Source organism: Pantoea sp. PvP021, assembly GCF_054056055.1.
Window position 1 is genome coordinate 57,249 of the sequence record NZ_JBSRXX010000002.1, and the last position, 226,691, is coordinate 283,939.

Sequence of the window (226,691 nt, forward strand, 5' to 3'; positions counted from 1 at the left end):
AGAGCACTGTTGATTGCGTCACCGCTTTTGCTGAGACCGATTTCCGTGCTGACGTAGCGAAAGTGAATGTGCCGACGCTGGTGATTCATGGCAGCAACGACCAGATCGTTCCGTTTGAATCCACCGGCAAAGTGGCGGCGGAGATGATTGAGGGTGCTGAACTCAAGGTTTATGACAATGCGCCGCACGGTTTTGCGGTGACGCATCAGGATCAACTGAATCAGGATCTGCTGGCGTTTCTTAACGCACAGTGATGCAAAAAAAACTGCGCGGTGGAAGCCGCGCAGTTTTCGCCTTAACGGGTTGGATGATTCACTTCGTTGGGACGCAGATCGAATAACAACACCTCCGCGCCTTCACCGTGACTGAACGACAACGTTTTCTCATGGCGAACCCGCGCACCGTCACCGGCATTAAATTGCAGGCCATTTACCCTGACACTGCCGCGCGCCACATGAATATACGCATAGCGGTCGTCCGGCAGAGTGATTGTCTGCTGCTCATCCCCCTGGAACAGTCCCGCATAGATGCGAATATCCTGGCGCACCCGCAATGCCCCGTTTTCACCTTCCGGCGAAATAATCAGTCGCAGATTACCGCGTTTATCCGCTTCGCTAACGGAGACCTGCTGGTAGCCTGGCGGACTATTTTTCTCTGCCGGCACCACCCAGATTTGCAAAAAGTGAACACCCTCGGTACCCGAGTGGTTGAACTCACTGTGAGTCACACCGCTACCGGCACTCATCAGCTGCACATCCCCGGGAACAATCACAGAGCCGGTGCCCATAGAGTCTTTATGCTCCAGCGCGCCCTCCAGGACATAGGAGATAATCTCCATGTTGCTGTGAGGATGGGCGCCAAAACCGCGACCTTTGGCTACCCGATCATCGTTGATCACCAGCAGATCTGAGAAGCCCGCCTGCTTTGGATCCCAGTAGTTTGCAAAAGAGAAGGTGTGACGTGAATTCAGCCAGCCGTGATCGCCCACGCCGCGTTGCTCTGACAATCTTTGCTCAATCATATTCTGCCCCTTCGTTGATTCGGGAAGTGCGAATGCCCTTCGATGGAAACAGCATATAAGTAAACCAGGTAGTCACACAATGGCGTGAACTGGCAATGACTGTCGCGTTTTAGTAGACAATAAAGACGAGGTTATGGCGGGGCCAGGTTTTGCGGATTAATCCTTCAGCTACTGGCTCGCACCACCAGCTCTCCCTGCATGATCACACATTGTGGCGGAGAGTCTGGCCGGATGATTTTTTGCAGCACCAGCTCACAGGCACGACGGCCAATCTCCCTGGAGGGCTGAGCCAGAGTCGTCAGCGGCGGCGATACCATGTCGGCCAGTTCACTGCCGTCAAAACCCACCACGGCAATGTCCTGAGGTATCCGCAGCCCCGCCTGCTGTATCGCAGCCATGGCACCCGCTGCCAGCGTATCTGAAACCGCAAACACGGCGTCCGGTCGTGTCTCGCCCACCAGCAGCTGATTCATCGCGGCTTTTCCGGCGCTGAAGCTTAACTCACTGGCGTAAGCGATGGCCTGCCATGCGAGTTGTTGCTCTTTGAGTTGATATGCGTAGCCCTGCTGACGCAGGCGGGCATATCGGTAGCGGAGGTCGTGATTGATCAGCGCAATGCGCTGACGTCCCTGTCCGGCCAGATAGTGCACCACTGACTGCGCAGCGACGTCATCATCAATCCCGACGCAGGAGATCTGGCCATTATCATCATGTTCGGCGCACTGAACCCAGGGTGCCTTGCCTATCAGCTGGCTCAGCTCCGGCAGCTTGCTGAAAGCATCCATGGTGATAATGCCATCCACCATCTTGCCGGAGAGCAGTTGCAGGCTGGATCGCGAACGGGCAATATCCGCGCCCGAGTTACACAACAGGATGCGATAGCCATTTTTCTCCGCCTGCTCCTCAATGCCTTTGACCACCTCTGCGCAAAACGGGTTAGAGATATCGGAAACCAGTACCAGAATCATCGAGCTGCGCGCCGTACGCAGCTGGCGCGCCAGCAGGTTAGGCTGATAGTTGCTCTCTTCGATTGCCTCAAGGACTTTCTGCCGGTTAGCCGGTTTTACGCTGTCGCTGTTATTCAACACACGGGAAACGGTGGCGACCGACACACCCGCCATCCGGGCGATTTTCTGAATAGACATAGCGATCCCTCTGTTTTAAAACTCACCCACAGAAAACCTTTGAATCCATGCCGCCTCAGACGTCGCGATCCAGACCCAGCTGATGGCGCACCGAAGGGGCGTTCTCTGCTAAAGCAAAATCATCAAAAGCGCGGTCAGCCACCGGGATAATATGCCGGCGGATAAATTCCGCCCCTTCACGCGCCCCGGTCTCGCCATCCTTCAGACAGCACTCCCACTCCAGCACCGCCCAGCCGTCATAGTCGTACTGGGCCAGTTTGCTAAAAATGCGGCTGAAGTCGATCTGGCCATCGCCCGGCGAGCGAAAGCGTCCGGCGCGCGCCAGCCACGGTTGATAGCCGCCATACACTCCGCTGCGTCCATTTAACTGGTACTCCGCATCCTTAACGTGAAAAGCTTTAATACGCGGATGATAGAGGTCGATGAACTGCAGATAGTCGATGTGTTGCAGAAGAAGATGGCTGGGATCGAACAGGATATTGCAGCGCGGGTGGTGATTCACTTGCGTCAGAAATCGCTCAAACGTGACACCGTCATGCAGGTCTTCGCCGGGATGTATCTCATAACAGAGGTCCACACCGTGATGGTCAAAACTATCCAGCACCGGCAGCCAGCGGCGCGCCAGCTCAGCAAACGCCTCATCAAACAGGTCTTCGTGGTGTGGCGGCCAGGGATAGAACCAGGGCCAGGCGAGCGAGCCGGAAAAAGTGGCATGTGCGCGCAGGCCGAGTTTTTCAGAAGCAGCAGCCGCACGCTTTAGCGTAGCGATGGCCCAGTCGGTGCGCCGGGCGGGATCGCCTCGCAGCGCGGCAGGCGCAAAATTATCAAAAGCGAGATCGTATGCGGGGTTCACGGCAACCAGCTGCCCTTCCAGATGCGTTGAAAGCTCACTGATCTCCAGTCCGAAACCGGCCAGTGTTCCCCTCACCTCGTCGCAGTAAGTCTGGCTGACCGCTGCCTGCTTAAGGTCGAAAATAGCGGGCTGGTGGCAGGGGATCTGCAGTGCCCGGTATCCCAGCCCGGCGGCCCACTCCGCCAGCCCCGCCAGTGAATTAAAAGGCGGCTGGGTGGTGATGAACTGTGACAGGAAGATGCCGGGTCCCTTAACTGTTTTCATCTGTGACTCCTGATTTCAGTTACCGCTTAATCACGGTATTTGAATGAGAAGAAGAAAATAATCGCAATCACCGCAGCCGCCACGGCAGGGATCCACCAGAATATCGCCCAGCTCTCTGCGCTGGCGTTACCCGCCACCAGCTGATTGTAGAGCGCACCGGAGATTTGCGATCCCAGCAGCATGCCGATGCCGTAGGTGAACATCACCACCATGCTCTGCGCCTGCCCCTTGACCTTTTCACCGGCGATCCGATCGGTGTAGATGAATCCCACCACAAAGAAGAAGTCATAGCAGACGCCATGCAGCAGAATGCCAATGTAAATCAGCGTGCGCGTCTCATCACTCATGCCCAGCGCAAACAGTGCATAGCGGACAAACCACGCTGTCATGCCAATCAGCAGCATGACTTTCACGCCAAGACGGCGGAACAGCAGTGGAATGATCAGCATGAAAACAATTTCAGACATCTGACCCAGTGACATCAGGGTGCTCACTTCCCGGATACCGGCATCCGCCAGCCAGGAGGCGGTAAAAGCGTAGTAGGTGCCGAGCGGAATAGAGATCAGGGTGGCACACAGCGCAAAGACCAGGAAATGACGCAGTCGCAGCAGTGCGAAGGCATCGGCGCAGAAGAGATCGCGAACTTTTAACGGCAATCCTTTGGCCGGAGCCGGCGTATGTGGCAGCGTCAGGCTGTAGATCGCCAGCAATACAGAACAGAGCGCCGCCAGCTGGAACACTGCCACGCTGTCAGCAATGCCCGTTACGCCGATAAAGATCCCCGCCACGATCCAGCCGATGGTGCCGAAGACTCTGACGATAGGAAAGCTTTTCTCGCTGCTGGCGAGGCTGTGAAAGGCGATGTTATTTGAGAGCGCCAGGGTCGGCATAAAGCAGAGTGTATAGCCAAATAACAGTGCGATCAGCTGCGCCCCATTCTCCGCGATTAGCGCCTGGGGCACGAACCAGAGAATCGCTGCGCCCGCCAGGTTCATCACCGCCATCACTTTCTGCGAGGGAAAAAAGCGATCCACCAGCATACCGAGCACAAACGGCGAGAGAATTGAGGCGATAGGTCCGGCCGAAAACGCATCCCCAATCAGCAACGGCATGTTGTGACGGGTCATTACCAGCCCCAGCGTCACCGACCAGCTGCCCCAGATAAAGAACTGCATAAACATCATCAGAGAGAGGCGCGGCACCAGCAGCTTATGCTGCATCTGCTGGCCTGCTCTCTCCTGCACTGTTGCAATCATGGGAACCTCACGAATAAGTAATCGATTACATTCTGATTGCTCACAACGTAAACGAATGCAGCCGACTGTTCCTTCGCCGCGATCACAAATTATTAACTCTGCGTTATCACTCTGTAAATAACAAGGCGATGCCGGGCGGGCCGATCAGCGACTGGCATTAACTATCCGCGCTTTACGGAAGCGGTAACGCTCATACAGCACCGAGTAAAGGCCGCCTGCCACCACCAGAATCGCACCCATCACCGTAGTGGAGGTTGGCAGATTGCCGAGCAGCAGATAACCCACCGCCACTGACCAGATTAAGGTGGTGTAGTCGAACGGGGCCAGCAACGACGCTTCGGCATAGCGCAGGCTCAGAGTCATCAGAATCTGAGTAATACCGCCCAGCAGCCCACATCCCACCAGTAATGCCAGCTGATTGCCATGCGGCACTTTCCAGCCGCCTGGCAGCGTGACCAGCGATGTTAAGGCCGTGGTAATAGCGAACCAGAAAGCGATGGCGCCCGGCTTCTCTTTGCCGTTAAGAAAGCGGATCTGCACCAGCGCACAGGCGGTACAGAAGGCCGCCATCAACGCCAGCAGAATACCCGCCGATGCAGAAAGGGAAAATGTTGCCTGACGTGTCAGTGTGAGATGCCCGGAGAACATCACCAGAATGCCACTGAAACCGGTAAAGACCGCGACCCAGCGATGGTGACGCACTTTTTCGCGCAGAAATAGCGCCGCCAGCAGCACGGTAAACAGCGGCGCGGCATAGTTGATAGCCGTGGCGTCGGTCAGAGAAATGTAGAGCAGCGACAGATAACTGAAATAGAGTCCACCGGTTCCGGCCAGCCCGCGCACAAAATGCCCCCGGATATTGCGGGTGCGAATGCCGTCCAGCACGCTGCCCTGCAAGCGCAGCCAGATTAACAGCGGCACCAGTGCCAGCAGCGAGCGAAAAAATATGACTTCGCCGACCGGTATCGCCCCATCGAGTTCTTTTACACAGGCCAGCATCAGCGTGCTACTTAATGCAGCGGTGATCTTCATCGCTATGCCAGCGGAAGCGTTCATACGATTTTTGTTCTCTCAAAAGGGAAAATAAGCAGGGGAATCAGCACACTCCTTATCCATATTGTCATAATGTTGTTCTCCAATCTGCCGCGATTACTCTGCAGACGGCATTTTATCTTTTTTTGCCGCAGCATCACGGCATGAAGAGGCATGTAGTCCCGTTTCCCGGCTGATACACTCTGCCTTCTGCCCTGCTTTATGGGCCTCTTCTCTTAAGGAACGGGAGTGACCGATGTCCACGCTGCGTTTACTGTTATCTGAATCCAACGATCCCTGGTTTAACCTGGCGGTAGAAGAGTGCATTTTCCGCCAGATGCCGGCCACCCAGCGGGTGCTGTTTTTGTGGCGTAATGCGGAAACGGTGGTGATCGGGCGGGCACAGAATCCGTGGAAAGAGTGCAATACCCGACGCATGGCGGAAGATGGCATCCGGCTGGCACGTCGCAGCAGCGGCGGTGGCGCGGTGTTTCACGATCTCGGCAATTGCTGTTTTACCTTTATGGCCGGCAAGCCGGAGTATGATAAAAGCGTCTCGACTGAGATCATCCTGCGCGCACTGACTTCGCTTGGCGTACCCGCGGAGGCTTCTGGCCGTAATGACTTAGTGGTGAACACCGCTGACGGGCTGCGCAAAATATCCGGTTCAGCCTACCGTGAAACGCCGGATCGCGGTTTCCATCACGGCACTATTCTGATGGATGCCGACCTCTCTCGCCTGGCGGATTACCTTAATCCGGATGTGAAGAAATTGCAGGCGAAGGGGATTACCTCAGTGCGCGCCAGAGTGACCAATCTGGCGGAGTTAACGCCGGGTATCAGCTATCAGGCGATCTGCTCCGCGGTGACGGACGCATTTTTCAACTATTACGGTGAGCGCTGTGAGCCAGAGAGGATCTCTCCCGACGCCCTGCCCGATCTGCCGGGTTTCAGAGAGCAGTTCGCAAAGCAGAGTAGCTGGGAGTGGAATTTCGGTCAGGCACCCGATTTCTCGCATCTGCTGGACCAGCGTTTTGTCTGGGGTGGCGTGGAGATTCATTTCGATGTAGAACGCGGCGTGATCAGCCGCTGTCAGATTTTCAGCGACAGCCTCAACCCTGCGCCGCTGGAAGCGCTGGCGCAGCGGTTGCAGGGTGTGACCTATCGGCCCGATGCCCTTGAACCGGTGCTGAATCAGCTTATTGCGGATTTTCCGGAGCAACGCGCGGAGCTGACAGAATTGCAGCAGTGGCTGGTCGCCAGCGTGCGCTGAACATTTTTTTACTGGCCCGCGCGGATATCTGGCGCGGGCAAAAAACATCGCGTAAGCATCTGGCAAACCATAAACGCAAAAAACCCGCACAAGGCGGGTTTTAATTAATTATCAATATCAGGCTTATCTGCTCAGGCTATTGCCATCACGCGTTGATAAGCACCATTGATAATTAAGGCTTACATAGGGACAACGTTTGCCGCTGAAGGACCTTTAGCGCCGTTTTCAATAGTGAATTCGACCTGCTGACCTTCGTCCAGAGTTTTATAATCGTTGCTCTGAATTGCAGAGAAATGTACGAATACATCTTTGCTGCCATCCTGAGGAGAGATAAAACCGAAACCTTTACCAGCGTCAAACCATTTTACTAAACCAGTCATTTTATTAGACATCGATAATTCCTTAATTTATGAGCCACAAAGTGGCGAAGATGGCCTGTCTTTCAGAAGGTAACTTACCAGGCTTTTAGGAGGAGACTCATGAATAAGGGTATCTTGTGATATCGCTTGCACTGAGGACTGCTTTACTAAAACTGCTTTGATAAGGTCTGTGTTCCAAACCGATGACGCTATTAAGCCACGCCTCACCGACATTAGCAAACATTATTTTAATTTACTTTTAACATCCAGACGTCCGGAGCGCCCTTGTTGATTTCCCGAGCATTTTGAAACTTCAGGGCTGGCAGAATGATAATTTTCACTGAACGGTCAGAGAGTCAATAATAGTGCGGTTAATCATTGCTGAAAAATTATACGGCGGCCATGTAGCGATAAAGCGCAGCGATAAACAGTATCGCTGCGCCCTGCTTTATAGAACTCAGGCCAGTTGAGTCTGCTGACGGGCAGCATGTCGCGCCGTGAGCACAAAGACCATCAGACCGGCCACGCCCAGCGCAACACCCACCCACGCTGTTGAGATCCAGCCATAGCCCAGCGACACCGACAGGCCCCCAAGATACGCGCCCATCGCATTGGCAATGTTCAACGCCGAGTGATTCATCGCAGCCGCCAGGGTTTGCGACTCATTGGCGACATCCATCAGGCGAATCTGCAACGACGGCAGCAGCACTGAGCAGGTGCCGATCAGGAACGTGGCCAGCAGGCCGGTTGCCACATGCTGAACCAGCACCGGGAAGGCCAGCATCACCAGCACGTTCCATAACAGCGTCCAGCCAATAATATTCAGCACCGGGCCATCAGCCAGACGGCCACCCACCAGATTACCGATGATCATTCCCAGCCCAAACGCCACCATCGCCCAGGGGATCAGCGAGGGGGAGATGCCAGCAATGTTAATCAGCGTCGGCGCGATATAACTGAAGATGGCGAACATCCCGCCAAATCCTACCGCCCCCACCAGCAGGGTCAGCAGCACCTGTGCGTTTTTCAGCGCGCCCAGTTCCCGCAGCGGATGCGCATCCACATCGCCAGGCATGTAAGGAACATAGCGGCCAATCAGCAGGCAGGTCAGCAGACCAATTGCGCCCACAAAGGTGAACACCACGTGCCAGCTAAATAATTGACCTATCCAGGAGCCCAGCGGCACACCAATCAGGGTCGCTACCGTCAGTCCCAGCATTAGTGACGCCAGAGCGCGGCCACGACGTTCAATCGGCACCAGCGAAACGGCCACCAGCGACGCCACACCAAAGTAGGCGCCGTGAGGCAGCCCGGTCAGAAAACGCGCCACGAGCAGGCCGTGATAGCTGTCGGCCATCGCGCTGGCAACATTACCGATGCTGAACAGCGCCATCAGGATCAGCAGCAGCGATTTACGTGCCATTCGCGCCGCCAGCACCGCAATAAACGGCGCACCGACCACCACGCCCAGTGCGTAACTGGCGATGGCGTTGCCCGCCTGCGGCTCGGTAATTGCCAGGGAGCGTGAAACATCTGGCAGCAGGCCCATCATGATGAACTCACCGGTACCGATGCCAAAGCCGCCCAGCGCGAGGGCCAGTAATGCCCAGCGGACAAAACCGGCATCGTCGGTTTTATGATTTTTTCTTAACAAAATTGATTCCCAATGGCCAGAACTGAAAAAACTGAAGTGAGGCGGAGAGAGAAAGCAGAGCGTGTTCCCGTCCGGTTGAAGCGGGCAGACTATAAAAAGTCAGGCTGCGCTTAGCAACCCATTTATGTGATCTGGCGCACAGTGAAGGCTGCGGTAACATGGGTCTTTATCCGTGCCACTCTGGCGCATAGCGACCTGTTAAAGATCACAATCCGGAAAGCTACGCAGGCCTGAGTCGTGAATCTCTGTTTAACTGACCTCTCAGCGCTTCTTTTGCATAACAGGATCAGCAGATGACGACCAGAGTTATCCTTCTTACCGGTGCCAGCGGGCGCATCGGGCGCACTTTCTTTGCGGCCAGCCAGAGTAACTACCGTTTTATCCTGACCGATTTACGTGAGCCGGATTACACGATACCCGCACCCCATCGTTTTATTGTGGCGGATCTGTCACAACCTGGTGCGGCGGAGAAATTACTGGCTGAAGAGCCTGTCGATACCGTCATCCACCTCGCCGGTATCCCGGATGCGCAGGCCAGTTTCGACGATCTGCTGCCCGCCAATATTCTCTCTACGACCTGGATACTCAAGGCAGCAGCTGAGCACCGCTGTCGTCGTCTGGTCTTTGCCAGCAGTGCGCAGACCATTGAGGGCTACCCGGCGGATGTCCAGATACATCCCGGCATGGCCGTCTCTCCCGCGAATCTGTATGGCGTCACCAAATGTTATGGTGAAGCACTTTGCGCCTTCTATGCCAGCCAGCACGGCTTGAGCTGTGTGGCATTAAGAATCGGGGCGTTTGAACCTGCACTGGATAACAGCCTGCATAATGCACGGGATTACAGTGCCTGGCTGAGTCCGGAAGATGCCGTCAGATTGCTCAACGGCGCTGTCGAGGCAGAGAAGATCACCTTCTTTATTGGCTACGGCATTTCCGATAACCGTTTTAAGCGCTTTGATCTGACACAGACGCGAGAAGTGCTGGGCTATACGCCATCTGATAACGCATTCAGAGCATTTGCGCCAGGTGAGCTGGATTATTAGCCCCTCCCCTGAGCCGTGATCGCTTTCGGTCCCGAGTCGGCTCGTTATTCTTCACCTCCGTTGCCGCCGGTCCCTCCGGCGGCTGCTTGAGCCCTCAACTGAGACAACGCCCAAAAGAAGGCAGCGCATGAATCGGCCAAATCAGTGCGTGCCGGTATTTACCCGGCGACCTATGTCTTTCAACTGGGAATATTTTTCCAGCAGCTGTGGGCCATCATCCAGGCTCATGGCAAACATCCACATATAGGTCATCACCGAATAGATGTGACCCGCATTGGTCCCGCCACGGTTCGACATTACCGCAATGGTGACAGCAAATAGCAGTGCCGCCACGCTACCGATGGCCAGATAACCCCAGGCTTCCCGATCGGAGAGACGGATCCGCAGGCTGGCCAGCACGCCATAATGACGGTCCAGTGACGCAGCGTTAGCGTTGCTGACAAAGCTCACCTCTTTCTCCAGCCGGTTATTCAGACGACCAAACAGCACATCGTTTTTGCGGGTAAATCCCGGCAGGAAACAGGCGAAGAACAGCAGGATCGCCAGACAGCCCGCGCCGGTCCAGAACTCGATAGCCAGCAGCATCACCGCGGCGCCGGTCATAGAGGCCAGCGAGGTAATCAGCACCGGCAGATGTTTCTCAAAAAAGTCGACAAACTCGCGTGACAAGGCCACCCGCGCGGCAATGGTGGAAGCGCTCTGGTTTTCGCTACGCTGTGCCACAATCACCGGCACGGCCAGCCCGGCGTAAATACGGGCAAAGGTGCGGGTATCGACGCTGCGTCGTGCCGCTCCGATGGCCCACATGGTAAACACCATCACCGCATAGAGCACCGCATGCCAGGTCCTGCCGGAGAGAATCGCATTAATAGCGAAGCCCGCCAGCAGCGGATAGAGGAGATACATGACATTTTCCGCCACCACCAGCAGCAGCGTGAGGAACAGCTTGCGGCTATGGCGACGGCCGAGCATTTTTAATGTCAGAATAGCGCTGCGGGGTTTTGCTACCGGCAGGATCGTTTTTGAGGAATGCATAGTTTCTGTTTCTGATATCATGAGTCTTGAGCGGTTGCTCAAGAACGAAAAGCAGTTTATTTGAGCAGTTGCTCAAAGTCAACGTGACACTCATTGAGAGAGAGATGAAAGAGTCAGCTGAAGCACTGAGAACCAAAATCCTGGATACCGCGATAGTGTTATTTATCGAGAATGGGATCGAAAAAGTGACCACTCGGGAACTCACTGAGTCGGTGGGCATTTCACGCAGTCATATTTATCACTATTTCAGCAACTGGCAGACGCTCTGCCTGGCAGCGCTTGAACGCTTTATGCACGTGGATTTAGAAAATTTTGCTGACTCCCTGACTCTACTCACACCCCGCCAGAGGTTGCTGACGCTGTTCGAAAGTCATCTGCCGAGCGCACCGGATGCAACCTGGCAACTTTATGCTTCATTCTGGCAGATGGCTGCGCATCACGAAGCCTATGCCGCGCTGGCAGAACAAATGACGGCAGCGTGGCAGGCGCTGGTGGAGGAGATAATTCGTGACGGCGTCACAGATGGAACGCTGCGTTGTGCCGATATACCGCGCACCGCCCGGCAAATCAGTGCGATGCTTAACGGCTATGCCGATTTGCTGACCATCAATCCGTCGGAGAAAAAGGCAAGCGAAGGGATGGCTGACTTAACGCACTTTATTGATCATCTCCTGTCGTAACGTGGATCTGACGCGTTATAAAGGCTTTAACAACGCCAGATTTTAATTAAATGTTAATAAAAGGTTTATTATTTTAATTGGTCTGCGCTTTTAACCCGCTATAAATGCGGCTTCTTCAGTCAAACTGACTTATGCTTTTTCCATCTGAAAAGGCCCCTTTTTGATAGCGTTTTGCCCCGGAAACAGCTATTTACACAGATTATTATCATTGACTTAGCACGCCCCGCGCCGGGTAAGCTGGTGTTTTTACGCCACTTATTAACCACGGACTAGCGAAGCGGCAATAATGTATACGTTCACAAACTCACCAAATGATTGATTCCTATAGCAAAGAATCTGTTATCTGCCGATAAAATTAAACATTGAGTCGGACCTTAAAAACACCTATATTGGCCGCGCTTAAAACACATACCCCAATTTAAATACATTTATTCAACTGCGACGCTACGCCCGTCCCGGTTGTAGGAGAGATATGATGACGGATAAAGTCCGTATAGATAGTTTGAATGCACAGAACTTAAACGCAACCAATGAAACCTATTTAGCCCGTCAGGCTGAATTTGAATCAAACGTTCGAAGTTATCCTCGCAAATTGCCGTTCGCGATTGCGAAAGCACAGGGTGTCTGGATCACAGACGTCGAGAATAATCAGTATCTCGACTGTCTTGCAGGTGCCGGAACGCTGGCATTGGGTCATAACCATCCAGACGTTCTGCAGAGCATTCAAAATGTCATTACCAGCGGCTTGCCGTTACATACTCTTGATTTAACCACGCCGTTAAAAGATGCGTTCTCTGAGTATCTGCTCTCGTTATTACCGGGTCAGGGCAAAGAGTACTGCCTGCAGTTTACCGGCCCGTCGGGCGCGGATGCCGTTGAAGCGGCGCTGAAACTGGCGAAAAAACACACCGGTCGTTCCGGCATCATCAGCTTCTCTGGTGCGTATCACGGCATGACCCACGGCGCGCTGTCTGTTACCGGCAACCTGTCACCGAAAGAAGCGGTCGACGGCTTGATGCCGGAAGTGCAGTTCATGCCTTATCCGCACCTCTACCGCTGCCCGCTGGGCATTGGCGGTGAAGCGGGCGTGAAAGCGCTGACCTACTACTTCGAAAACCTGATCAACGACGTTGAGAGCGGCGTTCGCAAACCGGCAGCCGTCATTCTGGAAGCGGTTCAGGGCGAAGGCGGTGTTAACCCGGCTCCGGCTGAGTGGCTGCAGCGCATCCGTAAAGTGACCAAAGAGCATGGCATTCTGCTGATCATCGACGAAGTGCAGGCGGGCATTGCCCGTACCGGTAAATTCTTCGCCTTTGAGCACGCCGGTATTGAGCCGGACATCATCGTGATGTCAAAAGCGGTCGGCGGCGGTCTGCCACTGGCGGTACTGGGCATTAAGAAAGAGTTCGACGCCTGGTCTCCTGGCCACCACACCGGCACCTTCCGTGGCAACCAGCTCGCAATGGCGACCGGCCTGACTACGCTGAAACTGCTGAAAGATAACAACATCGCTGACAAAGTTGCTGCACAGGGCGAATGGCTGAAAGGCAAACTGGGCGAGCTGCAGCAGCGCTACCCGGTGATCGGCAACGTGCGTGGTCTGGGTCTGATGATCGGCATTGAGCTGGTGAAACCTGACGAAGCCGCTGATCACATGGGCAGCTTCCCTGCAGACGGCGAGCTCTCCGCGCTGGTACAGAAAAAATGTTTTGAGAACGGCCTGATTCTGGAGCGTGGCGGACGTCACGGCAGCGTATTACGTTTGCTGCCGTCCCTGCTGATCACAGATGCAGAACTGGACGTGTTTATGGATAAATTTGAAAACGCCCTGCTGTCAGCTGGCGTGAAACCAGTTTGAGTGGAGTGAATGCAATGTCCCGGTTAAACCCGATTCTGGCGGCCTCAGCACAGAGTACCGAGGCCTACCAGCAGGCGATTGCCCAGAGTAGCGCGGCCGTCGTGAAGTGGCTGGAACAACCTGAGATGTATCAGGGAAAAACTGTCGCAGAGCTGCGCGAGCGCATTAAGCTGGACTTCAATCCTCAGGGCCTGGGCAACCAGGCCGCGATTGAACGCGCCATTGAGTACTTCCTCAAAGACAGCCTGTCGGTTCATCACCCGCAGTGTGTGGCGCATCTGCACTGCCCGAGCCTGGTTATCAGCCAGGCGGCGGAAGTCCTGATTAATGCCACCAACCAGAGTATGGATTCGTGGGACCAGGCACCTTCAGCCACCCTGATTGAGATGAAGCTGATCGAGTGGCTGCGCATCCAGGTCGGTTATCAGTCCGGCGACGCGGGTGTCTTTACCAGCGGCGGCACCCAGAGCAACCTGATGGGTCTGATGCTGGCGCGTGACGCCTGGTTTGCCCGTCAGGGTCATTCTGTTCAGCAGGATGGTTTAACCGGCGATCTGAAGAAGATTAAAGTCTTCTGTTCAGAGAATGCGCACTTCTCGGTTCAGAAGAATATGGCGCTGCTGGGTCTGGGCTATCAATCCGTGACGCAGGTGAAATGCGATCGCTTTGCCCGCATGGATATGGATGACCTGCGCCACAAACTGGCAGCCTCCAAAGCCAACGGTGAAAACATTCTGGCGATTGTTGCCACGGCGGGTACTACCGATGCCGGTGCGATCGATCCCCTGCGTGAAATCGCGGCGCTGGCGGCCGAAGAGAACATCTGGGTGCACGTCGATGCGGCCTGGGGCGGCGCGCTGCTGCTCTCAGAAAAGTATCGTGATTATCTGGATGGCATTGAGCTGGTCGATTCCATTACCCTGGATTTCCATAAGCAGTTCTTCCAGACCATCAGCTGTGGTGCTTTCCTGCTGAAGGAAGCACGCCACTATGAGCTGATGCGCTACCAGGCGGCCTATCTGAACTCTGAGTTTGATGAAGCGCAGGGTGTGCCGAATCTGGTATCCAAATCGCTTCAGACCACCCGCCGTTTCGATGCACTGAAACTGTGGATGGGCCTGGAAGCGCTGGGTCAGAAACAGTATGCCGAAATCATCGATCACGGTGTGACACTGGCGCAGCAGGTTGCACAGTACGTTGATGAGCAGCCTGCGCTGGAGCTGGTGATGAAACCGCAACTGGCCAGCGTGCTGTTCCGCTATCGTCCGGCGCATCTGGCGCACTTCAGCAGTGCAGATATCGCGCTGCTGAATCAGCGTATCGGTGATGCCCTGCTGGAATCGGGCCGCGCCAACGTTGGCGTGACCGAGTTCGATGGCGTGACCTGCCTGAAGATGACCCTGCTGAATCCGACAGTGACGCTGGAAGATATCAAAGTGTTGCTGACATTGGTGGAAACCACGGCACAGCAGCTGGTGTAAATAGTGGCGTCAGGATCACTATCAGAGGCGCCTCCGGGCGCCTTTTCTTTTTATGTTTTTATCCCTTTCATTCATCGGTGAGGCCACAGCGCCTGTGCGCTGGTTTGCCGGACACCTCCGCCTCTGCCCCTTTTGTGTAGCCCCTAGCCGATCTTGTATTGACTTACCCATTCAGCACAAAAATCCAGATACGCGAGTGTGATGGCTGAAGGATGTTTGTGCCGGACATAGACCAGATGTAAGGGCATCGAGTGAGTCGGATAACTGGGCAGCAGCCGCACCAGCTTCCCGCTCTCCACATCAGGTTTAACTAAAAAATCAAACAACAGCGATACCCCGGCACCGCTCAGTGCATAGTGGCGCAGGCCCTGCGTGTTGTTAGAGGAAAAAAACGGCTCAAACTTTACCTTCTCGTCTCCGGATACCCACTCAAAGGAACCACTGTTAAGCCCTTCCCAGCTGGCTATCGGACACGTCGCCAGCGCCGCCAGCGTCTGCGGATGTCCAAAGCGTTCAGCCAGTTCAGGCGTGGCAACAAACCATGCCTCGACATTCATAACCGGTTTCGCAATTACATCCTCGGTATGCAACTCGCCCAGCCTGAGTGCCACGTCAATGCCATCTTCAAACAGATCCACCACTCTTTCCCCTGAGTGGCAAAACACTTTGATATCAGGATAGCGTTGCTGAAACGCATGCAGTAACTCCCACCAGATAGTGAAGTCAGGCGGCACCGATATTCGCAGTTTGCCCGCCAGTTTGTGCGCAGACCTGACCGTTTTGGTGGCCTCTTCCAGCAATTCCAGGCCAGGTCGCGATTGCTCAAAGAACTGTTGTCCTTTGTAGGTCGGCCTGACCCCTTTCTTTGATCGCTCCAGTAACTGCACACCCAGTGCCCGCTCCAGCTCGTTCACTTTCCGCACCAGCGTAGAGATGGGGATAGCCGTTCTCTCACTTGCCGCTGAAAAGCTGCCTGCCTGAACGACTGCAATAAAGAGTTTTGTCGCGTTGAGATCCATTATCTTTCCATATCTGGCAAACACGTACCCAATTCTGACCGTTTACTTCTTATTTTCAACTATTAAACTCCCTGTTTTGGCTAAGAGAATAAAAATAAAACGGCCCGTAAAAAACTCTTATTTCTAACGAATAAGTCTGGCTACACCGTATCCGGATAAGGAAAAACCATGAAAAACCGTGTGACAGAAATTCTGAATATTCGCTATCCCATTATTCAGGCACCCATGTACTTTCTGACCAATGCAACGTTTGTTGCCGCAGTATCCAACGCAGGCGGATTAGGCATAATTGGCCCCAACGCCGGGCAGGATACATTGCCGGACTCTCGTTTCATGGCGCTGGAGCGCATGCGTGAGCAAATCAGAAAAACCAAACAGCTGACGGATAAACCTTTTGGGGCAACCCTGATCAATGGGCCGGATATGAGTTTCTGGCGGCCAACAGCTGAAATGTTTGTTGAAGAGAAGGTAGAGGTCGTTTTAGTTAATGAAGTGCTTGATGCCGAAATATTCGAATTTCTGAAACAACATCGCATCAAAATCCTTTATCGCGCGCTGACGCCTGACGTTGCCAATTCACAACAGGCCGAAAAACTTGGCGCCGATATCATTGTCGCCACGGGATTTGATGAAGGCGGCACCGTGCCATCACGCATTATCGGAACGTTCAGCATCGTGCCTATGATCGCTGACAGTGTGAAAATTCCGGTGCTGGCGGCAGGCGGCATTGGGGATGTGCGGGGCGTGCGTGCAGCCATGGCGTTAGGTGCAGAAGGCGTCTGGATAGGCAGCCTGTTTTTAACCGCGCAGGAGAACCCGGCGGATGAGAAGGTCAAGCAGCTGATTGTTTCATCGAGCTCAGAAGATCTGCTACTTTTCCGCACCCTGCCCGCTTATTACCGGACATTGCCCACGCCGCTCAGCCCCAGGCTGGCAGAACTTGATGCGCAGGGCGCTGACCGTGAAACCCTGTTCACTGCAATGAATGGCTACCACTCTTTATGGCAGGCGATGCGACTGGGCAATTTTGACAAAGGTGTTGTTTCGACAGGCACCGGCATTTCGATGATCAAATCGGTGCGAACCGTTGCAGCCATCGTCGCCGACCTGGCACAGGATTTCATCACTCAGCCGGAGAAACAGAAATCTGACGACACCGTTCTCAGTCTGTGATCTGTTTAAAGTTAGTGATGTGACCGCCACCAGCGGGATCCGGTTGTCGGATGAGTCCCGACCGGGTCCAGCGTGCTGCCCGCAGCGTTCAGCTGTGGGCCGTTATTCAGCTTTTCCTCTTCGCAGCCTGAAGCCATATATGTTCAACCCTTTTCAGTCAAACAGACACAAGATAAATTAACAGCTTTTATTCCCTCATTTAGATTTCGTTTATTTCAGAATTTGCATGACGCCTTTATTTCAGCAGAGTCTGGAAAACCGCATCGCGATCAATAAATAAAGATCTTACTTCAGCCATAATTAATCAACACTCACGTTAAGTCACTGATAAAAGTGAATAACATATTACAGATAAGAATAGTTTAATTTCACAGGAATTAACGCTTATGCTCCTGCGTAAAATAGTTATCATTCTTCTCGGTATGATTATGGCTGCTGTCATCATTATTGCCGACAACCATGCTCATAAAGTTAATTGCCGGGATCAGGTTTTCAGTTTGCCATCATCGCAAAGTGAATGACCTTGTCTGAATTCTTCTCCCCAGCATCCGCTATGGTTTCAGACCTGTTGGCGGTGTTGATGACGCGAGAAGGTCAGAGACTTTGACCCGGCTGAATCGCTTACGGGATATAACCCCATTACATCGGCCTGAACAGAGCGGCACGTTACGCCGGTGATATTACAACTGCACTTCAGATAAGCAGGCTGGTTTGTTGCCCTTCCCGTCAGACCTGTCAAAAAAGGCTGCATGGCACTTCAGCAGCCTGAATTTCCCGCTCAGCTTACTTACCGACACTTAGCGCGACGGTGGCTCATCCAGCAGCCGCAGGTGGTCATCTTTGTTCAGGGTCATCAGCGCAACAATACTGACCAGCGCAGTCGCCATCACATACCAGGCGGGGATATCGGGATTACCGGTCTGTTTAATCAACCCGGTGATGATCAATCCGGCACAGCCAGAAAACACCGCGTTAGAAAGCGAATAGGCCAGACCCAGTCCGGTATAACGCACCCGCGTCGGGAACATCTCTGCCAGCATCGCAGGTCCCGGTCCGGCCAGCAGCCCAACCACTCCGCCCGCGATAAACACCACCAGCGCTTTCAGCAGCAGCCCGGTGCTCTCTGCCTGAAGTATGTTAAGCAGCGGCAGAGAGAGCACCAGCAGCAATACCGCCGCCGTCAACATCACCGCACGGCGACCGATCCTGTCACTCAGCATCCCGGCCGGAATGATGGTGGCAGCAAAGCCCAGGTTCGATATCACCGCAATCAGCAACGCCTGGTTAAAACCGGTGTGTAGCGATGCCTGCAGGTACGTCGGCATAATCACCAGCCAGGTGTAACCGGCCGCCGACCAGACCATCAGCCGGCAGATACCGAGCAGGATCGTTTTCAGTGTATCGCCAAGGCTGGCGTCAACTTTTGCAACGGGTTTTGCCTGCTGCTGAATAAACGCCGGGGTCTCCTCCATCTGAACCCGCAGCCAGAGCGCGATGACACCCAGCGGCAGAGCAATGAAGAACGGAATGCGCCAGCCCCAGCTCAGCATCTGCTCCGGCGACAGCAGCAATGAGAGCAGCGCCACGATGCCCGCACCAGCCAGTAATCCCAGCGCCACAGTAAAGGATTGCCACGATCCATAAAGGCCCCGCTTACCGCGCGGTGCAAACTCGGTCATCAGCGATACCGCCCCGCCATACTCACCCCCCGCAAACAGGCCCTGCAGAATACGCAGACCGGTCACGATCAGTGGCGCCAGGATGCCCAACCGGGCGTAGGTGGGCACCAGGCCGATAGCCGCCGTCGCCAGCGTCATCATGATCAACACAAAAATCAGCGTGGGTTTGCGCCCGATACGGTCACCCATCCGGCCGAAAATGATTGCTCCGAGTGGACGAAAGAAAAAGGCGATGGCGAATGACGCATAGGTCAGCAGAAGCCCGGTCAGCGCTGACTCCCCTTCCAGCAGGAAAAAGTTCTGCGCTATCACGGTGGCAAGAAAGCCATAGACCGCAAACTCATACCATTCAATGAAATTACCTACCGAACCGGCAATCAGAGCACGTTTACGGCTGGCGGAGCTGAGCAGATTATCGACGGGCACAGACATGGCAGGAGATCCTTTTTGAGCATCATCAGTCGCTTATGATTAGCACAATCGCCGCACGCCTGCGCACTCTTCTGCCTGTCACGTTAACTCAGACACATAAATCTGCGCTTAACGCGCCACGGCACGCCCTTTTTCACCTTCACGCCTTGCACAACGGCTTTACGATTGTCAGGATGTGCGGCATTGAATGAATCAGGCGGATAGATGATGAACGCACAAACCTCAAAAGATCCTCTGCATGGCGTAACGCTGGAGATGCAGATAAACAGTTTAGTCGCGCAGTATGGCTGGGCAGAGCTGGGAAAACGGATCAACATTAACTGCTTTAAAAGCGATCCGAGTGTTAAATCAAGCCTGAAATTTTTGCGGCGCACGCCCTGGGCGCGGGCTGAAGTCGAAGCGCTTTATCTCGCCTCGTTAAAAGAGCAACCGGCCTCCCGCGAAGCACCGTCTGAAGAGGCGGATCAAGCACCCGCAGAAGATCCCTGGGGCAACTGGCGCGGTAACCAGCCGGAGTAACGGGCAGAAAACGCAGCAATAAAAAAGCCCGCGCAGGATAACCTGTGCGGGCTTTTTTTACGTCAGGTCGCTCTTACAGCGCCATGTCGTGCTTCGCTGAAGGCGCTGCCTGCTCTGGCTGTGCTGCTGGCGCTTCGGCTGCTTTGCCATCCATGTTGATAACCGGCGGCGTGGTCAGTTGCAGAGTCGCAGCGGTGTCATTCCATACCTGCTGCAGCATCGGCACGTTGTCATTCAGTTTCTGACCGTAGCCTGGGATCATCTTGTGGATCTTAGCCTGCCATTCCGCTGACTTAAACTCTTCCGGGAACACTTTCTGCATCACGCTTAACGCGATAGGCGCAGCGGTCGATGCACCAGGAGAAGCACCCAGCAATGCCGCCACGGTTTTCTGCTGATCGGTCACAATTTCTGTACCCAGTTTCAGCACGCCACCTTTGTCAGCATCTTTCTTGATGATCTGTACGCGTTGACCAGCCTGAATCAGTTTCCAGTCCTCTTTCTTCGCGTCCGGGTAGTACTCTTTCAGCGCTTCGAAGCGATCTTCTTCTGTCAGCATCACCTGGCCAACCAGGTATTTCACCAGATCGAAGTTATCCATGCCCACGTCGGTCATTGGCACGATGTTATGGGTAGTGGTGGTGCTCAGCAGGTCAAACAGTGAACCATTTTTCAGGAACTTGGTTGAGAAGGTCGCAAACGGTCCAAACAGCACGACGCGTTTGCCATCCAGATAACGGGTATCCAGATGCGGAACGGACATCGGTGGTGCACCGGTAGACGCCTGACCGTAGACTTTCGCCAGGTGACGATCGGCAATCGCCTTGTTTTCGGTTACCAGGAATGAACCGCCGACCGGGAAGCCTGCATAGTTTTCCGCTTCCGGAATGCCGGTTTTCTGCAGTAATTTCAGCGCGCCGCCGCCAGCACCAATAAAGACATATTTCGCGTCAACTGCACGCTCGTTGCCGTTTTTGGCATCTTTAATGGTGACGTGCCATGAGTTATCACCGTTACGTTTGAAATCGGTGACTTCAGACGAGGTTTCCAGACGGAAGTTGTCATTCTTCTTCAGGCTGCCGATCAGCTGACGGGTAATTTCACCGTAGTTTACGTCGGTGCCAACTGGCGTCCAGGTTGCGGCCACTTTCTGCTGAGGATCACGACCTTCCATCACCAGCGGTGCCCACTGCTCGATCTGCTTGTGATCGGTAGAGAACTTCATGCCCTGGAACAGCGCGGTTTTCTGTAACGCCGCATAGCGTTTAGTCAGGAAGTCGACGTTGTCGCCCCAGACGAAGCTCATGTGTGGCGTTGAGTTGATGAAAGAGCGCGGATCGTGCATCACGCCCTCTTTGATCTGCGAACTCCAGAACTGGCGTGAAACCATGAAGGCTTCGTTGATTTCCAGCGCTTTCGTCACGTCGATAGAGCCGTCTTTACGCTCAGGCGTATAGTTCAGCTCCATATTGGCAGAGTGACCGGTACCGGCGTTGTTCCAGCCGTTAGAGGATTCCAGTGCCACACCATCCAGCTTCTCAACCATGATCTGTTTCCACCCAGGCTGCAGCTCTTCCAGCATGGTGCCCATTGAGGCGCTCATGATGCCACCACCAATTAACAGGACGTCGGTTTTTTCTGGTGAAGTTTCAGCATGCAGTGCTGAAGAAACTAACAAGGCCGCGAGGGAAAGAGTGGGGATAACTTTCTTTGAATTCATCATTTTAATCTACAGCTCAGACGGTACTGGTTAAAAAAAGTCCTTAAAGTTTAAAATAATGTTATTTGTGAGTTAATGTGAAAATAGTTATAAAATTAAAAATAGCAATTTAGCCTTAATTTAATTACAAAAGGCTTACCGAATTGCTCACATATTTTAACCACACATTAAGGGTGTCCTTTGAATTATACAATCCCCTAACACAAATATTGTTCTCCGGCGATTGCCCGCGCGCAGACCGCTAAAACTGTACTGATGCGGTCAGTTAGCGTATGTTTCCGGGCGATCTCCCACCCGTGCTGAACGCCAATGACAAGCCAACCACAGAACCGACATGCCGTGACTAAACGACCCATGAAACTCAGTACCCTGACCACCCTGATGATGACTGCGGTTATCGTCACCGTGCTGCTTGCTGTCCATCTGCTCTATTTTGTGCAGATCGATAACTTTGCTCAGTCGCATCTTAAAGATAAGGCGATGGCGGTGGCACGCACTCTGGCAGACAGCCCTGAAGTGCAGCGTGGGTTACTGTTACCGGACGGCAGCAGCCAGATTCAGCCACTGGCTGAAGCCGCGCGCAAACGCAACGGCCTGCTGTTTGTGGTGGTGACGGATATGCGTGGCATTCGCTTTTCACACCCGAACGCGGCGGTGATTGGCAAACATTTTGTCGGCAATGATATCTATCCGGCCCTCAGCGGGCGGGAAAATGTGGCGGTAAATCACGGCGTGCTGGTAGAGGCACTGCGGGTATTTACCCCGGTTTATAACGCAGAGCATCAGCAGATTGGTGTGGTGGCGATCGGCATCGCGCTGAATGATGTGGCGGCGCAGATTGCCAAAAGCCGCTGGAACATCGTCTGGACTGTCTTATTTGGCGGCCTGGTGGGTCTGCTGGGGATTCTTATTCTGGTCAGACGCCTGAAGAGCATATTGCTCGGGCTGGAGCCGCATGAAATCTCCAGCCTGTTCGAGCAGCGTCAGGCGATCCTCAATTCTATTAAGGAGGGTGTGATTGCGGTAGATGATGAGTCACGCGTCAGCCTGATTAACCACGCGGCACAGCAGCTACTGCATGAGACCACCCGCAAGATGCCATTAAGCGGCGATCTGATTGCTGAAGAGAGCGTAATGCACCGCCATCAGCAGGATGCGCTGCATGCGGGCAAAGCCTGGCACGATCAGGAGCTGACGCTGGGTAATCGCATCCTGATCAGCAATACCGTGCCGGTTCGCAGTCGTGACCGCATTATCGGCGCGGTGACCACCTTCAGGGACAAGACCGAAATCAGCCAGCTGATGCAGCGTCTGGACGGCATGGTAAACTATGTAGACGCGTTACGTGAACGTTCCCATGAGTTCATGAACAAGCTGCATGTCATTCTGGGCCTGCTGCATATGAAAAACTATGCGCAGATGGAAGAGTACATCCTGAAAACCGCCAACGCCTATCAGACGGAGATTGGTTCGCTGCTGCAAAAGATCAAATCGCCCATCATTGCGGGTTTCCTGCTCAGCAAAATCAACCGGGTGACCGATGAAGGCCATCAGCTGATTATCGATGAGGCGAGTTTTCTGCCCGACTGCGGCAGCGAGGAGCAGAGCGCGGTATTGATTACGGTGCTGGGCAATTTAATTGAAAATGCGCTTGAGGCGCTGGACCCGGAAACCGAAGGAGAGATCCACCTCATGCTGCATTATCAGAATGGCTGGTTAGCCTGTGAAGTGAGTGATGACGGACCCGGGATCGACGGTACGCAGCTCAGCGCCATTTTTGAGCGTGGCGTCTCGTCAAAAGGCGAAGATCGCGGTGTCGGATTGTTTCTGGTTAAGCAGCAGACCGAAAGCCTGGGCGGCAGTGTCAGTGTCGAGTCGGAACCGGGTGTATTCACCCAATTCTTAGTACAACTTCCGTGGGAGAGAGGAATGATTACCCAATGATCAATGTGTTAGTTGTCGATGATGACGCCATGGTAGCCGAGCTGAATCGCTGTTATATCGGGCAGATCCCAGGCTTTACCTGCTGCGGCACCGCCTCAACCTTACAGCAGGCCAAAGAGCGGCTGGCGCAGGCCGAACCTCAGGTTGATCTGATCCTGCTGGATATCTATATGCAGCAGGAGAACGGTCTCGACCTGTTGCCGGAACTGCGCAGCGCAGGACGTCCGGTTGACGTGATTATTATCTCGTCAGCAGCAGATGCCGCCACCATCAAAACCTCACTCAACTACGGTGTGGTGGATTATCTGATCAAGCCTTTCCAGTTTGCCCGCTTTGAAGAGGCGCTGACTGGCTGGCGACAGAAAAAATCGCTGATGGATAATCATCAGTTCTATCAGCAGTCGGACGTTGATCAGTTGTTGCATGGCAATCCGCCGGGGGCCAGCGAGCAGAAGCGACTGCCGAAAGGATTAACACCGCAGACGCTGCGCACGCTGTGTCTGTGGATCGACGCCCATCCGGGTACCGAGTTCTCCACCGACGAACTGGCAACCGAGGTGAATATCTCTCGCGTCTCCTGCCGCAAGTATCTGATCTGGCTGGCGCAGATTAATATTCTGTTCACCAGCATTCATTATGGGGTCACGGGCCGTCCGGTTTATCGCTATCGCCTGCAGCCGGAGTATCACACTTTACTCAAACAATATTGTCAGTGAACCAGCCGGTAATCGGTGTCCAGTAACTGAAAAGAAAAGTGACGTTGTGACGAGCAGATCACCTGCCTGTCACGGGTCACAAATATCGCTTCAATGCCCGGTTGCTCCGCCAGGCAGGCAATGCCCTGTTCAACGCCGAGGCCATAAAGCAGTGTGGTGTAGATGTCGCCATCCAGTGAACGGTCAGAGATCACGGTGATGCTCAGCAGGTCGTTATCCAGCGGATAACCGCTACGCGGGTCGAGGATGTGGTGATAACAGACGCCATCCAGCTCGAAATAACGCTCATAGATACCGGATGTCACCACCGAGCGATTATTCACCCCGATCACCCCGATCAGCTCATCGGCCTCACCAAATGGTTTTTTCAGGCCGATTGCCCAGCCCGCCTCTTCTGGCGGCGCACCCACTGTCTGCACATTTCCGCCCAGATTAATCAGCGCACTGCTGACCTGCTGCTGGCGCAAGAATGCCTGCACAACATCGGCGATATAGCCCTTGGCGATGGCGCCCAGATCAATCTCCATCCCCGGCCGGGCCAGCATGACACTGCGGCTTGCGTTATCAAGAATAACGTCATGCGGATTCGTCAGCGCCATGCGCGCCTGAAGTTCTGTCTCTGATGGAACACGGTGGCCCTGAAAGCCGATTTTCCAGCACTTCACCAGCGGGCCGATAGCCAGATTAAACAGGCTGTCGGGCAGCAGGCTCACCGCATGCGCGCAGGCGATCAGGTCAAACACCTGCTGACTCACGACCACCGGATGCTGCCCTGCCGCGTGATTAATCGCCATCACTTCCGACGCCCCGCGGTTAACCGTGAAGAGATTCTCCTGCTGTTTAATCAGGCGGAAGACCTGTCCGGCCAGGGTCTGATTATCGTCGAAGAGTTTGAGCAGGATGGGTGAACCCATTAAGACAGCGGAGTAAGCATAGACACGCGCATCAGTTAACATAGGCGACTCTGCTTGAAAAAGAAAAGAGCGGCATCCGCAGAGCGCGGATGCCGGAGACGACCCTTAACGTCGGGCGTAAGCGGCGGCGTTACCACCGGCCAGAATGCCGAAGATAATGATATCGGCGACTGCGTTACCGCCGATGCGGTTCGCGCCGTGGATGCCGCCAACCACCTCGCCACAGGCCCAGGCGCCGTTAATCACCTGTTTCTGGCTGTCCAGCACCGCAGTGGTGGTGTCGATGGTGACGCCGCCCATGGTGTGGTGTACGCCCGGTGCAACACGAATCGCGTAGAACGGCGCTTCACTCAGAGGATGACGCAGCGCGGTCTGACGACCGAAGTCTTCATCTTTCTGCATGATAACGAAGTTGTTGTAACGGGCCAGCGTGGCTTCCAGCGTATGATGCTCACTCATGTTGAGTTTCACCGCCAGTTCTGCCACGGTTGGCGCGCTGACCACAAAGCCTTTGGCGATATATTCGTCAGCCGCTTTGTTATTCATCCGCACCTGCTCGTCAAACACAATCCAGGCACTCTTCTCTGGCAAGGCGATAATCTGCGCCGAGACTTTATCGCGGGTTTCCATTTCGTTGTAGAAGCGCTCACCCGCCTGACTGACCAGGATAGCACCGCCGCCACGAATGGATTCAGAGACCAGATAAGAGGTGGTCTGTTCAACCGTTGGGTGAATCTGGATTTCGCCCATATCCACGGTACCGGCACCAATTTTTTCCAGCATGGCAATACCGCTGCCGGTGGCACCTTTGTGGTTGGTGGTGACAAAGCCATCGAGTTCAGGGCGATATTTCACTACCAGTTCACGGTTCGCACTGAATCCGCCGGTCGCCACAATCACGCTTTTCGCGTTCAGGATACGGCTGTCGTTGTACTCATCGACCACTCTCACACCCGCTACCGCGCCGTTCTCATAGAGGATTTCTGAGACTGAGGTTTCCAGCAGGACTTCGATGTTGCGGCTGTTGATGTTTTTAACCAGACCGCTGATCAGGAAGCCACCCACCGCTGAACGATCCGCCGGACGGTGGGTACGATCGATGCTCATCCCGCCGGTAATGGTGATGTCGTTAAGCTCAATGCCGTGATTCGCCAGCCACTCAATCGCCTCCGGAGCCAGCTCTACAAACTCACGCAGCAGCACCGGATTATTTTTAAACTGACCGCCTTTCAGCGTCTCCTCGTAGAACAGCTCTTTGCTGTCTTCGATGCCTTTGAGTTTCTGGAAACGGGTTTCCGCGGCGTTCATGCCCACTGAAGCTTTAATGGTGTTACCGCCGATGGTCGGCATCTTCTCGATGATGACCACGCGCGCACCTTCATCATGCGCCTGAATCGCCGCCGCAAGACCGGCGCCGCCGCTGCCCACAATCACCACATCGTAATTCTGCGGTGCGTTAGGGTTGCCGCCCTCTTCAATCACATGCTCTTTGCTGGAGGTGGTCAGCGCGCGTGAAACCGCTTTTTTCAGCGCCTCACTCTGGGTAGTCGCACCGGTAATCGCATCGACGTGCGGGCTGTTAGCCACCAGGATGCGGCTACGCAGGCTTTCAAAGGTGGTGGTGAAGTCCACATCCAGGGTGTCATCCGGCACCAGCGAGATGTCGGTGATACGGTCAGTATCCAGCGTGACGTTGATTTTCAGTTTCAGCGCTTCGGCTTCGACTTTTTCCTGATAGACGCCCGCTTTGTATTTACGGCCCGATTCACTCATGTCGCGGATCATCGCATCGACCAGGGAGAAGCGCCACAGCGGTTCCGGGATCTGCAGCTCTTCGCGTTTGTTGCTGTCGATGTAGAGATCGAGGTGTTCGTTATTGATGATGCGGTCAGCCCAGTTCGGGTAAGCGATGCAGGCTTTACCAATCGCCACCAGATCGTAGCCTTTCTCCAGCGCCAGTTCGGCATCGGCTTTATTGACGACGCCGCCAACACCAATCACCGGCACTTTTGCCAGCACAGGCGAACGCATCGCGACGAACTTCTCAATCAGCGGCGTCGGATCCTGGGTATCAACAATTGACGGACGCAGCAGCTGGCCTACCGAGAAATGGACGTAATCGAGTCCGCGCGCCGCCAGTTTTTCCAGCAGATAGAGCGTGTCGTCAAAGCGAATGCCGGGCACTTCGATCTCTTCCGGGGAGAAGCGATAGCCGATGATGAAAGAGTTATGGGCGAAGCGCTCAGCCATCTTGTGGGTGATTTCCAGCACTTCCAGCGGGAAGCGTGCGCGGTTATCGCGGCTGCCGCCCCACTTGTCATCGCGCTGGTTAGAGTTCGGCGAATAGAACTGCTGAATCAGGTAGGTGTTAGCACCATGAATTTCGACGCCATCGAAACCGGCCTTGATGGCGCGGTTCACCGCATCACCAAATTTGGTGATCATGGTTTCGACTTCTTCGGCGCTCAGCGCCAGGGGTTTGGTTGCCCCTTCACGCGGTGCCGCGATGGCGCTTGGCGCAACCGGCGTTTTGCCGCCAATCAGCTCCGGTTCGACCATACGGCCGCCGTGATAGATCTGCAAAATGGCCGTAGAGCCTTCAGATTTAATCGCGTCCGCGATGCGTTTCAGACCAGGAATTTTGTTGTCGCTGTCGATAGCAATGGCACCCGGAAATGCCGGGCCACGGTTGTCAATAAAGCAGCATTCAACGATTACGGTTCCGATGCTGCCTGCACGTGCGCGGTAGTACTCGACCAGCTCACTGGTGACCGTACCGTCATAAAAACCGGTACAGGTGGTCATCGGCGCCATTACCAGTCGGTTTTTCAACACAGCGCCGTTAGGCAGAGTCAATGGATTAAGGATGGGGGTGAGAGATTTCATTGCGATAAACTCCAAGATTTAAAAGTCTGGAAATTTTTTAGCGGACGCAAATTATCGCTTAATTAAGTGGTCCGATGTCATGAGACTAATATACCCTTTTCTTTGCTTTCATAAGCGATAAATTTACTTTTTTAACTTTTAAATGATTTAGAGTTTTTATTTGCCGAATGCATAAAGTGAAGTTATATTAATTGTTAACCATGGGTAACCAAAAATCAACCATTCGTTTACATAAAAAATAAATCGTTTATCATCAAGAAGTTAAATCAGGGCATTCAGTTTGCGTGAGCTGGTGATTTGTCGACCAACTTCACAGAACCGTCAAAATGTCGATGCCGTAAATATAAATAAAAAATAAATGTTAAAAATGGGGAATAATGAATTAATTTCTTTGATCTGGATCAAAATCTATATTTGCAAAAATCGCATCATATTTACATGGATTTAAAAATGCAGCTCAATAGCTAAGCAGTCTATTAAAAAATCAGTGCATCGCGGTTTATTCACACTATTAAGAATAAGAAAGAAAGTCATCAGTGAAGGTCCGGGGCGCAAATCGCATTCTTCTTAACTTGCAGATAAAATACTATGAAACCACTCTCAGCTGTAACTGAACCCCCAAAAGTCGCACCTGCGGCGCCGGGTAAAAAGAAAGCTATCATGCTTGCTCTGCCGGTGCTCGTTGCCGTGTTGCTGTTGCTGGTGCCCACACCAGCCGGACTCGAACCCTACGCCTGGCACTTCTTCGCCATCTTCGTCGGCGTGATTGTCGGATTGATCTTTGAACCCCTGCCAGGCGCGGTGATCGGCCTGACCGGCGTGGTAGTCATCGCGCTGTTCAGCCAGTTTCTGCTCTTCAGCCCGGCTGAACTGGCTAACCCGAAATTCAAAGTCGCCAGTGAGTCGTTCAAATGGGCGGTCAGTGGGTTCGGCAACTCCACGGTCTGGCTGATCTTCGGTGCCTTTATGTTCGCCGCGGGTTATGACAAAACGCAGTTTGGTCGCCGCCTGGCCCTGATTCTGGTGAAGTATCTGGGTCGCCGCAGTCTGACGCTGGGTTATGCTATTACCTTTGCTGATCTGCTTCTTGCGCCCTTCACGCCGTCAAACACCGCGCGCAGTGGCGGTACCATCTACCCGATTATCGCCAACCTGCCGCCGCTTTACGGCTCTAAACCTAACGACCCGAGCGCCCGAAAAATCGGTTCCTATCTGATGTGGGTAGCGATTACCGCGGCCTGTATTACCAGTTCCATGTTCCTCTCTGCGCTGGCACCTAACCTGCTGGCACTGGCACTGGTAAAAAGCATCGTCGGTTTTGATATCTCATGGGGCATGTGGTTCCTGGCCTTCCTGCCGCTGGGTGTGCTGCTGATTCTGACCATGCCGCTGCTGGCTTACTGGTTCTATCCACCTGAAGTTAAAATCAATGATGAAGTGCCGAAATGGGCCATCGCTGAACTGGAAAAACTGGGCAGACTGACCCGCAATGAAATCCTGCTGCTGGTGTTTGTGGTCTGCGCCCTGCTGATGTGGATTTTCGCCACCTCATGGATCGAACCTGCCATGGCTGCGCTGCTGGTGGTCGTTCTGATGTTGTGGACCGGCGTACTGACCTGGAACGACATCACCAGTAATAAACCGGCCTGGAACACCTTTGCCTGGTTCGCCACCCTGGTGGCACTGGCCGATGGTCTGGCCCGTGTCGGCTTTATTACCTGGTTAGGTAAAGAGGGTGGCATGCTGCTGCAGGGTTATGACCCACAGGTTTCGGCCGTGGTGCTGTTAATCGCCTTCTTCCTGCTGCACTACCTGTTTGCCAGTACCACCGCACACACCACCGCGCTGTTACCGGCCATGCTGACCATTGCAGCCTCCATTCCGGGTATCAATATGCCGGTCTTCTGCCTGATGTTGTGTACCTCTCTGGGTGTAATGGGCATCATCACGCCATACGGCACCGGCCCAAGCCCGATTTACTACGGCAGCGGTTATCTGCCTACCAAAGACTACTGGCGTCTGGGAACCATCTTCGGTGCCATCTTCTTAGGCTCCATGATGCTGATTGCCTATCCGTGGATGGTGTGGTTGTTCTGACGGATACAACATGCAGATCAACGCGTTATAAGATACCATTCCTGCACTTCCCCACCGCATCCGCGGTGGGGAAGCATAATAAACAATTAATTCGCCTATGATGTTGCGCCCCGCAGCCTGTCCGCGGAGGTTCAGCCGGTCATTAAGTGAGAAAAAATGTCGAACAAGCCTTTTGTCTATCAGAACCCTTTCCCGCTGTCCCACGAAGATACCGAATACTATCTGCTGAGTCGTGAGCATGTCTCCGTCTCCGAGTTTGAGGGTCAGGAGATCCTTAAAGTCGATCCTCAGGCGCTGACGTTACTGAGCCAGCAGGCGTTCCACGACGCCTCTTTTATGCTGCGTCCGGCCCACCAGCAGCAGGTCGCCTCCATCCTTGATGACCCGGAAGCCAGCGACAATGATAAATATGTCGCCCTGCAGTTTTTAAGGAACTCTGAAATTGCCGCCAAAGGCGTGCTGCCAACCTGTCAGGATACCGGCACCGCGATCATCATGGGCAAAAAGGGCCAGCGCGTCTGGACCGGCGGCGGTGATGAAGCTGCGCTGTCACAGGGTATCTACAACACCTATATCGAAGATAACCTGCGCTATTCGCAGAATGCCGCTCTGGATATGTATAAAGAGGTGAATACCGGCACTAACCTGCCAGCGCAGATCGACCTCTACAGCGTGGATGGCGATGAATATAAGTTCCTCTGTATCGCTAAAGGTGGTGGTTCCGCCAATAAAACCTATCTCTATCAGGAAACCAAAGCGCTGCTGAGCCCGGGCAAGCTGAAAAATTACCTGGTGGATAAGATGCGTACCCTCGGCACCGCAGCCTGTCCGCCCTACCATATTGCGTTTGTCATCGGCGGCACCTCGGCAGAAAGCACCCTGAAAACCGTGAAGCTCGCCTCAACTCACTATTATGACGGGCTGCCCACTGAAGGCAACGAACACGGTCAGGCGTTCCGCGACGTTCAGCTGGAGCAGGAACTGCTGGAAGCGGCGCAGCAGCTCGGTCTGGGTGCGCAGTTTGGCGGCAAATATTTTGCGCACGATATCCGCGTGGTGCGTCTGCCACGTCACGGCGCCTCCTGCCCGATCGGTATGGGCGTCTCCTGCTCGGCTGACCGTAACATCAAAGCGAAGATTAACCGTGAAGGAATCTGGATTGAGAAACTGGAAGCCAACCCAGGCCGCCTGATCCCGGAAGCACTGCGTCAGCAGGGCGAAGGTGAAGCGTTGCAGGTTGATCTCAACCGCCCAATGGAAGAGATTCTGGCGCAACTGTCTGCTTATCCGGTTTCAACCCGCCTGTCACTGACCGGCACTATTATCGTGGCGCGCGATATTGCACATGCAAAACTCAAAGAGCGCATCGATAACGGCGAAGGATTACCGCAGTACATCAAAGATCATCCGGTCTATTACGCTGGTCCGGCGAAAACGCCTGAAGGTTATGCTTCTGGTTCACTCGGCCCGACCACTGCCGGTCGTATGGATTCCTACGTGGATCTGCTGCAGGCGCACGGCGGAAGTAAGATCATGCTGGCCAAGGGCAATCGCAGCCAGCAGGTGACGGATGCCTGTCATAAACATGGCGGCTTCTATCTCGGCAGCATTGGTGGTCCGGCAGCGGTGCTGGCGCAGCAGAGCATCAAAAGTCTGGAATGCGTGGAGTATCCCGAGCTGGGAATGGAAGCGATCTGGAAAATCGAGGTGGAGAACTTCCCTGCCTTTATCCTGGTCGATGACAAAGGTAACGACTTCTTCCAGCACATTGAGCGCGCGCACTGCGCGAAATGCGTTAAGTAACGAAAAAGACCTTTAATCGAACTGCCTCCGAAAGGCAGGACGCAGGAGATTTTAAAAATCTCCCCGGCTAATCAGTTTAAGGTTGGCCGGGGAACTCAACATAAATTCGCAACTCTTTTATCTGACAACTTTTCCCGGGATGGCTAACCCCCCTTCAGAACTCACGGGAAAGTGTCAAATATCCGTTGAATCGGACAGAGCACTCATCGTTATTTAGTATGCTGGAGACAATATATACATTTTTTGCGCCTTTCAGGTTGGTATAGGTGTATTTAACCGTCAGGTTCATTGCGCCGTTATTGTGGTAAATATCGAAGTAATCTTTGAGCAAGAGACCTTTACCTGTTTTAGCGTCTTTCTGCGCAAACTGATGCGCTAACGCATCGGAAACGAGGGAAAGATTTAGCACTTCAACTATTGTTTTATCTCGCTCAATCCCCTTAACACCTTCTTTGGTTATAGCAGATAAGAGCATCTCCTCGGCATAATGACCCCGAGCGGCGCATTCACTGCCAGGTGTATCTGCTGTGTAACCAGCGAACGGTAACAGGGCCAGGGCCAGACTCAGCACATAATGATTAATCACCGCACCACCTCCAGAATTGCGCCGTAATCTTTACTAACCAGTAAGCGTGTTGATGGTCCCATAATTATGCAGCCAGCAGAGGCAAAACCTCTGATGCCGTGGCGTTTGTCTCCGTGCATCCTGAATGTACCCATATCACGATCATAAGCGTTGACGCTGAGCGGAACCAGGGTAATTGTGAGTGGGCCTTTGCTGGTTCCGGCACTGCCGATTCTCCAGGTTCCTCGCGGGATTGGACCCATACCACGAACCTGCTCGCGGTCAGGATTATTTTTGTTTGTAAGAATACCAGAGTAGCCTGTTTCAATTAACTTGCCATCGCGATATAACTCACCCGTACTTTGTTTATAAATCCATTTAGCCATTGTGATTTCCTTATGCTGTTTTCTGCTCTTCCAGGCTATCGGTGTGTTTAATATTGCCGTCTGTATAATGCCAGTCTATTTGTTCATAACGCAGCCCGACATGCTCTACGTGACCGTGCCTTTCAAAATCCGGGTCTTTGGTATCGAACATAACCGTCACGACGTGACAAACCTTCACATTCTCGAGTTTCGTTACGAAATACTCCTCTTCCTGACCGTTGTAATTGATGCGGTAGAAGCTGAACACCGCTTTTGCTAGCGTTTCCCCTGTTGTTAGCGCTTTATACAATTGCGGCGATGCGCTATCAATAGTTTTTTCAAAAGTATAAGCCTCATGTTGCCGCGTGCCTGTCACTGCACCTGTTGTGTCGTCCGTTGGAATAAATAAATTATGCTGCATCCCAGTTACCTCAATGCTTCCTTCGCGTTCAGTGACATCGACAGAGCCTTTTATTAACTTCCCTTCTTCATCGTAAAGCCACAGATATACTGGTATAGCCATTTAACACACTCCTTTGTCATATGAAGAGTGATAGTATCCTCCGCCTGCACTCCCATTATGAAATGCTGAATGATATTTAATTAATGGCAATCAATAAAAACGCATATATTTCTCCCTTTTCGCTCTGCTCACGCATCCTATCTTTGCCCTCAGGACACCCTCTTTTACTGTAATCTGAACTTAACCGGGCTGAAGCTATTGAGACGCAGGCTGATGCGTTCAGAGTTATAGTGGGGATCCCAGTGTCTATGACCTTTCTCTGCACAACTAATTCTATCTGACTCCTCCAGAATGAAGTCCTGGGATTGAAGCGTGACGAAAAATCTTTTAGCTATCGCGTTATTAAAGCAGTTTCACTTACCCTAAGGACTCTGCACCACATCTGCTGCCCGAAGCTTTTAATGATAATTTGTGATCTGGATCTGCAACCGCAGATTGATATGAAGCACGGGTGAATCAGCCGCTGATAGCCGCGTAAATGCCTTGACTGACATTTATTAACTCGCGCCGTGGCGGGATTTTCTGAACGACATTCGGACATGACTTCAGTACTGAAGGGGTAAATTATCGGAGAGAGTTAACGCTTTTCGCCGCAAACATAAAATACAGCTACCTCATTGCCCTCTTTTGATTAACGCTGCCACCGGTGCAGTCACGCTGTAAAATACTTACGACCGGCCATTTTCATGAGCGATATTTTCAGACGGGATAACTACATGGCGTATCATCGGCGTTCAGCCTTCAATTTGGTATTTGGCAGTTTTTCAGATAAATAATTGATGAGTAACGGCGTGGGTTTAACAGGCTAATTAATAATGAGCAGAGATTCGGCGACCAACAACCTTGCGCCAACGCCATAACGGGCAGCAGTTTTACGGTAGCCATCCCTCTTATTCCGGGTAATGTCTGACTACCGTAAACTGTAATACAGGAAAAGAGCCTGGACTCTTCCCTGAACTGCGTCTGATTAAGTTGAGTTTCCAACTTTTTGAGGCGGTTTTTTAGCCCCGCTGCAACCGCTGCAACGCCACATCAATCTGCACATCACCTTTGGTGAGTTCGATGATCTGATACTTAATTGCCGGATTTTCAATCAGGCCGACCAGTGTCGCCGCCACATCTTCGCGCGGGATCTCACCATACGGAATCGCCAGATCGGCATGAACCCGACCGGTACCGGCTTCATCGGTCAGCGTACCCGGTCGCAGGATTACCCACTCCAGCTTACTCGCTACCAGCTCCACATCTGCCAGACGCTTCACCCGCATGTAATTCTCAAATCCCTCTGAGGGAGTTTTACCGCGGCCCGCATCCGGGAAAGCGGAAACCAGCATAAAGCGTGATACCCCCGCCTGTTCTGCTGCGGCAACCGCCAGCTTCAGCCCTTCTCCGTCAATGGCATTGGTCAGCTCGATCCCGGCACCGCCCGCACCCGCCGTGAAGACAGCCACATCGTGACCGGTCATCAGATCTGCCAGTGCCGTCACGCTCAGCTGCTGAATATCGCCAGCCACCGGTTTAGCACCTGCGGACTGCAGCGTCTCTGCCTGCTCCGGTTTGCGGTGCAGCGCCGTCACTGTATGGCCTTTACTGCTCAGCTGACGAGTCAGCTTTTGGCCCACTTTGCCCGCTGCGCCGATAATGAAACATGTCGCCATAGGATCCAATCCTCCATTTACTGATTGAGTGCCAGAGTATAGTTATCAGTCAGAAACAAAACAGGCGCCTGATGCGGCGCCTGCTGGGTTATTGCGGGATCACTTTTTCTGCTTTCAGCTTATCAAACAGCTGAGTAAAGGAGTCGAGCGTGCTGCGATAGCCGGTGAAGCCCGCTTTACGGCTCTTACTCATATCGGTAAAGGCTTCCATCGGACGTCCCAGGTCGGCATCGGTATGCCACCAGGAAGCCAGTCTGTTGACATCCGATTCACGCAACTGATGCTGCTCTGCAATCGCCTGCCATGCACTGGCGGCTTCCTGCATGCGATCTTCCAGCGGCATCATCTGCGCCGGGTATTCCGCTGCTTCAATGCCGAAATAGTCAGCCAGTTTTGGCCACATCCAGTTCCAGCGGAACACATCGCCGTTTACCGCATTGAAATCCTGATTAGCGGCATTAGGTGAGGTCGCCGCCCAGTGCAGCTGCTCAGCCAGCAGGCCCGCATCGGTCATATCAACGACACCGTTCCACTGCTCAGGTGAGCCAGGGAAGATAAACGGCCAGCCTTTCTCTTTACACAGCGTTGCGTAGACCGCCAGTGTCTGACCCATATTCATCGCATTGCCCACGGCATAACCGATGATGGTGTGCGGGCGATGCACACTCCAGCGGTAGTCAAACTTCTCTGCACCAGCGAACACTTCATCTTCCTGCGCGTAGTAGAAGTTATCGACCGGCTGACGGCCCTGCTCTTCACGGAACGGCGTGACTGGCACAGCGCCTTTGCCGTAAGCTTCAAACGGACCCAGGTAGTGCTTCAGTCCGGTTACCAGCGCCACGTGCGAACCCTGTAAGCGGTCGCCGAGTGCTTCAATCACATTTCGCACCATGCCGCCGTTAACGCGGATATTCTCTTTTTCATTTTCCTGACGCGCCCAGACGCTAAAGAACAGCGCATCCGGTTTCACTGTTTTCAGCGCGTCCCGGACGGCATCCGCATCGGTCAGATCGGCCGTCAGGCTGGTGACACCTTCAGGTACCGCGCCACGTCCGCGTGACAGACCGCTGACCTGCCAGCCTTCTTTCTGTAATTTATCTGCCAGTCCGCGACCAATAACGCCACTGATGCCCACAATCAAAGCATGCTTTTTCATTTGATTTCTCCTCGTTTTGCGTAATGCTAAGCCTAATAGAGAATTCAGTTCTTATCTCTGGTATTTATTCACAGCATTCTCAACCTGAGTTCATTAATCGATGCACGATCATCGCCTCAAAGATATTCTGCCGTTTGTTGCCAGCGTAGAGTGTGGCAGTTTTACCGCCGCTGCGGAGCGTCTGCACGTAACCGGATCGGCGATCAGTAAAAGCGTCAGCCGCCTGGAGACACGATTAGGCTCGCGACTGCTGGAGCGCACCACACGGAGCCTGCACCTCACCGACGCGGGCAGCGCCTATTACCAGACCTGCCTGCGCATTCTGGAGGATCTGGCCGAAGCCGAAGCGGTGCTGGCGGCACAGCGAACGATTCCTTCCGGTCGCCTGCGCCTGGCAGTGCCCACCACCTATGGCCGCCTCAATGTGATGCCGCTGCTGATGCCCTTTTGTCAGCAACACCCGGAACTGGCTCTGAGCCTGAGTTTCTCTGACCGCTTTGTTGACCTGTTTGAAGAGGGCGTGGATGTGGCGGTACGGATCGGCGGCGCGCCCGACCTGCCTGCTTCGCTTGGCTGGCGTAATATGGGCCGCGAGCAGATGCAGTTCTGTGCCTCACCCGCTTATCTGGCACGTGAAGGACGACCTGAAGATGAGGCGGCGCTGCTGAACCACCGCGCCATCCTTTATGAGCGTGTAGATGGCAGCACCAAACCCTGGCTGTTCACCACCGAAGATGGTCAGCCGCACTGGCGCGAGGTGCCATACCGGCTGGCACTGGGCGACGTCGATGCCCAGCTGCAGGCTGTCATCGCCGGGCTGGGTGTGGCACAAATGCCCTCGTGGCTGATTCAGCATGCCGTGAAACGGGGCGACCTGGCGATAATTTTGCCGCAGTTGCAGCCCGAGGGGCTGACGCTGAGCGTGGTGTGGCCGCGCCGTAAACAGTTCCTGCCTAAGGTCGATGCGCTGTTATCGGCGCTCACCGCCCTGGAAATCCGCTAACCCGTTCTTCTATCTGTTTATCGCGGTTGGGATGTTTCATCCTGACCGCGATCATTTAATCTTTCTACACGCTGATTTCCCCCTGTTCTGCCCTGCCTGAACCGCCGGTAATTTATCAACCTTCCCTATAACCCGCTTAAATTTAATGTTTTTATTTTCGCCCTGATGGAATCCCATCAAAATAAAAATGGCGGAAGGGTTGAGCTCACATAATGAAAACTAAGTTTCAAATATAATTTAACCCGAAATAAAAATATCAGTAGGGTGATGTCTTCTTCATGTTCTGACGTTTTGTCTTTGCCGTTATTACCAGGAGTATTCATGGAAAAAGAACTTTATATCTCGTCGAACCCGGCATCCGGTCCAAATAGCACCACCCGCACCGAGCCTTTTGTGAAGATTATTGCGCTGGTCGCCACCCTGGGTGGATTGCTGTTTGGTTATGACACCGGAGTGGTCTCAGGCGCGTTGCTGTTTATGCGCGGCGATCTGCATCTCACCCCATTTACTACCGGGCTGGTCACCAGCTCCCTGCTGTTTGGTGCAGCCTTCGGCGCGCTGGCAGCCGGTCATCTGGCGGATGGCCTCGGCAGACGACGCATTATCATTGCGCTGGCGCTTATCTTCGCTTTTGGCGCTGTCGGCTCGGCGCTGGCGCCTGATGTCACCTGGATGATCGCTTCTCGCCTGTTCCTGGGCTTTGCCGTGGGGGGTGCTGCCGCGACCGTGCCGGTCTACATCGCAGAAATCGCCCCCGCCAATAAACGTGGCCAGCTGGTCACCCTGCAGGAGCTGATGATCGTCAGCGGTCAGCTGCTGGCGTACATCTCCAACGCCACCTTTAACGATATCTGGGGCGGCGAAAATACCTGGCGCTGGATGCTGGCGCTGTCGATTGTCCCCGCTGTTCTGCTCTGGATCGGCATGATTTTTATGCCTGAAACCCCGCGCTGGCACGTAATGAAAGGCCGCAGTCAGGCAGCGCGTGAGGTCCTGGAAAAAACCCGTGCCGCCGAAGATGTCGAGTGGGAACTGGAAGAGATTGAGGAAACCATCGAAGAGAACCGTCAGCGTGGCAAAGGCCGCCTGCGCGATCTCGCCACACCCTGGCTGATGAAAATCTTCCTGCTGGGCGTGGGTATTGCCGCCATCCAGCAGCTGACCGGGGTGAATACCATTATGTATTACGCCCCCACCATGCTGACCGCCGCCGGACTGAGCAACGATGCCGCGCTGTTCGCCACCATCGCCAATGGCGTGATCTCCGTGGTGATGACGCTGGCGGGTATCTGGCTAATCGGCAAAGTGGGACGCCGTCCGCTGGTGTTAATCGGACAGATGGGCTGCACCTGCTGCCTGTTCTTTATCGGGCTGGTCTGCTGGTTGATGCCGGAATACCTCAACGGCACGGTCAACCTGCTGCGGGCTTATCTGGTGCTGGCGGGGATGCTGATGTTTCTCTGCTTCCAGCAGGGCGCATTGTCACCCGTTACCTGGCTGCTGCTGTCGGAAATCTTCCCCGCCCGGATGCGTGGCATCTGTATGGGTGGCGCTGTCTTCTCACTGTGGATCGCCAACTTCGCCATCTCCATGGCCTTCCCGCTGTTATTAGCCGCATTTGGTCTGGCCGGAGCCTTCTTTATATTCGCGGCTATCGGCATCGGCGGTTCTGTTTTTGTTGTGAAGTTTATTCCCGAGACCCGGGGAAGAAGTCTTGAGCAGGTCGAGCACTATTTCTATGCGCTTTATAACGGCAACGGCAAAAAATAGTGCCTGAAACGTCCGTATTGAAAAACTCACGGCCCGCGTCATTACGCTGACTACCCGATTGCTATTAACACTGTACCCCTACATTCAAGGAAATTGTTATGAGCCTGAATATTCCCAACGCGCGCTTTTGCATCAACCGTAAAATTGCGCCCAGCCTCACCCTTCCGCAGTTTTTTAAACTGGTCAGCCAGCTCGGTATCCATAATGTCGAACTGCGTAATGATATGCCCAGTGGCCGCGTCACCGACGATCTCACCGGCGACAAGGTAAAAGCTCTGGCGCGTGAGTCAGGCATCCGGATTGTCACCATTAATGCGCTCTATCCCTTTAATCAGCTGAATGAAGAGGTGCTGCAACGCACCCGCCAGCTGTTAAGTGATGCGCAGGCGGTCGGCGCTGAATCGCTGGTGCTCTGCCCGCTTAATGACGGCACGCCGATCAGCGCTGCCGACACCGTAAGCGCGCTGAAAACCCTGGCCCCGCTGTTCGCTGAGGCAGGTATTCAGGGGCTGGTGGAACCGCTGGGCTTCCCGCAAAGCTCGCTGCGTTCAGCAACTCAGGCTCAGACGCTGATCCATGAAGCGGGTGTGCCATTCAGATTGCTGATCGATACCTTCCATCATCATCTGTTTGAAGATGCGGAACAGACTTTCGAACAGGAGATCGATATTCAGCAGATCGGTCTGGTTCACCTTTCCGGCGTCACCGACCCGCGCCCGGTTAATCAGCTAACCGACGAAGAACGCATCATGCTCAGCGCGGACGACCGCTTGCGCAGCAAGCAGCAGGTCGAGCGACTGGAGAAAATGGGTTACACCGGCCTTTACGCCTTTGAGCCGTTCTCCTCAGTGATGAACAGCTGGCAGGAAGCGGACATTGCCCGCGAAATTCGCGACAGCATCCAGCTGTTAAACCACTCAGCTTAAGGAATTATCATGACTATTAATATTGGCGTCATCGGCACCGGCGCAATCGGTCGCGAACACATCCGCCGTTGCAGCACCGTGTTACAGAATGCGCGCGTGGTGGCGCTTAACGATATCAACCGTGAAAACTGCCAGCAAATCGTCAATGAGCTGACGCCGGAAGCGCGTATTTATGACAATGCTATCGATCTGATTAACGATCCGCAGGTCAATGCGGTGCTGGTCACCTCCTGGGGCCCGACGCATGAAGCCTTTGTGCTGGCCTGCATTGAGGCGGGTAAAGCGGTGTTCTGCGAAAAACCGCTGGCGGTCACCGCGCAGGGCTGCATGAACATTGTGGAAGCAGAAATTAAGGCAGGACGTCAGCTGGTGCAGGTCGGGTTTATGCGCCCTTATGACAGCGGCTATCGTGCACTAAAAGCGGTGATCGACAGCGGCGAAATTGGCGAGCCTTTGATGCTGCACTGTGCGCACCGTAACCCGGAAGTGGGCGACAGCTACACCACCGACATGGCGATCACCGACACGCTGATCCACGAACTCGATGTGCTGCGCTGGCTGCTGGATGATGATTATGCCAGCGTGCAGGTAATCTTCCCGCGTAAAACCCGTAAGGCGTCGTCACATCTTCGCGATCCGCAAATCGTGCTGCTTGAGACGACCAAAGGGGCGCGCATTGATGTCGAAATCTTCGTGAACTGTGAATATGGTTACGATATTCAGTGTGAAGTGGTGGGTGAAAGCGGCATTGCTCGTCTGCCGGAGCCGGTCTCTGTGCAGCTACGCAGCGCGGCTAAGCTCTCCACCACCATTCTGACTGACTGGAAAAAGCGTTTTATCGATGCGTATGACGTGGAGTTGCAGGCATTTATCAACAACGTCATCAGCGGTGAGATGACCGGTCCCTCAGCATGGGATGGTTACGCCGCCGCGGTGGCCGCTGATGCCTGCGTCGCGGCCCAGACTTCCGGTGAGATTGTGCCGGTCACTATGCCAGCAAGACCGGCGTTTTATCGCTGATAGCAACGCTGCACGGCGGGTTCCGCCGTGCATTTTCCCCTCCGTTTCACCTTTTCCAGCGGCTCTTCACGCATCATCGGTAACCGAATAAAGCCGCCAGGCAGGACATTGAGTCATACCGGCCTGAGCGCGCAGCACTGCTCACTGTTAACTCATTATCACGGCGCAGTAATCACAATTGCCACACGCCGATTCTGCGCGCGTCCCTGCGCACTATTGTTACTGGTAACCGGTGCACTCATACCTAATCCACGTGTGATAATATTTTCACGCGGTATAGCAGCCCCTTCCGACCACTGTGCCGCGACTGCGTTAGCTCTTTTTAGCGACAGCTGTTGGTTATAATCTGGTTTGCCGTAATTATCGGTGTGCCCGTCAATTCGCACATGTTTAATACCGGTCGACGCCAGGTTTTTTGCCATCCCCTGAATGTTACTTTTGCTGGAGGGTGTAAGTTCTGATTCGTTTACACCAAACAGGATCTTATCTGATAAGCCTAATCCCCAGCCTTCCCTATTTTGAGTGAATCCCGCACGCTTCATCGCTGCGATCTGCGCCTCACTAAAACGTTCTTTAGACTGACAACCGACCAGCGCCAAAATAAGCAGCATCAGGGAAATATTTTTTTTCATCTTTAAGCCTTATTTGTTCGCTTATTTTTGTACATATTCATGTCAGCGCGTTCGAGAATAGACTCAACCGTATCGCCGTGTTGTGACCAGGCGTAGCCAATGGTAACCGAGGTATTTATCGGCGTACCTTCTGCAAGGATGATTTTTTCCATGATGAGGTCATGGATGTCCTGCATGAGTTGCTGTAATTGCTCCTCACTGACCTGACTGCTCACCAGCATGGCAAATTCATCCCCACCTAAACGGGCGACTAGATCCTGTTCAGATGCCAGTGATAGCAGGCGTGCTGCTATCGCTTTTAATACCTCATCCCCGGCGGCATGGCCCCAGTTATCATTGATACTTTTAAAGCGATCGCCATCAAGAAACAGTAAGGCAAAACGCTCCTCAGCATATTGCTGGTCGAGAAGCCGGGAAAGGTGAGCAGCAAACGCGCTGCGGTTTGCAAGACCGGTTAACGGGTCCTCCAGCGCTTTGGCTGCCAGCGAGCGATTATCTCGGATAAGCGAAGCCTTTAGCGATTGCATTTCCCTCAGCAACGAATTCAGATCATCTGAAAATAGCTGAAACTCACTCGTCGTGCTCTCCGGTATACGCAAGGAAAAATCACCGGAATGAATCACATAGTGAATCGAGCTGGTAATGTTGCGCAGTGTAGCGAGCATACCCCGATGCAGAAATTCACTCAGCAAAAGGGAGATAATCAGTACACATAGCATACCGCTGGTCAGAATCATGAAGGAGTATCGAATGAAACTCACCGCGCCGGTCACGGTGCCTTCCAGCGTTAATGTACCGACAGCAACGTCAGAGTGAATGATACTGACGTTAAGCGGTTTAAGATAAATCCACTCACGTAATAACCGCGAATACCAGCCCGTCTGCTCCTGCTGAGCATGCCAGTTGACCAGAACAATGTGATCTTTAGTGACCAGTTTCGCAGATGCGTACATCCCTTCATTGCCGAGCCGTGCAATTTTATTGTGCGCATCGTAACTGTCGGAAAAAACGGTCGCAGCGGTTAGCGTGGTGCTGAGGGTTGCGCCGATTAATTCAAGGTTTCGCTTCTCGTAATTTTTAATGAATAGCAGCGACGTCGAAGAGAGCAACAGCCAGCACAACAGTAATATCACCGCAGCGTTGATGGTGCTTATTTTTCGCAGTTTATTGCGTATCGATGATTTGTCATTTCTTAATTTATCGAATTTCATTTTATTCGCTTCTCTCGCGGGACAGCAAAAGCACGTCCGGACTCACCCTGACACCGCTTCTGGCAAGCGAATCAAGGTTAACGGAAAAAAGCGTGTGGCCCGGATGAAAAATCAGGCAAAACGCGGCGCCCCGCGTGCAATCCGCATTGTTCTCCGCGAGGGTAAGGACGGCTCTGCCCTTAAACTGCTGAATCAGGTCCACCTGCTGTTGTGACGTCTGATCGCCGAAATAGACGGCGTCGCATCTGTGCGACGGCAGGTCGCCTGCGCTGGCAAGATAAACAACGGTGAATGTGGCTGCCGCAGAGGAGGCATTGTCCGGCAAGGAGAGATGCCGGGCTGAAGAAAAAATACATAATTGAGGCGGTTGTTTTAAGCCCGTCCACTGGGTGAAGCTGATAATACCACTGACGATATCATTGGCTTTGCCATCTTTTATTTCGGCACTGGCAATATGAGGAATAAGCAGCAGCAAAATAAGTCCCGTATAAACGAGTTTGCAGATGTGGCGTATGAAAAGCAGCACATCGACGTCATGATGAATTTGATATTTATCGATCATACTGCGTTCCCAAAAATTCTACGCATGGCAGGACGCCTTAATAAGCGCGGAAATATTAGCATAGCGGTGATTAAATTTGTACTTCTGGTTTGGTTCGCCACATACCCTGTTGGTGTACTTTTATCTGGCGTAAGAATCACTGTGCTATCAGTCAAAATAAGGTTTTAAAATTTCTTCGGTCCAGTGCATAAAGGCTCTGACACGCCGCGACAGATTTCGTCGGTGCGCGACAACAAAAGAGGCACTGAGCGGCTCAGGACACAGATCGGTAAGGACTTCAACCAGCGCACCGCGCTCAATATAGGGCGCCAGCGTGGAGTAACCGCCCTGAATCAAGCCCAGCCCGGCCAGTCCCGCCTCATGATAGGCCGGTACGCTATTTACCCTTATGGCGCCGGGTAACATCAGCAATTGATAGCCGTCATCCGCCGGATACTCCCAGCCATCTGGCTTCGAACCAAAGCTCCGCTGGTAATGGACCATCTGGTGTCCCTGACTGAGAAGGTCATCAATCGTCTGCGGTATCCCAAAGCGCGCCAGATAGCCCGGACTGGCGGCATTAATCATGCGTAGTTTCCCCAGCGGGCGAGCAATAAGCGTGTCATCAACGATTGGCCCCAGACGGATGACACAATCAAACCCTTCATGAACTAAATCAACGCGCCGATCGGTACTTGAAAGCTCGATCTCCAGTTCAGGGTGTGCCTCCAGCAACTGAGGCAGCGCGGGGATCACCACGCATTGTGCCAGCACGGCAGGCATATCAACGCGTATTCTGCCCCGCAATGACATCCCCTCGTGAGAGAACATGGACTGTAATTCTTCGGCTTCCGATAACAGATCGCGGGCGCGTGAGTAAAAAGCCCGTCCATCTTCCGTTAACTGCACTGTTCGCGTGGTGCGATGCAGAAGCGTGGCGCCTGTCTCCCTTTCGAGTTCGCGCACCACTAATGAGGCGCGTCCTTTCTGAATACCCAGGCTTTCAGCTGCCTGAGTAAAACTCTTCATTTCCGCCACGCGTGCAAAAATAATCAGCGCCTCAAGGTTTTTCATTCATTGTTCCCCTTCAGAGTAACAGTGCGTTATTTCTTACGTTATTTATCACCATATTAATGGGTAATAGACTGCTTTCACACCGCGGATATTACAGAACGCGATCTGAACGTTATGAAGGTGAACCGTCTTTCTGAAAGGCTCAACGCCGTTGCGAACTGCCATGCAGGTTTGTGTACATAAGCACTGGTTCAGATCCCCGCATCATTCAGAGCACTGTTGGTTCGCGGCAAACATTGCTCAGGGTATCGGGAAGCACTCAGTGAAAAGGTTGTTACTCACCACTCAATCCGTTGACCCGAAGGAAGATTTGAAAACTTAGCCCCCATTCCGGATTTGGTTAACGCCAGTCGCGCTGCCTTACGCTGGATTTCACCCCCCTGTCAGGAAGGAAAAGAGAAATGAACAAAGGTTATTTAATCGCTCACGTGACCGTATCGGACCCTGTCGCATACGCTGACTATGCCAGAGCTGCAGGCGAAGCCATGCAGGCGTTTAATCCGAAGATCGTTGCCTGGTCAGGGCAGTATGAAAATCTGGAGGGAGAGGCGCATGAACGGCATGTGGTATTTGAGTTCGAATCTTTTGCCGAAGCCAAAGGTTTTTATGAAAGCCCTGCGTATCAGGCTGCCAGGCTGTTGCGTGCAGGGGCTGCGCACGGGACGTTTGTGCTGGTTGAAGGGGCCAGCCTTTAAACACTTCTCCGTCATGTGCCGCTGCAGACTCCAGCGAACCTGGGGCCCGCAGGATGTCACCAGTATGCTCAGTGGTGCCGGGATTTACCCGAGAAAGTGACAAGGGATATTCTGGTAATTGACGCTACCTGACCACCGTGCCGGTTAGGTAGCGTGTAACTGGCAAGGGGGTGGCTGTGTCTGACTTTATGACTTCCGCAGATCGCTTCCATCCCCTTCTGCTTTCATTAAAGCAGCACGGATGAGGTTTTTCTTACAGACGCTCACTTTCGGGGCAGGCGCAGGCCAAAGATAGTGTGCCCGTTCTCATGCCGGTAGTAAGCACTTCCGCCATGTAAAGCGGCGATTGCGCGCACCAGCGACAGTCCCAGCCCGCTTCCGGCCGTATGACGGACGTTATCGCCCCGCCAGAAGCGTTCAAATAATTTTTCAGGCTCCTCCAGCGCTTCGCCCGCGTTCGACACTTCAATCTCTACGTAGTCAGCGTGATGACAGGTACTGACCTGAATCGTCCCTTTTTCTGGCGAATAACGAATGGCGTTGATCAGCAGGTTACTAATCGCACGCTGGAACAGCATTTTATCTGCGGTGAGGCTGCCTGCGGCGCTCAGCTCAATGGCCTTCTCCTGCTCTTCCGCAACCGGTTCAAGAAAGTCGATCAGCGCTTCCAGCGCGTCCTGCAGCAGGAAGTCCTGTTTATTGAGTCTGATATTGTGGTGCGTGGCGCGAGCCAGGAAGAGAATGTTTTCAGTGAGACGTGACAGACTCTCCAGCTCTTCAATGTTGCCTTCGAGCAGCGTCTGATATTCAGCGGCTGAGCGTTCATGACCCAGCGCGACCTGATTCTGGCCCAGTAACACATTAATGGGCGTGCGGATTTCGTGGGCCAGATCGTCGGCAAATTGGGTCAGACGGATAAAGTCCGTGGATAAGCGCTGACGCATAGCGTTAAGCGCATTGCCAATCGGTAGCAGCTCCTGCGGGATAGCCTGAAGCGGCACGGGCTGATTTAACCGGTCACTGGCCGTTTCTGCCACGATCTTACTTAACCGGCCGATCGCCCTTAGCCCTCTGCGAATCAACAGCGGACTGACTGCGGCGCACAGCAATATGGCCGCCAGTGAAACCAGAATGCTTTGCTGGCGATAACGCTCCAGCATCAGTGCTCGCTCCCGCGCGACCCGGGCAAGCGTAATAGTTACCGGCCCGAGCGAGGAGTTTGCCTGCAGGCTTAGCGCCGACGCTTCCGTCTTATCCGCATTGATCCAGCGGTGCAGCTGTTTCTCACTGGGTGGCGTACTGACCGGCGTGGGCGAGATCGCGGGCAACGTTATCCCGGTATGATTAATACTGACGTTTTGCTCATGCTGCGAGCGGATGCTGAGAATGTCCTGATGGATATCGACCATCCGATTGAAGTAGAGCGGCAGCGAGCTGGGATGGGCACCATCTTCAAGCAGTTGTCTTAACTGCGCCGCCCGATTAATCAGCGTTTGATCGTCCCGCCAGATCAGTTCACTGCGTAACGCTTTATACAGAATCAGGCTGATGCCGCCACAGGCCATCGCCATGATCAGCGTAAAAATTGCCGTCAGCCGCAGCGTCAGAGAAGGGCTAGTCACCCTCGCCTCCTTTTTCTGACAGGCAATATCCCATGCCCCTTACCGTAGTGATGAGCTTTTTAGGAAAGGGGTCGTCGACTTTACGGCGCAGGCGGCGGATAGCAACATCGACGATATTGGTTTCACTGTCGAAATTAACGCCCCATATTTCGCTGGCCAGCAGCGTCCGCGGCAGAATCTCACCGTGACGGCTGGCGAGCAGCCATAACAGCATGAACTCTTTGCGCGTCAGTGCAAGAGTGACACCGTCACGCAGAACCTGAAAGCGCGCTGAGTCCAGCACCAGATCGCCCACCCGTAGTACGCTACTGTGCGGCTGCTGCTGCCGGAGCTGATTTCTTACCCGAGCCAGCAACTCCGCAAAAGAGAACGGCTTAACCAGGTAATCATTGGCCCCCAGTTCCAGCCCTTTCACCCGATCATCCACCGAGTCTCTGGCAGTCAGGCAAATTACCGGAATCTGACTGGCGGTACGCAGGGTTTTCAGCACCTGCCACCCATCCATCCCCGGCAGCATAATATCCAGTATCACCAGGCTGTAGGGATGTGACAGCCCCAGATGCAGGCCATCCCGGCCGTCTGCGGCGTAATCCACGATATAGCCCGCTTCTTCCAGCCCCTTACGCACCCAGGCGCTCGCCTTCTGGTTATCTTCAATCAGTAATAGTTTCATCGGCGCAGTTTGCCATGAAATTTATGACCGCCCCAGTGTTTCAGCGACAGATGACAATATGGTCATCTTTCTGACAGGCAGAACGAACAACCGTACAGGTATAACAGCGGGGTGATTAACACCGGAGTATTAAAAAATGAAAAAGAGTCTCACTGCCCTGGCCCTCACTACGCTGCTTGCCGTTCCCGCGGTCACCTTCGCGGCCAGTAAAAATCCGCTGAGCGTTCACGTGCTGAACCAGCAGACCGGGCTGCCGGCCTCAGAGGTTGAGGTAATGCTTGAGCAGAAACAGGGAGAAAGCTGGGAAGTACTGAATACCGCCAATACTAATCAGCAGGGTCGGATTGATGCCCTTTGGCCAGCAAAGCCCTTTGAGGCGGGAGACTATCGGGTGATTTTTAAAACCGGTCACTATTTTGCGGCACATCAACAGCAGAGTTTCTTCCCCGAAATCCCGGTGGAGTTCCATATCACCAATACCACGACCACCTATCACATTCCGTTGCTGCTGAGCCAGTACGGATATTCCACCTATCGCGGGAGCTGAAATAAATGAAACGTTTACTGCTGGCATTGATGCTGACAACCGGACCTGCCGTGGCGCTCGCTGCTGAGCCAGCCTCCGTCTATGACATGACGCAGGCGCTGAGTAATCAACTGGCGACGGAGGCTTTGTCCGCCTGCCATAACATGAATCGTCAGGGCGTAGTCGCCGTGGTGGATCGGGGTGGAAACCTGGTCACGCTAATGCGGGATGACAACGTGGGGCCGCACAACACCCAGGCGGCATGGCGTAAAGCGTTTACTGCGCTCTCCACCAAAACGCCGACCAGACAACTGACCATAAAGGCGCAATCCTCACCGGAAAGCGTCAACCTGAATACGGTTAATGAGCTATTGCTGCTTGGCGGCGGCGTGCCGGTGCAATATCGCGGCCAGTGGATCGGCGCTATCGGCATGGCGGGCACCGGCGGCGCGGAATCCGACGATCAATGTGGGACCGAAGCGATTAACAAAGTGCTGGGTAACAGCAAGCAACCGTAATCATGATGAACGCGCGGCGGGTATATTGCTGCCAGACACGGGGAATAAACTGTTCCCCGTGTTGTTTAAATAAGTCGCCGAAAGAACGGCTGCTTTGTGCCAGAAGCGGACGTTCAAGATATCATGACGCAGTTAACGTCGAAGATCCGGCCGACTTGTTTTCAAGTATGTTAATGATTAAGTCGCGTGGAAAAATTGTCTCATTGGTGTGTATGAGCTCTTCTATTGTCCACCAATGATGATCGCGAATGAGTTCCTTTTCATTGCTACTCCATCCTGAACGATCGAGATCTACTGTATTTGCATTAATCATAAAGAAACGCTCATCAGCAAGTACTGTCTCCCCACTTGGTAGCATCATTGTGAAGGTTCGGGACGCTACTGCTGGTCCTGTTAATGTTTCTTTCAATCCCGTTTCTTCAAATAATTCGCGTATAGCGGCCTGCTCGAAAGATTCATTTTTTTCAAGCCCTCCTCCCGGAGTTGCCCAGTATGTTTTTCCCCTTAGAGCATCATCTTTATGACAGAACCTAAAGAGCAGGACATGATTTTCAGGCGAAAGAATGATCAATCGAGATGATGGTCTAATGCGCATATATCCCCCTTAAAAAGCTTAAATACTGATTCTCAATATTTATATAAACATAAATTGCAGCCTGAATCGCCCTATAGGTCTGTAATTTCTTACAGCTTTAATCTCACTCAATATCCGCTCCTCGCTCTTAGCGGACATCTGACTGTTACCAGTCCCTTTTATGCCAGGAGCGGACGTTCATGATTTTAAGATAAGCATAAAAGTGCATACGATTTCAGAAAGCATTAACTGCCTGGTACAGATTACAGAGACAGGCCGGACTCACCAATAAAATCGACAAAGCAGCGTATTCTCGGTGAGAGATACCGGCTGGCTGGCCAGAGTGCCGAGAAAACCCCCTGCCTGGTACAGCTACCTGGCAATACCTCTTTCAGTTGCCCCGTGTCCAAAGATTCGCGAACGACAAAACCGGGCACATAGCAAATCCCCATACCTGACAGGCTCAGGCGAACAGAAGCCTCTATATTATTTACGGTCAGAACAGAGGCTGTCCTCAAATCAGCACCCGGGCACATACCGCGCAGTTCCCAGGGCTGGAGCAGCCCCGTTGAGGGAAAACGAAAAGAAATGCACCTGTGCATCGTTAAATCCGCTGGCGAGCCGGGTACGCCATATTCATTCAAATAGGAAGGGCTGGCGCAGAGCACAAAACGAAAATCACCAACCTTTTTAGATTTCAGTCGGGAGTCCGTCAGTTCACCGCTTCGTATGGCTACATCAAATCCTTCATCAATGATGTTTACCAGCCGGTCGCTGAAATCGAGATCGAGTTCTACATGAGGATAACGGCGGGAAAAGTCCGGCAGAAGAGGAAGGATCAACCTGTAGCCAATGACAGGCAGTGAAACCCTGAGCTTCCCGGCAGGCTGCGCTAAGCTGCTCGTCAGTTCTGACTCCGCCTCCTGTAATTGCTCAAGAATATGCTGGCAGCGGATTAATAAAGCAGCTCCCTCCGCTGTCAGACTCACGTTTCTTGTACTGCGGTTTAAGAGACGTACGCCCAGTTTATGCTCAAGTCTGGCGACATTCTTCCCGACCGCTGAGGCAGAAATCCCAAGCAGCCTTGCGGCCTGTACAAAACTCAGCGTCTCCGCTGTCCGGACAAACGAAGTAAGAGAGGTCAGACTGTCCATTGATTATAAACTTAATGTCCGTTAAGAAGAGATTTTCAGTGTATTTATTCACTCTGATGTCTGCAATAACATTGCTGAAGTTTGTTAACCCATCCGCTTTTCGGAAACATAAGGTCACCCAATGGCAACTTCAGCCAGAACACCCAGTCCATATGCCAGGAATATGGCAGCCTTTTCTGTCTATCTGGCGGCTATATTGCTGCCGTTAAGCTTTACCGGTGGTGTAATCTCCACGCCGGCAATACAACAGGCGCTTGGCGGCTCGCCTGCCGCGCTGTCATGGCTGACGAATGGATTTATGCTGACTTTCGGCAGTTTTTTGTTGTCAGCCGGTGTTGCTGCGGATGTTACTGGCAGAAAGCGCATTTTTACCGCAGGCTCAGCCCTGTTTTGCCTGAGCAGCGTTATGATCTGCCTGACACAGGATATCTTTATGGCTGGGTTGTTCAGGTCACTGCAGGGTCTTGCGGCGGCCTTGATATTGGCCAGCGGCAGCGCCGCACTGGCCCGTCTCTATGAAGGTCCGGACAGGACCCGGGCCTTCAGCGTACTTGGCACTATGTTTGGCGTGGGCCTGGCGTTCGGCCCTGTGTTGATGGGTTTCATTACGGATGCTTTGGGCTGGAGATGGTTGTATGCCATGTTAGCTCTGCTTTCAGGCATTGTAATTTTGACTGGTGCTGCGTTTCTGCCAGCATCAGAGGAGAGCGGACATCAGAAACCAGACGGCACAGGATTAATCATGTTTACTGCAGCCCTGATGTTATTTACATCAGCGGTGATGCTTATACCTGCCTTTGGGTTTTTATCGTTTCCCACATTCGCCCTTTTCATTTCCGCCATGCTGCTTTTCAGCGGGTTTGTAGTGCGTTGCCTGGGGGTTGAAAATCCTGTTCTGGATATCTCTCTGCTGCTGCGCCCGCGCTTTGCCGGCGTTCTGCTACTGCCGATAGCAACATGCTATTGCTATGTTGTGCTGCTGATTATTATTCCGCTGCATTTTATGGGCGGTGACGGGATGAGTGAGTCCCGGAGCGCTTTTTATCTTATGGCGCTGACGTCTCCAATGCTGGTTTTCCCGTCCATTGCCGCACTGCTGACAAGGTGGTTTTCAACAGGAACCGTTTCAGCTGCAGGACTTATTATTGCATCAGTCGGGCTGCTTTTCCTCGGATACGCACTACCGCGTAACAGCAGTAATTTTCTTGTGCTTTCACTGATTATGACGGGTACCGGCGCTGCGCTTCCATGGGGACTGATGGATGGTCTGGCACTTTCAGCTGTATCTGTGGAGAAAGCGGGCATGGCCGCAGGCCTCTTTAATACCGTTCGCGTTGCCGGAGAAGGGATCGCTCTGGCGATGGCGTCAGCATTTTTAACAGAAATGAATGATTTGAATCTGAAAAACACCGTTCACGGGTATGCGCCAGAGGTCATTCACCAGGCTGCCGCATGGCTGGGGGGCGGCAGTACTGAGCAGGCCGCTGCGATGTTACCCGGTATTTCACGATTATTGCTTCAGGACAGTTATGACACTGCGTATACGTTTCTTTTTAGAGTTCTGGCTGCTGTCACGCTGATTTGCGCGCTAATGGTCTGGATCACCCTGGGTCGGCAGAGGCAGGGCTGTGCTGCAGGCAATACGCTGGCCAGAGATGTGTGAAAAATCCTGATCGAATAAGGTCGTAAGCGTTCATTTCATCGCATCCGCTTTTCGCTCATAGCGCGCATTATCCGATGTCAGACTGCTCTATGCCAGGAGCGGCCCCTTACAAAGCTGATTCTTTTCACGGGACAAACTTAGTCAAAATCACCCATGAGGTAACGGTTAAACCCGTTGTGATTAAGAGGCCGTTCTTTGCTCAGCGGGTTATGGAGAATAATGCAGTGTGTCGTAAAAAATATTTCCTCAAATGTGTATTATGAGGCGCTGCACGGCGGGGTCTTTAAAAAAGATATTCTCTTTGGCTACTGGTAAGAACGCTTTATTAAATTATTTATTTTAAATTTTGAGACATATTGATGCCGGTAATATGAAAGCCATTCTTCTGATACAGTGCTTTGGCTGAGGCATTATTCGGAGCTACCCTAAGTCCGACTTCATCGATGTTCATTATTTTTAGCAATCTTTTCATTTCGCATAAGGCCAGACCACCGAATCCACGGCCGCGCCAGTCAGGATAAATGTAGAAATCACTTATCCAGGCTGATGACCCGGTGATCGACAGCCAGAGGATGCCAATAACGTCCTCTGGTTCATCAGGCTGTTGGATACACCACAGCTGATTAGCCGGGGTCACAACTCCCTTTGTTAACACTGTATCAATAGATTCTATGGCTTTGATTCGTGCTTTTTCGGAAAGATATCCGCGATTGTTTTGCAGATCCTGCGAATATTCATGGATGAAAAGAGAACGATAATTTACGAATTCTTCTTCATTCATATTCCTGAGAGTAATCACACTGTCTTCCTGATGAGGTAGTTATGTGTTGAAGATATCACCTGGAAACTGTTTTTCAAGCGTCTCTGTTAAGGAATGTTTTCTCTGCACGTTTGAATCACCACTGAGAATGGTGATATTTCAGAATAGCGAGTAAACGGCACTTACTGATTATTGCTAAGCTCCGCTCCTCGCTCAAAACGCATGTTAACCAGCTTCAGCAGTTAAACCGCCCCTTTGCCAACAGACTCAGCCAGCAGGCCCGGAACGCTGTGCGGTCCGGGGATGTTACGCTGTTCGATTGAGGTGTCCCAACATATTAAATGTCACTGAAATGGTCAGTTTTGCGTTCCTTCAGCTGATGACGAGACTCTGACCCGGAATGCAATAACCAGCGCGGCAGTAAGCATGATACAGGCTGCAGCAATGAATACCCCCGTCACCCCGTTGAGGCCATATATCAGGCCACCTATTGCTGCACCCGCGGCAATGGAGGATTGAACGGCGGCAACCACCATACCCCCTGCGCTCTCGGCCTCATCGGGGAGAGTCCGGGCGACCCAACCTGACCACGCCACCGGTATGCCACCAAATGCCAGCCCCCACAGCATGACCAGCGCCGTAAGCCCGGCGATTGATAACGGCAGAGTGATCATACCCAGTGCCGCTGCTCCCACCAGAGCAGGCATAATAATCAGCGTAAAACGCAGGCTGCGTTCCATCAGCCACCCTGCCGACAGTGTCCCGATAAAGTTAGCAACGCCAAACACCAGAAGTATTAATGCCAGCCCTTTTGCGTCTATGTGTGCGAGTCCTTCCAGCGCAGGCCGTATATAGGTAAACAGCGCATACTGGCCGGTGTGTGCAAGCACGCACCCCAGCATGCCCACGCTCACGCCCGGCCTCTGGAGCAGAGAAAATACGGATGCCGTCCTGGTCCTGACTACCGGCGGCATTCCGGGCAGCGTCAGCCACTGAAAAATAAAAGAGAGTGCGCCAACCGCAGCAGCGGCAATAAACGCGCTACGCCAGCCAGACATCTCGCCCAGATAACTTCCCAGCGGTACGGCAACAACAGTACCTACCGCGATTCCACTAAAAATGATCGACAGCGCCCGCGGTACCAGCCTCTCCGGCACTAGCCTCATCGCAACCGCCGCTGCCATACTCCAGAATCCACCCAACGCGATACCCAGCAGGATGCGCATTGCCAGCAGCATGACAATACCTGAAGAGAGCGCCACGAGCAGATTTGAGAAGATCATAAGGGCGGTAAAGCTCAACAACACGACGCGCCGGTCCAGCGCACGCGTTAATCGCGGTATCAGTAATCCGGCAAATAACGCAATCACCGCCGTCACTGTTACGGCCTGTCCTGCAAGAGACTCTGACACACCCAAATCCCGTGCAATAGGCGTTAATAAGCTGGCAGGCAGGTACTCTGCGGTGAGCAGGCCAAAAACACCCATGGTTAACGAAAAAACCGCAAGCCAGGCTGGCTGGATTTTCTCATCTCTTTGCACTCTTTCTTTGTGAACCCTGATAGAAGTTTCATCCGTCATTTCTAAGTCTCCTGGAAAGTCGTTTCAGGAGAAGAAGTCTATTCAGGCGCAGCTGGATGATCTATGCTCTAAAACCCTCACTTTTTTACCCAAAACCCGAAAAGGCATATGACTTCATCCTTCGCTCTGTCATCAGAACTCATCAGCGAGTTGCTTTCCAGCCTGCGGCTATACGGCGTGCGATATCAGCGTATACAGACGGGAGATACGTTTGGCCTGAACTTCGCAAGCAGGCCCGGTCATGCTTATCTGCACTACGTCGCTGTAGGTGAGATGGTGCTCCATAGTGCAAACGGCGAAGTTCTTACGCTTTCAGCCGGAGAGGCTGTATTTCTTCCTCACGGCGAACGGCATCAGCTTTTGTCGGCAACAGCTGCCGACGTGCTGGATATCGACAATATCGAAACGGCACCACTGGATGAAAAAGTGAGTGGGATTGATACCTGCCCGAGTACTCAGGAAACGCCAGGCGCTGTGCTGTTTTTTGGTTGCATGAAAATCGATCTGGGAAGCATGCAGCGGCTGGCGGATGTGCTGCCTGAAATTATGCATGCCGATGCAAAGGGGGTTCAATGGCCGGGACTCATGCATATCCTTGATGCGATGAAGCGTGAGATATGCTCCGGACGCGTGGGCTATGCAGGTATTCTCGCCAGGCTTGCCGATGTGGCTGGAGCGATGTTTATCAGAGGATGGGTGGAAGATGGTTGCGGCAATAGCCCTGGCCTGGCTGCAGCACTGCGCGATCCGCGTCTGGCTCAGGCCATCCTGGCGATTCATCGCGAACCGGGCCGGGACTGGAGCGTGGCAGAACTCGCCGCCGAATCGCATATATCCCGCTCCGCATTCGCCGAAAGGTTTCAGACCACCATCGGCGTCCCACCGCTACGGTATGTAACGGAAGTAAAGATGCATCTCGCTGTCCGCTGGCTGTCGTCAGAAAACATTACTGTCGACACCGCATCGCAACGGTTAGGATACTCCTCTCAGGCTGCTTTCAGCCGGGCTTTTAAGCGTGTAACGGGCAAGTCTCCAGGCGCGGTTCGTTTGCTTAGCTAATGGGTTTTATCCCTGGCGGGGCTAGCAGTAATCGCGACGTAGTTTGACTTCCTTTGTGCTCCAGCAAAGGCAGCATCAAATAAATAAATCACATTAAAAACAGTATCCGCTTTTGGCATATACCGGTCATCAGCCCGATGACAGTTTACTTTGTGACAGGAGCAGACGTCAGTTCCAATTAATATAGTCAGCGCAATGCCTTTGAGAAACAGATAGCTTCTGTCCTGCCTATATATGGGCCGTAATTCTCAATAGGGACATAACCATTTTTCATGTAGAAATTTACAGCACGATAGTTGATGTGGCGGGTTTCCAGCCTAACTTCGATATATCCCATCTCTTTTGCTGATTTTTCAAGGAAAGTGAGTAAAGCACCACCAATCCCTGACTCACTTCGGTCTGAAAACATTCTTTTAAGCTCGGCTATATTTTGGGTAAATGGCCGTATAGCACCGCATCCCACAGCTTTGCCTTGAGAATTCTTTGCTAATGCCCATAAAGCTTTGTCATCACCCATTGCTTGGGTGGTGAAATTGCTTTTGCCGTTATCACCAGTAATAGCGGCAAGTTCTGCTGATAGCATTTCGATTAAACGATGGGATTCTGAAGAGAATGGATCTGATTTTTGTACTTTTATCATGGTTATACCCTGCAGGATGAGTGTGACCAACATAAAGCATCCTGCTAAAAAAAGCATCAGCTCAAAACGGGTAAAGGGATATCACTTATTCAAACCATCCCTGAGGTCATGGCTGCTCCTCACTCATAGCGGACATAAATCTGAACCTAGTCTGGCCCGCCTCATTGCTGTTGCCAGAAATTAATACAAAGGTAATACAGCTTGAACGTTAAACTGGAAGGCATACGGACATGATAGCAGTTTAAATTGCTCATCGGCCGAATAGGTGACAGCAATTTGTCGAAGCATTTTAATCATAACATGGCTGCAAAGATATGAGGTTCACAATCAAGATAATATAGTAAACAGGGACTTTTAAAACACAATTAATTTAAAAGCCATCCTATACTAATACTTAAAGCATCAGCGGAAAAAATATTAGTTTTTTTTGCAGTTTCTCATTTTATAAAAGAAGCCGGAATGCGCATTTTCGATGATAAAACGATCATCGTAATTAGGACGTCTTACGAAGGTTATTCCGTTAACAGTAGCCTGCTGTTTAATACCACCCATGACACTTTCAAGCGCTGGGGATGCTACCTCATTACCCAGCATTTTCACTTTGTAGTTACTTCCATTGTCTTCAACGACAGCAGCTTTTGGCAAAAGCTGCGTCTCTGTATGAGAGCTGGTTATCCGGACATCACATAAATATGTCCCCAAGCCTAAATCTTCAGCTGCGGAACATAAACCGGAAAAAAACAAAGCAATCATACAATAAACAAATTTATTCATATCTGTCTTCCAGGACTTTGGATCGTTAAAAAATCGTTATCGGCAAAATATTTTGTGACTTGAGGAGTTGGTGATGTCATACGTGTATAGAGCTGATTTATGGATATTAATTTTTGTTGTGGGTAAGGTTGGATGAGCCGGGTGCTATGTTGGATGCAATGGTAACAGTCAGTCATTAAGAACGGAACGTCCGCTCCTTGCTCATAGCGGACACTCACCACATGTATCTTCTTTTTATGTTGCGATCCTTAATATCCTGGCCTGATAAGAACGGCTTTCAGCTCTAATGCAACATAACATCTGTGACCAGCATGCCGCGATTCAACCCGTTCCCCTGCAGAAGAGGCCGGGGTTATGTCACAGGAGTCGGCAGAGGCCGGGCGGGAAATGGATCGTTGGGTGGTGCCGGATAAACTGCCATCACTCAGGCTGACACTATGCGATGTCTTTTAAGGAAGATCGGGATTTACTGGTGCCGGTAAAAACGACTGATATGACTTCACCGGCTTTGCAGTTCAGGCCTGGCAACCCGGTGTCTCAGCATTGCCTTGCTGTCTGCTTAGTCTGTATGCATGAAGTCGCCGGGGTAATTAACCTCCGGCAGACCACGTTAACGGCATAGGGATAACTATTTAGCTCCACTCATCCCGGGAGAACCATCATGTCCTCCCTCATTCCCGCCACTGCCACCCTGCCCGCCGACGCCGCCAGGACCCGCATCGCCTCCGTTTCCGCCATTACCTGATCCGTCACCATTACCGCCGTTCCCTCCATTTCCTCCGTTTTCACCACCATTACCGCCGTCGCCGCCATTTCCGTTGCTGCCAGAACCAGCATTCCCTCCGTCTCCCCCGTTTCCGTCACCGCCACCGTCACCACCGTCGCCACCGTCGCCGTCTGCCCATGCCGCAGTGCTGAATATTCCGGCCGCCAGAGAAGAGGTTACCGTGAGTACGACCATGAAAGGTCTCAGTAATGCTGAGGTGAGAATAATGAGATATACAGCTTTCATGAGAAGGTTTTTCATATCATCCTCTGCGCTATGACTTATATGCCGCCGCCGCTATCACCGCTATCACCGTCATCACCACCATCACCACCATCACCACCATCACCACCATCACCACCGGATGAGTTGTTCCCGCTTCCTCCGTTGCCACCATCCCCTCCATCGGCTCCGTTAGTGCCGCCATTTCCGCCATCTCCGCCATTTGAGTTGGAGCCTGTACCAGCATTACCGCCGTTACCGCCATCCCCTCCGTTTTCGCCCGGACCACCGTCCCCGCCGTTTCCACCATCAGAAATCAGTGATAAGGAATCAGGAAAAGGAATCGGGGAGGCCGGAGAGGCATAACCGTAGTGTGTAAAAATCACCAGTATCAGAGTGGAGCACCTTAGTAGGGTACGGTATCGTTTACAGATGTTCTGACTGGTCATTGTTACCTCCATCACCGCCAGCACCTCCGGGCGCATTGTCAGTTGAACCACCATCACCCCCGTTGCCACCATTGGCGCTACCCTGTCCATTTTTATGATGTTTGTGGTGTTTATGGTAGGGTTCAGTCGCGGCGCCTGCCCCATTTCCCCCATTTCCGCCGTTACCACCTGTAGCAGAACCGTTACCGCCGTTACCTCCGTTCAGACAGCCTGTACCGGGCACGCCGTCTTTACCACTTTCTCCATCAGGCGAACTGCCGTTCCCATCTTGTCCGTTCAGGCTCTCACAGGCAGACAGCTGAATAGTGTCCTGCGGGAGTGTCTGACTGAATACCGGCAGGGAAAGGAGCAGCCCTGCAGATAGTGGAAAAAAAATCAGCGTGTTGTGTAGCTTTGACATAGAAGTTTCATCCTTTAATTAATGGCCGCCTTCATGAGGCGACCATTTTTAGTTAGATTCTGCAGCCTGATTACGCACCGCCGCCATCACCACCACCACCATCGCCATCGCCACCGCTATCACCACCATCACCGCCGCCGTCACCGTCTCCGGAACCATTACCGTTAGCGGAGCCGTTGCCAGTGCCGTTATCATTACCGCTGCCATTCCCGTTACCGCTGGCGCTGTTATTTCCTCCATCGCCGCCAGGGCCACCAGGAGAATTAGAACCAGAACCCCCGTTGCCGCCGTCACCTCCATTAGCATCGCCGACAAGTAAGAAGGTCTGTGGGGAGTGATTCGTAAACGGTTGGTTATGTAACGGTGCAGCGACTGCAAGTCGCGCCGCAGAGAGAACAAAAACAGCCAAAGCAAGCGTTAATTTTTTATGTCTCATAATCCATCCTTAAAGATAATAAATACATGAGATAATCGCTGGCCCACCCCATAGCTAATGAGCTATTTCATTAAAAGTAAATTATCTAAAAAATAAAAACTATGGAGTGTAATGAAACGTTTTTCGTTGTTTTAGAATGTTTTCGTTTAATTTTAAAAAAAATTTTCGGGGATGCTATTTTTTAACTAACTAGTTAATAGCTAATGACATTAAAGGCTAATAATCACCCTGCTAACAATTTACTCTTTTCATGAAATAATACATATTGCATTTTTATTAAGGCACTTTTTTCATAAGCAGGGAATGACAATCCTGAACTCAAAAAAAAGCAAAAGCATATATCATTTTCTATAATTCATCTGACTTTTAAGAGGTATGGTAAGGGGACACTGTTTAACCACTCAGAATTAATTTTCCTGAACCTCAGAAATCCGTAATTTTAGGAAGCACTACCCTAACTGCTGCAGGCGGGACCTCGCGGGCCTGAATAAAGGTGAAGCCCGTAACGCGCTGATGCATGCGATATTTATGCACCGGCTGGAAGAAATCAGGGCCCGAAATCCGGCAAATCAGAGCTGCATGTTGCGCAGTAAAGTAACTGCCCCGCTTCCCATTGATACAGACCGCCTGTTTCGACGGTGTGCTGATATGCGGCGGAGCGGGCTAAAGCCGCCCCTGAATACGCCTGTCGTCAGACATATCCCATCATTTTCAGCAGCGACTGCACCTGATTCATTGCTTCGCTGCGATGGGTGACGCCCAGCTTCTGATAGAGATTGCGGATATGGGTTTTGATGGTGGTGGAGGCCACCGCCAGCTCACCGGCGATTTGATCGTTGCTGTAGCCAGAATAGATTAATCCCAGCACCTGCCATTCACGCTGCGTCAGCGGACTGGTTCGGATCAGCTCCGGCACGTCAGGATGGTTAAGCAAACGGCTGACAAAGCCTTCATCGAAATGGGCGAATTTGTGACGGTGATATTTATTGATCTCCAGCAGGATACGCCGGGCGCGGTGGCTGTCCAGCTCATTCAGGGTATTCAGCTGAATCAATTGCCGCAGCTGCTGCGCCATCATCTCGCCTTCAATCACAAAATGGCTGATAAAACCGGTGCTGCGCGCCAGTTTCAGCGCCTCAATCAGGACACGCTGCGCCTCCGCTTTGCGGTCGGTCTGCCAGTAGATCTGATTCAGCAGCAACAGATTACGGTTTAAATCACTCATCAGGCGCAGGGCACGGGCATTCTCATTCAGCTCCTCCAGCACCACTTCCGCCTGGCTGACATCACCCAGCAGGATCTGCGCGCGGGCGATGTTCCGCCATTGTCCCTGCAGAAAATGGTTATTGGCGAAGGCAGGTTTAGGCGTCTGCCGCATCCAGTCGCGGGCGTTCTGGCTGTCGCCGGTCAACTGCCAGTAAATGACCCGGACTTTGTCGGCATTGGCTATCCAGTCGCTGTGCCAGTTGCCATTGTTCAGCAGGTTTTCCAGCCGGTTCAGGTAGCTGCGGGCGTTATCCAGATTGCCACGTGCCAGTGAGCACTGCACCAGCAAACCCAGACACTGAATCTGCTGCTGCGGCTGGAAACCGTTCAGTACTTTGATGCCTTCCCGGGCCGCCTGCTCCGCCTCTTCCAGCCGTCCCCAGGCCCACAGCAACTGAGCGCGGATGCGCAGCAGAAACTCATGCAGCGGGAACTGCGCCAGGTGCTGTTCGTCGACCAGCACAAAGGCGCGGCTCTGGATCTCATAGGCTGCCTGCAAAAAGCCCTGAGCAAACAAAATCTCGCTCTGCTGAATCAGGCTCCAGAGGGCGTAGTGCCACACTTCATCGCGCCGCGCCATCTGTTCGGTCTGCCGCATCAGTTTGAGTGAATCATCCAGCTCGCCTTTGCAGTGCATCACTTCACCATGCACTGAGGTTGCCACAATGCGGCTGTAGTGACGGCTCGCTGGCAGGGTGTCGAGCGCCACTTTCGCCAGCCGCTCCGCTTCATCGGTATTGCCATCGTTAATCGCCACCTGGGCGCGCAACGCATTAAATTCACCGCGCAGTGCTGCATCGATCTCGCAGCGGCTGGCCTGTTCAAAACGCGCCAGCAGACTGTCAACTTCGGAGAAGCGATGCTGACTCTGCATCAGCCACGCCTGCAGCAGCACCAGCATTGGATTTTCCAGCATCATCTCCCACGGCAGTGCTTTCAGGGAGTTCTCCAGCAGCGGCAACTCGCTCTGATTAAACAGCGTCCACGCGTGCTTCAGCAGCACGTCCCGCAGCATAGTGGCGTCGCCAGAGGCGAGTGCATGATGAATCGCCTCGCCGGGAAAACCCTGCGCCATCCAGCTCTCTGCCGCAGCCCGATGCAGTGCGGGCAGCTCAGCCGCCAGTTCCCACTGGCAGCGCTGACGCAGGAAGTTACCAAACAGCGGATGGTAGCTGAACCAGCAGCCGGAATCGTCCATGCGCTGCAGAAACAGACCCTGACGCTCAATCTCTTCCAGCCGCATCTGGCCGTTCTCTTCGCGGGTGACACAGGCGATCAGTTCATCGTTCATTGAACGCAGCAGCGCGGTTTTCAGTAAGAAATGACGGGTAGGCAGATCGACGTTATCCAGAACTTCCTCAACCAGATAATCGGAAAGGTGGCTGGCATTAATGCCAGAGAGACGCCGGGCGGAATGCTGAGCCGAACTGGCACCCTGTCGCGCCGACAGTACGATCAGTTGCAGCGCAGTGGCCCAGCCCGCTACATCATCACAGAGTCGGCTGCTCTCTTCGCTTTCCAGCGGGGCCGCCAGTCGGCAGTCAAAAAACTGTCGCGCCTCCTGGTGGGTAAAAGCCAGCTGCTGGCTGCCCAGCTCAATCAGTTGCTCACGCACCCGCAGGTTGGCGATACCGAGCTGCGGCAGATTACGTGACATCAGAATCAGCGTCAGATTTTCAGGCTGATGGCGCAGGAAAAAGCGCATCGCGTCGTGGATCACCGGATTGGTAATCAGATGGTAGTCATCAACGATCAGCCACAGCGGCTGCTGCCACTCCACCAGCTCGATAAAGAGCTGAGAAAACAGGGCGTTGAGATTCACATACTGCCGCTTCTGCGCCAGCAGTTCACTGCGCGGACAGCCACCGTGGGTGGCCTGTTGCAGTGCAGCGATCAGGTAATCGGCAAAGCGCTCCGGCTGATTATCGCCCTCATCTAAAGAAACCCACCCCAGATCGCTTTTCCCTGCCGCCCACTGCGACACCAGTGTGGTTTTACCGTAGCCCGCCGGACTGGTGACCAGCACCAGCCGATAGTTACCTGCAGCGGTGAGCTTTTGCAGCAATCTCTCCCGAATCACAGTGCCTTCAAGACGCACCGGGCGGCTGAGTTTAGCGGGTATTAACATGGGCGCGCGTTTCTCCATTTGTCGAGCGCATCATTATTTTACGCTTCGTAATTATTCCTTACACAGGTTCAGCATTTCGTCAGATGAATGCAAGCAAACCCATTAATTAAACTTTACAAAAGCGTGCGCTATCACACTCCTTCAACGATTTCGGATTAGCCTCATCCTCTCCACCCTCCCTATCCTCCTCCGCTAATTCTTTGCAGGAGGATGAGCCAGGGTTTCCGCGCGGGCAGACTGTCGCCACATTGATCCATTTTCCGTTTTTACAGGACATCAACCATGACACAGCCCGATTTCAACCCGATTCAGTTCAATGCTGCCCTGACCCGTCAGTGGCAGCGTTTTGGCCTGCGCGATGCGCAGGAGATGACCACGACACAGTGGTGGCAGGCACTCAGCGGTGCGCTGGCCGATATGCTGGCCGCGCAGCCTGCTCCCCCGGCCCCGACAGAACTGCGCCATGTTAACTATCTGTCGATGGAGTTTTTGATTGGTCGCCTGACCGGCAACAACCTGCTGAACCTGGGCTGGTATGACGCGGTCAATGAGGCCCTGGCCGCCTGGGATATCTCACTCACTGACGTGCTGGAAACCGAAACGGATCCGGCGCTGGGTAATGGCGGCCTGGGTCGTCTGGCAGCCTGTTTCCTGGATTCCATGGCGAATGTGGGTCAGCCCGCTACGGGCTACGGTCTGAACTATCAGTACGGTCTGTTCCGGCAGCGCTTCGAACAGGGCGCGCAGATTGAAAGCCCCGATGACTGGCAGCGCGACCGCTATCCGTGGTTTAACCACAACGCCGCGCTTAACGTGCGGGTCGGACTGGGCGGTAAAGTGGTGACGGTTGCGGGTCAGCCACAGTGGCAACCGGCGTTTGAACTGCTCGGCGAAGCCTGGGATCTGCCGGTGGTCGGTTATCAGAATGGTATCAGCCAGCCACTGCGTCTATGGCAGGCGAAACATGCCCAGCCGTTTAACCTGAGTCGCTTCAACGACGGCGACTTTCTGCGCGCGGAGCAACAGGGTATTGATGCTGAAAAACTGACCAAGGTGCTCTACCCCAATGACAATCATCAGAACGGTAAAAAACTGCGTCTGATGCAGCAATATTTTCAGTGCGCCTGCGCGCTGGCTGACATTCTGCGTCGCCATCATCGGGCCGGACGCAGCATCGAAACCCTGGCCGATCATGAAGTGATCCAGCTTAATGACACCCATCCGACGCTGGCCATCCCGGAGCTGATGCGTCTGCTGCTGGATGAGCATCAGCTGAGCTGGGATCGCGCCTGGCAGATCACACAGCACACTTTTGCCTACACCAATCACACCCTGATGCCGGAAGCGCTGGAGTGCTGGGATGTGCGTCTGGTGCGCAGTCTGCTGCCGCGCCATATGATGATCATCAATACCCTGAACGCGCAGCTAAAAACGGCTGTCACGGCGCGCTGGCCAGACGATGAAGCGAAGTGGGCCAGACTGGCGCTGGTGCATAATAACCAGCTGCGGATGGCGAACCTCTGCGTGACCAGCGGGTTCGCGGTCAACGGTGTGGCGGCGCTGCACTCGAAACTGGTGGTGCAGGATCTCTTCCCGGAATATCACCAGATGTGGCCGGAGAAATTCCACAACGTGACCAACGGCATTACGCCGCGCCGCTGGATCAATCAGTGCAACCCGGCACTGAGTGCCCTGATCACCCGAACATTGCAAAAACCCTGGCTGAACGATCTCGATGCCTTGCAGGGGCTGGAAGCCTTTGCGGATGACGCCGCCTTCTGCGCGGAATATCGCGCCATCAAGCAGCAGAACAAAGTCGCGCTGGCGCACTGGGTGAAACAGCGGACCGGCATTGAGATTGACCCCACCGCGCTGTTTGACGTACAGATCAAACGACTGCATGAGTACAAACGCCAGCATCTGAGCCTGCTGCACATCATTGCGCTGTGGCAGACGCTGGTCACCGATCCGCAGGCAAACCGGACGCCGCGCGTGGTGCTGTTTGGTGCCAAAGCCGCGCCCGGCTATGCACTGGCGAAAAACATCATCTATGCCATCAACAAAGTGGCCGAGGTGATCAATCAGGATCCCCGCATCGGTGACCGTCTGAAAGTCGTGTTTATTCCCGATTACAACGTCTCCGTCGCCGAGCGGCTGATTCCCGCCGCCGACCTTTCCGAACAGATCTCCACCGCCGGTAAAGAAGCGTCCGGCACCGGTAATATGAAGCTGGCGCTGAATGGCGCACTGACCATCGGCACACTGGATGGAGCGAACGTCGAGATCGCTGAGCAGGTTGGCAGCGAGAACATCTTTATCTTCGGGCATACCGTGGAACAGGTGGTGGCGTTAAAAGCAGACGGTTATGCCCCGGCGCAGTGGCGCAAGAAAGATCCGCAGCTCAATCAGGTCTTACTGGCGCTGGAAGATGGCACCTTCAGCCAGGGCGACTGCCACGCCTTTGATGCGATGTTGCAGAGTCTCGGCCCGGAAGGCGGTGATCCCTATCTGGTACTGGCTGACTTCCAGCCCTACCTTGACGCACAGGCGCAGGTAGAAGCGCTGTGGAGCGATCAGGAGGCCTGGACACGTGCCACCATCCTCAATACCGCACGCTGTGGCATGTTCAGCTCCGATCGCGCTATCCGCGATTACCAGCAGCGCATCTGGCAAGCGAAACGCTAAGGAACGCCATGAAAACAGATCCGGTTATGGACGATTTCTCCCGGGCGGGCATCGCCGCTGAGTATATCAATGCTCACGGCAAGCCACAGGCGATCCCGACCCTGACCCGCCAGCGTTTGCTGGCGGTGATGCAGCCTTCCCATCCGCTGAGCACGCCGCTGCCACCGGTGGTGATTTTTCGCAGCGGCGATCTTCTGAGCCTGTCGCCACAGCTCGCTGACGATGCCCACTGGCATCTCACCAGTGAAGCGGGTGAAATCAGCTCAGGTCGCTGCCAGCCCGCTCAGCCGCTGCATCTGCCGCCGCTGCCTGAAGGCTATCATGAGCTGACGCTGCAACAGGGTGCGCAGCAGTGGTCGTGCCGGATAATAATTGCCCCGGCCCGCTGTTATGAACCCCCGGCCCTGCTGGCAGGTGAGTCAATATGGGGCGCCTGCGTGCAGCTCTATACCCTGCGCTCGGCGGAGAACTGGGGAATCGGCGACTTTGGCGATCTGCGCCGGATGCTGCCGGAGGTAGCCGCACGCGGCGGCGCGTTTATCGGTCTTAACCCTATCCATGCGCTGTTTCCCTCCAGCCCGGAGAGTGCCAGCCCTTACAGCCCCTCGTCCCGGCGCTGGCTTAATGTGCTCTACATCGATGTGGGCGCAGTCGCTGACTTCCGGCAGAGCGCTGCCGCTCAGGCCTGGTGGCAACGTCCGGAAACAGAACAGGCGCTGGAACAGGCTCGCGCAGCAGATTGGGTGGATTATGCGGCGGTGACCCGGCTGAAAATTGCCGCGCTGAGACTGGCGTGGCCGCAGTTTACTCAGCGTGACGCCAGCGATCCCGAGGTGCAGGCGTTTAATAGATTTATACGTGAAGGAGGCGAGAGTCTTCAGCATCAGGCGCTGTTTGATGCGCTGCACGCCGATCAGATAGCACAGGATAGTGAGCGCTGGGGCTGGCCGGTGTGGCCGGAGGCGTTGCAGGATCCCGGCAGTCCGGCCGTGCAGGCCTTCCTGCAACAGCACGCCGATCAGGTGCGCTTCTGGCTCTGGCTGCAGTGGCTGGCCGCGAAGCAGTTTGCCGACTGCTGGGACATCTGCCAGCAGCAGCAGATGCCGATTGGACTTTACCGCGATCTGGCGGTGGGTGTTGCGCAGGGTGGCGCAGAGACCTGGAGCGAGCGCGATCTCTACTGCATGGAGGCCAGCATCGGTGCGCCGCCCGATATTCTCGGCCCGCGCGGCCAGGACTGGGGATTGCCGCCCATGGATCCGCAGGTGATGCGTCAGCGCGCCTGGGAGCCGTGGATCGCCCTGCTGCGTGCCAACATGCGCCACTGCGGCGCACTGCGCATTGACCATGTGATGGCGCTAATGCGGCTGTGGTGGATTCCGGCCGGTGATAGCGCGATGCACGGTGCCTATGTGCACTATCCCATCGACGATCTGCTGGCGATTCTGGCGCTGGAAAGTCAGCGTCATCGCTGCATGGTCATTGGCGAAGATCTCGGTACGGTGCCGGAAGCAATTGTCGATAAGCTGCGGGACGGCGGGGTCTACTCCTATAAGGTGCTCTATTTTGAGCAGGAGTCAGCCCACAGTTTTCGTCCGCCCGCCGAATGGCCACGGCAGGCAATGGCGGTCGCCACCACTCACGATCTTCCGACGCTGCGTGGCTGGTGGCAGAGCGATGATTTGACCACCGGCGCACAACTCGGCCTCTATCCCGACAAAGTGGTGCTGGCCGGGCTATATCAGGATCGGCTGCGAGCGAAGCAGGCGCTGCTGCAGAGTCTGCATCGCGTTGGTGCCCTGCCGAAACGTGCCGGACGCGATGCACCTCGCACCGGCATGAGCAAGGCATTAAACCGGGCGATGCAGCGCTATCTGGCTGACAGTCACAGCGCCCTGCTGGGACTGCAACCGGAGGACTGGCTGGATATGGCGGTGCCGGTCAATATTCCGGGCACCAGCGATGAATATCCGAACTGGCGACGCAAGCTCAGCGCCACGCTGGAAACGCTGTTCAGCGATCCTGCCACTGACACGCTGCTGCGTGATCTGACGGCACGCCGGAAGCGACTACTGCGCAATTGAAGGTTAACGCGCGACTCAGACTCGTGTCTGACGCAGCCTGTTTTACATCATTTTCAGTTATTACAGCGTGCGGGCCGGCAACGGCTCGCACTCTGCTACTGTAATCAGCGCCTCTCAACAGTGATAAGATCACCCTGAGCACGAGCGTCTGAAAAAAGCACACCGGATTCTGTTCAGGATTTAATGAACTTAAGAATTTATCTTCGCCCAATCCTGAGATTGCTTTAACAGCAATGCCCAGTCGTCAGATGGATAGCCGTTATGCAACATTCCTGAAAATACTTTATAGGCGTCACGCTTACTGCCATAAGCACATTTGATCTCAGCGTCATTCATCCATGCAAGGATGATGGTTTTATGTTGCTCGCTGAATCTAAAGAACAAACGATACTGCATCAAAAACTTTGCACGGAACCAATGCTTATTTTGTTCTCCCAGCGTATCGCCCTGGCGAAACTTTGCCTGATGTGGATCGGCGCAAATCTCACTATTGATAACTTTAAACACAGCGGCTAAAAGCTTCGTCGTCGCTTTTCGCTGGTAACTTTCAGGATATTTAGCCCTGAGTAACTCCACTTCATTGGTCAGCGCAATCAGTTGCGATTCAAAACAGGGATGAACATAAACGTGCCATCCATTTATAACCGTGCTGTCTTCCATACTTAATTACTCATCGTCCATGAGTGGAGCATCCAAATCAACGTCCATACCTTCGGTCAACGATGTAATGCGAGTTAATAATCCTCGATCCAGCATTTTAATATTTGCAGCCGTGTTGCGCCTGTCAGCAGGAAGAAAACTCAGAAAGCTCGCCTTCACTGGAGCATCATCAGCCACCGTTTCCTGACGGGTAATAAGGACTTTGCCGCCCTGCAGAACAGCGTATTCGATATTCTCACCAGGTTGCAGATTCATCGCATCACGAACTGCGGCAGGGATGGTGGTCTGTCCGCGGGCTGTCAGTTTTGATGAAGCACGCAGAGAGATGTTTGCCTGAGTCAGAGTTCCCATCGTGGATTCTCACTATTATTAACCAGGATAAGTCAGCAGTGATGCAGTAACATTGGTAATGCAAATGCATTGATCGCGATAAGAGCGAATGTTTTGTTACTAAGTCTTCATTAAAAGTTTCTGATTATGCTTTTCCGTATCGCCTGAAAAATTGGCGCCCTGTTTTATTTCCTGCCAGATATCAAACTCTTCGCGACTAATAAGCACAGCAGCAGAGCCGCCCCGGCGGGTGATAATCACAGGCTCACCCGCCATCACGATATCCATGATTTCAGCAAGATATTTTCGGGCCTGTGTTGTCGTGTAACTTCGCATATAGCCTCCAGAAAAGTCATCCCTGAAACAGCTTAGTTAGCCTATATTCATCAAACGCTATTGCCCACAGCATGACTTACGCAATGCGTAAAACCACGCAAAAAAATCATGCAATCAGGAGCTCTGTAACAAAAAAAGGTGCGCCGCAGCGCACCAGATGGAACAACATCAGTATTGTCGGGGCATCACCCCTTGCCTTTAACACTACTGATAAAGGTCTGCCGGGCAGAGGTGGAACCCAGCCGCTCGGCTTCATCCAGCAGTTTCAGCGCCTTATCGATATTACCGCTGTTCACTGCCTGTGTGATCTTCTGGTTAAAGTAACTCTCGGTATCGCTCATGATCGGTTCCGCACGGGCTTTTGGCGCGGGCGCTGCGGCGGGTGCAGGCGCCGGTGCTGCGCTGTACGCTGCCGCAGGTGCGGTATTGCCGACGGTCACCGCGCTCGGGTCGGATGAACCAAACAGCGGCCCGACCAGAATGGATGAACCGGAACTGGTCTGCATCTTCAGCTTGATTGTCCCTTCCCGGCTGTGGCGGGCGACGGGATCGGGGATATCCGGTACCGCATGACCGGTGCCCTGGGCGTAGGCCTTGGCCGGGTCAAGCAGCGTGGTGGTTTGTGTCAGATCGCTGTCGGTGGTAAACACCAGCAGGTAGATTTTTTGCTGACCCAGCGCCGGGGTTAATTTCATCACCCCTTCCAGTCGATCTGCCGCCATCACGCCCGGCTTCTGATAGGTAAAGTAGCGGCTGGGGAACCAGGCCGCGGGACGCAGGTTTTCATCCAGCACCAGCACGTTCGGTGCGAAAACCTGACCGTTCGCCACTTCACTGCTCAGCGTCAGCGTCAGTTCGCCGATATTGGCGGGCAGACTATAGGCCGCGACCGGACCGGCAATGTGTGGCGCATTCAGCGTCTGTCCGCTGTTAGCGAGTTTTGTGGTCTGTGTCTGAGAAGCAGCCAGCGGTTGCCAGCTCAGGCGTTGCAGCGTTTCGGGTGCCACGACCGGTGCGGACGAGAGATCCTGCGGCACCAGATTGACATCCGCCAGGGCGGGAAGCGCGTGTCCTGTCAGTAACGCCGCACTCAGGCAGAGTGCAGCCAGTTTTTTCATTTTCATTATGTCTACCTTATTGCAGGTCGCGGCGTGAACCAGGCAATGGCACACCGCGACCAAAGAGATCCATCAGGCGCAGGCGCGCCTGTCAGAAAAAGTGCTGGCTTACCACCAGATTTCCATCTGCGCGCCGAAGGTCACTTCATCGTCTTTACCACGGCTGTTAGTCAGGATGCCGTTACCGCTGGTGTCCGCAGAGGCGAAGGTGGTGAGATCGCCTGAGTTATCTTTGTTGTAGCCCCACTTTTCATCCCATTTAGCGTAGGTCGCGAACAGACGCAGAGCCGGACGTGACCAGATGCTGTCGCCCGCCTGCCACTGCTGCGCCAGCGTCACTTTGTACTGGCCGTTGCGTTCGTTAGCCTGCTGTGATTTGACGTTGTCGTAGCCCAGTTCCAGCAACGTGCTCATAATCGGCGTCCATTTGTACATCGGGCGCACACCCACGGTGTACCACTCGGTGCCGCGGTTGTTGTCCAGATCGATGTTCTGGTACATAGCGACGTACATCAGATCCCAGCGTTCCGCCAGCGAGATCGCACCGTGGTCGAGGATGCGATACATGTCACCATTGTTATTGAGGCTGGTGCCCTGCGGCACGCCTTTGCCCTGAGAGGTCAGCGCATCGGTGGCATACTGCAGTACGAATTTGTTATAGCCCTTCAGCATGCTCTGGGTATGTTCAGCAGTGAACATCCAGCCATCTTTAGAAGCCCCCTCTTCCAGACGGTAGTCGTCACGGGCGTTGGCACGACCGTAGTCGACACCCAGCTCCAGCACGCCGTTGGTGTTGGTTTCCAGACCGGCCAGACGCACATCAAACACGTCGTTGGCAGTGCTGGTGGCGAAGTCACGGATACGATCGCTGGAGAAGGTGTAAGAGCCGCCCGCTTCAGACGAACGGGTTGCGGCGAAAGAGAGTTTACCAAAGCCGAGATCGACATCTTCCAGACCGGCACCTGGGCCCGAGATATCCCAGTAGTAGAAGTCGATCATATGGACGTCATGACGCTGATAGAAACGCTTACCGGCCCAGATGGTAGAGCCAGGCAGCGCGTCGATCAGGTTTTTACCTTTTACGTTGGCTTCACGGAAGGCGGGCGATGTGGCTTCCCAGTCATTCTGCTGTGCCACGGAGTAAGCCACGTTGGTGTCGAAATAGAAGCTTTTGTCGCCCTCTTTCCACACTTCCTGGCCTAATTTCAGTTCGGCGTAAGTTTCACATTCGTTGCCCAGACGGTATTTACTTTGGGCGCCGGTGGCCTGGAAACATTGCTGTTCACCACCGCTGCCGGTCCAGCCAATGCCGGAACGGGCGTAACCGGTAAAATCAACCGCCATCGTCGGGGCGGAGAGGGTTCCCACCGCGACGGCAACGGCGATGGGAAGTTTGCGCAGAGTTAACATTTTCTATCTCCTGAGGTCATTGCTTTTATTGTTTTTGGCAGGGCTATACACCCGGCTCCTGATACAGCCTGCGGCACGCGCTCCCGTCCTCGCGGAACAGGTGACAACGCTCGGGCGGCAGGCCAATACCGAGGATGGCGCCCTCTTTTACCAGCACGACGTCCTCCTGGCGGTAGACCAGGTTCTGACGGATAGCGGGAATCTCGATGTGGATCTGTGTTTCATGCCCCAGCTGTTCCACCACCTGCACTTCCCCTTCCAGGGTGACGTCGGCGATATCGCTGGAGAGCAGATGTTCCGGGCGAATACCCAGTGACATGTTGCTGCCGACCTGCACACCGGCGCTGTCAACCGGCAGCCAGACCAGCTGCTGATTCGGCAGCCGCACCTGAACCTGATCGATGGCGGTGGCGGTCACTTTGACCGGCAGGAAATTCATTTTTGGTGAGCCGATAAATCCGGCGACAAAGCGGTTGGCGGGATAGTGGTACAGCTCAAGCGGCTTACCGACCTGCGCAATGCGTCCGGCATCCAGCACCACGATTTTGTCGGCCAGCGTCATCGCTTCGATCTGATCGTGGGTCACGTAAATCATGGTGCGCTTCAGGCGCTTATGCAGACGGGAGATCTCAATGCGCATCTGAACGCGCAGCGCGGCGTCAAGGTTCGACAGTGGTTCATCCAGCAGGAAGACGCGCGGTTCCGCCACCAGCGTGCGGCCAATCGCCACGCGCTGACGCTGCCCGCCAGAGAGGGCTTTAGGACGGCGATCGAGCAGATGCGCCAGTTGCAGAATCTCCGCCACCTGATTAACCCGCTGCTGGATCTCCGCTTTTTTCACCCCGGCCAGTTTGAGGCCAAAAGACATGTTCTCCGCCACCGACAGATGGGGATAGAGCGCATAGGACTGAAACACCATGCCGATGCCGCGTTCGGCGGGCGGCACTTCATTCATGCGCCGGTCGCCGATTAACAGCTCGCCGCTGGTGATGGTCTCCAGTCCGGCAATCATGCGCAGCAGCGTCGATTTGCCACAGCCTGATGGGCCGACGAAAACAACAAATTCCCCTTCACGAATAGTGAGATCGATATCTTTCGACACCACCGTATCGCCCCAGGCTTTCGTGACATTGCGTAACACAACGCTCGCCATGATCCCTTCCCTCTTAGCTGCATAGTCGTGTCTGCCCAGCGGCAGACGAGTTCCGGGGCTCACTATGCGAGAGGAAACTGGCGGTAACATCCTCCACCCCACTGCATTCCGCTGGGGGAGGAGGCGGGAGGAGGAGAAACGCGGGCTGACGCCGCGGCCCGCACGCTGCCGCGCTTTTTTGTGATCGCTAACGCAGACCCGCAGGAATTTTTGCCGCGTAAGCGCCCGCTTAAAGGGCTTTTTGCCAGCGCGATCACAGCGGCAGGTCGAGGGGCGTAGAGCAGAGGAGGATGAGAAGCCGTGGCGGATAAGCACAATGATGCCGGTAAAGCATTCACCACTTCCGCTAACAGGATGGATTTATGACGATGAAAACCGGAGCAAGAATTCTGGCCCTTTCTGCCCTCTCTGCCGTGCTCTTTTCGGCAAGCGCGATGGCAAAAATTGAGGAAGGTAAACTGGTCATCTGGATCAACGGTGACAAGGGCTACAACGGCCTTGCCGAAGTGGGTAAGAAATTTGAGCAGGAGACCGGCATCAAAGTCACGGTCGAACATCCTGACAAAATGGAAGAGAAGTATCCGCAGGTCGCGGCGACCGGCGATGGCCCGGATATTATCTTCTGGGCACATGACCGTTTCGGCGGCTACGCGCAGTCCGGCCTGCTGGCTGAGATCACGCCGGATGCCAGCTTCCGCGAGAAGCTTTTCCCGTTCACCTGGGACGCGGTGCGCTTCGACGGCAAGCTGATTGGCTATCCGATTTCCGTTGAGTCGCTGTCACTGATCTACAACAAAAAGCTGCTGCCGAACCCGCCAAAAACCTGGGAAGAGATTGCCGGTCTCGACAAGCAACTGCGCGCCAAAGGCAAAAGCGCCATCATGTTTAACCTGCAGGAGCCCTACTTCACCTGGCCGCTGCTGGCCGCAGGCGGTGCTTACGCCTTTAAGCTCACCGACGGACATTATGACGTGAAGGATGTCGGCGTCGATAACGCCGGTGCTAAAGCGGGCATGCAGTTCCTGGTCGATCAGGTTAAAGCCAAAACCCTGAACGCGGACACCGATTATTCGATTGCTGAGGCCGCCTTTAACAAAGGCGAAACCGCCATGACCATTAATGGTCCGTGGGCGTGGGGCAACCTCGACAAGAGCGGCATCGACTATGGCGTCACCGAATTGCCAACCCTGAACGGTAAACCGTCGAAAGCCTTTGTCGGCGTGCTGAGTGCCGGGATCAACGCCGCCAGTCCTAACAAAGAGCTGGCGAAAGAGTTCATGGAGAATTATCTGCTGACTGACACCGGTCTGGATGCGGTCAACAAAGATAAGCCGCTGGGTGCTGTGGCGCTGAAATCTTTCCAGCAGACGCTGGAAAAAGATTCGCGTATCGCCGCCACCATGAACAATGCCCGTCAGGGTGACATCATGCCGAATATCCCGCAGATGGCGGCATTCTGGTATGCGATGCGCACCGCTACCCTGAACGCGCTGGGCGGTCGTCAGAGCGTCGACGCCGCACTGAAAGATGCTCAGGCCCGTCTGAAGAAGTAATCTCCCCTTGCAGCCGGGGCAACCCGGCTTGAGTGACCGTTAAGGAAAACCGCATCATGTCAGGAAAACCGAAAACGCGCAGTGTGCTGTTGAAAAGCGTTCTCATCGGGATCTGCTGTCTGCTGGTCGGCTATCTGCTGGTGCTGATGTACGCGCAGGGCGAATATCTGTTTGCGCTGCTGACGCTGATCCTAAGTGCGACCGGACTGTGGATTTTTGCTAACCGTCGCGCCTATGCGTGGCGTTATGTCTATCCCGGCGTGGCGGGAATGGCGCTGTTTGTACTGTTTCCCCTTGCCTGCACGATTGCCATTGCCTTTACCAACTACAGCAGCAGCAACCAGCTCACCTTTGAACGGGCGCAGCAGGTTTTGCTGGGCCGCACCTTCCAGTCGGGTGAAGCAGTCAGTTTTTCTCTGTTCCCGGCCGGCGATCGCTGGCAGCTGGTGCTGAATGATGGCAAAGACTATGTTTCGCCGCCGTTTCAGTTTGGCGCTGAACAGACGCTGAAAATGGCCCCTGTCGCACCACCGTCAGGTGAACGGGCGAACTTCAGAGCGATCACGACCCATCGTCAGGCACTGAGCCAGATCCGGGCGGAAATGCCGGATGGTCGTCAGTTACGGATGAGTTCGCTGCGCCAGTTCTCCGGCACCCAGCCGCTCTATCGGGTGGGTGCGCAGGATGAGCTGATCAACCAGCAGAGTAACGCGCGCTATCGTGCTAATCCCCAGACTGGTTTCTACCAGGCGATTAACGCCGACGGCAGTTGGGCGAACGAAACCCTGAGTCCCGGCTTTACCGTGAATACCGGCTGGAAAAACTTCGTGCGGGTGTTTACTGACGAAGGGATTCAGAAGCCGTTCCTGGCGATATTTGGCTGGACGCTACTCTTCTCGCTGATCACCGTGGTGCTGACCGTCGCGGTGGGTATGGTGCTGGCGTGTCTGGTGCAGTGGGAGGCGTTGCGCGGCAAAGCGGTCTATCGGGTGATGCTGATTCTGCCCTATGCCGTGCCGGCGTTTATCTCGATCCTGATTTTCAAGGGGTTGTTCAACCAGAGCTTTGGTGAAATCAACGTGATGCTCAGCGCGCTGTTTGGCGTGAAGCCGGCCTGGTTCAGCGACCCGACGCTGGCGCGCGCCATGCTGATTATCGTCAATACCTGGCTCGGCTACCCCTACATGATGATCCTCTGCATGGGCCTGCTGAAGGCGATTCCGGACGATCTCTATGAAGCCTCGGCGATGGACGGTGCAGGACCGCTGCAGAACTTCTTCCTGATAACTCTGCCGCTGCTGCTGAAACCACTGATGCCGCTGATGATCGCCAGCTTTGCCTTTAACTTTAATAACTTTGTGCTGGTGCAGTTACTCACCAACGGCGGGCCGGATCGCCTCGGCACCACCACGCCAGCCGGTTACACCGATTTGCTGGTGAACTACACCTGGCGTATCGCCTTTGAAGGCGGCGGCGGGCAGGACTTTGGGCTGGCCGCCGCTATCGCCACGCTGATCTTCCTGCTGGTTGGTGCGCTGGCGGTGATTAACCTGAAAGCCTCGCGGATGAAATTCGACTAAGCGCCTGGCCCGACTGGCGTCATGGTTGCAGGCAGTCCGGACGCGAAGAGCGTGGAACAACCGGAACCTGGGAGGTGAGGATTGTGAGCACTGCCCGGGTTCAGACTGACAAATAAAATAGCCTGAGGGACCAGGCTCTGAGGAGTTGTTATGGCTATGGTACAACCGAAATCGCAACGGCTGCGTCTGTTCACCACGCATCTGCTGCTGCTGTTATTTATCGCGGCGATTCTCTTTCCCCTGCTGATGGTGATTGCGATTTCGCTGCGTGCCGGGAACTTCGCCACCGGCAGCCTGATCCCGGAGCAGATCTCGTGGGAGCACTGGCGTCTGGCGCTGGGTTTCAGCGTGGAACATGCGGATGGCCGGGTGACACCGCCGCCCTTCCCGGTGCTGCTCTGGTTATGGAACTCGATCAAGATTGCGGCAATCAGTGCGCTGGGCATCGTGGCGCTCTCTACCACCTGCGCCTATGCCTTTGCCCGTATGCGCTTTACCGGCCGTGCCAGCCTGCTAAAAGGAATGCTGATTTTCCAGATGTTCCCGGCGGTGCTGTCGCTGGTGGCGCTCTATGCCCTGTTTGATCGTCTCGGTCAGTATCTGCCTTTTATCGGGCTGAATACCCACGGTGGGGTGATCTTCGCCTATCTGGGCGGTATCGCGCTGCATGTCTGGACTATCAAAGGCTATTTCGAAACTATCGACGGGTCACTGGAAGAGGCCGCCGCGCTGGATGGCGCAACGCCGTGGCAGGCGTTCCGGCTGGTGCTGCTGCCGCTGTCGGTGCCGATTCTGGCGGTGGTGTTTATTCTGGCGTTTATCGCCGCGGTGACTGAAGTGCCGGTCGCCTCGCTGCTGCTGCGAGATGTAAACAGCTACACCCTGGCGGTCGGGATGCAGCAGTACCTCAATCCGCAGAACTATCTGTGGGGCGATTTCGCCGCTGCGGCGGTGCTCTCCGCGATTCCGATCACCCTGGTTTTCCTGCTGGCGCAGCGCTGGCTGGTGAGCGGTTTAACCGCGGGCGGGGTGAAAGGCTAAAACGATCATCATTGTACGTTGCCACTACTTACACAACGCCTGTTGTGGTTGAAGGATTCGGCGGCCTGCGGGCCGCCTTTTTTATGCTAATCCGATTCCGACGCACGGCTGCCTGCCACCAGCGCCACGACCATGGCAGTGATCGCCTGCTCTCCTTCCGGTTTGCTGACATCGCCGCGTGCCACCGCGCCTGCGATGGCATCCGCGCCCCCCAGCAAGCCCCACATGCCTGCTTCCGGAATGCCGCTGCTGCCAGCCAGAGGGGCAAACCAGCGCTGACAGCGGGCGATAAAGTCGAGCTGATAGTGGCGTTTGACGGCAGCCAGTTCCGGCGAGGTGCTGAGCGCTGACAGCAACTCCGGAATCTCACGCCCTTCCGTCATCACACAATCCACATAACAGGCCGCAAGCACTTCCGCTTTTTGTTGCATCACCATCGGTGCGGCATTCATCGCCGCTTCCATCTTTTCGGTCTGGCGACGATCAAAATCGTCATACAACGCCGCCAGCAATCCATGACGGGTGGTGAAGTGGTCATAAACCACCGGTTTACTGACCCCCGCCGCGTCGCCGACTCTGGCCAGCGTCAGTGCCTCGCTGCCTTCGGTTTGCATTATCTGCCACGCGACGTCTGACAACTGCCTGCGTCGTGCCTCGCGTGTCAGACGCTTACGGGGTGTTTTTTCAACGGTCATGTTTTTCCTGATGGGCGAACAGACGCTGGCCCAGTTGATGCGCCAGCTGATAGTGTGACTCAGGATAACCTTCATCGCCGCTAAGCAACAGTTCACTGGTCACCACCAGCGCACCGCAATAGTCAAAGATGCCGTGATCAATCTGATTCCGCATGCTGGCGAAATAGCCGCGCCGCAGAAAGGTTCGGGTATCAGCCGCGCCAATCGCAACCAGATGCACGGGAAGATGGCCGAGGCGTTTTACGATATGGCCATCCTGCTCATCAAAGGCCCAGCCCGCGATGAAAACGCGGTCTATCCAGCCTTTAAGCTGTGCCGGAAATGACCACCAGTAGACCGGATAGACCAGCACCAGCGCATCGGCACGATCCAGCCGCTGCTGTTCTGCCAGCACATCGGGCGGCGTCGGTGCCAGACCGTTGAAATGTCTGTGATCGCTGAGCGAAAAACCTGGATCAAACCCTTCTGCCGCCAGATCGGCCTTTTCAGCCGTATGATGGCCTGTCGCGATAATGCCCTGCGCCAGCTGGTCCGCCACGCGATGGGTGTGAGCGTCCTGATTGGGATGGGAAGTCACTATTAATGCATGCATCGTCGTCACCTTACCTGATTAGTCATTAAGCTACTAAAGGTAAGTTACTATTGGTAGGTTATCAAGCAACGACCACTGATCGATTCGCTGACCGCACTTACTGTTTAAACGCAGAAGTCGCCAGCAAGGCCTGCTCCAGCAGAGGGTGATCGAACGTAAAGGGAAGGTGCGCCAGGCTGGCGGAGGGGAAATGGATCTGCTGCGCAATCTCTCTTACCCTGTCCGCGTTAATCGCCGCAGGCAGCGTCAGGGGAGAGTGGAAACGGCGCAGCAGCGCCAGCAGTTCAGGCTCCACCTGCTTACCCTGCTGTTCAATCCAGGATTGTACCAGCAAGCTAAAGCCGACCTTTTCACCATGCAGCCAGTTATGCAGCTCTGGCTGGTGAGTCAGGCGATCGTGGATGATATGGGCAAAACCGGGGGTTGCCATCTCATCCTGAATACTGTTAGCCAGCCCCGCCAGCACAATGTTGGCTTCAATCACTTTCTCCAGCGCCGGGGTGACCTGCTGCCTGATGTTATCGGCCACTGCCGTGTCTCCCCAGCGTTTCAGCACCGTCACCGCCTGCCAGGCGGCTGCGACTTTAAGATCCAGCGCCAGCTGATGCGGCGTCTGTCGCTGATAAGGCTCAAATTCAAACCATTTGGCCAGCGCATCCACGATCCCGGCCCGCAGATAGCGTACCTCGCTGCGGGCGATAACCTCGCTGTCCACCAGAATCCGCTCCGGCATGGCATTCAGTGGCTGGCTGCGCAGATGGCCGCCGCGCTCATCATAGATAATCGCCAGCGGAGACCAGGCGGCACAGGTGGCGGCCAGCGTGGCGAAGTTAACCAGCCGGATATCCGGCAGCGCATCATTGACCGCTTTGGCGCAGTCCAGAACCCGCCCGCCGCCGACTGCCAGAATCAGGGTAGCGCCGTGCGTCTGCACCTGCTGTTGCAGGGCAGCAATCGCCGCGTCGGTACACTCACCGGTCAGGGTGTCGAGCTGCCAGCGGATCCCCGCCCGTTCCAGACTTATGCTCATGTCAGGATTCACCGCCTGCCAGGCCCGCGGCGAGGTGAGGATGTGAATATGCGAGGCAAGCGGCCGGATAATTTCTCCCACCCCGGCCCGCAGCCCTGGCCGTTGCAGATAGCCTTTCGGCGACATCACGCGAAACATCGTTCCCCCTTATCGACGATAAGCCAGCGAGCGTACCAGCCGGTCGCCGAGTTTCTGAATAAGCATCACCAGCGCCAGCAGCACTACAATGGTGGCCGACATGATTTGGTTATCGAAACGCTGATAACCGTAGCGAATCGCCAGATCGCCCAGCCCGCCACCGCCAACCACGCCCGCCATCGCCGAGAAGCCAATCAACATCACAATCGTCAGGGTAACGCCCGCCACCAGCGCGGGAAGCGCTTCCGGCAGCAGCACACGGCTGACGATATGCCACAGGGTACCGCCCATTGATACCACCGCTTCTATGCGGCCGCGGTCGACCTCATCCAGCGCGTTCTCCACGATGCGGGCGAAAAAGGGAAATGCCCCCAGCGTAATCGGCACAATAGCGGCAGTGCTGCCCAGCGTGGTGCCGACCAGCAGACGGGTAAAGGGGATCAGCGCAATCAGCAGCACCACAAACGGCAAGGCGCGTCCGGTATTTACCAGCGTATTCAGCAGCAGTGAAATCGCGCGATTGGGCAGAATGCCTTTTGGCCGGGTCAGAAACAGCAGCACGCCTACCGGCAGCCCTATCGCGACCGTGAACAGGGCCGCCAGCAACACCATATACAGTGTTTCGCCAGTGGCGTTCAGCAGCAGTTCCTGAAACCGCTCACTACTCATGCTACGCATCGGGTTAACGCCTCACGCTGATATTTTTCGATAAACGCCCGGTCTGCTTCGCCATCCTTCAGCAGCATTTTGCGCAGGCGTCCCTCTTCACGTCCCATGATCTGGCTCAGGCTGCCGCTCTCAACCAGCTGGCCATTCTCAAGCAGCGCCGCCCCGTCACAAATCCGCTTCACCACCGCCATTTCATGGGTGATCAATACAATGGTGATATTGAGCTGCTGCTGAATATCGGCCAGCAGATCGAGAATTGAGGTGGTGGTTTCGGGATCCAGCGCGCTGGTCGCCTCATCGCACAGCAGATAACGGGGTCGGGCGGCCAGCGCGCGGGCGATGCCGACGCGCTGTTTCTGTCCACCGGAGAGCTGCGACGGCCAGGCCGCCGCAAAGGAGGCCAGCCCCACCAGTTTCAGCAGCGATGCGACCCGCTCGCGGCGTTCAGCCGCAGGCACACCGGCAATCTCCAGCGCCAGATCGACGTTGTCCTGCACGTTGCGCGAATGCAGCAGATTGAAGTGCTGGAAGATCATCCCCATCTGCTGTCGCTGCTGACGCAGTTGCGCCAGGCTCATCGCAGCGAGATCCTGCCCGTCGATTTCAATCAGGCCGCTGGTGGGACTCTCCAGTCGATTGAGGCAGCGCAATAGTGTACTTTTGCCCGCTCCGCTCCGGCCAAGGATGCCAAAGATGGTCCCCTCTTCGATGGTGAGTGAGATGTCGTCTAACGCTGGCGCAGATGCGCCAGGATACTGTTTGCTGAGATGACTGAGTTTAATCATGCTGCTGGTCCGCAACCGGAATCACTGAGCCCTGATAATTTTTACGGATAAACTCCGCTACCTGCGGCGAGCGCAGATCTTTCGCCAGCTGTAACACGCGGGGATCCTTCGCCAGTTCTGGCGTCGTTACCAGCAGGTTGGCGTAGGGATTATGTGCTGCAGACTCCAGTCCCAGCGCATCTTTCGCCGGGGTCAGACCTGCTTCCAGCGCGTAGTTGCCGTTGATAATTGCGGCATCCACATCATCCAGCGAGCGTGGCAGCTGCGGCGACTCAATCTCAACGATCTTAATTTTCTTCGGGTTATCACTGATATCTTTTGGCGTCACCAGCGTCGAACCCGTTTCACCCTGCGCGTTGAGTTTGATCACCCCTTTGTCCTGCAGCAGCCAGAGTGCGCGGCTCAGGTTAGTGGTATTGTTAGGTACCGCAATGCTGGCCCCTTCAGGTAGCGCCGCTAAACTTTTCACTTTCCGCGAATAGATACCCAGCGGCTCGATGTGAACACTGGCGGCCACGGCAAAGGTTTTCCCCAGCGCCTTCTCCTGATCTTTCAGGTAAGGCAGATGCTGGAAGTAGTTGGCATCCACATCCCCGGCGGCCAGCAGCTCATTGGCATTCACGCCCCCGCTCAGCTCAACAATTTTGAGATCCAGTTTCGGATCCAGGGTTTTGACATACTCCAGGATTTCCGCATGGGGCAGCGGATCGGCCGCTACGCGCAGCGGCGCGGCCTGTAAACTCTGGGCAATCAGCAGTGAAAGACCGGCCAGGGCCAGAAAGCGCTTTTTAATCATCATCATTTATCTCTTATCGTTATCAGTGGGTGTTGTGTTCGGGGTAGAAACGCTGGGCAACTTCCGGATGCGAACGCAGCCGGCCTTTAAGGTAGTTCCAGCCCACTTCGCGCAGCAGCGGATTAAGCGGATCGCTGCTCGGTCCCTGTGCCAGTTCAGCCAGTTGAGGAGGCAGTTGATAGATCGGCACCACGGCGTCGAGTTGAGCGCCAAGGAAAAAGGCGATGGATAAGCGCTCGCTGCTCTGCGGTGGCGACACCACACGGTGCACCGTTGCGCGAAGATAACCGTTGGTTGCCAGCTCCAGCAGCTCGCCAATGTTCACCACAAACGCGCCCGGCAGTGGTGAGGCATCGATCCAGTTGTCCGGCGTCACTTCCACCTGTAAGCCCGGCTGATCGTCCTGCAGTAACATCGTCAGGAAGCCTGAATCTTTGTGCGCGCCAACACCCTGGCGTGATTCGCCCTCCGTGCGGCCCGGATAACGGATCAGTTTGATATGTTCGTTGGGATAGTCGCCATAGAGGTTATCGAAGGCGTTGCGCGGCAGATTCAGTGCCCCGGCAAAGGCGCGCAGCAGCTCCAGCGCCACCGCTGTCATCTGCTGCTGCCAGCGGGTGACCACCGTTTGCAGTTCAGGTAAAGCTTCAGGCCACTGATTCGGCCCCTGCATCCGTTGCCAGGTGGGTGAATCGGCGGTAACGGGCAGCGCTTCCCGTTCCGCACCAATATCAAACTGCTCGCGATAGTCAGGCTGGCTGCGGGTTATTTCAACCCCCGCCAGGTTATAGCCGCGAAAATGCGGCGAGTTCGCCATCGCCACTGCGGATTTATCCGCCTGTGACAGGGCAAAAAATTTCCGCGCGACGTGCTGAACCTCATCTAATAATTCACGGTCGATACCGTGATTAATTAAATAGAAGAAACCGACATCACGCGCGGCCTGGCTTAATTTTTCCAGGACCTGTTGCTGCTGCTGTTGATTACCTGACAATAATGCGAAATCAATTACCGGCAATTCTGCTGTGGTTAACGCGCTCATGATTGACACTCTGTTGGCATGGAATCGCTTTACACTGCCATTTCATTTATGCGTTAACTACCAACTAATCCTGCTATGTATATGCGACGGATGGGAATATCCCACCACGCCGCGGGCTTTAAACCCGCAGATTACTCTGCGCTCCACGCCACGAATGCCGGCGGTAACCATGCCGTAATCTCAGGCAAAGGCTGTTGATAAAGCGCAATCTCGACAAAACAGGTCTGCGCACTGCACCCCTGGCCGAGTCGTGAACTGCCGCTATCCTGGGTCAGCACATTGGGATTGCCATGTTTATCCAGCGGCTGGCCCTCCTGCTGATCGAGCGGGTCATACCAGGCGCCGGTCGACATCTGTACGACACCCGGCAGGATATCCTGCGTCAGATGCACACCCGCCAGCAGCGCGCCGCGTCCGTTAAAGACTTTTACGATGCTGTTCTCCTCAATGCCGCGCGCAGCAGCATCTTCAGGATGCATCCAGAGTGGCTCACGCCCGGCAATTTTGGTGGCCCGGCTGACCCGTCCATGATCGTACTGACTATGCAACCGGGTCCGTGGCTGGCTGGAGAGCAGATGCAACGGCCACTGCTGCTTTTCCTGCTGTTGCGCCTGGTATTCCGGCGCATACCAGCAGGCAAATCCGGGCGCTTCGTCATACCCGAAATCGGCCACCTGCTGAGAAAAAAGCTCGATTTTCCCCGACGGCGTGCTGAGCGGGGCTGACTCCGGGTTATCACGAAACGCTTTTAGCAGGATCTGCGGCGTCTCTGGCGCGGGATACTCCACCACGCCCTGTGACCAGAACGCCTCAAATGGCGGCAGTTCGATGCCCTGCGCTGCCGCGCGTGGCCGGGAATCTTCATAGAGTGACTGAAGCCACTGGCGCTCATCCCGTCCCTGCGTAAAGGCGTCAGCAAAACCGAGCCGCTGCGCCAGGGCGGCAAAAATTGCGTAATCCGATTTTGCCTCGCCAAACGGCGGCAGATGCTGCGGCATGGCGATGATAAAACCGTCGTTGCTGGCGCTGCCGATATCTTCACGCTCCAGCGACGTGGTCGCAGGCAGCACGATGTCGGCAAATTTTGCCTGTGCCGTCCAGAACTGCTCATGCACAATTACGGTGTCCGGCCGCTGCCAGGCGCGTATCAGCTTGTTGATATCCTGATGGTGATGAAAGACATTGCCGCCCGCCCAGTAGACCAGCCGGATGTCGGGATAGACCCGCTGTTGCCCATCAAACTCATAGTGCCCTCCGGGATTGAGCAACATGTCGGCGATGCGTGCCACCGGAATCGTCTGCTGCACCGGATTATGACCGGCGGGCAGACGAGGCCCGGAAAACTGTCGCCGGGCGGCACCGGCCAGATTGGTTGAGGCGTAACCAAAGCCCAGCCCGCCGCCGGGTGTGCCAATCTGACCCAGCAAAGCGGTGGTCGCAACGGTGGCCCAGAAAGCCTGCTCGCCCTGCCGCGCCCGCTGCACTGACCAGGCAATATTCACCATCGTTTTATGCGCCGCCATCTGCCGTGCCAACGCACGGATCTCCGCGGCCGCCAGCCCGGTCAGCGGAGCGGCCCATTCTGGCGTTTTAGCTATCCCGTCGCGTTCACCCAGCAGGTAGGCGGCATAGTGGTCAAAGCCCACCGTGTAACGTTTTGTGAATGACGCATCGTAAAGAGATTCAGTAATTAACACCTGCCCGATTGCCAGTAACAGCGCCGTATCGGAGCCGGGCTGTATCGCCAGCCACTCCGCATCCGCCACCCCAGCGAGATCGTTTCTGACCGGACTGATGTTGATAAACCGGGTGCCATTCTGCCGTAGCGTGGTTAACCAATGAGAAAGCGCATGGTCATTAGCCCCGCCGCCATTGACCTGCGCATTGCGCAGCGGCAAACCCCCGATAGCCACAAACAGTTCGCAATGCTCTGCCAGAACCGGCCAATGGGTATGGTGACGTTGTAACTCATCGAGGTTGCCGATGATGTGCGGCAGCGTGCGTTCACCGGCCGCAATGCTGTAGGTGTTGGTGCTGGCGATATAGCCGCCATAGTGGTTAAAGAAACGATGAAGCTGGCTCTGGGCATGATGGAAACGTCCGGCACTCGACCAGCCGTAAGAGCCGGCGTAGATCGCCTGATTGCCGTGCTCTGTTTTGACACGCCCCAGCTCCTCCGCCACCAGTTGCAACGCAACATCCCAACTCACTTCCACAAACGGCTCTTTGCCGCGCCCGTTGCGGGATGCGCTTCTGTTCTGGAGATAACCGAGCCTGACGGCCGGATTTTTGACCCGGGTTTCGCTTTGCACCGCGCCCGGTAACGACTGCCCGATCGCAGAGGGATTACGGTCCCACGCCACCGGCCTGACCGACGTCAGCGTGTCCCCTTCGGTGGTGACGTGATACGTGCCCCAGTGCATAACAGCTAAATCATTCTTTTTCATGGCTCACTCGCGTCGGATACGGCGCGAGAGACGCGTACCCAGGGTTTGCAGTAGCTGGACAATGACAATCAGCACCAGCGCAGTCGAAATCGTAGCAAAGGCATCAAAGCGCTGATAGCCGTAAGTAATGGCGAGGTCGCCAATACCGCCGCCGCCCACCGTGCCCGCCATTGCCGTCGCACCCAGCAGGCCGATAGTGGCGGTGGTCAGAGCTAACACCAGCGACGAGGCGGCTTCCGGTATCATGAAATGCCATATGGTCTGCAGCGTGGTGGCACCCATCGCATTGGCTGACTCCAGAATGCCCTCATCCACCTCCAGCAGCGCATTCTCCACCAGCCGTGAAATATAGGGCGCGATAAATATCACCAGCGGCACAATGGCCCCCGCCGTACCGATGGTGGTGTTCACCAGCAGGCGCGTCAGCGGCAGAATAGTGATCAGCAGAATAATAAACGGCAGTGAACGGATGATATTCACGATCGGGTTCAGCAACTGATGTACCAGTCGATTCGGCTGTATCCCACCCGGACGACAGATCACCAGCACAATGCCAAGCGGCAGGCCCAGCAGAGAACCAAAGCCCAGAGATAGCGCCACCATGATCAGCGTGTCCTGCATCGCCGTCAGGAACTGATCGCCGGTAACGGCGGTTTCAAAGAGTTCTGACATCACTGATTTTCACTCCGGTCGCGATGAGAAACTGGATGGCCGCCTCGCGTCTTGCGGGCTCGCCTTTGATCTGCACAATCATGAAACCCAGAATGGTACGCTGTACTTCCGTCATGCTGGCGAACAGGATATTCACTTCAACCTCATGTTCACGGATCAGGCGATTGATGATCGGCTGTTGTGCCGTGCTGCCGACAAACTCCAGCCGCAACACGTCGACAGCCGGATGCTGGCTTAACAGCGCAAGGGTCTGCTGTGGCAGGCGATCGTGGATAACGGACTGCACAAAGCTGGCGCTCACCGACTGTTGCGGTTCAGCAAACAGCGACAGGACATCGCCCTGTTCAACGATACGGCCCTGCTCCATCACCGCCATCCGGTTGCAGATCTTCTGGACCACCGACATCTCATGGGTGATCAGGACAATGGTGATGCCGTAACGCTGATTAATCTCCTGTAACAGCAGCAGAATCTGTACCGTGGTCTGGGGATCCAGCGCGGAGGTTGCCTCATCACACAACAGAATCGCGGGATTGGTTGCCAGCGCGCGGGCAATTCCGACGCGCTGTTTTTGTCCGCCGGAGAGTTCATCCGGGTAGCTGTGGGCTTTGTCGCTGAGGTTAACAAACGCCAGCAGCTCCGCTACACGGGTGGCGATAAAATCTTTATCCCGGCCCTGTAAAATCAGTGGGATGGCGACGTTGTGAAACACCGTTCTGGCATTGAGCAGATTGAAGTGCTGGAAGATCATGCCAATCTGCTTTTTGACCTGAATTAAGCGCTTTTTGCTGATCCCTTGTAACGCTTCACCCTGCACCTCAACCGAGCCGGTTGTGGGGGTCTCCAGGTGATTAATCAGGCGCAGCAGCGTACTTTTTCCGGCTCCACTGGTGCCGATGACGCCAAAGATGTCACCCTGGTTGATGCGCAGATTAATCTCCTTCAGCGCCTGCACTTCTGCACCGTTACGCGCAAATGTTTTGCTGACATGGCGAAACGCAATGGCTACCTGACTCATTTGAAATAATCTGGCAGCAGATAGCCCGCATACTGCGCATTACCGGTGATATAGCTTTTAAATTCTGCTGAGTGGTAGCCGGCAATAATGTCACGGGCAAACTGAGCCTGCTTATTTTTATCGGCTACCGTCACCACGTTAATAAACTGGCTGGTTGCCGCTTCCAGTTTCAGTGCCGAATTGAGTTTCATGCCACTGGATACCGCGAAGTTGCCCTGAATGACTCCATAGTCAACGTCGGGAAGTGCACGCACCTGCTGGGCGTTATCCATCTCTTTGAGCACGATTTTGTAGGGGTTTTCCGTGATATTTTTCTGCGAAAAAGTGGCAGCATCGCTATCGGGGCTGATTTTGAGCCAGCCGATGCTCTGGAGTAACAGCGCCGCCCGATACTCATTTGAGGGCTGGTTGGGCACAGAGACCGTGCTGCCTGGTGCGGGTTGAGTCAGCGTTTTCACGCGCCCAGAGTAGAGCCCCATTGGCGGGGTCGGCACCTGCACAATCCCAACGTTATCAATGCCAAGCCGCTCATTAACCGACTTAAGATAGACGGGATGCTGCATGATATTGGCGTCAATCGTCCCGCGATGAACAGCATCATTAACCTGAATTCCATCACTGAAATCTTTATACTCCAGAGTATACCCCTGCCTGATTAATAAGGGCGCGACGCCTTTTTCAAATTGCTCTTTATAAGGCCCTGGATTAAATCCAATCCGTATTTTCTTCTGGTCGGCTGCCTGAGCGGCAGAAATAAAAAGGCTGGCGGTGGTCAGTGCCAGAATAATTCCCCGGGATGTGATCTGCATTGTTTGCCCTGATTCATTATTGTGAGAGCGATCGATTTAATCACAGCCATCGCGGAGAGGAACAGGCAAAACCCAGCCCCGACTTTGGCTTATTTATGCTAACGATAGTCACACGCTGGATATTCGAATCCTTGCAAAGAACAGCGTTATTTCTGCTAAAGATTTTAATGTCAGCTGTGTCATTCTTCCCCGCTTAACACTGTTTATTGCGGGAGAGATATGGCGGAGTTTGCAGCTTCAGAGATGGTCGCAGGGCTGGAAGAGAACCTCTTCAGCATGCTGGAAAAGCAGGCAGCACAACTGGATGATGCGCTGTTACCGCTGATCGATCTCTCTTCCGGCAGTCCACGTCAGCCAACGCCGCCCGCGGTAATCGCTTCATTACAGGCTGCGGCAGCGAAACCGGAGAACCATGAGTATCCCTCGTTCTGGGGCAAACCCGCGCTGCGACGTGCTATCGCAGCCTTCTACCAGCGTCACTACGGCGTCACGCTCGATCCTGAAACTGAAGTGGCGCTGTTCCAGGGCGCGCACATTGGCGTCAACGGTTTTCCCCGCGCCCTGCTCAATCCGGGGCAGGTGTTGATCTCTACCGATCCCTGCTATCCGCTCTACCGCTCAGCGGCCCGTCAGGCAGGTGCCGATTTTTATGGCATTCCGCTGGAGGCGCGCAATGATTTCCTGCCCGATTTCACCCAGGTGCCGGACGATATCGCGGCGCGTGCCGGTCTGCTGCTGCTCAATTATCCCCATAATCCCACTGGCGCACTGGCGACACCCGCGCTGTTCGCCGACGCGCTGGCCTTCGCCCGCCAGCATCATGTTCCGCTGATTCATGACTTCGCCTATGCCACGCTGGGCAGTGAGTCGGGCGAACAGCCGCTGAGTCTGCTGGCACAGCCCGATGGCAAAGCCTGGGGCGTGGAAATCTACACGCTGTCAAAAAGCGCACTCATGGCAGGCTGGCGGGTGGGATTTGCGGTGGGAAACGCCTCGATGATTGCGGCATTTAAAAAACTTCATACTCATAGCTACAGCACGGTGTATGGCGCGGTGCAGGATGCCGCCATCACCGCGTTGTCGCTGCCCGCTGAACAACTCAGCTTGCTGGCAGAGCATTACCATCAGCGCCGCAGAGTGATTTTAGCCAGGCTGGCAGCAATGCACTGGCCGGTACGCGCCCGTCAGGGCACCTTTTTCCTCTGGCTGGCAGCGCCAGCTGGTTTCACCGGGGAGCAATTCGCCGCCCTGCTACTGGCCCAGTGTCATCTGCTGGTGGCACCGGGTAACGGGTTTGGCGCAGCGGGTCGTGATTATATTCGCATCAGCCTGACAACCGGGACGGAGCAATTACTGCAGGCGCTGGATCGCATCGACGAACTGAAACTGTTTAAGTAGCGCATCAGCACCGGGAAAACCAGTTCCAGATATAACCAGAGCACCAGCCGCAAGTTATTACCAAATGTTCAGACCCGTAAGCAGGCGTGAATAAGTTCACTATGCTGGGTTTGTCAGTAAATGCAGTTATTTCGGCTGAAAACTTGCAAAAACTTACAATCGTAGTCTAGAGTTTACCGGCTGCGGTTTCTGCCGCTTCACTTAAAAATTATTCGGCTTCTTATAGCTTTCATTTCCACGGTTTCTTCTGAACATTGTTTGCGGCTGCGAAAGCTATAAGACTCCTTCATTGATGCACCTGAGGAGAATATGGACACCAGAAACTCATCGTCTGAACACCCAAAGAAACATTTCTGGAACAGGAAGCCAAAAGAGCTGACTGTTGACGACATTACCGTAATCGACAACGACATGCTGAAGCGTGCAGTTGGCGCAGCTGCGTTAGGTAATGCGATGGAATGGTTCGACTTTGGCGTATACAGCTATCTCGCCGTGATCATCGGCAAAGTCTTCTTCCCGGATGCCAACAACGCGGTGCAGCTAATCGCCACCTTTGGTACGTTTGCCGCGGCCTTCCTGGTCCGTCCGATTGGCGGCCTGGTATTTGGCCCGCTGGGTGACCGCATCGGACGGCAGAAAGTGCTGGCGATGACGATGATCATGATGTCGATTGGTACGTTCTGTATCGGTCTGATCCCGGCTTACTCTTCAATAGGCATCATGGCACCGATTCTGCTGCTGGTGGCACGTCTGATCCAGGGCTTCTCAACCGGTGGTGAATATGGTGGCGCAGCGACCTTTATCGCGGAGTACTCTACCGATAAACGCCGGGGCTTTATGGGCAGCTTCCTGGAATTCGGCACCATCGGTGGTTACCTGCTGGGTGCCAGCCTGGTCACGGTGATGACCACCGTGATGTCGAATGAGGCGATGATGTCCTGGGGCTGGCGCGTGCCGTTCTTTATCGCCGCGCCGCTGGGCCTGTTTGGTCTCTATGTGCGACTGAAGCTGGAAGAGACTCCGGCTTTCCAGCAGCACATGGAAAAACAGGAAGCACTGGAGCAAAGCAAGCCGCGTCTGACGCTGATGCAGATGCTGAGCAAATACCGCGCACCGATGATGAAATGTATCGGTCTGGTACTGCTGTTTAACGTCTCTAACTACATGCTGACCTCGTACATGCCGAGCTATCTGACCGGCGTGCTGGGTCTGCCAGAGTTGAGTGGCCTGCTGCTGGTGATGGTGGCGATGTTCGTGATGATGCCGCTGACGCTGCTGTGGGGTCGCTGGACTGACCGCATCGGTCGTCGTCCGGTGATTGCCTTTGGTGCGGTGGGTCTGATCCTGCTCGCCATCCCGAGCTTTATGCTGATCGGGTCCGGTAATATGTGGGCGGTATTTGGCGGCCTGATGATTCTGGGTGTACTGCACACCTGCTTCAGCGGCACTATGCCTTCGACGCTGCCTGCGCTGTTTACTACCGATATCCGTTACAGTGCGCTGGCCATCGGCTTCAACCTGTCGGTATCGCTGTTTGGGGGTACGACACCGCTGATTACCGCGTGGCTGGTGGATACCACTAAAAACAATATGATGCCGGCTTACTACATGATGGGCGCGGGCGTGATTGGCCTGCTCACCATTCTGACGGTACGTGAAACAGCCCGTCAACCGCTGACCGGTTCATCCCCTGCGGTAGCGACCAAAGCGGAAGCGCATCGCCTGATCGACAAGCTGCGCAAGCGGCACAAGCCATCAGCGACCACCGCGAAATAACTGTTCTGACACCCTGCTCTGCAGGGTGTTTTTTTATCTGCCATCCGATCTGTTTACCCAGCTGATTTAACTGCCCTGAAACGCGCCACTTTCGCCCGATTGCCACACAGCGCCATGCTGCACCAGCGACGGCGATGCGCTTTGGTGCGATCGTAAAACCACAGTGTACAGGCGGGATGTTCACAGCCACGGACTCTGCTGAAGTCCTCCTGCGCCAGCAACATCGCGGTCTGTTCCGCAACCTGTCCCAGCCGCTGCATCACACTCTGGCCCGCATAGACCCGCCTGATTTTTAAGGCACCCGGCTCCCCGGTCATTTGCAGATGGCTGGTCGCTTCACCCAGCCAGGCGTTCAGCGCCTGAATATCAACGCCCTCTCCCGCTTTGTGCTGCTGCACGTTATCACGAATGATCTGACGTAAGTGACGCGCTGCTTCCAACAGTGCACCCGGTTCATGCTGCGGAGCCGGGGCATCTGGTGCCAGTCCGGCCTGGTGTAGCCAGGCTTCAACATCCTGATCGGTTTGCCAGAAGTCGTGCGGCTGGCCTTCCACGATGGCCAGGGTATTGATGAAATCCAGCGCCGGATGATCAGCCAGAAACCACGGTCCCTGGGCGGTGTGTGATTGCGTTTCCGCCATGATATTGCCTCCCTTGTTAACTTTGCTGATGCCACTGTAACCGACAGAAGACTATTTGAGTAGTTACACCGCACTTATTGTAACCGTTATAAATTGATTTGAAAGGTTACATTCTGGCTGCATAATGACTCTTAGTAACCCCATAAACATCATTTAACCAGTTACAGGAGTTCAGCATGCGTGATCAATCCATTTCGTATCGTTACCAGCAGGCCGATGGCGTCAATATTTTCTATCGCGAAGCGGGCGATCCTTCCCTGCCGGTACTGCTGCTGTTGCATGGCTTTCCCACCTCTTCACATCAGTTCCGCAATCTGATCCCGCTTCTGGCCGATAAATTTCATCTCATCGCACCCGATATGCCGGGCTTTGGCTTCACTGAAGTGCCTGCTGAGCGCAACTATTCCTGGACCTTCGACGCGCTTGGCCAGACGCTGACCGCCTTTGTCGATGCACTGGGGCTGGAACGTTATGCGATGTATGTTTTCGACTACGGCGCACCTGCCGGTCTGCGACTGGCGCTGGCTTACCCCGATCGCGTCAGCGGACTGATATCACAAAATGGTAACGCTTATCTGGAGGGATTAGGAGAGGCCTGGGCGCCGGTCCGCGCCTACTGGGACGATCCCAGCGAAGCAAATGGTCAGGTGATCCGTGACGCCATCCTGACGCTGGAAGGGGTGAAGTGGCAGTATCTGCATGGGGTGAGCGATCCGCAGCAGATCGCCCCGGAAACCTATACCCTGGATACTCTGCTGATGGAGCGCCCCGGTAACAAAGATATTCAGCAGGCCCTGTTTCTCAATTACGCCAGTAATCTGAAACGTTATCCGGAATTTCAGGCGTTCTTTCGCCAGCAGCAGGTGCCAACGCTGGTGATCTGGGGCAAGCACGATCCGTTCTTTATTCCACCGGGCGCAGTGGCCTGGCAGCGGGATAATCCACAGGCGGTGGTCGAGATGCTGGATAGCGGCCACTTCGCGCTGGAGACGCACACGCATCACATTGCGTCGCGCATCCGCGAGATGTTCAGTGGCGACTAATCCGCTGCGCGCAGAGGCAGGCTGTTCAGCGCTGCCTCTGCAAGCGTGCAGGTCACTCATTGCTAAAGCGGCCAACGGTGCTGGCCGCGCCCAGCGCATGGCCTTTCAGCTGTGCAACCAGCTCTGCCTGGGTTAACCCCGCTTTCAACTGACCCACCGGCAAATCGGTGGCGATCAGCACAAAGTTATAGTGATGCAGCCCACTGCCTGCAGGCGGACAAGGGCCATAATAGTGCAGCGTCCCTGGGGTATTTTTTCCGCCGGTGTAGTCCTTGCCCTTTGTCAGAGCGCCCTGCGCAAATGACGAGCGGCTGGCGGGAATGTTATAGGCCACCATGTGGGTAACGCCGAGCCCTTTGGCCCCGACCGGGTCGGTCATCAGAAGAGCCAGACTGCGGGTGCCCGCCGGAATCGCAGACCAGTTCAATTCGGGAGAGATATTCTCACCGGTACAGGAAGGATTACTTTTATTGGCACCGGCAAACTTTTTATCCAGTAGCGCATTATCGCTGAAGTCCTGTGATTGCAGCGTAAATACCGACGCCGCCAGCGTGGTCATTGGCAAAACGGCCAGCACCGTCGCGCAGAGTAAATTTTTCACCAGCCACTCCTTATCAGATTACTCAAGAGATTATGTTCCGTATGGATTGCGTCACTGCCTGATTACTATAACGGCTTTAACGCAATTGACCCGACTGACCGCCTGTTCAGGGGTAAGGAAACGGCAAATCTATGATCTCCGTCGCGCTGGCTGAGAGAGCTGACGCGTTGCCCTGTGACGCATTACCCGATATAAGTTAACGCATCTGGCTGAAGTTTCGCCTGAATCATCGTCACTGTCACCGATAAGTGGACACTATGCAGATTGAAGATCTCCGGATTTACATTGCGGTAATGCATGCTGGCAACTTTACTGCAGCAGCTGAGCATCTGATGCTATCGAAACAGTATGTCAGCCGCCGCATGGCTGCGCTGGAGGCATCATTAGGGGTACGACTGTTGATCCGTAACACCCGTAAGCTGTCTGTAACGGATGCAGGTTTACTGTTCGCGCAACATGCTCAGCGCATTCTGGATGAGATTCAGGAAGCGCAACTGGCAGTGTCAGAGCAGCAGCAGGCGCTGCGCGGCACCTTCCGAATCAATCTGCCGATGTCCTTTGGCATGAGCCACCTCTCCCCCCTGATTGCCGAGTTTCTGAGCCACCATCCGTCATTGCAGTTTCATATTGAGCTGGCTGACCGCTATGCCGATGTGATTGGCGAAGGCGTTGATATGGCGATTCGCATCGGTACGCTGGCTGATTCCACGCTGATTGCCCGTCCGCTCGGCGAGCTGAAGCGGGTTATCTGCTGCAGCCCCCGCTATCTGGAACGGGCAGGCGTGCCGCAGCAGCCAGAAGCCTTGCTGCAACATGCCTGTCTGCGCTACGGACGTGAAGGTCAGAATGGCTGGGAACTGCAGGTCAATGGTAAACCGAAGTGGCTGGCGGTTCAGGGACCGATGGTGAGTAACAATGGCGAGGTTCTGCGTGATGCCGCACTGGCAGGCTTAGGACTGGTATTGTTACCCGCCTTTATCGTTGAGACAGCCCTGCAACGCGGTGAGCTGGTGACCGTGCTTGACGACTATCTGCCGCCCCCGCTCTCCCTGAATGCGGTTTACCCGCAGCACCGTCAGCGCAGCGAAGTAAACCGCCAGTTACTGGCCTTTCTCCAAACGCGTTTAGCGTCGTGACAGCACTAAAGTTTTTTTAATGCCGCAAAGACCCTGGCGACAGCGACGGCACCCGGATCAGACACGCCGTTGAGGTTAGCACTGTTGAGATAAGATGATCGGCCCGCTTTTGCTTTCCCCATGCTGGCGGTTGCATCACTGCCCTGCTGTGCCGCATCAGCCGCCTCTGCCAGCGATTTACCCGCCACCAGCACCTCGATTGCCGGTTGCAGCGCATCAATCAGCGTGCGATCTCCTGGTTGTGCCCCGCCATACTGCTTCATCTTCTCCAGACCCTGTTGCAGGGCCGCGGGCAGCGCATCCCCTTCGGCCAGCTGCTGCGCAGCAGCGGTGAAAAAGATCGCCATCAGTACGCCGCTGGAGCCGCCCATCACCGTCGCCAGTCGCTCACCCGTCACCGCGAGCAGATCGGGCAAGGCATTTAACGGCAGCTGATTATCTGTACATTCGCGCTGGATCTGACGTGCGCCAGCAGCAAAGGTCGAACCGGTATCGCCATCACCGACCTGCGCATCCAGTTTGTTCAGCTCGCTTTCGCTGGCGATCAGGGTTTCACAGATGCTGTTAACAAACGCAGCGACGGTCGGATTATCTGAGGGTTGCGCCGGATGCGCTGTTGCCTCTTTTGTCGCGTTAACCGGCTGCAGCGGCGCGATTTTAACCGCCGGAACCCAGCCGGTGACCTCAACCGGCGCGCAGATCGCCTCTTCGAACAACGGCGTCAGCGTCATGGAGGTGACGGAAAAGCCCTTCATGTCCAGCGCGGTCATAAGCGGAGCCGGGCCAATCAGATAATCACTGCCCCGGCTGAGCTGCGACTCAATCAAATCCCGCGTAACCAGACTCATCTCCAGCGCGGACATGCCGCCAAGATTATTGACTAACAGCGCGCGTGGCTGATCGTTGTCCGGCATCACTTTCGCCAGCAGATGCTGCACAATCTGCTGACTGTTTTGCGTCTGCATGACGTCAACACCCGGTTCGCCGTGAATCCCCAGCCCCATTTCAACGCTGCCGTCTGGCACCCGCTGGCCGGTCTGTTCATCCGGCAGATGGCAGCTTGAGAGCGCAACGCCCATGGTGGCGATAGCACGACTGGCTGCCTCTGCTGCCTCGGTCACCGCCGTCAGGTCATCACCCCGCTCTGCGACGAAGCCCGCCACTTTATGCACCAGCAACGTGCCCGCGACGCCGCGTGGCTGAGGGTTATCGGGCAACGCAACATCATCACCGACAATCACCATATTGACGCTGAATCCCGCTTTGCGCGCTTTTTCTGCCGCCAGACCGAAGTTGAGTCGATCCCCGGTGTAGTTTTTCACAATCAGCAGACAGCCCGCCTCACCGGTAATATTGATGATGGCGTTGTAAACCGCGTCAACGCTGGGGGAAGCAAAAACATCGCCACAGACGGCAGCCGTCAGCATCCCTTTGCCGATAAAGCCGACATGGGCCGGCTCATGGCCTGAACCACCACCGGAAATGAGCGCGACCTGCTGTTTTTGCCAGTCATTACGCATCACGATGCGAATGCGCGGATCGACCTGCAACCGGACCAGATTGCGCCACGGGCTGGCGTAAATCATGCCATCTAACGCGCTGTCGACGAGATCATCCTTTTTATTCATTACGAATCGGGTCATGTCTTCTTTCCTCATAGGCATGCGGGTTTGCTGATGACCCAGTGTTACATACCACTGACGACAGTGAGAAATCCATCAACAGGTCAGTAGCCTGATTTCAGACATACCGCACGAAAACCAGCGGGCACAGGCGCAGTGATTTTTACTAATTGATTGATTTTTATCAAATGTCTTTACCTGAAAGTGAGAGGTTCTGCGCAGAACATGAACCGGGGATCACGGATGGTAAAAATTCATTTGTTAACAGAGGATGTTTTAATGACCCAACGTATGATTCTCAATGAAACCGCCTGGTTTGGTGCTGGTGCTTTGCGCCATTTGCCGGAAGAGGTACAACGTCGCGGGATGCGAAAAGCACTGATCGTCACTGACAAAGCGCTGGTCGCGGCGGGTGCGCTGAAGCGGGTGACCGATCTGCTGGCGCAACATCAGCTTGACTGGGCGGTGTATGATGAGGTGGTGCCGAATCCTACCATTCGGGTTGTGCAGCAGGGTGTTGCGGTGTTCAGAGAGTCAGGTGCCGACTACCTGATCGCCATTGGCGGGGGCTCACCACAGGATACCAGCAAGGCGATCGGCATTATTATTAATAACCCTGAGTTTGAAGATGTGCGCAGCCTGGAAGGCGTCAGCCCCACCCGTCATCCGTGCGTGCCGATCATCGCCATCCCGACCACGGCAGGCACCGCCGCAGAAGTGACGATTAATTACGTCATTACCGATGAAGAGAATCGCCGTAAGTTTGTCTGTGTCGATCCCCATGACATTCCGAAAGTGGCGATCATTGATGCGGAGATGATGGCGAGCATGCCCGCGTCGCTGAAGGCTGCGACCGGTATTGATGCCTTAACCCATGCCATTGAAGGCTACATCACACGCGGAGCCTGGACCCTGACCGATATGCTGCACCTCAAAGCCATTGAGATTATCAGCCAGTCACTGCGCGAATCGGTGGCAGGAAATATTGAGGCAGTTGAGCAGATGGCGCTGGGACAATATGTGGCCGGTATGGGTTTCTCTAATGTCGGCCTTGGTCTGGTGCATGGCATGGCACACCCGCTGGGCGCCTTTTACAATGTCCCGCACGGCGTAGCCAATGCCATTTTGCTGCCGCAGGTGATGGCGTGGAATGCCTCAGGCACTGGCGAAAAATATCGCGACATTGCCCGTGCAATGGGTGTGAAACAGGTTGAGTCATTGTCGCTGGATCAGGCGCGGGAAGCGGCGGTCGCCGCGGTGCGTCAGCTCTGTCGCGATGTGGGTATTCCCCGCTCACTGCGTGAAGTGGGCTTAAAAGAAGCGGATATCCCTGCACTGGCACAGGCCGCGCTGGATGATGTCTGTACCGGCGGCAACCCACGTACGCCGGACCTGGAGGACGTGATGGCGTTATACCGCCAGAGTTAAAGCGCATATCCTGTAGTGATGCAGTGCCGATAACAGGCCCGTCCTCGCTGGCGGGCTTTTTTACGTCATGGCAACGCTTAATCCAGGAGCCTTCGCCAGAGGTTGTTGAGTCTGGCTGACGGCATCAGCCAAGGTTTTAGCCGCGTTTATCCCGCCTGGTTTCAGCCTGAAATCGCCCGCTGTTACGATGAAGTTCAGCGAGCGAACCAACTGCCCTTACCCATGATTTCTTTAGATGCTAAACCCTGATTCACTTGATCTGGATCACAAAAATCCGCATCATGCGCAGCGAAAACCTTAATGACGCTGCGGAGATATCAATGACACTGTACCAGGGTATGCTAATTTTCTATGCCGTTGTTGCATTGATCGCTACGCTGATCACGTTCTTCATCGCCAAAGATAAGCTGAGCATCAAACTGCTGAGCGCCTTTCTGGTGGGGGCCACCTGGCCGATGAGTTTTCCTGTCGCGCTGATGTTTGCTCTGTTTTAATTGACATTATCCCCTTAGATACCACACTCAGGTAAGACGTCCCTGACCTGCAAACCGCCGATCACCGACGTGGCCTTGTTCATGACGGTTAATAAGGAGCGGATATGCGCGTTATCAGTGTGATGATTCTGGTTTCTCTTCTCAGTGCCTGTAGTGCCCCATGGCACGCTGAAAAACCGGTTCCGGCGGCCGAAACCCGCCAGCAGACCTGCCAGCCAGGCTCCAATCCCAGCCAGAACGACTGCGGTCATTTCCCTGAACCTGAATTCCATTGATCCTGTCACAAGGCGATCGCTGCTGTGAGATCTCAATTACGCTATTTCATCGCATAACAAGGCTTTACACGCTGCTAACCGGTCAGTAAAGTAGCGCCCAGACATCAATTCTGATGCGTAAGCGTTAACGTCAACCAACGCCCCCGCAGCACTGCTGCATGTGATGATCCCTGCCATGATGCCTGTACAACACCCAGCTAAACCTCTCGCTGCGTATTCCAGCGCCACATTTTTTTTGTTCGTCCTGCTGCTGACCGCGGCTAATCTTCGTGCGCCCATTACTGTCATCGGCCCGGTACTACAGGATATCCGCCAGACCTTTGGCCTGAGTGTCGGTGAAGCGGGTCTGTTTAACTTTATTCCACTGATGCTGTTTGCCCTGCTCGCCCCACTGGCCGCCTGGCTGGGAAATCGCGTCGGGCTTGAGCGCAGTTTATGGGGCGCGCTATGCCTGATCACTGCCGGTTCGCTGTTGCGCTGGCAGCCTGCGGAAGCGGCGCTGTGGAGCGGAACGCTGTTGCTCAGCGCAGGCATTGCCGCCGCCAACGTGCTGCTGCCGCCACTGATTAAACGCGATTTCACCGCCCACACCGCTAAATATATTGGCCTTTATGCCGCCACCATGTCGATTACTGCCAGCCTGGCATCTGGCATTGCCGTTCCGCTGAGCCAGCTTTCAGCGGCAGGCTGGCGACTCTCGCTGGTTGTCTGGGCGCTACCGGGGCTGATTGCGCTACTCGTCTGGCTGCCGCTGTTACGTCAACGGCGGTCAACCGCAGCGTCCGCCGACGCGCCCGTTACATATCGCCATCCGTGGCGAACGCCCGGCGGCTGGCAAATCGCACTGTTTATGGCGCTGCAATCGCTGGCGTTTTATACCCTGATTGACTGGTTTACGCTGTTTGCCCAGGATAACGGCTTCAGTCAGGCCCACGCAGGCTGGCTGCTGTTCTGGTATCAGGCAATTGCGATCGTCGCCAACCTGGGCTGCATGGTGGCGCTGAAGCGGGTAAAAGATGCCCGGCTTACCGCGTTCATTGCTTCATCAGGCATTTTCCTCGGCATGCTGGGCCTATTGCTCAATCCGCAGTGGGCCGTCATCTGGCTGACACTGGCCGGACTAGGCGCAGGCGCATCACTGGTGCTCTGCCTCTCACTGTTTAATCTGCGAGCCACTCATCACAGTCAGGCTTCACAGCTGTCGGGCATGGCACAGTGTGTCGGATATGCGCTGGCGGCACTCGGCCCTTTGTTCTTTGGCGTGCTCCATGAGCAGAGCGGTAACTGGACGCTGCCCTTCAGCGTGCTGGCAATGCTGAGCCTGTTACAGATGCTGTTGGCTCCGCTGGCAGCGCAGTCAAAACCCATTAGCTGAAAATGCGGCGGAGCCGTTAACAATAAATGACTCGCGGATCGCTGATGCCTGGCATCACCGGTCGGCGGGAATCGACGGGAGAATGTGCGTGTCTGAACTGAATAATGCTCTGCTGCAGGAGATCCTGGATCAGGTGCGTCCGCTGATCCATCAGGGAAAGGTGGCTGACTATATCCCTGCGCTGGCGGATGTGGCTGCCGATCATCTGGCAATAGCGGTTTGCCTGCGTGATGGCACCCTCTTTCAGGCGGGCGATGCTGAGACGCGCTTTTCGATTCAGTCGATCTCCAAGGCGCTCTCTCTGACCGTAGCACTGACCCGCTATGAGGACAGCGAAATCTGGCAGCGGGTCGGCAAAGAGCCTTCTGGCCAGCCATTTAATTCATTGGTTCAGCTGGAGCTGGAACAGGGCAAGCCGCGTAATCCGTTTATTAATGCCGGTGCGCTGGTGATTTGCGATCTGCTGGAAACCCGACTGACCGCCCCGCGTCAGCGAATGCTGGAAATTGTGCGCCAGCTGAGTCAGCAGTCCGATATCAATTATGATCGCCACGTTGCCCGCTCTGAGTTCGAACATTCGGCCCGCAATGCAGCGATCGCCTGGCTGATGAAGTCGTTTGGAAATTTCGATAACGATGTCACCAGCGTGATGCAGACCTATTTCCACTACTGTTCGCTGTCGATGAACTGCGTTGAGCTGGCCCGCACGTTTATCTATCTGGCGAATCAGGGCAAAACGCTGGATGGCAGCCAGATGATTACTCCACGTCAGGCGCGGCAGATTAACGCACTGATGATCACCAGCGGGATGTACGACGGCGCTGGCGAATTCGCGTGGAGAGTCGGGATGCCCGCAAAATCGGGCGTGGGTGGCGGGATTATTGCCATCATCCCAGGTGAGATGAGCATTGCCGTCTGGTCGCCTGGGCTGGATAGCGCGGGCAATTCTCTGGCCGGTACCGCTGTGCTGGAATTGCTGACCGAGAAGCTGGGGCGATCGATATTCTGAGTCTGAGCGCGCAAGTCACAGGCTCGCCGTGATGAAATGCGGCGGGATTCCCATGATTTCGGGAAGCTGATTTTGCATTTTCCGTGTAGTCCGCTGGCGATTTGAGTCGTCAGCGATAATCAGAACTCAAAAAACTAATTAGTGCGAAATCTGCGCCAGATCGTCTTCATTCAGACCAGTCATCCGCATAACGGTATTGCGATCCATGCCACTCTCTAGCATGGTTCGGGCAATTCTGAGGCTTGCTCCACGACTACCTTCTGTCCGTCCCTGTTCAATACCCTGTTCAATGCCTTTCTCAAGCCCTATCTGCTCAAGCTGTTGTGCGATAGTCATAAGTGCGTTCTCGTGTTGGGGCACACGCTGTGCCAGCTCCCGTACAAAGGCTTTGGCGTCCGATGTTTCACCCGCCTGTACAATGTAGTGTACCAGCGTTATCACCTGTGATGAAGAGTGATAACCAGCCTGCAAAATGGTTACCAGCCTGTCCATCATTTCAGCCAGATCACGCTGCCGGATATGCTTCTGCAACAGGGTCAGAGCCGCCATGCTGCGATGTTGCATGATCTCATCGTCAGGAATCACCGTGACATCGACCAGCGGAAAACTGCGGCTGTAAAGCCTGTCCGCCAGCGCCGGGTCGTCGAACTCATCCAGCCACCGGGTCGAATAGGGATATGGAGTGCGTCTGCCAGTGTAAAACAGTACGGGAATTACCAGCGGCAACCGCTTATGCCCTGCTTCAAGATGGCGCTGCATGGCAGCCACTGCATAGCGCATCAGCCGAAATGCCATATGTTTGTCTGGCACAGACTGATGCTCAATGAGTACATGGATATATCCATCGCCAGCGGTTGTTTTAAGACTGTAAAGCACGTCGCTAAAGTACTGCCGAAGGTCATCCTCGACAAATGACCCCGACTCCAGTTTCAGCGTGCTGAGATCACAGCATATGCGCAGCTCTGGCGGCAAATGCAGCTCCATGAAATCCCGGGCAATATCCGGCTGAGTCAGAAATTGCCGGAATGTGGCATCATGAGGAACAGGCGTACTGTTCTTCTTTTTCACTGGCCAGAATCCTTTCTGTTCCTGAAGCGCTTACAACGGCTGATTCAGCCAGTAAAAGACGCTAATTCCTGTAGCGCACGAACGTTTAAACTCCTGATGAAAATAACGAAATTAATACCCTGATGACTAAACCGCGTAAAACGCTTTACCTGAAATCTACGAGGTTGCTCTGAATATCAACCCCTGTCGGGCATTAAAAACTATTCCATCTGACTCAGCTCACCACATTAATTGGCTCGCCCTGAATAAAGGCCGCGATATTGGTCATCACGCCAGCCACCAGATTCTCCACGCCGCTGCGACTTGCCCAGGCGATGTGCGGTGTCAGCAGCAGAGTTGGCAGATCCGCCAGCAGCGGATTATCCGGAGCGGGCGGCTCGCTGCTCAGCACATCCAGCGCCGCACCACCAATCAGCCCCTGCTTTAACGCGGCAGCAAGATCGGCTTCGTTAATCAGTCCGCCACGTGCCGTGTTTATCAGCAGCGCCTGTGGCTTCATTTTATCCAGCGCCTCGCGATCAATCATCTGGCGGGTGCTGTCACTCAGCGGGCAGTGCAGCGAAATGATGTCGCTGGTCGCCAGCATCTGCTCAAAGCTGATATAACCGTCACGCACCCTTTCACTGCCTTTTCGCTCGGCGTACTGCACCTGCATTCCCAGCGCCTGGGCCAGCCTGCCGACCGCCTGGCCGATGTCGCCTTTGCCCGCGATGCCCAGCGTGGCACCGCCAATATCCCCTATCGGCTGATGATGCACACAGAAGTGCTTAGCCTGGGGCCAGTCGATGCGGGTATTGCTGGCATAAGCCATCAGCTGACGGCGCAGGGCAAAAATCGCGGCTATCACCGCCTCTGAAACGCTCTGAGTTGAATAGCCTGGAACATTACTGACCACGATGCCGCGTGCGCGGCAGGCATCAAGATCGATACAGTCATAGCCCGTCGCTGCGACACAGATAAAACGCAGTTCAGGCAGTTGTTGCAGTGTGTCAGCCCGCAACGGCACCTTATTGGTTATAGCGACCGTTGCGCCCGCCAGCGAAGACACAATGCCTTCAGCCGGAGTCTGCGCGCGCATCTCCCAGTCAGCCTGCTGTTGACCGGTCGGCAGGGGTACCGGCAGCGTGTCACCATCCAGCATTACAATTTTCATTTTTTATTCCTTCATCAGGTTTGGTTAAACCGCAGGCGAATGATTAATGTTATTTGTATGTGCACCGCGAGTAACAACTAAGTTAAATGATGCTGAAATTAAAGTGAAAATGTTCAAAGAGTGCGAATTTTTTCGGAACAGATGCCACTTTATTTAACCCTTTTATTCCCTTCGCGTTACACTGCCGCCCTGAATTCTGACCTCATACGACCGTTGAAATCATGCCGGGATCTTCACTCAGACAACGACTCACCGCCGGTATTGCGATACTGGCCGTGCTGCTGTTGTTTGTTGCACCGATGATCTCAAAGAATCTCGCTGAACATCATGCCAGGATGCAAGGCGCTTCGATCATGAGCGCAGAGATGCCGATGATGGATCATCACAGCGAGATGTCGATGGCGGACCACGGGATGATGATGGGCCCGGGCTTTGCCTGTGGCTACTGCGATCTGCTGGTGCATGTTCCGCTGATGCTCTGGGTTTTTATCCCGTTTATCTGGTGGATGTGCCTGATCAGCCGCGCCCCGCCGCCAGCGGCTATCAATCCACCCCAATGGCGACGGCTGTTGCGTCTTCATCGACCGCGCGCGCCACCCTTTATCGCGTCACACTCACTGCTTACTAATCCGATTGCGTGACAACGTCACCTGATCGTCTTTGTCTTTTGAAAAGTGTGGAATGCTATGTCCTCTTCTCAGGAAATGTCCCCTGCACCGCGCGGCACGGTGTTTAATCTCTTTCGTCGCCTGCATTTTTATATCGGCCTGTTTATTGCGCCGTTTATTTTTGTCGCGGCACTCACCGGCACGCTCTACGTTCTGACACCGCAACTGGAACAGGCTATCTACCATGATGCCCTGACCACCGACGCGCAGGGTGTGGCACAACCGCTGTCCGCCCAAATTGCCGCTGCGCGAGCCCGTGCCGGTGAATCAGCTCGCATTTACGCTGTGCGTCCGGCACCCGGCCCGCAGGATACGACCCGCGTGCAGTTTGCCGAGCCTCAGCTTGGCCCATCGGAATCACGATCGCTGTTTATTGACCCCTACACCCTGCAGGTGAAAGGCGATATGACGGTGTATGGCACCAGCGGTGTGTTGCCGCTGCGCATGTGGCTGGATCAGCTGCATCGCGGCCTGTTGCTGGGTGATTTTGGCCGAAACTACAGTGAACTGGCAGCCTCCTGGCTGTGGGTCGCCGCGCTGGGTGGGATCGTCTTATGGTCTGGCACCCGGCCACCGCGCACCCGCAGTAAAGCACGGAGCGGCTTCGCGGCAACCCGTCACTGGCATGTCACGCTGGGGCTGCTGCTGACAATCGGACTGGTGTTCTTTTCAGTAACCGGACTGACCTGGTCACAGTGGGCGGGCAATAATATTGAAAAGATGCGCAGCGACTTTGGCTGGAAAACGCCGCAGGTCAATACTGCACTGAACGGTAACGCGCCCGCTGAAGCCGCCGATCCCCATGCTGACCATCGCGGCGCGATGGAAGGGATGACGATGTCCGGAATGACCATGCCAGCGAAAACCGCTGCGCCGGTGATTCTCAATCAGCCGAATGCCAGCTGGGATCAGGCGCTGGCAGCGGCGCGTCAGGCCGGACTGCACGCAGCGAAACTGGAACTACGCCAGCCTAAGAACGCTGAACAGGCGTGGACGGTTTCGGAGATTGACCGCAGCTGGCCAAGCCAGGTCGATGCGGTTTCAATTAATCCGACTGATTTTAGCGTGGTCGACCGCGTTGAGTTTGCCAGCTTCCCGCTGGTGGCGAAACTGACCCGCTGGGGCGTGGATGCGCATATGGGCGTGCTGTTTGGCCTGCCTAATCAGCTGATTCTGGCGCTGTCTGGCTTTGGACTCTGCACAATGATTGTGCTGGGCTACCGCATGTGGTGGATTCGTCGCCCGGCTGTTCCGCAGCTCAACCCCTCGCAGACGCTGTTATCCGCCTGGCTGGCGCTGCCGCGCTATGCGCAGGGCACCAGCCTGATAGTGATGCTGGCGCTGGGATATGCGCTTCCCGTTATGGGTATCAGCCTGCTGGTGCTGGTGCTGCTGGATATTCAGCGCTGGCGCAGCGCACAGCGCGCCGCGGTAGTCCGCGTGGATGTCGCTCCGGACAAACAGTCGCCGCTGGCCATCGTCCAGTCGCGTTTTGCCGGGAAGCGCAAAGAGATGCGCTATTTTCTGCGCAGCGTGACGGTGCTGGCGCTGATTGTCATTACGGTGATGGCGAATGCGATGATTGGCGGAGTGATTGATCAGTATCAGATCCCCTTCAGTCACTGGTCGCTGACCATGTATATCACCCAGGCGATGATGATCCTGCTCTACTCCACGGTCTTTACCGGGCTGTTGTCGATTCCACTCTGGTATTTCTTCCTCGGTGAGAGCGACGAACAGGGCAAGTAGGCTGGCAAGACGCCGAACACTCTGTTATTCAAAATAACTGACGAAGCCGGGCAAAACTCCCGGCTTCTCATTCTACGCCTGAGGTCTATGATCGTTGTTATGAGTCACTTTATTTGAGAGCAAATCATGAACATTGTGCGAGCTAATCCTGAACAACTGTTTGAGTACGGTCCTTTTACCGTCCGTCGCCAGCGTCCTGGCGAGGCGTTAAGCCCGCTGATCAGTGTTGATCTGATGTCGCTAAAACTTGATGCCCGCATTCCGATGCAGCAGCATCAGGATGAAGAAGTTTTCACCTACCTGTGGCGTGGTTCGATGCAGCATCAGGACAGTAATGGCGAACGTACCCAGCTTTCTGCAAAACGCGTGATGGTGGTGAACGCGGGTGATGGCGTTCAATATGAAGAGTCGGTGCCGTTATATGAAGCGGAGCTGTTACAGGCGGTTATCCGACCGGCACTTCGGGGCGGTGAAGCAATGACCCAGGTGCTGGAGCGCGATCAGGGCATTATGACCAATGGCTGGACCGAACTGGCCGGGCCGGAAGAGTCTGATGCGCCGCTGGAACTGCGCCAGGAAGTCTACATCTTCGACACACTGCTTGAGCGCAACCATACGCTGGACGTGCCGTCGATGCCGGGCTTTGTCGCTTATCTCACCGTGCTTGAAGGGATTATTCGCGTCGGCGATCTGCGACTGAGTCGCGGTGATGCCGTCAGCGGGCTGGATTCCAGCATTGAGATCGTGGGCGATCGGGATGCCAATCTGGTCTGCTTCCTGATAAAGCCCGATAATTTTGCATAAAAAAGCGCGGGAACTTCCCGCGCTCATCTCTTGCTTTAAGCAGATTAAAGCGTGCTACGTTGCTGCATCGCCTGAACCCGTTTATAGGCATGATCGAACTGACGTACATCATCGCGCAGCCAGTGGCGTTGCGTCAGCGGAGCATCATCCAGCGCCTGCGGCAGCGGCACACCCGCCAGCGATCCCCGGCAGCAAAAGGCGCGCGCCAGCGTGGGGGTGGCAATGCCGATATATCGGGCAAATTCAGGTAATGTCATCAGTGCTGTACTCATTTAACACCTCCTGTAAACACATTCTCCCCTGCATTTTCAGGCCAAATCCAGAATGCTTTTATTGATCTGAAACATAGATGTGGTACTAATCTTCTGCCTGCTAATGAAAGCGTTCACCGCGCCTGACGCAAACCGTGAAAGAAGTGAGGAACCCGTGCGCCATTATGGACTGATGATTGCCCTGCTGTTTTCCGGCTTTGCCACCGCCCACACCCTGACACCCGGTCAGCCTGTACCATCTGTCTTCGTTGCCGATAAAGGCGAAATGGTGCTGAATCAGGGCGACATAAATTATCAGCGCTGGAACAGTCAGACCCTGACCGGAAAAGTGCGTCTGGTGATTCATGTGGCGGGTCGTCTTTCAGCGAAGGATCAGAGTGCACTTTTAATCGAAGCCATTCAGCAGGCCAGCTTGCCGCGTGACCGTTTTCAGACCACCACCATCGTGAATACTGACGATGCGCTGCCTGGCAGTGCCATTTTTGTGGTGCGCAGCATCGCTTCCAGTAAAAAAGCGGCACCGTGGCAGCAATTCATAATCGACAGCAGTGGCGTAACCGCGCACAGCTGGCATCTTAAGCCGGAAAGCGCGTCCGTGGTGGTGATTGATCCGGCAGGCATTGTGCGCTTTGCTAAAGATGGCGCATTATCTGCGGAGGATGTCGCCAGCGTGATGAAACAGCTGCGCGCATTACTGGGTTAATTCACGCATAATGTCCGTCCGGCTATCGCCGCAAAACGCGGAAGGCTGCTGAATTCTCCGACATTTTTATTATCGTGAACTACTCTTAGTTGTAATGGATTAACCCGCCGTTCTTTGAAAACCTGCCAACTATGCTATGGCAGTCGGGGACGATTATTGAAGATGGCATCGAATCATTCGACCTGCTGTGACTTCCTCTGTAGATAAGGACAGCCATGATGACGGTCTGTGCAGAACAACACGTCAATTTCATACACAGCGATGCAGCCAGCCTGTTGAACGACATTGAGCAACGGCTTGATCAGCTTTTACCGGTTGAAAGCGAACGTGACTTAGTGGGCGCTGCCATGCGCGACGGTGCGCTGGCACCAGGAAAGCGTATCCGTCCACTGCTGTTGTTGCTGGCAGCGCGCGATTTGGGCTGCAACGCCACGCCTGCCGGCCTGCTTGATCTCGCCTGCGCGGTAGAGATGGTGCATGCCGCATCACTGATTCTGGATGACATGCCCTGCATGGATGATGCGCAACTGCGTCGCGGACGTCCGACCATTCATTGCCAGTATGGTGAACATGTCGCGATTCTGGCCGCGGTGGCCCTGCTGAGTAAGGCATTCGGCGTGGTCGCTGCGGCAGAAGGCTTAACGGCAACCGCCAGAGCCGACGCTGTGGCAGAATTATCCCACGCAGTCGGCATGCAGGGGCTGGTGCAGGGGCAGTTTAAGGATCTCTCCGAAGGTGACAAGCCACGCAGCGCTGACGCCATTCTGATGACCAATCACTATAAAACCAGCACCCTGTTCTGCGCCTCCATGCAGATGGCCTCTATCGTGGCTGAAGCCTCAGGTGAAGCCCGCGAACAGCTGCACCGTTTTTCGCTTAATCTTGGTCAGGCTTTCCAGCTACTGGACGATCTCACTGACGGCATGGCCGACACAGGTAAAGATGCCCATCAGGATGACGGGAAATCAACGCTGGTGAATCTGCTGGGACCACAGGCGGTTGAAACGCGACTGCGCGATCATCTGCGCTGCGCCAGCGAGCATCTGTTATCGGCCTGCCAGGACGGTTATGCCACACACCATTTTGTTCAGGCCTGGTTTGAGAAAAAACTCGCTGCCGTCAGTTAAGGATGCTGCATGAGCCACTTTGCGGTCATTGCACCGCCTTTCTATAGCCATGTGCAGGCGCTTCAGCACCTTAGCCAGGCCTTAATCGCACGCGGACACCAGATCACTTTCATCCAGCAGACGGACGTTAGCGCGCTACTCACCGATAGCCGGATCGGCTTTTTCCCGCTGGGTTTAGCCTCGCATCCGGCGGGCAGTCTGGCACACACCCTGCAACTGGCGGCGCATCCTCTCGGCCCCTCAATGCTGAAACTGATCAATGAGATGGCCCGCAGCACCGATATGCTCTGTCGTGAACTGCCCGTGGTGCTGAGCACGCTGGCGATTGATGGCGTGATCGTCGATCAGATGGAGCCTGCCGGTGCACTGGCGGCAGAAGCGCTGAACCTGCCTTATGTTTCGGTTGCCTGTGCGCTGCCACTTAACCGTGAAGCAGATTTCCCGCTGGCTGTGATGCCGTTTGACTATGCCAGGACCGATCAGGCACGGGAACGCTATCGCACCAGTGAAAAAATCTATGACTGGCTGATGCGGCGTCACGATCGGGTGATCGCCCGCAACGCTCATGCGATGGGATTAGCACCACGGGAAAAACTGCATCACTGTTTTTCACCGCTGGCGCAGATCAGCCAGCTGATTCCGGAACTGGATTTTCCCCGCCAGGCGTTGCCCGATCATTTCCATTCGGTTGGCCCGCTGCGTACCACTGAACCGGCATCCGCCGCATCTCAGCCTCGCTACTTCCCGCATGGCGACAGACCGCGCATTTTTGCTTCCCTCGGCACGCTGCAGGGACATCGCTACGGCCTGTTTAAAACCATCGTCCGCGCCTGCCAGGAGCTCGATGCTCAGTTATTGCTGGCGCACTGCGGTCGGTTGTCACCTTTCCAGGCGGAGAAACTGGCGCAGGCCAGCCATGTTCAGGTGGTCGATTTTGCCGACCAGGCGGCTGCACTGGCGCAGGCCGATCTTGCCATTACGCACGGCGGCATGAATACGGTGCTGGATGGGATTAACCATCTGACGCCGCTGCTGACGATCCCGCTGGCCTTTGATCAGCCGGGTGTGGCTGCCAGAGTGGTCTGGCACGGTATCGGACGTCGCGCCTCACGCTTTACCACCAGCCACTCCATGGCGCGTCAGCTCCAGACCTTACTGGCTGATGAAAGCTACGTTCAGCAGATGAAAACGCTGCGTAGCGCACTTCGTCAGGCGGGCGGAACCCCCCTGGCGGCGGACATTGTCGAACAGGCGATGCTGACCCGCCAGCCGGTGCTCACCAGGAGAGACTATGCCGCGGTATGATCTGATTCTGGTGGGCGCGGGACTGGCCAACGGGCTGATCGCCCTGCGCCTGAGACAGCAGCGGCCCTCCCTGCGCATTCTGCTGATTGACGCTGAACGTGAACCGGGTGCCAATCACACCTGGTCGTTTCATGCGGAAGATCTCACCGAAACGCAGCATCGCTGGATCGCTCCGCTGGTAGTACATCACTGGTCCGGTTATGAGGTCCGCTTTCCCCAACGCAGTCGCAGTCTGAACAGTGGCTATTTTTGCGTGACTGCGGAGCGCTTCGCGCAGGTCATCCGCGACAGGTTTGCGCCGGATCTGCTGCTGAATACCCGGGTTGCGAGCATCGCTTCACGCGCGGTTACGCTGGACGATGGTCGGGTGCTGGAGAGTGACGCAGTGATTGATGGCCGTGGCTACCAGCCCGATGCCGCACTGCGCATGGGTTTCCAGTCGTTTGTCGGACAGGAGTGGCAGCTCAGCGAGCCACATGGCCTGACCGCGCCGATCATCATGGATGCCACGGTAGATCAGCAGGCAGGCTATCGCTTTGTCTACAGCCTGCCCTTTTCTGCAGACACCCTGCTGATTGAAGATACCCACTACATTGATAACGCCACGCTGGAAGGCGATCGCGCCCGTCAGAATATCCGCGACTATGCCGCGCAGCAGGGATGGCGATTAGACCGGCTGCTACGCGAAGAGCAAGGCGCGTTACCCATTACGCTGACCGGCGACGTGGCCGCCTTCTGGCAGAAACACGATCTGCCCTGCAGCGGTTTGCGTGCCGGGTTATTCCATCCCACCACCGGCTATTCTCTGCCGCTGGCGGTCGCGCTGGCTGATCGGCTGGCGCAGATGCAGACGTTTACCTCTGAGACCCTGCACGCCACCATTCAGCAATTCGCCAGTCAGGCATGGCAGCAACAGCACTTCTTCCGCATGCTGAATCGTATGCTGTTTCTGGCGGGTCCGGCTGACCAGCGCTGGCAGGTTATGCAACGTTTTTACGGCCTTCCCGAAGGTCTGATCGCCCGTTTTTATGCGGGAAAACTCACTTTGCCTGATCGGCTGCGCATCTTAAGCGGCAAGCCCCCGGTCCCCGTTCTGGCGGCGTTACAGGCTATTATGACTCCTCACCGTCAACAGGCGATGCAATGAATAGAACTACAGTAATTGGCGCAGGCTTTGGTGGTCTGGCACTGGCAATTCGCCTTCAGGCGTCAGGCGTTCCCACCCGACTGCTGGAGCAGCGTGACAAGCCTGGCGGCCGGGCTTATGTCTATCAGGATCAGGGCTTCACGTTTGATGCCGGCCCCACGGTAATCACCGATCCCAGCGCCATTGAAGAGCTGTTCACCCTCGCGGGTAAAAAGCTCTCTGACTATGTCGAGCTGATGCCGGTGAAGCCGTTTTATCGCCTCTGTTGGGAGTCCGGCAAGGTGTTCAGTTATGACAACGATCAGCCCGCGCTGGAAGCGCAGATTGCCGCGTTTAATCCGCGTGACGTTGAAGGATATCGTCGCTTTCTGGCCTATTCCCGAGCGGTGTTTGCTGAAGGCTATCTGAAGCTTGGCACCGTGCCGTTTCTGTCATTCCGCGACATGCTGCGGGCCGCGCCTCAGCTGGCAAAACTTCAGGCATGGCGCAGCGTTTACAGCAAAGTGGCGAGCTACATTGAAGATGAGCATCTGCGTCAGGCCTTCTCTTTCCACTCACTGCTGGTGGGCGGAAATCCGTTTGCCACTTCCTCAATCTATACCCTGATTCATGCGCTGGAACGTGAATGGGGCGTCTGGTTCCCGCGCGGTGGCACGGGCGCGCTGGTGCAGGGCATGGTGAAACTGTTTGAAGATCTGGGCGGCGAAGTGGAGCTCAATGCCAGCGTTGCCCGGCTGGAGACCCAGGAAAACAGGATTACCGCGGTACACCTGAAAGATGGCCGGGTCTTCCCAACCCGCGCGGTTGCCTCCAACGCAGATGTGGTTCACACCTACCGCGAACTGCTGAGCCAGCATCCCGCTTCGCAGGCGCAGGGACGATCACTGCAAAACAAACGCATGAGCAACTCACTGTTTGTGATCTATTTTGGTCTGAATCATCATCACGATCAGCTGGCGCACCACACGGTCTGCTTTGGTCCGCGCTATCGTGAGTTGATTGATGAGATCTTTAACAAAGATGGCCTGGCAGAGGACTTCTCGCTCTATCTGCATGCGCCCTGCGTGACCGATCCCTCACTGGCACCGGAAGGCTGCGGCAGCTACTACGTGCTGGCGCCAGTTCCGCACCTCGGCACCGCCGATATCGACTGGGCCGTTGAAGGTCCGCGCCTGCGCGATCGCATTTTTGACTATCTGGAACAGCACTATATGCCGGGCCTGCGTAGCCAGTTGGTCACGCATCGCATCTTCACGCCGTTTGATTTCCGCGATGAGCTGAATGCGTATCAGGGTTCGGCCTTCTCGGTGGAGCCGATCCTGACGCAAAGCGCCTGGTTCCGGCCTCACAACCGCGATAAAAATATTAATAATCTCTATCTCGTCGGTGCAGGTACCCATCCTGGCGCGGGTATTCCAGGGGTGATTGGCTCGGCCAAGGCTACCGCAGGATTGATGCTGGAGGATCTGGCTTGAATAGTCCGTCACTGCTTGATCATGCCGTAGACACCATGGAGGTGGGATCGAAAAGCTTTGCCACCGCGTCAAAACTGTTTGATGCCAAAACCCGACGCAGCGTGCTGATGCTCTACGCCTGGTGCCGTCACTGTGATGATGTGATTGACGATCAGGTCCTGGGATTCAGCAACGATACGCCATCGCTGCAATCCGCCGAACAGCGCCTGGCGCAGCTGGAGATGAAAACGCGTCAGGCCTATGCCGGATCCCAGATGCATGAGCCCGCCTTTGCGGCCTTTCAGGAGGTGGCAATGGCACACGATATTCTGCCTGCTTACGCTTTTGATCATCTGGCGGGCTTTGCGATGGACGTGCATGAGACACGCTATCAGACGCTGGATGATACGCTGCGTTACTGTTACCACGTCGCGGGCGTGGTTGGCCTGATGATGGCGCAGATTATGGGCGTACGCGACAACGCCACGCTGGATCGCGCCTGCGATCTCGGTCTGGCGTTTCAGCTGACCAATATTGCGCGCGATATCGTTGAAGATGCTGAAGCGGGACGCTGCTATCTGCCCGCTGTGTGGCTGGCTGAAGAGGGGCTGACCCGAGAGAATCTGGCCGACCCGCAAAATCGCCAGGCATTAAGCCGCGTCGCCCGTCGGCTGGTGGAAACGGCAGAGCCCTATTATCGATCGGCGTCGGCTGGCCTGCCGGGTTTACCGCTGCGTTCAGCGTGGGCGATTGCTACCGCGCAGCAGGTCTATCGTAAAATCGGTATGAAGGTAGTTCAGGCGGGTTCACAGGCGTGGGATCAACGCCAGTCCACCAGCACACCAGAGAAACTGGCACTGCTGGTGGCGGCATCGGGTCAGGCGGTTACTTCCCGGGTGGCGCGTCACGCTCCACGCTCCGCTGATCTCTGGCAGCGCCCCGTTTAACGCCATGACGTTCTCGCAGCGTCGCCTGCAGTTTTGACAGCGGCGGCGCGTAAAGAAAGCCAAACGAGACACAGCCCTCTTTGCCTCGTACCGCATGATGCATGCGGTGCGCCATATAAAGCCTGCGTAAATAACCCCGGCGCGGAACATAGCGGAATGGCCAGCGCTGATGCACCAGGCCGTCATGCACAATAAAATAGAGCAGGCCGTAGAGCGTCATACCCGCGCCGATCCACTGCAAGGGCCAGACACCCGTGCTGCCCAGATAAATGAGCAAAATCGACAGAGCGGCGAACACTACGGCATAGAGGTCATTAACCTCAAACCAGCCTTTATGCGGTTCATGATGTGACAGATGCCAGCCCCAACCCCAGCCATGCATAATGTATCTGTGCGCCAGTGCAGCCGTTATCTCCATTCCGATAACAGTGACCAGAACAATCAGGGCATTCCAAATCCACAACATAGTTTCTCCCGAACATGCATCCTGCAAAATGGCGCAGAGGTACAATTTTAACAGAGATTGGGGAAAACAGTGTTCAGGAGAAAAATAAGGGAACACGCTGTTGAAGCTTGAGTGAGGACCATCCTGATATTTGTGTAGGACGCAGCCTTTAAAGCAGATCGTGATTCAGCGGGGTGCGAAAAGCGTGGCGTGCCGCGGTCATTAACTGACTGGCGGTGACGGTCGTGGGTAATCGCATCAGAATTTTGCTGGCCTGCCAGTAACAGAGCAGCATGACCTCATCCTCCTCTTTTTCAGCCAGTTCATGCAGCCGGGCGCGCAGTGATAACACATCAATGGTCTGCTGCTCGTCAAGCATGTCAGAGATCGTCTGATTGATGACGTGATGGAGAGTTTTCCAGGTGAGATCGGTATGCAAAATTAACCTCTTCTAACGCTTATCAGCTCCGGGCAAACAAACAGCAGTGAAGCAGCTTAAATGGCTGCATCCTGCAAAAGATTGCACACTGCTGACAACTATAGCTGTTCGTGGGCGGCTACGCCGTGCCAGCAGTTGAAAATGCCAAAGTTGGCAATTCTAACGACTAATGGACCTGTCTGTCGCGTATTACACGCGACTCATCAGCTGATTGCTGTTTTTTGTAACAATTGCGGCTGATTCTTAATTGGCTGATGTCAGAGGGATTTGCCAGGGTAAACAGGTTTCCCGTCTCGTTAATGTTCAAGGAGTTGTCGATGAGTCAGCACGCTGATGTACTGGTATGGGGCCACGGCCCTGAGATCTTTGAAGTCTTTCTGGAACCCACCTGTCCTTTTTCGGTGCGCGCCTTCAATAAATTCGACGCGTTACTGGCGCACGCGGGTGAAGAGAACATCACCCTGAAGATCCGTCTGCAATCACAGCCGTGGCACCTCTATTCCGGGCTGATAGTGCGCTATATCCTTGCCGCTGCCTGCGAAAGCAAAGAGGCCGCGAAAAAGGTGATGCAGGCGGTAGCCGATCACCGTGAAGAGTTTGAGTTCACCGATCACTGTACCGGTCCGAACCGCGATGCCACGCCGAATCAAATCCTCGCCCGCCTGAAAGAGGTCAGCGGCGTAGATGCCAGCGCCGCGTTTGATCAGCCTGACCTGCAGAACGCCATTAAATGGCACTGCAAATATGCCCGCCAGAACGGCATTCACGTTTCACCGACCTTTATGGTAAACGGTCTGGTACAGCCCGAAATCAGCAGCGGTGACGATATAGCGCACTGGGCAAGCTTTCTGATTCGTTAATATTAGTGCGCGGCTGTGCCCGGCCGCGCCAGACTGAGTCTCTCCTTTGCGACCCCACTCACGCTCAAACTCAATATCCTGATAATTAAGCCTGTTTTCCCATGTGGAGGCCGGGTAAGCTGTACCGCTATCAGCAGCAGACGGTGGGATTAAAGCCGCTGCTGTTGTTCATCTTAACGGCACCGCTGGCCTGCATGGCGATAACCTGACGTTACGCCGGGCCCACACGCCTAATTCATTGAGGATTTGCTGATGACGATGACGCTGCAACAACTGCAGGACAAATATCCGGGTGCCTTCACAGATGCATTTGGTGACTCCCCGGAATTAGCCAGCGAGCTCGCAACGCTGATTATTGCCGGTAAGAAAGTGGCCACCTGCGGGTCGTTGCGGAGCTGGCAGGATCAGGAAGCATTGCCTCAACCGGGCGGTTACAGCATTGTTCTCAACGGCGAACAGCAGCCCGTCTGCGTGATCCGCACCACCGGCTTGTTCCTGACGCGCTTTGATCGCGTCACGCCAGAGATGGCGATGCTGGAGGGTGAAGGCGATCTGAGCCTCGACCACTGGCGTCAGGAACATCAGCGCTACTTCGAGCGTGAAGGCTATTTTCACAGCGAAATGGAGCTGATCTTCGAGACGTTCCAGCTGGTCGAGGTGGTCTAAACCGGCACGCTACAGCGTGTTTGCCGCCACCAGCGCAAGCCGCGCAATCCCCCGCGCGGCAAGGTTCTCAGCCGCCTGGGCTGCGCGCATGCCACTGGCACACACCAGTACCACACGCTGATTGACCGGCGGTTGCCAGGCCGCTATCTGCTGCGGCAGAATTCGCACCACCCGCTCGGCCACACTGACCGGTGCCTCTTCCAGGCTGCGCAACTCCACTATGCAATCATCCTCCATCAGCATGGCCCGATCGATAAAGGGCGTGCCGGGCGCGTCAGGTTCAGGTGCGTCATCAAAACGAAACTGCCTGATATGCCAGTCAACAAAGTCACAGTGGATCATGCAGCCGAGCGGCGATGGCGTTAGTTTTAACAATACGCTCAGCGCCATCTGTGCCTGCATTGCGCCCAGCGTCGCTACCGCCGGTCCCATTACGCCTGCCGTATTGCAGTTACCCGAGGCCGTGGGCAGCTGCGGGAACAGCGCGCGATAGCCAGGCGCACCGCCACAGAATCCGCCAACATAGCCTTTGCGTCCCAGCACCGAGGCGCAGATCAGCGGCAGGCCTGCCGGATAACAGACATCGGAGAGCTGATAAGTAATAGCGAAGTTATCCGCCGCATCCACCACCAGATCGATTCCCTCCAGCGCCTGCGGCAGTTGACTGGCGCTTAGCGCGTGTGGATGCGCCTCAACGTGGCAGTCAGGATTGCGCTGCGCCAGCGCACGCTGAGCGCAAAATACTTTCTGCTGGCCCACATCGTCGACGCCAAACAGCGTCTGCCGGTGGAGGTTGTGCAGTTCAACCCGATCGCCATCGTAAAGACGGATAAATCCCACACCCGCGCCTGCCAGTAACGGCAGCAGCGTCGCACTAAGCCCGCCCGCCCCCACCACCAGCACCTTTGCCCTGCTCAGCCGCTGCTGCCCCGCTTCACCAATCTCTGGCAACATCGTCTGTCGCTGATAACGCTCCATCGCTGCTCCTTAACTGAATTGTGCCAGACCAAAAATAGGCGTAGAGGCAGACGCCATGTCGCGCTGCTCCATCAATCCCGCCTGAAACGCTTCGTGTCCGCCGTGGATCGCAGCAGCAAAGGCACCGGCCATGCGCACCGGATCGCGCGCTTTTGCCACCGCCGTGTTGAGCAGCACGCCATCAAAACCCATCTCCATCGCCTGAGCCGCCTGGCCAGGTGCGCCAATGCCCGCATCAATAATCAACGGCACATCTTTAAACCACGCACGCATAGCGCGCAGCCCCTCGATATTACGCAGCCCCTGGCCGGAGCCGATCGGCGCGCCCCAGGGCATCAGCACTTCACAGCCCGCTTCCAGCAATTTTTCGCCGACAATCAGATCTTCCGTAGTGTAGGGAAACACCTGGAACCCGTCAGCGCAGAGAATCCGTGCGGCCTCAACCAGGGCAAAAGGATCGGGCTGCAGCGTGTCGGCATGGCCAATCACCTCCAGCTTGATCCACGGTGTGTCGAACAGTTCACGCGCCATCTGCGCCGTCGTCACCGCCTCTTTCACCGTGTGGCAGCCTGCCGTATTCGGCAGAATACGTTTGTTGAGCTGTTGCAGCAGCGTGCGGAAAGCGCCGCCTTCACTGCCTTCCCGCCGCAGGCTGACGGTAATAATCTCCGCGCCTGACGCGTTGATCGCCTGATGCAGAATGTCCGGTGACGGATAACCGGCCGTGCCGAGCAGAAATCGGGATTGCGGAGTAAATTGATAGAACATGGTTAACCTCCCTGCATCGGTGACAGGATTTCGAGCTGGTTGCCCGCCTCAAGTTGCTGGCTGGCATAGCGGCTACGCGGTACAAACTCCCCGTTCAGCGCGGTGGCGACGGTCCGCGGATCGATCTGCTGCTCCGCCATAAGCTCCGCCAGCGTCGTTGCGCCGGTTTCAATCGTGCGTCCATTCAGTTCAACGCGCATGAGTTATCTCCTGAGTCAGTTGCAGCATAAGTTTTTCAGCCATGATCGGGGCCAGCAAAAAGCCGTGGCGGTACAGGCCGTTAAGTGAGAAACGGCCATTTTCGTAGCGGACTTCCGGCAGGTTCTGCCGGTAAGCAGGACGCAGACCGGTGCCGCTCTCCACGATCCGCGCTTCGGCAAGCGCCGGATGCAGGCTGTAAGCGGCGCTGAGCAATTCCATCATCGCCCGGGCGCTGATCGGGCTGCTGTCGTGGCTTTCCACCATGGTGGCTCCCAGCATGAAGTGGCCCCCGGCACGCGGCACCAGATAGCAGGGAAAGCGCGGGTGCAGCAGCCGGACAGGACGGGAGAGTTGTACGTCGGATGTGTGCAGGATCACCATTTCGCCCCGCACGGCGCGCAGGGCGGGCTGCCGATCGGTGGCGTGGATGCCACGGCAGTCGATGATTTTGCCGCCGGGTTTACCGCTGTGAAAGGGGACGCCAGCCTGTTGCAGTTTGTCGCGCAGTTGCTGCAAGGCGCGGCGCGGATCGAGATGCGCCTCTGCGGCGAAAAACAGGCCGCGGGCAAAGCGGTTTTCCAGTGCGGGTTCAATGTCACCGGGAGAGACCCACTGATGCTGCTGCGTCATGCTGGCGAAGCGCGTCAGTTCGCGGCTGTCACGCGGCGGAGCAACCACCAGCGTGCCCTGCTGTTCCACGCCATCAACGCGTTTCGCCCACCAGCTGGCCGCGTGCTGGCCCCATTCGATCACCTGTGGCGGTGCGCTTTCTGCTTCACACCAGGGCGCGAGCATGCCGCCCGCCCAGTGCGAGGCCGCACGGCAGTCAGGCTGAGTAATAACTTCGACCGTTTCTCCCCGCTCCAGCAGCAGCGTGGCGACACAAAGCCCGGCAACGCCGCTGCCGAGCACCGACCAGCGGCTCATGGTGTCCACCGGACAGGAAAAGAAAGATTCAGGATGAGATTTTTCAATTTGGCCTCGTTATCCGTTAACGAAGACCCGTGATACAGAGGGAAAAGGCAGGAACGTTGCGAATGCGCCCCTGCGGCAAGTATCTGATGAGATACCCGTCTTCCTACGCCAGTATCAACTGGGTCAGGTTCTAAGGGTCGCTAAGCCGCGCGGTGCGCTATTAGCCTCTCAGTCTCTCTGGCGAGACTCCCCTGACGGGTTTAGTTGTAAGTTAAGCAGACAGCTTCGTCAAGCAGACTGCATGGAACCGGGTCAGAAAATCGGACTTAACCGGCAGAACCGAAATGCCAGTCAGTTGCGGTTGCCAGCGTCACAAAGGGGCCCGCCAGCGTCTGGTTGTGATGCGCAATAATCTTCTCCGCAGAGAGGTAGGGATTATCGACGGTGGTGTGCGCATCGGAAATCAGTACGACGTTAAAACCCAGCTCCGGGGCTGCCCGACAGGTAGTATCAACGCAGAACTCCGTTTTCATCCCCGCAATCACCAGTTGCTTAATGCCCTTTTGCCTCAGCTGAAGCTGCAGGCCAGTATCCCTGAAACAGCTGGGATATCTTTTGGTGAAGACGACATCACTCTGCGGGTTAACCTGCAATTCCGGGATCAGGCGCGTCAGCGGGCTTTGCTCATTAAAAGGGGAATCATCAGGGCCGATATGGCGTGCGAAAAAGAGGGGGACGGCAGAAGCCCGAGCTTTAGTAATGAGAAGTGAGATGGTCGACAAGATCGAATTTGCGGCGAAGGGAGCCTCGGGACCATTAAAAAGGCCATGCTGCATGTCGATAATTAAAAGTGCACTTTCAGATGTAACCATGACGTGTCTCCATTCAGTTTTAAGAACGGAGAACAGCTCCCCGTCCGGTTCGGCGGGGAGTGAGAATCAGTTGTGTCAGGTGCCTGTCACAGAGTCGCTCACGCCGCCGCCAGAGGCGGTGGTGGTGACGGTTGTGAAAGACAGAACTGACATAAACATTTTCTGACCCTGAGTTAATGCGTTCGGTGAAGTCACCCTCAGAAGGATGGCGCTGACATCTACATTACCCTGTACGCCGTCGCTTTTAAAGCGCCTGCAGCGATTGGGTTACCGCATCGGTTATTTCACGAATGCGCGGTTCGGCGCGGCGATAGTAAGTCCATTTCCCGACTTTGCTGGCTTCAACCAGCCCCGCATTGTGAAGTGCTTTCAGGCATAACGAGGTGGCGGGCTGTGATAAGCCCGCCTTGTCCTGTATGAGGCTGGCACAGACGCCATACTGATCGAAGGGATAGAGCTGGGTATAGCCCGCAAACGCTTCGTCAGGATTTTTAAGCCACTTCAGCACTGCCACTCTGGTCGGGTTGGACAGTAACTTCAGGGCATTTTCGGGGGACATGCCGCCTCACAGAATATCAGGATGGATAAAATGGATAGTCAGTATAGCCTTTCTCAGTGCCGCCATACAGGGAGGCGTGATCGACCTCATTCAGCGGATATCCTGATTTAATCCGCGCGGGCAAATCGGGATTAGCGATAAATGAGCGGCCAAAACCAAACAGATCGCCCCAGCCTTTTTCCAGCACATGCTGCGCTTTTTCAGCCGTGTAGCGACCCGAGTAGATGATCGGAGAGCGGAATGTTTCCCGCAGCGCGACACGGAAGCTCTCTGGCATCTCCGGGCTGTTGTCCCAGTCGGCTTCAGCAATGGAGAGATAGCCAACTTCCAGCTCGTTCAGCAGGGCTGCTGCGCGGATGTAGGTCGCGTGTGGATCACTTTCAACCAGACCGAGATAGACGCGCTCTTCGTCGGTACTGGTAAACAGAGGCGCAAATCTGACGCCAACGCGGTGGCTGCCAAATACCGAGCTGACCGCCTCAACGACTTCTCGCAGGAAGCGCAGACGATTCTCAGCAGAGCCGCCATATTCATCCGTACGGAAGTTGGTGTGCTCAGAAATAAACTGGTTAATCAGATACCCGTTGGCGGAATGCAGTTCCACACCGTCGAAACCGGCCGCTTTGGCATTCTCCGCCGCGCGTCGGTAAAGCTCTACAATCTCTTTAACTTCCGATGTAGTCAGTGCGCGTGGCTCGCTGGGTGCGGTCAATATGCCGGCGTCGGGTCCGGTTTCAATAAATACCCGGACGTTATCGGCTGCGATGGCTGAAGGGGCAACGGGTGCCTGCTTGCCCGGCTGCAGTTCATTATGCGACACGCGGCCAACATGCCAGAGCTGGCAGAAAATCGTGGCCCCTTGCTGATGTACTGCCTCTGTAACCTTTTTCCAGCCTGCGATCTGCGCTTCGCTGTGGATCCCCGGCGTCCATGCATAGCCCTGCCCGCGAGGCTCAATCTGGGTGCCTTCGGTGATCATCAGTCCCGCGCTGGAACGCTGGCGGTAGTACTCCACCATCATCTCGCCGGGAATGTTGCCCGGTTGTTCACTGCGGCAACGCGTCAGTGGCGGCAGTACAATGCGGTTACGAAGCTGAAGGTCGCCCAGACTCAAGGGGGTAAAAAGTGACGGCATGACAAAAAATCCTCTGATGTGTGAAGAGGCGACATTATATTTACACATTTAAATTTGTAAATGTGTAATCTGTGCTTTTTGTCCAGGGCGGTATCGGTGGTTTCTGGCAGAGGGTCACTATCAGGGTGGAGTGCTGACAGCGCGTGGGATTAACAGTCTCTCAGCGCAGCGCCTGACTGCGTAACGTCAGGAGGAGATCCTGCAGACGCCGCTTTCAGGCAAATTGCTTCGCCGGGACGGAGGTGCTGCCTGCAGGATCATAAGAACATTAAGAAGCGTATTTTTCAGTGAACGCCTGCCACTGCTGGCGATAAACCTCCAGTTGACTGAGTGCGCCATCAATCGAGGGCTGTGCTTTGTTGTCAGGATTCGGCGTGGCACGAATCAAATCGGCAAAGGTGCTGAAGACAGAGTCCATATCACGGCCCGACTTCATGGCTTCCATCATCCCGGCCAGCTCCACCTGTGGCCGTGCGGTTGCGCTCATAACCTGGCTTAGATAGTCACGTGCGCTCTCCTGCATGTCGCGTGTTCCATGACGTATGGCTAACGCCAGCGTATCCTGTGCTCCCAGCAACGTCTGACGTTCACGAATGGCGACTTTGACGCTTATCATCTCATCAGCAATCTTATTCGCCTGCTTCTGGTTATCGCCGGAGACATATTTTTCTATCAGTTTATGGAGCTTAGACTGCGTCAGGGTCAGCGCCATGGCTTCCGAGGTATCCGAATTATCATACTGATTACGGCCCACACGGCCTTCAGCCAGCACCTCATGGAGTGCAGCGGCAAACTCATCCATAGCGGTCTGCGTATTAGCAGCCGTCATACTCAGAAGCGGAGTAAATGTTCTGGCGTCCCAGCTGGTGTAAGGATCGTTGAATAACGCATATCCGAGGTTAACGGACGGTCCCTGACCGGATGACTTTGTCTTTGCCAGTTCCTCTGAATTTTTAGCCTGCTGCTCTGCCGTAATGGGCTCAGCGATAGCCTGCACCAGGCGCGCTCTTGCCTCGGATGAGATCACCACCACACTGGCAGGTAATTCTTTTCCGGTAATAGTTTCTTTAGTCGTGTTCTCAGATCTGTTTGTTACGGTGAGCGTGGCTAAATATCCTCTTGCCACCTCTGTTGTCACGCCATTGATTAACCCCATAATGCCCTCTACGGTTTGATTGGTTGAACAATTTATCGGCAAAATGTAACCAATCTTTACCGAAATCTTATTGCTGCCTGGGTTAAGACGTCTCAGGGCAAGTCTGGCTATCATCGCCGCTGCGGCCTGACTTTGATCCAGAAAAGGTTCAGAATCCCCAGGCTGACCAGCCAACGGCTCCCGGCAGCGTTTCAGACTTTACGGAATGCACAGGAAAGTTTCAGAGCAGTACGCATTTATCCATTTCAGACAGGGTTAATTCAGAGGAAACGTTGTGAATAGTGCACTTCCATTAGACGCGCTTGGGCCACGCATTTGTATTATGGGTCCATCGAACAGCGGAAAATCGACCTTAGCTGAGGCCATTGCTCGCAAAACAGATCTACCAGCAGTTCATCTGGATCAGCTTCACCATATTCAGGACAGTCAATGGGTGCCCAGAGCACCGGCAGAATTTCTTCGTTTGCATGCTGAGGCGGTGAGTCAGGAAAGATGGGTGATGGAGGGTAATTACACCAAATGCATTGAAGAACGATTCGCGCGTGCCACAGGCTTAATTCTGCTGGATGTAAAAGTGACAGTGGCACTTCTGCGCTACATTCGCAGATGTTATTCATCCACGCCGCGTATTGGCGGCCTGGGGATGGGCAGAGAGCCGATGAGCATGGAGATGCTGAAATATATTATCCGTACTGCCCCGCAAAATCGAAAGCGCCATAAAAAGCTTTACGACCAGGTCAGACTGCCAAAACTTCTGCTTCCTTCTCCCCGCGATGTTAAAGCCTGTTCTGACTACTGGGGATTACAGCTAACGAATAATGATCGATGAATACAGGCTGCCGGAATAACGTCTGTTTTCCGTTAATAGGGTCGCTTTGACTCAGTAACTTTTTGAATAACAAAGAAGCATCACTGCCATCAATCAAAAAGCATTAAGCTCGTCAGAAGAGAGTCCAGCGATTCTACCGGCCCGGCATGATTTGTCTCGGAACGGATTGTGTCCCAGGGCATGGCGTCATCAGTACAATAATCACCAGTGCACTGCATATCGGCAGGCTCACTGAGTAAACCAACCGGAAGCCAGATATAAGGCCTGCCACGCAACCGGTTAGGCACTGTGGAGCCACAGCTGGCGCAAAAATCGTTGCGATAACCGGTGGGTTTGCGCCATGACGCGATCTGGCTCTCACCAGAAACCCAGCTAAAGTCACTCTCTTTTACGATCGTTGCCAGGTTATAGCCGGTTCCGCTCTGTTTTCTGCACAAAGAACAGTGACAACGGTAATAGCGCGTGGGGGTTACTGATATTTCGAAAGCAACGGTTTCACACAGACATGCGCCTTTCATTTCATCATCCTGTTCACTCAGATTCCTGGTTTGTCTGACTACTTGCCTGATCATAGTGGTGTTAAAGTAAGGGGCTGCAGAAGCGCTACCGGCTCCCTGTCACTTTAATGCCGCTCCGGCTCATTGCATGATCTTTTGCGGATTTGAGCCAGAAGCGGATAACCCCTCGTACACCTTCATCAGTATTAACTGCGGCTGAATACCAGTTTCAGCCCTGCCAGCGCAAAGCAGCAGGCTAATAGCGCATCGAGTCCGCGGCGAATGCGACGGTAAAATGCGCTCATCACAGCGGTTGAGAACAGCAGAGCATAGCCGCCGAACACAACCACGCAAATCACCGCACAGCCGCAGATGATTATCGGCAGCGTGGCGGCGATCACATCCGGCTTCAGTGCAAACGACATAATGGCCACCCAGGTAAGAATCGCTTTGGGGTTGCCGATATGCATCAGTATCCCCTGACGAAACAGTCTGCCATACGCGACCCGCTCATCGCTGGCTTTAAAATCGCTGGCCTCAGTGCGGCGTAACGCAGATTTGCCGGCTTTAAACGCCAGCCATAACAGATATAACCCTCCGCCAATTTTTAACACGATCAGCAACTGAGCGAAGGTTGCCAGCACGGTCAGCACACCGCAGGCGGCCAGCAGCGCCCAGAGCATCGAACCACTCACGACACCCGCAGCCAACGCCAGTGCGGCACCCCTGCCCTTTTTCATTGCCGTTCCCATTATCGCCATATTACTTGGCCCGGGACTGGCTGTAGCGACAAAGTAGGTGGTGAAGATCAGGATTAATTCGTGCGAAAGCGCCATGATATCCTCTGCGATGGATTGTTATTAATCTGTTATATCGGCTGACGTGCAAATTTGCTATCCCCTGGTTCGTTGCGGCTTCGTTTCTCGCTTTAAACGGTCTGCAGCAATCAAACGTTTTCCAGAGATAGCGGGCTGTTTGGCGAGGGTCGGCAGCAGCATCAATGGATTCGCTTTAAGGGACAACTCAGGGTCGTTTACGGTCATCCAGACGCAACTGCAAAAATGTCAAATCCAGCCAGCGTCCAAACTTAGTTCCAACCTCCGTCATTCTGCCAGACTCAATAAATCCCAGTTTTTTATGCAGGGCAATGGATGCCGCGTTTTCCGATTCAATCGCCGCCACCATAACGTGCTTCCCGGCTTCGCGAGCAAGCTGGATAAGCCCCTGCATCAGGGCGGCACCCGCGCCTTTACCTCGTGCATCTTTATGAACATAAACCGAATGCTCAACCGTATGACGATATCCGTCCCAGGGACGCCAGTCACCATAAGAGGCATATCCCAGCACGGTATCATCTTTGTCTGTCGCCACAATCACAGGAAAACCGGCCTGCTGGCGGCTGTTTATCCACGTGATGCGGTTAGCCACATCAATACGATTTTCATTCCAGATGGCTGTGGTGTTAAGCACCGCATCGTTATAAATCTCTGCGATGATTTCAGCATCGCTTTCTACAGCCGCACGGATAATCATGGTGGACACCCCTTTGCTCACTCACTAAAGTAGATGAATTGTTCACTATGATAGTTATCCATTATGTTAGATAAAAAGTCCAGCAAAGAAGACAGCCTGAACTTCCGCATCGGTCAGAAGGTAAAAGAGGAAAGGGAAAAACGCGGCTGGTCACTTACCGAGCTGGCTGATAACTCAGGCGTTTCACGGGCGATGATCCATAAGATTGAGCGTGGGGAGAGCAGCCCGACGGCGGTTCTGTTAGCGCGTCTCTCAGGCTCGTTTGATATGACCATCTCTCAGCTGCTTGCTCAGACCGAAGTGCAAACCGGGACGCTGGTCAGGCATGAAAATCAGCCGGTGTGGCAGGATCCGGAAACCGGCTATCTGCGTCGCCACGTTTCACCGGGCGAGATGCCGGTCGATCTGGTCAGTGTCGAACTGCCGGCAAATACCGCTGTGCCGATGCCGGCAATCTCCTATGTTTCAAGACGCCAGCTGATATGGGTAATTGAAGGAACTCTTACTTTTGAAGCAGGTTCCAGCACCTATGAGATGGCTGCTGGCGACTGTCTGGAACTGGGCGATCCGGCTGACTGCGTGTTCAGAAATAAAACGACTCAGGGCTGTCGATATGCCGTTATCGTACTCCGGCCTGCCTGAGCAGGCAGAGGGCATAAATCCCTGAGTAAATCGGCCATTGGCAGAGGGATGATTGTCACTCAGTCCAGCTATTGATCGCCTTTCAGGAATCAAATCGCCAGCCGGACTGAATCTGCTCAGGGAAAGATTATTTCCCCAGAATCTCTCTGCGGACAATCTCAGCGCCAGCACTTAACGCATGCAGTTTGCCATTAGCAACCTGACGCGGCAGTGGAATCATGCCGCAGTTGGTTGAAGGATAGAGATTTTCAGCATCCACAAACTGCAGCGCTTTGCGGAGCGTATTCGCCACTTCTTCAGGTGTCTCAATGGTATGGGTTGCCACGTCGATGGCACCGACCATGACTTTTTTACCGCGAATCAGCTCGATCAGATCCATCGGAACCCGCGAGTTCTGACACTCCAGTGAGACAATATCGATAGCTGAACGCTGTAATTTAGGGAAGACCTCTTCGTACTGACGCCACTCTGTACCCAGAGTTTTCTTCCAGTCTGTATTCGCTTTAATGCCGTAGCCGTAGCAGATATGAACCGCGGTTTCACACTTCAGACCTTCGATGGCGCGCTCTAACGCGGCGATGCCCCAGTCGTTCACCTCATCGAAAAAGACGTTAAACGCAGGCTCATCAAACTGAATAATATCCACGCCAGCGGCTTCTAATTCTTTGGCTTCCTGATTCAGAATCTTTGCGAATTCCCAGGCCAGCTTTTCTCGGCTTTTATAGTGATTGTCATAAAGGGTATCGATCATCGTCATCGGACCCGGCAACGCCCACTTAATAGGACGATCGGTCAGCTTACGCAGGATTTTCGCATCTTCAACAAACACGGGCTTCTGACGTGAGACTTCACCCACCACGGTCGGGACGCTCGCATCATAGCGATTACGGATTCGAACCACTTCACGCTTTTCAAAATCCACACCGCTGAGGTGTTCAATAAACGTCGTCACGAAGTGCTGACGGGTCTGCTCGCCATCACTGACGATATCAATACCGGCCCGAACCTGATCGTCCAGACACAGACGCAACGCATCTCTTTTGCCGTCGACTAACTCTTCATCCTGCAGTTTCCAGGGTGACCAGAGCACCTCTGGCTGCGCAATCCAGGAGGGTTTAGGCAAGCTGCCAGCAGTAGATGTCGGTAATAAGGTTTTCATAGCAGGTGACCTTCTATATTTAATTAATCAAAGAACGAATTCAGCAGACCATTGCGCAAGAAGTGTCTGATTCGGCTTAATAAAATGCGTCTCAGTAAACTTACCCTGTTCGACGGCCAGGCGGCTGCGTTCTTCGCGATCGTAAACAATCCGGGTTAACGAATAATCCTGATGCTGCAGCGTGGGCTGATAGCACTGTCCCGCCGCAGAATTCGCGTTGTAAATTTCAGGGCGATAGATCTTCTGGAAGGTTTCCATGGTGCTGATGGTGCTGATCAGCTCAAGATTGGTGTAATCGCTGAGCAGGTCACCGTGGAAATAGAAAGCCAGCGGCGCAACACTGCCCTGCGGCATGAAGAAACGCACTTTCAGACCCATTTTTCCGAAATAGAAATCAGTCAGGGAAGGTTCATCCTGCTGATATTCAATGCCCAATACCGGATGCTGATTACCGGTGCGCACGTAGGTGTTTTTGCTCGATACACTCAGGCAGATAACCGGCGATTTACTGAAGTTCTCTTTATAGACCGCTGAGTTCACGAAACTTTTGAAAATGTTGCCATGCAGCTGACCAAAATCATCCGGCAGGCTGAATTCAGTCTGACCTTTGTTATGTTCTGACAGAACAACGCTGAAATCATAATCACGCACATAGGAAGAGAAGTTATTGCCGACAATCCCCTCGGTGCGCTCACCGGTTTTATGATCCACGATATGCGTTTTTAAAATCTCAATCGCCGGGAACGATTCGTCGCTGCTTCCGGGACGAAGATTCAGCTCAGCAGAAATAATCTCAAGTTCAACTGAGTAGCGGTCGCCCTTTGGATTGTCCCAGTGCGCCAGAGAGTTGAAACGATTGTCGATCATCACCAGGGCGTTGTGCAGGTTTTCCTGACGTTTTTCGCCGCGCGCTAAATTAGCGAAGTTAGTCGTCGCCCGCGTATTTTTCGAAGGATTATAGTTTTCGTCGAAACGAATGCGCTTGAGGGTAAAGGCTAAGTTGTTCATCGCTATCGGGTATCCTGGTCGCTGATATGCGTTGTTGCATTTAAGGGTTATCCAGCGTGGCTATCCCTTTACAACTATTCATATGACTCAAAGTTATTAACAATTCTTACTTTATGCCTCAACACCCGGTTGAAAAAAAGTGATTAAATTTCAACGAACATGAAGGGAATTCATGTTGAGGTATTTAAGCGGGGAAATTTTCATGAGGCAGCGAGTCTTTTAACACCTGATGTAAAATCCGGGTGTAAAAAGCCTCGCACTAAGGGGGGTATGCGTTGTACCTGATAAAACAAAGCGTAAGAGTCTCACGCAGAGACTATCTTAATCAATCGCGACATTATCCGTAGTGCGCCAGCGTACGTAAAACAGGCTGGCCAGTTTCAGGCGGAGATTTTCGCTGATGTTGCCGGTCGACGCGGAACGCTGCACGGTTGCGTAAAATCAGTATTCCCCACCATAAATACTGCCGGACCCGCTATCACTGGCAAGGTCAGACTGGGCAGCAGTCTGCCTGCTACAGCGCCAGGAAGGTGTCAGCAAAAATGTCAGGCTGGTAGCCAGAGGCGGTAAACAGGTGCTCACGCGAATTATCAATGGCAGTACGCAGTCGCGCTCTGTCTACGCCCAGTACCTTACCGTTCTGTTTGACGATGCGTCCGCCGATCATGACGGTGTCGATGTTGCTACGCTCTGCGGCATGAACCACCGTGCCAAAGGCATTGCCGGACGGGTAGAGGTTGAGGTCGCGGGTGTTAATCAGAATCAGATCAGCCTGTTTGCCTGGCGTCAGACTGCCCACTTTATCCTGCAGACCTGCACAGCCCGCGCCATCAAGAGTCGCGGCTTTAAGGAGTTGTGCCGCCGGAAGCGTTTTCAGCGCATGTTCAGAATTGCAGCACTGCTGCTGGTGCATGCCCATCACCCGCTGCAGGTAAAAAGCCACACGCATCTCCATAAACATGTCGGTGCTGTATGAGGTTTCGTTGTCAACGCTCAGGCCCGGGTTGATGCCATGGCGCTGCGCGGCCTCCATAGCGAACATCCCGCTTTCGATACCATAGTGCGAATCAGAGCGCGGGCAGACGTTTACCCGGACACCGGCTTCGCGCAGAATTTTCCACCCTTCGTCAGGCAGCGCTGTGCAGTGATTAAAAATATTGTCCGGACCCAGCAGCCCCTGCTGATGCAGTGATTTAAGTTCAGCCCCCATCTCCGCACCAAAGAACTCAGTGACAATCGACAGTCCCAGCCTGCGGGCCTCGGTCCACAACTCTGGCTCCAGCTGGGCCATGACCGCAAGAGTAACCAGGCTTTCAGGGCTTTTGGTGAAATACTTCTCCTGCAGGCGCTGCCAGTTACCCGGCCAGTGCGCTTTATCCCATTCGCCTGCTACCGGTGCGCCGGAGGCATGGATTGCGCGAATACCGGAATCAAGCAGGGCCTCGACGGCGGCATCGGAATGCGCTGCGGTACGGCTGTTGTGCGAATTATCAATCATCGTGGTGATGCCAGCGTCAATAGCACCCAGCGCCGTCAGCAGGTTACCGACGTAGATATCGGCAGGACGATAATATTTAGCGAACGAGAAGTGCGTGGCATCGCTGTAGTCGTCCAGACAGGTAGCATTTGGGTTAATTCGGCGCAGTTGTCCTTCCCATGCGTGACGATGAGAATCGACCATTCCCGGCATGGCAATCATATTGGTCGCATCCATGACATGCGCATCCGGCGCATCCAGTTTCGGGCCTACGGCGGTAATTGTTGAACCGTTGATAAGAATATCACCGCGTTCAATGTTACCGACGTGCTCATCAATGCTCAGTATCGTCGCGCCACGAATTAACGTTACCTGTGAAGTGACATTCTGTTTGTTAACAATATTTCTGATGTAGTCGGTCATTAAACCTGCCTCTTTCCTGATGAATAGGGAAACGATACGCCACGCCATTACCCCGAAAAAGATGCTTAAAATGTTTTCATCATTCATAATTCTCGAATAATAAAATGCACCTCCGGCGGGGAGCCAGAGAATGGACCGAATCCAGGCTATGCAGATTTTTACGCGGGTCGCTGAAGCCGGAAGCTTTGTGCGCGCGGCAGAAACATTGTCACTGCCCGCTTCCACCGTCACCAGCACGATTAAAACACTGGAGAAATATCTGCAGGTGCGTCTGCTTAACCGGACGACAAGGCGCGTCAGCCTCACTCCTGAAGGCTTGCAGTATCTGGCGCAGTGCCGGGAGATCCTGTCGTTGATTGAACACACCGAATCCAGCCTGACCGAATCTGTCAGGCGCCCCCAGGGAAGGCTGCGGGTGGATATGCCTGGCGGGATCGCCCATTTTATCGTTATGCCGAAACTGAAAGATTTTCACCGGCGCTATCCGGATATTTACCTGATGATTGGGGTCAGTGACCGACAGGTTAATCTTGTTCACGATGGCGTAGATTGCGTCATCAGAACCGGGGAATTAACGGACTCCACGCTGGTTTCCCGTCCGCTTGGCCGGTTTCGTTGGGTGACCTGCGCCTCTAAAGACTATCTCAGCGAGTACGGTGTCCCTGAGACGCCTGAAGCGTTGGCACAGCATCGGGCGATCCATTACTTTTCCAGCACGGGAAGACGGACGAATGAACTGCGTTTCACGCGTGGCACTGAAAGCATCTCCGTCCCGGTAAATGGAGATGCAGCCGTTAACGAAACGGGCCTCTATATCAAAATGTGTCTTGATGGCTTCGGACTGGCACAGCTTGCTGAGAATGTGATCGCTGAGCATCTTCAGCAAGGCAGGCTGATCGAGGTTCTGGCCGACTGGCAGCCGTCCTCAGTGCCGGTGACAATGCTCTATCCGCATCAGCGTTTTCTCTCTCCCGCCGTGCGCGCGTTTGCGGAGTGGATGGACGAAATCATCTGATAATGGTGATTCTGAAGTTCATGGCTGCACACGCCTTAAGCGGCCGAGTCAATGTCCGGTTAACAATCCGCTACCCTGCCTGTAGCGGTATAAACCGTGAGCAAAAACAGAAACCGCTAAAATTAAGTTTGCCGGGCTACTCAGGTGCACGCATTTTTATCAGCTCTGTTTCTCTACAATCGGCATCGACTCCTGAATTTCGTTTAACAACATCACTGATATTTCCCTGACCGATAACGGCGAGTTTCTCCTCACAGTATTCGATAACGTCATTATTCGCGGTGTTACGATGAAAAGAGAGGGATACTATGAAATATAAAATTTCCGGCCTGAACGCCGGGCAATTTGCTCATCTTTTTGGACAGAGCGATGAATATCTGAAAAAACACCATGCAGTACGACAAACGGTAGAGTGCTATCCGGGTTATCCCGACAGAATCTCATTGTGCGATATCCCCGTTGGAGAAAGCGCCCTCCTGATTAATCACATCTATCAGCCTGCCGACACGCCCTATTTTGGTACTCATGCAATCTATATATGGGAGGGATGCACCCGGCAAGGCATTTACATCAATGAATTACCTGAAGTCCTGCTAAGCAGAACGCTGTCATTAAGGGCCTATGACGGAAAGCATTTTTTAAAAGAGGCGGATATAGCTGAGGGGAAATTTGCTGAAAATCTCATCGGCCATTTTTTTGCCGATCCTCAGATTAGTTATATCCAGATACATAATGCGAAACGGGGATGCTATTCCTGCTGTGCAGAACGTTTTGAATGACGGTTTGTATTGATAAGCCCTATCCGCAACAGGAAATTATTCGTTGCCAGGGTTCCTTGGTGTCATCCCCCTGTTCTGAAGAGGGTGCTAAGAATTATGTCAGTAATCCTGCCCTATCCAATATGGTAAAAGGAGTGCCTGTTTCTGGAGGGTCAGACGTCATGAAGCGCGATACCCTTTTTAATACTGGCAATAAAATTATCACGGATTATATCCTCGTGGTTCGCGTTCCAGGCAATGCCAACTTTCCAGCTTATTGACTCACCGGTTAACGGAATAATAACCAGCTCCGGCGGTGCAATATGCATAACACTGTATGGCACAAGGGCAACACCCGTGCCCGCGATGACCAGCGCGACAATAGTTTGTATATCATCACTCAATTGAGTAGATGATATGAAAAGCGCGTTGTCATGAAGAAAGCGGTCAATTTGCGCATTTAAACCCCGTCCTCGCCCGGCATGAAGTCGCAACAGAGGGCGTTTCTTCAGCCAGTCATCAGCAGGCAATGACGGTGAACTTGCAGGCGCAATCAAAACCAATCGATCGGTAAACAATGGCAGGTAATCCAGCGCTACAGGAGGCGGAACTCTGACAAAACCGATCTGGAGCTCATCATTTTGCAAAAGTTCGTACTGCTGGAAGGAAGGAAGATCTGTCAATGACATCTCTATCCCCGGACACTCCCGACGAAATTCTGCCATACAGCGTGGTGCAAGGTAAAAACTTGAGAGACCGAACCCCACGGCTAAATGCCCTTCAATCCCTTTTGAAACCCGCTCTGCATGATGCATAAATAATCGGGTTTGCCTGACCACTTTTTCAGCCTCTGGCAGCAGACATCTGCCACCGCTCGTGAGTGTGGCTCCATGACGCCCCCGCGTAAACAGTGACGTTTCCACCAGGGACTCAAGGAGATTAATCTGCTTGGTCAATGCAGGTTGCGAAATAAACAACGCCCGTGCCGCGTCAGCATAATTTCTTTTTTCAGCCAGCATCAAAAAGGCCTTAAGCAAGCGGATGTTCATTTTTACATTCCAAAAGGTTATCGAAACCGGAAATGTTTTGATTATACAGTTATCAGCAATGGTTATGTAATTCAGTTTCGATTACTACCGGAGAAGTACCATGAGCAAACATACATCCTTAAAAGCTGCCACAGTGCAATTTCAGCATCAGGCAAATAACAAAAATTATAATCTGCTGATAATGGAGAAATTTATTGAACAGGCAGCGATTGAGCAGGTGAAAATCCTCACATTCCCGGAAATGTGTATTACCGGCTACTGGCATGTACCCAAACTCACCTCGGCTAAGGTAACTGCTCTCGCCGAGCCGATCGAGGGGAGTCCTTCCCTTACATTGATTCGTTCCCTGGCGATGAAACATCAAATGCTGATTGGCGCCGGGCTTATCGAAAGAGCCGATGATGGCCGCCTCTATAATGCGTATGTTGCCTGTATGCCGGACGGCTCAATGCACACTCATCGCAAACTCCACGCTTTTGAACATCCGTCAATCAGCAGCGGTGACCGCTTTACCGTTTTTGAAACGCCCTGGGGAGTAAAAGTAGGTATCCTCATTTGCTGGGACAATAATCTGGTAGAAAATGTGCGTGCAACGGCATTGCTGGGTGCAGATATTCTTCTCGCGCCACATCAGACAGGCGGTACCGATTCCCGCAGTCCTTATGCGATGAAACCCATTCCGCTGACGCTCTGGGCGGAGCGGGAAACGCGAAGGGAAGAAATTACTGCTGCATTCAAAGGGGCAAATGGTCGGGAATGGCTGATGAGATGGCTGCCCGCTCGTGCGCATGACAACGGATTATTTATTCTCTTCAGTAACGGCGTAGGTGCAGATGATGATGAGGTGCGCACAGGTAATGCAATGATCCTGGATCCTTATGGAAGAATCATTAATGAAACCTGGGCAGCGGAAGATTTTATGGTGAGCGCTGACCTTGATTTGAGTCTGCTTGCAATGAGTACCGGACGTCGCTGGATCCATGGTCGCCGTCCTGATTTATACCATATTCTGACACAACCGCAGGGCTACGAACGTGATGCGATTAGCGCCCGATTTTCTGATGAGACGCCTTAAATAGGCTCGGCGACTGAAATCATCCAGTCGCGAGAAAGAATGTCAGGGCGCGGCATCGTGAAAACCCCGCCCTGACATTAAAGCTTAAACTACACCGGCAAATCCCGTTACAACGGTTATCGTCACGGTAAAGCATGGACTTTATGGCTGGGGGAAGATTGATGGCATAATTTCATGTAAATAAGCGTCTCTTTTAAGCTGACACAGTCTGAAGATAAGCTATGAATTAAAGTTTAAGCCGCTGGCTGCTCCGTTTTGAAAGGCACTATTGGTCGTTATCAACAATCAAGTCATCACAAATACTCGTGTTGTTAAAGCAGAAAAATGAGGAGAGTCAGCACGCTCGCTAACGCTATGCCACTATTAACTTGTGTAAGATCATGCCGGATAACAGTTTTGTGCGATGAATAACGCAGGTAGCGTGCCTGATCATTAAATCCGCTCTATGCGGAATTGATAATCAGTCACTGGGCATCACGGCAGCGATAGACTACTCAGAGATTTTCTTAATAGGATAACTAACGAGTGGTTTGATCTCTTTAAGCACAAACATACTCTGCATTTCTTTAATTCCTGGCAATCTGCGTACCACTGACATTGCAAAATCAGCATAGGAGTCCAGATCTGAAGCCACAACCTGTAGCAGAAAGTCAGCATCCCCACCTATGCTATAACAGGCAACCACATCCTCCAGGGCAGTCACTTCCTCTTCAAATTTTCTGGCCTCCGCTTCGCTATGGCTGTCAATGACGACCCGAATGAAAACCATTACTCCCAGCCCAATTTTCTTGCGGTCAAGAACAGCACGATAGCCCTGAATCACTTTATCTTCCTCGAGCTTACGAACTTTGCGCCAGCAGGGAGATGCTGAAATGTTTATCTTCTCCGCCAGCACCTGGTTAGTTACCCGGGCATCGTCCTGTAAAATTTCGAGAATTTTCATATCTGTCGAACTGAGCGTCATAAGGGGAAATTCCTTTCTTTATGGAGGCGGTTTAGGGTTACTTTTACCTAAAAACAGGCATTAAGTAAATAATATAGGTAACAATTTTCCGCTTTCCTGCTGCATAATATCTTTACTTTTCCAGCCTGTTATTACAAACAATATAAGGGAAAACTGAATCCTGATTTAATGCATATGGTCCAATTTAATTTAAAGAATGCCGGGAGCTGATCATCTCTTGAAGAGAGGATCGGATAAAGCACTGCGCGCACATGAAAATTAAACTTGTCATCTGCGTAGTTAAATTAATGCAGCAATATCCGCTTTGGAATAATCGAACCTGCACTTTCAACGTTAAACCAACTGATAAAAAGGATGCACATCTTTCAGCCTTAATTAAGCTTTTTATATGACAACCATCGCTCAGAACCAGGCATTTTTGAACAACTAACTCTGTTCCCTTTTACCGAAGTGCATTTCAACAGGAATAACTATGTCAGGAACTACTGAAATACTATCTTATATTGCTGCACTCGGTTTAGCTGCTGCAATTCCGGGTCCGGGGATGACTGCATTAGTCGCTCGCAGCGTGAGTGGGGGCGCAATAACAGGCTTTACGATGCTGGCCGGTCTCATTCTCGGAGATTTGATTTATTTATCTGTGGCGGTATTTGGTCTGGCGGTGATCGCTCATACCTTTACCTCTCTCTTTACGCTGATTAACTGGGCTACCTCACTCTTTCTATGCCTGCTGGCATGGCAGTTCTGGTGCCACCAGCCTCAGGCAATAAATATCGATCAAAAAGCAACAAAACGAGAACTGGCATCAGCCTGGTTTTCAGGACTGACCATAACGCTTGGCAACCCTAAAACCATCGCTTTCTATCTGGCTATACTGCCTCTGGTTATCTCTCTCGATAATGTATCTTTTCAGATGTGGGGAGGACTGCTGGTTCCGCTTACCGTATTAGTCCTTTTGAGTGTGGGAGCCGTTTTTATTTTTGCAGCCCTCAGAATACGCCATCTCCTGACCAGCGCTAAAGCGCAACGACTCCTTTTCCGTTCAGCCGGTACCATCATGATGCTGGCCGCGGCTGGAATGGTGGTAAAGACTCTTTAGCTTTCATTACCACCTCCTCTGCCTCAGGAAAAGGGGGCCGGTCTCGTGGTCTTGATAGAAAATGATCAAGCTCTGGCCTGTTTATCAGGCAATAAGCAATAAATAGTAAAAGTGATTCCAGCCAGAAAAGCCTGAGCGTCAAAAGCAGCTATCTTCTGATAGCTGCTTTTTTGCCTTTCAGATATCCCATTTTTTACTGCTTATGTTCCTGCTTCAACGTTTCCTGACTATCCACCAGGACCGCATTAGCGGCTAACCCTGTACTTCACATCTATAATTCAGTGACTCAGGCCCATGCGCCCGATCCGGCTAGCCGATTAATCAGTTTGGGGGTGGCTGGACATCGTAGTGTCAGCGATACATCGATATTCACTCCCCTGATGATGCCGGCCGGATTTAAGACGCTCATCATTTACAGAAATAAGGATGCCTCATGATCTTTTCTCTCAAAAATCAGGTTGCGCTGGTTACCGGTGCCAGCTCGGGTCTCGGCTATGCCTGCGCAGAAGCACTCGCTAAAGAAGGTGCCTGTGTAGTGATTAACTACCATAGCCAGGCGGAACCGGCCGAGGAGCTGGCTGAGAAAATCCGCGCCGATGGAGGCCGTGCAATTGCTGTAAAAGGAGACGTTTCTAAAGAGGCGGATGTAGAGAATCTTTTTGACCAGACGATCAGGGAATTTGGCAGGCTGGATATCCTGGTGGCGAACTCAGGACTGCAGAAAGATGCCCCGTCCATTGAGATGACGCTAGAGGACTGGAATACCGTTCTGGACGTGAACCTGACTGGCCAGTTCCTCTGCGCGCGTGCTGCGCTGCGGCAGTTCAAGCGTCAGGAGCATCGCAAGGACATCAGCAAAGCTGTCGGTAAGATTATTCATATGAGCTCGGTTCACCAGCTCATTCCCTGGGCCGGACACGTCAACTATGCCGCATCAAAAGGCGGCGTTGACTTGCTGATGAAAACGCTGGCTCAGGAAGTGGGTGAAGAACGTATTCGTGTCAATGCAGTGGCACCCGGCGCTATCGCTACCGCCATCAACGAGGAAAGCACCCAGGGTGAAGCTGGCAAAGCGCTGTTAAAGCTCATTCCTTATGGACGTATCGGTGCGGCTGAAGATGTGGCGAATGCCGTCGTCTGGCTTGCCAGTGATCTCTCTGATTACGTTCATGGCACCACGCTTTTTATCGATGGTGGAATGAGCCTTTATCCCGGATTCCGCGACAACGGCTGAGTGATGCGTCACTGTCCCAGGTGGATGGCCGACTGATCGATAGCTCGTTGATGGGAATGGTATCCGGAACGGGAAGTCCGGATTACGCTTTCCCGCCGTTCATAATAAAACGCCAGCGGGCTGGTGCGTTCAGTCCATGCCGCAACGGCTTCAGTAAGGTTGAACGGGAAGAGCATCGATTCAATCTTTACAGGCATCCGGGCTGATCAGACGCGTACGGCAGACCTCCAGAATTTCATCAGCAAGCCTGGAATTATCCGGGCAGGCACGCGAAAGCATCAGGGCACCCACAAGATGCGCGAGCGTATTGATCAGATCCGCACGCGTGACCTGTTCCGTTTCTAAAAGGGCAAGCTGTCGTTCAATTCCGGCCGCAAAGGTCTCGCGGATGGATTCAGACTGGCGCGCTGCATCGGTGCCCAGGGCCGACATGACACACCCCTTTGCCATATCATCGCGATGCTGGCGGGAAAGGTAATATTCAACGAACTTTTCCCGACTCACACCCTGAGTTTTTTCCGCCGATTGCGCGAAGCCGCAGTTCATCGCTTCGGCTAACAAATCGGCTTTCGACCCAAAGTGCTTATAGAACCCGCCATGCGTTAACCCTGCGGCTGACATCAGTTCAGCGACGCCTACCCCATCGTAACCCCGCTCACGAAAAAGTTCTGACGCCGTTTCAACGATTCGGTTCCTGTTTTCGCGAACCTGCTCTTTTGACACTTTCATCTTTTCCTCCTGAAACTGAGCTTAAGTATACATTGATGATGATCATAATCAAACCAGTTGACTTTAATGATTACGATCATCATCATTAAATCAGTTTACTGACCCGCTAATCCGCAAAGGAATAACCATGACAAATCAATCCTTATTTCAGCCCTATGAACTGGGATCTGTCACGCTTGCGAATCGCATCGTGATGGCCCCGCTGACACGTAACCGGGCAGGCGCAGGCCTGGTGCCAGGTGAACTGGCAGCGACTTACTACGCTCAGCGTGCCACAGCAGGGTTACTGATTACCGAAGCTACGCAGATTTCAGCAGAGGCGCAGGGCTATCAGGATACGCCGGGGATCTACACGCAGGCCCAGATTGAGGGCTGGCGTAAAGTCACAGACGCGGTACATGACAAAGGCGGACGGATATTTGTGCAGTTGTGGCACACAGGTCGAATTTCACATGTCGATTTACAGCCAGAAGGTGCCGCACCAGGCGCGCCGTCAGCTATCCGTGCTGAAACCAAAACCTTCGTGAACAACCATTTTGTTGATGTTTCAGAACCCAGAGCGCTTGAGCTGAAGGAAATAAAAGGCATTGTTGCCGATTTCAGAAAGGCATCAGCCAATGCGATTACCGCAGGTTTTGATGGTGTAGAGATACACGGTGCGAATGGCTATCTGCTTGAGCAGTTCCTGAAAGATGGTGCTAATCAGCGCACCGATGAATATGGCGGTTCAGTTGAGAATCGTGCGCGTGTGCTATTAGAGGTCGTGGAGGCCGTGAAAGATGAGATCGGCGCAGCGCGGACGGGCGTTCGCATCTCACCGGTCTCACCTGCTAATGCGATTTCATGCAGCGATCCGCAGCCACAATATGACTACCTGGCAGAGCAACTTGATGCTTCAGGTATCGTTTATCTGCATGTTGTTGAAGGCGCGACGGGAGGTCCCCGTGATGTCTCACCGTTCGATTACGCTTCGCTGCGTCGCCGCTTTAAAAACACCTACATCGGTAACAATGGCTATGACCTGGCGCTGGCGTCTGACCATCTTGCACAGGACAAAGCCGATTTGTTCGCATTCGGTCGCCCCTTCATTTCTAACCCCGATTTTGTCGAAAGACTTAAGTCGGGAGCGCCTCTGGCCCCGCTTAATCCTGAAACACTGTATGGCGGAGGTGCGGAGGGCTACACCGACTATCCATCGCTTAGCGGTAACAGTTAATCACTCTTCAGGTATCACGGTTAACCCTATATCGCTAACGGCGATTTTTATCAAACAAATTAAGAAGATAAAACTATGACTCGTACTTCAGTCCTCATTACAGGCGCATCAACGGGTATTGGTGCTGTTTACGCTGAGCGCTTTGCACGTCGTGGACATGACCTGGTTCTGGTTGCTCGCGACAAATTGAAATTAGAGGCGCTTGCTGAACGGCTGCGTCAGGAAAATCATATTTCCGTCGATGTGCTGCCTGCCGACCTCATGCTGGCGAGTGATTTAGCTGCTGTTGAAGCACGCCTCCGGGAAGACACGCGGATAGGCACTCTTATCAATAACGCAGGTATCGCTCAATCCGGCACGTTTACCGAGCAGACGCCTGATTCCATTGAACGCCTTATCGCGCTTAACGTCACTGCCCTGACGAGACTGGCCACTGCTGCAGCACGCCGGTTCGCAGAAGCCGGAGAAGGTTCGATCGTCAATATCAGTTCCGTAGTCGGACTCGCCCCGGAATTTGCAATGACGGTTTACGGCGCAACAAAAGCCTTTGTTCTTTTCCTCTCTCAGGGAATGAACGTTGAGCTCTCTTCAAAAGGCATTTATATCCAGGCGGTGCTCCCTGCAGGTACGTACACCGAAATCTGGGATCGTGCCGGTATCGACATCAGTAACGCCTCAAAAATGATGGAAGTGGGCGAACTGGTTGACGCCGCTCTGGCGGGTTTTGACCGCCGCGAGCACGTGACGATTCCGCCATTACATAAAGCTGAGCGCTGGGATATCCTTGATGCCTCCCGTCAGGGCCTGCTCTCGGACATCCGACAGGAAGAGGCCGCAGAGCGATACAAAACCCTTTAGCCAAGCCCTGCTCAGCAGAACCTTTTACGGGTTCTGCTAAGCGGTAAATCGACCATGAATGTCTTAATGGCGGCATGAGCATATTAACCGGCAAAACCTTATTCCATTATTGATTACGTTGCTTCCCGGAGCCGCTTTTTTGCTCAGCAACAGAGGCACCTGAAAGTACGTCAGTGCTAAACATCAGAGGATAAACACCAAATGAAAACCAGGACGATGCGAGCCTTTACGTTTAAACGCTACGGGAAGTCACCTGAGCTGGGATTTGAAAATGTAGATTACCCTTCCCCCGGTGCCGATGAAATCCTGGTAAAAGTCTATGCCGTTGGTCTGAATCCCATTGATAACATTATCCCCGGCGGAATTTTCAAACCGATTCTGCATTTTAAACTTCCGGCGACGCTGGGCAGTGATTTGTCAGGCGTGTTGATTGCAACAGGAAGTCGGGTGACACGTTTCAAGCCGGGCGATGAAGTCTTCGCCAGCATTTTCGACAGGGGTACAGGTTCACTCGCCGATTTTGCATGCGTTCCTGAACGTCTCGCGGCTATTAAGCCTGAAAATCTGGATTTCATTGAGGCTGCTTCGTTGCCGATGGTTAGCCTCACCGCCTGGCAGGCGTTTACAGAGAGAGCACATCTGCGACCAGGCCAAAAAGTGTTTATTCCGGCAGGTTCGGGAGGGATTGGCACTATTGCGATTCAGCTGGCAAAGCATCTTGGCGCCCGGGTAGCGACGACGACCAGTTCAGCCAACGTAGAGTGGGTGAGTCGGCTGGGCGCAGAAGAAGTGGTCGACTATAAAAAGCAGGAATTTGAAACCGTGCTGAGTGGCTACGATCTCGTACTCGGCACGCTGCGGGGGGATTCCATTGAAAAATCCATGCAGATTCTTAAACCTGGTGGAAAGATTGTTTCGCTGGTCGGTCCATTAGACGTTAATTTCGCGCGAGCCCGGCAGCTGAATATCTTGCTGCGGATGATTTTTGCCCTGATGAGTCGCAAAATTATGCGCCTTTCAAAAAAGCGCGGTCTGGATTATTCATTTCACTTTATGCGTCCTGATGGCGATCAACTCACCCAAATCGGCAAACTTATAGAAGCAGAACACATCAAACCGGTAATCGACAGGGTGTTCCCATTTGCAGACACAAAAGATGCCCTGGCTTACCTTGAACAGGGACATGCAAAGGGTAAAGTCGTGGTTGAAATTCATCAGGAATAACAACCAGACCTGACGTGGGAAATAGTCATTAACTCAGGCGTTAGCGCCTGAAGCCAGGATGCCTGACCTGCTAACTAAGCATCTGCTTTCCAGACCCCGCTCTCGTTATGCACTCTGTGGTAATGTTAACGTCACACGGTTTTTGCTCTGAGGATTGCGACATGTCTCCCTTTTATCAACTCACTGCCACCAGTCTGAATGGCCAGCTTATCCCGATGACCGACTACGCTGACAAGGTGGTTCTGGTGGTTAATACCGCCAGCCATTGTGGATTCACGCCACAATACGCAGGTCTTGAATCGCTCTATAAAAAGTACGCCGCGCAGGGGCTGGTGGTGCTGGGTTTTCCCTGCAACCAGTTCGGAAAGCAGGAACCCGGCGGTGCCGAAGAAATCGCGCAGACATGCCACATCAACTATGGTGTGAGTTTTCCGATGTTCGGGAAAGTTGAGGTCAATGGCACCTCAACGCACCCGATTTTCCGTTACCTGAAAGATGAATTACCCGGCGTGCTGGGTGGTCGTATTAAGTGGAACTTCACTAAGTTCCTGATCGGGCGCGACGGCAAACCGATCAAACGCTTTGCCCCGACTACCACCCCGGAGAAAATGGAATCCGCCATTCTTGCTGCTCTTTAAGTGAGGTGTTTTACCATCTCACTGTCAATGACGGGATTACCAGTAAACTGTTTCTTTCCGCTCCATCTGGCAGCGCCTGTAACTCATCGACGTCTGTTCAGGGCCAGAAGCGGACGTTACTCACTGTGAGAAGCAGAACGCATAGCAGCGCTATGCCCGGTTTTGTCAGTCAGTCCGGATATAACTGCCAGAATCAGCGCTATAACCGAGAGTATCGCGCCTGCCCAGTCAGGCGACTGAAGACCAAAGCCGGCCGCTATAACTGCCCCTCCCAGCCATGCACCCAGGGCATTACCGAGATTGAAGAGACCTATGTTAACGGCTGCAGCCAGCGTCGGAGCCCCTGCCGTCCGCGCTTTGTCCATCACCAGTTTCTGGATGGGGGACACGGTCGCAAACCCAAACGCAGCCATCAGAAAAATACAGACCGCTGACATGACCTGGCTGTGGGCAGTAAAGTTAAATACCAGCAGGACTTCGGCCTGAGCGGCCAGGGTGACGTAAAGCATCGGCATCAGCGCGCGATCGGCATATCTGCCGCCCAGCTGGTTACCGACAAATAGCCCCAGACCGAACAGCAGCATCAGCCATGCCAGGCTGCTTTCGCTGTATCCGGCCAGCCCGATCATCATGGGTGCGATATAGGTAATGGAGGTAAAAAAAGCACCCGGCCCAAAGACCGTTATGCCCATCGCCAGCAGAACATTGACGTTGCGGAAGGCATTAAACTCGTGTGCGAAATTATGGTTCTCCGGACGGGGCTGATGCGGGATAAGCATACCGACGCTGATAACCGTAACAACTCCAATTGCGGCAATAACCATAAAAGCATCCCGCCAGGAAAGATGCTGCCCGATCCAGGTACCGACGGGAACACCAATAAGATTTGCTACGGTCAGTCCCATGAACATGAATGCAATCGCCCTTACCCGCTTAGACGGCGCAACCATATCGGCAGCAATGATCGAACCAATACCAAAGAAGGCGCCGTGAGTCAGAGACGTGATGATCCTGCCCAGAATGGCAATGCCCAGCGTGGGCGCAAAGGCCGTAACGAGGTTACCCGCCACAAACAGCAGCATCAGGAAAACCAGCATGGCTTTTCGGGGCACTTTTGAGCCCAGAATAATCAGGGCCGGCGCGCCGACAAAAACACCCAGCGCATAAGCCGTTGCCAGATTTCCGGCCACGGGAATAGTAACGTTGAAATCAGCGGCAATAACGGGAAGCAGGCCGGCAATGATGAATTCAGTCGTACCGATACCGAATGCACCAATCGCCAGCGCCCAGAGAGCAAGTGGCATAACAAATATCCTGTCAGTTAACCTATTTTTTTGTCTGAGCTGCGCATAACACGTGCCGGCTTTCGTTTAAAAAACCGGCACATGACACGGTGATGGCAGCAGGACAGACAGGATATAAGCTTGCTTAGAGTTGATAAACAGCCCTGAAATCGCCTGAGTGGTGACAAAAATTCTACCTAAGCGTGCCAAAGTATCCTTTTTCGGCCTTACTCAGCAGTTCATCGACAATAAGCCTGACCCTGGGGATCAGATGCCTTGTCCGGGGCCAGACAACGTTCAGCCCGACGGGTACGGGCATATGATCGGGCATAACAGCAACAAGCCTGCCCTCATCAATATGGCTGTTCACCATCGATTCAGGAAACTGGGCAATACCTGCTCCTGCCAGGCAGGCCTGAAGCATGGCGTCTCCGTCGCTTATCTGGTGTGCCGAGGCCGAGATAAACTTTATTTCCCGCTCCCCGGCTGGTCGCAGTCGCCAGGCAAGCGGTGCCCCCCGCCGGTACCCCATAATGCAGCAGTGTTTTTTTAGCGCATCGACATCAAAGGGCTGACCGTGCCGCTCAACATAAGCGGGAGATGCGCAGAGCATGAGGCGCTGCCGGCTCAGACGACGCGCAATCAGCTCATCGGTGCTCTGCAGTTCGCCCAGGCGCAGTACCAGGTCAACGCCCTCCTCAACCGGATCAATCAGACGGTCGTTAAAGGTCAACACCAGACGCAGGGCTGGATAACGATTCATCACTTCAAGCAGCACCGGCATCATCAGATTGCGTCCGAATGATGCTGGCATGTCTATACGCACCGTTCCGGCAGGATTGTCCTGCCGCCGGCTGAGCGTATTTTCAGCCGAGTCCAGAATTTCCAGCGCAGAGAGGCAACTGGTGAGATAGGCCTCTCCGTCACTGGTCAGGCTTAGCTTACGGGTTGAGCGGTGAAACAGCCGCGTTCCCAGCCTCTCCTCAAGCCGCGCCACGCTTTTTCCGACGGCAGATTTTGTAATGCCCAATTGCTCCGCAGCTTCAGTAAAGCTGCTGGACCTGGCCGTTGTGACAAAAGTCGTGATTCCTCGCAAGGATTCGGCTGTAAACCCGGTAGACATAAAGTTGACTCTCTGGCGACTCATAGCGTGTTTATCGATGTGTAATTCTATACCAGGCTTAAGTCAGTTCGAAAACAAAGTGCCGGCATCTGTCGGCGTATCCATATAAAAAACACGGGGAGCAGTCATGTCACAGACAAGACCTTTGAAATTTGTCTCACTGCTGGGCAGTCTTCGCGCGGATTCTTTTAACGCCGTCGTAGCCCGCAATCTTAGCCTGCTGGCGCCGGCAGGCGTGGATGTCAGTGCGCTCAGCTCTGTCGGGGAAATACCACATTACGACGCTGACCTGCAGGCTCAGGGGTTTCCTGAATCGGTTGTGGAAATGGGACAAGCGATAGCGGCAGCAGACGGCCTGATTATTGTCACACCTGAATATAACTATTCTGTGCCGGGTGCCCTGAAAAATGCGCTGGACTGGCTTTCACGTCTTCCGGATACCCCTGTCGCCGGTAAGCCCGTCGCCATAATTACTGCGTCACCCGGTGCCATAGGTGGCGCAAGGGCGCAGTATCACCTGCGTCAGATTCTGGTCTTTCTCGACGGCAGAGTGCTTAACAAGCCAGAGGTCATGATTGGACAGGCCTCATCCCGGCTTGATCCGAAATCCGGCCGCATAACGGATGCGGACACCCGTGACCATATTTCGGCTCAGCTTAGTGCGCTCGCGACAATGGCGGCCCGCCAGGGCTGATTAATAACATTACTCACATCTGAACAACCACAGGGAGAAAACTATGTCTACCAACGTTATTCGCGGTATGGACCACGTCGGCATTACCGTTTCTGATATTGATGAGGCTACCCGCTTCTTTTCTGACGCCTTTGGTGCAGAAGTTATTTATGACTCCGTCTCGCCTTCAGACGATGACGTAAAAGGCGAAGAAACGGAAAATATTCTGAACCTGTTCCCGGGAACGAAAATTACCACGGTCAGAATGATGAAGCTGAAGCACGGCCCGGGACTGGAACTTTTTGAAATGAAGGGGCCAGAGCAAAGTCAGCCCGTGCGACCCAGCGATTATGGCCTGCAGCATTTTGCTGTTTACGTTGATGACATCAACGAGGCTATCAGCCTGTTCGAGCAGGCTGGCGGGAAAATGTTTACTTCTCCTCAGCCCCTGATGTTTCCAACTGAGGTGGGAGAGAATAACTTTTTCTGTTACGGCCGCACGCCGTGGGGTAGCGTCATTGAACTAATTTCTTTACCTTCAAAGCTGCCGTATGAAGACCATACCTCTCTGCGCCGCTGGAAGCCCTGAGTGTAACCGGGTGCGCCAGCGCAGGCGTACCCGTAAATACTAAACGTCCGCTCCTCGCTCATAGCTAACTTGCCCACGAATAATCTCCGACTCATACCCTCGTACAAGACAGTTGCTTGCAGCTGGAGTAGCGGGTTTCCAGGCGGCCCCTATAACGCCGCCCCGGCACGTATCACATACATGTCCGGGAGGGCCCACTTCTGCTTTCACTATGAATGTTGACACCTGCAACATCCGCTCACAAGAGTGTGAAAATCATCCCTGAAACCGATTAAGGTTCACAAGTTGTCGCAGCATCTCGATATGAATCGGTTTATCATTAAGCGCCGGTATGTAAGTAAACGATGTACCACCCGCATGCATAAAAATCTCCCTGTTCTGCTCATCAAGCTCCTCAAGCGTTTCTAAACAGTCTGATGCAAACCCCGGGCTGATTACCTGCAGGCTTTTTATTCCTTCATTCGGTAGATTTTTAATTGTCTCATCAGTAAAAGGCGTTAACCATGGCTCTCTGCCGAATCTTGACTGGAACGTCATCAATATTTTCAGTGACGGCATATTGATTGCTTCAATGAGTAATTTTGTCGTTAACTCACATCTTTCCTGGTATCGGTCCCCCTCTTTGACAAACCTTACCGGTATACCATGATATGAAATTAACAATGCATCTGGAACGCCGTTAGCTTCGAAAGATGCCTGAACGGATGCTCTTAACGCTTCAATGTAGGCAGGGTGATCGGCATAGTCATTGATGAAATTTATGGAGGGTGTATACCGGTTCTTCATTATCTGCAGGTGACGGCTCACGCTATCCCAAACAGAAGAAACGGTCGAAGATGAAAACTGGGGATACAAAGGAATAACGATAATTTTGTCGACGCCTTTTTCCAATAGCCTGTCAATTGCACCACCTATACTCGGCTCGCCATAACTCATCCCCAGCTCGACGGACATACCTGTCACTTCTTCAAGCGCACGGGCTTGCCTGACGCTGTAAACCATGAGAGGGGAGCCTTCCTCCATCCAAATCGAAGAATATAATTTCGCCACTCGCCTTGCACGTAATGGGATAATCACGCCATGTAGAATGGGGCACCAAATGATTCTTGGTAAGTCGACCACTCTGTAGTCATGCAGAAATTTAGATAAAAATTTCTTTACTGCAACAGGCGTTGGTTCTTTTGGTGTTCCAAGGTTAACAATCAAAACACCCTGTTTATTCGTCATCAGGTGGGATCCTCAAGGCCATTGTCACTAACTCACTCATGCCAGTCACTCCGTAGCAGCTTGTCTTAAAGGCCTCAATTTGACCTCATTTTGTAGAAATAATTGAAATGCAGATTGACTGTTTCACGGCTTATGATGCTATGAGTCTGATTGCAGCCATCGTTTTTACTCAATGATCATGATTTTAGGACAAATCATCAGTGAAAACATTACTTTCTCTATCGTCAGATTTAACCGGTGCGGGGCTACGCGACGTCATTATTGAAGTCGGCGTGTGGAGGAGTTAGCTGGAGGAGGTGAGAAAACCGCATCTGGATGCCCGCGCAGATGCATGCCTTAGGCTTGATCTTTTTATGCGTATAAGTGATGAAGGCGACTGACCTGCTCCCTGTTAATCCTTACAGCACGCTTTTTGCAATGTCTGTTACTCGCTCAAAGCGGACTGACACGCATCAACAGCTTACCACTGCTTTTACCAGGCTGGACGACGTTGCCTGAACTCGTTTCGGATATCGTCGTCAGCAGGCGAGCCGCGCAGCGGTGCGAGAGCAGAATTTAATAGTTACAATATACTAATGCGATTTAATAACAGGCGCAGGATTAGGCCGGCGAACCGGCCTGAGGCATTATCAGATGGCGCAATAAACGCGCGCTTCACGTGGCGTGTAGATACCAAACGTCACCACGCTCAGTAAGCCATTAACAAACGTCTGCTGCACTTCAACCCGGTTAACTTTTTCCTGGCCGCCGCACACCTGCGCCGCATCAATGCTCTTACGCTGACCGATACCTGAAACAAAGAACGGCTGGCTGGTGGTTTTCGTCGCCGCGCCAACTTGATTCTGTTTCATTACGAAAGTCTGCTGCGCACAGCCGGTTAAACTCAGAGCCAACAACGCCGCAACACAAAGCTTGTTCATAAATATCCTTATCGCCTGAAATGAAAAAAATGCTGAGTGAAATCATCACTCAACCAGCAATCAGGTTATCGACAACGAAAGCGGAAACATGAGAAAAATTTTTAAGTACCCCCTAACGGATACGTTTTGCTGAATAGTACAGCAATAAAAAAAGCCCCTGCACAGCAGGAGCTTTTTATGTTTACCGCAGCGTTTCCGCTTAGCGAGTCAAATCGTCGAAGAACTTTTTGACGCCATTGAGAAAGCTTTTTGAATGCGGACTATTCTTCTCGCCCGCCGCACCACCAAAGCTCTATTCCGGCTTACGCAGCAGCGACTTATGCTTCTCGCTCATAGTGGACCCTGGCCTGCCGTCAGTCCGCTTTGCGCCAGGAGCGGATGTTTCACATGCACTCCTATGTAAAATACTGAAGGCCGTCATAGATGGAACATTATGTTAGATTCAGTAGTTAAAACTGAATCCAGGATAGCGAATGTTTAGCATTTCAGAAGTAGATAAAAGTGATTCTGACCTACTGTGGCTGGTAAGCGAACTCGATGCCTTTCAGAACGCACTATATCCTGCAGAAAGTAATCACTGCCTGGATCTTTCAACAGTTACTGATGAGCAGCTCCGGTGCATTATCGTACGTGATGAAGGTGGCTTACCTGCAGGTTGTGGTGCTTTGCTATTTCATGAAAATGGCTCAGCTGAGATTAAGCGGGTTTATATTCGACCGGAATATCGGCGTAGGAAGCTCGGAGAACAGATAGTCAGCGCAATCGAGACGATTGCTTCAGAAAAGAATTTGAGCCTATTGCAGCTTGAAACAGGGATTCACCAGCAAGCGGCTATAGCACTTTATCGTAGATGCGGTTATGAGATATGCAATTCATTCCCACCTTATGCAACAGATCCGTTGAGTGTTTTTATGTGCAAAAAACTTCCTTAACTTCATGTTTTTATGTTGCTAAAGGGTGTAGATGCAAAGTTATAATGTCCGCACCACCACCTATGAACAGGCTATCTGGTTTTATCGGAGAGGCTTTTTCATTGAAGGTGATGTGTGAGCCACAAAGCCATTCCGTTCATAAAACGGTATCGCCTGCTGTCGGGCATCAAGGAACACGAAGTTCATATCCCTGCTTTCTGATTCAGTGGTGGCAAAATCCAGCAATTTTTTCCCTATCCCTGTGCTTCTTAAAGCCTCATCTACGATCAAATCATCAATATGGAGATGTGATCCTCTGGCCAGAGTATGAACGGGACGGAAACCCATCAAGCCAAGCATTTTTTCATTGCCAAATGCGCCAACAAGTTCATAACCGTTCAACGTCTGAATTCTGACGCTTTCGATAAATTTTTCTTTGGAAATGTTCCGTAGCTGTGAAATCAGACTGTAAGCATGATCCCATTCTAGCGGCAGTAACTTTCTGATTGAAATGTTCATAGTGCCTTCATTTCCATATAGGTTTCTGATTTTATAAGCTTATGAGCAATGATCCGCAACAGTGAAGTTATGTTTAACGTATTAGAACATTCAGTTGCCATAAGTGAAACGTCTGCTCCTCGCTCATAGCGGACCTTCCGGAGCGTAGGTCCGCTTTGTGCCTGAAGCCTGCTCTCTCCGCATCATGATATGTTGATCAATTGCGGCAGTTCACCTGCACCTTTCTGAGTGACCTCCCGCATGTTCATTCCGTTCGTCAGTAATTTTGCAGGCAACTTAGCTATAATTTGTTAAGCGGAAAGAAGATCTTAAAAGGAGGCACTGACAATGACTGTTTCTATAGGTGTGCTTGCAGGAATGGGACCCCGCTCCACAGCCCCCTTCGTTGATATGCTGGTGACAGAGTGTCACATCGGGTACGGAGCGAAATATGATATGGATTTTCCTAAAATGCATATTATCTCGTTGCCGACACCTTTCTGGCCTGGCAAGAAAGTTGATGATAATGCGATGATCGCAACCCTGCAGCAGGGTATTGCCGAACTCGTCAGGGCCAAAGTGAGTCTGATAGCTGTTCCCTGTAATCTTGCGCACTGCTACTTTGCCGAAATGAAGGCGGTGAGCTTCGCTATTCCACTTCTGCATATCGCAGACAGTGCACTTGAGTCACTGCCTGCAGAAGCAACCAGGATTGCTGTACTGGCTACGGAACCTACACTGGAAGCGAGTTTTTATCAGGAGCGGATAGAAGCTTCTGGCAAAGAGATTATTGATTCACCTCTGCTTCGTGAGATGACCACATCGCTAATTGGACGGGTTAAAAAGAAAGGTTTTCATGACTCTGGTGTACAGTCAGAGTGGATGAATTTAATGTCTGTAGTGGCAATTCTTAAGGTAAAGGCTCTCCTTATTGCCTGTACAGATCTTAGTCCCCTGATAACTGAAAACACTTTCAGCTTTGTCATCGTAGATACGGCAGCAAGCCTTTCCAGTGCGACCATTAAAAACTACAGAAGTCTGTCCGGGAAAATTACAGGCGGCACCCATAATACCGGCTAACCTGATGTCCGCTCTTCGCTCAAAGCTGCCAGTCAGTTCCTTTGATTTCCTGAAGAAGTTTAAGCAGCCGTTCTGCATGCCTGGTCAGAAACGCAGTGTGTCCAGAGCGGCGCGGATTTACCTGTAATTGCTCTGATTTGCCTGAAAGTGGTTTGGTTATGTCAGTGCTGTATCCCGGCAGGCGTTCCTGAAAAGCGGTTCACTGGACAGGATATGCGGCCTATCCAGGACGTGACTATATCAACGCACTGGGTCTCTGAGACAGAGATGGTGCGTGACTTTTTCTATGCCAGTCAAAGCAACAAAGCCAGCTCGTTCATAGAATGTGAATGCCGATGGAGGAGCGTTTGTGTTGATAAAATCAAACCAGTGGCCAGAATTCTTAAGTGTCTCTCTGAGCAGAGCGCTGCCAACCTGCCTTTTTCTCCATCCTGAGTCTACATAGAGATGTCGCAGACGTCCGATGCCAGTTTTTAGTGTAAACGGGTCGATGTTGAGTCCACACACGCCAATGATTAATCCATCTACAGAAGCCCCAATTAGTTTTTCTCCGGGTCTGTCAAAGCGGTTATGTCCGCTAAGCCAGTTGTCTTCCAGTCGGTGTAACATGTTAAACCCTTCAGCCATGCTCTGCGATCTTAACTCAGTAAATCCTGGGCTGTCCGGGGTGACGCTTGTGAGTTGGATATTCATGATTCTTCCAGTGATTTCAATCTGCATAGTCAGGACAGAATTATGATTGTGTCCAGTATGACAATGGCACTCTCATACTTCCTACTGCCATCAATGCTCGCTTTGTGCCAAAAGCGGACAAAAATTATTGGGAGGTTATGGACGCTGGTTCAGCCGGCGCATTGAGATGAACATCACACTGAGGGCCAAAGCATTGTATCTGCTGGCAGGCAGGCTTACCGCTGAGGCAATTGTGATAAACGTGCATGTTATGCAGTCTGACATTAAAGACGGTATCCATATGGATACCGTAATCGGCATTGTCATGCACCTCCAGATCGCTCATATAAACGTTGATCAGGTGCGAACCCCGAATGCCGTGCCCGCGTGGGCTGGCATAATAACCTCCGCTGTTTTTTCCGGTCTGGATTAGACGAACATCTGCGACGCGGCGAAGGTAGATATTGTGAAAATAGTCATTCTCAGTGTTGCCATTGTTATGCAACTTCAGATCCGTCGCCGTGACATGACTGGCGCCTTTGATATGGATCCCATCGCTGCTGTTCTCCACTTCAACGTTCTGAAGAGTAATATCATTACAGCCGGTTTTTTCACCGGCGGTCGGGTCTCCTCTGCAGTTAAAAAAGAGACCAATCTGATTACTCCTCAAATCCTGACTGTCAGACCGTTGGTCAATGGTGCCGACCAGTTTCACATCCTTTATCGTGACGTGGCTGGCGGCAGTGGTATAGAGCAGCGGCGCATTAATGGTGCTCCTCACCGCAGGACTCCAGGTGATAACTGTCCCCGGCCCCGTGCCTTGAAGTGCCACATTGCTGCTCAGCAACAGGCTGCTGTCCTGAAACCAGGTACCTTTACCGAGCAGTACCGTGCCGCCACCGGCGACCTGCTTAATGCATTCAGACAGTTTTTGTGAAGATGAACACGCCACCGTGCCAGCAGCAACTGCAGCGGGGAGGTAACATGCCAGCATGAAACCAGCGATAAAACTGACATTGCGTAAAAGGGCTTTCAAAGTAATTTTGCTCACAGTTAACTTAAGAACAGAGAGAGAGGTCAACACTGACAGAGATCATCTCAGAAGGAGCCGGATCCCCAGATACCCCATCACCAGCCCACTCGCTTTATCCAGCCGGGATTTGTATTTCATATAGGTGAGACGTGGCTTTTCAGCCGATAACAGCCATGCCACCAGGCCATACCAGACTGCATCAATGAAGAACGCCATACCGGGCAACAAAAGATAAAGATAGGGCGAGATATGCTGACTGAGCAGCGCAGCAAAAATACTGCCAAATACAATTGCTGTATTCGGATTACTGAGCTGAGTCGCCATACCGGTAAGAAACGCGCGGCCCGGACGGTGTGCGTTTTCGCCTCCCAGGCTCAGATCCAGGCTGTTGCCCGTTCTGAAAAGCATGCACAGCCAAGCCAGAGAAGGTAAACCCCACCGGCGGTTTTAAGCGCGGCATACAGCCAGGGAACCAGCTCCAGCAGAGAGTGCAGCCCGGCCAGCGCAATGACTGAGAAAATCATGCATCCCACGCCCATGCCTGCGGCGGCGGACAGCGCACTGAGGCGAGATGAGACTACGGCAGTACGTACTATCATGATGAAGCTTGGCCCGGGACTCATGGCGCCTACCAGGATAGCGCCGGCTATCGTCAGAAGGGCGGCTGGCGATTCAGTCATAGTGTTACCTGCACTGTTAGTTTCAGAATTGCCTCTTTTGAGCAGGATAATCTGCGCAAAAGACGATCATTGATGGCTCTGGTTGTAACGCCCGGCCAGTTTGTCCAGGAATGTGAACAGAGCCTGGTTCATCTCCCGGTAATCATGTGCACGCAGTTGTGCAGGCGTATGGACAAAGCGGTATTCACCCGCCCGGCCCAGATCCTTCTCGGAGTGGGCAATAAGCAGTTCGACTACTTCCGGTGTCAGCTCCATGTGGCACTGGAAACCGAACACCAGATCGCTGTAGGCGACGATCTGACGCGGGCACCCTTCACTGTGGGCGATGACCGTGGCGTCAGGCGTCAGCCCAGGCATATCGTTATGCCAGTGACCGACCTCAAGCGTGTGTCCGAAATGTGAAAACAGCTCATGCTGTTGCCCTGCCTGCGTCAGAGAGACAGGAAACTTGCCGATCTCTTTTTCCGGGCTGTGTGCAAAAGAAGCACCGAGCGCCTCACCAATGAGCTGGGAACCCAGGCAGATGCCAATAACGGCTTTACCTGCGCGCACAGCGGATGCGATGACCGCCTGCTCAGCCTTTGCATCAAAATGCGGGCACTCTTCAGGGGTGGTTGCCGGGTCCTGTGGACCGCCCATAACAATCAAAAAATCGATGTCATCCACGCTGGACGGTAGAGCCTCACCTTCATAAACTCGTGAATAGGTGACGTGATTACCTTTGCCTATGGCCCAGGACTCATAAGCGCCGGGAGCCTCAAAACTTTCATGGATGATGAAATGCACGTGCATTTAAATATGCTCCTGTAATGCTTATGTTAACCTTAATTTTTCAAGTTTCACCCTGTCGGGATGTTATGAATCGGGTGAGTCCAACTAAGATAACTGCAGGAACTAAATTTGAAATGCCAGGTAGCATAGATAAAGCGCCAAGACATGATGAAGCGACGGGATGGTCTAGCACCGCCATCAGCTATCAACGCGGAGAGACCGATCCTCCTCATCATCATATTGAAGGACAGCTATTATTTGCTACCAGGGGCGTTATGTTGGTCGAAACAGAGGGCAATCGTTGGGTGATCCCCCCTCAGCGGGCATTATGGCTACCGCCTCTGCAGATTCACAGCTACAATCTGCTATCCCACACCGACTTACGGGCCATTTATTTCAGTAGCAGTCTTATTGAAGAATGCCTGAATTTTACTAAGAGTCGTCAGGTGCATGTGATTACAGCCACCGCACTGGTGAAAGAGCTGATAGCCGGGCTTTTCAATGCCGACTACACTGGACCGAGCCAGCGTAAAATGGCGCTGTTAATTTTAGAAATTCTCAGTGAGGCAAAGCCTTTGACCGCGGAGCTACCTATGCCGCATGATGAGCGCTTAAACAGGGCAACCAAAGAGTTACTGGTCAGTCACCGCTGGGAAGCGTCTCTAAGCGATCTGGCCCATATTGCCAATATGTCTGAACGCACCTTCTCGCGAATGTTTATTAAGGATACGGGCTTCAGCTTCAGAACCTGGAAGCAAAGAGCAAGAATTTGTGCGTCATTAGATCTCCTCGCCAATGGCATCTCAATTAAGCAGGTCTCCTACCAACTGGGCTTCTCATGTCCGGCTGCATTTACCGCTGCATTTCGTTCCATTCTGGAATTAACACCACGCAATTTTCTTCTTTAGCACATGGCCAATGTCCGCTTTTCGCTCAAAGCAGCCAGTCGATGCGCTAACATCACGTTTTCAATCAGTCACCGTTTACTGCGCTGGCGAACGTGTGCGTAACCCCCGCGATGTCTGTTCCTCTGGGCTTCCTTTCTTCCCATAATCTGCCGATTGGCATGCAGTTCTGTGCAGGATTTAATCAGGAGAACTTATTGCTGGCACAGGCGGGTCAGCTTGAAAGCGCCTATCCGTGGCAGACAAGAAAACCAGCGGTGTGGGCTGGTCGCTAAAGACCCTTTCAGAAGCATCGCCTGATGCTTTTTTCCAGGACGTGTAAGCGATGACCTCCTCTCTGCTATTTTTTGTCTCAAAAATAGCGGGGAGAGGCGACCGGCTCATAAAGTCACCTGGAAAACTTTAGCTCACTGCTCACGGTTGACATGACCCTCCGTAACAGGCATACCACTTTGTCAGTTTTGCCGTTAGCGAACAGGTGAACAACCGGGAACTTACGCTATCAAACGATCTGATGTTGTGAGTATTTGCGCTCGTCGTCAGAAGCGGAATAATATCGATATCGGTGGTTTTAATCTGCTGAAGTAACAACTCAGGGCTGAAATAGAAGGAGGATTAATATGCAATCAGTTCGCCTCATGGGTGACGGATACGAACCTCATGTGACACAGGAGGAAGGTAAACTGACCTACTCATTGCCTGTCGATTCTGGTTTTATCAGCTATGAATTTGCCTTTGAGATCAGCCGGCACGATCTGGATATTCTGCTTTCCGATGATTACAGACGTGCCGTGCTCGAAATTACTGCGCATACCTTGCTCCAGCGTTCGACGCTAAAAGGCTATGACCACTTCACCCAGAAAGACTTCGATAAACTGGTCACAAATACCCTTCACTCCACACCCGATTTCCTGCAAACATTCATTTCTCAGATAAGCCATGAACATCACATTGTTATTGAGCATTACGTGAAAGAAATCATGGACCGGCGTTCTGCCTCACAATGAATACAATGAGTACTAAAGAACACATTTAAACTTTTTGAAGTGAAAGCGACTGTCCCTTCAGGTGGGATATAAAGTGCAAAACAGTGTCCTGCGATAGCTCTACACCTGAACATTCAGATAAAAGAGAGGTTTTACAGAGTGAGTTGTGAGTTCTGTCAGGATCTATGTGTTAAATACATTATACGGGAACCTCGTCAGTTGAGCCTGGCAATACGTATTGCACAGAACGCAGTTAAAGAAGAGATCATTTCCGAAGTTTCAACCATCAATAACTGGAATCAGTACACCTTTTCTGAATGTGCTGAACAGATGATTTGGGGCGATATCGTTGATTACCATTTTGCATGTAATCATTGCGGAACCTCGTTCGTGCTGGGAGCTGAAACCTATCATGGCAGTGGGGGTTACTGGTCTCCCGAAAGTGAAAAACCAACAGAAATAATAAACTGACGCAATGAATTGCCGTAAGCGGAGTTCCGCGAAGTCACTCAGGCCAGTTCATCACAGACGTTTGAATGAATTCAGTAGCCTGTCTCGCACATAGATGTTGGTCATCAGCTACAGACTTCTTTTTGAGCCTGAAACAGAAAATCTTTCTGCTGTGGCGCGCGGTTTCAGAATATTAGGCGGGTTAATCAGGCGTTCAGGAAATGTATCCTTGCGGGAACAGGCGGCAAAGCGTTAAACGTAAGATCCATTACCTTCAAATCCGGAAGGTCATACCAGCAATCATATGCATCGACTAAGGCTCTTCTGACTCAAAAAACTGATACGACCCATCACGTCGGGCTTTGGCCTGGTACATCGCTTTATCCGCGTTTTCGAATAATATTTTGGCCGATGCCGTCCCAAAGCGGGCAAGGCTGATACCGATAGCCGCGCCAATGCGCACATCCATATTATCAATGGCGAATGGCGCGTGCAGACTTTCAATAATACGCAGGGCAATGGCAGCGGCTGTATCGCGATTTCTGCACTTTGCCGCCACAACAAATTCATCTCCGCCCAGTCGCGCCAGTGAGTCGCCCGGACGCATACAGCGTTGCAGCCGTTCACTGACCTGCTGCAGCAAGGCATCCCCTGTCGCGTGGCCCATCAAATCGTTCACCGCTTTAAAGCCATTCAGATCGATAAACATCACCGTCGTGTAGGCCTCATCATCCACCTTCGCCAGCATGCGCCCGACCTGGTCGTTGATCCAGGTACGATTATGCAGCCCGGTCAGCGTGTCCAGCGTTGCCAGCTTCTCCAGATTGCGCATCCTCTCTTTGTCTCGCGTAATGTCGCGCGACACCAGAACTGCACCAATATTTTTGCCGGTAGAGGGATTGATGACGCCACAGGCTTTGGTGCCCAGAATGATATAGTGGCCGTCACGATGCAGCTTGCGCACCTCAACGACGTCCGGCAGTACTCCTCCGTTGAAGATGCAGGCCAGTGCTTCAGAAGCGGGGCCGCGGTCATCGGGATGCAGGAAATCCACCACCAGCTGACCGACAACTTCTTCGGCTGTCCAGCCAATCATTTCGCTATAAGAGGGCGAGATTGAAACGTACCGGCCATCCGCGTCGCAATGGGCAATCAGATCGGTGCTGTTTTCAATTAACAGACGATACTCTGCCGCCGTGCGCAGCGCATCTTCCAGCGCTTTACGCTGTCCGGTCACATCCAGAATGAAGCCGTTATACTGCAGACGGGACGTACCAGGCTGGCGATCCGGCAGGCCAGATACAATAACCCGACGCGTCTTGCCATCCAGACAATGGATCGGCACTTCAATATGAAAAGGCGTCAGGAAATCAAGCGCTGCGGTCAGTTGCAGCGCGATCTTTGCATCGTCGTCGGCCTGTGCCAGTCTCAGCCATGAACTCAGCGTCACACCCTTCAGTTCAGGCATCAGACCAGCAGGGCTTTCCTGACTGGCGACGCAGATACCCTGGGCATCTGTAGACCAGACAGCGGTAAAAGAGGGTTTGATCATTGTGTTCATGGCGGCCGACTCCGACGTAGCTGACGATATTAAACAGGCTCAATACTCGTCGCTACAGACCTGATTATAACCGTTAATGTCCGCCTGTAGCTGAAGGAGGATCCGGAGACAGGTTCACCATTGCGAGAATACCCGCCATTGACGGCGGCTGACGCTGCGCTTATCCGTCTGCAGCTGCTGAGGTGCCGCCCTGCCCGCACAAAAGTGAGCGAACCCGGGATTCAGTGTCAGAAGTATGAGCCAGTGTTTATCGGCCGATCGGGCCAGAATCTTTAATGATGCCACCTCTGCCAAAAGCGCTGGGGTATGATTATGTTGATTAATAGCAACCGGATAATCAGGCGTAAAATCACCTTACTGTTTTAGTCGTCTCAATACCTTTTTGCAGCCCGCAGCAAACGCAGGCTGCAACGGTCAGCTGACCAGACCTGGATCAGTCTGCCGTATGTGTGTGATAGATCTTGCTGACCACGGTCCAGCGATCGTTCACTTTCAGCAGGTTAAAAAAATCAGTGAAACGGAAACCAGAAATGTCGTCAGTGTCGATGCGGGCACTGGCGGCAGACCCAACAATATCTACACGCACGATAGCCGCTTTTGCTTCGGGTGAAGGACGGAATGCGGTGTCGATGGTGTCAAACAATCCCTGAATTGGACCGCCGCTGAGGTTGCCGTCACTGTCGAGACCAAAAATGGTCGCCCTGTCGCTGAAAGCGGGCTTCATGAGCTCACTTTTCGCCTGCTTTCCTCCCTCGTTATACTGATTCAGCACTGCCACGATGGCGTTATAGTCCTGTACATAGGTCGTGTTATTCATCTGTTTTCTCTCCGTTCTGATTAATAAGGTATCCCTTCAGACACCCCGCTTTTGGGTGATATTTTCTGACACAGACATGTACCGACTCAGCGCGACAGCAGCCTGCCGGGGGAGCGCAGGCGGGATAAAAGGCGAGCCACTGTGTCGATTTAATTCTGTAGTGAGCACTACGTAATAGTATTATTGTATAGTGATCACTATGTAATATGTCAAGAGAATGATTGAGGCCGTCTATGAAAATACCTGACCAGCCTGCTGCCACTGAAAAGCCGAAAGGCCGGCCACGAAGCTTTGACCGTGATAAAGCGTTGCTGAAGGCGCTGGATCTGTTCTGGCGCAAAGGTTTTGAGCCGGCATCGGTTGCCGAACTTTGCGCCGCCATGGAAATCAACCCACCCAGCCTCTATTCCGCCTTTGGCAACAAGGCAAAACTTTTTCTGGAGGCCGTGAACTACTACGAAACGAAGTACTGGAAAGCGACCTGGCTGCGGCTTGAGGAGACGCAGGATATTGGTGAAGCGATTGACGGTTTCTTTAGCGAAGCAGCCGATATTCTGCTCTCCCCTTCAGCGCCCTGCGGCTGCATGGTGGTGCTGGCAGCCATCAATGTTTCAGCAGAATCGACGGATGTTGTCAGGGCGGTTAGCGTTCTCAGGCAGGAAGGAAAAGATCTGTTTGAAAAAAGGCTGGTCAGAGCGGTTCAGGAGAAGCAACTGCCCGCAGATACCAACACCGTCGCGCTGGCTACCGTTCTGAATACGCTGCTGGAAGGCATGTCGATAGAGGCGAAAGACGGTGCGACGCTTCAGAGCCTGAAATTGATCGGCCAGCACGCCACCCGACTGCTTCACCCGCTCACAATCAGAAACAGATAGCATGAAACAGGTTAAAAGTTACTAGACGACCGGTCAGTTTTTAACTAGAGTGTGCACATTATGAAAAGAAACGTGACAGATATGCGGCAGCACATCATTGATGTGGCCAGGGCGATCATTACTCATAAGGGCTACAGCGCCGTCGGGATTTCCGAGATTGTAAAAGCGGCGGATATCCCAAAAGGCTCGTTCTATTACTACTTTCCGTCGAAGGAAGCGTTTGCAGAGGCGCTGCTGGAGCACTACTTCAGCAACTATTTGCTGGAAGTAGAGCATCAGCTAGGCGGAACAGGAACGGCGAGAGAGCGACTGCTGCGCTATTTTACCTTCTGGAAAACCACCCAGGGCGCAGACCTGCCTGAAAGTAAATGTCTCGTGGTCAAGCTGGGGGCGGAAGTCTGCGACCAGTACGATAACATGCGGCATGTGCTGGCAACGGGCACCCATGAAATTGTGCTCAAAATTGCCGCCTGCCTCCGGCTCGGTCAGGAAGATGGCTCCCTGCCCGCCGTAACGGATGCCACTGAACTGGCAGAAGAACTCTATCAGCTCTGGCTGGGGGCTTCCCTGATGGCGAAAATCCACGATCCTGACAAAGCGTTCAGTCAGGCAATGAACGCAACAACACGGCTACTTGGGTAGCCGGTTTTTTTTATCCATTTACTAGACGACCGGTCAACTATTAAGAGGTTTATATGACTGACAACAGTACCCGTACCGATTTATTCTCACCTGTTTCGATGGGCAGCCTTCAGCTGTCAAACCGCATTGTCATGGCACCGGTCACGCGTAGCCGTTACGGTGAAGAGGGTGTGCCTGATGAACTCCATGCTACCTACTATGCACAGCGTGCCGGGGCTGGCCTGATTATTTCTGAAGCCACCAACATCTCTCCGCAGGGACGCGGCTATGCCGCTACGCCGGGGATATGGAGCGAAGAGCAGGTGGCTGGATGGAAAAAAGTCACTGATGCGGTTCACGCTAAAGGCGGCAAAATCGTCTGCCAGTTATGGCACGTGGGCCGTTTTTCAAGCGTGGAACTGCAGCCTGAGGGCCAGCGTCCGGTTGCGCCATCTGCCATCAAAGCGGAGGGACAGACTTATACCGTAAACGGTTTTGTGCCGGTATCGACGCCGCGGGCGCTGGAAACAGAAGAAATCCCCGGCATAATTGAGCAATACAAACGTGCAGCTGAAAATGCCCTGCGTGCCGGTTTTGACGGCGTTGAGGTGCACTCCGCCAACAGTTACCTGCTCGATCAGTTCCTGCGTGATTCCACCAATCACCGTACTGACGCCTACGGTGGCTCTATTGAAAACCGCGCCCGCCTGACGCTGGAAGTGACAGAAGCCATCATCAACATCTGGGGCAATGACAAAGTCGGTATCCGCCTCTCTCCGGTCACGCCTGATGCCGGTAACACCCCGCCAGACAGCAATGTTATGGCGATGTACGGCTACCTCATTCAGCAACTTAACCGGTTCAACCTGGCTTATCTGCACTTCGTTGAAGGCGCGACGGCCACCTCTCGTGATGTGCCTGCCGATGTGGACATGGACGCGCTGAGCGCACAGTTCAACGGTCCGTTTATTGGCAATAACAACTATGACCTTGAGATGGCCATCAGCCGCCGCAACGCCGGAATTATTGATGCGGTTGCCTTTGGACGCCTGTTCATCTCCAACCCGGATCTGGTTAAGCGTCTGCGTTACGGTGCCGCGCTGACCATCGCGCCGAAAGAAGCCTATTACGGCGGTGGTGCAGAGGGTTATACCGACTGGCCGGAAGCCAGCTACTGATAACGGTTTATGGCGGGTGACTACCCGCCCCTTTCACCAGAAGGAGATTTAAAAATGAATTACCTGCAACAGAAAACAGCCATTATTACAGGTGCATCCTCCGGGATTGGTGCGGCTACCTCGCTTGAACTTGCGCGTCATGGCGTGAATATTGTGGCGGCAGCACTGGACCAGAACGGCCTTGATACGCTGGTACGCCAGATTGAAGCTGAAGGGGGACGCGCTGTCGGCCTGGTAACCGATGTTACGCGTCTGGAAGAAACCCAGGCGCTGGTGAAGTTCGCCAGTGACACCTTCGGCTCCATAGACATACTGATTAACAATGCGGGCCTGATGCTTTTCTCAAGCTGGAGTGACGTTGCCTGGGAAGAGTGGAACAAAATGGTCGACGTCAATATCAAAGGCTATCTGAACGCCATTGCCTCTGTGTTACCCGTTATGCTGAAGAAAAATGAGGGACAGATCCTGAATATGGCATCGGTTGCAGGTCATCAGGTGGATGCGGGTGCAGGGGTTTACAGTGCAACAAAATTCTTCGTCCATGCCATGACAGAATCGATGCGCAAAGACTTAGGAGTTAATAACGGGATACGCGTCAATACCATCAGCCCTGGCGTAATCAATACCGGCTGGGCCGATAAAGTCGGCGATCCTCAGGGCCGTAAAGTGGCTCAGGAACTCAATAAATTAGCCATCAGCCCACAGGATGTGGCTAATGCGGTGGTGTATGCACTTAATCAGCCGCAGAACGTTACCGTCAACGACCTGATCGTTTCTCCCACCAGACAAAACTGGTGATATCCGGATAAGAGCGTCGGGGTTGCTATGCCATCCACCCTGCCCCGATGCTGATTATCAGGGCAATACTGCCCCGGCATGGCTCGCACGCCCTGATGCTACTTTTTCTGCAATTTTTACCTGATTAAGCCGCCGGGCTATCACTCGTTGCATCGCCTGAAAATTAAGAAGAAAACAGAGTAACTCAGAATTAATTCTTATAGGTTAACAGGCAAAACAGCCCAAACACTGCACTCCGACAGGGCAAATATTACATTAAATCATAGGGTAAATGCCGGCTTAGCGAGTGACAAGCTGTGATCAAAATTCCTGTCATAGTTTTTTTAGCTTAACCTTTTCTTAAGATTAATCTTATAACCTCGTCTCTGTATTAGCCCATGTTGGGCTGTTCCGGAGTATCACCCTATGCAAAATAACAACACAGCTTCTCACTCTCTCAGTAAAGTTCCGGCCGTTACCGCGGCTTTCTGGTTAACCAAAATCGCTGCGACTACCCTGGGTGAAACCGGCGGCGATGCGGTGACCATGTCGATGAATCTCGGTTACCTGACCGGGACATTGATCTTCGCCATCATCTTTCTGGTCGCGGTGGTGGTGCAGATAAATCGCCACAGTCTCAACAAATGGATTTACTGGTTCACCGTGGTGGCCACAACCACCGTTGGCACGACGATGGCAGACTTTGCCGATCGCTCACTGGGCATAGGATATTTAGGGGGCACCGTGCTGCTGAGCACCCTGCTTATCCTCTCGCTTTTCCTGTGGAAAATCACCTGCGGTACGGTTGCGGTCAGTTCAGTGAGCAACGGCGTCACAGAGAGTTTTTACTGGGTCACTATTATGTTTTCACAAACCCTGGGCACGGCCTTAGGTGACTGGACGGCGGACACTGAAGGGCTGGGCTACGATGGCGGGATCCTGCTGTTTGTTGGCGCGCTGGCAATCATCTGGGCGGCCAGTCGCTTTACATCACTTTCGCGTACGGGGCTCTTCTGGGCGGCCTTTATCCTGACCCGACCACTGGGTGCCGTGGTCGGCGACTTTCTGGACAAACCCCTTGCCTCAGGCGGACTCGCGCTAAGCCGCTACGGTGCCTCGCTGACACTGGCGCTAATCATCATCGCTCTTCTGGTGATACTGCCCCAGCGCCCGGCAATCAAGACCGCCACGGCGAGTTAAAAAACGTTACTGGCAGATTTACAGATAACGCATCGACTTAAACGTAATCAGGGCCGCCAGCGATGGCGGCTTTTTTATTATCTGATGCGTAACAGGCTACATCAGACAGAGCGCTCAAATGAGACGATTTGACCATCGGGTGCAGCAGCGAGTACCGGCAGACTCTCTGCTGGCTCCTGCATTTTCACCCGAAACGCCGTGTTGCTGGCATCAAGGAAAACGGTTCTCAGATGACGGTTACAGATGAACCATATTTCATCGCGGTCATTTGAAAGAATGTAGTAAGCATCTGATGTTTCAGAGGGGTTAAAACAGCCCAGCGCGCGATAAGCCGTCTGCGGGGTAAAACCGCTGGAAAGCGGCAGTGGCCTGGGGCCATGCGCTAACTCTTCAATCCTGAGGTAAAGCCCCTGTTCAAGCCACAGCATAATGTCACTCCCTGAGAGTAGAGAAACCGGGCTGAACGTGTCGGCTGCATTACCGCGAAGCAGAATGCCCGTTCACTGACCGATTTAGTGATCGGATAATTTTTCCGACGTGCAGAATCGTTATCCTGATCTGAGCATAGCAGCGGCGCGTTCTTATGCTTTTTTTATCTGCTTGCGGTGTTCTGCTACTCAAGGCGACTGGCGAGCAGCCGCAGCTGCTCAGCAATCTGCTTCAGATCACGCTGCTGCTGACCGGCGATACCCGTCGAGCTGCGTACCACCAGTTTTGCCGGAAGGATAGAAGAGGAACGCTGCTCATCCTGCTCACTGGCTAACAACAGACGCGCAACGGCCTCTTTGCCCTGTAAATCAAGATCGAGCGACACCGTGGTCAGCGCCGGATGGAAGAAGGCACTTTCATAGGTGTCATCGTAGCCAATCACCGAAATCTGCCCCGGCACCGCTACACCGCGCTGATGCAGCGCGCTCAGCACTCCCAGTGCCATCTGATCATTTCCCACCAGCAGCGCGCTGAACTCCGGCGCTTCACGCAGCAGTTGCAGCACGCCGTTGTAACCACTTTGCGCATCCCAGTTACCGTGGCTGACGCTGACCGGCTTCAGACGATAGCTCTCCAGCGTATCCAGCCAGCTCTTTAACCGCAGATTGGCAGAAACCGACTCCTCTGGCCCGGCCAGCAGAGCAAATTCCCGATGCCCCTGCTCATAGAGATATTTGACACTGGCACGGGTACCGTCAGCCGGGTTAAACGAAACGTTAAACACCGCGCTGTAGGGATCAACATCAAGAAACAGGCACAGGATATCGTCGTTCTCCTGCACGATCTGCTCCGCATCACTGCTCTCCAGCGGGACGTTGATAATCACCTTATCCACGCGCTGCGACTTCAGCTCATTGATACAGTTCTGCAGACTTTGATTGACGTTCTCATCAATCATAGCGATCAGCACCTGATAGTCAGCGGCATTGGCATATCGTTTAACCGCAGCGGCCACCTGCGAAGGAGCATGCAACGCCAGCGATGTGGTCACCAGACCCAGCGTTGTGCTCTGCTTACCCACCAGCTGTTGCGCCAGTCTGTTTGGCACGTAGCGCAGGGTTTCAATAGAGTTCTCCACCTTGCGCCGCGTTGATTCTGAGACGTTTGCCGACTTATTCAAAACCCGCGAAACCGTCTGATAAGAGACGCCAGCATGGCGGGCGACATCCTCTAAGGTGGCATTTTTTGATTTCATAATTCGCATCCCTGATTACCGATGGCGGAATGGTATCACAGCAGCCGAATAAGCCAGGTTACCGCAGTCACATTGCGCAAATAAAAAGTAAAAGTCATACCTTCACATCACGAGATTTGGTGATCTGATTCACTAATCGTTACAAATACCGCCACTTTATTTGCACCACATCACACATTATCGCGATTTTGTTTGTCACTCATCTGACAAAAAGCGTTAACTGCCGCTGTCATGTGAACGTATTACAAATAAAATTGAGGATAACATGGAAACAAGGTTACGTACTGCTGCTGTGGCGCTTGCTGCGGCCCTGACCTCCCCGACGCTCTATGCTGCTATCGACAACATTGATTTCCATGGCTATCTGCGTGGTGGCGTTGGCGTATCGCAGGATGGCGGTATTGAAGAGTATCAAAAGAACAAGATTGGCCGTCTCGGCAATGAAGCCGACACCTACGGCGAGGTTGAGCTGGGCAGCGAAGTCTACAAAAAGGATGACGTCAGTTTTTACGTCGACACCATGGTCAGCATGTTCTCCGACGGTTCTAACGATAACGAAACCACCTTCGGTGACGATGCGCAGTTTGGTTTGCGTCAGCTTAATCTGCAGATCAAAGGGCTGGTGCCGGGTGACAAGAATGCGGTGATCTGGGGCGGTAAACGTTACTACCAGCGTCACGATTTGCACATCATTGATACCAAATACTGGAATATCTCCGGCTCCGGTGCGGGTATCGAAAATTACACTCTGGGCCCGGGCGCGATCTCCTTTGCCTGGATCCGTGGCGATGCCAATGACGTCGATTACCGGGTGGATGGCGATAACGACGTCAACATTAACTACCTTGATCTTAGGTATGCTGGCTGGAAACCGTGGAGCGGCGCCTGGACCGAGTTTGGTATTGATTACGCCATGCCGAACACCACTAAAAAGCAGGAAGAGTATGGCGGCCTGTATGATGCGGAAAACGGCGTTATGCTCACCAGTGAAATCAGTCAGGATATGTGGGGCGGCTATCAGAAACTGGTATTCCAGTACGCCAATAAAGGCCTGGCACAAAACATGATTTCACAGGGCGGTGGCTGGTATGACATGTGGAACGATACCCGCGATGCCACCGGCTACCGCGTAATCAATACCGGCCTGCTGCCAATCACCGACAAGTTCTCCCTGAATCAGGTCTTTACCTGGGGTTCAGCGGATGACGTCACCGCGCAGACCAGCAAAAGCACCCTGCTGTCGCTGGTGGGTCGTGGTCAGTATCAGTTCACACAGTATGTCCGCGGCATCGGCGAAGTGGGTAGTTTCTGGCAGAAAGATGAGAACAAAGTGGGCAGCGACTACAAACAGGCGGGTCAGAAATATACGCTGGCGCTGGGTCTTGCAGCCGGTCCCGAATTTATGTCACGCCCGGAACTGCGTCTGTTTGCCTCTTACCTGAATGACTCAGAAGACGGACACAGTTTCCAGGACAACACCAGTAACAACACCTGGAACTTCGGCGTACAGGTCGAAGCCTGGTGGTAACCAAGCAGTCTCCTCATTGTGATCATTGTTAAGCTCTTATGCAGGGGCTTATTTGGATAACCGGCGACGGTTATCCATTTTTTTTACTCCGGCTGAAGCGGCTTAAAGAATCGGGCTTCCAGCAACTGACGCAGCTGATCGGATTGCGTACCAAAGATGGCATGAACTTCCTGCCCCAGAATCACCACGCCAATCGCCCCCGCCTTCTGTAATCCTGCCGTATCTACCGCCCTCAGCGATGTCACTTTCACCCGCAGCCGGGTTAAACAGGCGTCCACCTGCTGAATATTTTCACGCCCGCCAAAGCACTCTACAAGACGCTCCAGCAGCGCACTGTCAATCTCAACCTCTTCCGCCGTCAGCGGCTGCCGACTGAAATATTGCTTAAACGATTTCAGACTCACCATGTTGTTCTCCTCCAGATAATAAAAAGGCGGGCTGATGCCCGCCACTCACGACTGATAAACGAAAACGAGGGGGACTGGCTTCAGGGCACTCACAGAAAATACACTCTTCCTGCCCTCAAACCCTATTCCTCCGCCACAAAGTCCGCAATTAAAGCCACGGCAGAACTTCACACACATAACTCCTATGCTCAAAGCTCAGCCTGCCAACAAATTTAACCAAACCTGCTCATTATCCACAGTTCCCGCACCCTCCTGCCACAGACAATGCCCAAACTCAAAGCGATGGGGGCATATGCCTGGAGCAAAGCATCACGGGCCAGGGATGGCCCGTGCTGAGCTGGCAGGGATGCCATCTTTTGCGTCTTTGCGGAAGGCATATGCCCCCTGAGCCAGTGCTCAGACTGCCAGCAAACTTAATCAAGCTGCTCCATATCAACAGTTCCGGCAACCTCCTGCCACAAACAACGCCCAGACTCTAAACGATGTGGGCATTTGCACCCTGAGCTAACCCTCACCCTGCCATCGAGCGGCATTCAACTAACTTTAAAGGCTTGTGCCTTCAGTTAGCGGCACACTCAGAACGCGACATCCCCACGGCGCCAGCAGCAGCGATCCCCCCACAACCGAGCCATCGATCAAATCGCTGAGCCCAGCAGGCAACGACAGCTGCTGCACCTGACAGGTAAAATTCTGCACAAAAAGAAACGCCTGTTCGCCATCAGTGCGCCGCTGAACAACCACGCCCGGTGGCAGATCAATCGCCAGCGCGCGCGGCAACGCCAGCTGCTTAATCAACGCACCATAAAAATCCCGCTGGAACGACAGATCATTACGCGACGCGATATACCAGGCTTTGCCCTGACCCACGCGATTCACCGTCACCGCCGGGGTACCGGCATAAAAATCGCTCTCATAGCTGGCCAGCGCCGTTGCCCCTTCCAGATGAATATGCTCGCAAAGCTCTCGCGCCTGATAAGGCCCGCTCAGACCCAGCTCATTGCCGCGCACCCCGCGTACGCCATTGAACTCCTCATCAGTCAGACTATCGATCTCTTCTGACCAGATGCCAAGCAACGGCCGCAACGGCCCCGGGAAGCCACCGGGATAACACAGATCGCTCTCATTCACGATGCCGCTCCAGTAGCTGGCAACGAAATGCCCGCCCCGCTCAAGATGCTGCTCCACCCGCGCCGCAAAACCCTCCCGCACCATATACAGCATCGGCGCAATCACCAGATCGTAACCACTGAGATCGCAGTCGCCGTTAATCACATCCACCGCCACGCCCTGCTCCCAGAAAGCACGATAGTGCTCGTTCACTGTGCGCTCATAATGCAGTCCGAGATTGCGCGGCCCCTGCGCATTATCCATCGCCCAGCGACTCTCCCAGTCGAAAATAATCGCCACCCGCGCCTCAACCCGGCTGCCCATCACCGGCGTCATCGCGGCCAGCATCCGGCCCAGCTCACTCACTTCACGACCGGTGCGCGTATCAAGATGACCCACATGATCGACTACTGCGCCATGAAACTTCTCGACCGAACCCCGGCTCTTGCGCCACTGAAAATATTGCACCGCGTCCGCACCATGGGCCACCGCCTGCAGTGACGACAGAATATGCATCCCCGGCTTCTTCAGCTTGCTGGTCGGCTGCCAGTTGGTGGCGCTCGGCGTCGACTCCATCAACACGAAAGGCTTGCCCTGCTTCAGGGTGCGCATCAAATCGTGGTACATCGCGGTATAACAGGCGAGCGTGGTCTCATCCTTCTCGTTATGCCACATCGGGTAGCTATCCCAGGAGATAAAATCGAGCACCGGTGCCAGCTTCCAGTAATCGTAGTCGTAGAAATATTCCATAAAATTGGTGGTCGCAGGCAGATCGGGATTGGCCTGCTTCAGCGGTTTAATCTCCTCACGACAGAAGTCAGTAACCTGATCGGTCATAAACCGCCGCCAGTCCAGATTCAGACCGTGAATCGACATCTCACCCTGTGGCGCTGGCGACACAATCTGTGACCAGTCGCTGTAGGTATGACTCCAGAAATCACTCCACCAGGCGAGATTCAGGTTCTCCAGCGTCTCATAACGGCGCTGCAACCAGCCGCGAAACGCCTGCTGACAGCGATCACAATGACATTCTCCGCCATACTCATTGGAAATATGCCAGCCGAGCACCGCCGGATGATGCGCATAGCGCGCCGCCAGCCGGCTGTTCATCGCCTGCACTTTCTGGCGATACACCGGCGAGGTCATGCAGTGGTTATGACGGCCACCATGCAGGGCCGGCACGCGATCGCGCCCCACACGCAGTACCTCCGGGTAAGCCTGCGACATCCAGGCTGGCCTGGCCCCACTTGGGGTAGCAAGAAACACAGAAATCCCCTGCAGCCAGAGCGTATCAATCACCTCATCCAGCCAGCCAAATTCATAGCGCCCCTCCTCCGGCTCCAGCTTCGCCCAGCTGAAAATACCCACCGACATAACGTTGCAGTTCGCCTGCTTCATCATCATGACGTCGTCATCAATAATGCCCGGCTGGTGCGCCCACTGTTCCGGATTGTAGTCAGCACCATGCAGCAGCCGGTTAACCCGGGCGCTGAGCGGGGGAAATTTATTCATACCTGTTCCTCAGAGGTAGACATCAGCATTTGCGCTAATGGTTAATGAAAAACCTGCAGCGAAGGCAGCGCCTTGCCGTGACAGTCAAACAGCGCCTGGTTTTCGCGGGCGTTACCCTGTTTCCATTCGTCGTGGATATATTTCATGCCAGCGGGCGTCGCCCAGGTATTGCCGGGCGCAGGGATCCACGCCGGTTCCCAGTAGACGACACCCTTGCCGCGATGGTCCGGCACCGCCAGCACCGCTTTAATCAGGTCATGCAGATAGGCCGCCTGGCCTGCTACGCTGCCGGGATAGCCGCCCGCCTGCTCCTCTTTGGCCTGGAAACTGTTCTCCGCGCTATCGCAGTTTTCCAGCGTGTAGCCGTAGGCTGCCTCCACCACCATCACGTCTTTGTCATAGCGCCGGGAGATATCATCCATGTTGGCTTTCAGGGCGCTGATGGGGCCGTTCCAGTAGGTGTACATCGACAGGCCAATCACATCGAATGGCACATCACGCTTAACGATCTCGTCGAACCACCAGCGGAACATGTCGTTCTTTGTGCCCTCAGCCAGGTGCAGCATGATCTTCACCTGATGCGGGTCGCTGAGGTTCTCGCGAACCCCGCTGATCCCGGCTTTCAGCAGACCGGCCAGCCGATCAAACTCACCGCCGTTCTGGCCCCAGCTTTTGCCTTCCGGCCAGAGCATGCCACCGTTAAGTTCATTGCCAATCTGCACGATATCCGGCATCACACCTTCCGCTTTGAAACGGGCGATGGTGTCGCGGGTGTAGTCATGAACCTGGGTTTCCAGCTGCGGAAAAGGCAGCGACTGCCAGGCTTTGGGCTTGAACTGCTTGCCTGGATCAGTCCAGAAATCGCTGTAGTGGATATCCAGCAGTAGCTTCAGGCCCGCCGCTTTAACGCGCTTCGCCAGCGCCAGCGTGGTCGCCAGATCGTTGCCGCCACCACCGTAGGTCTGACCGCTGCCGTCGCGGGGATCCACCCACAACCGCAGCCGTATGGTGTTGATGCCGCTGGCTTTCAGGATGGCGATGGCATCCTGCTGCTGGTTATCTGCGTTGTAGAATTTCGCACCCTGCTTCTCCAGTTCGGCCAGCGATGAGATATCCGCACCTTTGATAAAATCGGCTGGCCACGGCCCGGCAGAGCCGATGACAGGCTGATCGGCGGCGAGCAGCGGTGTCGCCCAGGCCAGCGCCAGGGCGAGAATCAATGTTTTTGGCGTCATGATTTATCCTTTAGTACTGCCTGAGGCCAGGCCAGAAACGAAGTATTTCTGCAGGGCCAGATAGAACACCGCCACCGGCACGGCTATCAGCACGGCACCGGCGGCATAGGTGGTGTAACTGGCGCCCATTTTTTGCGACACCAGGTTATAGAGGCCAATCGGCAGCGTGAACTGCTCTGGCGTTCGCAGAATGGTGCTGGAGAGGATGAAATCACCCAGCGGGCCGGTGAAGGAGAACAGCGCCACTACCGCCAGGATCGGCTTCGACAGCGGCATAATGATCTCAACAAAGATGCGGAAGTTGCCCGCACCGTCCATGCGCGCCGACTCATCCAGATCTTTGGGAATCGAGTCGAGATACCCCTTCATCAGCCAGGTGTTCATCGGGATCATCCCGCCAACGTAGATCAGCACCAGCGCCAGATGGCTGTTGATCAACCCCAGCAGCTGCGACAGCACGAAAATCGCGATCAGCGCCGAAAACTGCGGGATCATCTGTAACAACAGAAACAGCATTAGTCCGTTCTGCCGCCCCTTGAACCGAAAACGGGAAAAAGCGTAGGCGGTACAGCTGACGCTGATCAACGTCAGCACCATGGTCAGGAAACTGATTTTCATCGAATTCCAGTACCACGTCAGGTAAGGCACCGTGCCATTGAACAGGTCGCGGTAGTGCTGCAGCGACGCATTCTCCGGAATGATCGAACTGCTGAGCAGGCTGTTACCTGCATTCAGTGATGCTCCTACTGTCCAGACCAGCGGATAGATAATGATGGTCGAGACGGCCAGCACCACCAGCCAGGTCAGCGACAGGCGTATCCACCTTTCGCGTTTAATACTGCCGGACTTCGCCATAACTGCTTCCTTACGCCATCTCATCTTGTTTAAACGACCGGGTCGCGCGGAACTGCCACAGCGCCAGACCTACCACGAAAATCGACAGCAAAATGGTGATAGTGGCGGCGATAGCATATTGCGACGACGACATGGTGAGCTTGTAGATCCACGACACCAGGATATCGGTTCCTCCGGCATTCGACCCCGCCACCGCCGGACCGCCGTTGTTAAACAGATAGATGATGTTGAAATTATTAAAGTTGAAGGTGTATTGCGTGATGATGATCGGCGCAATGGCGTAGAGCACCAGCGGCAGCGTGATGGTTTTCAGCCGCGTCCAGGCGCTGGCACCGTCCATGATCGCCGCCTCATAGAGATCGTCAGGGATTGCCTGCAGGACGCCGGTAGTCATCGCAAACACAAACGGGAAACCGAGCCAGGTCTGCATCATAATCAGCGCGGTTTTGGTCCAGAACGGATCGGTCATCCACGCTTTAGGTGCAATGCCAAAGAAGTCGAGAATAGCGTTGTTGATCACCCCAAAGCTGTCGTTGAACATTCCGGCGAAGACCAGAATGGTGACGAAGCCCGGCACCGCCCACGGCAGGATAAAGATGGTGCGGATCAGCGGCTTAAAGCGCAGGTCCTTCTGATTGACCAGAATCGCCAGCATGACGCCCACGGTGCACTGCAGCGTGGTAGCGAGCAGTGTCCAGACCACCGTCCATTGCAGCACGTCAAAGAAGGTGGAGCGCCAGATCGACAGGGTAAAAATGTTGATGAAGTTTTTGAACCCCACCCAGTCCACCAGCTTCGCCGGTGGCGTGTGATAGAGGTTGTAGTTGGTGAAGGCGATGGCGAAACCGAACAGAATCGGAAACACCACTACAAACACCAGCAGAATAAAGCCTGGTGAAATCATCAGATAGGGGAAGCCATCGCGCAGCAGTAACTGATACTGCTGGCGCACGCTGTTCAGCTGCTGACCCTTGTCGCGCCTGACGCCATTGATCCAGGCGTCGCGCATTGACACTCCCCAGACCGCCACGCCGAAGGCGGCAATCAGTACGCTGATAATGCCCTCTGCCAGCAGAAAAATGGAGTTATCACGCGGCACCGATTCGCCCAGCGTATAGACCCCCCAGAATCCCTCACGCAGAAAATCGTGGAAGACGCCGGTAAAACTGCTGAGCAAAATCAGAAAACAGAGCCCTTTAGCCCACTGGCGGTGGTAAAACTGGCCGAAGCCAGGCAGCAGTGCCAACAGCGCACCGGTGGTCGCATGACGACGCGGACGCTTAGCCGTCACCAGATTTTCATCGGAAGATATAGCCACACCCTGATCCTTATCCTGTACGGTTATCCCGTGAACCTGCATTACTGGTTGCTGGCCTGCATCGCTTCAATCTGCATGGTGATCTGCTTCACTGCATTATCCAGTGCCGCTTTTGGCTCCTGCTTGCCGGATACGCTCAGCTCAAGGGCAGCATTGGCTGGCCCCCATACTTCCTGCATTTCCGGCACGCCTGGCATCGCTGACGCACGCGCCGCCTGCACCGCGACCGCGTTAGCCTTCTCATCATCTTTGATAATCGGATCGTTCATCAGCGCGGTGACCGGTGGGATCTCCTGGGTTTTCTGATAACGCTCTTTCACGTACTGCGGCTGGTTGATGAAGGTGAGGAACTTCTGCGCCAGCGGCTGATCTTTGCTCCAGGTAGAGACCACGTAGCCTTTTACGCCCAGGAAGGAACTCATCGGCTTACCGTTAGGCAACAGCGGCAGCGGTGCAACGCCATAGTTGATTCCGGCAGCCTGATAAGGCTGGAATGCCCACGGCCCATTGATCACCGCCGCCGCTTTTTTCTCGGTAAACAGCGAGTCGATGGCGTTGAGACCGTTGTCGCCCATGATGCCGCCTGGCAGCAATCCTTCACTGAAGAAGCGCTTGAGATAAGTCACCGCTTCCACGCTGCCTGGGGTGTTCAGACCAATATCCTGAGTGTTAATGGCGCCTTTGGCGTCTTTGCCAAAGATGTAAGAGCCCATCGGAGCCATCACGCCCCAGCTGTAATAAATCTGGTCAAACTTAGCGAGCAGGCCATACTGCTTCGCCTCACGCTGCTTCTGGGAGAAGGCACGGTATTCCTCCAGCGTTTTCAGCGGCGACGGCAGCAGATCTTTGTTGTAGATCAGCACCAGCGTTTCCACCGCTTTGGGTACGCCGTAGACCACACTGTTCTGTGTGAAAGCCGCCATTGCTGAGGGGGTGTAAGCGCTCTGCTCTGCCGCATCTATTTTCAGCGGTGCCAGTAATCCCTGTACGACCGCGCTGCCGAGCTGGTCATTAGGGATCACCAGGACATCCGGGCCAATACCCGCCGGGCCATCAAGACGCAGCTTCTCAATCTGCTGTGCAAACGGCATCTCCTGAACTTTTACTTCAACGCCGAACTGTTTCTGAAAATCGGCGATCGCCGTTTTGATGCCGTCTGATTTTTTAATGTCTTCCCAGACGGTAAGTTGCTGAGCGGCCCAGGCGGATTGATTAAGCATCAATGCGGAAAGAAGTAGCGTAACGCTGATTTTGATTTTCATTACTGGCCTCATGTGAAGGTATGACATTTTAAGCTGTCATTTGCTGATATTTTTTTTCAGGCACATGCTGAACAAGGAATTATTGAGCATATGAAGTGTGAATAACGTATCGCATTTGAGCCATACGCTACGCGGAATGCGTACCGCGCTCCAGCCCGTTCGCATCAATGTGTGATCGCTATTACAGAAATCAAAATCAGCGGTAGGGCGCACTCTGGCGGAACGATATAGTCAGCGCAGGCACCATCAGGGCTGACGTGTAAAAAGACAAACTGTTATACGTCATACATTTCAGCCGCCAAATCCCTTGCCATGAGGATCAGCATGTCCAGCATCAGATTGAGAAACGTCACCAAACGCTTTGGTAAAACAGAAACGCTGAAAAATATCGCGCTTGATATTGAGGCCGGTGAGTTTGCGGTCTTCGTCGGTCCGTCAGGCTGCGGTAAATCCACACTGCTGCGGCTGATCGCCGGGCTGGAAGAGATCAGTGACGGTGAGATTTTGATTGGTGATGAGATCATGAATGATGTCGCACCCTCGCACCGCGGAGTGGCAATGGTGTTTCAGTCTTATGCGCTTTACCCGCATATGACGGTGGCGGAAAATATCGGTTACGGACTGAAGGTGAACGGCGTGCCGAAAGCGCAGATTCAGCATCAGGTAGAGATGGTGGCGAAGACGCTACAGCTTGCGCATCTGCTGGATCGTAAACCAAAGCAGCTTTCCGGCGGTCAGCGTCAGCGTGTCGCCATTGGTCGCGCAATCGTGCGAAATCCCCGGGTGTTTATGTTTGATGAGCCCTTATCGAACCTGGATGCGGAGCTGCGTGTCGATATGAGGCTGCACATTGCGAAGCTGCACCAGGAGCTGAAAACCACCATGGTCTATGTGACGCACGATCAGACGGAAGCGATGACGCTGGCCGATAAGATTGTGGTCATGAACTACGGCAAGGTTGAACAGGTGGGTTCACCGATGGCGCTCTATTACAACCCGATTAACCGCTTTGTCGCCGGTTTTATCGGCTCACCTAAGATGAACTTCCTGCCTGCGCGCGTGGAGCAGTGCGGCCCTGCTGGCCTGGTCGCCCTGATCAATGACGGCGAGCATCGGCTGCAGCTCCCCTCGCCCATCCGCCAGTTGCAGCCTGGTGATGAGATCACGCTGGGTATCCGGCCGGAGCAGTTGCAGATCAACGGCGATGCGCCACTGAATATCAATTTCCACTGCGAAGTGGTTGAGCGACTTGGCAACAACACCTATCTGTTTGGTCAGAGCCACGGCCACGACGGCTTCAAGATGCTGCTGCCCGGCGATGTGCATTTCCGTCCTTATCAGACGCTGCGCCCCACCTTCCATCCGCACCACTGCATGGTGTTTGATGCTGAAGGTGCTCGTATCAGCGCGGATATAGCGATGCCGCAGGTTCGCGCAGCCTGAAGTAGATGTTTGCAGAGCGTTAACGAGAGGCCGGAGACGGCCTTTTCTGTTTTCAGGTCTGGCATAACGCCTGAAGAAAGAGGTCAGGAAAGGGGTTTGCGGGCAAGCCGTGATGACGCGCAGACGCGTCAGCCTGAGCATTGTTCAGACAAGGCATTGCAGGTGAGTTCTGAGTAAACTCATGAACCCCACCGGCAACCCCTTATCCGGGTCGATCAGCTAACCGGGCTTATCGACTGAGGCCTTACTTACCGAGGATATTGTTTACTGCTTTCAGGTGGCCAGCCTTGTCTTTGTGGTTTGAAATCACCTGAATAACGGTGAATTTCTTGTTGGCGACCGCCAGCAGCGTCGCCTGTTGCACATCGTTGCCACCCATTTTGTCGGTGGCTTCAATATGATAGACCGGCAAACCGTTGGTATTTTCAGTTTTCTCACTGATCACCGTATAAGAAGGTGAAGCCTGCTTCTGCTTGTCTTTGATAGACTTCCCGCCTTCAAGAAAATCAGCGTCACTGCCACCGCGCGCAATCAATGGGATCTCTTCTTCGCCAATGATCAATACGCGTTTTTCCTGCTTGTTCACATACATGGTGCCTGGTCCGCCGCCCGGCACAGGCTGCTTTTCATAGCCCTGCAGTTTGAACGTCTGTTTGCCATCCAGCAAAGAGATCGTCTGAGTCTGCGTGTTTGCAGCTGGTGCTGTCTCAGCGGCTGATGCCATCAGAGAAGTAGCCCCGATGGCAGTTGCCAGGCAGATCGCACCCATAATGTTTAATGATTTTCTTAATTTCACCATGAACTCCTTCGTATTGATGATATTTCCATTTCGCTGATACAGCATCAGTATGGCCTGTATCAGTGATGTGAAGTGTTATCGGGTCAGGTCGTAAATACAGATCCCTGAGCCGAGCAGAAACAGAATAATCGGCCAGTAGAGAACGGGAATAAAAAAGAAGTTGTGGGTTTTTTCGGGGGCCATCATTGGCTGGCTTTTCGTTGCTTGTGCAAGGGAGTCCAGCCATTTTTCCTGCCGAAGCACCCAGACAAAGGCCGCACAAAAAAGGGCAGAAACGATCAGCGTAGCCCCTGTCGCCCATAGATGGGCGACAAAGAAACCGTCGTAGTAATAAATATCTAACAGCCATTTACACAGGAGGTAGGCGGCAGAAATTAATACTGCGACGAAAAAACCCACTCCGCTCCATGCGATCATCTTTATATCCTTCTAAGGTGTGAGGAACGAGGAATATTTTTTTGAAAATTAACATATTTTTATCATTGTGGCGATATTTTCTTTGGTGCTAATATCAATTACATCCACCACAGGAGATGTCCGGCCTGTGCAAGTTTCACATTACTGATTCTGATGGATTTATTTTCAAATATTGTTGTTTAACCTGAATTCGGCACCCGTGCAGATAATAGCGCACCCAGTGTGTAGCATGGCTATTTGTACCGTACCGATATTATTTTGGTGCGAATTAACGCGGCTTCCCTGTTTTTAAAATTCGTATGCGCTGTTCTGGCGGTCGATGAGCACCATTCATGCGGCTGTCACCCGTCTGTAACAGTGTCGGTCTCTGTAGTTTTCTGCGCAGGATATTGAGGCAACCATGAATCAACCTATTGAAAATCATAATAAAGTAAACGCAACTAAAGAGTACAGTGCGAAATGGCAGACCCGCTTTGATTTTTTCGACCTTCATGGTGCTCCCAGTACACCAGGCTTCAGACAGGCATTGAAACAACTGCCTTTCAGGCAAAAATTAAAAGTGAACATGAATTTAATTGCCTTCCTTTTCGGCCCGATTTATCTGTTCGTACTCGGCCTGTGGAAGAAGAACATCATGCTGATTTTAATTATGGTAGTTGTTTATACTATTTTGATCATCGCCTTAGCGATAGCGGGCATGGAATTTCCACGGTATCTTCAGATTGGCCTGGGCTATGGCTTTAATGCCCTGTACGGCATGAGCACCAATTACAGTTATTACCTGAAAGAGAAAAAAGGCGATAACGGCTGGAATCCCTTCAAAGGGATGCGCTGGTAATTTTTTCGCACCGCTCTGATGGTAAAATATAGGATTATGGTGTATCGGATGCAGACAGATGGCGGGGATTAGCCCTCGGTCAGGAGATCGGACAGAATAAGTGATGAGCACTAACTCAAATTAGTGCTGTCGTGGCAGAACCACCGGAAGCCGCCAGAAAAATAACCTGACGGAAAAGGAAAAAATCGCCGAAAATATCCGTCTATACCTTTTCAAAACGGGTTCAGGCTGGCTTATAATCGCTCTGCAATAATTATAATATCGTGAAGCTCGCATAAATGTTTCCGCACCGTTTAACCGGGGCCAGGATATTCTTTTCGGAATTTCCTGATAGCAGCAGCTTCTCCCTTTCATAGACATGCAGGATGTTATTATTTTGAATACATTAACGGAATTGAAAAAGGGTTATCTAAAGGTATTTTTCTGGCTGCTGTTCACACTGTTTCTCGTCCCTGTCATTACCCTGTTTTTTGCTGAATATGGCAACAAACAACTTGATCAGCAATACACGCAGTTCTTCATGGACGATGCGCGGGAACAACATCAGGATACGGACAAACTACAGGCGTTTCTGCAGCAGAACCCGCCTTCCAGTGTCTGCGGCCCGGTAGATGAAAATCTGCAGGATTACAAAAACGCCGTCTGCGAACCGCACTCCGAACTGTGGCAGTTCTACATGATGGATAAAGTGGCATTCTGGACACTGATCGGCAGCGGCGCTGTCCTGCTGATGGTGTTACTGTTCAGTGCGCTGGCCTTTAAAAGCCGCCAGGGACAGGTTATCAGTCTGGCGCTGGCCCGCAAGTTCCTGATGCTGGCCTGTTCGCTGGAAGTCATGGTGCAGGGCGGCATGCTGGTATGGCTCTCATTCTGGGGCACCGCCTTCTTCACGCAAACCTACTATCCCAAACTGGTGATGGCAGTAGGACTGCTGGTGCTGGCCGGTATGTATTACATGATTAAAGGCATCTTCAAAAAACTCCCACCGGAAGAGAGTATTGAAGGCGAAGTCGTGACCCGCGAAGCGGCACCGGCACTCTGGTCACAGATTGATATGCTGGCCGCCAGAGTGGGCACCACGCCACCCGATCATATTGTTGCGGGTATCGACACCAACTTCTATGTGACTGAAGCTCCGCTGAACGTGAATGGGAATCCGCTCACCGGCCGTAAGCTCTATGTCAGTATTCCGCTCCTGCGTCAGCTCACCGTTGCGCAGGCTGATGGCGTGATGGTCCATGAGCTGACCCACCTGCATGAAGGCGACACCGCCTCCGGCGCATTACTGGGACCGAAACTGCATCGGTTTGATCTCTATATGCAGCTGATGGGTCAGAATGTGGCCACGCTGATCGTCTTCTATCCGCTCTATCTTTATCGCATGCTTTTTGAACTGGCGTGGCAGCGTAACAGCCGTGAACGTGAGTTTGTCGCGGATCGCAATGCATCAACGCTGGTCTCCCCTGCCGCGATTATCGAATCACTGATCAAAGTATCTGCGTATGCCAGCTACCGGAATGAAGTTGAACGAAACTTCTTTAATAATCAGACGCTGCACGAAAATGAACTGGGGATCAGTAAAGCTATTGCTGCCGGTCTGCCAGAACATGTCGCCTCTCCGGACTTTATCAGCGTCATCCGTGAGCAGAATGTGCCGCACCCGTTTGATTCACACCCGCCGCTGGCGGAAAGGATGCGCAACGTAGGGTATGAGATTAACGAAGCTGACTATGCAGCGATCGCCGCCGATTTCCCGGCCCAGAGCTGGGTCGATCTAATGCCGGTTGCCAACGAGATTGAACAGCAGTTGTGGCAGAAATATGAGCGCGACTTCTCTTCTGTGCATGAAGAGAGCCTGGCCTGGCGCTATCAGCCTGACGGTGAAATGGAAACCGCGCTGGTGCTGAAGCATTTCCCCAATGTTCCTTATACCCTGAAAGATGGCTCGCAGATCGTCATCACCTGGCAGGGCATCGTGTCGCCGAAAACCGGCGAAGTGCTGGAGTGGGATAACGTTAAAAACATCAACGTCATTCGTAGCTTCGGCCGGGATAAGCTCTACGTGCAACATGTGCAGCCAAACTCGCAGGGAAAAAAACGCAGTGAGATCCCTCTGCCGGGCCTGAAAAAGGAGATTGAAGCCTTTAAAAACACCCTCGGCTATTACTGGCATCGTCATCAGACAGTCAGGGCGTTGCTGAAAGAAGAAACGGCGGCAGCGACGCAAAGCGCATAACCCGTTTGTCATCGGCTCCCTCCTCGCAGCTGAAAAGGGAGCCAATGCGAACATTTATTTTCAATCTCTATTTCTGACCACATAAATAAAGGAACGATTGTGTTTAAAAGAGCAAGCAGGGCCATGATACCCGGGATGCTGTTGACTGCCCTTGTGCTGCCGTTGGCAGCATGTGACAACAGTGACAAAGCGGATGCAAAACCCGCCCCTCAGAGTCAACCCCAGGCTGTTGCGGAGGATAGCGCTGCGCAACTCACCACAAAATTAAACGCCTATGTGGGTTGCTTTAACACTACGGATGGATCGGTTCGCGATAGTGCCCTGCGCTATGTGAGCTGGATGGCGAATGCTGAAAAGGGGCCAACCGGCAAAGAGCGCAGCGTCAACGTACTGGGCGAGGTCACGCCTTATGAACTGGAGAGCTGCACTAAAGCCATCAACCAGGCATCGAAGGCTAAACCGACGTTACCGGCGCTGGATGCTGCAGCAACACAGTATCTGGCAGATTTAACGACATTGCAGCCGCTGGTTTCGCAGGCTCATCTTTACTACAGTCAGGAAGATTACAAGGATGATGGCTTCGCGAAAGCCAAACAAATGCATCCGCCACTCATGAAGGCGTTTAACAGCTTTATGAAATCCAGCGACCAGTTCGGTGCCGAAGTTGAAAAAGAGAATAATGAGGTCGTTGCTGCGCAACTCGTTGAGATTGAAAAGTCTGAGGGCCGTCATAGTCGCTACTACCGCCTGGCATTAGTCACACAGGCCAAACCGCTGGCGACCCTGTTTACCTCTTCCGCTCCCGACGTGGCAGAGATGACAAAAGCGATTGATGCTTACAGTACGCTGCTGAGTGAGGCAGAAAAGGCAACGGCCAGCGAAGCGGGCAAGCCATTAACCTGGTCCATCTTCCAGGATAATGCCGGAACCTTCCTGAAAGACTGCAAGGATCGCATGCGTCGGATTCGCGATAAAACACCTTACAGCACGGGTGAGCAGAGTCTGCTGAAAGGAAGCGGCAATTCAGGCTGGATGGTATCGGGTTCACCGATGCGTGTTTTAAAATCCTATAACGAACTGGTTGAGGCCGGTAACCGCCTGTAAGCTGAATACCTGCCCCGCATGCCTCCGGGCAGGCTTCGTCAGTCGGGCTGCTGCGTGCAACCCGACTGACGCTGTCACCTGCCGCGAAAAAAATAAAAATGTTCACGCGCCAGCATTTCGTTAAAACGTTATGCCAGGCTAGTGTGCTGGATGGATCTGAGATCCGTGGCAAAGCGCACCCCTGAGCAGGATGCGCGCTATATCAGATTTTCTGACTGTAAAATTTTTGACTGAGAGGAGCGAGAGTGCAAGCAAAGGTCGGCGATATCTACAGCGTGTTTTCCCCGCAGTTGCAGCAGTACGTCGCCTGTCAGGTGACACACCTCCAGCAGCCTGCTAATGCCAGAGGCAAAGTCCTTGCAGCCATACTCCAGCTCGACTGGGCAGGTGATCATTTGCCTGACAGGGCGGAAGCCAGCCGTATGCGGCCTTTGCGCTGTAGCTACTATTTTGTCAACGACAGCTTCGATCACGGTTATGTCTCTGCCAATGTCCCACCGGGACATGTATTAATTGCCAACCTGCCGCCGCTGGCAGATCAGGAAGTAAACGCCTACAAGTTCGGCTGGGACGTGGGAGACAGTCTTGTTCGACAGCGAAACTGGGAGAAGATCGACCCGGCCAGCCGTGCGCGGTTCAAGGCTGCTTCAGGCGCGCACAACGTGGTTATCGGCGGCCAGACACTTCGCCAGGACACCACCCGTATCAATGACCACCTCCTGCAAACCCTGACCGATCTCTCTGAACTGGATCGCCTGCCCTGCCTGATGACCATCGAAACCCGCCATGGCACCCCGGAACTGATGGCCTATATACAGCAGCATGACTTCATTAATGAGTTGCACTGGCAATCCGCTGTCGTCAGCGAAATCGATGTCGGGGCGACCCGTCTGTCGCGTTTTATTCTGCACCCTGAAGGCGTCAGCTGCGTGCGGCTGAATCCTGATCTCTCCCTGCTGTCACTCACCGCAACGCCTTCTTCAGGCTTTCAGGTAGAGGCTGATCAGGAAGGGCGCAACCTGTGCCTGCAATGCTCTCAAGCTTTGCCTGTGCTGCAGGGTATTGACCGGCTCAGGGCATTGTCACTGACAGGCGTTAAAGAGATTGACCTGGCGTCAGTCGTTGAGCGCTTTACCTGTTTAACTGAGCTGCGCATCTGGGGAAATCCCGGCGTAGCCAGCAATATGCATCGTATTGCCGCACTGCCACAGTTGCAGATGCTGACCTTCTTCGACCTGTTTGGCTTCAGCGCGGCTGACTTTCCCTCACCAGAAGCGTTGCCCAATCTCTCATGCCTGTGGATGACCAGCGTCCCGCTTGACGTGGTCAGCTCTGTCAGAGCCGCTTATAAAAAGGCGACAACTCAGGGGTTGGATCTCTCGCTGAGTAAAGCACGCAAGCCGGAATGGCTGGCTGAGAATCTGCACAATCCGTTCCGGGACTGGGATGGACGCGAACATATTTCGGCCACTTATGCCAAAAAAGCAGCGCTGGCTTACAAAAACCTGCGGGCTGCCACGAACAACATCGATAGCAGCATGGATGTGGCGAGCCTGTTAACCGCCGCTGTAACCGCCTACACCGAAGCCTTTAATCTCATCGACCGGCGTTCAAAGGCGATTGAGACGGTCGAGCGTGAGGAGATCTACAGTGTGCTGTGCGATGTTCTGAACCCGCTGGAGCAGAAACTGGGCGAGCAAGGCGCCACGCTTGTGGATCAGCCGCGGTTGTATCAGCTGTTCGACCAGTTACGCGAATTCTGAGCCATCCCGATGATTCAGGCTTGTTCCGCCACGTCAGAAAACCGTTATTCGTCCCGATCACCTTATGCGGCAAAGCGTTAAGACGTGAGTTGAGAAAGGATCGCGGGCGGGAGAGTCTGCAGACCTCTCTTTCCCGGCCAGCCATTCTGCTGTTTATGATCGGGTAACGGCAGATAAAGTCAGCGGTGCAGTGGGATTATCCGGAGATATTACCCTGTCCTTTACGTAGCCCGTTCAGGAGTGCCTGCGTCACGCCAGAAGCTTTTCCGGAAGGCGAACAGACCAGCCCGAATTCACGGTGCAGAGGCGGGATGACCGGCATCACTGACAGGCCGCGACGTTCCGCTGGCAGGGCTGATTCCGGCACCAGCGCGACACCCATACCTTCACGCACCAGCATGCAGGCGCTGATCCAGTCGCGGACCTTTACGCGCACGTCAGAGAGGTGGAATCCTGACTGTTCCATCAGGCTTTTGCCATTAACGACGCATCCGCCTGTTGCAAGCACAAAGGGCTGGTCTGCCAGTTCCTGCAGGGTTATACCGTTCGCGCCTGACTGACCGATGTGCGGAGCGCTGGCTGGCATGACGGCGACCCATGCGTCCTGTCCCAGTATCACATCAGCACGTCCGGGTGCCGGGTTCATTACCACCCCCAGCTCAACGGTGTCCGCTGCAAGCCACTCCTCAACTTCTTCATCCGTCCCTTCCAGCACCACCACCTCCATGCCCGGATGCAGACGCCTGAAGTTACGCAACAGCCCAGGCAGGAGTGTGGACGTCACAGAGGGAAAGCTGGCAAGCCGGATGCGTCCGCTTTTTAAACCCCGGCTCTCATCAGCCAGCACGCGGATCGCGCTGAGCTGCGACAGCATAATCCTGGCATGTTCAATGACCTGCTCTCCCAGCGCGGTAACACCGATGTGCCGGCGCTCACGCACGAATACCGGGAACCCGAGTGACGATTCTAACTGGGCGATAGCCTGACTGGCACCGGACTGTGTCATGCCTGTCGTTTCAGCAGCACGCGAAATATTACTGGCATCGGCCACCGCCACCAGCAAGCGCCAGTGCAGAAGATTCATCATGGTTATCAGTAGTCCATCTAATAGTTAACTTTTGAAGCATTAATTTTACAGAATTCTCTGCGTTAAGCACAGTCTGTTCCGTAACGACAAAGAGAATCTCACATCGCTTTCAATGTTAACGGAGAAGACATGAAACTTTATTACGCCCCGGATACCTGTTCGCTGTCACCCCATATCGTGCTGCGTGAGCTCGCACTGGAGTTTGAGCTGGTTAAAGTGGACAACAGGAGCAAGCTCACCTCTGACGGACGCGACTTTCGCCTTATCAACCCCAAGGGCTATGTTGCTGCACTGGAACTGGACGACGGGCAGATATTGACTGAAGGGCCGGCGATTGTGCAGTACCTCGCCGACCTGAGGCCGGAAAGCGGGCTGGCACCGCCAGCAGGCAGCTGGGCGCGTGTTCGACTGCAGGAGTGGCTGAACTTCATTACCAGTGAAATCCACGCGGGTTCCGCTCTGTTGTTTAACCAGGCACTGCCCGACGCTGTCCTGTCACTGTTTCGTGAAAAGCTCTTCCGGCGGTTCGACTTTCTGCAGGACACGCTCGCCGAAAAAGCGTTTTTGATGGGGCCATCATTCAGCGTTGCTGACGCCTACCTTTTCACCGTACTGGGCTGGTGTAAGTTCTTCAGCATTGAACTGGATCGCTGGCCTGCGCTGGTGGCGTACAGAGCAAATATCAGTGCGCGCCGTGCTGTGCAGGCGGCATTACGGGCAGAGGCGACGCAGTAAGCGCGGACAGATTGGTGGCCTGAGGCCAGAGTATGAATAACCGATCCTTGATCTGCTGCTGGCGCCTTGCGTAACGGTAGTCTGGAGCCAGAAGCGGACTGAAATTTATCGTTTCACCGGGAACGGGTTAGTATCTCCAGACTGACCTTTTAGCGGGGAGTCGGCTTTATGATTAACAACACCAGGGGGGAAACCTCTGTCATCAGGCATGCCGACAGGAATTTTGACGTCACGTTATTGAAGGTGAATGAGGCCAGCCAGTGTATCCTTTTTGCAGCAGGTGCTGGCGGAAGTCCATTGCGTCATCTTGAGCTTCTGCAGACCTTTAGCCGCAATGGTATTTCAGTTGTAGCGCCCCATTTCGAACGGTTAACCTCTTCCACGCCCTCAAAGGCTGACTTACTGGAACGCAGCCAAAGGCTGGCCCTCGCCCGCGATGCGTTTTGTCAACATTATGCCTCGATTACCGGCGTCGGGCACTCACTCGGCACCGTGATTCTGTTGATGCACGCCGGGGCGACGGCCTGGACTCGCACCAGAGAGAAGGTGACATATGCAGGCAGACAGGATTTGAATCAACTGGTGCTGTTAGCGCCACCTGCGGATTTTTTCAGAGCACCCTCGGCCCTCGCCTCCGTGAAAGTACCTGTCAGGATCTGGACTGGCGAGAAAGACACCCTGACACCGCCATCGCAAGCGCTATTCATCAAAGAAGAATTAGATAATCGAACTGAGACAAAACTTTGCGTGGTTAAAGATGCCGGGCATTTCACCTTCATGAACATCCTGCCGCCGCATATCACTGACACCCACCCATCACGCGACGCCTTTCTTCTCAATCTGGGAGAAGAGATCGCCCGTTTTGTCACTGGCTTGTTGGCTTAGCCAGATAATGAATCACAACTTAATTAAACCGATCCCTCTTTTTCAATCACCAGCACGCGGGCGACGCCCTGTGGACGCGCGATATGTTCTGTCCCTTCACTGGCATAAAAAATATCACCGGCGTTGAGTACACGGCTTTTAACTTCGCCCTGCTCTTTATATTGCATTTCAACACACCCATCCATGACAGCAAAAACCTCCTGACCATCGTTGATGTGCCACTTATAAGGCTGATCGGTCCAGTGAAGTTTCACGCTGACATTATCGAAGCTGGCAATATGCTGTGAGTCCCAGGCCTTCGAACCGGTAAATTCCTTACTGCAATAAAAATTCATTTTAGCTCTCTCAACAGAAGTGATTTAACGCCATCGACATCATCAATATCAGAGAGAGTTGATCGATTCTATACGTCAGGCATCTGTTGTCCTGATCTGTCCTCTGGTTGTCCGTTTAGGGGCAGAGCGGGAAGGTCGCAATGCTTTTCAGGCAAACCCGGCACCGCACATGTCCGCTTTATGCCAGAGCAGGCGTTGAGCGTATGGTAATGTGTTCACGATTAGCCACAGGGATACTTCTGAACAGTTATGGGCTGAAATCGCATGGATGACGAATCGCCTCTGTTCATACCAATGCCAAAGGTCTGTAATGAAATCGATAAATCTGGAAAGCTTGTATCGCTCTGCCAGCGAGCACACCGTCTCCATCTGGTCGGAAAATGCAGGAGTTGGGACTGTTAAAGAGGGGAACTACTACGATCCTGTAAGGCTGGCTCTTGCAGCGGGCATTCAGCCGCCGGTGACCTTTGATGTCTCACGTCTTATTTGTGAATTACAGCAGCTCACAAAGGATGATCCCCTTGCCGATATTCTGCCCACACAGGGTTTCCATTTTACCTTCCTGCCCCTGACTCTGCCGCTCTATAACGAAAACGAGCCATTGCCCGAAAAAATCGATGAATTGACGAATATCTGGAGCGGATTTGATGCGTTAAAAATTGTTATCAGAGATCTGCGGTTAGTTGCATTGCCCAGTCAGTTATTGCTTGCGGGGATCCCTGATAGTTCGGCAATAGCCATGCGCCACTCATTCTGCGAAAAAGTTCTGGATTCGCACTGGAAAAATGAGTTGCTGATGCGTCATACCGGCAGCCCATTACCGGCACCCTTCTGGCACAGCACGATTCTGCGCTACGGCGCTGATTTTTTACCTGCACCCGTGCGTGAGTTTATTTTTGAACGTCAGACCATTAATTTTGGGGATGTAGATGGAGAATTAAAACTGGCGAGGGTTAACTACAACTGGACAAAATGTTATTCGTTGGCGGATTAATTAAGACGAAGAAATTACATGATAAATAAGATACTGCCTGCCCTCGCGTAAACGTTTCAGAAGTGGGTAATACGCCCCTTTTTTCGCTCATAACAGTCATTAACCCGCACACATTCAGCTCTATACCTGACTACCCCCTCCGGCTGAAAAAACAGGGCCTGCGCGCAACACTTTCTGCCTTTTACAACCCTGATGTCGTTAGCTCTATGGTGTCTCATTCACATCATGTCACTTTTTACACGAGTAAAAACCTCAGGAAATTTAAAAAACCGCCGCGAGCTGCCGATAACCTCAGGTCTCGAAACTCTGTACGCAGGAAACAACATCCATGTCACCATCCGACACCCATAGTAAGCATCAGGAAATTGGCGAAATTACGGCGCGTGCTGGCTTCATCCTGCGGCAGCTTCGCGACAGTCTGCAACAGCTGGGGCTTGATAAAACCATCGCCGATGTGGCGGGAAGCATCCCAAACGCCCGTGAAAGGCTGGGTTATGTCGTCACAATGACCCGCGAAGCAGCAGAGGGCGTAATCAACAGCGTGGAAATCACGCAGCCTCTGCAAACCGATCTGGGAGAAAAAGCGGAGAAACTCTCGCAACGCTGGGATGCCACTTCCGGTACGCTGTCAGACAAAGAACAGACCCAGGCATTAGCGGCAGATACCGTTGCCTTGCTGAATGATGTCCCCCGCGTCACGGGTCTGACGCAACAGCAGTTACACGCGATTATGATGTCACAGGGCTTCCGGGACCTCACAGGACAGATTGTGCAGGCTATGATGGCCGTGCTGAATCAGGCTGAGCAGCAGCTGATACAGGTCATCCGCGATAATACCGGCTCACACAGCACCGCCGAGCGCACTGCGCCGTCTAAACCTTCCTCCGCACCAGAGACTCCTGCCAGTCAGGATGATGTGGACGACCTGCTGGCCAGTCTGGGAATGTAAGCCGACGTAATAAAATCGCTCTGAGAACGGACGATTAATGATTAAAGCGTTTTCGCCAGGCCACCCAATCGGTCTTGCTGACAGCAAAGATGTTATTTTGGCTAAACGTCCGCTTTGTGCCAGAGGCAGACGTTTATGAAAATGGCAGTGGATTACACGCTGCGATGCTTCTCCAGTTTGATATCGGTATCGTTAATCTCTTTTTTATTACCCCAGCCGAGCTGCATGTAAAATTTCGCCGCGCGACTATTTTTATCGGTTTCCAGCCAGGCAATCTCATGATGTTTGAATAATTCCTGCTCGGCGAGAAAAACCAGCCTGCGACCTATCCCCTGGCCTTCATATTCCGGGAGAACAAAGGCCGCAAAAAGACAGCCTTCATCCGGCAAAATCATTGAAAAGCCGACTGTTTTGTCGTTTTCAGCCGCAACCCAGGCGCAAAGACTCTTTTCAATCATATCGGCCACGACGCTTTCGGTGATCCCCAGCTGACGCATTTCTTCACGACTCAAATAATTCTCGAGCACTGAGGTTCTGACTTCGAAAATACTATCAACATCAGAAGCCCGGGCTGTTCTTATATTTATATTCATTAGTCTTACTCCTTGTATGACAAAAATATTTTTTGATGATGATGCCTGACATTCCCTTAAACGAACCATAGAATTTTAAGCGAAAAGGCTGTTAAACGGCAGGCCGTCAAAGGCGGCACTACCTCAAAGCCTGCGTAATGAATGAAGCCGTTATGATAAGAACGTTGTGCAATAAGAGCTCAGCCGACCTTAACTCCGCTCTGTTTCTTCATAGTGACGCCTCATTAACTAATTTGAGATAGCGGGAGCCCGATATGTTTCTACCGCTCACCACGCAGACAATTTTACGCCCGCTCAGTTCTTTTGCATAACGGATGGCTGCCGCAACTGCGGGTACGCCTGAAGGCTCTACAACATGGCTGTGCAGATTAAGCATTAACAGCATCGCTGCTTTAATTTCGACTTCTGAAACCAGAAGAACACGATCGACGCGATCGCGTATGAGTGGCCAGGTCATCGCTTCAGGCTCTATATAGCCACTTATGCCTTCGGCGATTGACGACGATATTTCCACTGGGATCGCCTCACCAGCTTCTTTCCAGCGCTCAAACGTCGGGCTTGCTTCACTCTGCACTGCCCACACTTCGGCTGCAGGGTTTATGCCCTTGATGGCTGTTGCGATACCGGAGGCCAGCCCGCCGCCGCCAATGTTCACGAGAATAACGTCAGCGTCTGGCCAGTCTTCCATGATTTCCAGACCGACGGTGCCGCCTCCGGCAATCATCTGCTGATTATTATAGGCTGAGACGAACGTTGCGCCGGACTGTTGCGCTGCAACAATGGCTTCCTGCCTTGCGTCTTCAATGTTGTCAAAAAACGTAACCTGCGCACCATAACTCTTCATCGCAGAAACCTTAATCGGGTCTGCTGAAAACGGTAAGAATATGGATACGGGTATGCCTGCCGCATGTCCCGCACAGGCAAGCCCTAAACCATGATTCCCTGCCGTCGGAGCGATGACGCCGGCACGTCGCTGGTCTGCATTAAGACTGGCAAGAACGTTTGCAGCACCTCTCAGCTTAAAGCTACCGGTATGCTGAAGATTTTCCATCTTAAGCCTGACCTCCGTCCCGACAAGAGCAGACAGCGAGTGGGAAGGCTCCAGTGGAGTTTTGCATACTGTTGATTTAATTCGCCCGGAAGCGGCATAAATATCTTTCAGCGTGACACTGTCTGTTAGCCTTTGTCTGTGGTTTGTCATAGTATGCCCCTAAAGTTATATAAGAAAATGACTATATAGGCGATTGGCTATATGCACAACTCAAAGACATTAATGGCCGATATTTTTCGTGCCCTTGGTAATGAGCATCGGCTCGTGATTGTTGAATGGCTGTCCGATCCAGAGTCACATTTTCCGGTGCAGCAGGACGGCGATCTGGTTAAGGATGGTGTGTGTGTCGGATTTATCACCGAAAAAATTGGTCTGAGTCAGCCCACCGTGACAGGCCATCTGCAAATTCTTGCTAAAGCTGGGATTGTGACATCGAAACGTATCAAGAACTGGGTGTTCTATAAACTTGATAGACAACGGATGGATGAAGCTACGGCAATGTTGTCTGGATATGGGAAGCTGGCGCCTGGTTCACATGAACAGCCATAATTGGGCAGTATGTGTATTTACAGGGCAGTAAATCCAGTGTGTGTGTGTATCTCGCTCCTGGCGTGCCCGCCTTTCAGATAAATTTATTCGGTCATCGTTATCTGTTGTCATCTTCTGTAAAACTGCCGTTTAACTTCAGAAACTACCCCGGCTGATGACCAGCCTGTAGGTTTGGGTCCGCTTTCGTTCAAAGCGGACCTTATGACCTAATTTTCTGTACGATCCGTGCCTGAGGCGGCCATTAATTACATTCAGATGCGCTAAGAAACATTGAGCCGCTTATTTTCCTTCAGGATGATTCGGACATATTTTAGAACCGACTGCGCACGACACGCCAGGCGTTCTGCCCACACCCGTCAACCAACCTGCCCCATCCAGGCAGGTGGAATGCTTTATTAGACGAGATTCACCAGGGTGCGCACTCTCCATCTAAAAAGAATCCTGCGGTGATTGTCTGGGATGCTTCAGCAGCGAGCCAGACGATCCCCCTGGCCGCCTGGGATACAGTTCGATAACCGGTATGTCCGTTAAAATCGGTGGCCGTATATCCCGGGTCAACTGCGTTTACGCTGATGCCATACTCAGACAGTGAATTGGCAAATGCCACCGTAACGCCATTTAATGCCGTTTTTGAACTGGTATAGCCCAGTGCCGCTACCTGAGAGTAGGGATGCGCCTTGTCAGATATCCATTCCAGCGATCCCAGCCCGCTGCTGACCATGATAATCCGGGGTTCCTCACCCAGTTTGAGCAGCGGCAGAAAAGCCTGCGTTACTCTGATGACGCCGAAAACGTTGGTGTTATACACCGTCATAATATCGCTGATGCTCTGCGACTCAGGCGCGATGGGCCAGGTTCCGGGAATACCCGCATTATTGATCAGCACATCTAGTTTTCCATCTTCTGACTTTATCTGCCCGACGGCCGCATCAACACTTTCCTGGTCTGTCACGTCAATGATAGCCAGCCGCACTTTAATGCCTTCCGACAGCAACCGGCTGACAGCATCCTGACCGCGCCCCCCATCGCGGCAACCCAGCCAGACATTAAATCCCAGTTTCCCCATCAGTCTGGCCGTTTCAAAACCAATACTCTTGTTTGCGCCGGTAATTAAAACCGTTCTCTTCTTCATGTTGTTGCCTCAGTGATTTATGCAGGTGTATCTGAGTTATAAATCTCTCAGAGCTGTTTGATAAGAGGCCGCAATACGAATACGCTGTTCGGAAAAGCGAACAGTAACGGAAGTTGAGATGGATGATGTCGCGATATTTCTTGCCGTCTTCAGGGGTCAGGGTTTCCGGGCCGCGGCTAAAACGTTAGGCCTGGCACCCTCAACGGTCAGTGAGAGGATTACCGCGCTGGAAGTCAGCCTGGGCGTTCCGCTGTTTATCCGCACAACCCGCAGCGTAACGCCCACCGAAGCAGGCCGGATGCTGGCCGAGCGCATGGCACCTCTGCTGAGCGAAATGAGATCGGTGATGAATGACGTGGCAAGTTCTCAACGGGAGGTGCGCGGGCTACTCAGGCTGAACGTGACGGGTGCGGTGATGGTCGATATTCTTCCGCCCCTGCTTGAGCAATTTCTCGATCGCCATCCGTTGCTGCGGGTGGAGATTATGGTGGACGATCGCCTTGTTGATGCCACGGCGGAAGGCTGCGATGCAGGCATACGCTATGGCGAACATCTGGCCCGGGACAGTGTTGCCGTTCCTGTCGGCCCTCGCCGCCAGCGTCTGGCTCTCGCGGCGGCACCCGACTACCTTGCTTCGCGCGGTCTCCCCGTTCACCCGACGGCATTGGCCGAACATCACTGCATCCGCCTTAAGTATTCCAGCGGCGCGCTGATTCCCTGGGAATTTGAACGCAAAGGAGAAACCGTCAGCGTCAACCCTGCTGGTCGCCTGACTATCGGTGTCAATGGCGCATCAGGCGCAATTGAGCTGGCAAAAAAGGGTCAGGGCATTATCGCCGTCTTTGAAAACTGGCTGCAGCCCTGCTTTACGACGGGTGAACTGCTGCCTGTGCTTCCGGAGTGGTGGCCCGAATTTGAAGGTCCCTGGCTCTACTTTCCCAGCCGCTTTATGTCAGCACCTCTGCGCGCTTTTGTGGATTTCCTGAAAAAGGTACAGTCAATGCCTGAACCGCTCGATTGACTGCAGTAGCAGGCCCGCCAGTCGATATTGAGCTCGGCTAACAAGCGCACCTCTGTTTTGACGGGTTGTGGCAGGTTAAAACGCACTGGAGGCATGGGGCCGCGTTTCAGACCGCTTTTTGCCAGAAGCGGACATTCAAGAAGCAATGCCATCGTTGCGTAATGAAACAGATGACGAATAGTGTTTTTCTTACGTAAGGTAAATGCTGATTCCAAAGCCAAATAAAGGGAGTAAGCATGGGCAGGTTTCAGGGTAAACGTATATTGATCACTGGTGGTACGAGTGGAATGGGGCTGGCAGGCGCTCAGCGTATTGTCACGGAAGGTGGTCATGTAGCTATTACGGGGCTAAATGAAGAAAGGCTGGAACGTGCACGCAGCATGCTTCCTGCGACATCGCTTGTTATGAAAAGCGATGCTGCAGGCGAAACTGACATAAATGCGCTGCAGGAAGCGATTAGTGGCTGGGGTACCCTTGATGGATTATGGCTTAATGCTGGCTTCGCAGAGGTAAGCTCTCCCGAATCTGTAACGGCAGATTCTTTTAATCGAATGATGAATGCTAATGTGCGCGGCCCGATGCTACAGCTGGCAGCCCTCTCCAAATCACTTAATTCAGGCGCATCCGTTCTGGTTACTTCATCTTCATCTGTATATGAAGGTGCGGCGATGACAAGCCTTTATGCAGCAACGAAAGGCGCGGTTATCGCTATGGTCAAAAGCTGGGCATCAGCGCTGGCTGAACGCGGTATCCGCGCCAACACTTTGGTGCCAGGTCCGATTGAAACCAACTTCAGGCACTTTATGCCAGAGGAGTCGCGTCAGCAGTTTGAAGATTTTGTGGTAAGCCAGGTTCCTTTGGGTCGCGCAGGAACAGCGGAAGAGGCCGCGGCAGTTGCACTATTTCTCCTGTCCGATGACGCATCCTATGTTACCGGCAGCCAGTATGCGGTAGATGGCGGTCTGGTACATTACTGACCGTTGACCAGGGATGCATGAAAATAACTGTAATTGAGCCAGTAACGTCCGCTTTGTGCCATAAGCGGACGTCAGTATTTGTGCTGAAGGATCGCGCCGAAGGCCTCTTACGGGGTGCGGCAAGTAGTCTTATAATAAATAAGGCTGTCTGGTTCGCATGAGATGAACTCTGGCTGTCAAGCGCCCGCCTGCCCGTTAACTTCTCTATTAAGGAATGGTAGCATTGCCCGGTTCATTGGCATGCCTTATAACCTACAGGGAGCGTTTAATGCAGTTAATGAGAATGACCTACGACGATCTGACAAAGGGCGGCGGCGAGGCAAAGCTGCACGTTTACGGCGTGGGTACCTTCCCGGTCTTTTCCGGCCAAAAGCCTTATACCAATGATCCAAACTGTACCTACAAGCCTAACAGTGCCATTCCGGTCGGGCGCTACTGGATTGTTCCGCGTCCTGAAGGCAGTATCGCTAACCGGATCAGAGGATGGGCCGTCGACACCTGGAACAACTCAAATCATTCAGAGTGGTTTGCGCTCTTTGATTCGAAAACGATGAGTGATTCCATCTTCATCAATGGCGTTGCCCGCGGCGGCTTCCGCCTGCATCCTCTTCGGCCAGACGGCTCCGGAGAAAGTGAAGGGTGTATCACCTTCGTGCGGCGTACTGATTTCTATACGGTAAGACAGGCGCTGCTCCGGAGAAAAACAATCCGCGTGCCGGGTTCGCGAAACAGCTTGATGGCATACGGCTACGTTGACGTTCAGGGAGAAAGTAACTTTGCAAACTGCAAAATTCGCTAGAAAAGCAGCGGGTTTTTTCGTCTGCTTTATTGTGGCCTTTATGGTGTCGCGTTACGGGATGCCACTCTATCCGCTGACGGCGTGGCTCGTTGAACATTCTCACCAAATTTTCAGCAGTTATCAGGATGACGTATACGAAGCCGGTACGGATCCGGTTACGTTCTTTTCCCTTTTGACCGTTATCGCGTTTTACGCTTTAGCCATTTATTGGTTAGTAAAAATGGCAATTAAAAAAGTAAAACGTGGATAGACTGGTTGCAGTAAAAACCGGGGGTTTTATGCTGCCCTGCAACTCTGTCTGAAAAATCAACACCATAAAGGGTTCGCGAGCGGGTTGTTATATTTATTATGGCAGAACGTCCCTGCCGCTATCATTTTGACGACCGCTTCTCGCTCACAGCGGCCGCTCATTTTTGTGACCAGTGATGATGCCGACACCAGTCGGCTTCATGGGCTGATCTAACCGCTACTACCTCACCCCGTGGCCCTTGCGCTTCCGGACTATCAGCCGGCTCTTCCTGTTGGCCAGCAGCCCGAATGGCAACCAGTCGACAGTAATTGCAAAAATGCAACTCACCTGAAAACCCGCTTGAATCGAACCTCTCCACTCATTTGCATTTTTCAACCCTCCGGCGTCATTGTCCCCCTCCTTCAGCTATGCCTCCGCTGAAATATCGTATCAAGCATGAAGATCACCGAAAAATTAACCTAACAAGTGTTAGACCGGTGTTGACGTGTGTTGATTTGCCCGCTAATGTTTGCCTACCTAACGTTAGTTAGATACCCCAACCATCAACCTGTAGGATCGACCATGACTGCTAAACTTCAGCTTTTTACATCACCTTCGGCCTTTCCTAATCCACAGCGCCTGCGGCTTTTCATGCACGAAAAGGGCATCGCTGACCAGTTTGCCGAGACCATCTATGACATGTCCCCTGGAGGAGAGCAGCGTGGCTGGCGACATTTGAATATGAATCCGTGGGGCGAAACGCCTACCCTTGAACTGGCTGACGGGAGTTATATTTCTGAAACGGCTGCCATCGTTCGCTATCTTGATCAGGAGTATCCGGGCCGCAAGATTATGGGAGAAACAGCACTGGAACAGGGGCTGGATAATATGTGGGATAACCGGGTGTGGGTGCATATCCTGTACCGCATCGTTACAGCGTTCCACGTGTTGCACACCGGCCTCGGCTTCAAGCTGGAATTGACCAAAAATGAGGCCTGGGGTGAACACTGCCGTAAAGAAGCTTTGGCTCACGCCGCGCTGGTTAATCGCCATCTTTCAGACGGCCGCGAATGGCTGCTCGGCGGCGATGCCCCGACCTTCTCGGATATTACTCTGGCGACCGCGATCGCCTTCTCGAAATTCCCGGTCAATGCCACTCCACTGGACGAGCGTTTTGAGTTCTTAGATGCGTACTGGCAGCGCTGGACAAAACGTCCTGCCTTCCAGGCGGCCTACGCCGATCGCAACAGCGGCATTCCTGAGCTGGATTCGCCAGCCCGGTAATAGCACCACTCGATGTAAACTCCGGTACGCCGGGTTCGTTATCTACTGACTTTCCCGGTGACCAGAGTGCTTATGATAGCGTCGGCTGTCGATGTTACTTGCTAAACCATGATGCAATGACGTCTGCCTGAGCACCCTGGATGCATTGAACTTACTGTTTTCCATGGCAATCACCCTGTCACCCGGTAAGCGTTTGCTGTAAATTAGCGTTCTCTATTTAAGAGATCATCCCAATACCAAAGGCATCAAGATGAGCGTCAACACCAGGGAAGCCATTTTGCAGGCGGCCAGGAAAATTGCCCAATCTCAGGGCTATAACGGTTTGAATTTCCGCGACCTCGCGCAGGATGTGGGTATCAAAGCGGCGAGTATTTACTACTATTTTCCAGGCAAAGCCGAGTTGGGTATTGCCGTTGCCAGACGATACTGGGAGGACGGTGCGCTCGCACTCGAGATGATCGAATCAGAAAGCCCATCACCCATTGACGCGCTGCGTCGCTTTCCTGAAATCTTCCGAAGATCACTTGAGGCCGAAAATCGTCTCTGCCTGGGCAGTTTCATGGGCGCTGAAAAAGAGACCTTACCTCCTGAAATGAATGCAGAAATACAGAAGTTTGCTGATGTGAACATTGCATGGCTGAACAAACTGCTGGTGGCTGCGAAGGTGTGCGATTCAGGTGAGAGTGAATCCAGAGCACGTGCAATTTTCACGGCCATTGCTGGTGCCCAGCTTATCGCCAGAAGTCGCTCAGATATCTCGCTTTTTGATTCACTGGTGGATTCATACCGCGCCTTTGGACCTCTGCCAGCATAGCAACTGCCCGCAATCCGATTCAGCGAATGGGCGGTTTTCTGCACGCTCGCCCAATACGGCGCGGCGTCCGGTAGCGTATGCGCTTTTCCACTCAGGAACTCACCCCTTTGAATCAATGCGCGACGGGCCAGGGTAAAAGTATTACGCCGTGTCTCATCATCACCTGCGATAAAGGGGTGAAACCTCGGTTCAGGAAATCGTTTATTTCAGCGGTTCAGGCAGCTAACAATCCACAATTTGCTGTCCGACTGCGGTTTCTTTAGCGGCTTCTGGCCAATAGTCGTGGCAATCAACTTATCATCAACCGTAAGCGTCCCCTGCTCGGTCACCCGATAATCTTTACGCTTCTTACCTTTCAGCAATGCGGGTGATGCGGTACCTCTGAGAGTACAGCAGTAAAGCCTGCCTGCGGAGATCGCGTTCGTCGGGGGCGGATGTCATGTTCACGCAGCACAAATACGGCCGCGACACCATTTGATCACAATAATGCGGCAGATTGCGCAGAGTTCCCCCCTCGCCTTTGATTTACGCTGTTATATCCTGGAAAAGATGTTTACATTTGTTCAGCAAAATTATCGGCCGCTCAGCAGAGCGTCACTGACCGACACGCGGATTGATCGCAGGGAAGAACAGCCGTTAACTTCATCATCAAAGTCATACCGCTAACAGAGGCAGGGAAAGAATGAGGGAGCTTGCACCCGATGGCATCACCGGGATGCCGTCACGGACGGCAGAGTATCTTTGTCGCCAGATCGCACGCCTGCTGAAAGGAGGAAGCCTGACCCCGGAGACCTGCCAGCGTATCTTTGCTTTCTGTGGAATCAGACCGTCAGATGCTCAGTGGCGTCAGTTTCTTATCCCGGTTCTTTCCTGTCTGGGATTACTGTCTCTGGTTGCCGGAGCGGTGTTCTTTATTGCCTGGAACTGGGGCTGGCTGCCGAAAATGGCGAAATTTGCCCTGGCCGAGCTGTTGATCGTCGCGCTAGCGGTGATTGTCTGGTGGCGCTGGTACAGCACGCTGGCACGCAACGCATTACTGGCGACAGGGCTAAGCTTCGGTGCCCTTTTTGCGCTGTATGGACAGATTTATCAGACCGGTGCTGACAGCTGGGAGCTATTCCGGGCCTGGTTATACGTTCTTCTGCCGCTGGCGCTGATTGCCCGGCAAAACAGCCTTTGGTTTTGCAGCTGGCTGGTCGCTAACCTGGCGTTCCAGCTCTATTACAACACCCTGCCGTCGTCACTGCTGGATCTCGCCGCGTCTGACAGTTTAGCCAGGCTCCCGACCACTGTGCTCTACGCATATCTGGCGTTGCTGGCAGCCTGCCTGATTGTCAGGGAAGCGCTGGCGTGGCGCGCGATAACGCATCAGCCCGAGAGCTGGCTGGCAAGCCGCTGGTTCTCGCGAGTCATGGCGGGATTTTTACTGCTTCAGCTGACCGCCATTGTGGCCGGGAACCTCTCTGACTGGGGCGGCGGTGACCACCTTCCTTACATCACGGGCGGTTGGGTGATCACCCTGCTGGCAGGTTATTACCTGTACCGTTACCGCTATCAGGATCTCTGCATGCTGACGCTGGGCATTGCCAGCCTGACCTTGGTTGGCTGTGCGCTAATTATGCAGTTATTTCTTTTAGCCTACGATACGGGTGATCTGTTTTTGACCGGCATCCTGATGGCGTTCTGGGTGGCGGTAAATGGTTCAATTCTGCTGAAATGGCAACGCAAACTGGTTGAAAAGGGGCCAATCGATCTGGCTCTGGCCAGGCTGACCTTACTGACAGACACTTTGCGTCAGCAGGGTTTGCTGAGCGCCTCGCAGGTTGAGGAAATTAAGCAGCGCGGTCACGCATCCGACCTGCCCTGGTATCTGAGGCTGGCGCTAAGCGTCGGGGGCTGGGTGGCAGCGATCATCATTCTGTTACTGATGATACTGATGCTCTATGCCACTGATCTGCTGGAAGACCCGAATGCTGCCACCCTTATTATTCCTTCGCTGCTGCTTGCCGCCATTGCGCGTGGCCTGTTAAGCAGTCAGCGTGACGGTAAACATCACCTCGGGCTGGCATGGGCGATTGCGGCTACGTGCGGGCTGATAACCGGCGTTCTGCTGCAAATCCAGAGCAATGACGTCAGCTTTATTATGCTGAGTTCACTGACTGCCTTGCCGATCCTGGCCGCAATGGCGATGGCTATGCCCGACCGCACTTATCGGTTTATGGCCATCACTGCCCTGACCTTTTTCCTGGTGCTGGCAGGCTACTCTCTGGCCCGGATCTGCCTGTCTCCGATGGCTGCACGCCTTGTTGTGTCCGTACTGGTGGCGGCGGTCATATTTTTGTGGACGTGGACTGTCAGTCATCAGTTGAGTTTACAGGCAGGGCCGTATGCTGACGCGGTACATCCTCTGCTGTATGGCATCCCGTGTGGTCTGATGTTGCTGAGTTTCCTCGGGATAAACGCGGCGTATCTAACGGATTTCCTCTGGTCAGCATCGCAATTTTCCACGCTTCAGTCTGCGACTGGCCCAGGGATCGCGGCTGGCTTAGTGCTGAGTGCGCTCAGTCAGAAAAGGCATAGCCAGCCGCTGTTTTCGATTATCACGCTGCCCGCTGCACTTATCTGCGGGGCTGCCGCCCTCTATGCACCGGGTATAGGGCTGGGATTGTGGTTAATTCTGATGGCACGTTATCAGGGAAGTCTGGGGTTGCTGGTGGTCAGTGGCAGTTTCATTGTGCTGTATGTCATTGGCTGGTATTACTTCCTGGAGGTAATTCTGCTGCAGAAATCCCTGCTGCTGCTGGTCAGCGGTCTGGTTTTACTGGGGCTGGCATGGGGAGTCAAAAAAGTATTACCTGCACAAATCGGAGGTGCCAGTGAAAATGCATAAACAGAGCCGATGGCTGGCTGGCGCTGTGATAGCGCTGGCGCTGATAGCCGTCAATGTCAGTATCTGGCAAAAAGAGCAGTTGCTGAAGCAAGGCGCGGTCATGATTTTACCTCTTGCCCCGGTTGACCCGCGATCCCTGATGCAGGGTGATTACATGGCGCTGAATTATGCCCTCACCCGCCCACTGGAACTGACGTTGTATCAACAGGCTGAGTCCTGTGGCGCGACCCTGTCAGCGTCATGCCTGCCCACCAGCGGAACCCTGATTGTTGACCTCGATGCGCAGCGTCATGCGACTCAGGCCCGTTTTGATCAGGGTGAACCTCTGCAGCCGAATCAGCTACGGGTAAAATACCATCAACATTATGGCTCGCTGACCGTCGGTACTAACGCTTATTTCTTTCAGGAAGGTCATGCCGACAGATTCGCCCAGGCGCGTTACGGGGCATTTCGGGTGGGAAGCGATGGAACGGCTCTCCTGACGGATCTGCTTGATGAGCAGGGTAAAGCGATTCAGCCTTAAGGATGCGAGACGCTCACTGGCCTGGCGCTAAATACCCTGACAGGCGGCCTTAATGTCCTTATTGCCGGATGCCCGTCACAGGTCAGCAAAAGGATGCTGTGCCGGAAGCCTGTTTTGCGATCAAGCCCGTGCCGAAAATTTAAGCGAGTAAGCTGCATCAATATAGCTGCTCAGACATAGAGAAAATTATGCCGAATATTATTGACGACAACTGGATTAGGATATCTGTGATATCAGCAATATTTAGTAGTGTCGTGGGTTCATTACTGGTTTTAACCTATCTTTCCTTGGGAAAAAGCAGTACACCCGTAATGGGTTTAATTTTTACTTATTTTTTCATCGTTATGGTGAGTATTATTGGCACCACGATGGGCTCAATGATAATCGGCATGCCATTAGCGATGATTTCAAAGCGATTTTATCCTGACGCTGCCCTGAAGGGGAGCTTTTTTATCGTGTGCTCTGCGCTCTTCATGTGGCTGGTTGTACTGGCATGGCCTGTTATCAGGATATGTGAAACGCCTTATTCGGATATTTTGCTTTTAAGCCCCTATGCCTTCTGTTCAGCTGCCGCACTTGCTTATCTGGTTTACTGGGATTGATGCGTATCATATCAATCAGGATCGGGGCAGCAGGACCGTTAATGAAAAGAACTAATGGTATCATTTTTCAGCCAGACATATAGAAACAGGTGAGTCCAGGGTGTCGGAATTCGGATGTTTTCCACCCCCCTGAGAGCAGTTTCAATTACAGACTCACCTGGATGTTAATTAGATAATGTTTACGTGGCAGCACGTGATCACATTTTGCCTGCCAGATAATCATGGATTCTGCTCGAAATACTGTTTATCCATCTCGACAAGTTTCTTTTGTAATCCTGTCTCACCTTCAACCACTTCGTAAAATTTACTGTAAGTATACAGATAAATACGATCGGATGACGCAAACATAAACATGTCTGGTGAAGCCATATTTGAGAAGCGACTGATCACTTCAGGCTGTAAAAAGATGACATCATTCCCGATGTGACCAATCACTCCGCGCCCCCAGTTTCCCGCACGAAAAAAGGTATCTGGATTGCTATATCCCGTGCATCTGGTGAGCCCATGCTCCGGACAGGAGACAACAGAAAGAAGATGAAATTTACTCAGATCTAAATCACCAACATTATAGCCACCGACATAGGTTGAGCCATTACTTTTGAAGACATTGTAAATACGCCATTTATCATCCTTTCCAAATGGAAAAATAACCTGGAAATCTTCCGGGTTAACCTCTTTTATCTTCTCGCTACGGAAATATACAGACGATTCATCTTGCGCGTAGCTCGCTAATTGTTCCGATTGCCAGTATGGCCGGGTAGTCTTAACGTAATTAACCGGTCGAAACGTAGAGGAGTATTTAGCCACTAAATAAAGATCGCGCTTTTCTATTTTATTGACCTGCATGGGCTTTGCTGTTAAGCAACCCCAGGAAGTGATGTTATAAATTAAACCTGAAGTATCGCCCGTCCCAGTAATGCAGGGAGAGTGTTCGTAATTAATTTTACTCACCCAGTAAATATTGTTCTTAATGGATACATAGTTACTGAAAACAGGCCGTATATCATTTGAACATTGCTGACTTACCTGAAATAAGTTATCTCTCTCACCATTCTGGTTAAATTTACCATGAACAGATTCGCTACAGACATTAAGGACAGGCCTGCCACGCACATCGCTTTGCATTGGCCGACTTGCATCGAAAATATATTTTAAGAAAATAAAAATCAGAAACACTCCAGTAATTAACCCTATCCTGACAAAGATACTATGGTTTGACTTCATGTGTTATTCCCTTTAACCGCTATCCTGGTATCACATCAGATAGTGCAGACCGAAGGTAAACGGCAAGCGCGCCGCCTGGCATGAACGCTATTCAACATAATTAATGCTTTTCCGGGATCATGCATTCTGCAGCATAGCCCGCATTTAATTTTATATCTGCCCACATAACACTGTTTCTTTGGGGTACGGAGCGTAAATCTTCAGTGTAATCATTTTCTCATCTTCCCATGCTTACTTGTCTGGTGGCGCAGGTTTAAAAACCCCGGTGTGCTGGGCACGGCTAATGAACCCGGTTTACAGACATAAATAGATGATGAGTTTTAGCGGACACATTATATTTTGCCTGGTTTAGAGGTCAGGCCTGTGGTTGCTTACCACCCTATCGACTTGCATTGACTGAATTCAGTCCTTGGTACAATGAGCGCCATATGGTTTTCTGCCATGCACTGTTTAAAAACCTGCTCTTTGTAACGGCCCGCCTGTAAACCCAGCATGGTGCTGGACCGTTCCGCTGCGTTATTTTCAATGTAAGAGCCACAATTTTCTTTGAACTCCTGAGGATTATCGCTATAAGACATCGACCATTTCAGCTGAGCTTTAACTGAATCATCTGATTGATGCTGGGGGACGGCTTTTGCTGGTTCCAGGCCAGAATAGAGTGGATTGCCCAGTAATCTCTGTGCAAAGCGTTGATTTTCTGCAGTTAAACGTCCGGATTTACACATCTGCAGATAGATCTGCGAAAGGCGTTGCTCCTCAGCATCGGCAGCATGGGTGCATTCCTCCAGGACTTGTTCATTAGTCTTAGCCGGTTTTTTATCTGTGGATCTCCAGTAACTATTTTTAAAGTCCGGTACCGTGCCTTCAGTGGTGCCAAAAGGGCAAAGTGCACTGGCGCAACCCAGTAAAAACATGGGCACACACGTCAACGTCAGAACACGTAACAGGGAAAACGCTTTAAGACTGCTTTTGTTCATTTTATTTTCACTTTAGTCAGCTGCGGACATGGGGTCTGAGCAATGTCATTATTTTTAATGTTCCGCTTTTCGCTCATAGCGGAAATTAGCCTGACGTCAGTCTTCCCTATACCGGCAGCGTAGGTTCGCACGCCATTAGAGAATAGCTACGCTGGGCACTCGTATGCGCTTCACTGGCAATCTTAATTGCGGAAAATGGCCAGGGAAGAAAATCCGCCCCGGCCATCTGATTTAAGCCAGTTGTAAGTGAAGATTATGTTGCATCAGGATATCAGCCAGCGAACCTTCATGGCTGGCAGAGGCATTGTGATACAGGTCGTACTGCTGACCGTTACTAATACGCTGCCCATCCTCGCTCCAGACGCCGCCTTCAATGTTACTTAGCGTAACCACATTGCCGTCCGCGTCTTTTATCATCGGCGCCTCACTCGCATTGTCGTTCATTGGCAACGGCTCTTTTTGCCCCAGATTGACGCTATTACTGCTGAAAGCGCCCAGATTAATGACCTCAGCTTTGCCTGATCTCAGCCCAAGCGTGGCAAAATCAAACGCCTCATGCGCACCATTCAGCTGAAACGAATCGTCATCGGCAGCACCGTTCAGGCTGGTGTGCAGATTTGAATATAAAAGCGAGAGCGTTTCACTGTTTACTGTTCCAGAGAGATGGAGATTGTCAGCCATATCAGGATGAAGAGACGCGTGCTCCAGTGTGATAGCACTATGGCTTTCCGAATTGCTGCCATCTTCTGTGTTGCTGCTGATCACAGTTGTGGCATTGATCAGGTTGTCCTGCGCTGCGGTTGCAATACTCAGCTTCGGCTGCGGCTCGGCCATATAAAGCTCGACGTTTTGCGAAACGAGGTTAACGTTTCCGGCAGCATCACGAATAGTTGCGGTTATCCTGTGCTCGCCCGGTTCAGGCGTGAGTGCGTCCAGCGTTTCAAGCTGCACGGCCCACGTGCCTTTGCTGGTCACACTGGTTTGCCACTGGTGGTCGCCAGGCCTGACAGTAACAATATCACCGGCTTCACCCGTACCTGATACATGCTGATCATGGCTGGAGGCAAGGTTGATTTGCTGCCCCTCTGTGAGGTGAGTAAAAGCGATTTTGGGTGCGCAGACATCCACCTGATAGCTGGTCGTTATCGTAGCCGTATGGCCAGCCGCGTCGCTAGCAGTCACGACAATGTCATGCTGCCCCTTGCCGAAACCTGTTTTCATCGTCCCCGGCGCCAGTGGCAGGCTCCAGTGACCGTCGTCGCTTACTGCCGCATTGTGATGTTTACCACCAATAATCACCGATACCGTCTGACCGCTGCCGGTGACGCCCGTTGTGCCGGTCAGCATCGAGCCCTCTTTTTTCTCCGCACGGTTCAGCCAGCCGTCACCAAATGGCGTATCAATTTCAGGTGCAGGCTGACCTGGAATATCGACCACTGGCGTAGTATTGCTTCCATCGGTGGGATTATCGGGGGTGACCGGTGGCAACGGATCGCCGCTGTTATCACTGACCGGAGAAGTCAGATCCGCTGTGACGTGACCACTCTGTTCAAACCAGTTTCCGGCGCCATCCAGCACGCCAAACGACAGGAAGTTGCCGCCCTGGGAAAGCTCCGACGCGCTGATTTCCGCGCGCCAGCTGCCATCTGCCTCTACCACGGCATAATTCCAGTGGAAAGTATCAGAAACCTGCACCGCAAAAGTCTTAAGCGGCAGCGGCGCTTCAAGCGTGCCGCTGATAACGTACCAGGTCTGACCGTCATGCTGTACCGCATCCGCCAGCGTAATGTCGTTAACGGTGACTTTCGGGTTGCTGCTGTTGTAGTGGGTAATCAGCAGCAGATTCTGGCTGAGGCTGGTACTGTTTCCATTCAGATCCGTTGCACTGACCTGAATGGTGTGGTTGCCATCCTTGATAGTTTTCACGTCACTGTCAGAGAGCTGAACCTGCCACTGATCCTGGTAGACGCTGCCCTGCCAGGTTCTGCCGTCAAGGGTCAGTTCAACCGGCGTGCCGGAGGGAAGATGAGCGGCGGTGCCGGTGAAGATAATCCCGTATATCCCCTCCTGGTAACTGACCGCATTGTCGCCGGTGATCGGATCAAGGGTCAGCTGCGGCAACGCCTCAGTAGCGAAGATTTGCACACCTGCTGAGGCATAACCTTTGTTGCCCGCTTCGTCGGTTGTTTCAGCAATGGCACGGTAGCTCCCTTCCTCCATTCCCTGCAGCGTTTCCGCGGGAACTGAGAACTGCCACTGGCCATTTTGATCGACGATGCCGCTCCAGTGGGAGGCCCCAAAACTAACCTCAATCGTGCTGCCGGCTTCGCCTCTGCCGGAGATCACCAGCGGGCTGCTGATTTCATGACTGTCGATCACCCCGTCCCCTGCCAGTGTATTAATCGTGACAAGAGGATCCTGCGTATCGGTAATAAACGTCGTCTCCGTGATACCGGACTGGCCCCAGCGATCGGTGGCGGTTAGCGTAACGGAATGACTCCCCTCGGCTAAATCTGCTTCCATCAGCTGCCCGGTGGAGAGTGAGACAAGCCAGTTGCCCAGACTGTCCACAGCGCCCGCATAGTGAACACCATCTATGGTCAGATCGATCTTCTGGCCCGCCCCGGTCACACCAGTGGAGCCGCTCAGCGTAACAGGCTCGAAGCGTTCATGTGCGTTCATAAACCCGTCGACAAACGGCGTGTCTATAGTCGGCTGTGGCGGGATAGCGTCTGATGGCGGTGCTGACGCCTCTACGGTAATGACTTTGTTTGCGGTGGTCGTACCGCCAACGCTGTTTTCAAAGGTTACGCTGATGTGGTTAGACCCTACCGGCAGCACCTGCAGATCGGCAGACGGCAGGGTAACACTCCAGCTGCCGTCAGCGGCCGGCGTTGTGGTATAGGTCTGACCGTTCAGCATTATGGTCAGCGTGCTCTCTGCGGCGAGGTTCGCTGTGGTGCCGCTGAACGTCTGTGGGGAGAGCTTCTCCTCAGCGCTTAACACGCCGTCACCAGTAAAACTGTTAATGGTTAAAGAAGGGGGCGTGCTGACAGGCGGAATCGGCGTGCCACCATCGGCGGGTGGCGTATTGCCACCATCCGTTGGATTGTCATCGATAACCGGCGGAACCCCATTGCCGCCTTCAACGGGCGTAATAAGGTCGGCTGTGACATTGCCACTCTGCTCAAACCAGTTTCCGGCACCGTCCAGCACGCCAAACGACAGGAAGTTGCCGCCCTGGGAAAGCTCCGACGCGCTGATTTCCGCGCGCCAGCTGCCATCTGCCTCTACCACGGCATAATTCCAGTGGAAGGTATCAGAAACCTGCACCGCAAAAGTCTTAAGCGGCAGCGGCGCTTCAAGCGTGCCGCTGATAACGTACCAGGTCTGACCGTCATGCTGGACCGCATCCGCCAGCGTGATGTCGTTAACGGTGACTTTCGGGTTGCTGCTGTTGTAGTGGGTAATCAGCAGCAGATTCTGGCTGAGGCTGGTACTGTTTCTATTCAGATCCGTTGCACTGACCTGAATGGTATAGTTGCCATCCTTGATAGTTTTCACGTCGCTGTCAGAGAGCTGAACCTGCCACTGATCCTGGTAGACGCTGCCCTGCCAGGTTCTGCCGTCAAGGGTCAGTTCAACCGGCGTGCCGGAGGGGAGATGGGCGGCGGAGCCAGTGAAGATAATGCCGTATATCCCCTCCTGGTAACTGACCGCATTGTCGCCGGTAACCGGATCAAGAGTCAGCGCCGGTAATGGAATGGGGCTGGCCTTCATAGCGTCGGAGGTGGCGGGGGCATCTGAAGCTGTTGCTGACTCAACCTGGGGCGTAAGCGTTAAGGTTGAATCGGCTTCGCTGGTCGTCGCCCTCAGGGCGACAGCTGCTCCGTTTAACGGCGTGCCTGACGGGATCAGAATCTGGCTTTGGGAAGACTCTACGACTGATAACGCGGGATCTGACTCTGGACTGGCAGGGAATGGCATTGGAGATGTTGCAGAAGCTGGAGATTGCCAGACAGGTGTCAGCGTGGTGACAGTCTGAGCATCGCCGGAAACGTCTGTGCTGAACTGTGCCTCCTGAAATAAACTTCCCTGCTGGAAAAGCATTTTACTCTGCTGGCCTGCAACCTCAGTAAAGAAATTCTGATAGCGAAGCGTATCGCTCTCGTGCAGGTTAAGAATGAGATCGTCACCCTGTTTCTGAAAAGAAGAAATCTGAGAAGGTGAGCTTTGCAGCGTGATAAGAGCGGGTTCGCTCAGAATAGATTGTGATTTTCCTTCAGTGGACTGAGACAATGGGTGACCGCTTTTCAGCGATATGACCGTGGCGCGGCCCGTTCCTGAAAATGCCATGGAAATCTCCTTATATACCAGTTATTAAGTAGGCAATGCCGTTTGAAATAAAGCGACGCTTTACTTATTTCAGGCACGCAACGGCCAGCGCCAATAAAGGTGCTGAGGCAGAGCCGGCACTCAACGCATTAAACGCAATTCGTAGCAACAATAAAGGGCATAACCAGAGCCAGATTAAATATTCGTTTTTGAAAACAGATTATTTCTGCTGGCAAAATAAAAAGTACCATTCTTTGCAAGAGTCCGGGCATCGGCTCAATTAACCTTTACTGACTTCAACGACGTATCGTCAGGAAAAGTGAATAGTTGATGCTGGATAGACATAAGCTAAACTTCGTTTTCATGTCTGGCTACCAGGTAAAATCTGGAAATGTCCCCTGTTAATAGCAGATGCTTCCTGATGATTTAACTGCCCTGCTGTCTCAGTTGAGTAACGACTTCCCCATCCCTGTAAGAGCAATGCTGATGCTATTGCACCATTTTAAGTGGCAGGTGAGATATTGCATTACCGATATAAGTGTCCGCTTTATGCTAAAAGCGGACACTTTAATTTAAACAGGAATAGGTCAGCGTCAATCCTTATTAATCAGGTAACGACTGAGCCGGTTACTTCACCACCGGGTTCTTTTTGAGTGAAAGCATGTTCATAAACTCTTCATCCAGGTGCAGGTGTTGCCGGACAAGTTCAGCTGGTGTACTGGCGAGCCACTGGTTAAGCGAAATATCGGCATAGTAATCACTTTTAAAAAGCTCAAGAAAACGCAGTGGTCCCTTACCGGTGTTTTCGATGTAGTGTCCCATAGCAAAAGGAACATATCCCACATCGCCGGCGCGGTAGTCAAAAGTCCTTGCCTGACCGGATGATGCAAAGACCCCCATCCGCCCCTCTCCTTCAAGGTAATACTGCCATTCATCATTGTTAGGATGCCAGTGCAGCTCGCGCAGTCCGCCTGGCTCAATTTCCACCAGTGCGGCAGCAATCGTTTTTGAAACCGGAAAATTGGATGAATCCGTGATCCTGACGGTTCCTCCCGGCGCGCGTACCGGATCCTGAGCCAGCATTTTGTGGGTAAAGCGGATTTTCGACTTCACCCCGCCTTTTATACTGTCTGATTCCAGGCTGCCCGGAACGTTGCCGGCAAAAATGTACTCATCATCAGGTGAAGGCAGGTGAGAAAATGAAGATACCGGAACCCTGAAGTTTTTGGCGAGAATTTCCGGGGGAATATGCCTTAACCAGTCTGACAGCAGAAAAGTGCTATCCTCATCAAAATTTCCGTCGTCAAAAGCCAGTAAAAATTCACAGCCGTCGGGACCGAGACCCTGAATCGAATGGGGAATACCGGGCGGAAAATACCATAGGTCACCTGCAGCGATATCATCAACAAACCATCCTCCGCTGGCGTCAAAAGCGGTAATCCGCGCGTTGCCATAAGTCAAGTAAGCCCACTCCCCCTCTTTATGCCAGTGCAGTTCGCGAATACCTCCGGCATTGAGGCGCATGTCCACACCCGCAATCGTCGTAGATATGCCCAGCTCCCGCTGCGTCACCTGACGCGTCCAGCCACCGCTTCCCTTGCGTACGTGCGCATCACTGAAAGAAAAGTGAAGGTTTGGCAGCGTTCCGCTGTCGGTAACGGGCGGATTTACGATGTCCGGACTTTCAGCCTCACGAATAGGGTCATGTGGTCCGGGATCTCGTCCTCCGCTCCCTGCCGGAAACGTCTTTACGCCGTTGTCATGTGCCATGGCCTGACCCGCCGCAAGCGCGACCGTTCCTCCTGCCGCAAAAGCCATAAAATGCCTTCTTGTCAGTGTTTTCATATTCATCCCTCTTAATAATCTTTTTATAAACGGTATTATTTTTGTTACCGCCATAAAGTTATAAGCGGGCTGAATGCGGAGGGAAAAACAACTTTGTAACACTGTGGAAAGAGTGCATCTTTCATGCAAATAGTAAAGATAATTGAATGTATTAAGAAAGATTAATGTTGTTTAATCAACGTATAGTTATAAAGGGATTATCCTGTGCATAAGCGCACTAATCGTCAATTAATGTGGGTCTTTTTGATTTTCATTTACCCGGTGATCGGTAACTGCTGATAAGAATTTTTACGAATTGAGGGGTTTAACGAGGCCTGAGCCTTTGATCCGTGAGCTTTCACGCACGTACTCAGATAGACGAGGCGCATGTGCAGGGCCGCTCTGTTACGCCTGATTAAGCCCGAAGCATAAAGTCCACTCCTCACTCATAGCGGACATAGATAAATCCGCCCTGGATCACCTATTTCAGTCACTATCACTGGCACTGTTGAAACCGGAGATCAAAGTCACCCCCGATTTACTACGCTGGTTACAAGACAACATTCAGAAGCCGTTCAGCGTCCAAACATGCCCTTTAGTTTTTGCTTCATGCTCCGCACATAGAATGGCGTAAACTGCGACCTGATATGTGAGTCCAGACCTTTGTCGTTCTGGCCAAGGCGCATCAGATCCACCGCCTGCCCATCCGGAGAGGTATCCGCTGCGACAAGACCCGCACCACGCATCACCTCTTGCACATCACCGCTCATTTCCACCCCCACCAGATAATGCGGTTTATCATCGACTGACGGGTCGTGCATTAAAACCAGGAATGCACGGCTGACCCCGGGACATTTTGCAAACCAGGCTGATAACTCTTTCAGAAGCCTGTCCGGAACAACGGCAGGTACTCCCACTAATACCTGTGTTTCTTCCTCAACCACCCTTGTCTGCGGCAGGCGACCCGTTCCTTCCGCCAGCATGGCTTCTATTTCTTCCGGCACAAACTCCTTTCCGTAATCCGACCTGGGATTAAGAAACACACCCTCTCCCCGCGTCATTTCAAAAAAGGCTCTGGCAGGCAACTTCATGTATTTACTTTCCTGGCTGATGGCCCGCTGCAGGGTGGCAAGCGAGCTGAATACCGGAATGACAGGCGTTCCATCCGGTTTTTCCCAGTGCTGAATCGAGATATTCTCACCCGCCTTTAGTTCGACCTCACCATCACCCGTTGCCCCTCCGGAACTACCCAGGACGTAAAGAGATGAATCTAACAGTACCCGGTAAAACTCAGGTCGTTCTGCTGGATGATCGGCCGCCAGTTTTAAAGCAGTCTCCAGTTTGATTTCCCTTTCGTCAGACATTTAACCACCTTAGGCAGGATTGGATTAGGATCAATTTAACAAGGGCTTATGAGCATAATATAGATAATTTCTACTCGCCAGATTCCTGCACGTACCGGGGGATTGCCTTTGAGGGCTCGTTATTGCGATTAAGGACATGCGTTTGAATGGGTAAATGGCAGAACAGGCACGATCTTTTCCGTTTTCCAGACGCTTCCCTTAAACTACACCGCACAGGCCTCAACTATTAAGCTTATCTGACTAACATCCTGTTCTATAAACTCGTGAGTCAGAACCGTTACCAGCGTGTTTATCAGTGTTTGTTTAAAATCATGCTCACGCTGACATGCCATACTGCTACAGAGAACGATGTAACTTCAGCTATTAAACCAGGAAAATAAGATGTTTTTACCGGATGCACGATTCACAAAAATCTTTCCTCACTTCTCATTCCAGGCATGAGTCGTCAGCTTTTTGTTTCTCTGGATGGGCCCAAGGGAACCGGTAAAACCACTCTGCTGGAGTCCATTACGCAAGTGCTAAGAGCAGATAACAGGAAGGTGATCCGACTTAGCGAGCAAAAAAGCGATCCCTTCAGGGCGGAAACAATGGCACTGGTTAACAGGCTCGCCAGAAATCCCTCCGTTGATCTTGAACAGGATATTTGTGAACGCTTTGCCGTTAGCCGTGCCTGGATTTCACAGAATGTACTCACTAAACAGCCCGGGAACTGCATTATCCTGATGGATCGCTGGTATCCGTCTGATGCCGCGTTTCGGCGGATGGTGCCCTTTGCAGAGATTTTGCAGCGAAACATTAAGCTCAATGTGCGAGCGCCAGATCTGCATGTCGGGGTGGTCACGGCACCTGAGATTTCATGGGAACGAGCCGCGGCACGATCGCGTGGGCTGGGGAGTACAGTGATTCACAGGCTGGAAGAGCATGTCGCTTGCACCAGAGCGTTCGAGCAGGAGATGACTAACCACAGCTGGTTTTTATGTCGCAATGAAGGAACTATAGAAGAGGCAACGATGCAGGTCATTGCTGAAATCTATAAAACGCTTTGATGCCTTACAGTCATCGGTTTCACGGGCGGATTCTCACTCGAAATTGCCAGTTAATAGCGCGACCTGTTCCATTTCGCTCTCCCCTGCTCGCGCTTTATGAATACCGCTTTGCAGATCACTGGTTTCGGTCTTTGACACCAGCAAATAAAACACATAACAGTCGCGTTATCATCTCTTCTTCGAAAATTCGTGCCACCTTTGGTTGTTAACTCAAAAATCATCCACCTGAATTTTACTTGTCTGAAATCAACAATAATCAGATTACCGCTGGCACAGATATCCCGCTTTAACTTATAAAATTGCTTTATTTTTCAGATAAGGGCACAGGGAATTGCGCTACGCATCGATACCATTTAATCACAATCAACTGGGCTGGCCTGCGGGTGAGCATTGTTTTACGCCGCAGCCCATGCTGCGAGAGGATATCACTGCCGACTGGGTTATCGTCGGCGCGGGATTTGCAGGTGTTGCCTTTACGCGCCGCCTGGCTGAAATCAATCCCGACCTGAAAATTATCATCGTCGATGCGCACAGCACACGAGAAAGCGCATCGGCACGTAATTCCGGGTTTGTTATCGGCCTGCCTCATAATATTGGCAGCTCCACCGCTGAATTAAAAAAGGCCAACGCTTACCGTAACCTGCTTCAGGAAGGCATTCGCCAGCTGGGACAGGTTATTTCTCAGCATCATCTTCAGTGCGACTGGGAACAGGTCGGTAAATATCACTGCCAGGCTGAACGTGGCAGTGATCGTATTTTAAAAGAGTACGCCAGCCACCTCGATTTAATGGATGAGCCGTGGCAGATGTCAGACAGCGAGGAGCTTTACCTTAAACTCGGCACGCGCTTTTACAGCAAAGGGATATACACACCTGGCTGTGTGCTGGTTAATCCGGCGCAGTTGATCGCCGGGCTAAACCACTCTTTACCTGAAAATGTTCAACGCTTCGATAACACGCCAGTGCTGGGGATTCGCTACGGCAGCATGGCTGAAGTGCTGACACCGTTTGGCATCATCAAAACGCCAAAGGTGATGCTGGCCACCAACGCATTATCGCCCGAGTTGCGACCCGGGCTTTCGCGGCAGGCTGCAATGGCGACCTTCGCCAGCATTACCGATCCGCTGACGGATGAACAACTGGCCACCCTGCCTCCTATGCAGAGCTGGGGGCTTACGCCGGTTAATGCGATTGCCGGTGCAACCTTCCGTTTTACCACAGACCGCCGTTTCCTGATTCGCCAGCACGTAATACCCGCACTCAGCGGTCAGGTGAATGCCGCGCAGACCTGGCAGGCAACCCAGCTGCATCAGCGCTTATTTCATAAAGTCTATCCGACCCTGGGCAGTGTGAAGATAACCCATACCTGGTCCGGCACCATCAGCGTTACGCGAAACAGCGCGCCTGAATGGGGCATGCTGAACAAATTTATCTGTACGGCGAGTGGCTGTAACGGTGCAGGTGTTTCAAAACAGACCGTGGCGGGCAGTCTTCTGGCGGATTTCATGATGAAACAGGACAACCCATATATTGCGGATATGCTGTCGCTGGGCAAGGCCAGTTTTATGCCGCCATCGCCGGCGCTGGATATCGGCATAAAACTGTCACTGATGAAAGAGCGTTATCTGGGCCGTAAAGAGGTCTGATAATCCGTAACTGTAATGGTCGATACACGGGATATTGCTGAAGTGGCGGCAATTGAACTGATAAGGCGCGACCAGGCCAGCGAAGAATTACCGGTCGAAACGCTCAATCTCGTGGGGCCGGATACGCTCAACGGAGAAGAGGCAGCAGCAGCCTGGCAACAGCTTCTGGGCCGTCCGGTAATTTATGGAGGAGATAATCCGGATGTATTCGAAGCCAATATGGCGGAGTTTATGCCGCGCTGGATGGCGTATGAAATGCGGCTGATGGCTGAACGTTACGTCAGTGATGGGATGATTCCACAAGAGGGCGACCGGGAACGTCTGGTCACCCTGCCTGGCCGCCCACTGCATACCTATCGTGACTTTATTACCGCACTCGCCGGAGAGTAATCTGGATCTCTCAGGCTTAAGGACAAGCCTGTAGAGCAATGCTGCGCATGCTAACTATTACGATGCACCACTTTCAGTTGGGGAATTCAGCGGCTCATAGATTGTACTGAGCAGTATCAACAGGTACTGACACAATTTATTCTGTGAGTGCCTGTTCTTATCTTCGGCGACAGCTGCTCTCTGGCGTCTCAATTATCTCACGCCCCTATCTTATCCTTTTCAGCATCTTCACCGTAAAAGTGTGAACCCGACCACATAATAGAAAAGTTAACCGCACAAACTGTAGCAAAAGGTTAATTTTTACTTAACATTGACAATTATGAACCCTTTCTTTCCCAGGCACCTGTCATGCTCAGACCATCATCAAGTGAATGTTTTACAGTGGTAATTTCTATGATCATAGTCATTAGCTTCTTCTACCTGTGGTTCACAGCACATGAATTTTATTAATTATCACTAATCAATTCAGAAATAATCTGTATTGGCTCAATTTTTTCAAGGTTACGGAATACCTTTATGCCACGATTCACAATCAGTCAGCCCGTGATGCACCGCGTTACGTTTATTATATTATTCTCAATTTATATCTCGGTTTTTCTCAATCTCGCCTTTTACCGGCAGGCATATTCACTTATACCGCTAAATGAGCTTAAAAATATTCTTTTTTTGTTCTCCATGCCCCTTGTGGCTTTTAGCGTCATCAATATTGTGGTGACTATTGCCTCATTTCTCTGGCTGGACAGGATAACCATTGCACTATTTATCTTTGTCTCTGCCACGGCTCAGTACTTTATTCAGCACTATGGCATCATTCTTGACCGTTCAATGATCACCAACATGGTGGATACCACGCCAGCAGAAAGCATGGCGCTGCTGACGCCTAAGATGATAGTGGTAATATTTTTTACCGGCATTTTTATGGCTGTACTTGCCTTCTGGCCCGCGTTTAAAAAGTCGGTTCCGGTGTGGAAAGGAGTGCTTGAGCGCGCTTTAAGTCTGGTGATTTCTGTTGTGTTGATAGCCGTGATAGCCATGTTGTTTTATAAGGATTACGCCTCACTGTTTCGTAATAATCACGAGCTGGTGAAATCCCTGAGTCCGTCTAATTTTATTGCCGCCTCGCTCTCTTACTATAATCACCGCGAGCGGGCGAATCTTCCCCTGGTGAAAATAGGCGAAGATGCGCATCAACTCCCCCACATGCTGAACGGCCCTAAAAAAAACCTGACGATTCTGGTTGTGGGTGAAACGTCACGCGCCGCCAATTTTTCTCTGGGAGGTTATTCACGGCCAACCAATCCACTGCTGGCGGAAGATGACGTCGTCTATTTTCCTGACGTCTCCTCCTGTGGCACATCCACGGCGGTCTCCGTTCCCTGCATGTTTTCGAACATGCCGCGCAAGCACTACGATGATGCCCTGGCCAGTCATCAGGAGGGGCTACTGGATATTATTCAGCGTGCAGGGCTGAGTGTTTTATGGAATGAGAACGATGCGGGATGCAAAGGGGCCTGCGAAAGGATCCCTAATCAGGATATGACAGCCCTGAATCTTCCGGGAATGTGTATTAAAGGCGAGTGCTATGATGAGGTGCTTTTCCATGGTCTGGAGGAGTATATCAAACAGCTTCAGGGGAATGGTCTTATCGTGTTGCATACAATAGGCAGCCACGGGCCAACCTACAACCATCGTTACCCCCCGGCGTTCCGCAAATTCACGCCCACCTGTGAAACAAATCAGATTCAGGAGTGTTCTCAGGACCAGCTGATTAATACTTATGACAACACCATCCTGTATGCGGACTATATCGTCGACAAAGCGATTGAATTACTCAAAGCCCATCAGGACGAGTTTACGACAAGCCTGGTTTATCTTTCCGATCATGGTGAGTCGCTGGGAGAGAAAGGTGTCTATCTGCATGGCCTGCCCTATGCTATCGCGCCTGAAGCCCAGACTCGCGTGCCGCTGCTTATCTGGCTTTCGCCCAATTACCAGCAGCGTTATGCCGTGGACTACAAGTGCCTGAGCCAGCAAGCCACCACGCAAAAATATTCTCAGGACAACCTTTTCTCAACCATGCTGGGCATTACAGGTGTTCAGACCCGGGAATATGTCAGTTCTGACGATATAGTGGCGTCATGCAGAAATAAGTCGGGTCAAAAATGAGAGTGATAAAGCCCCGGAACGGGGCTTTAATCTGACAGGACGATATCTGAATAATCAGAAGGGCCGGGGGATAAACCGTTGGCCGTCGATTATCACAGTCAGGTTTGCTCAGAGATTTCTCTCACCTGAACGACACAGTGTGGCTATCTGATATTGATTAAAGCGAACCCGAGCCAAGCCTCACCGGCATCGTGATCGTGACAAGTCCAGCAAGGAATGCAAAACTCAGTGAAATATTCAGTCACCTTAGCCAGATCATCAACGCAGACAGATTATTCTTCCCAGGAAATTTAAACCGGCCAGTTTATGGCACGGTTATTTTCAATAATATCCTGATGAGAGGGCGCATCACCCAGCGTCGCGAAACTGGCATAAAGCTGTGGCAGCCGGGTCAGCCCTTCGCCCTTTCTGGCCAACGCCAGAGCTCGCAGCATTACGGGCGCTTCCCAGTCACAGCAGTAACAAGGTGTGCAGGGCTGCTGACGCCATGATTCAGCGATAGTCCCAGAGAACACAGGATCAAAACCGGTGTCGTTAATCAGTGACATGGCCGTCTGCACACCATCAGGATGATCTCCCGCTACGGCAACTGCCAGACGACCCCGACTTCCCTGCGGCTGGCCCAGATCGGCGAGCGAGTCGGCAAGGATGTTATTAAAAGCTTTAACCACAGGGTGCCCGATTTGCTCCTGAACCCATTCGCTTTCGGTCTGCCCATTATCCAGTGCAGTAATCGGTGCATCGCGCAGGCCAGGATAGTAGTTGCTGGTGTCGATCACCGGGACATGGGATGGAAGGTGATCGAAAAGCCCATCAGGCAGGCTGCTAAGTGCCGGCAGCGGAATGGAGAGAATTACGGCTTCGACGTCTGTAACCGCTCCCCTGATGTCTGTGGGTTCTGCATTAATTTCACCCGCAAAACCACGCACGCCATCAACTCCGCGTGAATTAGCGATTTTTACCTTGTGCCCCGCTTCACTGAGCTTCCGTGCCAGGGTACCACCGATATTACCTGTGCCAATTACGCCGATTTTCATATTTCGCTCCTGATTCTGTGTTGAAGTGAGATACCCTATATATTCACTGAATAAACAACAAGAACCGACAAAATAGTGGGTTACTAACCTGAAGGTAAGTATGGAAAGAGACTGGCGTTGTGATATTCCGGAGCAGCGACTGGTGTGGGCTAAGGCTACCACCGAAGCGCTGAAGATTATTGAAGGTAAATGGAAGACAATTATTATCTGTCAGCTTTTCGCCGCTAAAGGCCCGCTGCGCTTTTCCGAGCTGGAGCGCCGGATTGAGGGCGTAAATCAAAAAATGCTGATCCAGCAGCTTAAGCAACTGGAAAAGGATGGCATCGTGACTCGCACGGTTTATCCCGAAGTCCCTCCGCGTGTTGAGTACTCACTTACCGATCTGGGAAAAGCGCTTGGGCCATCAATGACTGCTCTGATTGACTGGGCCTTCCTGCGTCGTGAAACGCTGGGGCTTGATGGCTCCTGAAGCTCGCATTTCAACCCAGTTATACCGCTGTGGCTGAGCGCAGAAAACGCTTAAAATATCTTCTCAGGCACGTCGATTTTCTCAACATGAGTATGAGCTTAAACGCTTCAGGAACCGCGCCCAGAGTGCAAAGAGCTCGATAGTGATTGCACAGGTGAGCAGCTGCGTCAGCATGGAGATCCATCCTGAACGCATGTCACTTCACCAATCAGATGTCATCTGAACGGGTCATGCCGACCGCTGGCCACAAAAATCGCTCTTCATGCGTGCTGTCGAAATCGGGATCGGTATAGATGTGAAGCCGCTTAATTTTAAGCCCATCGAACTGGAAAACGTTACAGTAACGGCCTTCAGAGCGATCCTTTACAGGCCAGGGCGTTCCGTTAGCGCTGATTCCACTCTCAAACCCTTCAACGACAACATGATCGCCCGCAACCAGAATATTCATCCGCTCGAAGTCGTGCTCGATCTTTTGCAGGGTGCTCATCATTCCCTGAGCGGCGCGAGCCACTTCAGCTTTTCCGTATCCCACACCGAACTTTGGAAAGTAGATCTGAATGTCGTCTGTCAGAAGATCCATCATTGACGAATCGCCCGAGTCAAGTTTGCGAAAATAGTCCTTAACAACGGCAACGCGCTGGTTTTGCTGCTCTTCGTTCATGCTCTTCCCTTCTCTGTTTCGGGCCAAACGCTATCATCTGCGCCAGCAAAAAAAATTCAATACTGATCGTTACAGTATTATTACTACAGAGTTGGACGCAGCCCGTCAATTTTTTCATAATGACCGTTATAGAATCGGAGGGTAAATGGGAAGACATCGCGAATTTGACGCGGAGGTCGCTTTAGAAGCAGCCCTGGTGGTGTTCTGGAAAAACGGTTACGAAGGCACCTCCTTTGATGACCTGACACGTGCGACGGGCGTTGCGCGTCCGAGTCTTTACGCCACCTTTGGAAACAAAGAGAGCCTTTTCCGTAAAGCGCTGGAGAGATATGAAGTCAGATATATGGCTTTTATGACCGGAGCACTCCAGGAACCAAACGTTCATGATGCGGTGCGACTCATTCTTAATGGCATGCTGGATACTCACACGCTCGGTGGTGAATGCCGGGGATGTCTCGGTATTAATGGCGCTCTGGCATGTTCAGAGGGGGCTGAGACCATTCGCCAGGAATTGATCACTCGCCGCATTGGCTCGGAGACGGCTTTACTTGAGAGGCTCAAACGTGCAAAGCACGAGGGCGAGCTTTCTTCATCCGCTGATTGTGAAATGTTAGCGAAATACCTTATGACTGTAGCGCAGGGCATGGCTGTTCAGGCAAAGGCTGGCGTAACGAGAGAGAAACTCCAGCCGATGGTGGATTATGTCGTTTCTGGCTGGTCCCGATGACCCCGGGACACCCTTGTCGCTGATCCAGAAAAACGGCCATGATGCCCCCAATCTTTTGCATCTTTCCCCACGTGCCAGTCGCATTAAAGGGGAAACTGTATTGATTAACGCTGCGGGAGGCGGCGGTGGACATCTTGCGGTGCAGATTGCCCGATGTAGGGACGCACGGTTTTTTGCTGTGGTCTCCGGGCGACATGAAGCCCTGATGCGTGAACCAGGCGCAGAGACCTTTGTTGATTACATAAAGTTATGGACGAACTACCGTCAGTTTAAAGGGGCCACTATTTTCGGCTGCGTGAATAATGGCATGATTAATCTCACTCAGTGTAAATTCCGTTACTGCGTAATGGCTGAGATCCAGCAGTCCTGCCCGGATAAGCCCCACCAGTGTGTAAACAGCTTCATGTTCATACATCCACTGTCCTTTAATCGTGATGAGATTACGCATGATCCACGGATAAGGGAGTGCCAGATCATCGCCGCCCAGCATGCCAACGCCTCCCATCAGCACAGCACGACCATAAGGCCTTACCGACATAATGGCGTTGCGCGCCGCCGATGCCTCAGCTGAAGGCGGGAGCAGGTCGAGCACGGCATCGATTGGCCCACCCGCCGCGCTTTTCATCGCGCTGATATCTTTATCGGCCATGCCGCTCAGCGTGACGGTTTCTATCCGCGAACCAAACCGTTTCCTGAGATCCTGTAAAACCTGCGGGTTGCGTCCGGGTGCAATGACTTTACTGGCACCCATTGCGATAGCGGCCAGAACCGCTGAACTACCGAAATTACCGGTGGCCCCACTTACCAGCACGTTCTCACCGGCTTTAAGCTCCATGGCCAGCAAACCGCCATAAGCCACCAGCAACGTATTGATGGCACACCAGGCTGAGGCGTCAGCAGGATCGATATTACCGATTGGCAGTGCGTTTTCAGTGGGAACACGAATCTGTTCAGCGAAGCTGCCATTCAAATGATACTGCTGGATTTTTTGCCCGCCCTCACCTCGTGCACTCCAGCCCTGCAATACGATTTCAGGTGATTGAGCGTTATCTCTCGATCGGACTGTCGGATCGCAAAAAACCCAGTCGCCGGGTTTAAGCCAGGCCGCATCGGGGCCGGTTTCACGTACCCGACCAATTGCCCCACAGCCGGGAATAACCGGTGGGGGTAAAAGATATTTTCTTTCGCCACTGAATACCTCTCTGGCGTAAGAAAGAATCGGTGCCGCAAAAACATCCACAATCACCTCCCCTGTTCCGAGGATCGGTGGCGGTACATCCTGAATGCTGAGTGGTTTCCCGAACGCTTCGAGCACAGCTGCTTTCATAGTTTCACCCTCATCTTATGTAGAGAAGGTGACTATAAAAGGCCTTAACAGCGGCGAGAATAGACTAGTTTTATACAGGTATAAATCACGACCAGGTTAACCCATGCAGCCAAAAAGTGAATTAAGTCATTTCCTGCGTTCCCGCCGCGCTCGCATCAAGCCTGATAACAAGGGATTACGATCAAGTGAAAGGCGTCGCACGCCGGGATTAAGACGCGAAGAAGTCGCGGCCAGGATTGGCGTCAGCACAGAATGGTATACGAAAATCGAACAGGGACGGGTGGAGACGCTCTCTGATCGCATTGTCAGTGCGCTTGGCCGGGCGCTTGAACTTGATAAAGTTGAAGTACTGCATCTGCAGTCGCTGACCCGCAGGAAATCCGTTCCCGACAACGACGCGGTCATTACTGAGGGATTGATAAAACTGATTCAGGGCTTAGCAGAACCCGCTTACATTACCAACGCACACTGGGACGTGCTGGTCTGGAACAGCGCAGCAGCAGACCTGATCACAGATTTCAGCCTGTTATCCGATGAAGACAGGAACATCCTGATTTTCATGCTGACCACCTCTGAGGCCCGGACGCTGTTCGGCGAGACATGGCATCAGGAAGCCCAGAGAATGCTGGGTCTGTTTCATGCTGACTACGATCGAAATGCGCACAACCCCGCTTTTCAGTCACTCATTACCCGGCTTGAGCACGAGTGCCAGGAATTCAGCGAATGGTGGAACCAGCATGTCATCGCAGCGCCCGTCTCCGGAGTAAAGTGCCTCACAGGCAAGGATGGCGTGAGGAGAACCTTTAGTTATTCCAGTTTTATGTCGAATGATGCGCACTCGCTGAAGATGTCGATATATGTTCCTGGAGGTTAACATCTCCTCTTCCTCCACCATGTTCATGGCGGGATAGCTGACCGCGTTCGCTATCCCCTTACTACCCGTTTCAGACCTGGCAGATTGCCACTCACGCTTTATGCACTCTGTGACAGGCTCCGTTGGTCCCGTTGATCGGGAATGCGCGCAATCACCTTGATTTCAAAATCAAATCCCGCCAGCCACGTCACACCCACCGCTGTCCAGTTAGGATAAGGAGGCTGCGGAAAAACGCGCTGCTTTATCTGCATGATGGTTTCGAACTGATGCTCCGGATCGGTGTGAAATGTGGTGACATCGATCAGATCGTCAAAGGTACACCCAGCCGCAGCGAGCGTGGCTGCCAGATTCTCAAATGCCCGTTCAACCTGAGCAGCAAAATCAGGCTCCGGCGTGCCGTCGGCACGGCTGCCCACCTGACCTGAGACAAATAGCAGATCGCCTGAGCGGATAGCCGCTGAATAACCATGCTGCTCATAGAGAGCGTGACGATTGGCAGGAAAAATGGGTTCGCGGGTGATCATAGAATTTCCTCAATAGTCTTTAGGGGATTGCAGGATGCAGCGCACACGAGTTTGATTTAATATACGCGGCGTATGTCACATTAATCACACATACGCCGCGTATGTCAATTAATATACCTCGCGTATGTGAAAGGAGAGTGTATGGCCGCTAAACGTCGCGCTGAAACAATGGAAGAGAACCGGGCAAAACTGATTGCAGCAGCACGCACAGCCTTTGCCGAAAAAGGCTTTGCCGCCGCATCAATGGATGAACTGACGGCCAGCGTAGGTCTGACACGCGGGGCGCTCTACCACAATTTTGGTGACAAAAAGGGGCTGCTTGCGGCGGTCGTCGCACAGGTTGATGGCGAAATGGCCCAGCAGGCTAAAGCGGCAGCGTCTGGGGTGAGCGATGCGTGGGAGAAGCTGGTGGCTGAAGGCATCGCCTATATCCGCATGGCAATGGATGCCGAAGTGCAACGTATTGTGCTGCGCGATGGCCCGGCTTTTCTGGGAGATCCTTCGCAATGGCCCAGCCAGAACAGCTGCCTGGAAGCCACGCGTGAAACGATTACCCGTCTTATCGACAGCGGGATAATGAAGCCGGTCGACGCCGATGCCGCCGCTCATCTGCTGAACAGCGCGGCGCTGAATGCCGCACTGTGGGTCGCTTCCAGCAGCGAGCCGGAAAAGGCGCTGCCAAAGATGATCGACGTGTTCACACAACTGGCAGGCGGCTTGCGCCATAGTGCAATTTAACCCTGAATGTTCACTGCTGCTTTCACTGATAGCCCTGAAGCTCTGAGTGCTGACGCCTGCATCTCTTTCAGGCGCGGTGTCGTTTTAATTCAGTGTGACAGCGGAATCAGGCCGCTCTCCTGATAGGTCGCAATCAGGTTATCATAAATGGTTATATCCTGGCGCGTGCGGGCTATTAACTGCGCGCCAGCAACTGCGGTGTAAATTGCCAGCGCACGCTGCGCATTTTTCTCCGCGTTATCGGGCGACTTTTCGCAAAGGACCTCTGTCAGCCACTTGACGTTCGCATCGACAAAACACTGAACCTCACGCTTCACTTCCTCGGGCAGATCTTCATATTCCGCCGCCATAAAGCTGGAGAGACAGAGCCGGTTGGCATCTTCAAGCGACTTGCGGAAAATCTGCGGATAGCGCTGCAACGCTTCATCCGGTGAGGCACTTTGCTCGCGTATAGTCTTTAAATCCTCAGCCGTATCCTGCCAGTATCGGCTGGCAACCGCGGCCCCCAGATTGGCCTTACTGGCGAAGTGATAATAGATACTGGCATTCTTGATGCCTACCTCGTCAGCGATACTGCGAAAATTAATCCCGTTATAGCCATGATTCTGGGCAGCACTTTTTGCTGCGGCCAGAATGGCTTCACGCGCGTTCAGGCTCATAACTCAGTTTTCCTTCAGGAGGTGGAGACGCATTATAAGGGGAAAATATTTACCTGCCAACTGGTAGACAGGGATTGACAGGAGAAAAGTTCGGCATCACAATCCACCTACCAATTGACAGGTAGGTAATTCAATCATGACTGATATCCACAATGCATCTGCAGTTCCGTCACTCCCCACGATGAAGATTTATGACTGGTATGATGGCCCTTATCCTGCACGGGTCAGGATTGCCCTGGCGGAAAAGGGATTACTTTCTGAGGTCGAATTTATTCCGGTCAACCTGTGGAAAGGTGAGCATAAAAAACCTGAATTTTTAGCGATCAATTATTCAGGAACACTGCCGGTTCTAGCGCTGAATGACGGAACGCTGATCGCTGAATGCACCGCCATTACGCAATATCTCGATGTGCTGGATGACAATCCGGTTCTGACTGGCGTCACGCCGGCAGAAAAAGGCGTTATCCATATGATGACCAAACGGGCTGAGATCGAATTTCTTGATGCGGTCAGCGTCTATTTCCATCATGCCACAGCAGGACTGGGGCCGGAGGTGGAGCTCTATCAGAATCCGGAATGGGGTGCGAAGATGCGTGAAAAGGCCATCAGAGGGATGCACTACTTTGACGGCGTTTTACGCTCGCAGCCTTATGTCGCGGGGAATACGTTTTCGATGGCGGATATCGCCGTAACCGGCGGAATGATTTTCGCGGCTTTGGTGAATCTTGCTGTTCCTGACGAGTGTCGCGCCCTGAGAGCGTGGTATGCAAAAATCCAGAGCCGCCCCAGCTATCAGCAATGGCAGACAATGGTTGAAGCGGGCCGCCCTGCTGCTGCATCGTCTCAGGACCGGGCGTAAGATCGCGCTGATCGTTCTGGATAACGTGGTCTGGCTGATGTAAAAAACCCCGGAAAATCTTCCGGGGGTATTCTGATCTCAAAACATGAAATTTCCGCGCGTCAGCCTTATCAGAATGCCGCTTCAGCCTGCATTGCGCTCAAAGTGGCTGTTCACAAAGGCGCGGCAGCGTGGCGAGATCGGATCGAGAAACACCTGTTCCGGCGAACCGGACTCCTCAATCATTCCCTGGTGCAGAAACACCGCTTTGTTCGACACGTCACGCGCAAAGCCCATTTCATGGGTGACGATAATCATGGTACGTCCCTCTTCCGCCAGACTGCGGATCACCCGCAATACTTCGCCCACCAGCTCCGGATCCAGCGCGGAAGTTGGCTCATCGAACAGTATCGCTTTCGGCTGCTGCGCCAGCGCCCGTGCAATCGCCACACGCTGCTGCTGTCCGCCGGAAAGCTGCGACGGCCAGGCGTCGCGTTTTGCATAGAGTCCCACTTTATGGAGCAGCGCTTCTGCTTCTTCAATCGCCTCTTTATGGCTGCGCTTCTGCACATGAACCGGCGCTTCAATGATGTTCTGCATCACCGTTTTATGCGGCCACAGGTTGAAGCTCTGAAATACAAAGCCGAGCTGCATTCGCATCAACTTGATGCGACGGCGCTGCTCGCGGCTCAGTTTTTCGTCGGCGTTATCCAGCGTAACGTTCACCTCGCCTACCGCAATTTCACCCGCCTGTGGTACTTCAAGAAACGGGATGCAGCGTAACAGCGTACTTTTGCCCGACCCACTGGCTCCAATCAGCGATATCACATCGCCATCCTGCGCGGTCAGGCTGATGTCGTGCAGCACTTCGTGTCCCGCATAACTCTTTCTGAGATGACTCAGCATAATGGTAGGTGCGGTCATGAGCGTGCTCCAAAATAGTAAGGTGATAAGCGTCGTTCCAGCATCGATACGCCTTTGCTGACCAGCATGGTGAGTATCAGGTAGATCACCGCCGCGCTCAGGAACACCTCCAGCGCCCGGAAAGTGGAAGAGACTATCGAGTCGGCAATGCCGGTCATCTCCATCAGGCTGATAGTGCTGACCAGCGACGTTGCTTTGATCATCGAGATGATCTCATTGCTGTAGGCCGGCAATGCCTGTCGAATCGCAATCGGTAAGGTGATGCGGGTAAAGATTTTATACGACGACATGCCTGAGACTTTAGCGGCTTCCAGCGACTGCTGACTGACGGCACGCAGCCCGCCGCGCAGGATCTCCGAGGTATAGGCGGCATCATTGAGAATCAGCGCCAGTAAGCCGCACCAGTAGGGATCGCGCAGCAGCGGCCAGAACAAGCTTTCCCGCACCGCCGGTAAACTGCCCAGGCCGTAATAGACCATAAAGATCTGGATCAGCAGTGGCGTACCGCGAAATAGCCAGACGTAGAAGCGACAGAAAACGCTGCCGACACGCGTCATGCGCAGCAGGTTAAGCAGCAGCGCCAGCACGCCGCCGCCAAAGAGTGAGAGCAGCGCCAGGTTGATGGTCAGCGGCAATCCTTTCAGCAGCGCCAGCAGCGTCTGCTGTAAAAACATGATATCCACGTGGACTCCTTACCCCTTCACGCGCTGTTGACCGCGCATCGCAAACTTTTCCACGTAGCGGAAAACCATATCGGAACAGGTGGTGATAATCAGGTAGATCACCGCACCCACGCTGTAGAAGAAAAAGGACATCTGGGTGGAGTTGGCTGCGGTGGAGACCTGGTTCATCGTTTCCACCAGCCCGGTTACCGAGACCAGCGCCGACTCTTTGATCACCGATTGCCACTGGTTGCCCATGCCGGGCAGCGCAGTGCGTAACGCCTGCGGCACGATAATGCGACGAAACATCATCAGCCGTCCCATGCCGGTCACGGTCGCCGCTTCCAGCGTTCCGCCGGGAATGGCGTAGAAAGCGCCACGGAACACCCCGCTCTGATAGGCACCGGAGATCAGCCCGATGGCAATCGCGCCCGCCACAAAGCCGTTCACATCGAAGGGTCCCGGGAAGCCCAGCGCGGTGCCCACGGTGGAGACCACCTGTCGTCCACCGAAGTAGAAGAGGTAGATCACCAGCAGTTCCGGCACGCCGCGAAACAGTGTGATGTAGCCTGCCGCCAGTCGCTGCTGCCAGCGTGAACCGGCAATCTGCATCCAGCAGAGCACGCTGCCCAGCAACGCACCCAGTAGCCAGGCGCAGAGTGACACGCTGACGGTGACGGCGGCGGCGTTAAGCAGCACGCCACCCCAGCCCTCATCCCCGAAGCCCAGTATCTGCCAGTCAATATTCATCAGCATCAGCGGTTATGCTTTCGGCGCGACATCTTCGCCAAACCATTTGATCGACAGTTTGCTCAGCGTCCCATCTTTGATCATGGAGTCCAGCGCCTGATTCAGCACCTGCTGCAGCTCACTGTTGCCTTTACGCAGACCAATCGCCGAGCCTGCGCCCAGCACGCCACCGGAGAAGCCATAGCCGCTGCTGCTGATCGCCTCAGCATGTTTTTTCACAAAGGCGTTGAGGTTGGTACGAGACGCCATGACGGCATCCACCCGGCCATTCATCAGGTCGGCAAAGGTTTCAGGACCCGCCTGATAGGTGCGGATAGTGGCAACGTCGCCCAGGTATTTCTGCAGGAAATCCGCCTGAATGGTGGCGACCTGCACCGCGATGGTTTTCCCTTTGAAGGTGGTTTTCAGATCGTCGATCGCTTTTTTCATGCCGGCGTCATCATCCGCCGTCACAATCGTGCCGCTGCCTGGCAGCGTGGCCAGCGGGCTTTTTTTCGCAGTCACAAAGCTGGAGACGCTGACGGTGTACTGATGGGTAAAATCGATCGCTTCAGCACGTTTTGGCGTTACGGTCACCGCATCGATCACCGCATCATATTTACCGTCGATAAGACCTGGGATCATGCCCGACCATTTCTGGGCGATGATTTCATATTTAAAGCCAGCACGTTTAGCCAGCTCCGCCACCATATCCGGCTCATAGCCGACGATTTTGCCACTCGGTGTGGTCTGGTTGAAAGGAGGATAAGCCGCTTCAGTCGCAAACTTCAGGGTGCCGAAATCTTTCGCCTGGCTGAACGCGGAAGTGGCGAGCAGTGCCACGGTCAGAGAAGCCGTGAACAGGCGGTTACGCATCATCATATAAACCTCATTTATTTATTATTAAGAGAGTAAATCAATTGCAAGGCGGGTCAGCGCCTGCGTCCCGGCGGTAATGCTGCGTTCGTCCGGCTGATAGTCGGAGTTATGCAGGTGATCGTCACGGCCCGGCGTGGCCGATCCAATATGAATCTGGCAGCCCGGTACCCGTTCCGTGAACAGTGAAAAATCTTCGGCTCCAAAGCTGGCGCTGGGCTGCGCGATGATAGGCTTATCAAACTGATGCGACAGAATCTGTTCCAGTGAATCGATCAGGCGATCGTCATTCATCAGAGGCGGCACGCCACGCTGGAAGTTAACCTCCACCCGTACGTTTTGCGCCAGCGCCACCCCTTCGCACATCCGTTTAAACGAGGTTTCCATAGCAGCGCGTACTTCCGGCGACTTAGTACGGATGGTGCCCTGAAACAGGCAGCTATCGGGAATGATATTGTGGGTGGTACCACCCTGAATGTGCCCGATGGTCAATACGGCGGAGTGAGCGGGATCGCGTTCACGCGAGATGAGGGTCTGTAGCTGGCTGATGAGATACACGGTCGCGATGATAGGATCGGTGCCCATGTGCGGACGTGCCGCGTGGGTCGATACGCCATGCACCGTAACGTCGAATTCATCGCTGGAGGCAGTGCTGGCCCCGCGCGTCAGGGCGACTTCTCCCGCAGCCAGTTCAGGCTTGTTATGGAGGGTCACGGCCCAGTCGATGCCATCTGCCGCACCGCCCGCAATCATCGCCTCAGCGCCACTTTCTGGCGTCTCTTCCGCGGGCTGGAATATCAGCCGGACCCGGCCTTTGAGCTGCTGACGATAGTGCGGCAGGATCGTTGCGACACCCAGCATCGTTGCGGTGTGAATATCATGCCCACAGGCGTGCATTTTTCCGGGATAGCGGCTGGCAAACGGCAGACCGGTCTGCTCATGGATTGGCAGCGCGTCCATGTCGGCGCGCAACAGCAGCGTCTTACCCGGCTCTGCACCGTCGATATCCACCACAACACCGCTGCGACCAACGCCGGTGCGGGGATTGAGCCCCAGCGCCTGCAGATAGTCTGTGACCAGACTGGCGGTGCGCAGCGTATCAAAGCCTAATTCCGGATGCGCATGGATATCACGTCGAATCGCCACTAACTGCGATTCAAGTTCATTAACTCTGGCTTTTATTTCCCCGGCCAGTCGTGCTTTTTCCTGATTCATAGCAGCCCCGGCAATATGCGATCGGCACTCTGCTGCCGACCGCTATTTTAATCTCATCCTGATGACGGACGTTGATGACCGTTTATTTATTCACAGCACGCGACAGAAAGCAACGCGCAACAGCCTGCTCTACATACTTAAAAATCAATAAGATAGTGCTATTTATTGGAAACCTGTATGAGATAACAGCGGATCAGCAATAATATTAATAATCCGCCACACGACATTACTTTCCCTACTGTCACTGAGGTGATATTTCGCTTTTATCCGGAGAGGGAATAAAGAAGTCTGCCAGTATTTCCGCTAATTTCTCGGGTTGTTCGTCGGGAATAAAATGGCCGCAGTTGAGAACAGTTTCACTGCTTACCTGATGCGCTACGGTGCGCAGCGGGGTGGCCATATCGGGTATCGATCCCTGGTCGGCACTGACAGCCAGCAGCGGTAAAGCCAGTTTGCCTTTTAACGCGCGCTGTCGATTCTGTTCTGCCGACTGTGCAAAAGCGCGGTAAAAAGCCAGTCCGGCCCGCAAGGCCCCGGGCTGCTGAAAAACGCGCAGATATTCATGACGGGCCGCCGCATCTATGCGATGTGGATTGGCTGCCTTACGGTTAAAAAACCAGTCCAGGTAGATCGCCTCTCTGCCAGTGATCAGCGCTTCCGGTAAATCATCCACACAGTGAAATCCAAAATGCCAGGTTTTCCAGGCGCTATCACCCACCATTGGCAGTAAGTCAGGCAGCGTGATACCGGGAATGCCGCCATCCAGCAGCGCGAGACGGCTGACCTTTTCGGGATGGCCTGCCGCCAGTGACCAGGCGACCCACGCCCCGATATCATGCCCGGCCAGATGAAAGCGTTCGATACCCAGCTTGTTCAGCAGCGCCAGTATGCGCTCTGCCACGCTGTCAGTGTCGTAACCACTGGCTGGAAAGTCAGAATCACCCTGCCCTGGCAGGTCGGGTGCGATCACATGAAAGCGGCTGGCAAGTAAGGGAATAACCTCCCGCCAGGCATAACTGCTTTGCGGGAAACCCGCGAGCAAAACCACAGCCTCAGCGTGTTCACTGCCTGCGCTGAGGTAGTGCAGCCGCTGCGAGTCAATGTTAATAAAGTGGTGCTGGTAGAGTGGATATTCGTGCATAAAACCTCCGGATAATAAGGAAACGATCACTTCCTTAATGAGTAAAAAATTTAGTCGAGTAACTTCAG

General features: G+C 53.4%; 222 protein-coding genes, 1 pseudogene and 1 riboswitch (2 of these 224 cut by a window edge). Of the genes and pseudogenes, 102 read left to right on the forward strand and 121 right to left on the reverse strand.

All coding sequences use genetic code 11. From position 1 onward, the window contains the following. On the forward strand, positions 1–254 hold the 3' end of the coding sequence (locus tag ACVKSX_RS09360) for an alpha/beta fold hydrolase (protein WP_354438780.1). The gene continues 568 nt to the left of window position 1, outside the view; the window shows 254 of its 822 coding nt (coding positions 569–822); its start codon lies beyond the left edge, outside the window; its stop codon occupies positions 252–254. Between the two features lie 41 nt (positions 255–295). Here the strand turns inward: ACVKSX_RS09360 and ACVKSX_RS09365 are convergent, their stop codons facing one another. The 5 genes from ACVKSX_RS09365 to ACVKSX_RS09385 all read right to left on the reverse strand — a co-directional run bounded on the left by ACVKSX_RS09365 (position 296) and on the right by ACVKSX_RS09385 (position 5,595). Then, positions 296–1,021: a pirin family protein gene (locus ACVKSX_RS09365; protein ID WP_132499031.1), complete on the reverse strand. Its 726-nt coding sequence runs from the start codon at positions 1,019–1,021 to the stop codon at positions 296–298. A gap of 164 nt (positions 1,022–1,185) precedes the next feature. After that, complete coding sequence (locus tag ACVKSX_RS09370; RefSeq protein ID WP_132499029.1) at positions 1,186–2,166, reverse strand: LacI family DNA-binding transcriptional regulator; 981 nt, start codon at positions 2,164–2,166, stop codon at positions 1,186–1,188. A gap of 55 nt (positions 2,167–2,221) precedes the next feature. Further along, on the reverse strand, positions 2,222–3,283 hold the full coding sequence (locus tag ACVKSX_RS09375) for a sugar phosphate isomerase/epimerase family protein (RefSeq protein WP_132499027.1): 1,062 nt from the start codon (positions 3,281–3,283) through the stop codon (positions 2,222–2,224). A 26-nt stretch (positions 3,284–3,309) separates the two neighbouring features. Next, positions 3,310–4,539, reverse strand: a complete 1,230-nt coding sequence (locus ACVKSX_RS09380) for an MFS transporter (protein WP_132499025.1) — start codon at positions 4,537–4,539, stop codon at positions 3,310–3,312. Between the two features lie 144 nt (positions 4,540–4,683). Then, on the reverse strand, positions 4,684–5,595 hold the full coding sequence (locus ACVKSX_RS09385) for a DMT family transporter (protein ID WP_010247205.1): 912 nt from the start codon (positions 5,593–5,595) through the stop codon (positions 4,684–4,686). A 232-nt stretch (positions 5,596–5,827) separates the two neighbouring features. On the opposite strand from ACVKSX_RS09385, the gene ACVKSX_RS09390 reads away from it, so the two are divergent. Further along, complete coding sequence (locus ACVKSX_RS09390) at positions 5,828–6,844, forward strand: lipoate--protein ligase A (RefSeq protein ID WP_010247208.1); 1,017 nt, start codon at positions 5,828–5,830, stop codon at positions 6,842–6,844. Between the two features lie 179 nt (positions 6,845–7,023). Here ACVKSX_RS09390 and cspE read toward each other — a convergent pair whose 3' ends face one another. Together cspE and ACVKSX_RS09400 are read right to left on the reverse strand one after the other, a co-directional pair. Further along, positions 7,024–7,236 (reverse strand): transcription antiterminator/RNA stability regulator CspE, encoded by a 213-nt coding sequence (cspE, locus tag ACVKSX_RS09395; protein ID WP_003855207.1) that lies wholly within the window; start codon positions 7,234–7,236, stop codon positions 7,024–7,026. A gap of 424 nt (positions 7,237–7,660) precedes the next feature. Further along, on the reverse strand, positions 7,661–8,857 hold the full coding sequence (locus ACVKSX_RS09400) for an MFS transporter (RefSeq protein ID WP_354438776.1): 1,197 nt from the start codon (positions 8,855–8,857) through the stop codon (positions 7,661–7,663). Between the two features lie 293 nt (positions 8,858–9,150). Between ACVKSX_RS09400 and ACVKSX_RS09405 the strand changes: the two genes are divergently transcribed. Further along, entirely contained in the window at positions 9,151–9,900 is a 750-nt protein-coding gene (locus ACVKSX_RS09405; RefSeq protein ID WP_158149915.1) for an NAD-dependent epimerase/dehydratase family protein, read from the forward strand. A 141-nt stretch (positions 9,901–10,041) separates the two neighbouring features. On the opposite strand, the gene ACVKSX_RS09410 is transcribed toward ACVKSX_RS09405, so the two are convergent. After that, complete coding sequence (locus ACVKSX_RS09410; protein ID WP_010670321.1) at positions 10,042–10,935, reverse strand: ABC transporter six-transmembrane domain-containing protein; 894 nt, start codon at positions 10,933–10,935, stop codon at positions 10,042–10,044. 104 nt (positions 10,936–11,039) lie between these two features. On the opposite strand from ACVKSX_RS09410, the gene ACVKSX_RS09415 reads away from it, so the two are divergent. The 3 genes from ACVKSX_RS09415 to ACVKSX_RS09425 all read left to right on the forward strand — a co-directional run bounded on the left by ACVKSX_RS09415 (position 11,040) and on the right by ACVKSX_RS09425 (position 14,954). After that, positions 11,040–11,615: a TetR/AcrR family transcriptional regulator gene (locus ACVKSX_RS09415; RefSeq protein ID WP_354438775.1), complete on the forward strand. Its 576-nt coding sequence runs from the start codon at positions 11,040–11,042 to the stop codon at positions 11,613–11,615. A 472-nt stretch (positions 11,616–12,087) separates the two neighbouring features. Then, positions 12,088–13,473, forward strand: coding sequence for a diaminobutyrate--2-oxoglutarate transaminase (locus ACVKSX_RS09420; RefSeq protein WP_022624771.1), 1,386 nt, complete (start codon positions 12,088–12,090; stop codon positions 13,471–13,473). A gap of 14 nt (positions 13,474–13,487) precedes the next feature. Next, positions 13,488–14,954: a pyridoxal phosphate-dependent decarboxylase family protein gene (locus tag ACVKSX_RS09425; RefSeq protein ID WP_167433079.1), complete on the forward strand. Its 1,467-nt coding sequence runs from the start codon at positions 13,488–13,490 to the stop codon at positions 14,952–14,954. Positions 14,955–15,097: 143 nt separating this feature from the next. Here the strand turns inward: ACVKSX_RS09425 and ACVKSX_RS09430 are convergent, their stop codons facing one another. Further along, positions 15,098–15,973: a LysR family transcriptional regulator gene (locus ACVKSX_RS09430; RefSeq protein ID WP_122889358.1), complete on the reverse strand. Its 876-nt coding sequence runs from the start codon at positions 15,971–15,973 to the stop codon at positions 15,098–15,100. 168 nt (positions 15,974–16,141) lie between these two features. On the opposite strand from ACVKSX_RS09430, the gene ACVKSX_RS09435 reads away from it, so the two are divergent. Both ACVKSX_RS09435 and ACVKSX_RS09440 read left to right on the forward strand, forming a co-directional pair. Then, complete coding sequence (locus ACVKSX_RS09435) at positions 16,142–17,146, forward strand: NAD(P)H-dependent flavin oxidoreductase (protein WP_354438773.1); 1,005 nt, start codon at positions 16,142–16,144, stop codon at positions 17,144–17,146. Between the two features lie 386 nt (positions 17,147–17,532). Then, positions 17,533–17,667: a hypothetical protein gene (locus tag ACVKSX_RS09440; protein WP_254920067.1), complete on the forward strand. Its 135-nt coding sequence runs from the start codon at positions 17,533–17,535 to the stop codon at positions 17,665–17,667. A gap of 276 nt (positions 17,668–17,943) precedes the next feature. Here the strand turns inward: ACVKSX_RS09440 and ACVKSX_RS09445 are convergent, their stop codons facing one another. Then, on the reverse strand, positions 17,944–19,257 hold the full coding sequence (locus ACVKSX_RS09445; protein ID WP_354438772.1) for an MFS transporter: 1,314 nt from the start codon (positions 19,255–19,257) through the stop codon (positions 17,944–17,946). 207 nt (positions 19,258–19,464) lie between these two features. Here ACVKSX_RS09445 and ACVKSX_RS09450 point away from each other — a divergent pair, with 207 nt between their 5' ends. Beyond that, positions 19,465–19,776, forward strand: coding sequence for a VF530 family protein (locus ACVKSX_RS09450; RefSeq protein WP_236352528.1), 312 nt, complete (start codon positions 19,465–19,467; stop codon positions 19,774–19,776). A 73-nt stretch (positions 19,777–19,849) separates the two neighbouring features. Here the strand turns inward: ACVKSX_RS09450 and mqo are convergent, their stop codons facing one another. After that, entirely contained in the window at positions 19,850–21,499 is a 1,650-nt protein-coding gene (gene mqo, locus ACVKSX_RS09455; RefSeq protein WP_354438770.1) for a malate dehydrogenase (quinone), read from the reverse strand. 306 nt (positions 21,500–21,805) lie between these two features. Here mqo and ACVKSX_RS09460 point away from each other — a divergent pair, with 306 nt between their 5' ends. Both ACVKSX_RS09460 and dcuR read left to right on the forward strand, forming a co-directional pair. After that, positions 21,806–23,440: a sensor histidine kinase gene (locus ACVKSX_RS09460; RefSeq protein ID WP_029519181.1), complete on the forward strand. Its 1,635-nt coding sequence runs from the start codon at positions 21,806–21,808 to the stop codon at positions 23,438–23,440. Next, the gene (dcuR, locus tag ACVKSX_RS09465; protein WP_009093030.1) at positions 23,437–24,156 is read left to right on the forward strand and encodes a two-component system response regulator DcuR; all 720 of its coding nucleotides are present in this window, start codon (positions 23,437–23,439) and stop codon (positions 24,154–24,156) included. The genes ACVKSX_RS09460 and dcuR overlap by 4 nt, the downstream gene beginning before the upstream one ends. On the opposite strand, the gene ACVKSX_RS09470 is transcribed toward dcuR, so the two are convergent. Continuing rightward, positions 24,150–25,112, reverse strand: coding sequence for an FAD:protein FMN transferase (locus ACVKSX_RS09470; RefSeq protein ID WP_191914099.1), 963 nt, complete (start codon positions 25,110–25,112; stop codon positions 24,150–24,152). The genes dcuR and ACVKSX_RS09470 overlap by 7 nt on opposite strands. Positions 25,113–25,175: 63 nt before the next feature. Then, the gene (locus ACVKSX_RS09475; protein WP_031592419.1) at positions 25,176–27,956 is read right to left on the reverse strand and encodes a flavocytochrome c; all 2,781 of its coding nucleotides are present in this window, start codon (positions 27,954–27,956) and stop codon (positions 25,176–25,178) included. A 588-nt stretch (positions 27,957–28,544) separates the two neighbouring features. On the opposite strand from ACVKSX_RS09475, the gene ACVKSX_RS09480 reads away from it, so the two are divergent. Continuing rightward, positions 28,545–30,053: an anion permease gene (locus ACVKSX_RS09480; protein ID WP_010247273.1), complete on the forward strand. Its 1,509-nt coding sequence runs from the start codon at positions 28,545–28,547 to the stop codon at positions 30,051–30,053. Between the two features lie 156 nt (positions 30,054–30,209). Further along, the gene (fumA, locus tag ACVKSX_RS09485) at positions 30,210–31,856 is read left to right on the forward strand and encodes a class I fumarate hydratase FumA (RefSeq protein ID WP_022624760.1); all 1,647 of its coding nucleotides are present in this window, start codon (positions 30,210–30,212) and stop codon (positions 31,854–31,856) included. Positions 31,857–32,010: 154 nt separating this feature from the next. Here fumA and ACVKSX_RS09490 read toward each other — a convergent pair whose 3' ends face one another. The 5 genes from ACVKSX_RS09490 to ACVKSX_RS09510 all read right to left on the reverse strand — a co-directional run bounded on the left by ACVKSX_RS09490 (position 32,011) and on the right by ACVKSX_RS09510 (position 36,123). Further along, positions 32,011–32,442 (reverse strand): Shiga toxin A subunit, encoded by a 432-nt coding sequence (locus tag ACVKSX_RS09490; RefSeq protein ID WP_242462808.1) that lies wholly within the window; start codon positions 32,440–32,442, stop codon positions 32,011–32,013. Beyond that, positions 32,439–32,807: a DUF2778 domain-containing protein gene (locus ACVKSX_RS09495; RefSeq protein WP_033768483.1), complete on the reverse strand. Its 369-nt coding sequence runs from the start codon at positions 32,805–32,807 to the stop codon at positions 32,439–32,441. The genes ACVKSX_RS09490 and ACVKSX_RS09495 overlap by 4 nt, the downstream gene beginning before the upstream one ends. Before the next feature lie 10 nt (positions 32,808–32,817). After that, positions 32,818–33,309: an Hcp family type VI secretion system effector gene (locus ACVKSX_RS09500; RefSeq protein WP_064690754.1), complete on the reverse strand. Its 492-nt coding sequence runs from the start codon at positions 33,307–33,309 to the stop codon at positions 32,818–32,820. A 1,001-nt stretch (positions 33,310–34,310) separates the two neighbouring features. Continuing rightward, positions 34,311–34,967, reverse strand: coding sequence for an SDR family oxidoreductase (locus ACVKSX_RS09505; protein ID WP_122889351.1), 657 nt, complete (start codon positions 34,965–34,967; stop codon positions 34,311–34,313). An 88-nt stretch (positions 34,968–35,055) separates the two neighbouring features. Then, the gene (locus ACVKSX_RS09510; RefSeq protein WP_158132293.1) at positions 35,056–36,123 is read right to left on the reverse strand and encodes an SDR family oxidoreductase; all 1,068 of its coding nucleotides are present in this window, start codon (positions 36,121–36,123) and stop codon (positions 35,056–35,058) included. 100 nt (positions 36,124–36,223) lie between these two features. Between ACVKSX_RS09510 and ACVKSX_RS09515 the strand changes: the two genes are divergently transcribed. The 4 genes from ACVKSX_RS09515 to ACVKSX_RS09530 all read left to right on the forward strand — a co-directional run bounded on the left by ACVKSX_RS09515 (position 36,224) and on the right by ACVKSX_RS09530 (position 40,842). After that, positions 36,224–37,126, forward strand: coding sequence for a LysR family transcriptional regulator (locus tag ACVKSX_RS09515; protein WP_337030001.1), 903 nt, complete (start codon positions 36,224–36,226; stop codon positions 37,124–37,126). 321 nt (positions 37,127–37,447) lie between these two features. Beyond that, positions 37,448–38,896: a sugar porter family MFS transporter gene (locus tag ACVKSX_RS09520; protein ID WP_010670306.1), complete on the forward strand. Its 1,449-nt coding sequence runs from the start codon at positions 37,448–37,450 to the stop codon at positions 38,894–38,896. Positions 38,897–38,994: 98 nt separating this feature from the next. After that, positions 38,995–39,822 (forward strand): TIM barrel protein, encoded by an 828-nt coding sequence (locus ACVKSX_RS09525; protein ID WP_274603525.1) that lies wholly within the window; start codon positions 38,995–38,997, stop codon positions 39,820–39,822. 9 nt (positions 39,823–39,831) lie between these two features. Continuing rightward, the gene (locus ACVKSX_RS09530; RefSeq protein ID WP_010670304.1) at positions 39,832–40,842 is read left to right on the forward strand and encodes a Gfo/Idh/MocA family protein; all 1,011 of its coding nucleotides are present in this window, start codon (positions 39,832–39,834) and stop codon (positions 40,840–40,842) included. Positions 40,843–41,000: 158 nt separating this feature from the next. On the opposite strand, the gene ACVKSX_RS09535 is transcribed toward ACVKSX_RS09530, so the two are convergent. The 4 genes from ACVKSX_RS09535 to ACVKSX_RS09550 form a co-directional block, all read right to left on the reverse strand. After that, a complete protein-coding gene (locus ACVKSX_RS09535; protein WP_157353035.1) occupies positions 41,001–41,474 on the reverse strand; it encodes an OmpA family protein in 474 nt (157 codons plus the stop codon). Between the two features lie 2 nt (positions 41,475–41,476). Next, positions 41,477–42,685 carry a diguanylate cyclase domain-containing protein gene (locus tag ACVKSX_RS09540; RefSeq protein WP_060679096.1) on the reverse strand — a complete coding sequence of 403 codons (1,209 nt, stop codon included), beginning with the start codon at positions 42,683–42,685 and terminating at the stop codon, positions 41,477–41,479. Between the two features lies 1 nt (position 42,686). Further along, positions 42,687–43,247 (reverse strand): YfiR family protein, encoded by a 561-nt coding sequence (locus ACVKSX_RS09545; RefSeq protein WP_010670301.1) that lies wholly within the window; start codon positions 43,245–43,247, stop codon positions 42,687–42,689. A 147-nt stretch (positions 43,248–43,394) separates the two neighbouring features. Then, positions 43,395–44,300: a LysR family transcriptional regulator gene (locus ACVKSX_RS09550; protein ID WP_354438766.1), complete on the reverse strand. Its 906-nt coding sequence runs from the start codon at positions 44,298–44,300 to the stop codon at positions 43,395–43,397. A gap of 401 nt (positions 44,301–44,701) precedes the next feature. On the opposite strand from ACVKSX_RS09550, the gene ACVKSX_RS09555 reads away from it, so the two are divergent. After that, complete coding sequence (locus tag ACVKSX_RS09555) at positions 44,702–44,995, forward strand: DUF1330 domain-containing protein (protein ID WP_010670299.1); 294 nt, start codon at positions 44,702–44,704, stop codon at positions 44,993–44,995. A gap of 263 nt (positions 44,996–45,258) precedes the next feature. Here ACVKSX_RS09555 and ACVKSX_RS09560 read toward each other — a convergent pair whose 3' ends face one another. After that, entirely contained in the window at positions 45,259–46,617 is a 1,359-nt protein-coding gene (locus ACVKSX_RS09560; protein WP_354438764.1) for a heavy metal sensor histidine kinase, read from the reverse strand. Next, positions 46,610–47,290, reverse strand: a complete 681-nt coding sequence (gene hprR, locus ACVKSX_RS09565) for a response regulator transcription factor HprR (RefSeq protein WP_022624753.1) — start codon at positions 47,288–47,290, stop codon at positions 46,610–46,612. Before hprR ends, ACVKSX_RS09560 begins: the two co-directional genes overlap by 8 nt. A 136-nt stretch (positions 47,291–47,426) precedes the next feature. On the opposite strand from hprR, the gene uraH reads away from it, so the two are divergent. Together uraH and ACVKSX_RS09575 are read left to right on the forward strand one after the other, a co-directional pair. Next, complete coding sequence (gene uraH / locus ACVKSX_RS09570) at positions 47,427–47,837, forward strand: hydroxyisourate hydrolase (protein WP_033760291.1); 411 nt, start codon at positions 47,427–47,429, stop codon at positions 47,835–47,837. Positions 47,838–47,842: 5 nt separating this feature from the next. Beyond that, the gene (locus tag ACVKSX_RS09575) at positions 47,843–48,334 is read left to right on the forward strand and encodes a GlcG/HbpS family heme-binding protein (RefSeq protein ID WP_010247306.1); all 492 of its coding nucleotides are present in this window, start codon (positions 47,843–47,845) and stop codon (positions 48,332–48,334) included. Positions 48,335–48,455: 121 nt separating this feature from the next. On the opposite strand, the gene ACVKSX_RS09580 is transcribed toward ACVKSX_RS09575, so the two are convergent. Both ACVKSX_RS09580 and ACVKSX_RS09585 read right to left on the reverse strand, forming a co-directional pair. Then, a complete protein-coding gene (locus ACVKSX_RS09580; protein ID WP_052272245.1) occupies positions 48,456–48,929 on the reverse strand; it encodes an NUDIX hydrolase in 474 nt (157 codons plus the stop codon). Positions 48,930–49,171: 242 nt separating this feature from the next. After that, positions 49,172–50,062 (reverse strand): LysR family transcriptional regulator, encoded by an 891-nt coding sequence (locus ACVKSX_RS09585; protein ID WP_354438762.1) that lies wholly within the window; start codon positions 50,060–50,062, stop codon positions 49,172–49,174. 121 nt (positions 50,063–50,183) lie between these two features. Between ACVKSX_RS09585 and ACVKSX_RS09590 the strand changes: the two genes are divergently transcribed. Continuing rightward, complete coding sequence (locus tag ACVKSX_RS09590) at positions 50,184–51,725, forward strand: MFS transporter (RefSeq protein ID WP_354438760.1); 1,542 nt, start codon at positions 50,184–50,186, stop codon at positions 51,723–51,725. Positions 51,726–52,059: 334 nt separating this feature from the next. Here the strand turns inward: ACVKSX_RS09590 and ACVKSX_RS09595 are convergent, their stop codons facing one another. Both ACVKSX_RS09595 and ACVKSX_RS09600 read right to left on the reverse strand, forming a co-directional pair. Continuing rightward, a complete protein-coding gene (locus ACVKSX_RS09595) occupies positions 52,060–52,506 on the reverse strand; it encodes a GNAT family N-acetyltransferase (protein ID WP_157353375.1) in 447 nt (148 codons plus the stop codon). A 335-nt stretch (positions 52,507–52,841) separates the two neighbouring features. Beyond that, a complete protein-coding gene (locus tag ACVKSX_RS09600; protein WP_191921638.1) occupies positions 52,842–54,065 on the reverse strand; it encodes an MFS transporter in 1,224 nt (407 codons plus the stop codon). Between the two features lie 108 nt (positions 54,066–54,173). On the opposite strand from ACVKSX_RS09600, the gene ACVKSX_RS09605 reads away from it, so the two are divergent. Further along, on the forward strand, positions 54,174–55,124 hold the full coding sequence (locus tag ACVKSX_RS09605) for an AraC family transcriptional regulator (RefSeq protein WP_187494872.1): 951 nt from the start codon (positions 54,174–54,176) through the stop codon (positions 55,122–55,124). A gap of 187 nt (positions 55,125–55,311) precedes the next feature. On the opposite strand, the gene ACVKSX_RS09610 is transcribed toward ACVKSX_RS09605, so the two are convergent. From ACVKSX_RS09610 to malT, 7 genes are all read right to left on the reverse strand, one after another. Next, positions 55,312–55,797: a GNAT family N-acetyltransferase gene (locus ACVKSX_RS09610; RefSeq protein ID WP_158132281.1), complete on the reverse strand. Its 486-nt coding sequence runs from the start codon at positions 55,795–55,797 to the stop codon at positions 55,312–55,314. Between the two features lie 384 nt (positions 55,798–56,181). Further along, complete coding sequence (locus ACVKSX_RS09615; protein ID WP_060679078.1) at positions 56,182–56,538, reverse strand: hypothetical protein; 357 nt, start codon at positions 56,536–56,538, stop codon at positions 56,182–56,184. Between the two features lie 642 nt (positions 56,539–57,180). After that, positions 57,181–57,426: a hypothetical protein gene (locus ACVKSX_RS09620; RefSeq protein WP_022624743.1), complete on the reverse strand. Its 246-nt coding sequence runs from the start codon at positions 57,424–57,426 to the stop codon at positions 57,181–57,183. Positions 57,427–57,578: 152 nt separating this feature from the next. Continuing rightward, entirely contained in the window at positions 57,579–57,836 is a 258-nt protein-coding gene (locus ACVKSX_RS09625) for a hypothetical protein (protein ID WP_158132280.1), read from the reverse strand. A gap of 116 nt (positions 57,837–57,952) precedes the next feature. Beyond that, positions 57,953–58,375, reverse strand: a complete 423-nt coding sequence (locus ACVKSX_RS09630) for a hypothetical protein (protein ID WP_010247334.1) — start codon at positions 58,373–58,375, stop codon at positions 57,953–57,955. 48 nt (positions 58,376–58,423) lie between these two features. Continuing rightward, positions 58,424–58,582 carry a hypothetical protein gene (locus ACVKSX_RS09635; RefSeq protein WP_354438757.1) on the reverse strand — a complete coding sequence of 53 codons (159 nt, stop codon included), beginning with the start codon at positions 58,580–58,582 and terminating at the stop codon, positions 58,424–58,426. 920 nt (positions 58,583–59,502) lie between these two features. Beyond that, the gene (gene malT, locus ACVKSX_RS09640; protein WP_033760251.1) at positions 59,503–62,205 is read right to left on the reverse strand and encodes an HTH-type transcriptional regulator MalT; all 2,703 of its coding nucleotides are present in this window, start codon (positions 62,203–62,205) and stop codon (positions 59,503–59,505) included. Positions 62,206–62,487: 282 nt separating this feature from the next. On the opposite strand from malT, the gene malP reads away from it, so the two are divergent. Together malP and malQ are read left to right on the forward strand one after the other, a co-directional pair. Next, complete coding sequence (gene malP / locus ACVKSX_RS09645; RefSeq protein WP_346450482.1) at positions 62,488–64,890, forward strand: maltodextrin phosphorylase; 2,403 nt, start codon at positions 62,488–62,490, stop codon at positions 64,888–64,890. Between the two features lie 8 nt (positions 64,891–64,898). Next, positions 64,899–66,974: a 4-alpha-glucanotransferase gene (gene malQ, locus ACVKSX_RS09650; protein ID WP_354438755.1), complete on the forward strand. Its 2,076-nt coding sequence runs from the start codon at positions 64,899–64,901 to the stop codon at positions 66,972–66,974. A 189-nt stretch (positions 66,975–67,163) separates the two neighbouring features. Here the strand turns inward: malQ and ACVKSX_RS09655 are convergent, their stop codons facing one another. The 6 genes from ACVKSX_RS09655 to malK form a co-directional block, all read right to left on the reverse strand. Continuing rightward, a complete protein-coding gene (locus tag ACVKSX_RS09655; protein WP_122889337.1) occupies positions 67,164–67,634 on the reverse strand; it encodes a type II toxin-antitoxin system YhaV family toxin in 471 nt (156 codons plus the stop codon). 6 nt (positions 67,635–67,640) lie between these two features. After that, the gene (locus tag ACVKSX_RS09660) at positions 67,641–67,985 is read right to left on the reverse strand and encodes a type II toxin-antitoxin system PrlF family antitoxin (protein ID WP_132498989.1); all 345 of its coding nucleotides are present in this window, start codon (positions 67,983–67,985) and stop codon (positions 67,641–67,643) included. Positions 67,986–68,084: 99 nt separating this feature from the next. Next, entirely contained in the window at positions 68,085–68,300 is a 216-nt protein-coding gene (locus ACVKSX_RS09665; RefSeq protein ID WP_033780170.1) for a type II toxin-antitoxin system Phd/YefM family antitoxin, read from the reverse strand. Between the two features lie 185 nt (positions 68,301–68,485). Further along, a complete protein-coding gene (gene malM, locus ACVKSX_RS09670) occupies positions 68,486–69,424 on the reverse strand; it encodes a maltose operon protein MalM (protein WP_307381623.1) in 939 nt (312 codons plus the stop codon). A gap of 102 nt (positions 69,425–69,526) precedes the next feature. Beyond that, on the reverse strand, positions 69,527–70,828 hold the full coding sequence (locus ACVKSX_RS09675; protein WP_033760237.1) for a maltoporin: 1,302 nt from the start codon (positions 70,826–70,828) through the stop codon (positions 69,527–69,529). 43 nt (positions 70,829–70,871) lie between these two features. Then, positions 70,872–71,981: a maltose/maltodextrin ABC transporter ATP-binding protein MalK gene (gene malK / locus ACVKSX_RS09680; protein ID WP_010247360.1), complete on the reverse strand. Its 1,110-nt coding sequence runs from the start codon at positions 71,979–71,981 to the stop codon at positions 70,872–70,874. Positions 71,982–72,343: 362 nt separating this feature from the next. Here malK and malE point away from each other — a divergent pair, with 362 nt between their 5' ends. The 3 genes from malE to malG all read left to right on the forward strand — a co-directional run bounded on the left by malE (position 72,344) and on the right by malG (position 76,155). Beyond that, on the forward strand, positions 72,344–73,534 hold the full coding sequence (gene malE, locus ACVKSX_RS09685; RefSeq protein ID WP_307381620.1) for a maltose/maltodextrin ABC transporter substrate-binding protein MalE: 1,191 nt from the start codon (positions 72,344–72,346) through the stop codon (positions 73,532–73,534). 56 nt (positions 73,535–73,590) lie between these two features. Beyond that, positions 73,591–75,114 (forward strand): maltose ABC transporter permease MalF, encoded by a 1,524-nt coding sequence (malF, locus tag ACVKSX_RS09690; RefSeq protein WP_307381617.1) that lies wholly within the window; start codon positions 73,591–73,593, stop codon positions 75,112–75,114. Positions 75,115–75,264: 150 nt separating this feature from the next. Next, entirely contained in the window at positions 75,265–76,155 is an 891-nt protein-coding gene (malG, locus tag ACVKSX_RS09695) for a maltose ABC transporter permease MalG (protein ID WP_010247369.1), read from the forward strand. 86 nt (positions 76,156–76,241) lie between these two features. Here malG and ACVKSX_RS09700 read toward each other — a convergent pair whose 3' ends face one another. From ACVKSX_RS09700 to ACVKSX_RS09750, 11 genes are all read right to left on the reverse strand, one after another. Further along, positions 76,242–76,850 carry a TetR/AcrR family transcriptional regulator gene (locus ACVKSX_RS09700; protein WP_122889333.1) on the reverse strand — a complete coding sequence of 203 codons (609 nt, stop codon included), beginning with the start codon at positions 76,848–76,850 and terminating at the stop codon, positions 76,242–76,244. Further along, positions 76,840–77,442: an NAD(P)H-dependent oxidoreductase gene (locus tag ACVKSX_RS09705; RefSeq protein WP_354438751.1), complete on the reverse strand. Its 603-nt coding sequence runs from the start codon at positions 77,440–77,442 to the stop codon at positions 76,840–76,842. The genes ACVKSX_RS09700 and ACVKSX_RS09705 overlap by 11 nt, the downstream gene beginning before the upstream one ends. 97 nt (positions 77,443–77,539) lie before the next feature. Beyond that, the gene (locus ACVKSX_RS09710) at positions 77,540–78,610 is read right to left on the reverse strand and encodes an iron-containing alcohol dehydrogenase family protein (RefSeq protein WP_010247378.1); all 1,071 of its coding nucleotides are present in this window, start codon (positions 78,608–78,610) and stop codon (positions 77,540–77,542) included. A gap of 9 nt (positions 78,611–78,619) precedes the next feature. Continuing rightward, positions 78,620–79,288 carry a methionine ABC transporter permease gene (locus ACVKSX_RS09715; protein WP_010247380.1) on the reverse strand — a complete coding sequence of 223 codons (669 nt, stop codon included), beginning with the start codon at positions 79,286–79,288 and terminating at the stop codon, positions 78,620–78,622. Continuing rightward, on the reverse strand, positions 79,276–80,064 hold the full coding sequence (locus ACVKSX_RS09720; protein ID WP_010670747.1) for a methionine ABC transporter ATP-binding protein: 789 nt from the start codon (positions 80,062–80,064) through the stop codon (positions 79,276–79,278). Before ACVKSX_RS09720 ends, ACVKSX_RS09715 begins: the two co-directional genes overlap by 13 nt. After that, entirely contained in the window at positions 80,057–80,860 is an 804-nt protein-coding gene (locus tag ACVKSX_RS09725; protein ID WP_010247386.1) for a MetQ/NlpA family ABC transporter substrate-binding protein, read from the reverse strand. Before ACVKSX_RS09725 ends, ACVKSX_RS09720 begins: the two co-directional genes overlap by 8 nt. A gap of 22 nt (positions 80,861–80,882) precedes the next feature. Next, entirely contained in the window at positions 80,883–81,902 is a 1,020-nt protein-coding gene (locus ACVKSX_RS09730) for an isopenicillin N synthase family dioxygenase (RefSeq protein ID WP_191923945.1), read from the reverse strand. Positions 81,903–82,033: 131 nt separating this feature from the next. After that, the gene (locus tag ACVKSX_RS09735; protein WP_354438748.1) at positions 82,034–84,349 is read right to left on the reverse strand and encodes a molybdopterin-dependent oxidoreductase; all 2,316 of its coding nucleotides are present in this window, start codon (positions 84,347–84,349) and stop codon (positions 82,034–82,036) included. A 3-nt stretch (positions 84,350–84,352) separates the two neighbouring features. Next, positions 84,353–85,021 (reverse strand): methionine ABC transporter permease, encoded by a 669-nt coding sequence (locus tag ACVKSX_RS09740; RefSeq protein WP_033773838.1) that lies wholly within the window; start codon positions 85,019–85,021, stop codon positions 84,353–84,355. After that, the gene (locus ACVKSX_RS09745; protein ID WP_010670742.1) at positions 85,005–86,039 is read right to left on the reverse strand and encodes a methionine ABC transporter ATP-binding protein; all 1,035 of its coding nucleotides are present in this window, start codon (positions 86,037–86,039) and stop codon (positions 85,005–85,007) included. The genes ACVKSX_RS09740 and ACVKSX_RS09745 overlap by 17 nt, the downstream gene beginning before the upstream one ends. Next, positions 86,036–86,848 carry a MetQ/NlpA family ABC transporter substrate-binding protein gene (locus tag ACVKSX_RS09750; protein WP_163851938.1) on the reverse strand — a complete coding sequence of 271 codons (813 nt, stop codon included), beginning with the start codon at positions 86,846–86,848 and terminating at the stop codon, positions 86,036–86,038. The genes ACVKSX_RS09745 and ACVKSX_RS09750 overlap by 4 nt, the downstream gene beginning before the upstream one ends. 219 nt (positions 86,849–87,067) lie before the next feature. Between ACVKSX_RS09750 and ACVKSX_RS09755 the strand changes: the two genes are divergently transcribed. Then, positions 87,068–88,246 (forward strand): aminotransferase class I/II-fold pyridoxal phosphate-dependent enzyme, encoded by a 1,179-nt coding sequence (locus ACVKSX_RS09755; RefSeq protein WP_064690724.1) that lies wholly within the window; start codon positions 87,068–87,070, stop codon positions 88,244–88,246. Positions 88,247–88,555: 309 nt separating this feature from the next. Further along, entirely contained in the window at positions 88,556–90,022 is a 1,467-nt protein-coding gene (proP, locus tag ACVKSX_RS09760; protein WP_010670739.1) for a glycine betaine/L-proline transporter ProP, read from the forward strand. A 53-nt stretch (positions 90,023–90,075) separates the two neighbouring features. On the opposite strand, the gene ACVKSX_RS09765 is transcribed toward proP, so the two are convergent. Then, positions 90,076–90,663 carry a CGNR zinc finger domain-containing protein gene (locus tag ACVKSX_RS09765; protein WP_010670738.1) on the reverse strand — a complete coding sequence of 196 codons (588 nt, stop codon included), beginning with the start codon at positions 90,661–90,663 and terminating at the stop codon, positions 90,076–90,078. A 176-nt stretch (positions 90,664–90,839) separates the two neighbouring features. Here ACVKSX_RS09765 and ACVKSX_RS09770 point away from each other — a divergent pair, with 176 nt between their 5' ends. Beyond that, the gene (locus ACVKSX_RS09770; protein ID WP_010247407.1) at positions 90,840–91,706 is read left to right on the forward strand and encodes an alpha/beta fold hydrolase; all 867 of its coding nucleotides are present in this window, start codon (positions 90,840–90,842) and stop codon (positions 91,704–91,706) included. Positions 91,707–91,758: 52 nt separating this feature from the next. Here ACVKSX_RS09770 and ACVKSX_RS09775 read toward each other — a convergent pair whose 3' ends face one another. Beyond that, positions 91,759–92,307 carry a YbhB/YbcL family Raf kinase inhibitor-like protein gene (locus ACVKSX_RS09775; protein WP_337029213.1) on the reverse strand — a complete coding sequence of 183 codons (549 nt, stop codon included), beginning with the start codon at positions 92,305–92,307 and terminating at the stop codon, positions 91,759–91,761. 257 nt (positions 92,308–92,564) lie between these two features. Between ACVKSX_RS09775 and ACVKSX_RS09780 the strand changes: the two genes are divergently transcribed. Next, positions 92,565–93,443 carry a LysR family transcriptional regulator gene (locus ACVKSX_RS09780; RefSeq protein WP_163799977.1) on the forward strand — a complete coding sequence of 293 codons (879 nt, stop codon included), beginning with the start codon at positions 92,565–92,567 and terminating at the stop codon, positions 93,441–93,443. 5 nt (positions 93,444–93,448) lie between these two features. Here ACVKSX_RS09780 and ACVKSX_RS09785 read toward each other — a convergent pair whose 3' ends face one another. Next, positions 93,449–95,086: a dihydroxyacetone kinase subunit DhaK gene (locus ACVKSX_RS09785; RefSeq protein ID WP_354438745.1), complete on the reverse strand. Its 1,638-nt coding sequence runs from the start codon at positions 95,084–95,086 to the stop codon at positions 93,449–93,451. A gap of 258 nt (positions 95,087–95,344) precedes the next feature. Between ACVKSX_RS09785 and fucO the strand changes: the two genes are divergently transcribed. From fucO to glsB, 5 genes are all read left to right on the forward strand, one after another. Beyond that, positions 95,345–96,493 (forward strand): lactaldehyde reductase, encoded by a 1,149-nt coding sequence (fucO, locus tag ACVKSX_RS09790; RefSeq protein ID WP_010247415.1) that lies wholly within the window; start codon positions 95,345–95,347, stop codon positions 96,491–96,493. Positions 96,494–96,813: 320 nt separating this feature from the next. After that, a complete protein-coding gene (locus ACVKSX_RS09795) occupies positions 96,814–96,987 on the forward strand; it encodes a GhoT/OrtT family toxin (protein WP_010247416.1) in 174 nt (57 codons plus the stop codon). A 104-nt stretch (positions 96,988–97,091) separates the two neighbouring features. Then, a complete protein-coding gene (locus ACVKSX_RS09800) occupies positions 97,092–97,262 on the forward strand; it encodes a YdgH/BhsA/McbA family protein (protein WP_010247418.1) in 171 nt (56 codons plus the stop codon). A gap of 175 nt (positions 97,263–97,437) precedes the next feature. Beyond that, positions 97,438–98,637, forward strand: coding sequence for a CynX/NimT family MFS transporter (locus ACVKSX_RS09805; RefSeq protein WP_311973835.1), 1,200 nt, complete (start codon positions 97,438–97,440; stop codon positions 98,635–98,637). 82 nt (positions 98,638–98,719) lie between these two features. After that, positions 98,720–99,646, forward strand: coding sequence for a glutaminase B (gene glsB, locus ACVKSX_RS09810; RefSeq protein WP_010247422.1), 927 nt, complete (start codon positions 98,720–98,722; stop codon positions 99,644–99,646). A 138-nt stretch (positions 99,647–99,784) separates the two neighbouring features. Here glsB and ACVKSX_RS09815 read toward each other — a convergent pair whose 3' ends face one another. Together ACVKSX_RS09815 and ACVKSX_RS09820 are read right to left on the reverse strand one after the other, a co-directional pair. Beyond that, positions 99,785–100,714 (reverse strand): Rpn family recombination-promoting nuclease/putative transposase, encoded by a 930-nt coding sequence (locus ACVKSX_RS09815; protein WP_201500539.1) that lies wholly within the window; start codon positions 100,712–100,714, stop codon positions 99,785–99,787. Between the two features lie 214 nt (positions 100,715–100,928). Continuing rightward, positions 100,929–101,867 (reverse strand): D-2-hydroxyacid dehydrogenase, encoded by a 939-nt coding sequence (locus ACVKSX_RS09820; protein WP_354438743.1) that lies wholly within the window; start codon positions 101,865–101,867, stop codon positions 100,929–100,931. Between the two features lie 221 nt (positions 101,868–102,088). On the opposite strand from ACVKSX_RS09820, the gene ACVKSX_RS09825 reads away from it, so the two are divergent. From ACVKSX_RS09825 to ACVKSX_RS09835, 3 genes are all read left to right on the forward strand, one after another. Further along, positions 102,089–102,508 carry a DUF2946 domain-containing protein gene (locus ACVKSX_RS09825; protein WP_033768568.1) on the forward strand — a complete coding sequence of 140 codons (420 nt, stop codon included), beginning with the start codon at positions 102,089–102,091 and terminating at the stop codon, positions 102,506–102,508. Positions 102,509–102,553: 45 nt separating this feature from the next. After that, positions 102,554–104,284, forward strand: coding sequence for a DUF2534 family protein (locus tag ACVKSX_RS09830; RefSeq protein WP_187494855.1), 1,731 nt, complete (start codon positions 102,554–102,556; stop codon positions 104,282–104,284). 126 nt (positions 104,285–104,410) lie between these two features. Further along, positions 104,411–105,088: a pirin family protein gene (locus tag ACVKSX_RS09835; RefSeq protein WP_115388145.1), complete on the forward strand. Its 678-nt coding sequence runs from the start codon at positions 104,411–104,413 to the stop codon at positions 105,086–105,088. Between the two features lie 44 nt (positions 105,089–105,132). Here ACVKSX_RS09835 and ACVKSX_RS09840 read toward each other — a convergent pair whose 3' ends face one another. Beyond that, on the reverse strand, positions 105,133–105,360 hold the full coding sequence (locus tag ACVKSX_RS09840; RefSeq protein WP_010247439.1) for a hypothetical protein: 228 nt from the start codon (positions 105,358–105,360) through the stop codon (positions 105,133–105,135). 172 nt (positions 105,361–105,532) lie between these two features. On the opposite strand from ACVKSX_RS09840, the gene ACVKSX_RS09845 reads away from it, so the two are divergent. The 6 genes from ACVKSX_RS09845 to crtB all read left to right on the forward strand — a co-directional run bounded on the left by ACVKSX_RS09845 (position 105,533) and on the right by crtB (position 112,043). Beyond that, positions 105,533–106,063 (forward strand): YtfJ family protein, encoded by a 531-nt coding sequence (locus ACVKSX_RS09845; RefSeq protein WP_208443072.1) that lies wholly within the window; start codon positions 105,533–105,535, stop codon positions 106,061–106,063. A 218-nt stretch (positions 106,064–106,281) separates the two neighbouring features. Further along, entirely contained in the window at positions 106,282–107,190 is a 909-nt protein-coding gene (locus ACVKSX_RS09850; protein WP_010247444.1) for a polyprenyl synthetase family protein, read from the forward strand. A 9-nt stretch (positions 107,191–107,199) separates the two neighbouring features. Next, complete coding sequence (locus ACVKSX_RS09855; RefSeq protein WP_354438740.1) at positions 107,200–108,495, forward strand: glycosyltransferase; 1,296 nt, start codon at positions 107,200–107,202, stop codon at positions 108,493–108,495. After that, positions 108,482–109,642 (forward strand): lycopene beta-cyclase CrtY, encoded by a 1,161-nt coding sequence (gene crtY, locus ACVKSX_RS09860; RefSeq protein WP_335570156.1) that lies wholly within the window; start codon positions 108,482–108,484, stop codon positions 109,640–109,642. Before ACVKSX_RS09855 ends, crtY begins: the two co-directional genes overlap by 14 nt. Then, positions 109,639–111,117, forward strand: a complete 1,479-nt coding sequence (locus tag ACVKSX_RS09865; protein WP_010670728.1) for a phytoene desaturase — start codon at positions 109,639–109,641, stop codon at positions 111,115–111,117. The genes crtY and ACVKSX_RS09865 overlap by 4 nt, the downstream gene beginning before the upstream one ends. Then, positions 111,114–112,043: a 15-cis-phytoene synthase CrtB gene (gene crtB, locus ACVKSX_RS09870; protein ID WP_354438738.1), complete on the forward strand. Its 930-nt coding sequence runs from the start codon at positions 111,114–111,116 to the stop codon at positions 112,041–112,043. The genes ACVKSX_RS09865 and crtB overlap by 4 nt, the downstream gene beginning before the upstream one ends. Here the strand turns inward: crtB and ACVKSX_RS09875 are convergent. Next, the gene (locus tag ACVKSX_RS09875; protein ID WP_010247467.1) at positions 111,982–112,509 is read right to left on the reverse strand and encodes a sterol desaturase family protein; all 528 of its coding nucleotides are present in this window, start codon (positions 112,507–112,509) and stop codon (positions 111,982–111,984) included. The genes crtB and ACVKSX_RS09875 overlap by 62 nt on opposite strands. A gap of 148 nt (positions 112,510–112,657) precedes the next feature. Continuing rightward, positions 112,658–112,927, reverse strand: a complete 270-nt coding sequence (locus ACVKSX_RS09880; protein WP_010247470.1) for a hypothetical protein — start codon at positions 112,925–112,927, stop codon at positions 112,658–112,660. 317 nt (positions 112,928–113,244) lie between these two features. On the opposite strand from ACVKSX_RS09880, the gene ACVKSX_RS09885 reads away from it, so the two are divergent. Both ACVKSX_RS09885 and ACVKSX_RS09890 read left to right on the forward strand, forming a co-directional pair. Beyond that, positions 113,245–113,787: a DsbA family protein gene (locus ACVKSX_RS09885; protein WP_010247473.1), complete on the forward strand. Its 543-nt coding sequence runs from the start codon at positions 113,245–113,247 to the stop codon at positions 113,785–113,787. A gap of 252 nt (positions 113,788–114,039) precedes the next feature. Beyond that, a complete protein-coding gene (locus tag ACVKSX_RS09890) occupies positions 114,040–114,453 on the forward strand; it encodes an ASCH domain-containing protein (protein ID WP_010247476.1) in 414 nt (137 codons plus the stop codon). Between the two features lie 9 nt (positions 114,454–114,462). On the opposite strand, the gene ACVKSX_RS09895 is transcribed toward ACVKSX_RS09890, so the two are convergent. The 8 genes from ACVKSX_RS09895 to ACVKSX_RS09930 all read right to left on the reverse strand — a co-directional run bounded on the left by ACVKSX_RS09895 (position 114,463) and on the right by ACVKSX_RS09930 (position 121,037). Continuing rightward, entirely contained in the window at positions 114,463–115,431 is a 969-nt protein-coding gene (locus ACVKSX_RS09895; protein WP_045140169.1) for a HesA/MoeB/ThiF family protein, read from the reverse strand. A gap of 9 nt (positions 115,432–115,440) precedes the next feature. Next, positions 115,441–116,199 (reverse strand): thiazole synthase, encoded by a 759-nt coding sequence (locus ACVKSX_RS09900; RefSeq protein WP_010247482.1) that lies wholly within the window; start codon positions 116,197–116,199, stop codon positions 115,441–115,443. Positions 116,200–116,201: 2 nt separating this feature from the next. Further along, complete coding sequence (thiS, locus tag ACVKSX_RS09905; RefSeq protein ID WP_010247485.1) at positions 116,202–116,399, reverse strand: sulfur carrier protein ThiS; 198 nt, start codon at positions 116,397–116,399, stop codon at positions 116,202–116,204. Beyond that, complete coding sequence (locus ACVKSX_RS09910) at positions 116,389–117,327, reverse strand: FAD-dependent oxidoreductase (protein ID WP_010247489.1); 939 nt, start codon at positions 117,325–117,327, stop codon at positions 116,389–116,391. The genes thiS and ACVKSX_RS09910 overlap by 11 nt, the downstream gene beginning before the upstream one ends. Positions 117,328–117,458: 131 nt before the next feature. Beyond that, positions 117,459–117,578: riboswitch (TPP riboswitch) on the reverse strand. A 63-nt stretch (positions 117,579–117,641) separates the two neighbouring features. Continuing rightward, positions 117,642–118,187, reverse strand: a complete 546-nt coding sequence (locus ACVKSX_RS09915; RefSeq protein WP_307382035.1) for a cysteine hydrolase family protein — start codon at positions 118,185–118,187, stop codon at positions 117,642–117,644. Positions 118,188–118,431: 244 nt separating this feature from the next. Further along, positions 118,432–118,746, reverse strand: coding sequence for an ArsR/SmtB family transcription factor (locus ACVKSX_RS09920; protein ID WP_010247494.1), 315 nt, complete (start codon positions 118,744–118,746; stop codon positions 118,432–118,434). Between the two features lie 16 nt (positions 118,747–118,762). Next, positions 118,763–119,881 (reverse strand): alkene reductase, encoded by a 1,119-nt coding sequence (locus tag ACVKSX_RS09925; protein ID WP_307382032.1) that lies wholly within the window; start codon positions 119,879–119,881, stop codon positions 118,763–118,765. 268 nt (positions 119,882–120,149) lie between these two features. Beyond that, on the reverse strand, positions 120,150–121,037 hold the full coding sequence (locus ACVKSX_RS09930) for a hypothetical protein (protein ID WP_354438734.1): 888 nt from the start codon (positions 121,035–121,037) through the stop codon (positions 120,150–120,152). A gap of 274 nt (positions 121,038–121,311) precedes the next feature. Here ACVKSX_RS09930 and ACVKSX_RS09935 point away from each other — a divergent pair, with 274 nt between their 5' ends. Then, positions 121,312–121,866, forward strand: coding sequence for a P-loop NTPase family protein (locus ACVKSX_RS09935; RefSeq protein ID WP_307382027.1), 555 nt, complete (start codon positions 121,312–121,314; stop codon positions 121,864–121,866). Between the two features lie 89 nt (positions 121,867–121,955). On the opposite strand, the gene ACVKSX_RS09940 is transcribed toward ACVKSX_RS09935, so the two are convergent. From ACVKSX_RS09940 to ACVKSX_RS09950, 3 genes are all read right to left on the reverse strand, one after another. After that, the gene (locus ACVKSX_RS09940; RefSeq protein ID WP_010670717.1) at positions 121,956–122,384 is read right to left on the reverse strand and encodes a GFA family protein; all 429 of its coding nucleotides are present in this window, start codon (positions 122,382–122,384) and stop codon (positions 121,956–121,958) included. Between the two features lie 185 nt (positions 122,385–122,569). Then, complete coding sequence (locus tag ACVKSX_RS09945; RefSeq protein WP_045140173.1) at positions 122,570–123,199, reverse strand: LysE family translocator; 630 nt, start codon at positions 123,197–123,199, stop codon at positions 122,570–122,572. 187 nt (positions 123,200–123,386) lie between these two features. Further along, entirely contained in the window at positions 123,387–123,896 is a 510-nt protein-coding gene (locus ACVKSX_RS09950; RefSeq protein ID WP_167430008.1) for a GNAT family N-acetyltransferase, read from the reverse strand. A 63-nt stretch (positions 123,897–123,959) separates the two neighbouring features. On the opposite strand from ACVKSX_RS09950, the gene ACVKSX_RS09955 reads away from it, so the two are divergent. Further along, complete coding sequence (locus ACVKSX_RS09955; RefSeq protein ID WP_010247513.1) at positions 123,960–124,538, forward strand: helix-turn-helix domain-containing protein; 579 nt, start codon at positions 123,960–123,962, stop codon at positions 124,536–124,538. Positions 124,539–124,665: 127 nt separating this feature from the next. On the opposite strand, the gene ACVKSX_RS09960 is transcribed toward ACVKSX_RS09955, so the two are convergent. From ACVKSX_RS09960 to ACVKSX_RS09970, 3 genes are all read right to left on the reverse strand, one after another. Then, complete coding sequence (locus tag ACVKSX_RS09960; RefSeq protein WP_010670701.1) at positions 124,666–125,697, reverse strand: methionine synthase; 1,032 nt, start codon at positions 125,695–125,697, stop codon at positions 124,666–124,668. Between the two features lie 27 nt (positions 125,698–125,724). After that, a complete protein-coding gene (locus ACVKSX_RS09965; protein ID WP_033786847.1) occupies positions 125,725–126,705 on the reverse strand; it encodes a DUF1852 domain-containing protein in 981 nt (326 codons plus the stop codon). Positions 126,706–127,219: 514 nt separating this feature from the next. Then, entirely contained in the window at positions 127,220–128,605 is a 1,386-nt protein-coding gene (locus ACVKSX_RS09970; protein WP_022624681.1) for an amidohydrolase family protein, read from the reverse strand. 130 nt (positions 128,606–128,735) lie between these two features. On the opposite strand from ACVKSX_RS09970, the gene ACVKSX_RS09975 reads away from it, so the two are divergent. Together ACVKSX_RS09975 and ACVKSX_RS09980 are read left to right on the forward strand one after the other, a co-directional pair. Next, entirely contained in the window at positions 128,736–129,620 is an 885-nt protein-coding gene (locus tag ACVKSX_RS09975) for a LysR family transcriptional regulator (protein ID WP_045140178.1), read from the forward strand. A gap of 308 nt (positions 129,621–129,928) precedes the next feature. After that, positions 129,929–130,399 (forward strand): DUF1203 domain-containing protein, encoded by a 471-nt coding sequence (locus ACVKSX_RS09980; protein ID WP_010670689.1) that lies wholly within the window; start codon positions 129,929–129,931, stop codon positions 130,397–130,399. 152 nt (positions 130,400–130,551) lie between these two features. Here the strand turns inward: ACVKSX_RS09980 and ACVKSX_RS09985 are convergent, their stop codons facing one another. Beyond that, positions 130,552–131,427, reverse strand: coding sequence for a LysR family transcriptional regulator (locus tag ACVKSX_RS09985; protein WP_064690706.1), 876 nt, complete (start codon positions 131,425–131,427; stop codon positions 130,552–130,554). A gap of 100 nt (positions 131,428–131,527) precedes the next feature. On the opposite strand from ACVKSX_RS09985, the gene ACVKSX_RS09990 reads away from it, so the two are divergent. Beyond that, the gene (locus ACVKSX_RS09990; protein ID WP_163763495.1) at positions 131,528–132,502 is read left to right on the forward strand and encodes a nitrilase family protein; all 975 of its coding nucleotides are present in this window, start codon (positions 131,528–131,530) and stop codon (positions 132,500–132,502) included. A 490-nt stretch (positions 132,503–132,992) separates the two neighbouring features. Here the strand turns inward: ACVKSX_RS09990 and ACVKSX_RS09995 are convergent, their stop codons facing one another. Next, the gene (locus tag ACVKSX_RS09995; protein ID WP_010259098.1) at positions 132,993–133,466 is read right to left on the reverse strand and encodes an Lrp/AsnC family transcriptional regulator; all 474 of its coding nucleotides are present in this window, start codon (positions 133,464–133,466) and stop codon (positions 132,993–132,995) included. A 472-nt stretch (positions 133,467–133,938) separates the two neighbouring features. Between ACVKSX_RS09995 and ACVKSX_RS10000 the strand changes: the two genes are divergently transcribed. Together ACVKSX_RS10000 and ACVKSX_RS10005 are read left to right on the forward strand one after the other, a co-directional pair. After that, positions 133,939–134,565 carry a LysE family translocator gene (locus ACVKSX_RS10000; RefSeq protein WP_354438729.1) on the forward strand — a complete coding sequence of 209 codons (627 nt, stop codon included), beginning with the start codon at positions 133,939–133,941 and terminating at the stop codon, positions 134,563–134,565. 433 nt (positions 134,566–134,998) lie between these two features. Further along, entirely contained in the window at positions 134,999–135,799 is an 801-nt protein-coding gene (locus ACVKSX_RS10005) for an SDR family oxidoreductase (protein WP_031594322.1), read from the forward strand. Positions 135,800–135,979: 180 nt separating this feature from the next. On the opposite strand, the gene ACVKSX_RS10010 is transcribed toward ACVKSX_RS10005, so the two are convergent. Continuing rightward, positions 135,980–136,528: a TetR/AcrR family transcriptional regulator gene (locus ACVKSX_RS10010; protein WP_111534341.1), complete on the reverse strand. Its 549-nt coding sequence runs from the start codon at positions 136,526–136,528 to the stop codon at positions 135,980–135,982. 127 nt (positions 136,529–136,655) lie between these two features. Between ACVKSX_RS10010 and ACVKSX_RS10015 the strand changes: the two genes are divergently transcribed. The 4 genes from ACVKSX_RS10015 to ACVKSX_RS10030 all read left to right on the forward strand — a co-directional run bounded on the left by ACVKSX_RS10015 (position 136,656) and on the right by ACVKSX_RS10030 (position 140,464). Next, a complete protein-coding gene (locus ACVKSX_RS10015) occupies positions 136,656–137,744 on the forward strand; it encodes an alkene reductase (protein ID WP_307382015.1) in 1,089 nt (362 codons plus the stop codon). A 75-nt stretch (positions 137,745–137,819) separates the two neighbouring features. Beyond that, positions 137,820–138,602 carry an SDR family NAD(P)-dependent oxidoreductase gene (locus ACVKSX_RS10020; RefSeq protein ID WP_307382011.1) on the forward strand — a complete coding sequence of 261 codons (783 nt, stop codon included), beginning with the start codon at positions 137,820–137,822 and terminating at the stop codon, positions 138,600–138,602. Positions 138,603–138,803: 201 nt separating this feature from the next. Further along, positions 138,804–139,826, forward strand: coding sequence for an NADP-dependent oxidoreductase (locus ACVKSX_RS10025; protein ID WP_354438726.1), 1,023 nt, complete (start codon positions 138,804–138,806; stop codon positions 139,824–139,826). 161 nt (positions 139,827–139,987) lie between these two features. Beyond that, positions 139,988–140,464, forward strand: a complete 477-nt coding sequence (locus ACVKSX_RS10030; RefSeq protein WP_010259108.1) for a glutathione peroxidase — start codon at positions 139,988–139,990, stop codon at positions 140,462–140,464. Positions 140,465–140,580: 116 nt separating this feature from the next. On the opposite strand, the gene ACVKSX_RS10035 is transcribed toward ACVKSX_RS10030, so the two are convergent. Together ACVKSX_RS10035 and ACVKSX_RS10040 are read right to left on the reverse strand one after the other, a co-directional pair. Then, entirely contained in the window at positions 140,581–141,768 is a 1,188-nt protein-coding gene (locus ACVKSX_RS10035) for an MFS transporter (RefSeq protein WP_354438725.1), read from the reverse strand. A gap of 172 nt (positions 141,769–141,940) precedes the next feature. Then, positions 141,941–142,870 carry a LysR family transcriptional regulator gene (locus ACVKSX_RS10040; RefSeq protein ID WP_354438723.1) on the reverse strand — a complete coding sequence of 310 codons (930 nt, stop codon included), beginning with the start codon at positions 142,868–142,870 and terminating at the stop codon, positions 141,941–141,943. Between the two features lie 127 nt (positions 142,871–142,997). Here ACVKSX_RS10040 and ACVKSX_RS10045 point away from each other — a divergent pair, with 127 nt between their 5' ends. Both ACVKSX_RS10045 and ACVKSX_RS10050 read left to right on the forward strand, forming a co-directional pair. Continuing rightward, positions 142,998–143,564, forward strand: a complete 567-nt coding sequence (locus ACVKSX_RS10045) for an NADPH-dependent FMN reductase (protein ID WP_031292513.1) — start codon at positions 142,998–143,000, stop codon at positions 143,562–143,564. Positions 143,565–143,607: 43 nt separating this feature from the next. Beyond that, positions 143,608–144,132, forward strand: coding sequence for a VOC family protein (locus tag ACVKSX_RS10050; RefSeq protein ID WP_010670676.1), 525 nt, complete (start codon positions 143,608–143,610; stop codon positions 144,130–144,132). A gap of 255 nt (positions 144,133–144,387) precedes the next feature. On the opposite strand, the gene hemH is transcribed toward ACVKSX_RS10050, so the two are convergent. The 3 genes and pseudogenes from hemH to ACVKSX_RS10065 all read right to left on the reverse strand — a co-directional run. Beyond that, complete coding sequence (gene hemH / locus ACVKSX_RS10055; RefSeq protein ID WP_354438721.1) at positions 144,388–145,359, reverse strand: ferrochelatase; 972 nt, start codon at positions 145,357–145,359, stop codon at positions 144,388–144,390. Between the two features lie 629 nt (positions 145,360–145,988). Then, on the reverse strand, positions 145,989–146,279 hold the full coding sequence (locus ACVKSX_RS10060; RefSeq protein WP_010259114.1) for a Bor family protein: 291 nt from the start codon (positions 146,277–146,279) through the stop codon (positions 145,989–145,991). A gap of 199 nt (positions 146,280–146,478) precedes the next feature. Next, positions 146,479–146,613: pseudogene (locus ACVKSX_RS10065) on the reverse strand (molecular chaperone DnaJ); the annotation flags it as partial. Positions 146,614–146,752: 139 nt separating this feature from the next. Here ACVKSX_RS10065 and ACVKSX_RS10070 point away from each other — a divergent pair. Continuing rightward, positions 146,753–147,211 carry a GNAT family N-acetyltransferase gene (locus ACVKSX_RS10070; protein WP_071998026.1) on the forward strand — a complete coding sequence of 153 codons (459 nt, stop codon included), beginning with the start codon at positions 146,753–146,755 and terminating at the stop codon, positions 147,209–147,211. An 81-nt stretch (positions 147,212–147,292) separates the two neighbouring features. Here the strand turns inward: ACVKSX_RS10070 and ACVKSX_RS10075 are convergent, their stop codons facing one another. After that, positions 147,293–147,709, reverse strand: a complete 417-nt coding sequence (locus tag ACVKSX_RS10075) for a GNAT family N-acetyltransferase (protein WP_033786822.1) — start codon at positions 147,707–147,709, stop codon at positions 147,293–147,295. Between the two features lie 327 nt (positions 147,710–148,036). Between ACVKSX_RS10075 and ACVKSX_RS10080 the strand changes: the two genes are divergently transcribed. Continuing rightward, a complete protein-coding gene (locus ACVKSX_RS10080) occupies positions 148,037–148,768 on the forward strand; it encodes an aspartate/glutamate racemase family protein (protein WP_354438718.1) in 732 nt (243 codons plus the stop codon). A gap of 240 nt (positions 148,769–149,008) precedes the next feature. Here ACVKSX_RS10080 and ACVKSX_RS10085 read toward each other — a convergent pair whose 3' ends face one another. Then, positions 149,009–149,461 carry a GNAT family N-acetyltransferase gene (locus ACVKSX_RS10085; RefSeq protein WP_060678986.1) on the reverse strand — a complete coding sequence of 151 codons (453 nt, stop codon included), beginning with the start codon at positions 149,459–149,461 and terminating at the stop codon, positions 149,009–149,011. 166 nt (positions 149,462–149,627) lie between these two features. Here ACVKSX_RS10085 and ACVKSX_RS10090 point away from each other — a divergent pair, with 166 nt between their 5' ends. Both ACVKSX_RS10090 and ACVKSX_RS10095 read left to right on the forward strand, forming a co-directional pair. After that, positions 149,628–149,873, forward strand: a complete 246-nt coding sequence (locus ACVKSX_RS10090; RefSeq protein ID WP_152931532.1) for a hypothetical protein — start codon at positions 149,628–149,630, stop codon at positions 149,871–149,873. A 33-nt stretch (positions 149,874–149,906) separates the two neighbouring features. Beyond that, positions 149,907–150,377, forward strand: a complete 471-nt coding sequence (locus ACVKSX_RS10095; protein WP_152931531.1) for a hypothetical protein — start codon at positions 149,907–149,909, stop codon at positions 150,375–150,377. A 156-nt stretch (positions 150,378–150,533) separates the two neighbouring features. Here the strand turns inward: ACVKSX_RS10095 and ACVKSX_RS10100 are convergent, their stop codons facing one another. The 3 genes from ACVKSX_RS10100 to ACVKSX_RS10110 form a co-directional block, all read right to left on the reverse strand. After that, positions 150,534–150,881, reverse strand: coding sequence for a LysE family translocator (locus ACVKSX_RS10100; RefSeq protein ID WP_254072879.1), 348 nt, complete (start codon positions 150,879–150,881; stop codon positions 150,534–150,536). After that, complete coding sequence (locus ACVKSX_RS10105; RefSeq protein ID WP_010259123.1) at positions 150,848–151,153, reverse strand: LysE family transporter; 306 nt, start codon at positions 151,151–151,153, stop codon at positions 150,848–150,850. The genes ACVKSX_RS10100 and ACVKSX_RS10105 overlap by 34 nt, the downstream gene beginning before the upstream one ends. 66 nt (positions 151,154–151,219) lie before the next feature. Then, positions 151,220–151,945 carry a type 1 glutamine amidotransferase gene (locus ACVKSX_RS10110; protein ID WP_010259124.1) on the reverse strand — a complete coding sequence of 242 codons (726 nt, stop codon included), beginning with the start codon at positions 151,943–151,945 and terminating at the stop codon, positions 151,220–151,222. Positions 151,946–152,058: 113 nt separating this feature from the next. Between ACVKSX_RS10110 and ACVKSX_RS10115 the strand changes: the two genes are divergently transcribed. From ACVKSX_RS10115 to ACVKSX_RS10130, 4 genes are all read left to right on the forward strand, one after another. Then, positions 152,059–152,832 (forward strand): AraC family transcriptional regulator, encoded by a 774-nt coding sequence (locus ACVKSX_RS10115; protein ID WP_010259125.1) that lies wholly within the window; start codon positions 152,059–152,061, stop codon positions 152,830–152,832. A gap of 110 nt (positions 152,833–152,942) precedes the next feature. After that, positions 152,943–153,104, forward strand: a complete 162-nt coding sequence (locus ACVKSX_RS10120) for a hypothetical protein (protein ID WP_354438715.1) — start codon at positions 152,943–152,945, stop codon at positions 153,102–153,104. A 345-nt stretch (positions 153,105–153,449) separates the two neighbouring features. After that, on the forward strand, positions 153,450–153,836 hold the full coding sequence (locus tag ACVKSX_RS10125; protein ID WP_010259127.1) for a hypothetical protein: 387 nt from the start codon (positions 153,450–153,452) through the stop codon (positions 153,834–153,836). 198 nt (positions 153,837–154,034) lie between these two features. Beyond that, the gene (locus tag ACVKSX_RS10130; protein ID WP_249406843.1) at positions 154,035–154,286 is read left to right on the forward strand and encodes a hypothetical protein; all 252 of its coding nucleotides are present in this window, start codon (positions 154,035–154,037) and stop codon (positions 154,284–154,286) included. Positions 154,287–154,578: 292 nt separating this feature from the next. Here ACVKSX_RS10130 and ACVKSX_RS10135 read toward each other — a convergent pair whose 3' ends face one another. After that, complete coding sequence (locus tag ACVKSX_RS10135; protein ID WP_010259132.1) at positions 154,579–155,826, reverse strand: sensor domain-containing diguanylate cyclase; 1,248 nt, start codon at positions 155,824–155,826, stop codon at positions 154,579–154,581. Between the two features lie 433 nt (positions 155,827–156,259). After that, positions 156,260–156,643 (reverse strand): nuclear transport factor 2 family protein, encoded by a 384-nt coding sequence (locus ACVKSX_RS10140; protein ID WP_010670660.1) that lies wholly within the window; start codon positions 156,641–156,643, stop codon positions 156,260–156,262. 233 nt (positions 156,644–156,876) lie between these two features. On the opposite strand from ACVKSX_RS10140, the gene ACVKSX_RS10145 reads away from it, so the two are divergent. From ACVKSX_RS10145 to ACVKSX_RS10165, 5 genes are all read left to right on the forward strand, one after another. Then, entirely contained in the window at positions 156,877–157,518 is a 642-nt protein-coding gene (locus ACVKSX_RS10145) for a TetR/AcrR family transcriptional regulator (RefSeq protein WP_060678978.1), read from the forward strand. Positions 157,519–157,578: 60 nt separating this feature from the next. Continuing rightward, the gene (locus ACVKSX_RS10150) at positions 157,579–158,160 is read left to right on the forward strand and encodes a TetR/AcrR family transcriptional regulator (RefSeq protein WP_354438714.1); all 582 of its coding nucleotides are present in this window, start codon (positions 157,579–157,581) and stop codon (positions 158,158–158,160) included. Positions 158,161–158,213: 53 nt separating this feature from the next. Beyond that, the gene (locus tag ACVKSX_RS10155) at positions 158,214–159,317 is read left to right on the forward strand and encodes an alkene reductase (protein ID WP_022624649.1); all 1,104 of its coding nucleotides are present in this window, start codon (positions 158,214–158,216) and stop codon (positions 159,315–159,317) included. Positions 159,318–159,371: 54 nt separating this feature from the next. Continuing rightward, a complete protein-coding gene (locus tag ACVKSX_RS10160; protein ID WP_163800039.1) occupies positions 159,372–160,115 on the forward strand; it encodes an SDR family oxidoreductase in 744 nt (247 codons plus the stop codon). A 405-nt stretch (positions 160,116–160,520) separates the two neighbouring features. Beyond that, complete coding sequence (locus ACVKSX_RS10165) at positions 160,521–161,294, forward strand: COG4705 family protein (RefSeq protein WP_163800041.1); 774 nt, start codon at positions 160,521–160,523, stop codon at positions 161,292–161,294. Between the two features lie 101 nt (positions 161,295–161,395). Here the strand turns inward: ACVKSX_RS10165 and ACVKSX_RS10170 are convergent, their stop codons facing one another. Both ACVKSX_RS10170 and ACVKSX_RS10175 read right to left on the reverse strand, forming a co-directional pair. After that, a complete protein-coding gene (locus ACVKSX_RS10170) occupies positions 161,396–161,722 on the reverse strand; it encodes a hypothetical protein (RefSeq protein ID WP_010670656.1) in 327 nt (108 codons plus the stop codon). 185 nt (positions 161,723–161,907) lie between these two features. Next, positions 161,908–162,978 (reverse strand): LacI family DNA-binding transcriptional regulator, encoded by a 1,071-nt coding sequence (locus ACVKSX_RS10175; protein WP_010670655.1) that lies wholly within the window; start codon positions 162,976–162,978, stop codon positions 161,908–161,910. Positions 162,979–163,243: 265 nt separating this feature from the next. Between ACVKSX_RS10175 and ACVKSX_RS10180 the strand changes: the two genes are divergently transcribed. Further along, positions 163,244–164,506 carry a maltoporin gene (locus ACVKSX_RS10180; RefSeq protein ID WP_022624645.1) on the forward strand — a complete coding sequence of 421 codons (1,263 nt, stop codon included), beginning with the start codon at positions 163,244–163,246 and terminating at the stop codon, positions 164,504–164,506. A gap of 83 nt (positions 164,507–164,589) precedes the next feature. On the opposite strand, the gene ACVKSX_RS10185 is transcribed toward ACVKSX_RS10180, so the two are convergent. The 6 genes from ACVKSX_RS10185 to ACVKSX_RS10210 all read right to left on the reverse strand — a co-directional run bounded on the left by ACVKSX_RS10185 (position 164,590) and on the right by ACVKSX_RS10210 (position 172,202). Then, positions 164,590–164,913, reverse strand: coding sequence for a glucose PTS transporter subunit EIIB (locus ACVKSX_RS10185; RefSeq protein ID WP_010259145.1), 324 nt, complete (start codon positions 164,911–164,913; stop codon positions 164,590–164,592). Between the two features lie 543 nt (positions 164,914–165,456). Next, positions 165,457–167,532, reverse strand: a complete 2,076-nt coding sequence (locus tag ACVKSX_RS10190) for a beta-galactosidase (protein ID WP_346526380.1) — start codon at positions 167,530–167,532, stop codon at positions 165,457–165,459. 41 nt (positions 167,533–167,573) lie between these two features. Continuing rightward, positions 167,574–168,767: a glycoside hydrolase family 53 protein gene (locus ACVKSX_RS10195; protein WP_182500495.1), complete on the reverse strand. Its 1,194-nt coding sequence runs from the start codon at positions 168,765–168,767 to the stop codon at positions 167,574–167,576. A 3-nt stretch (positions 168,768–168,770) separates the two neighbouring features. Next, positions 168,771–169,622: a sugar ABC transporter permease gene (locus tag ACVKSX_RS10200; protein WP_033761003.1), complete on the reverse strand. Its 852-nt coding sequence runs from the start codon at positions 169,620–169,622 to the stop codon at positions 168,771–168,773. 10 nt (positions 169,623–169,632) lie between these two features. Next, positions 169,633–170,940: a carbohydrate ABC transporter permease gene (locus ACVKSX_RS10205; protein ID WP_064690957.1), complete on the reverse strand. Its 1,308-nt coding sequence runs from the start codon at positions 170,938–170,940 to the stop codon at positions 169,633–169,635. Positions 170,941–170,981: 41 nt separating this feature from the next. Continuing rightward, positions 170,982–172,202, reverse strand: a complete 1,221-nt coding sequence (locus ACVKSX_RS10210) for an extracellular solute-binding protein (RefSeq protein ID WP_064690690.1) — start codon at positions 172,200–172,202, stop codon at positions 170,982–170,984. Between the two features lie 324 nt (positions 172,203–172,526). Between ACVKSX_RS10210 and ACVKSX_RS10215 the strand changes: the two genes are divergently transcribed. Beyond that, positions 172,527–173,645, forward strand: a complete 1,119-nt coding sequence (locus tag ACVKSX_RS10215) for an ABC transporter ATP-binding protein (RefSeq protein ID WP_010259154.1) — start codon at positions 172,527–172,529, stop codon at positions 173,643–173,645. Between the two features lie 244 nt (positions 173,646–173,889). Here ACVKSX_RS10215 and ACVKSX_RS10220 read toward each other — a convergent pair whose 3' ends face one another. Further along, positions 173,890–174,489, reverse strand: a complete 600-nt coding sequence (locus ACVKSX_RS10220) for a hypothetical protein (protein WP_010259156.1) — start codon at positions 174,487–174,489, stop codon at positions 173,890–173,892. A 30-nt stretch (positions 174,490–174,519) separates the two neighbouring features. Next, positions 174,520–174,861: a hypothetical protein gene (locus ACVKSX_RS10225; protein ID WP_010259779.1), complete on the reverse strand. Its 342-nt coding sequence runs from the start codon at positions 174,859–174,861 to the stop codon at positions 174,520–174,522. 400 nt (positions 174,862–175,261) lie between these two features. Here ACVKSX_RS10225 and ACVKSX_RS10230 point away from each other — a divergent pair, with 400 nt between their 5' ends. The 4 genes from ACVKSX_RS10230 (at position 175,262) to ACVKSX_RS10245 (ending at position 180,802) form a co-directional block, all read left to right on the forward strand. After that, the gene (locus ACVKSX_RS10230; protein ID WP_089415198.1) at positions 175,262–175,699 is read left to right on the forward strand and encodes a DUF2628 domain-containing protein; all 438 of its coding nucleotides are present in this window, start codon (positions 175,262–175,264) and stop codon (positions 175,697–175,699) included. Positions 175,700–176,057: 358 nt separating this feature from the next. Further along, positions 176,058–177,935, forward strand: a complete 1,878-nt coding sequence (locus ACVKSX_RS10235; protein WP_010670647.1) for a M48 family metallopeptidase — start codon at positions 176,058–176,060, stop codon at positions 177,933–177,935. Between the two features lie 135 nt (positions 177,936–178,070). Further along, positions 178,071–179,039, forward strand: a complete 969-nt coding sequence (locus ACVKSX_RS10240) for a YiiG family protein (protein ID WP_301248440.1) — start codon at positions 178,071–178,073, stop codon at positions 179,037–179,039. Positions 179,040–179,284: 245 nt separating this feature from the next. After that, a complete protein-coding gene (locus ACVKSX_RS10245; RefSeq protein WP_354438709.1) occupies positions 179,285–180,802 on the forward strand; it encodes a hypothetical protein in 1,518 nt (505 codons plus the stop codon). A 196-nt stretch (positions 180,803–180,998) separates the two neighbouring features. Here the strand turns inward: ACVKSX_RS10245 and ACVKSX_RS10250 are convergent, their stop codons facing one another. After that, entirely contained in the window at positions 180,999–181,889 is an 891-nt protein-coding gene (locus ACVKSX_RS10250) for a LysR family transcriptional regulator (protein WP_311978487.1), read from the reverse strand. Positions 181,890–182,018: 129 nt separating this feature from the next. On the opposite strand from ACVKSX_RS10250, the gene gstA reads away from it, so the two are divergent. Together gstA and ACVKSX_RS10260 are read left to right on the forward strand one after the other, a co-directional pair. Beyond that, a complete protein-coding gene (gstA, locus tag ACVKSX_RS10255; protein ID WP_062759079.1) occupies positions 182,019–182,624 on the forward strand; it encodes a glutathione transferase GstA in 606 nt (201 codons plus the stop codon). Between the two features lie 168 nt (positions 182,625–182,792). After that, positions 182,793–183,509, forward strand: a complete 717-nt coding sequence (locus tag ACVKSX_RS10260) for an alpha/beta hydrolase (RefSeq protein ID WP_249654815.1) — start codon at positions 182,793–182,795, stop codon at positions 183,507–183,509. A 23-nt stretch (positions 183,510–183,532) separates the two neighbouring features. On the opposite strand, the gene ACVKSX_RS10265 is transcribed toward ACVKSX_RS10260, so the two are convergent. Continuing rightward, complete coding sequence (locus ACVKSX_RS10265; RefSeq protein WP_010259799.1) at positions 183,533–183,844, reverse strand: cupin domain-containing protein; 312 nt, start codon at positions 183,842–183,844, stop codon at positions 183,533–183,535. Positions 183,845–184,154: 310 nt separating this feature from the next. Here ACVKSX_RS10265 and ACVKSX_RS10270 point away from each other — a divergent pair, with 310 nt between their 5' ends. Next, positions 184,155–184,838, forward strand: a complete 684-nt coding sequence (locus ACVKSX_RS10270) for a hypothetical protein (protein WP_354438706.1) — start codon at positions 184,155–184,157, stop codon at positions 184,836–184,838. Between the two features lie 328 nt (positions 184,839–185,166). Further along, positions 185,167–185,787: a protein phosphatase CheZ gene (locus ACVKSX_RS10275; RefSeq protein WP_354438704.1), complete on the forward strand. Its 621-nt coding sequence runs from the start codon at positions 185,167–185,169 to the stop codon at positions 185,785–185,787. Positions 185,788–185,939: 152 nt separating this feature from the next. Here the strand turns inward: ACVKSX_RS10275 and ACVKSX_RS10280 are convergent, their stop codons facing one another. Continuing rightward, a complete protein-coding gene (locus ACVKSX_RS10280) occupies positions 185,940–186,380 on the reverse strand; it encodes a GNAT family N-acetyltransferase (protein WP_354438702.1) in 441 nt (146 codons plus the stop codon). 208 nt (positions 186,381–186,588) lie between these two features. After that, positions 186,589–187,581, reverse strand: a complete 993-nt coding sequence (locus tag ACVKSX_RS10285; protein ID WP_191919081.1) for a threonine ammonia-lyase — start codon at positions 187,579–187,581, stop codon at positions 186,589–186,591. A 51-nt stretch (positions 187,582–187,632) separates the two neighbouring features. On the opposite strand from ACVKSX_RS10285, the gene ACVKSX_RS10290 reads away from it, so the two are divergent. Further along, positions 187,633–187,980, forward strand: coding sequence for an ArsR/SmtB family transcription factor (locus ACVKSX_RS10290; protein ID WP_033768664.1), 348 nt, complete (start codon positions 187,633–187,635; stop codon positions 187,978–187,980). Positions 187,981–188,386: 406 nt separating this feature from the next. Here the strand turns inward: ACVKSX_RS10290 and ACVKSX_RS10295 are convergent, their stop codons facing one another. Further along, positions 188,387–189,112 (reverse strand): SDR family oxidoreductase, encoded by a 726-nt coding sequence (locus tag ACVKSX_RS10295; RefSeq protein ID WP_354438700.1) that lies wholly within the window; start codon positions 189,110–189,112, stop codon positions 188,387–188,389. A 118-nt stretch (positions 189,113–189,230) separates the two neighbouring features. On the opposite strand from ACVKSX_RS10295, the gene ACVKSX_RS10300 reads away from it, so the two are divergent. The 9 genes from ACVKSX_RS10300 to ACVKSX_RS10340 all read left to right on the forward strand — a co-directional run bounded on the left by ACVKSX_RS10300 (position 189,231) and on the right by ACVKSX_RS10340 (position 198,251). Continuing rightward, positions 189,231–190,133 (forward strand): LysR family transcriptional regulator, encoded by a 903-nt coding sequence (locus tag ACVKSX_RS10300; RefSeq protein WP_132498883.1) that lies wholly within the window; start codon positions 189,231–189,233, stop codon positions 190,131–190,133. 236 nt (positions 190,134–190,369) lie between these two features. After that, a complete protein-coding gene (locus ACVKSX_RS10305) occupies positions 190,370–191,110 on the forward strand; it encodes an SDR family oxidoreductase (RefSeq protein WP_031292481.1) in 741 nt (246 codons plus the stop codon). 268 nt (positions 191,111–191,378) lie between these two features. Continuing rightward, positions 191,379–191,909, forward strand: a complete 531-nt coding sequence (locus ACVKSX_RS10310) for a DUF2778 domain-containing protein (protein WP_010246718.1) — start codon at positions 191,379–191,381, stop codon at positions 191,907–191,909. Beyond that, positions 191,887–192,159: a hypothetical protein gene (locus ACVKSX_RS10315; protein ID WP_010246721.1), complete on the forward strand. Its 273-nt coding sequence runs from the start codon at positions 191,887–191,889 to the stop codon at positions 192,157–192,159. The genes ACVKSX_RS10310 and ACVKSX_RS10315 overlap by 23 nt, the downstream gene beginning before the upstream one ends. 561 nt (positions 192,160–192,720) lie before the next feature. Further along, positions 192,721–193,422, forward strand: a complete 702-nt coding sequence (locus tag ACVKSX_RS10320; protein ID WP_010670628.1) for a glutathione S-transferase family protein — start codon at positions 192,721–192,723, stop codon at positions 193,420–193,422. 250 nt (positions 193,423–193,672) lie between these two features. Next, positions 193,673–194,236 (forward strand): TetR/AcrR family transcriptional regulator, encoded by a 564-nt coding sequence (locus ACVKSX_RS10325; RefSeq protein WP_187493051.1) that lies wholly within the window; start codon positions 193,673–193,675, stop codon positions 194,234–194,236. A gap of 682 nt (positions 194,237–194,918) precedes the next feature. Continuing rightward, positions 194,919–197,126: a DUF4401 domain-containing protein gene (locus tag ACVKSX_RS10330; protein WP_354438697.1), complete on the forward strand. Its 2,208-nt coding sequence runs from the start codon at positions 194,919–194,921 to the stop codon at positions 197,124–197,126. Next, complete coding sequence (locus ACVKSX_RS10335) at positions 197,119–197,649, forward strand: GDYXXLXY domain-containing protein (protein ID WP_033768695.1); 531 nt, start codon at positions 197,119–197,121, stop codon at positions 197,647–197,649. The genes ACVKSX_RS10330 and ACVKSX_RS10335 overlap by 8 nt, the downstream gene beginning before the upstream one ends. Positions 197,650–197,837: 188 nt before the next feature. Continuing rightward, entirely contained in the window at positions 197,838–198,251 is a 414-nt protein-coding gene (locus ACVKSX_RS10340; protein ID WP_060678909.1) for a hypothetical protein, read from the forward strand. Positions 198,252–198,470: 219 nt separating this feature from the next. Here the strand turns inward: ACVKSX_RS10340 and ACVKSX_RS10345 are convergent, their stop codons facing one another. The 5 genes from ACVKSX_RS10345 to ACVKSX_RS10365 all read right to left on the reverse strand — a co-directional run bounded on the left by ACVKSX_RS10345 (position 198,471) and on the right by ACVKSX_RS10365 (position 207,975). Continuing rightward, positions 198,471–199,475 (reverse strand): hypothetical protein, encoded by a 1,005-nt coding sequence (locus ACVKSX_RS10345; protein ID WP_354438696.1) that lies wholly within the window; start codon positions 199,473–199,475, stop codon positions 198,471–198,473. A 371-nt stretch (positions 199,476–199,846) separates the two neighbouring features. Beyond that, on the reverse strand, positions 199,847–200,452 hold the full coding sequence (locus tag ACVKSX_RS10350) for a hypothetical protein (RefSeq protein ID WP_354438694.1): 606 nt from the start codon (positions 200,450–200,452) through the stop codon (positions 199,847–199,849). 231 nt (positions 200,453–200,683) lie between these two features. Beyond that, the gene (locus ACVKSX_RS10355; protein WP_354438693.1) at positions 200,684–204,808 is read right to left on the reverse strand and encodes a BapA prefix-like domain-containing protein; all 4,125 of its coding nucleotides are present in this window, start codon (positions 204,806–204,808) and stop codon (positions 200,684–200,686) included. A gap of 606 nt (positions 204,809–205,414) precedes the next feature. Next, complete coding sequence (locus ACVKSX_RS10360) at positions 205,415–206,632, reverse strand: cupin domain-containing protein (RefSeq protein ID WP_354438690.1); 1,218 nt, start codon at positions 206,630–206,632, stop codon at positions 205,415–205,417. Between the two features lie 554 nt (positions 206,633–207,186). Further along, entirely contained in the window at positions 207,187–207,975 is a 789-nt protein-coding gene (locus tag ACVKSX_RS10365) for an enhanced serine sensitivity protein SseB C-terminal domain-containing protein (RefSeq protein WP_010246741.1), read from the reverse strand. A gap of 437 nt (positions 207,976–208,412) precedes the next feature. On the opposite strand from ACVKSX_RS10365, the gene ACVKSX_RS10370 reads away from it, so the two are divergent. The 4 genes from ACVKSX_RS10370 to eptA all read left to right on the forward strand — a co-directional run bounded on the left by ACVKSX_RS10370 (position 208,413) and on the right by eptA (position 213,222). Continuing rightward, positions 208,413–209,021: a dTMP kinase gene (locus ACVKSX_RS10370; RefSeq protein ID WP_354438688.1), complete on the forward strand. Its 609-nt coding sequence runs from the start codon at positions 208,413–208,415 to the stop codon at positions 209,019–209,021. Positions 209,022–209,352: 331 nt separating this feature from the next. Continuing rightward, positions 209,353–210,666 (forward strand): NAD(P)/FAD-dependent oxidoreductase, encoded by a 1,314-nt coding sequence (locus ACVKSX_RS10375; RefSeq protein WP_354438687.1) that lies wholly within the window; start codon positions 209,353–209,355, stop codon positions 210,664–210,666. Positions 210,667–210,681: 15 nt separating this feature from the next. Continuing rightward, entirely contained in the window at positions 210,682–211,056 is a 375-nt protein-coding gene (locus ACVKSX_RS10380; protein WP_010670615.1) for a Rossmann-fold NAD(P)-binding domain-containing protein, read from the forward strand. Between the two features lie 516 nt (positions 211,057–211,572). Beyond that, complete coding sequence (gene eptA, locus ACVKSX_RS10385; protein ID WP_354438685.1) at positions 211,573–213,222, forward strand: phosphoethanolamine transferase EptA; 1,650 nt, start codon at positions 211,573–211,575, stop codon at positions 213,220–213,222. A gap of 290 nt (positions 213,223–213,512) precedes the next feature. Here the strand turns inward: eptA and ACVKSX_RS10390 are convergent, their stop codons facing one another. Next, positions 213,513–214,259 carry an NADPH-dependent F420 reductase gene (locus ACVKSX_RS10390; protein WP_346441480.1) on the reverse strand — a complete coding sequence of 249 codons (747 nt, stop codon included), beginning with the start codon at positions 214,257–214,259 and terminating at the stop codon, positions 213,513–213,515. A 100-nt stretch (positions 214,260–214,359) separates the two neighbouring features. On the opposite strand from ACVKSX_RS10390, the gene ACVKSX_RS10395 reads away from it, so the two are divergent. Further along, positions 214,360–214,728 (forward strand): winged helix-turn-helix transcriptional regulator, encoded by a 369-nt coding sequence (locus ACVKSX_RS10395; RefSeq protein ID WP_187500387.1) that lies wholly within the window; start codon positions 214,360–214,362, stop codon positions 214,726–214,728. Between the two features lie 208 nt (positions 214,729–214,936). On the opposite strand, the gene ACVKSX_RS10400 is transcribed toward ACVKSX_RS10395, so the two are convergent. Then, a complete protein-coding gene (locus ACVKSX_RS10400) occupies positions 214,937–215,389 on the reverse strand; it encodes a nuclear transport factor 2 family protein (protein ID WP_167423250.1) in 453 nt (150 codons plus the stop codon). 145 nt (positions 215,390–215,534) lie between these two features. Between ACVKSX_RS10400 and ACVKSX_RS10405 the strand changes: the two genes are divergently transcribed. Beyond that, a complete protein-coding gene (locus ACVKSX_RS10405) occupies positions 215,535–216,116 on the forward strand; it encodes a TetR/AcrR family transcriptional regulator (RefSeq protein ID WP_031594298.1) in 582 nt (193 codons plus the stop codon). Positions 216,117–216,363: 247 nt separating this feature from the next. Here ACVKSX_RS10405 and ACVKSX_RS10410 read toward each other — a convergent pair whose 3' ends face one another. Continuing rightward, on the reverse strand, positions 216,364–217,443 hold the full coding sequence (locus ACVKSX_RS10410; RefSeq protein WP_187493046.1) for a zinc-binding dehydrogenase: 1,080 nt from the start codon (positions 217,441–217,443) through the stop codon (positions 216,364–216,366). Between the two features lie 103 nt (positions 217,444–217,546). On the opposite strand from ACVKSX_RS10410, the gene ACVKSX_RS10415 reads away from it, so the two are divergent. Then, the gene (locus tag ACVKSX_RS10415; RefSeq protein WP_033768709.1) at positions 217,547–218,317 is read left to right on the forward strand and encodes a helix-turn-helix transcriptional regulator; all 771 of its coding nucleotides are present in this window, start codon (positions 217,547–217,549) and stop codon (positions 218,315–218,317) included. A gap of 98 nt (positions 218,318–218,415) precedes the next feature. On the opposite strand, the gene ACVKSX_RS10420 is transcribed toward ACVKSX_RS10415, so the two are convergent. Beyond that, entirely contained in the window at positions 218,416–218,841 is a 426-nt protein-coding gene (locus tag ACVKSX_RS10420) for a RidA family protein (protein WP_033768711.1), read from the reverse strand. Between the two features lie 141 nt (positions 218,842–218,982). Here ACVKSX_RS10420 and ACVKSX_RS10425 point away from each other — a divergent pair, with 141 nt between their 5' ends. After that, positions 218,983–219,579, forward strand: a complete 597-nt coding sequence (locus ACVKSX_RS10425) for a TetR/AcrR family transcriptional regulator (protein ID WP_033760897.1) — start codon at positions 218,983–218,985, stop codon at positions 219,577–219,579. Positions 219,580–219,668: 89 nt separating this feature from the next. Here ACVKSX_RS10425 and ACVKSX_RS10430 read toward each other — a convergent pair whose 3' ends face one another. Continuing rightward, complete coding sequence (locus tag ACVKSX_RS10430; RefSeq protein WP_050679225.1) at positions 219,669–220,238, reverse strand: TetR/AcrR family transcriptional regulator; 570 nt, start codon at positions 220,236–220,238, stop codon at positions 219,669–219,671. Positions 220,239–220,374: 136 nt separating this feature from the next. On the opposite strand from ACVKSX_RS10430, the gene ACVKSX_RS10435 reads away from it, so the two are divergent. Beyond that, positions 220,375–221,097: a glutathione S-transferase gene (locus tag ACVKSX_RS10435; protein WP_354438683.1), complete on the forward strand. Its 723-nt coding sequence runs from the start codon at positions 220,375–220,377 to the stop codon at positions 221,095–221,097. 123 nt (positions 221,098–221,220) lie between these two features. On the opposite strand, the gene ACVKSX_RS10440 is transcribed toward ACVKSX_RS10435, so the two are convergent. The 7 genes from ACVKSX_RS10440 to ACVKSX_RS10470 all read right to left on the reverse strand — a co-directional run. Next, the gene (locus ACVKSX_RS10440) at positions 221,221–222,000 is read right to left on the reverse strand and encodes an ABC transporter ATP-binding protein (protein WP_010246775.1); all 780 of its coding nucleotides are present in this window, start codon (positions 221,998–222,000) and stop codon (positions 221,221–221,223) included. After that, positions 221,997–222,683 (reverse strand): ABC transporter permease, encoded by a 687-nt coding sequence (locus tag ACVKSX_RS10445; protein WP_010246777.1) that lies wholly within the window; start codon positions 222,681–222,683, stop codon positions 221,997–221,999. The genes ACVKSX_RS10440 and ACVKSX_RS10445 overlap by 4 nt, the downstream gene beginning before the upstream one ends. Before the next feature lie 9 nt (positions 222,684–222,692). Continuing rightward, a complete protein-coding gene (locus ACVKSX_RS10450; RefSeq protein WP_176442685.1) occupies positions 222,693–223,418 on the reverse strand; it encodes an ABC transporter permease in 726 nt (241 codons plus the stop codon). Between the two features lie 6 nt (positions 223,419–223,424). After that, positions 223,425–224,273, reverse strand: a complete 849-nt coding sequence (locus tag ACVKSX_RS10455; RefSeq protein WP_022624593.1) for an ABC transporter substrate-binding protein — start codon at positions 224,271–224,273, stop codon at positions 223,425–223,427. Positions 224,274–224,294: 21 nt separating this feature from the next. Then, positions 224,295–225,482 carry a M20 metallopeptidase family protein gene (locus ACVKSX_RS10460; RefSeq protein WP_354438680.1) on the reverse strand — a complete coding sequence of 396 codons (1,188 nt, stop codon included), beginning with the start codon at positions 225,480–225,482 and terminating at the stop codon, positions 224,295–224,297. A 241-nt stretch (positions 225,483–225,723) separates the two neighbouring features. Beyond that, a complete protein-coding gene (locus ACVKSX_RS10465) occupies positions 225,724–226,623 on the reverse strand; it encodes an alpha/beta fold hydrolase (RefSeq protein WP_187506729.1) in 900 nt (299 codons plus the stop codon). Between the two features lie 50 nt (positions 226,624–226,673). Further along, on the reverse strand, positions 226,674–226,691 hold the final stretch of the coding sequence (locus ACVKSX_RS10470; protein ID WP_122889524.1) for a TetR/AcrR family transcriptional regulator. Its footprint extends 597 nt past the window's final position; only the last 18 of its 615 coding nucleotides appear in the window; its start codon lies off the right edge, out of view; the stop codon is at positions 226,674–226,676.

Bases quoted from the DNA above. Each gene is read 5' to 3' on its own strand.
- ACVKSX_RS10005 (WP_031594322.1), top strand. From the start codon at position 134,999: ATGATCTTTTCTCTCAAAAATCAGGTTGCGCTGGTTACCGGTGCCAGC.
- ACVKSX_RS09945 (WP_045140173.1), bottom strand. From the start codon at position 123,199: ATGGCGCTTTCGCACGAATTAATCCTGATCTTCACCACCTACTTTGTC.
- ACVKSX_RS10355 (WP_354438693.1), bottom strand. From the start codon at position 204,808: ATGGCATTTTCAGGAACGGGCCGCGCCACGGTCATATCGCTGAAAAGC.
- crtY (WP_335570156.1), top strand. From the start codon at position 108,482: ATGCCGCGGTATGATCTGATTCTGGTGGGCGCGGGACTGGCCAACGGG.
- ACVKSX_RS09820 (WP_354438743.1), bottom strand. From the start codon at position 101,867: ATGAAAATTGTAATGCTGGATGGTGACACGCTGCCGGTACCCCTGCCG.
- cspE (WP_003855207.1), bottom strand. From the start codon at position 7,236: ATGTCTAATAAAATGACTGGTTTAGTAAAATGGTTTGACGCTGGTAAA.
- ACVKSX_RS09515 (WP_337030001.1), top strand. From the start codon at position 36,224: ATGCACGATCATCGCCTCAAAGATATTCTGCCGTTTGTTGCCAGCGTA.
- ACVKSX_RS09370 (WP_132499029.1), bottom strand. From the start codon at position 2,166: ATGTCTATTCAGAAAATCGCCCGGATGGCGGGTGTGTCGGTCGCCACC.
- ACVKSX_RS09375 (WP_132499027.1), bottom strand. From the start codon at position 3,283: ATGAAAACAGTTAAGGGACCCGGCATCTTCCTGTCACAGTTCATCACC.
- ACVKSX_RS10115 (WP_010259125.1), top strand. From the start codon at position 152,059: ATGCCAGGTAGCATAGATAAAGCGCCAAGACATGATGAAGCGACGGGA.
- malF (WP_307381617.1), top strand. From the start codon at position 73,591: ATGTCAGGAAAACCGAAAACGCGCAGTGTGCTGTTGAAAAGCGTTCTC.
- ACVKSX_RS10425 (WP_033760897.1), top strand. From the start codon at position 218,983: ATGGCCGCTAAACGTCGCGCTGAAACAATGGAAGAGAACCGGGCAAAA.
- ACVKSX_RS09835 (WP_115388145.1), top strand. From the start codon at position 104,411: ATGAACATTGTGCGAGCTAATCCTGAACAACTGTTTGAGTACGGTCCT.
- ACVKSX_RS10285 (WP_191919081.1), bottom strand. From the start codon at position 187,581: ATGACAAACCACAGACAAAGGCTAACAGACAGTGTCACGCTGAAAGAT.
- ACVKSX_RS09855 (WP_354438740.1), top strand. From the start codon at position 107,200: ATGAGCCACTTTGCGGTCATTGCACCGCCTTTCTATAGCCATGTGCAG.
- ACVKSX_RS10185 (WP_010259145.1), bottom strand. From the start codon at position 164,913: ATGGTGAGTCTGAAATCGTTTAAGCAATATTTCAGTCGGCAGCCGCTG.
- ACVKSX_RS10090 (WP_152931532.1), top strand. From the start codon at position 149,628: ATGAACATCACACTGAGGGCCAAAGCATTGTATCTGCTGGCAGGCAGG.
- ACVKSX_RS09700 (WP_122889333.1), bottom strand. From the start codon at position 76,850: ATGACCGTTGAAAAAACACCCCGTAAGCGTCTGACACGCGAGGCACGA.
- ACVKSX_RS09885 (WP_010247473.1), top strand. From the start codon at position 113,245: ATGAGTCAGCACGCTGATGTACTGGTATGGGGCCACGGCCCTGAGATC.
- ACVKSX_RS10060 (WP_010259114.1), bottom strand. From the start codon at position 146,279: ATGAACAAGCTTTGTGTTGCGGCGTTGTTGGCTCTGAGTTTAACCGGC.
- ACVKSX_RS10085 (WP_060678986.1), bottom strand. From the start codon at position 149,461: ATGAATATCCAACTCACAAGCGTCACCCCGGACAGCCCAGGATTTACT.
- ACVKSX_RS10040 (WP_354438723.1), bottom strand. From the start codon at position 142,870: ATGTCTACCGGGTTTACAGCCGAATCCTTGCGAGGAATCACGACTTTT.
- malQ (WP_354438755.1), top strand. From the start codon at position 64,899: ATGAAAACAGATCCGGTTATGGACGATTTCTCCCGGGCGGGCATCGCC.
- ACVKSX_RS10310 (WP_010246718.1), top strand. From the start codon at position 191,379: ATGCAGTTAATGAGAATGACCTACGACGATCTGACAAAGGGCGGCGGC.
- ACVKSX_RS09405 (WP_158149915.1), top strand. From the start codon at position 9,151: ATGACGACCAGAGTTATCCTTCTTACCGGTGCCAGCGGGCGCATCGGG.
- ACVKSX_RS09920 (WP_010247494.1), bottom strand. From the start codon at position 118,746: ATGTCCCCCGAAAATGCCCTGAAGTTACTGTCCAACCCGACCAGAGTG.
- ACVKSX_RS10160 (WP_163800039.1), top strand. From the start codon at position 159,372: ATGAATTACCTGCAACAGAAAACAGCCATTATTACAGGTGCATCCTCC.
- ACVKSX_RS10155 (WP_022624649.1), top strand. From the start codon at position 158,214: ATGACTGACAACAGTACCCGTACCGATTTATTCTCACCTGTTTCGATG.
- ACVKSX_RS09530 (WP_010670304.1), top strand. From the start codon at position 39,832: ATGACTATTAATATTGGCGTCATCGGCACCGGCGCAATCGGTCGCGAA.
- ACVKSX_RS09660 (WP_132498989.1), bottom strand. From the start codon at position 67,985: ATGGGAACTCTGACTCAGGCAAACATCTCTCTGCGTGCTTCATCAAAA.
- ACVKSX_RS10050 (WP_010670676.1), top strand. From the start codon at position 143,608: ATGTCTACCAACGTTATTCGCGGTATGGACCACGTCGGCATTACCGTT.
- ACVKSX_RS09460 (WP_029519181.1), top strand. From the start codon at position 21,806: ATGACAAGCCAACCACAGAACCGACATGCCGTGACTAAACGACCCATG.
- ACVKSX_RS09825 (WP_033768568.1), top strand. From the start codon at position 102,089: ATGCCGGGATCTTCACTCAGACAACGACTCACCGCCGGTATTGCGATA.
- ACVKSX_RS09545 (WP_010670301.1), bottom strand. From the start codon at position 43,247: ATGATCGATAAATATCAAATTCATCATGACGTCGATGTGCTGCTTTTC.
- ACVKSX_RS09555 (WP_010670299.1), top strand. From the start codon at position 44,702: ATGAACAAAGGTTATTTAATCGCTCACGTGACCGTATCGGACCCTGTC.
- ACVKSX_RS09890 (WP_010247476.1), top strand. From the start codon at position 114,040: ATGACGATGACGCTGCAACAACTGCAGGACAAATATCCGGGTGCCTTC.
- ACVKSX_RS10440 (WP_010246775.1), bottom strand. From the start codon at position 222,000: ATGACCGCACCTACCATTATGCTGAGTCATCTCAGAAAGAGTTATGCG.
- ACVKSX_RS09895 (WP_045140169.1), bottom strand. From the start codon at position 115,431: ATGGAGCGTTATCAGCGACAGACGATGTTGCCAGAGATTGGTGAAGCG.
- ACVKSX_RS09930 (WP_354438734.1), bottom strand. From the start codon at position 121,037: ATGGGGTTAATCAATGGCGTGACAACAGAGGTGGCAAGAGGATATTTA.
- ACVKSX_RS10435 (WP_354438683.1), top strand. From the start codon at position 220,375: ATGACTGATATCCACAATGCATCTGCAGTTCCGTCACTCCCCACGATG.
- ACVKSX_RS10350 (WP_354438694.1), bottom strand. From the start codon at position 200,452: ATGAACAAAAGCAGTCTTAAAGCGTTTTCCCTGTTACGTGTTCTGACG.
- ACVKSX_RS10145 (WP_060678978.1), top strand. From the start codon at position 156,877: ATGAAAATACCTGACCAGCCTGCTGCCACTGAAAAGCCGAAAGGCCGG.
- ACVKSX_RS10265 (WP_010259799.1), bottom strand. From the start codon at position 183,844: ATGAATTTTTATTGCAGTAAGGAATTTACCGGTTCGAAGGCCTGGGAC.
- malM (WP_307381623.1), bottom strand. From the start codon at position 69,424: ATGAAAATGAAAAAACTGGCTGCACTCTGCCTGAGTGCGGCGTTACTG.
- ACVKSX_RS10405 (WP_031594298.1), top strand. From the start codon at position 215,535: ATGGGAAGACATCGCGAATTTGACGCGGAGGTCGCTTTAGAAGCAGCC.
- glsB (WP_010247422.1), top strand. From the start codon at position 98,720: ATGTGCGTGTCTGAACTGAATAATGCTCTGCTGCAGGAGATCCTGGAT.
- ACVKSX_RS10075 (WP_033786822.1), bottom strand. From the start codon at position 147,709: ATGAACATTTCAATCAGAAAGTTACTGCCGCTAGAATGGGATCATGCT.
- ACVKSX_RS10020 (WP_307382011.1), top strand. From the start codon at position 137,820: ATGACTCGTACTTCAGTCCTCATTACAGGCGCATCAACGGGTATTGGT.
- ACVKSX_RS10110 (WP_010259124.1), bottom strand. From the start codon at position 151,945: ATGCACGTGCATTTCATCATCCATGAAAGTTTTGAGGCTCCCGGCGCT.
- ACVKSX_RS10460 (WP_354438680.1), bottom strand. From the start codon at position 225,482: ATGAATCAGGAAAAAGCACGACTGGCCGGGGAAATAAAAGCCAGAGTT.
- ACVKSX_RS09635 (WP_354438757.1), bottom strand. From the start codon at position 58,582: ATGGCAGCGGTAATGATAACGGCACTGGCAACGGCTCCGCTAACGGTA.
- ACVKSX_RS10180 (WP_022624645.1), top strand. From the start codon at position 163,244: ATGGAAACAAGGTTACGTACTGCTGCTGTGGCGCTTGCTGCGGCCCTG.
- ACVKSX_RS10035 (WP_354438725.1), bottom strand. From the start codon at position 141,768: ATGCCACTTGCTCTCTGGGCGCTGGCGATTGGTGCATTCGGTATCGGT.
- ACVKSX_RS10235 (WP_010670647.1), top strand. From the start codon at position 176,058: ATGCAGGATGTTATTATTTTGAATACATTAACGGAATTGAAAAAGGGT.
- ACVKSX_RS09380 (WP_132499025.1), bottom strand. From the start codon at position 4,539: ATGATTGCAACAGTGCAGGAGAGAGCAGGCCAGCAGATGCAGCATAAG.
- ACVKSX_RS09980 (WP_010670689.1), top strand. From the start codon at position 129,929: ATGAAATATAAAATTTCCGGCCTGAACGCCGGGCAATTTGCTCATCTT.
- ACVKSX_RS09520 (WP_010670306.1), top strand. From the start codon at position 37,448: ATGGAAAAAGAACTTTATATCTCGTCGAACCCGGCATCCGGTCCAAAT.
- ACVKSX_RS09975 (WP_045140178.1), top strand. From the start codon at position 128,736: ATGGACCGAATCCAGGCTATGCAGATTTTTACGCGGGTCGCTGAAGCC.
- thiS (WP_010247485.1), bottom strand. From the start codon at position 116,399: ATGCGCGTTGAACTGAATGGACGCACGATTGAAACCGGCGCAACGACG.
- ACVKSX_RS09705 (WP_354438751.1), bottom strand. From the start codon at position 77,442: ATGCATGCATTAATAGTGACTTCCCATCCCAATCAGGACGCTCACACC.
- ACVKSX_RS09415 (WP_354438775.1), top strand. From the start codon at position 11,040: ATGAAAGAGTCAGCTGAAGCACTGAGAACCAAAATCCTGGATACCGCG.
- ACVKSX_RS10430 (WP_050679225.1), bottom strand. From the start codon at position 220,238: ATGAGCCTGAACGCGCGTGAAGCCATTCTGGCCGCAGCAAAAAGTGCT.
- ACVKSX_RS09995 (WP_010259098.1), bottom strand. From the start codon at position 133,466: ATGACGCTCAGTTCGACAGATATGAAAATTCTCGAAATTTTACAGGAC.
- ACVKSX_RS09510 (WP_158132293.1), bottom strand. From the start codon at position 36,123: ATGAAAAAGCATGCTTTGATTGTGGGCATCAGTGGCGTTATTGGTCGC.
- ACVKSX_RS09430 (WP_122889358.1), bottom strand. From the start codon at position 15,973: ATGGATCTCAACGCGACAAAACTCTTTATTGCAGTCGTTCAGGCAGGC.
- ACVKSX_RS10195 (WP_182500495.1), bottom strand. From the start codon at position 168,767: ATGACGCCAAAAACATTGATTCTCGCCCTGGCGCTGGCCTGGGCGACA.
- ACVKSX_RS10290 (WP_033768664.1), top strand. From the start codon at position 187,633: ATGCACAACTCAAAGACATTAATGGCCGATATTTTTCGTGCCCTTGGT.
- ACVKSX_RS09575 (WP_010247306.1), top strand. From the start codon at position 47,843: ATGAAACGTTTACTGCTGGCATTGATGCTGACAACCGGACCTGCCGTG.
- ACVKSX_RS09770 (WP_010247407.1), top strand. From the start codon at position 90,840: ATGCGTGATCAATCCATTTCGTATCGTTACCAGCAGGCCGATGGCGTC.
- ACVKSX_RS09795 (WP_010247416.1), top strand. From the start codon at position 96,814: ATGACACTGTACCAGGGTATGCTAATTTTCTATGCCGTTGTTGCATTG.
- ACVKSX_RS09955 (WP_010247513.1), top strand. From the start codon at position 123,960: ATGTTAGATAAAAAGTCCAGCAAAGAAGACAGCCTGAACTTCCGCATC.
- ACVKSX_RS09505 (WP_122889351.1), bottom strand. From the start codon at position 34,967: ATGGCGACATGTTTCATTATCGGCGCAGCGGGCAAAGTGGGCCAAAAG.
- ACVKSX_RS10370 (WP_354438688.1), top strand. From the start codon at position 208,413: ATGAGTCGTCAGCTTTTTGTTTCTCTGGATGGGCCCAAGGGAACCGGT.
- ACVKSX_RS10345 (WP_354438696.1), bottom strand. From the start codon at position 199,475: ATGAAGTCAAACCATAGTATCTTTGTCAGGATAGGGTTAATTACTGGA.
- ACVKSX_RS09755 (WP_064690724.1), top strand. From the start codon at position 87,068: ATGGCGGAGTTTGCAGCTTCAGAGATGGTCGCAGGGCTGGAAGAGAAC.
- eptA (WP_354438685.1), top strand. From the start codon at position 211,573: ATGCCACGATTCACAATCAGTCAGCCCGTGATGCACCGCGTTACGTTT.
- ACVKSX_RS10380 (WP_010670615.1), top strand. From the start codon at position 210,682: ATGGTCGATACACGGGATATTGCTGAAGTGGCGGCAATTGAACTGATA.
- uraH (WP_033760291.1), top strand. From the start codon at position 47,427: ATGAAAAAGAGTCTCACTGCCCTGGCCCTCACTACGCTGCTTGCCGTT.
- dcuR (WP_009093030.1), top strand. From the start codon at position 23,437: ATGATCAATGTGTTAGTTGTCGATGATGACGCCATGGTAGCCGAGCTG.
- ACVKSX_RS09805 (WP_311973835.1), top strand. From the start codon at position 97,438: ATGATGCCTGTACAACACCCAGCTAAACCTCTCGCTGCGTATTCCAGC.
- ACVKSX_RS09780 (WP_163799977.1), top strand. From the start codon at position 92,565: ATGCAGATTGAAGATCTCCGGATTTACATTGCGGTAATGCATGCTGGC.
- ACVKSX_RS09495 (WP_033768483.1), bottom strand. From the start codon at position 32,807: ATGGCTAAATGGATTTATAAACAAAGTACGGGTGAGTTATATCGCGAT.
- ACVKSX_RS10410 (WP_187493046.1), bottom strand. From the start codon at position 217,443: ATGAAAGCAGCTGTGCTCGAAGCGTTCGGGAAACCACTCAGCATTCAG.
- ACVKSX_RS10170 (WP_010670656.1), bottom strand. From the start codon at position 161,722: ATGCTGTGGCTTGAACAGGGGCTTTACCTCAGGATTGAAGAGTTAGCG.
- ACVKSX_RS10320 (WP_010670628.1), top strand. From the start codon at position 192,721: ATGACTGCTAAACTTCAGCTTTTTACATCACCTTCGGCCTTTCCTAAT.
- ACVKSX_RS10015 (WP_307382015.1), top strand. From the start codon at position 136,656: ATGACAAATCAATCCTTATTTCAGCCCTATGAACTGGGATCTGTCACG.
- ACVKSX_RS10215 (WP_010259154.1), top strand. From the start codon at position 172,527: ATGTCCAGCATCAGATTGAGAAACGTCACCAAACGCTTTGGTAAAACA.
- ACVKSX_RS10230 (WP_089415198.1), top strand. From the start codon at position 175,262: ATGAATCAACCTATTGAAAATCATAATAAAGTAAACGCAACTAAAGAG.
- ACVKSX_RS09440 (WP_254920067.1), top strand. From the start codon at position 17,533: ATGCTCCTGCGTAAAATAGTTATCATTCTTCTCGGTATGATTATGGCT.
- ACVKSX_RS10415 (WP_033768709.1), top strand. From the start codon at position 217,547: ATGCAGCCAAAAAGTGAATTAAGTCATTTCCTGCGTTCCCGCCGCGCT.
- hemH (WP_354438721.1), bottom strand. From the start codon at position 145,359: ATGACGAATAAACAGGGTGTTTTGATTGTTAACCTTGGAACACCAAAA.
- ACVKSX_RS09420 (WP_022624771.1), top strand. From the start codon at position 12,088: ATGATGACGGATAAAGTCCGTATAGATAGTTTGAATGCACAGAACTTA.
- ACVKSX_RS10010 (WP_111534341.1), bottom strand. From the start codon at position 136,528: ATGAAAGTGTCAAAAGAGCAGGTTCGCGAAAACAGGAACCGAATCGTT.
- ACVKSX_RS09985 (WP_064690706.1), bottom strand. From the start codon at position 131,427: ATGAACATCCGCTTGCTTAAGGCCTTTTTGATGCTGGCTGAAAAAAGA.
- ACVKSX_RS09475 (WP_031592419.1), bottom strand. From the start codon at position 27,956: ATGAAATCTCTCACCCCCATCCTTAATCCATTGACTCTGCCTAACGGC.
- ACVKSX_RS10165 (WP_163800041.1), top strand. From the start codon at position 160,521: ATGCAAAATAACAACACAGCTTCTCACTCTCTCAGTAAAGTTCCGGCC.
- ACVKSX_RS09385 (WP_010247205.1), bottom strand. From the start codon at position 5,595: ATGAACGCTTCCGCTGGCATAGCGATGAAGATCACCGCTGCATTAAGT.
- gstA (WP_062759079.1), top strand. From the start codon at position 182,019: ATGAAACTTTATTACGCCCCGGATACCTGTTCGCTGTCACCCCATATC.
- malK (WP_010247360.1), bottom strand. From the start codon at position 71,981: ATGGCGAGCGTTGTGTTACGCAATGTCACGAAAGCCTGGGGCGATACG.
- hprR (WP_022624753.1), bottom strand. From the start codon at position 47,290: ATGAAACTATTACTGATTGAAGATAACCAGAAGGCGAGCGCCTGGGTG.
- ACVKSX_RS09845 (WP_208443072.1), top strand. From the start codon at position 105,533: ATGATTGCCCTGCTGTTTTCCGGCTTTGCCACCGCCCACACCCTGACA.
- ACVKSX_RS10305 (WP_031292481.1), top strand. From the start codon at position 190,370: ATGGGCAGGTTTCAGGGTAAACGTATATTGATCACTGGTGGTACGAGT.
- ACVKSX_RS09950 (WP_167430008.1), bottom strand. From the start codon at position 123,896: ATGATTATCCGTGCGGCTGTAGAAAGCGATGCTGAAATCATCGCAGAG.
- ACVKSX_RS09540 (WP_060679096.1), bottom strand. From the start codon at position 42,685: ATGAAATTCGATAAATTAAGAAATGACAAATCATCGATACGCAATAAA.
- ACVKSX_RS09655 (WP_122889337.1), bottom strand. From the start codon at position 67,634: ATGGAAGACAGCACGGTTATAAATGGATGGCACGTTTATGTTCATCCC.
- ACVKSX_RS09585 (WP_354438762.1), bottom strand. From the start codon at position 50,062: ATGGACAGTCTGACCTCTCTTACTTCGTTTGTCCGGACAGCGGAGACG.
- ACVKSX_RS09720 (WP_010670747.1), bottom strand. From the start codon at position 80,064: ATGATTAAACTCAGTCATCTCAGCAAACAGTATCCTGGCGCATCTGCG.
- ACVKSX_RS09550 (WP_354438766.1), bottom strand. From the start codon at position 44,300: ATGAAAAACCTTGAGGCGCTGATTATTTTTGCACGCGTGGCGGAAATG.
- ACVKSX_RS09410 (WP_010670321.1), bottom strand. From the start codon at position 10,935: ATGCATTCCTCAAAAACGATCCTGCCGGTAGCAAAACCCCGCAGCGCT.
- ACVKSX_RS09610 (WP_158132281.1), bottom strand. From the start codon at position 55,797: ATGTTGGTCACACTCATCCTGCAGGGTATAACCATGATAAAAGTACAA.
- ACVKSX_RS09900 (WP_010247482.1), bottom strand. From the start codon at position 116,199: ATGTTCTATCAATTTACTCCGCAATCCCGATTTCTGCTCGGCACGGCC.
- ACVKSX_RS10000 (WP_354438729.1), top strand. From the start codon at position 133,939: ATGTCAGGAACTACTGAAATACTATCTTATATTGCTGCACTCGGTTTA.
- ACVKSX_RS10390 (WP_346441480.1), bottom strand. From the start codon at position 214,259: ATGAAAATCGGCGTAATTGGCACAGGTAATATCGGTGGTACCCTGGCA.
- ACVKSX_RS09765 (WP_010670738.1), bottom strand. From the start codon at position 90,663: ATGGCGGAAACGCAATCACACACCGCCCAGGGACCGTGGTTTCTGGCT.
- ACVKSX_RS09940 (WP_010670717.1), bottom strand. From the start codon at position 122,384: ATGAAAGGCGCATGTCTGTGTGAAACCGTTGCTTTCGAAATATCAGTA.
- ACVKSX_RS10395 (WP_187500387.1), top strand. From the start codon at position 214,360: ATGGAAAGAGACTGGCGTTGTGATATTCCGGAGCAGCGACTGGTGTGG.
- ACVKSX_RS10070 (WP_071998026.1), top strand. From the start codon at position 146,753: ATGTTTAGCATTTCAGAAGTAGATAAAAGTGATTCTGACCTACTGTGG.
- ACVKSX_RS09915 (WP_307382035.1), bottom strand. From the start codon at position 118,187: ATGGTTACATCTGAAAGTGCACTTTTAATTATCGACATGCAGCATGGC.
- ACVKSX_RS10210 (WP_064690690.1), bottom strand. From the start codon at position 172,202: ATGAAAATCAAAATCAGCGTTACGCTACTTCTTTCCGCATTGATGCTT.
- ACVKSX_RS09830 (WP_187494855.1), top strand. From the start codon at position 102,554: ATGTCCTCTTCTCAGGAAATGTCCCCTGCACCGCGCGGCACGGTGTTT.
- mqo (WP_354438770.1), bottom strand. From the start codon at position 21,499: ATGATGAATTCAAAGAAAGTTATCCCCACTCTTTCCCTCGCGGCCTTG.
- ACVKSX_RS09425 (WP_167433079.1), top strand. From the start codon at position 13,488: ATGTCCCGGTTAAACCCGATTCTGGCGGCCTCAGCACAGAGTACCGAG.
- ACVKSX_RS09450 (WP_236352528.1), top strand. From the start codon at position 19,465: ATGAACGCACAAACCTCAAAAGATCCTCTGCATGGCGTAACGCTGGAG.
- ACVKSX_RS10025 (WP_354438726.1), top strand. From the start codon at position 138,804: ATGAAAACCAGGACGATGCGAGCCTTTACGTTTAAACGCTACGGGAAG.
- ACVKSX_RS09390 (WP_010247208.1), top strand. From the start codon at position 5,828: ATGTCCACGCTGCGTTTACTGTTATCTGAATCCAACGATCCCTGGTTT.
- ACVKSX_RS09725 (WP_010247386.1), bottom strand. From the start codon at position 80,860: ATGATTAAAAAGCGCTTTCTGGCCCTGGCCGGTCTTTCACTGCTGATT.
- ACVKSX_RS10080 (WP_354438718.1), top strand. From the start codon at position 148,037: ATGACTGTTTCTATAGGTGTGCTTGCAGGAATGGGACCCCGCTCCACA.
- ACVKSX_RS09535 (WP_157353035.1), bottom strand. From the start codon at position 41,474: ATGAAAAAAAATATTTCCCTGATGCTGCTTATTTTGGCGCTGGTCGGT.
- malP (WP_346450482.1), top strand. From the start codon at position 62,488: ATGACACAGCCCGATTTCAACCCGATTCAGTTCAATGCTGCCCTGACC.
- ACVKSX_RS09435 (WP_354438773.1), top strand. From the start codon at position 16,142: ATGAAAAACCGTGTGACAGAAATTCTGAATATTCGCTATCCCATTATT.
- ACVKSX_RS09525 (WP_274603525.1), top strand. From the start codon at position 38,995: ATGAGCCTGAATATTCCCAACGCGCGCTTTTGCATCAACCGTAAAATT.
- ACVKSX_RS09925 (WP_307382032.1), bottom strand. From the start codon at position 119,881: ATGCCGTCACTTTTTACCCCCTTGAGTCTGGGCGACCTTCAGCTTCGT.
- ACVKSX_RS10100 (WP_254072879.1), bottom strand. From the start codon at position 150,881: ATGCTTTTCAGAACGGGCAACAGCCTGGATCTGAGCCTGGGAGGCGAA.
- ACVKSX_RS10250 (WP_311978487.1), bottom strand. From the start codon at position 181,889: ATGATGAATCTTCTGCACTGGCGCTTGCTGGTGGCGGTGGCCGATGCC.
- ACVKSX_RS09605 (WP_187494872.1), top strand. From the start codon at position 54,174: ATGACTTCATCCTTCGCTCTGTCATCAGAACTCATCAGCGAGTTGCTT.
- ACVKSX_RS09665 (WP_033780170.1), bottom strand. From the start codon at position 68,300: ATGCGAAGTTACACGACAACACAGGCCCGAAAATATCTTGCTGAAATC.
- ACVKSX_RS09730 (WP_191923945.1), bottom strand. From the start codon at position 81,902: ATGAGCGCGTTAACCACAGCAGAATTGCCGGTAATTGATTTCGCATTA.
- ACVKSX_RS10365 (WP_010246741.1), bottom strand. From the start codon at position 207,975: ATGTCTGACGAAAGGGAAATCAAACTGGAGACTGCTTTAAAACTGGCG.
- ACVKSX_RS10400 (WP_167423250.1), bottom strand. From the start codon at position 215,389: ATGAACGAAGAGCAGCAAAACCAGCGCGTTGCCGTTGTTAAGGACTAT.
- ACVKSX_RS09715 (WP_010247380.1), bottom strand. From the start codon at position 79,288: ATGCGTAGCATGAGTAGTGAGCGGTTTCAGGAACTGCTGCTGAACGCC.
- ACVKSX_RS09785 (WP_354438745.1), bottom strand. From the start codon at position 95,086: ATGACCCGATTCGTAATGAATAAAAAGGATGATCTCGTCGACAGCGCG.
- malE (WP_307381620.1), top strand. From the start codon at position 72,344: ATGACGATGAAAACCGGAGCAAGAATTCTGGCCCTTTCTGCCCTCTCT.
- ACVKSX_RS10450 (WP_176442685.1), bottom strand. From the start codon at position 223,418: ATGCTGATGAATATTGACTGGCAGATACTGGGCTTCGGGGATGAGGGC.
- malG (WP_010247369.1), top strand. From the start codon at position 75,265: ATGGCTATGGTACAACCGAAATCGCAACGGCTGCGTCTGTTCACCACG.
- ACVKSX_RS09480 (WP_010247273.1), top strand. From the start codon at position 28,545: ATGAAACCACTCTCAGCTGTAACTGAACCCCCAAAAGTCGCACCTGCG.
- ACVKSX_RS09740 (WP_033773838.1), bottom strand. From the start codon at position 85,021: ATGTCAGAACTCTTTGAAACCGCCGTTACCGGCGATCAGTTCCTGACG.
- ACVKSX_RS10240 (WP_301248440.1), top strand. From the start codon at position 178,071: ATGCTGTTGACTGCCCTTGTGCTGCCGTTGGCAGCATGTGACAACAGT.
- ACVKSX_RS10420 (WP_033768711.1), bottom strand. From the start codon at position 218,841: ATGATCACCCGCGAACCCATTTTTCCTGCCAATCGTCACGCTCTCTAT.
- ACVKSX_RS10455 (WP_022624593.1), bottom strand. From the start codon at position 224,273: ATGATGATGCGTAACCGCCTGTTCACGGCTTCTCTGACCGTGGCACTG.
- ACVKSX_RS10340 (WP_060678909.1), top strand. From the start codon at position 197,838: ATGCCGAATATTATTGACGACAACTGGATTAGGATATCTGTGATATCA.
- ACVKSX_RS10175 (WP_010670655.1), bottom strand. From the start codon at position 162,978: ATGAAATCAAAAAATGCCACCTTAGAGGATGTCGCCCGCCATGCTGGC.
- ACVKSX_RS09595 (WP_157353375.1), bottom strand. From the start codon at position 52,506: ATGAATGAAGAAGAATTCGTAAATTATCGTTCTCTTTTCATCCATGAA.
- proP (WP_010670739.1), top strand. From the start codon at position 88,556: ATGGACACCAGAAACTCATCGTCTGAACACCCAAAGAAACATTTCTGG.
- ACVKSX_RS10465 (WP_187506729.1), bottom strand. From the start codon at position 226,623: ATGCACGAATATCCACTCTACCAGCACCACTTTATTAACATTGACTCG.
- ACVKSX_RS09745 (WP_010670742.1), bottom strand. From the start codon at position 86,039: ATGAGTCAGGTAGCCATTGCGTTTCGCCATGTCAGCAAAACATTTGCG.
- ACVKSX_RS09965 (WP_033786847.1), bottom strand. From the start codon at position 126,705: ATGAACAACTTAGCCTTTACCCTCAAGCGCATTCGTTTCGACGAAAAC.
- ACVKSX_RS09445 (WP_354438772.1), bottom strand. From the start codon at position 19,257: ATGTCTGTGCCCGTCGATAATCTGCTCAGCTCCGCCAGCCGTAAACGT.
- ACVKSX_RS09735 (WP_354438748.1), bottom strand. From the start codon at position 84,349: ATGAAAAAGAATGATTTAGCTGTTATGCACTGGGGCACGTATCACGTC.
- ACVKSX_RS09800 (WP_010247418.1), top strand. From the start codon at position 97,092: ATGCGCGTTATCAGTGTGATGATTCTGGTTTCTCTTCTCAGTGCCTGT.
- ACVKSX_RS09875 (WP_010247467.1), bottom strand. From the start codon at position 112,509: ATGTTGTGGATTTGGAATGCCCTGATTGTTCTGGTCACTGTTATCGGA.
- ACVKSX_RS10220 (WP_010259156.1), bottom strand. From the start codon at position 174,489: ATGCTGTATCAGCGAAATGGAAATATCATCAATACGAAGGAGTTCATG.
- ACVKSX_RS09615 (WP_060679078.1), bottom strand. From the start codon at position 56,538: ATGAATAAATTTGTTTATTGTATGATTGCTTTGTTTTTTTCCGGTTTA.
- ACVKSX_RS10140 (WP_010670660.1), bottom strand. From the start codon at position 156,643: ATGAATAACACGACCTATGTACAGGACTATAACGCCATCGTGGCAGTG.
- ACVKSX_RS09990 (WP_163763495.1), top strand. From the start codon at position 131,528: ATGAGCAAACATACATCCTTAAAAGCTGCCACAGTGCAATTTCAGCAT.
- ACVKSX_RS09710 (WP_010247378.1), bottom strand. From the start codon at position 78,610: ATGTTTCGCGTGATGTCGCCGAAAGGCTATCTGCAACGGCCAGGGCTG.
- ACVKSX_RS09750 (WP_163851938.1), bottom strand. From the start codon at position 86,848: ATGCAGATCACATCCCGGGGAATTATTCTGGCACTGACCACCGCCAGC.
- ACVKSX_RS09970 (WP_022624681.1), bottom strand. From the start codon at position 128,605: ATGACCGACTACATCAGAAATATTGTTAACAAACAGAATGTCACTTCA.
- ACVKSX_RS10105 (WP_010259123.1), bottom strand. From the start codon at position 151,153: ATGACTGAATCGCCAGCCGCCCTTCTGACGATAGCCGGCGCTATCCTG.
- ACVKSX_RS10270 (WP_354438706.1), top strand. From the start codon at position 184,155: ATGAAATCGATAAATCTGGAAAGCTTGTATCGCTCTGCCAGCGAGCAC.
- ACVKSX_RS09865 (WP_010670728.1), top strand. From the start codon at position 109,639: ATGAATAGAACTACAGTAATTGGCGCAGGCTTTGGTGGTCTGGCACTG.
- ACVKSX_RS10325 (WP_187493051.1), top strand. From the start codon at position 193,673: ATGAGCGTCAACACCAGGGAAGCCATTTTGCAGGCGGCCAGGAAAATT.
- ACVKSX_RS10300 (WP_132498883.1), top strand. From the start codon at position 189,231: ATGGATGATGTCGCGATATTTCTTGCCGTCTTCAGGGGTCAGGGTTTC.
- ACVKSX_RS10030 (WP_010259108.1), top strand. From the start codon at position 139,988: ATGTCTCCCTTTTATCAACTCACTGCCACCAGTCTGAATGGCCAGCTT.
- malT (WP_033760251.1), bottom strand. From the start codon at position 62,205: ATGTTAATACCCGCTAAACTCAGCCGCCCGGTGCGTCTTGAAGGCACT.
- ACVKSX_RS09580 (WP_052272245.1), bottom strand. From the start codon at position 48,929: ATGCGCATTAGACCATCATCTCGATTGATCATTCTTTCGCCTGAAAAT.
- ACVKSX_RS09625 (WP_158132280.1), bottom strand. From the start codon at position 57,836: ATGGTGGAAACGGCGGGGACGGTGGTCCGGGCGAAAACGGAGGGGATG.
- ACVKSX_RS09910 (WP_010247489.1), bottom strand. From the start codon at position 117,327: ATGAGCCGCTGGTCGGTGCTCGGCAGCGGCGTTGCCGGGCTTTGTGTC.
- ACVKSX_RS10150 (WP_354438714.1), top strand. From the start codon at position 157,579: ATGAAAAGAAACGTGACAGATATGCGGCAGCACATCATTGATGTGGCC.
- ACVKSX_RS09850 (WP_010247444.1), top strand. From the start codon at position 106,282: ATGACGGTCTGTGCAGAACAACACGTCAATTTCATACACAGCGATGCA.
- ACVKSX_RS09630 (WP_010247334.1), bottom strand. From the start codon at position 58,375: ATGTCAAAGCTACACAACACGCTGATTTTTTTTCCACTATCTGCAGGG.
- ACVKSX_RS09590 (WP_354438760.1), top strand. From the start codon at position 50,184: ATGGCAACTTCAGCCAGAACACCCAGTCCATATGCCAGGAATATGGCA.
- ACVKSX_RS10295 (WP_354438700.1), bottom strand. From the start codon at position 189,112: ATGAAGAAGAGAACGGTTTTAATTACCGGCGCAAACAAGAGTATTGGT.
- ACVKSX_RS10360 (WP_354438690.1), bottom strand. From the start codon at position 206,632: ATGAAAACACTGACAAGAAGGCATTTTATGGCTTTTGCGGCAGGAGGA.
- ACVKSX_RS10335 (WP_033768695.1), top strand. From the start codon at position 197,119: ATGCATAAACAGAGCCGATGGCTGGCTGGCGCTGTGATAGCGCTGGCG.
- fucO (WP_010247415.1), top strand. From the start codon at position 95,345: ATGACCCAACGTATGATTCTCAATGAAACCGCCTGGTTTGGTGCTGGT.
- ACVKSX_RS10135 (WP_010259132.1), bottom strand. From the start codon at position 155,826: ATGAACACAATGATCAAACCCTCTTTTACCGCTGTCTGGTCTACAGAT.
- ACVKSX_RS10045 (WP_031292513.1), top strand. From the start codon at position 142,998: ATGTCACAGACAAGACCTTTGAAATTTGTCTCACTGCTGGGCAGTCTT.
- ACVKSX_RS09840 (WP_010247439.1), bottom strand. From the start codon at position 105,360: ATGAGTACAGCACTGATGACATTACCTGAATTTGCCCGATATATCGGC.
- ACVKSX_RS09500 (WP_064690754.1), bottom strand. From the start codon at position 33,309: ATGGCTATACCAGTATATCTGTGGCTTTACGATGAAGAAGGGAAGTTA.
- ACVKSX_RS09600 (WP_191921638.1), bottom strand. From the start codon at position 54,065: ATGACGGATGAAACTTCTATCAGGGTTCACAAAGAAAGAGTGCAAAGA.
- ACVKSX_RS10275 (WP_354438704.1), top strand. From the start codon at position 185,167: ATGTCACCATCCGACACCCATAGTAAGCATCAGGAAATTGGCGAAATT.
- ACVKSX_RS09675 (WP_033760237.1), bottom strand. From the start codon at position 70,828: ATGTTAACTCTGCGCAAACTTCCCATCGCCGTTGCCGTCGCGGTGGGA.
- ACVKSX_RS10120 (WP_354438715.1), top strand. From the start codon at position 152,943: ATGTCTGTTCCTCTGGGCTTCCTTTCTTCCCATAATCTGCCGATTGGC.
- ACVKSX_RS10260 (WP_249654815.1), top strand. From the start codon at position 182,793: ATGATTAACAACACCAGGGGGGAAACCTCTGTCATCAGGCATGCCGAC.
- fumA (WP_022624760.1), top strand. From the start codon at position 30,210: ATGTCGAACAAGCCTTTTGTCTATCAGAACCCTTTCCCGCTGTCCCAC.
- ACVKSX_RS10125 (WP_010259127.1), top strand. From the start codon at position 153,450: ATGCAATCAGTTCGCCTCATGGGTGACGGATACGAACCTCATGTGACA.
- ACVKSX_RS10225 (WP_010259779.1), bottom strand. From the start codon at position 174,861: ATGATCGCATGGAGCGGAGTGGGTTTTTTCGTCGCAGTATTAATTTCT.
- ACVKSX_RS09960 (WP_010670701.1), bottom strand. From the start codon at position 125,697: ATGAAAACCTTATTACCGACATCTACTGCTGGCAGCTTGCCTAAACCC.
- ACVKSX_RS09365 (WP_132499031.1), bottom strand. From the start codon at position 1,021: ATGATTGAGCAAAGATTGTCAGAGCAACGCGGCGTGGGCGATCACGGC.
- ACVKSX_RS10200 (WP_033761003.1), bottom strand. From the start codon at position 169,622: ATGGCGAAGTCCGGCAGTATTAAACGCGAAAGGTGGATACGCCTGTCG.
- ACVKSX_RS10280 (WP_354438702.1), bottom strand. From the start codon at position 186,380: ATGAATATAAATATAAGAACAGCCCGGGCTTCTGATGTTGATAGTATT.
- ACVKSX_RS10330 (WP_354438697.1), top strand. From the start codon at position 194,919: ATGAGGGAGCTTGCACCCGATGGCATCACCGGGATGCCGTCACGGACG.
- ACVKSX_RS09470 (WP_191914099.1), bottom strand. From the start codon at position 25,112: ATGTTAACTGATGCGCGTGTCTATGCTTACTCCGCTGTCTTAATGGGT.
- ACVKSX_RS10190 (WP_346526380.1), bottom strand. From the start codon at position 167,532: ATGAATAAATTTCCCCCGCTCAGCGCCCGGGTTAACCGGCTGCTGCAT.